Annotated in this window: 205 protein-coding genes, 2 tRNA genes, 1 pseudogene and 1 riboswitch (1 of these 209 only partly in view); of the genes and pseudogenes, 97 read left to right on the top strand and 111 right to left on the bottom strand. The window is 67.9% G+C overall.

Annotated features, from left to right (window positions below; genetic code table 11):
- Nucleotides 1–180: 180 nt before the first annotated feature.
- Nucleotides 181–348, bottom strand: a complete 168-nt coding sequence (locus Q333_RS17655) for a hypothetical protein (RefSeq protein ID WP_157072444.1) — start codon at nucleotides 346–348, stop codon at nucleotides 181–183.
- An 87-nt stretch (nucleotides 349–435) separates the two neighbouring features.
- Nucleotides 436–1,110, bottom strand: a complete 675-nt coding sequence (locus Q333_RS0111150; protein WP_029416987.1) for an OmpA family protein — start codon at nucleotides 1,108–1,110, stop codon at nucleotides 436–438.
- Nucleotides 1,111–1,354: 244 nt separating this feature from the next.
- Here Q333_RS0111150 and Q333_RS0111145 point away from each other — a divergent pair, with 244 nt between their 5' ends.
- A complete protein-coding gene (locus Q333_RS0111145; protein WP_029416986.1) occupies nucleotides 1,355–2,266 on the top strand; it encodes an isopenicillin N synthase family dioxygenase in 912 nt (303 codons plus the stop codon).
- 4 nt (nucleotides 2,267–2,270) lie between these two features.
- Here the strand turns inward: Q333_RS0111145 and Q333_RS0111140 are convergent, their stop codons facing one another.
- On the bottom strand, nucleotides 2,271–3,260 hold the full coding sequence (locus tag Q333_RS0111140; RefSeq protein WP_029416985.1) for a complex I NDUFA9 subunit family protein: 990 nt from the start codon (nucleotides 3,258–3,260) through the stop codon (nucleotides 2,271–2,273).
- 177 nt (nucleotides 3,261–3,437) lie between these two features.
- Here Q333_RS0111140 and Q333_RS0111135 point away from each other — a divergent pair.
- The 8 genes from Q333_RS0111135 (at nucleotide 3,438) to Q333_RS0111100 (ending at nucleotide 11,411) form a co-directional block, all read left to right on the top strand.
- Nucleotides 3,438–3,524: transfer RNA gene (locus Q333_RS0111135), tRNA-Leu, on the top strand.
- 109 nt (nucleotides 3,525–3,633) lie between these two features.
- The gene (locus Q333_RS0111130) at nucleotides 3,634–4,752 is read left to right on the top strand and encodes a CobW family GTP-binding protein (RefSeq protein WP_029416984.1); all 1,119 of its coding nucleotides are present in this window, start codon (nucleotides 3,634–3,636) and stop codon (nucleotides 4,750–4,752) included.
- A 10-nt stretch (nucleotides 4,753–4,762) separates the two neighbouring features.
- Entirely contained in the window at nucleotides 4,763–5,440 is a 678-nt protein-coding gene (locus Q333_RS0111125; RefSeq protein WP_029416983.1) for an SDR family NAD(P)-dependent oxidoreductase, read from the top strand.
- Nucleotides 5,437–6,414, top strand: coding sequence for a WD40 repeat domain-containing protein (locus tag Q333_RS0111120; RefSeq protein ID WP_029416981.1), 978 nt, complete (start codon nucleotides 5,437–5,439; stop codon nucleotides 6,412–6,414). Before Q333_RS0111125 ends, Q333_RS0111120 begins: the two co-directional genes overlap by 4 nt.
- Nucleotides 6,415–6,626: 212 nt before the next feature.
- A complete protein-coding gene (gene mtgA / locus Q333_RS0111115; RefSeq protein ID WP_029416980.1) occupies nucleotides 6,627–7,334 on the top strand; it encodes a monofunctional biosynthetic peptidoglycan transglycosylase in 708 nt (235 codons plus the stop codon).
- A gap of 128 nt (nucleotides 7,335–7,462) precedes the next feature.
- On the top strand, nucleotides 7,463–9,157 hold the full coding sequence (locus Q333_RS16580; RefSeq protein ID WP_084176008.1) for a pilus assembly protein: 1,695 nt from the start codon (nucleotides 7,463–7,465) through the stop codon (nucleotides 9,155–9,157).
- Between the two features lie 134 nt (nucleotides 9,158–9,291).
- Nucleotides 9,292–10,986: a TadE/TadG family type IV pilus assembly protein gene (locus Q333_RS0111105; protein WP_051651272.1), complete on the top strand. Its 1,695-nt coding sequence runs from the start codon at nucleotides 9,292–9,294 to the stop codon at nucleotides 10,984–10,986.
- 71 nt (nucleotides 10,987–11,057) lie between these two features.
- Nucleotides 11,058–11,411 (top strand): DUF1428 domain-containing protein, encoded by a 354-nt coding sequence (locus Q333_RS0111100; RefSeq protein WP_029416975.1) that lies wholly within the window; start codon nucleotides 11,058–11,060, stop codon nucleotides 11,409–11,411.
- 4 nt (nucleotides 11,412–11,415) lie between these two features.
- Here Q333_RS0111100 and Q333_RS0111095 read toward each other — a convergent pair whose 3' ends face one another.
- From Q333_RS0111095 to Q333_RS0111085, 3 genes are all read right to left on the bottom strand, one after another.
- Nucleotides 11,416–11,610, bottom strand: coding sequence for a hypothetical protein (locus Q333_RS0111095; RefSeq protein WP_029416974.1), 195 nt, complete (start codon nucleotides 11,608–11,610; stop codon nucleotides 11,416–11,418).
- Between the two features lie 120 nt (nucleotides 11,611–11,730).
- Complete coding sequence (locus tag Q333_RS0111090) at nucleotides 11,731–12,255, bottom strand: BA14K family protein (protein ID WP_029416972.1); 525 nt, start codon at nucleotides 12,253–12,255, stop codon at nucleotides 11,731–11,733.
- A gap of 42 nt (nucleotides 12,256–12,297) precedes the next feature.
- A complete protein-coding gene (locus Q333_RS0111085) occupies nucleotides 12,298–12,798 on the bottom strand; it encodes a hypothetical protein (RefSeq protein ID WP_029416971.1) in 501 nt (166 codons plus the stop codon).
- 170 nt (nucleotides 12,799–12,968) lie between these two features.
- On the opposite strand from Q333_RS0111085, the gene Q333_RS0111080 reads away from it, so the two are divergent.
- Both Q333_RS0111080 and Q333_RS0111075 read left to right on the top strand, forming a co-directional pair.
- Entirely contained in the window at nucleotides 12,969–14,171 is a 1,203-nt protein-coding gene (locus Q333_RS0111080; protein ID WP_029416969.1) for a threonine ammonia-lyase, read from the top strand.
- Nucleotides 14,152–14,673, top strand: coding sequence for an FKBP-type peptidyl-prolyl cis-trans isomerase (locus Q333_RS0111075; RefSeq protein WP_029416967.1), 522 nt, complete (start codon nucleotides 14,152–14,154; stop codon nucleotides 14,671–14,673). Before Q333_RS0111080 ends, Q333_RS0111075 begins: the two co-directional genes overlap by 20 nt.
- On the opposite strand, the gene queG is transcribed toward Q333_RS0111075, so the two are convergent.
- The gene (gene queG / locus Q333_RS0111070; protein WP_029416966.1) at nucleotides 14,670–15,785 is read right to left on the bottom strand and encodes a tRNA epoxyqueuosine(34) reductase QueG; all 1,116 of its coding nucleotides are present in this window, start codon (nucleotides 15,783–15,785) and stop codon (nucleotides 14,670–14,672) included. The genes Q333_RS0111075 and queG overlap by 4 nt on opposite strands.
- Nucleotides 15,786–15,816: 31 nt before the next feature.
- Entirely contained in the window at nucleotides 15,817–18,954 is a 3,138-nt protein-coding gene (gene putA / locus Q333_RS0111065) for a bifunctional proline dehydrogenase/L-glutamate gamma-semialdehyde dehydrogenase PutA (RefSeq protein WP_051651270.1), read from the bottom strand.
- Nucleotides 18,955–19,263: 309 nt separating this feature from the next.
- On the opposite strand from putA, the gene Q333_RS0111055 reads away from it, so the two are divergent.
- From Q333_RS0111055 to Q333_RS0111045, 3 genes are all read left to right on the top strand, one after another.
- Nucleotides 19,264–20,481 (top strand): NAD(P)/FAD-dependent oxidoreductase, encoded by a 1,218-nt coding sequence (locus Q333_RS0111055; protein ID WP_029416962.1) that lies wholly within the window; start codon nucleotides 19,264–19,266, stop codon nucleotides 20,479–20,481.
- A gap of 75 nt (nucleotides 20,482–20,556) precedes the next feature.
- Nucleotides 20,557–22,383 (top strand): DUF885 domain-containing protein, encoded by a 1,827-nt coding sequence (locus Q333_RS0111050; protein WP_029416961.1) that lies wholly within the window; start codon nucleotides 20,557–20,559, stop codon nucleotides 22,381–22,383.
- Between the two features lie 19 nt (nucleotides 22,384–22,402).
- Nucleotides 22,403–24,199: a DUF885 domain-containing protein gene (locus Q333_RS0111045; protein WP_029416960.1), complete on the top strand. Its 1,797-nt coding sequence runs from the start codon at nucleotides 22,403–22,405 to the stop codon at nucleotides 24,197–24,199.
- Here the strand turns inward: Q333_RS0111045 and Q333_RS0111040 are convergent.
- Nucleotides 24,196–24,495: an ArsR/SmtB family transcription factor gene (locus Q333_RS0111040; RefSeq protein WP_211249708.1), complete on the bottom strand. Its 300-nt coding sequence runs from the start codon at nucleotides 24,493–24,495 to the stop codon at nucleotides 24,196–24,198. The two genes, Q333_RS0111045 and Q333_RS0111040, sit on opposite strands and share 4 nt — an antisense overlap.
- A gap of 114 nt (nucleotides 24,496–24,609) precedes the next feature.
- On the opposite strand from Q333_RS0111040, the gene Q333_RS0111035 reads away from it, so the two are divergent.
- Nucleotides 24,610–25,368, top strand: coding sequence for an SDR family oxidoreductase (locus Q333_RS0111035; RefSeq protein ID WP_029416958.1), 759 nt, complete (start codon nucleotides 24,610–24,612; stop codon nucleotides 25,366–25,368).
- Here the strand turns inward: Q333_RS0111035 and Q333_RS0111030 are convergent.
- Genes Q333_RS0111030 through Q333_RS17985 form a run of 3 tightly spaced genes read right to left on the bottom strand, consistent with a single transcriptional unit; the run spans nucleotide 25,365 to nucleotide 26,607 of the window.
- On the bottom strand, nucleotides 25,365–26,267 hold the full coding sequence (locus tag Q333_RS0111030) for an NAD(P)/FAD-dependent oxidoreductase (RefSeq protein ID WP_029416957.1): 903 nt from the start codon (nucleotides 26,265–26,267) through the stop codon (nucleotides 25,365–25,367). The genes Q333_RS0111035 and Q333_RS0111030 overlap by 4 nt on opposite strands.
- Nucleotides 26,264–26,476, bottom strand: coding sequence for a hypervirulence associated TUDOR domain-containing protein (locus tag Q333_RS0111025; RefSeq protein ID WP_029416956.1), 213 nt, complete (start codon nucleotides 26,474–26,476; stop codon nucleotides 26,264–26,266). Before Q333_RS0111025 ends, Q333_RS0111030 begins: the two co-directional genes overlap by 4 nt.
- 2 nt (nucleotides 26,477–26,478) lie before the next feature.
- A complete protein-coding gene (locus tag Q333_RS17985; RefSeq protein ID WP_281173720.1) occupies nucleotides 26,479–26,607 on the bottom strand; it encodes a hypothetical protein in 129 nt (42 codons plus the stop codon).
- Nucleotides 26,608–26,799: 192 nt separating this feature from the next.
- On the opposite strand from Q333_RS17985, the gene Q333_RS0111015 reads away from it, so the two are divergent.
- The 3 genes from Q333_RS0111015 to Q333_RS0111005 all read left to right on the top strand — a co-directional run bounded on the left by Q333_RS0111015 (nucleotide 26,800) and on the right by Q333_RS0111005 (nucleotide 29,273).
- The gene (locus Q333_RS0111015) at nucleotides 26,800–28,020 is read left to right on the top strand and encodes an NADP-dependent isocitrate dehydrogenase (protein WP_029416955.1); all 1,221 of its coding nucleotides are present in this window, start codon (nucleotides 26,800–26,802) and stop codon (nucleotides 28,018–28,020) included.
- A gap of 117 nt (nucleotides 28,021–28,137) precedes the next feature.
- Nucleotides 28,138–28,722 carry a DUF2939 domain-containing protein gene (locus Q333_RS0111010; protein WP_029416953.1) on the top strand — a complete coding sequence of 195 codons (585 nt, stop codon included), beginning with the start codon at nucleotides 28,138–28,140 and terminating at the stop codon, nucleotides 28,720–28,722.
- A complete protein-coding gene (locus tag Q333_RS0111005; protein ID WP_029416951.1) occupies nucleotides 28,719–29,273 on the top strand; it encodes a DUF2939 domain-containing protein in 555 nt (184 codons plus the stop codon). Before Q333_RS0111010 ends, Q333_RS0111005 begins: the two co-directional genes overlap by 4 nt.
- Here Q333_RS0111005 and Q333_RS0111000 read toward each other — a convergent pair.
- The 3 genes from Q333_RS0111000 to Q333_RS0110990 all read right to left on the bottom strand — a co-directional run bounded on the left by Q333_RS0111000 (nucleotide 29,264) and on the right by Q333_RS0110990 (nucleotide 34,242).
- Nucleotides 29,264–31,045 (bottom strand): DUF885 domain-containing protein, encoded by a 1,782-nt coding sequence (locus Q333_RS0111000; protein WP_029416949.1) that lies wholly within the window; start codon nucleotides 31,043–31,045, stop codon nucleotides 29,264–29,266. The genes Q333_RS0111005 and Q333_RS0111000 overlap by 10 nt on opposite strands.
- Before the next feature lie 236 nt (nucleotides 31,046–31,281).
- On the bottom strand, nucleotides 31,282–33,927 hold the full coding sequence (alaS, locus tag Q333_RS0110995) for an alanine--tRNA ligase (protein ID WP_029416948.1): 2,646 nt from the start codon (nucleotides 33,925–33,927) through the stop codon (nucleotides 31,282–31,284).
- An 87-nt stretch (nucleotides 33,928–34,014) separates the two neighbouring features.
- Nucleotides 34,015–34,242 carry a hypothetical protein gene (locus Q333_RS0110990; protein ID WP_051651268.1) on the bottom strand — a complete coding sequence of 76 codons (228 nt, stop codon included), beginning with the start codon at nucleotides 34,240–34,242 and terminating at the stop codon, nucleotides 34,015–34,017.
- A 93-nt stretch (nucleotides 34,243–34,335) separates the two neighbouring features.
- Between Q333_RS0110990 and Q333_RS0110985 the strand changes: the two genes are divergently transcribed.
- Nucleotides 34,336–34,701 carry a thiol-disulfide oxidoreductase DCC family protein gene (locus Q333_RS0110985; protein ID WP_029416988.1) on the top strand — a complete coding sequence of 122 codons (366 nt, stop codon included), beginning with the start codon at nucleotides 34,336–34,338 and terminating at the stop codon, nucleotides 34,699–34,701.
- Entirely contained in the window at nucleotides 34,698–35,906 is a 1,209-nt protein-coding gene (locus tag Q333_RS0110980) for an FAD-binding domain-containing protein (RefSeq protein WP_245591539.1), read from the top strand. Before Q333_RS0110985 ends, Q333_RS0110980 begins: the two co-directional genes overlap by 4 nt.
- Before the next feature lie 157 nt (nucleotides 35,907–36,063).
- Here the strand turns inward: Q333_RS0110980 and recA are convergent, their stop codons facing one another.
- Entirely contained in the window at nucleotides 36,064–37,146 is a 1,083-nt protein-coding gene (gene recA, locus Q333_RS0110975) for a recombinase RecA (RefSeq protein ID WP_029416943.1), read from the bottom strand.
- 202 nt (nucleotides 37,147–37,348) lie between these two features.
- On the opposite strand from recA, the gene Q333_RS0110970 reads away from it, so the two are divergent.
- The gene (locus Q333_RS0110970) at nucleotides 37,349–38,344 is read left to right on the top strand and encodes an IS1595 family transposase (RefSeq protein WP_029416941.1); all 996 of its coding nucleotides are present in this window, start codon (nucleotides 37,349–37,351) and stop codon (nucleotides 38,342–38,344) included.
- A 203-nt stretch (nucleotides 38,345–38,547) separates the two neighbouring features.
- On the opposite strand, the gene Q333_RS17650 is transcribed toward Q333_RS0110970, so the two are convergent.
- Both Q333_RS17650 and Q333_RS0110960 read right to left on the bottom strand, forming a co-directional pair.
- Nucleotides 38,548–39,201, bottom strand: coding sequence for a DUF3800 domain-containing protein (locus tag Q333_RS17650; protein ID WP_157072443.1), 654 nt, complete (start codon nucleotides 39,199–39,201; stop codon nucleotides 38,548–38,550).
- A 333-nt stretch (nucleotides 39,202–39,534) separates the two neighbouring features.
- A complete protein-coding gene (locus Q333_RS0110960) occupies nucleotides 39,535–39,771 on the bottom strand; it encodes a hypothetical protein (protein ID WP_029416940.1) in 237 nt (78 codons plus the stop codon).
- A 199-nt stretch (nucleotides 39,772–39,970) separates the two neighbouring features.
- Between Q333_RS0110960 and Q333_RS0110955 the strand changes: the two genes are divergently transcribed.
- Nucleotides 39,971–40,510, top strand: coding sequence for a hypothetical protein (locus Q333_RS0110955; RefSeq protein ID WP_029416939.1), 540 nt, complete (start codon nucleotides 39,971–39,973; stop codon nucleotides 40,508–40,510).
- Nucleotides 40,511–40,604: 94 nt separating this feature from the next.
- On the opposite strand, the gene Q333_RS0110950 is transcribed toward Q333_RS0110955, so the two are convergent.
- The 6 genes from Q333_RS0110950 to chpT form a co-directional block, all read right to left on the bottom strand.
- Nucleotides 40,605–41,417 (bottom strand): DUF4344 domain-containing metallopeptidase, encoded by an 813-nt coding sequence (locus Q333_RS0110950; protein ID WP_051651267.1) that lies wholly within the window; start codon nucleotides 41,415–41,417, stop codon nucleotides 40,605–40,607.
- A gap of 83 nt (nucleotides 41,418–41,500) precedes the next feature.
- A complete protein-coding gene (locus tag Q333_RS0110945; protein ID WP_029416937.1) occupies nucleotides 41,501–42,277 on the bottom strand; it encodes a DUF1223 domain-containing protein in 777 nt (258 codons plus the stop codon).
- Nucleotides 42,278–42,340: 63 nt separating this feature from the next.
- A complete protein-coding gene (locus Q333_RS0110940; protein ID WP_029416936.1) occupies nucleotides 42,341–44,227 on the bottom strand; it encodes a M20/M25/M40 family metallo-hydrolase in 1,887 nt (628 codons plus the stop codon).
- A 93-nt stretch (nucleotides 44,228–44,320) separates the two neighbouring features.
- On the bottom strand, nucleotides 44,321–45,136 hold the full coding sequence (locus tag Q333_RS0110935) for a CheR family methyltransferase (protein WP_029416935.1): 816 nt from the start codon (nucleotides 45,134–45,136) through the stop codon (nucleotides 44,321–44,323).
- Nucleotides 45,137–45,167: 31 nt separating this feature from the next.
- The gene (locus Q333_RS0110930; RefSeq protein WP_029416934.1) at nucleotides 45,168–45,539 is read right to left on the bottom strand and encodes a response regulator; all 372 of its coding nucleotides are present in this window, start codon (nucleotides 45,537–45,539) and stop codon (nucleotides 45,168–45,170) included.
- 90 nt (nucleotides 45,540–45,629) lie between these two features.
- Nucleotides 45,630–46,310, bottom strand: coding sequence for a histidine phosphotransferase ChpT (chpT, locus tag Q333_RS0110925; protein WP_029416933.1), 681 nt, complete (start codon nucleotides 46,308–46,310; stop codon nucleotides 45,630–45,632).
- 63 nt (nucleotides 46,311–46,373) lie between these two features.
- On the opposite strand from chpT, the gene cysQ reads away from it, so the two are divergent.
- Nucleotides 46,374–47,156, top strand: a complete 783-nt coding sequence (gene cysQ / locus Q333_RS0110920) for a 3'(2'),5'-bisphosphate nucleotidase CysQ (RefSeq protein WP_029416932.1) — start codon at nucleotides 46,374–46,376, stop codon at nucleotides 47,154–47,156.
- On the opposite strand, the gene Q333_RS0110915 is transcribed toward cysQ, so the two are convergent.
- A complete protein-coding gene (locus Q333_RS0110915; protein ID WP_029416931.1) occupies nucleotides 47,153–48,403 on the bottom strand; it encodes a hypothetical protein in 1,251 nt (416 codons plus the stop codon). The two genes, cysQ and Q333_RS0110915, sit on opposite strands and share 4 nt — an antisense overlap.
- A 151-nt stretch (nucleotides 48,404–48,554) precedes the next feature.
- Here Q333_RS0110915 and Q333_RS0110910 point away from each other — a divergent pair, with 151 nt between their 5' ends.
- Nucleotides 48,555–49,655 carry an alkene reductase gene (locus Q333_RS0110910; protein WP_029416930.1) on the top strand — a complete coding sequence of 367 codons (1,101 nt, stop codon included), beginning with the start codon at nucleotides 48,555–48,557 and terminating at the stop codon, nucleotides 49,653–49,655.
- Here Q333_RS0110910 and Q333_RS0110905 read toward each other — a convergent pair.
- The 3 genes from Q333_RS0110905 to Q333_RS0110895 form a co-directional block, all read right to left on the bottom strand.
- Nucleotides 49,652–50,344 carry a hypothetical protein gene (locus Q333_RS0110905; protein WP_157072441.1) on the bottom strand — a complete coding sequence of 231 codons (693 nt, stop codon included), beginning with the start codon at nucleotides 50,342–50,344 and terminating at the stop codon, nucleotides 49,652–49,654. The genes Q333_RS0110910 and Q333_RS0110905 overlap by 4 nt on opposite strands.
- 78 nt (nucleotides 50,345–50,422) lie before the next feature.
- Nucleotides 50,423–52,054: a peptide chain release factor 3 gene (locus tag Q333_RS0110900; RefSeq protein ID WP_029416927.1), complete on the bottom strand. Its 1,632-nt coding sequence runs from the start codon at nucleotides 52,052–52,054 to the stop codon at nucleotides 50,423–50,425.
- A 46-nt stretch (nucleotides 52,055–52,100) separates the two neighbouring features.
- Entirely contained in the window at nucleotides 52,101–53,711 is a 1,611-nt protein-coding gene (locus Q333_RS0110895) for a tetratricopeptide repeat protein (protein WP_051651266.1), read from the bottom strand.
- 158 nt (nucleotides 53,712–53,869) lie between these two features.
- Here Q333_RS0110895 and Q333_RS0110890 point away from each other — a divergent pair, with 158 nt between their 5' ends.
- The gene (locus tag Q333_RS0110890; RefSeq protein WP_157072440.1) at nucleotides 53,870–54,031 is read left to right on the top strand and encodes a hypothetical protein; all 162 of its coding nucleotides are present in this window, start codon (nucleotides 53,870–53,872) and stop codon (nucleotides 54,029–54,031) included.
- 15 nt (nucleotides 54,032–54,046) lie between these two features.
- Here Q333_RS0110890 and Q333_RS0110885 read toward each other — a convergent pair whose 3' ends face one another.
- The 3 genes from Q333_RS0110885 to Q333_RS0110875 form a co-directional block, all read right to left on the bottom strand.
- The gene (locus Q333_RS0110885; protein WP_029416922.1) at nucleotides 54,047–54,427 is read right to left on the bottom strand and encodes a hypothetical protein; all 381 of its coding nucleotides are present in this window, start codon (nucleotides 54,425–54,427) and stop codon (nucleotides 54,047–54,049) included.
- Nucleotides 54,428–54,513: 86 nt separating this feature from the next.
- Nucleotides 54,514–55,038: a YdeI/OmpD-associated family protein gene (locus tag Q333_RS17035; RefSeq protein WP_051651265.1), complete on the bottom strand. Its 525-nt coding sequence runs from the start codon at nucleotides 55,036–55,038 to the stop codon at nucleotides 54,514–54,516.
- 27 nt (nucleotides 55,039–55,065) lie between these two features.
- Nucleotides 55,066–55,395, bottom strand: a complete 330-nt coding sequence (locus Q333_RS0110875; protein WP_029416919.1) for a DUF1491 family protein — start codon at nucleotides 55,393–55,395, stop codon at nucleotides 55,066–55,068.
- A gap of 56 nt (nucleotides 55,396–55,451) precedes the next feature.
- Here Q333_RS0110875 and Q333_RS0110870 point away from each other — a divergent pair, with 56 nt between their 5' ends.
- Nucleotides 55,452–56,321, top strand: coding sequence for a hypothetical protein (locus Q333_RS0110870; RefSeq protein WP_029416917.1), 870 nt, complete (start codon nucleotides 55,452–55,454; stop codon nucleotides 56,319–56,321).
- Here the strand turns inward: Q333_RS0110870 and Q333_RS0110865 are convergent.
- The 3 genes from Q333_RS0110865 to Q333_RS0110855 form a co-directional block, all read right to left on the bottom strand.
- Nucleotides 56,318–57,820, bottom strand: a complete 1,503-nt coding sequence (locus Q333_RS0110865; protein WP_029416915.1) for a CoA-acylating methylmalonate-semialdehyde dehydrogenase — start codon at nucleotides 57,818–57,820, stop codon at nucleotides 56,318–56,320. The genes Q333_RS0110870 and Q333_RS0110865 overlap by 4 nt on opposite strands.
- A 223-nt stretch (nucleotides 57,821–58,043) precedes the next feature.
- Nucleotides 58,044–58,616, bottom strand: a complete 573-nt coding sequence (locus Q333_RS0110860; protein ID WP_029416913.1) for a cob(I)yrinic acid a,c-diamide adenosyltransferase — start codon at nucleotides 58,614–58,616, stop codon at nucleotides 58,044–58,046.
- Nucleotides 58,617–58,618: 2 nt separating this feature from the next.
- Complete coding sequence (locus Q333_RS0110855; RefSeq protein ID WP_029416911.1) at nucleotides 58,619–58,822, bottom strand: twin transmembrane helix small protein; 204 nt, start codon at nucleotides 58,820–58,822, stop codon at nucleotides 58,619–58,621.
- A 133-nt stretch (nucleotides 58,823–58,955) separates the two neighbouring features.
- On the opposite strand from Q333_RS0110855, the gene Q333_RS0110850 reads away from it, so the two are divergent.
- Nucleotides 58,956–60,080, top strand: a complete 1,125-nt coding sequence (locus Q333_RS0110850; RefSeq protein ID WP_029416909.1) for a hypothetical protein — start codon at nucleotides 58,956–58,958, stop codon at nucleotides 60,078–60,080.
- A gap of 6 nt (nucleotides 60,081–60,086) precedes the next feature.
- On the opposite strand, the gene ahcY is transcribed toward Q333_RS0110850, so the two are convergent.
- The 4 genes from ahcY to Q333_RS0110830 form a co-directional block, all read right to left on the bottom strand.
- A complete protein-coding gene (gene ahcY / locus Q333_RS0110845) occupies nucleotides 60,087–61,478 on the bottom strand; it encodes an adenosylhomocysteinase (protein ID WP_029416908.1) in 1,392 nt (463 codons plus the stop codon).
- Between the two features lie 133 nt (nucleotides 61,479–61,611).
- The gene (locus Q333_RS0110840) at nucleotides 61,612–62,628 is read right to left on the bottom strand and encodes an HlyD family secretion protein (RefSeq protein WP_029416906.1); all 1,017 of its coding nucleotides are present in this window, start codon (nucleotides 62,626–62,628) and stop codon (nucleotides 61,612–61,614) included.
- Nucleotides 62,629–62,652: 24 nt separating this feature from the next.
- Nucleotides 62,653–63,411 (bottom strand): ABC transporter ATP-binding protein, encoded by a 759-nt coding sequence (locus Q333_RS0110835; protein ID WP_029416905.1) that lies wholly within the window; start codon nucleotides 63,409–63,411, stop codon nucleotides 62,653–62,655.
- Nucleotides 63,408–64,580: an ABC transporter permease gene (locus Q333_RS0110830; RefSeq protein WP_029416904.1), complete on the bottom strand. Its 1,173-nt coding sequence runs from the start codon at nucleotides 64,578–64,580 to the stop codon at nucleotides 63,408–63,410. The genes Q333_RS0110835 and Q333_RS0110830 overlap by 4 nt, the downstream gene beginning before the upstream one ends.
- A gap of 206 nt (nucleotides 64,581–64,786) precedes the next feature.
- Between Q333_RS0110830 and Q333_RS0110825 the strand changes: the two genes are divergently transcribed.
- Together Q333_RS0110825 and Q333_RS0110820 are read left to right on the top strand one after the other, a co-directional pair.
- The gene (locus Q333_RS0110825; protein WP_029416903.1) at nucleotides 64,787–66,856 is read left to right on the top strand and encodes a S46 family peptidase; all 2,070 of its coding nucleotides are present in this window, start codon (nucleotides 64,787–64,789) and stop codon (nucleotides 66,854–66,856) included.
- 184 nt (nucleotides 66,857–67,040) lie between these two features.
- Nucleotides 67,041–69,137: a S46 family peptidase gene (locus Q333_RS0110820; RefSeq protein WP_029416902.1), complete on the top strand. Its 2,097-nt coding sequence runs from the start codon at nucleotides 67,041–67,043 to the stop codon at nucleotides 69,135–69,137.
- Between the two features lie 6 nt (nucleotides 69,138–69,143).
- On the opposite strand, the gene ppk2 is transcribed toward Q333_RS0110820, so the two are convergent.
- Nucleotides 69,144–69,890 (bottom strand): polyphosphate kinase 2, encoded by a 747-nt coding sequence (ppk2, locus tag Q333_RS0110815; protein WP_029416901.1) that lies wholly within the window; start codon nucleotides 69,888–69,890, stop codon nucleotides 69,144–69,146.
- 156 nt (nucleotides 69,891–70,046) lie between these two features.
- On the opposite strand from ppk2, the gene Q333_RS0110810 reads away from it, so the two are divergent.
- Both Q333_RS0110810 and Q333_RS0110805 read left to right on the top strand, forming a co-directional pair.
- Complete coding sequence (locus Q333_RS0110810; RefSeq protein WP_029416900.1) at nucleotides 70,047–70,808, top strand: extensin-like domain-containing protein; 762 nt, start codon at nucleotides 70,047–70,049, stop codon at nucleotides 70,806–70,808.
- A 205-nt stretch (nucleotides 70,809–71,013) separates the two neighbouring features.
- Nucleotides 71,014–71,217, top strand: a complete 204-nt coding sequence (locus tag Q333_RS0110805; RefSeq protein ID WP_029416899.1) for a cold-shock protein — start codon at nucleotides 71,014–71,016, stop codon at nucleotides 71,215–71,217.
- A gap of 31 nt (nucleotides 71,218–71,248) precedes the next feature.
- Here the strand turns inward: Q333_RS0110805 and Q333_RS0110800 are convergent, their stop codons facing one another.
- From Q333_RS0110800 to Q333_RS16570, 3 genes are all read right to left on the bottom strand, one after another.
- On the bottom strand, nucleotides 71,249–72,166 hold the full coding sequence (locus Q333_RS0110800; RefSeq protein WP_029416897.1) for a DMT family transporter: 918 nt from the start codon (nucleotides 72,164–72,166) through the stop codon (nucleotides 71,249–71,251).
- A gap of 220 nt (nucleotides 72,167–72,386) precedes the next feature.
- Nucleotides 72,387–73,232, bottom strand: coding sequence for a tRNA glutamyl-Q(34) synthetase GluQRS (gene gluQRS, locus Q333_RS0110795; RefSeq protein WP_029416896.1), 846 nt, complete (start codon nucleotides 73,230–73,232; stop codon nucleotides 72,387–72,389).
- Between the two features lie 3 nt (nucleotides 73,233–73,235).
- Nucleotides 73,236–74,369 carry a JmjC domain-containing protein gene (locus tag Q333_RS16570; RefSeq protein WP_051651264.1) on the bottom strand — a complete coding sequence of 378 codons (1,134 nt, stop codon included), beginning with the start codon at nucleotides 74,367–74,369 and terminating at the stop codon, nucleotides 73,236–73,238.
- 43 nt (nucleotides 74,370–74,412) lie between these two features.
- Between Q333_RS16570 and Q333_RS0110785 the strand changes: the two genes are divergently transcribed.
- The 7 genes and pseudogenes from Q333_RS0110785 (at nucleotide 74,413) to Q333_RS0110760 (ending at nucleotide 78,007) form a co-directional block, all read left to right on the top strand.
- Nucleotides 74,413–75,057 (top strand): DNA-3-methyladenine glycosylase family protein, encoded by a 645-nt coding sequence (locus Q333_RS0110785; RefSeq protein ID WP_029416892.1) that lies wholly within the window; start codon nucleotides 74,413–74,415, stop codon nucleotides 75,055–75,057.
- Entirely contained in the window at nucleotides 75,054–75,722 is a 669-nt protein-coding gene (locus Q333_RS0110780; protein ID WP_029416890.1) for a trimeric intracellular cation channel family protein, read from the top strand. Before Q333_RS0110785 ends, Q333_RS0110780 begins: the two co-directional genes overlap by 4 nt.
- Before the next feature lie 134 nt (nucleotides 75,723–75,856).
- Nucleotides 75,857–76,417 carry an HNH endonuclease gene (locus Q333_RS0110775; protein WP_029416889.1) on the top strand — a complete coding sequence of 187 codons (561 nt, stop codon included), beginning with the start codon at nucleotides 75,857–75,859 and terminating at the stop codon, nucleotides 76,415–76,417.
- A 19-nt stretch (nucleotides 76,418–76,436) separates the two neighbouring features.
- Nucleotides 76,437–77,048 (top strand): site-specific integrase, encoded by a 612-nt coding sequence (locus Q333_RS0110770; RefSeq protein WP_051651263.1) that lies wholly within the window; start codon nucleotides 76,437–76,439, stop codon nucleotides 77,046–77,048.
- A pseudogene (locus Q333_RS18055) lies at nucleotides 77,041–77,196 on the top strand (helix-turn-helix domain-containing protein); the annotation flags it as partial. The gene Q333_RS0110770 and the pseudogene Q333_RS18055, both read left to right, overlap by 8 nt.
- Nucleotides 77,197–77,404: 208 nt before the next feature.
- Nucleotides 77,405–77,629, top strand: a complete 225-nt coding sequence (locus Q333_RS18050; RefSeq protein WP_084175994.1) for a helix-turn-helix domain-containing protein — start codon at nucleotides 77,405–77,407, stop codon at nucleotides 77,627–77,629.
- 159 nt (nucleotides 77,630–77,788) lie between these two features.
- Complete coding sequence (locus tag Q333_RS0110760) at nucleotides 77,789–78,007, top strand: hypothetical protein (RefSeq protein ID WP_029416887.1); 219 nt, start codon at nucleotides 77,789–77,791, stop codon at nucleotides 78,005–78,007.
- A gap of 306 nt (nucleotides 78,008–78,313) precedes the next feature.
- Here the strand turns inward: Q333_RS0110760 and Q333_RS0110750 are convergent, their stop codons facing one another.
- Nucleotides 78,314–78,955 carry a Crp/Fnr family transcriptional regulator gene (locus Q333_RS0110750; protein ID WP_245591538.1) on the bottom strand — a complete coding sequence of 214 codons (642 nt, stop codon included), beginning with the start codon at nucleotides 78,953–78,955 and terminating at the stop codon, nucleotides 78,314–78,316.
- A 130-nt stretch (nucleotides 78,956–79,085) separates the two neighbouring features.
- Here Q333_RS0110750 and Q333_RS18045 point away from each other — a divergent pair, with 130 nt between their 5' ends.
- Nucleotides 79,086–79,316, top strand: a complete 231-nt coding sequence (locus tag Q333_RS18045) for a DUF6894 family protein (RefSeq protein WP_407059718.1) — start codon at nucleotides 79,086–79,088, stop codon at nucleotides 79,314–79,316.
- Nucleotides 79,317–79,412: 96 nt separating this feature from the next.
- Here the strand turns inward: Q333_RS18045 and Q333_RS0110740 are convergent, their stop codons facing one another.
- Nucleotides 79,413–79,964: a Crp/Fnr family transcriptional regulator gene (locus tag Q333_RS0110740; RefSeq protein WP_162175587.1), complete on the bottom strand. Its 552-nt coding sequence runs from the start codon at nucleotides 79,962–79,964 to the stop codon at nucleotides 79,413–79,415.
- Between the two features lie 336 nt (nucleotides 79,965–80,300).
- Here Q333_RS0110740 and Q333_RS0110735 point away from each other — a divergent pair, with 336 nt between their 5' ends.
- Both Q333_RS0110735 and Q333_RS0110730 read left to right on the top strand, forming a co-directional pair.
- Complete coding sequence (locus tag Q333_RS0110735) at nucleotides 80,301–80,825, top strand: ferritin-like domain-containing protein (RefSeq protein WP_029416884.1); 525 nt, start codon at nucleotides 80,301–80,303, stop codon at nucleotides 80,823–80,825.
- Between the two features lie 11 nt (nucleotides 80,826–80,836).
- Nucleotides 80,837–81,745, top strand: a complete 909-nt coding sequence (locus Q333_RS0110730) for a manganese catalase family protein (RefSeq protein WP_029416883.1) — start codon at nucleotides 80,837–80,839, stop codon at nucleotides 81,743–81,745.
- A gap of 82 nt (nucleotides 81,746–81,827) precedes the next feature.
- Here Q333_RS0110730 and Q333_RS0110725 read toward each other — a convergent pair whose 3' ends face one another.
- Nucleotides 81,828–82,028: a hypothetical protein gene (locus tag Q333_RS0110725; protein WP_029416882.1), complete on the bottom strand. Its 201-nt coding sequence runs from the start codon at nucleotides 82,026–82,028 to the stop codon at nucleotides 81,828–81,830.
- 1 nt (nucleotide 82,029) lies between these two features.
- Nucleotides 82,030–82,263, bottom strand: a complete 234-nt coding sequence (locus Q333_RS0110720) for a hypothetical protein (protein WP_029416881.1) — start codon at nucleotides 82,261–82,263, stop codon at nucleotides 82,030–82,032.
- A 165-nt stretch (nucleotides 82,264–82,428) separates the two neighbouring features.
- On the opposite strand from Q333_RS0110720, the gene Q333_RS0110715 reads away from it, so the two are divergent.
- Both Q333_RS0110715 and Q333_RS0110710 read left to right on the top strand, forming a co-directional pair.
- Nucleotides 82,429–83,322, top strand: a complete 894-nt coding sequence (locus tag Q333_RS0110715) for an SDR family oxidoreductase (RefSeq protein ID WP_029416880.1) — start codon at nucleotides 82,429–82,431, stop codon at nucleotides 83,320–83,322.
- Entirely contained in the window at nucleotides 83,322–83,708 is a 387-nt protein-coding gene (locus tag Q333_RS0110710) for a SpoIIAA family protein (protein WP_051651262.1), read from the top strand. The genes Q333_RS0110715 and Q333_RS0110710 overlap by 1 nt, the downstream gene beginning before the upstream one ends.
- On the opposite strand, the gene Q333_RS17030 is transcribed toward Q333_RS0110710, so the two are convergent.
- From Q333_RS17030 to Q333_RS0110680, 6 genes are all read right to left on the bottom strand, one after another.
- Nucleotides 83,705–83,923: a hypothetical protein gene (locus Q333_RS17030; RefSeq protein WP_051651261.1), complete on the bottom strand. Its 219-nt coding sequence runs from the start codon at nucleotides 83,921–83,923 to the stop codon at nucleotides 83,705–83,707. The two genes, Q333_RS0110710 and Q333_RS17030, sit on opposite strands and share 4 nt — an antisense overlap.
- A 4-nt stretch (nucleotides 83,924–83,927) precedes the next feature.
- Entirely contained in the window at nucleotides 83,928–86,273 is a 2,346-nt protein-coding gene (gene glf / locus Q333_RS0110700; protein WP_245591537.1) for a UDP-galactopyranose mutase, read from the bottom strand.
- A gap of 112 nt (nucleotides 86,274–86,385) precedes the next feature.
- A complete protein-coding gene (locus Q333_RS0110695) occupies nucleotides 86,386–87,684 on the bottom strand; it encodes a family 1 glycosylhydrolase (protein WP_051651260.1) in 1,299 nt (432 codons plus the stop codon).
- The gene (gene galE / locus Q333_RS0110690) at nucleotides 87,681–88,718 is read right to left on the bottom strand and encodes a UDP-glucose 4-epimerase GalE (RefSeq protein WP_029416876.1); all 1,038 of its coding nucleotides are present in this window, start codon (nucleotides 88,716–88,718) and stop codon (nucleotides 87,681–87,683) included. The genes Q333_RS0110695 and galE overlap by 4 nt, the downstream gene beginning before the upstream one ends.
- A gap of 86 nt (nucleotides 88,719–88,804) precedes the next feature.
- A complete protein-coding gene (locus Q333_RS0110685) occupies nucleotides 88,805–89,983 on the bottom strand; it encodes a zinc-dependent alcohol dehydrogenase (RefSeq protein WP_029416875.1) in 1,179 nt (392 codons plus the stop codon).
- Nucleotides 89,984–90,009: 26 nt separating this feature from the next.
- Nucleotides 90,010–90,579, bottom strand: coding sequence for an SRPBCC family protein (locus Q333_RS0110680; protein WP_029416874.1), 570 nt, complete (start codon nucleotides 90,577–90,579; stop codon nucleotides 90,010–90,012).
- Between the two features lie 114 nt (nucleotides 90,580–90,693).
- Here Q333_RS0110680 and Q333_RS0110675 point away from each other — a divergent pair, with 114 nt between their 5' ends.
- Complete coding sequence (locus Q333_RS0110675) at nucleotides 90,694–91,497, top strand: SDR family NAD(P)-dependent oxidoreductase (protein WP_029416872.1); 804 nt, start codon at nucleotides 90,694–90,696, stop codon at nucleotides 91,495–91,497.
- A 16-nt stretch (nucleotides 91,498–91,513) separates the two neighbouring features.
- Here the strand turns inward: Q333_RS0110675 and Q333_RS0110670 are convergent, their stop codons facing one another.
- The 3 genes from Q333_RS0110670 to Q333_RS0110660 all read right to left on the bottom strand — a co-directional run bounded on the left by Q333_RS0110670 (nucleotide 91,514) and on the right by Q333_RS0110660 (nucleotide 93,037).
- The gene (locus tag Q333_RS0110670; RefSeq protein WP_029416871.1) at nucleotides 91,514–92,038 is read right to left on the bottom strand and encodes a hemerythrin domain-containing protein; all 525 of its coding nucleotides are present in this window, start codon (nucleotides 92,036–92,038) and stop codon (nucleotides 91,514–91,516) included.
- Nucleotides 92,039–92,105: 67 nt separating this feature from the next.
- A complete protein-coding gene (locus Q333_RS0110665; protein WP_029416869.1) occupies nucleotides 92,106–92,618 on the bottom strand; it encodes a CinA family protein in 513 nt (170 codons plus the stop codon).
- A complete protein-coding gene (locus Q333_RS0110660; protein ID WP_051651259.1) occupies nucleotides 92,615–93,037 on the bottom strand; it encodes a DUF6766 family protein in 423 nt (140 codons plus the stop codon). Before Q333_RS0110660 ends, Q333_RS0110665 begins: the two co-directional genes overlap by 4 nt.
- 141 nt (nucleotides 93,038–93,178) lie before the next feature.
- On the opposite strand from Q333_RS0110660, the gene Q333_RS0110655 reads away from it, so the two are divergent.
- The 4 genes from Q333_RS0110655 (at nucleotide 93,179) to Q333_RS0110630 (ending at nucleotide 96,661) form a co-directional block, all read left to right on the top strand.
- Nucleotides 93,179–93,358, top strand: coding sequence for a hypothetical protein (locus Q333_RS0110655; RefSeq protein ID WP_029416866.1), 180 nt, complete (start codon nucleotides 93,179–93,181; stop codon nucleotides 93,356–93,358).
- A gap of 39 nt (nucleotides 93,359–93,397) precedes the next feature.
- Entirely contained in the window at nucleotides 93,398–94,288 is an 891-nt protein-coding gene (locus tag Q333_RS0110650; protein WP_157072439.1) for an alpha/beta fold hydrolase, read from the top strand.
- A gap of 512 nt (nucleotides 94,289–94,800) precedes the next feature.
- Complete coding sequence (locus Q333_RS0110635) at nucleotides 94,801–95,361, top strand: DNA-3-methyladenine glycosylase (protein WP_029416861.1); 561 nt, start codon at nucleotides 94,801–94,803, stop codon at nucleotides 95,359–95,361.
- A gap of 154 nt (nucleotides 95,362–95,515) precedes the next feature.
- Nucleotides 95,516–96,661 carry an alpha/beta hydrolase gene (locus tag Q333_RS0110630; RefSeq protein ID WP_029416860.1) on the top strand — a complete coding sequence of 382 codons (1,146 nt, stop codon included), beginning with the start codon at nucleotides 95,516–95,518 and terminating at the stop codon, nucleotides 96,659–96,661.
- Here Q333_RS0110630 and Q333_RS0110625 read toward each other — a convergent pair.
- From Q333_RS0110625 to Q333_RS17835, 3 genes are all read right to left on the bottom strand, one after another.
- The gene (locus tag Q333_RS0110625) at nucleotides 96,648–98,711 is read right to left on the bottom strand and encodes a glycoside hydrolase family 65 protein (protein ID WP_029416858.1); all 2,064 of its coding nucleotides are present in this window, start codon (nucleotides 98,709–98,711) and stop codon (nucleotides 96,648–96,650) included. The two genes, Q333_RS0110630 and Q333_RS0110625, sit on opposite strands and share 14 nt — an antisense overlap.
- 24 nt (nucleotides 98,712–98,735) lie before the next feature.
- Nucleotides 98,736–99,311 carry a DUF4142 domain-containing protein gene (locus tag Q333_RS0110620; protein ID WP_029416856.1) on the bottom strand — a complete coding sequence of 192 codons (576 nt, stop codon included), beginning with the start codon at nucleotides 99,309–99,311 and terminating at the stop codon, nucleotides 98,736–98,738.
- 175 nt (nucleotides 99,312–99,486) lie between these two features.
- On the bottom strand, nucleotides 99,487–99,816 hold the full coding sequence (locus tag Q333_RS17835) for a hypothetical protein (RefSeq protein WP_157072438.1): 330 nt from the start codon (nucleotides 99,814–99,816) through the stop codon (nucleotides 99,487–99,489).
- A gap of 757 nt (nucleotides 99,817–100,573) precedes the next feature.
- On the opposite strand from Q333_RS17835, the gene Q333_RS0110605 reads away from it, so the two are divergent.
- Nucleotides 100,574–100,792 carry a hypothetical protein gene (locus Q333_RS0110605; protein WP_029416853.1) on the top strand — a complete coding sequence of 73 codons (219 nt, stop codon included), beginning with the start codon at nucleotides 100,574–100,576 and terminating at the stop codon, nucleotides 100,790–100,792.
- Nucleotides 100,793–100,795: 3 nt separating this feature from the next.
- Here the strand turns inward: Q333_RS0110605 and Q333_RS0110600 are convergent, their stop codons facing one another.
- The 9 genes from Q333_RS0110600 to Q333_RS17025 form a co-directional block, all read right to left on the bottom strand.
- Nucleotides 100,796–102,424 carry an FAD-dependent oxidoreductase gene (locus tag Q333_RS0110600; RefSeq protein WP_029416852.1) on the bottom strand — a complete coding sequence of 543 codons (1,629 nt, stop codon included), beginning with the start codon at nucleotides 102,422–102,424 and terminating at the stop codon, nucleotides 100,796–100,798.
- Between the two features lie 87 nt (nucleotides 102,425–102,511).
- Nucleotides 102,512–103,294, bottom strand: coding sequence for an ABC transporter ATP-binding protein (locus Q333_RS0110595; protein WP_051651257.1), 783 nt, complete (start codon nucleotides 103,292–103,294; stop codon nucleotides 102,512–102,514).
- On the bottom strand, nucleotides 103,291–104,277 hold the full coding sequence (locus tag Q333_RS0110590; RefSeq protein ID WP_029416849.1) for a FecCD family ABC transporter permease: 987 nt from the start codon (nucleotides 104,275–104,277) through the stop codon (nucleotides 103,291–103,293). The genes Q333_RS0110595 and Q333_RS0110590 overlap by 4 nt, the downstream gene beginning before the upstream one ends.
- Nucleotides 104,274–105,197, bottom strand: a complete 924-nt coding sequence (locus tag Q333_RS0110585) for an ABC transporter substrate-binding protein (RefSeq protein WP_245591536.1) — start codon at nucleotides 105,195–105,197, stop codon at nucleotides 104,274–104,276. The genes Q333_RS0110590 and Q333_RS0110585 overlap by 4 nt, the downstream gene beginning before the upstream one ends.
- A gap of 102 nt (nucleotides 105,198–105,299) precedes the next feature.
- Nucleotides 105,300–105,496: riboswitch (cobalamin riboswitch) on the bottom strand.
- Nucleotides 105,497–105,533: 37 nt separating this feature from the next.
- Nucleotides 105,534–106,670 (bottom strand): endo-1,4-beta-xylanase, encoded by a 1,137-nt coding sequence (locus Q333_RS0110580; RefSeq protein WP_245591535.1) that lies wholly within the window; start codon nucleotides 106,668–106,670, stop codon nucleotides 105,534–105,536.
- A gap of 73 nt (nucleotides 106,671–106,743) precedes the next feature.
- A complete protein-coding gene (locus Q333_RS0110575) occupies nucleotides 106,744–107,154 on the bottom strand; it encodes a flagellar export protein FliJ (RefSeq protein WP_029416846.1) in 411 nt (136 codons plus the stop codon).
- Nucleotides 107,155–107,167: 13 nt separating this feature from the next.
- The gene (gene fliI / locus Q333_RS0110570; RefSeq protein WP_029416845.1) at nucleotides 107,168–108,511 is read right to left on the bottom strand and encodes a flagellar protein export ATPase FliI; all 1,344 of its coding nucleotides are present in this window, start codon (nucleotides 108,509–108,511) and stop codon (nucleotides 107,168–107,170) included.
- 75 nt (nucleotides 108,512–108,586) lie between these two features.
- Nucleotides 108,587–109,336, bottom strand: coding sequence for a M48 family metallopeptidase (locus tag Q333_RS0110565; RefSeq protein WP_029416844.1), 750 nt, complete (start codon nucleotides 109,334–109,336; stop codon nucleotides 108,587–108,589).
- Between the two features lie 63 nt (nucleotides 109,337–109,399).
- Nucleotides 109,400–112,447: a PAS domain-containing protein gene (locus tag Q333_RS17025; protein ID WP_051651256.1), complete on the bottom strand. Its 3,048-nt coding sequence runs from the start codon at nucleotides 112,445–112,447 to the stop codon at nucleotides 109,400–109,402.
- Nucleotides 112,448–112,712: 265 nt separating this feature from the next.
- Between Q333_RS17025 and cysK the strand changes: the two genes are divergently transcribed.
- Nucleotides 112,713–113,690 (top strand): cysteine synthase A, encoded by a 978-nt coding sequence (cysK, locus tag Q333_RS0110555; protein ID WP_029416840.1) that lies wholly within the window; start codon nucleotides 112,713–112,715, stop codon nucleotides 113,688–113,690.
- A gap of 7 nt (nucleotides 113,691–113,697) precedes the next feature.
- On the opposite strand, the gene Q333_RS0110550 is transcribed toward cysK, so the two are convergent.
- Complete coding sequence (locus Q333_RS0110550; protein ID WP_035294191.1) at nucleotides 113,698–114,432, bottom strand: hypothetical protein; 735 nt, start codon at nucleotides 114,430–114,432, stop codon at nucleotides 113,698–113,700.
- Nucleotides 114,433–114,578: 146 nt separating this feature from the next.
- On the opposite strand from Q333_RS0110550, the gene Q333_RS0110540 reads away from it, so the two are divergent.
- Nucleotides 114,579–115,796: a DUF2336 domain-containing protein gene (locus tag Q333_RS0110540; RefSeq protein ID WP_029416837.1), complete on the top strand. Its 1,218-nt coding sequence runs from the start codon at nucleotides 114,579–114,581 to the stop codon at nucleotides 115,794–115,796.
- A 198-nt stretch (nucleotides 115,797–115,994) separates the two neighbouring features.
- Nucleotides 115,995–116,396 (top strand): MucR family transcriptional regulator, encoded by a 402-nt coding sequence (locus Q333_RS0110535; protein ID WP_029416835.1) that lies wholly within the window; start codon nucleotides 115,995–115,997, stop codon nucleotides 116,394–116,396.
- Between the two features lie 49 nt (nucleotides 116,397–116,445).
- On the opposite strand, the gene Q333_RS0110530 is transcribed toward Q333_RS0110535, so the two are convergent.
- Both Q333_RS0110530 and Q333_RS0110525 read right to left on the bottom strand, forming a co-directional pair.
- Nucleotides 116,446–117,369: a hypothetical protein gene (locus Q333_RS0110530; RefSeq protein ID WP_029416834.1), complete on the bottom strand. Its 924-nt coding sequence runs from the start codon at nucleotides 117,367–117,369 to the stop codon at nucleotides 116,446–116,448.
- Nucleotides 117,370–117,454: 85 nt separating this feature from the next.
- Complete coding sequence (locus tag Q333_RS0110525; RefSeq protein WP_051651255.1) at nucleotides 117,455–119,152, bottom strand: sensor histidine kinase; 1,698 nt, start codon at nucleotides 119,150–119,152, stop codon at nucleotides 117,455–117,457.
- Nucleotides 119,153–119,345: 193 nt separating this feature from the next.
- Between Q333_RS0110525 and Q333_RS0110520 the strand changes: the two genes are divergently transcribed.
- Nucleotides 119,346–119,783 carry a SufE family protein gene (locus tag Q333_RS0110520; protein ID WP_029416831.1) on the top strand — a complete coding sequence of 146 codons (438 nt, stop codon included), beginning with the start codon at nucleotides 119,346–119,348 and terminating at the stop codon, nucleotides 119,781–119,783.
- On the opposite strand, the gene Q333_RS0110515 is transcribed toward Q333_RS0110520, so the two are convergent.
- Both Q333_RS0110515 and Q333_RS0110510 read right to left on the bottom strand, forming a co-directional pair.
- Nucleotides 119,768–120,484, bottom strand: a complete 717-nt coding sequence (locus tag Q333_RS0110515; protein WP_029416829.1) for a DUF6456 domain-containing protein — start codon at nucleotides 120,482–120,484, stop codon at nucleotides 119,768–119,770. The two genes, Q333_RS0110520 and Q333_RS0110515, sit on opposite strands and share 16 nt — an antisense overlap.
- Nucleotides 120,481–120,852, bottom strand: a complete 372-nt coding sequence (locus Q333_RS0110510) for a hypothetical protein (RefSeq protein WP_029416827.1) — start codon at nucleotides 120,850–120,852, stop codon at nucleotides 120,481–120,483. The genes Q333_RS0110515 and Q333_RS0110510 overlap by 4 nt, the downstream gene beginning before the upstream one ends.
- Nucleotides 120,853–121,109: 257 nt before the next feature.
- Here Q333_RS0110510 and ctrA point away from each other — a divergent pair, with 257 nt between their 5' ends.
- Nucleotides 121,110–121,811 (top strand): response regulator transcription factor CtrA, encoded by a 702-nt coding sequence (gene ctrA / locus Q333_RS0110505; RefSeq protein WP_029416825.1) that lies wholly within the window; start codon nucleotides 121,110–121,112, stop codon nucleotides 121,809–121,811.
- Between the two features lie 21 nt (nucleotides 121,812–121,832).
- Here the strand turns inward: ctrA and Q333_RS0110500 are convergent, their stop codons facing one another.
- A complete protein-coding gene (locus Q333_RS0110500) occupies nucleotides 121,833–122,732 on the bottom strand; it encodes a LysR family transcriptional regulator (protein WP_051651254.1) in 900 nt (299 codons plus the stop codon).
- 96 nt (nucleotides 122,733–122,828) lie between these two features.
- Between Q333_RS0110500 and Q333_RS0110495 the strand changes: the two genes are divergently transcribed.
- Nucleotides 122,829–123,803 (top strand): sodium-dependent bicarbonate transport family permease, encoded by a 975-nt coding sequence (locus Q333_RS0110495; RefSeq protein WP_029416822.1) that lies wholly within the window; start codon nucleotides 122,829–122,831, stop codon nucleotides 123,801–123,803.
- 9 nt (nucleotides 123,804–123,812) lie between these two features.
- Here Q333_RS0110495 and Q333_RS0110490 read toward each other — a convergent pair whose 3' ends face one another.
- Both Q333_RS0110490 and Q333_RS0110485 read right to left on the bottom strand, forming a co-directional pair.
- On the bottom strand, nucleotides 123,813–124,736 hold the full coding sequence (locus Q333_RS0110490; protein WP_051651253.1) for a hypothetical protein: 924 nt from the start codon (nucleotides 124,734–124,736) through the stop codon (nucleotides 123,813–123,815).
- 233 nt (nucleotides 124,737–124,969) lie between these two features.
- Nucleotides 124,970–125,860 carry a phosphodiester glycosidase family protein gene (locus Q333_RS0110485; protein WP_162175586.1) on the bottom strand — a complete coding sequence of 297 codons (891 nt, stop codon included), beginning with the start codon at nucleotides 125,858–125,860 and terminating at the stop codon, nucleotides 124,970–124,972.
- Between the two features lie 287 nt (nucleotides 125,861–126,147).
- Here Q333_RS0110485 and Q333_RS0110480 point away from each other — a divergent pair, with 287 nt between their 5' ends.
- Both Q333_RS0110480 and Q333_RS0110475 read left to right on the top strand, forming a co-directional pair.
- Nucleotides 126,148–128,700, top strand: coding sequence for a TonB-dependent receptor (locus Q333_RS0110480; RefSeq protein ID WP_029416818.1), 2,553 nt, complete (start codon nucleotides 126,148–126,150; stop codon nucleotides 128,698–128,700).
- Between the two features lie 155 nt (nucleotides 128,701–128,855).
- Nucleotides 128,856–129,653 carry a transglutaminase-like domain-containing protein gene (locus Q333_RS0110475; RefSeq protein WP_029416816.1) on the top strand — a complete coding sequence of 266 codons (798 nt, stop codon included), beginning with the start codon at nucleotides 128,856–128,858 and terminating at the stop codon, nucleotides 129,651–129,653.
- Nucleotides 129,654–129,657: 4 nt separating this feature from the next.
- Here the strand turns inward: Q333_RS0110475 and Q333_RS0110470 are convergent, their stop codons facing one another.
- Nucleotides 129,658–131,403: a M1 family metallopeptidase gene (locus tag Q333_RS0110470; RefSeq protein WP_245591534.1), complete on the bottom strand. Its 1,746-nt coding sequence runs from the start codon at nucleotides 131,401–131,403 to the stop codon at nucleotides 129,658–129,660.
- A gap of 112 nt (nucleotides 131,404–131,515) precedes the next feature.
- Between Q333_RS0110470 and Q333_RS0110465 the strand changes: the two genes are divergently transcribed.
- Nucleotides 131,516–133,159 (top strand): M28 family peptidase, encoded by a 1,644-nt coding sequence (locus Q333_RS0110465; protein WP_029416813.1) that lies wholly within the window; start codon nucleotides 131,516–131,518, stop codon nucleotides 133,157–133,159.
- Nucleotides 133,160–133,306: 147 nt separating this feature from the next.
- Here the strand turns inward: Q333_RS0110465 and Q333_RS0110460 are convergent, their stop codons facing one another.
- Complete coding sequence (locus Q333_RS0110460) at nucleotides 133,307–134,284, bottom strand: DUF6607 family protein (protein WP_029416812.1); 978 nt, start codon at nucleotides 134,282–134,284, stop codon at nucleotides 133,307–133,309.
- Between the two features lie 35 nt (nucleotides 134,285–134,319).
- Entirely contained in the window at nucleotides 134,320–136,536 is a 2,217-nt protein-coding gene (locus Q333_RS0110455) for a TonB-dependent hemoglobin/transferrin/lactoferrin family receptor (RefSeq protein ID WP_029416811.1), read from the bottom strand.
- A 101-nt stretch (nucleotides 136,537–136,637) separates the two neighbouring features.
- On the opposite strand from Q333_RS0110455, the gene Q333_RS0110450 reads away from it, so the two are divergent.
- Nucleotides 136,638–137,120 (top strand): hypothetical protein, encoded by a 483-nt coding sequence (locus tag Q333_RS0110450; protein ID WP_029416810.1) that lies wholly within the window; start codon nucleotides 136,638–136,640, stop codon nucleotides 137,118–137,120.
- A gap of 12 nt (nucleotides 137,121–137,132) precedes the next feature.
- Here the strand turns inward: Q333_RS0110450 and Q333_RS0110445 are convergent, their stop codons facing one another.
- The 8 genes from Q333_RS0110445 to Q333_RS0110410 all read right to left on the bottom strand — a co-directional run bounded on the left by Q333_RS0110445 (nucleotide 137,133) and on the right by Q333_RS0110410 (nucleotide 144,284).
- Complete coding sequence (locus Q333_RS0110445) at nucleotides 137,133–137,645, bottom strand: DUF1993 domain-containing protein (RefSeq protein WP_029416809.1); 513 nt, start codon at nucleotides 137,643–137,645, stop codon at nucleotides 137,133–137,135.
- Nucleotides 137,646–137,656: 11 nt separating this feature from the next.
- The gene (gene ychF, locus Q333_RS0110440) at nucleotides 137,657–138,757 is read right to left on the bottom strand and encodes a redox-regulated ATPase YchF (protein ID WP_029416808.1); all 1,101 of its coding nucleotides are present in this window, start codon (nucleotides 138,755–138,757) and stop codon (nucleotides 137,657–137,659) included.
- Between the two features lie 80 nt (nucleotides 138,758–138,837).
- Complete coding sequence (locus Q333_RS0110435) at nucleotides 138,838–139,320, bottom strand: copper chaperone PCu(A)C (RefSeq protein ID WP_029416807.1); 483 nt, start codon at nucleotides 139,318–139,320, stop codon at nucleotides 138,838–138,840.
- A 75-nt stretch (nucleotides 139,321–139,395) separates the two neighbouring features.
- Nucleotides 139,396–140,010, bottom strand: coding sequence for an aminoacyl-tRNA hydrolase (gene pth, locus Q333_RS0110430; protein ID WP_029416806.1), 615 nt, complete (start codon nucleotides 140,008–140,010; stop codon nucleotides 139,396–139,398).
- 74 nt (nucleotides 140,011–140,084) lie between these two features.
- Nucleotides 140,085–140,756 (bottom strand): 50S ribosomal protein L25/general stress protein Ctc, encoded by a 672-nt coding sequence (locus tag Q333_RS0110425; RefSeq protein ID WP_035294189.1) that lies wholly within the window; start codon nucleotides 140,754–140,756, stop codon nucleotides 140,085–140,087.
- Nucleotides 140,757–140,882: 126 nt separating this feature from the next.
- Entirely contained in the window at nucleotides 140,883–141,953 is a 1,071-nt protein-coding gene (locus Q333_RS0110420) for a hypothetical protein (RefSeq protein ID WP_035294187.1), read from the bottom strand.
- A 109-nt stretch (nucleotides 141,954–142,062) separates the two neighbouring features.
- Complete coding sequence (locus Q333_RS16565) at nucleotides 142,063–143,265, bottom strand: hypothetical protein (RefSeq protein ID WP_051651251.1); 1,203 nt, start codon at nucleotides 143,263–143,265, stop codon at nucleotides 142,063–142,065.
- Between the two features lie 86 nt (nucleotides 143,266–143,351).
- Nucleotides 143,352–144,284 carry a ribose-phosphate pyrophosphokinase gene (locus Q333_RS0110410; protein ID WP_029416800.1) on the bottom strand — a complete coding sequence of 311 codons (933 nt, stop codon included), beginning with the start codon at nucleotides 144,282–144,284 and terminating at the stop codon, nucleotides 143,352–143,354.
- Between the two features lie 256 nt (nucleotides 144,285–144,540).
- Between Q333_RS0110410 and Q333_RS0110405 the strand changes: the two genes are divergently transcribed.
- Entirely contained in the window at nucleotides 144,541–145,335 is a 795-nt protein-coding gene (locus Q333_RS0110405; protein ID WP_157072446.1) for an outer membrane protein assembly factor BamD, read from the top strand.
- Between the two features lie 67 nt (nucleotides 145,336–145,402).
- Entirely contained in the window at nucleotides 145,403–147,103 is a 1,701-nt protein-coding gene (recN, locus tag Q333_RS0110400) for a DNA repair protein RecN (protein ID WP_029416797.1), read from the top strand.
- A gap of 4 nt (nucleotides 147,104–147,107) precedes the next feature.
- Here recN and Q333_RS0110395 read toward each other — a convergent pair whose 3' ends face one another.
- The 5 genes from Q333_RS0110395 to Q333_RS0110375 form a co-directional block, all read right to left on the bottom strand.
- Nucleotides 147,108–147,515 carry a hypothetical protein gene (locus tag Q333_RS0110395; RefSeq protein WP_029416795.1) on the bottom strand — a complete coding sequence of 136 codons (408 nt, stop codon included), beginning with the start codon at nucleotides 147,513–147,515 and terminating at the stop codon, nucleotides 147,108–147,110.
- A gap of 95 nt (nucleotides 147,516–147,610) precedes the next feature.
- Nucleotides 147,611–148,522 (bottom strand): hypothetical protein, encoded by a 912-nt coding sequence (locus Q333_RS0110390; RefSeq protein ID WP_029416793.1) that lies wholly within the window; start codon nucleotides 148,520–148,522, stop codon nucleotides 147,611–147,613.
- Nucleotides 148,523–148,562: 40 nt separating this feature from the next.
- Nucleotides 148,563–149,102, bottom strand: a complete 540-nt coding sequence (locus Q333_RS0110385; RefSeq protein ID WP_035294185.1) for a hypothetical protein — start codon at nucleotides 149,100–149,102, stop codon at nucleotides 148,563–148,565.
- A gap of 15 nt (nucleotides 149,103–149,117) precedes the next feature.
- Complete coding sequence (gene xth, locus Q333_RS0110380) at nucleotides 149,118–149,912, bottom strand: exodeoxyribonuclease III (protein WP_029416790.1); 795 nt, start codon at nucleotides 149,910–149,912, stop codon at nucleotides 149,118–149,120.
- A gap of 58 nt (nucleotides 149,913–149,970) precedes the next feature.
- On the bottom strand, nucleotides 149,971–150,918 hold the full coding sequence (locus tag Q333_RS0110375; protein WP_029416788.1) for a hypothetical protein: 948 nt from the start codon (nucleotides 150,916–150,918) through the stop codon (nucleotides 149,971–149,973).
- Nucleotides 150,919–151,056: 138 nt separating this feature from the next.
- Here Q333_RS0110375 and Q333_RS0110370 point away from each other — a divergent pair, with 138 nt between their 5' ends.
- Together Q333_RS0110370 and Q333_RS0110365 are read left to right on the top strand one after the other, a co-directional pair.
- Nucleotides 151,057–152,160, top strand: coding sequence for an MBL fold metallo-hydrolase (locus Q333_RS0110370; protein ID WP_245591533.1), 1,104 nt, complete (start codon nucleotides 151,057–151,059; stop codon nucleotides 152,158–152,160).
- Entirely contained in the window at nucleotides 152,157–152,924 is a 768-nt protein-coding gene (locus Q333_RS0110365) for an enoyl-CoA hydratase (RefSeq protein WP_029416784.1), read from the top strand. Before Q333_RS0110370 ends, Q333_RS0110365 begins: the two co-directional genes overlap by 4 nt.
- A 282-nt stretch (nucleotides 152,925–153,206) precedes the next feature.
- On the opposite strand, the gene Q333_RS0110360 is transcribed toward Q333_RS0110365, so the two are convergent.
- A complete protein-coding gene (locus tag Q333_RS0110360; RefSeq protein ID WP_029416783.1) occupies nucleotides 153,207–153,707 on the bottom strand; it encodes a GAF domain-containing protein in 501 nt (166 codons plus the stop codon).
- Between the two features lie 261 nt (nucleotides 153,708–153,968).
- On the opposite strand from Q333_RS0110360, the gene Q333_RS0110355 reads away from it, so the two are divergent.
- From Q333_RS0110355 to Q333_RS17640, 4 genes are all read left to right on the top strand, one after another.
- Complete coding sequence (locus Q333_RS0110355) at nucleotides 153,969–155,438, top strand: tetratricopeptide repeat protein (protein WP_029416781.1); 1,470 nt, start codon at nucleotides 153,969–153,971, stop codon at nucleotides 155,436–155,438.
- A gap of 14 nt (nucleotides 155,439–155,452) precedes the next feature.
- Nucleotides 155,453–156,901, top strand: a complete 1,449-nt coding sequence (locus tag Q333_RS16560; protein ID WP_035294183.1) for a right-handed parallel beta-helix repeat-containing protein — start codon at nucleotides 155,453–155,455, stop codon at nucleotides 156,899–156,901.
- 79 nt (nucleotides 156,902–156,980) lie between these two features.
- On the top strand, nucleotides 156,981–157,808 hold the full coding sequence (locus tag Q333_RS0110345) for an outer membrane protein (RefSeq protein ID WP_029416779.1): 828 nt from the start codon (nucleotides 156,981–156,983) through the stop codon (nucleotides 157,806–157,808).
- A 124-nt stretch (nucleotides 157,809–157,932) separates the two neighbouring features.
- Nucleotides 157,933–158,748: a hypothetical protein gene (locus tag Q333_RS17640; protein ID WP_157072437.1), complete on the top strand. Its 816-nt coding sequence runs from the start codon at nucleotides 157,933–157,935 to the stop codon at nucleotides 158,746–158,748.
- 76 nt (nucleotides 158,749–158,824) lie between these two features.
- On the opposite strand, the gene Q333_RS0110335 is transcribed toward Q333_RS17640, so the two are convergent.
- A tRNA-Ile gene (locus Q333_RS0110335) sits at nucleotides 158,825–158,900 on the bottom strand.
- A 197-nt stretch (nucleotides 158,901–159,097) separates the two neighbouring features.
- On the opposite strand from Q333_RS0110335, the gene Q333_RS0110330 reads away from it, so the two are divergent.
- Entirely contained in the window at nucleotides 159,098–159,838 is a 741-nt protein-coding gene (locus Q333_RS0110330; RefSeq protein ID WP_029416775.1) for an SIMPL domain-containing protein, read from the top strand.
- A 257-nt stretch (nucleotides 159,839–160,095) separates the two neighbouring features.
- The gene (locus tag Q333_RS0110325) at nucleotides 160,096–160,794 is read left to right on the top strand and encodes a pirin family protein (protein WP_029416774.1); all 699 of its coding nucleotides are present in this window, start codon (nucleotides 160,096–160,098) and stop codon (nucleotides 160,792–160,794) included.
- Here Q333_RS0110325 and Q333_RS0110320 read toward each other — a convergent pair.
- Genes Q333_RS0110320 through lspA form a run of 3 tightly spaced genes read right to left on the bottom strand, consistent with a single transcriptional unit; the run spans nucleotide 160,791 to nucleotide 162,448 of the window.
- Nucleotides 160,791–161,246 carry a PaaI family thioesterase gene (locus tag Q333_RS0110320; RefSeq protein ID WP_029416772.1) on the bottom strand — a complete coding sequence of 152 codons (456 nt, stop codon included), beginning with the start codon at nucleotides 161,244–161,246 and terminating at the stop codon, nucleotides 160,791–160,793. The two genes, Q333_RS0110325 and Q333_RS0110320, sit on opposite strands and share 4 nt — an antisense overlap.
- Nucleotides 161,247–161,304: 58 nt before the next feature.
- Entirely contained in the window at nucleotides 161,305–161,862 is a 558-nt protein-coding gene (locus Q333_RS0110315; protein ID WP_029416770.1) for a DUF3035 domain-containing protein, read from the bottom strand.
- Nucleotides 161,863–161,920: 58 nt separating this feature from the next.
- Nucleotides 161,921–162,448: a signal peptidase II gene (gene lspA, locus Q333_RS0110310; protein ID WP_029416768.1), complete on the bottom strand. Its 528-nt coding sequence runs from the start codon at nucleotides 162,446–162,448 to the stop codon at nucleotides 161,921–161,923.
- A gap of 1,221 nt (nucleotides 162,449–163,669) precedes the next feature.
- On the opposite strand from lspA, the gene Q333_RS0110305 reads away from it, so the two are divergent.
- From Q333_RS0110305 to Q333_RS0110285, 5 genes are all read left to right on the top strand, one after another.
- Nucleotides 163,670–164,035: an AtpZ/AtpI family protein gene (locus Q333_RS0110305; RefSeq protein ID WP_029416766.1), complete on the top strand. Its 366-nt coding sequence runs from the start codon at nucleotides 163,670–163,672 to the stop codon at nucleotides 164,033–164,035.
- Nucleotides 164,036–164,038: 3 nt separating this feature from the next.
- On the top strand, nucleotides 164,039–164,830 hold the full coding sequence (locus Q333_RS0110300; RefSeq protein WP_029416764.1) for a F0F1 ATP synthase subunit A: 792 nt from the start codon (nucleotides 164,039–164,041) through the stop codon (nucleotides 164,828–164,830).
- 57 nt (nucleotides 164,831–164,887) lie between these two features.
- Nucleotides 164,888–165,112: a F0F1 ATP synthase subunit C gene (locus Q333_RS0110295; RefSeq protein WP_029416762.1), complete on the top strand. Its 225-nt coding sequence runs from the start codon at nucleotides 164,888–164,890 to the stop codon at nucleotides 165,110–165,112.
- A 101-nt stretch (nucleotides 165,113–165,213) separates the two neighbouring features.
- Nucleotides 165,214–165,777: a F0F1 ATP synthase subunit B family protein gene (locus Q333_RS0110290; RefSeq protein WP_029416760.1), complete on the top strand. Its 564-nt coding sequence runs from the start codon at nucleotides 165,214–165,216 to the stop codon at nucleotides 165,775–165,777.
- Nucleotides 165,777–166,292, top strand: coding sequence for a F0F1 ATP synthase subunit B (locus Q333_RS0110285; protein ID WP_029416758.1), 516 nt, complete (start codon nucleotides 165,777–165,779; stop codon nucleotides 166,290–166,292). The genes Q333_RS0110290 and Q333_RS0110285 overlap by 1 nt, the downstream gene beginning before the upstream one ends.
- Nucleotides 166,293–166,312: 20 nt before the next feature.
- On the opposite strand, the gene Q333_RS0110280 is transcribed toward Q333_RS0110285, so the two are convergent.
- Nucleotides 166,313–166,786 (bottom strand): DUF6789 family protein, encoded by a 474-nt coding sequence (locus Q333_RS0110280; RefSeq protein ID WP_245591532.1) that lies wholly within the window; start codon nucleotides 166,784–166,786, stop codon nucleotides 166,313–166,315.
- A 110-nt stretch (nucleotides 166,787–166,896) separates the two neighbouring features.
- Entirely contained in the window at nucleotides 166,897–167,829 is a 933-nt protein-coding gene (locus tag Q333_RS0110275) for an SDR family oxidoreductase (protein WP_029416756.1), read from the bottom strand.
- 91 nt (nucleotides 167,830–167,920) lie between these two features.
- Between Q333_RS0110275 and Q333_RS0110270 the strand changes: the two genes are divergently transcribed.
- Nucleotides 167,921–168,505, top strand: coding sequence for a TetR/AcrR family transcriptional regulator (locus tag Q333_RS0110270; RefSeq protein WP_245591531.1), 585 nt, complete (start codon nucleotides 167,921–167,923; stop codon nucleotides 168,503–168,505).
- A gap of 4 nt (nucleotides 168,506–168,509) precedes the next feature.
- On the opposite strand, the gene Q333_RS0110265 is transcribed toward Q333_RS0110270, so the two are convergent.
- A complete protein-coding gene (locus Q333_RS0110265) occupies nucleotides 168,510–169,766 on the bottom strand; it encodes a dipeptidase (RefSeq protein WP_029416754.1) in 1,257 nt (418 codons plus the stop codon).
- 317 nt (nucleotides 169,767–170,083) lie between these two features.
- A complete protein-coding gene (locus tag Q333_RS0110260) occupies nucleotides 170,084–171,376 on the bottom strand; it encodes a M20/M25/M40 family metallo-hydrolase (protein WP_029416753.1) in 1,293 nt (430 codons plus the stop codon).
- A 102-nt stretch (nucleotides 171,377–171,478) separates the two neighbouring features.
- On the opposite strand from Q333_RS0110260, the gene hemF reads away from it, so the two are divergent.
- Nucleotides 171,479–172,366, top strand: coding sequence for an oxygen-dependent coproporphyrinogen oxidase (gene hemF, locus Q333_RS0110255; RefSeq protein ID WP_029416752.1), 888 nt, complete (start codon nucleotides 171,479–171,481; stop codon nucleotides 172,364–172,366).
- A gap of 10 nt (nucleotides 172,367–172,376) precedes the next feature.
- On the opposite strand, the gene Q333_RS0110250 is transcribed toward hemF, so the two are convergent.
- Entirely contained in the window at nucleotides 172,377–173,066 is a 690-nt protein-coding gene (locus tag Q333_RS0110250) for a type 1 glutamine amidotransferase (protein WP_029416751.1), read from the bottom strand.
- Between the two features lie 112 nt (nucleotides 173,067–173,178).
- Between Q333_RS0110250 and Q333_RS0110245 the strand changes: the two genes are divergently transcribed.
- Nucleotides 173,179–173,484: an antibiotic biosynthesis monooxygenase family protein gene (locus Q333_RS0110245; protein WP_029416749.1), complete on the top strand. Its 306-nt coding sequence runs from the start codon at nucleotides 173,179–173,181 to the stop codon at nucleotides 173,482–173,484.
- Here the strand turns inward: Q333_RS0110245 and rlmJ are convergent.
- Nucleotides 173,481–174,299, bottom strand: a complete 819-nt coding sequence (rlmJ, locus tag Q333_RS0110240; RefSeq protein ID WP_029416748.1) for a 23S rRNA (adenine(2030)-N(6))-methyltransferase RlmJ — start codon at nucleotides 174,297–174,299, stop codon at nucleotides 173,481–173,483. The genes Q333_RS0110245 and rlmJ overlap by 4 nt on opposite strands.
- A gap of 90 nt (nucleotides 174,300–174,389) precedes the next feature.
- Here rlmJ and Q333_RS17635 point away from each other — a divergent pair, with 90 nt between their 5' ends.
- The 3 genes from Q333_RS17635 to Q333_RS0110225 are packed head-to-tail and all read left to right on the top strand — an operon-like array spanning nucleotide 174,390 to nucleotide 175,902.
- Nucleotides 174,390–174,542: a hypothetical protein gene (locus Q333_RS17635; protein ID WP_157072436.1), complete on the top strand. Its 153-nt coding sequence runs from the start codon at nucleotides 174,390–174,392 to the stop codon at nucleotides 174,540–174,542.
- A gap of 2 nt (nucleotides 174,543–174,544) precedes the next feature.
- Nucleotides 174,545–174,883, top strand: a complete 339-nt coding sequence (locus tag Q333_RS0110230; RefSeq protein ID WP_029416744.1) for a hypothetical protein — start codon at nucleotides 174,545–174,547, stop codon at nucleotides 174,881–174,883.
- Nucleotides 174,883–175,902: a DNA topoisomerase IB gene (locus Q333_RS0110225; protein ID WP_029416742.1), complete on the top strand. Its 1,020-nt coding sequence runs from the start codon at nucleotides 174,883–174,885 to the stop codon at nucleotides 175,900–175,902. Before Q333_RS0110230 ends, Q333_RS0110225 begins: the two co-directional genes overlap by 1 nt.
- On the opposite strand, the gene Q333_RS0110220 is transcribed toward Q333_RS0110225, so the two are convergent.
- From Q333_RS0110220 to Q333_RS0110205, 4 genes are all read right to left on the bottom strand, one after another.
- A complete protein-coding gene (locus tag Q333_RS0110220; protein ID WP_029416740.1) occupies nucleotides 175,899–176,345 on the bottom strand; it encodes an opioid growth factor receptor-related protein in 447 nt (148 codons plus the stop codon). The two genes, Q333_RS0110225 and Q333_RS0110220, sit on opposite strands and share 4 nt — an antisense overlap.
- A 103-nt stretch (nucleotides 176,346–176,448) precedes the next feature.
- The gene (gene tdh / locus Q333_RS0110215) at nucleotides 176,449–177,501 is read right to left on the bottom strand and encodes an L-threonine 3-dehydrogenase (protein WP_035294176.1); all 1,053 of its coding nucleotides are present in this window, start codon (nucleotides 177,499–177,501) and stop codon (nucleotides 176,449–176,451) included.
- Nucleotides 177,498–178,694: a glycine C-acetyltransferase gene (locus Q333_RS0110210; RefSeq protein WP_029416737.1), complete on the bottom strand. Its 1,197-nt coding sequence runs from the start codon at nucleotides 178,692–178,694 to the stop codon at nucleotides 177,498–177,500. The genes tdh and Q333_RS0110210 overlap by 4 nt, the downstream gene beginning before the upstream one ends.
- 415 nt (nucleotides 178,695–179,109) lie before the next feature.
- Nucleotides 179,110–181,086, bottom strand: coding sequence for a DEAD/DEAH box helicase (locus Q333_RS0110205; protein ID WP_084175979.1), 1,977 nt, complete (start codon nucleotides 181,084–181,086; stop codon nucleotides 179,110–179,112).
- Nucleotides 181,087–181,268: 182 nt separating this feature from the next.
- Between Q333_RS0110205 and Q333_RS0110200 the strand changes: the two genes are divergently transcribed.
- Nucleotides 181,269–183,641, top strand: coding sequence for a caspase family protein (locus Q333_RS0110200; RefSeq protein ID WP_029416733.1), 2,373 nt, complete (start codon nucleotides 181,269–181,271; stop codon nucleotides 183,639–183,641).
- A gap of 7 nt (nucleotides 183,642–183,648) precedes the next feature.
- On the opposite strand, the gene Q333_RS0110195 is transcribed toward Q333_RS0110200, so the two are convergent.
- On the bottom strand, nucleotides 183,649–185,004 hold the full coding sequence (locus Q333_RS0110195; RefSeq protein ID WP_029416732.1) for a sigma-54-dependent transcriptional regulator: 1,356 nt from the start codon (nucleotides 185,002–185,004) through the stop codon (nucleotides 183,649–183,651).
- Nucleotides 185,001–186,830: a sensor histidine kinase gene (locus Q333_RS0110190; RefSeq protein ID WP_035294173.1), complete on the bottom strand. Its 1,830-nt coding sequence runs from the start codon at nucleotides 186,828–186,830 to the stop codon at nucleotides 185,001–185,003. Before Q333_RS0110190 ends, Q333_RS0110195 begins: the two co-directional genes overlap by 4 nt.
- 214 nt (nucleotides 186,831–187,044) lie before the next feature.
- Between Q333_RS0110190 and Q333_RS0110185 the strand changes: the two genes are divergently transcribed.
- From Q333_RS0110185 to Q333_RS0110115, 15 genes are all read left to right on the top strand, one after another.
- A complete protein-coding gene (locus Q333_RS0110185; protein ID WP_029416728.1) occupies nucleotides 187,045–188,403 on the top strand; it encodes a dicarboxylate/amino acid:cation symporter in 1,359 nt (452 codons plus the stop codon).
- A gap of 40 nt (nucleotides 188,404–188,443) precedes the next feature.
- Nucleotides 188,444–191,566: a TonB-dependent receptor domain-containing protein gene (locus Q333_RS0110180; RefSeq protein ID WP_029416726.1), complete on the top strand. Its 3,123-nt coding sequence runs from the start codon at nucleotides 188,444–188,446 to the stop codon at nucleotides 191,564–191,566.
- A 35-nt stretch (nucleotides 191,567–191,601) separates the two neighbouring features.
- Nucleotides 191,602–192,888 (top strand): alpha/beta hydrolase family protein, encoded by a 1,287-nt coding sequence (locus Q333_RS0110175; protein WP_051651249.1) that lies wholly within the window; start codon nucleotides 191,602–191,604, stop codon nucleotides 192,886–192,888.
- A 603-nt stretch (nucleotides 192,889–193,491) separates the two neighbouring features.
- Entirely contained in the window at nucleotides 193,492–195,789 is a 2,298-nt protein-coding gene (locus Q333_RS0110170; RefSeq protein ID WP_084175976.1) for a methyl-accepting chemotaxis protein, read from the top strand.
- Nucleotides 195,789–196,076: an STAS domain-containing protein gene (locus Q333_RS17020; protein WP_051651248.1), complete on the top strand. Its 288-nt coding sequence runs from the start codon at nucleotides 195,789–195,791 to the stop codon at nucleotides 196,074–196,076. The genes Q333_RS0110170 and Q333_RS17020 overlap by 1 nt, the downstream gene beginning before the upstream one ends.
- The gene (locus tag Q333_RS0110160; protein WP_029416721.1) at nucleotides 196,073–196,438 is read left to right on the top strand and encodes a response regulator; all 366 of its coding nucleotides are present in this window, start codon (nucleotides 196,073–196,075) and stop codon (nucleotides 196,436–196,438) included. The genes Q333_RS17020 and Q333_RS0110160 overlap by 4 nt, the downstream gene beginning before the upstream one ends.
- A gap of 12 nt (nucleotides 196,439–196,450) precedes the next feature.
- On the top strand, nucleotides 196,451–198,703 hold the full coding sequence (locus Q333_RS0110155) for a chemotaxis protein CheA (RefSeq protein ID WP_029416720.1): 2,253 nt from the start codon (nucleotides 196,451–196,453) through the stop codon (nucleotides 198,701–198,703).
- Nucleotides 198,704–198,706: 3 nt separating this feature from the next.
- Nucleotides 198,707–199,165 (top strand): chemotaxis protein CheW, encoded by a 459-nt coding sequence (locus Q333_RS0110150; protein ID WP_029416718.1) that lies wholly within the window; start codon nucleotides 198,707–198,709, stop codon nucleotides 199,163–199,165.
- On the top strand, nucleotides 199,162–200,025 hold the full coding sequence (locus Q333_RS0110145) for a CheR family methyltransferase (RefSeq protein WP_029416717.1): 864 nt from the start codon (nucleotides 199,162–199,164) through the stop codon (nucleotides 200,023–200,025). Before Q333_RS0110150 ends, Q333_RS0110145 begins: the two co-directional genes overlap by 4 nt.
- On the top strand, nucleotides 200,018–201,043 hold the full coding sequence (locus Q333_RS0110140) for a protein-glutamate methylesterase/protein-glutamine glutaminase (protein ID WP_029416716.1): 1,026 nt from the start codon (nucleotides 200,018–200,020) through the stop codon (nucleotides 201,041–201,043). The genes Q333_RS0110145 and Q333_RS0110140 overlap by 8 nt, the downstream gene beginning before the upstream one ends.
- Nucleotides 201,044–201,059: 16 nt before the next feature.
- Entirely contained in the window at nucleotides 201,060–201,449 is a 390-nt protein-coding gene (locus tag Q333_RS0110135; protein ID WP_029416715.1) for a response regulator, read from the top strand.
- Entirely contained in the window at nucleotides 201,449–202,015 is a 567-nt protein-coding gene (locus Q333_RS0110130) for a chemotaxis protein CheD (protein WP_029416714.1), read from the top strand. The genes Q333_RS0110135 and Q333_RS0110130 overlap by 1 nt, the downstream gene beginning before the upstream one ends.
- A gap of 11 nt (nucleotides 202,016–202,026) precedes the next feature.
- The gene (locus Q333_RS0110125; protein WP_029416713.1) at nucleotides 202,027–202,368 is read left to right on the top strand and encodes a hypothetical protein; all 342 of its coding nucleotides are present in this window, start codon (nucleotides 202,027–202,029) and stop codon (nucleotides 202,366–202,368) included.
- Complete coding sequence (locus Q333_RS0110120) at nucleotides 202,365–202,961, top strand: response regulator (RefSeq protein ID WP_029416712.1); 597 nt, start codon at nucleotides 202,365–202,367, stop codon at nucleotides 202,959–202,961. Before Q333_RS0110125 ends, Q333_RS0110120 begins: the two co-directional genes overlap by 4 nt.
- 110 nt (nucleotides 202,962–203,071) lie before the next feature.
- A complete protein-coding gene (locus tag Q333_RS0110115) occupies nucleotides 203,072–203,431 on the top strand; it encodes a hypothetical protein (RefSeq protein ID WP_157072435.1) in 360 nt (119 codons plus the stop codon).
- 248 nt (nucleotides 203,432–203,679) lie between these two features.
- On the opposite strand, the gene Q333_RS17015 is transcribed toward Q333_RS0110115, so the two are convergent.
- Nucleotides 203,680–207,150, bottom strand: a complete 3,471-nt coding sequence (locus Q333_RS17015) for an autotransporter family protein (protein ID WP_029416709.1) — start codon at nucleotides 207,148–207,150, stop codon at nucleotides 203,680–203,682.
- Between the two features lie 169 nt (nucleotides 207,151–207,319).
- On the opposite strand from Q333_RS17015, the gene Q333_RS17010 reads away from it, so the two are divergent.
- Entirely contained in the window at nucleotides 207,320–208,336 is a 1,017-nt protein-coding gene (locus tag Q333_RS17010) for a helix-turn-helix transcriptional regulator (RefSeq protein WP_157072434.1), read from the top strand.
- A 158-nt stretch (nucleotides 208,337–208,494) separates the two neighbouring features.
- Here the strand turns inward: Q333_RS17010 and Q333_RS0110100 are convergent, their stop codons facing one another.
- Both Q333_RS0110100 and Q333_RS0110095 read right to left on the bottom strand, forming a co-directional pair.
- Complete coding sequence (locus Q333_RS0110100) at nucleotides 208,495–210,345, bottom strand: glycoside hydrolase family 2 protein (RefSeq protein WP_051651246.1); 1,851 nt, start codon at nucleotides 210,343–210,345, stop codon at nucleotides 208,495–208,497.
- On the bottom strand, nucleotides 210,342–211,342 hold the 3' portion of the coding sequence (locus Q333_RS0110095) for a glycoside hydrolase family 88 protein (protein WP_051651245.1). The gene runs 259 nt beyond the window's last position; the window shows 1,001 of its 1,260 coding nt (coding positions 260–1,260); its start codon lies beyond the right edge, outside the window; it ends in the stop codon at nucleotides 210,342–210,344. Before Q333_RS0110095 ends, Q333_RS0110100 begins: the two co-directional genes overlap by 4 nt.

The raw sequence follows: 211,342 nt of genomic DNA, 5'->3' as shown, positions 1-211,342 counted from the left end.
CGCCAGAACACAGGTCAACGGCAACTACCACGAACCCAGAGCCCTCAAACCCACCGCCAAAGCCCTCGCCAGAAGGTTCGCCGCAGCACGGTAGAAAGGGGCACCGTGGTGGTGCGGCCAGGGGCGTCGGAGGTTGAGGGTTGAAAAGCGCCGCGAGGGGTCGCCCGCGCGTGGGTCGCCTCAGCGCGAGACGAGAACCAGCGGAGCGGTGCGTGACTGCGCGGCAGACGCCGGATCAACGATCAAGGCCTGGCCGGCGGCAATGGTCAGGGCCGCCACGATGACGGCGGAAACGGTCGCGGCGAGCGCCATGCGCACGCCCTGCCCGACATCGCCGTCTTCGTCCATGCCCGCCCCCCGGATTCGCCCGCGACGAGAGGGACCACACACGGCCCGACGACGCAAGGCGTCGAACCGCGTGCGGCGGGATTTTCGTCAGCCGGTAAAGGGACGGATCAGGATTTCCACCCGACGGTTCTGGGCGCGGCCTTCGGCGGTGGCGTTCGACGCCACCGGCTCGCGCGACGAAACCCCTTCGATGAACAGGCGTTCGCGCAGCACACCTTGTCCGATCAGCGCGTCGGCCACGGCCAGCGCCCGGCGTTCGGACAGGGGCTGGTTGATGGCGTCGCCGCCCGAGCTGTCGGTATGGCCGCGGATGTCGACCAGCGAGCGGTCGTATTCCCGCAGCACGGATGCCACATCGGCCAGGACGGCGTTGAAGCGCGGCTCGATGTTGGACTGGTTCACCGCGAAGGTGACGTCCGACGGCATGCGCAGGATCAGGTTGTCGCCCTGACGCGCCACGCCGACGCCCGTGCCTGAAAGCTCGGCCTCCAGCGCGCGCTGCTGGCGATCCATATAGCTGCCGACCGCCGCGCCACCCAGGGCGCCGATACCAGCCCCGATCAGGGCGTTGCGACGACCTTGTTCGCCGTCCGAGGTGTTGGTTAGATAGCCCAGCACGGCACCGCCCAGCGCCCCGGCGATCGCCCCGGTCGCGGTGTTGTTGCGGCGCGGGGCCGAGGAATAGGGGTCGGTCGTGGTGCAGGCGGTCATGGCCAGCATGGCGGCGACGCCGACGCCGGTGACGATCAGGTTCATGCGCATGGTCTAGTCTCCAGGAAATGCCTTCCGGCGCGACAACGTCCGCTTATGGCCAAGGTTCCGCAAGCCGCCGCGCGCCATGCGGCATTCCCACGCCGCCGCGAGACTGCCAATTTGTCAGGCAAAGGCGTATGACACCCGACTTTCCGGCGTCCCCCTCTCGACGCCGCGCCATCGATGAGGCCCCGCCGTGACCGTCACCCTCGACGCCCCGACCCTTGAGAAGAAGGGCATCGTCCCCGTTTCCATGAGCCGCTACGACGCCGACTTCCAGGGCTTCAGCGACGACCTCGGCGCGTCCTTCAAGCGCTATGGCTTCGCGGTCGTGTCCGACCACGGCCTGGACGAAGGCGTCATGTCTCGCGCCATCGATGACGCCAAGGCCTTCTTCGCCCTGCCGGAAGAGGTCAAGCGCCGCTACCATGTGCCGGGAACCGGCGGGGCGCGCGGCCTGACGCCGTTCGGGGTCGAGGCCGCCAAGGGCGCCGCGACCGTCGATCTCAAGGAATTCTGGCACACCGGCCGCGAACTGCCGGAGGGTCATCCCTATCGCCAGTACATGCGCGACAACCTCTGGCCGACCGAAATCCCCGGCTTCCGGCAAGACGTCTACGGCATGTTCGAGGCGCTCGATGCGCTGGGCCGTCGCATCCTGAAGGCCATCGCGCGCTATCTGCAGCTCGGCGACGACTTCTTCGAGGACAAGGTCCAGCTGGGCAACAGCGTGCTGCGCATGCTGCACTATCCGCCGGTGCCGGCCGATGCCCCTGGCGTGCGAGCGGGCGCGCACGAGGACATCAACGTCATCACCCTTTTGCTCGGCGCCGAGGAAGCGGGCCTGCAGCTGAAGGACGCGGACGGCGAATGGCTGGACATCGCCCCACCGCCGGGCGCCCTGGTCGTCAACATCGGCGATATGCTGCAGCGGCTGACCAACCACGTCCTGCCGTCGACGACCCACCGCGTGGTCAATCCGGCGCCCGAGCGTCGCGGCTTCGCACGGTATTCGACGCCGTTTTTCCTGCACTTCAATCCGGACTACGTCATCGAGACCCTTCCAGGCACGATCACGCCGGAGACCCCGGATCGCTATGCGGGTCGCGCCATCATGGCCGAGGACTTCCTGACCGAGCGGCTGAAGGAAATCCGCCTGATCTGACCGATCAGGCGGGCAGTACTTCCGGATCCCTCGGATTGTCGGCGAACTGTCCGCCCCGGCGGTAGCGCCAGAGGTAGGACGGGGCGATGGCCTCCAGTCCCGTCGCCTCGATCCCGAGATCGGCCAGACCCAGCGCGCCCGGTGAGACCACATTGTCGGTCTTGAGCATCAGCACCTGATCCCGCGTCAGGACCGGCGCGATGCCGACCATCGCCGTCAGGCCCGCCACGCGGCCGAGCGTCGCCGCCGCGAACACTGGGATCGGGGCCAGCATCCGGCTCCGGTTCGTCTCGCGCAGGATGTAGGTCAGGATGTCCTTGAACGACCAGACGGCGGGGCCGCCCAGCTCATAGGTCTGGCCCCAGGCTTCCGGGCTCACGATGGCGCGGGCCACGGCCTCGGCGACGTCGCCGACATAGACGGGCTGGAACCGGGTCTTGCCGCCGCCGATCAGGGGCAGGGCGGGCGACATCGTGGCCATGGAGGCGAAACGGTTCAGGAATCCGTCCCCGGCCCCGAACACGATGGAGGGCCGCAGGATGGTCGCAGTCGGAAGCGCCGCCAGCACCGCCTGCTCGGCCTCGCCCTTGGTTCGGCCATATGCCGCTTCGGAGTTCGCATCGGCCCCGATGGCCGAGATGTGGACGAAGCGCGCGATGCCGGTGGCCGCGCAGGTCTGGGCGATCGTGCGGGCGCCCTCGACATGCGATTTGGCGAACTTGCCGCCCGGCCCCTCGAACAGCAGGCCGACCAGATTGACGGCGGCTTCGGCGCCCTTCAGCGCGGCCTCGACGTCGGCGGGCCGGGTGATGTCGCAGCGGACGGGCTGGATCTGGCCGACATCGCCGTTGACGCGCAGGTCCTGAGCCAGGTTCGGGCGGCGCACGGCCACCTTCACGCGCCAACCCTGACGGGCGAGCGCCCGCACCACCTGGGTCCCGACGAAGCCGGAACCGCCGAAGACGGTGACGAGGCCGGGGGTCGTGTCGCTCATGACGGCATCCTGCAAAGGCGTTCGGGCGTGGGGATAGACGATGGCCCGATCACCCGCAACGCGGGGCGGGGACGCAGGCGCCGCAAAACCTTCAAAAGCCGTGTTGACCGCGCCCATGCGCTGCCTTAAGGGTCCGCGCCTTCCGGTTCGGAACGCCGTCGCGGCGGATCGAAACGGGCCCAGATGGCGGAATTGGTAGACGCGCTGGCTTCAGGTGCCAGTGGCTGAAAGGCCGTGGAGGTTCGAGTCCTCTTCTGGGCACCATCTTCTCGAACGGCGTCGCATCCCAGCGGATGCGGCGCCGTTCGTCTTTGAAGTCCAGGCGGCGCTCGCGGGGCTTCCATTCCGGACCGCGCGGCCCCATGTCGCGCCCATGTCCGATCCCCGCATTCCCGTCACCGTGCTCACCGGCTATCTCGGCGCCGGCAAGACGACCCTGTTGAACCGCATCCTCACCGAGGACCACGGCAAGCGTTACGCCGTGATCGTCAATGAGTTCGGCGAGATCGGCATCGACAACGACCTGGTCGTCGGCGCCGACGAGGACGTGTTCGAGATGAACAACGGCTGCGTCTGCTGCACCGTGCGCGGCGACCTGATCCGCGTGGTCTCGGGCCTGATGAAGCGGCAGAAGCCGGGCGCGCCGACGTTCGACGCCATCATCGTGGAGACCACGGGTCTCGCTGATCCCGGCCCGGTCGCCCAGACCTTTTTCGTGGACGAGGACGTCAAGGCGAAGACCCGGCTGGACAGCGTCACGGCCCTGGTCGACGCCAAGCACATCATGGCGCGGCTCGACGACTCGAGGGAGGCCCGCGAGCAGGTCGCCTTCGCCGACCGCATCATCCTCAACAAGACCGACCTGGCGACGCCCGACGAAATGGCCGAGGTCGAGCGGCGTCTGCGCGGCCTGAACTCGCTCGCCCCGATCACCCGGGCCGAGCGTTCGAACGTTCCATTGGATCAAGTGCTGGACATCGGCGCCTTCGATCTGGAGCGGGTGCTGGACATCCACCCCGCCTTCGTGAACCCCGCCCATGGTGAAGACGGCCACGTCCACGACGAGCATTGTGGGCACGATCATCATCTTGGCCATGACCACCACGGTCACACACATGCGACGGACGTGAACTCAGCGGACTCAGTGGACGGTATTTCTCCGTCCGCTTCCGGACCGCGTGGGCACAATCATGCGGACGATATCCGTGGCATCTCCCTGTCGCTGGACCGGCCCATGAACGGGGTCAAGTTCACCCAGTGGCTGGACCAGCTTCTGGGCCAGCAGGGCCAGAACATCCTGCGCGCCAAGGGCATCATCGACGTCGCCGGCGAGGATCGTCGCCTGGTCTTCCAGGCCGTCCACATGATCCTGGAGGGCGACCTTCAGCGCGAGTGGGGCGCCACAGAGCGCCGCTGGAGCCGCGCGGTCTTCATCGGCCACGATCTGGACGAGGCTGAGTTGAAGGCGGGCTTCGAAGCCTGCGCTGCCTGAGGATAGAACCATGTCCATCCTGATCGTCGGCGCGTCGCGCGGGCTCGGCCTCGGCCTCGTCGCCGAGCATTTGAAGCGAGGCTTCGACGTCATCGCCACGGTGCGCAAGCCGGAGGACGAGGCGGCCCTGAGAGCCCTGCCGGGGGCCGAGCGCCTGACGCTTCACCTCGCCGATGTGACGTCCGACGCCGATGCCGCGCGCCTGGCCGCCGACCTGTCGCAGGGGCTGGAGGTCGTCTTCATCAACGCGGGCGTCTATGGCCCCTCCAGTGTGACCGAGGCCTCACTGGACGATCTGGACGCCGTCATGCGCACCAATGCCTTCGGGCCGATCCGTCTGGCCCATGCGCTCTTGGGACACGTGAAGCCCGGCACAGGCGTCTTGGCCCTCACGTCCAGTGTGATGGGATCGATCGCCGAGACCGAAAGCGGCTTTGGCGCGGTCTATCGCGCCACCAAGGCGGCCCAGAACAGTCTGGCCCGGTCGCTGTGGGCCGATGAAGGCCGCAAGGCCGGGATCACGGTTCTGTCTGTCCATCCCGGCTGGGTCAGGACCGACATGGGCGGCCCGGGCGCCGATATCGATATCGAGACCAGCGTCGCTGGCATGGCTGATCAACTGGCGGCCGCCGTGGGCCGGCATGACCACCGCTTCGTCGCCTACGACGGTCGCGAGATCGCCTGGTGAAATCCTTCCAGTTCGACGCCCAAGTCACGGCCATCCATTTCGAAGTCTCCGGCGCCGCCTTCGCGCTCGGCGACGGTTCGGTGAGATTCGAGGACGGGACGTTCGACGCCGTGCACGACGGCGCGGTCCTGTGCGCCGTCGTCCATCCGTCCGGCGAGGGGCTGGTCACCGGCGGCGACGACGGTCGGGTGATCTGGAGCCGCAAGGGCGAGGCGGGGGTCCTGGCCACCGCCAAGGGCTGGATCGATTCGATCGACGCCTCGGCCGAGTCCAGGCTGATCGCCTTCTCCTGCGGCCGGACGGTGTCGGTCATCGATGCGACCGACGCGGCATTCCGCCGGGATTTTGCCCATGAGCGGACGGTGTCGGGCGTGGCGTTCGACGCGAAGGGCCGCCGCGTGGCCGCCTCGACTTACGGCGGGGCCTGGCTCTGGTATGCCCGGATCGCCGACCAGAAGCCGACGAAGTTGAACTGGGCCGGGTCGCACACCGGCGTGGTCTTCTCGCCCGACGGGGCCTTCGTCATCACGACGATGCAGGACAACCAGCTGCACGGCTGGCGTCTGAAGGACGCCAAGGACCTGAGGATGGGCGGCTATCCGGCCAAGATCCGCAGCCTGGCCTTCCTGTCCAAGGGGCAGCTGATGGCGACGTCCGGCGCGCAAGGCGCGGTGCTGTGGCCTTTCGTCGGCGCCAACGGGCCGATGGGTCGAGAGGCATCCGAGATCGGGTTCGACGATACGACCCTCGTCACCCACGTCGCGGCCCGGATCGCGCATGGCCGACTGGCCGCCGGACTGGCCGATGGGCGGGTCTGGGTCGCCGATCCGGCGGCTCAGGGCCTCAACTTCATCAAGGCCGAGAAGGGCGCGCCGATCACGGCGCTCGCCCTCAGCCCGGACGCAACCCGGGTCGCCTGGGCCGATGAGGATGGGCGAGCGGGCGTCGCTGAGGTGGTCATCGACAACCTTTAGACCGACGACCTAGGCTGGTCCCTGGATCGGGGGATTCGAATGTCTGATGACGGCGCCAGACAGGGTCGGAGCATGGTTGCCGGGTGTCTTGCGGTTCTAATCCCTCTCGTCGTCGCTGGAGCCCTGCTGGCCGTGATCTTCGCCTGGAACGTCAACGCCACCGGTTGACCTCGGCGGTTGCGGCGAGGCGAGGTCGGCCCTAGCGTCGCCATATGGACGAGGGGGACCAGCCAGCATCGACGCCGCGCCGGAAAGGGCGGCCGATCCTGATCGCCCTGCTGGTTCTGGCGCTGCTGCCGCTGGGAGGCGTGCTGATCCACGCTGTCCTGCCGCCGCCCATCACGCTGCTCATGGCCCAGCGCGCCATGGCGGGGGAAGGCCTCGACTACCGCTGGCGCTCGTTGGACGAGATTTCGCCGCGGCTGGTCGCTGCCGCCATCGCCGCCGAGGACGCCCGCTTCTGCAGCCATCGCGGCTTTGACTTCGAGGCGATCGAACAGGCGATGAAGGCCAACGAGCAGGGCCGGCGCATGCGGGGTGGCTCGACCATCAGCCAACAGACGGCCAAGAACGTCTTCCTGTGGCCGGGCCGCGACTGGGTCCGCAAAGGGCTTGAGGCGGGCTACACCGTCCTGATCGAGACGGTCTGGGGCAAGCGGCGGATCATGGAGGTCTACCTCAACGTCGCCGAGATGGGCCCCGGAATCTATGGCGCCGAGGCCGCCGCCCAGCACTGGTTCGGCAAGTCAGCGTCGGACCTGTCGGCGCGCGAGGCGGCCCGATTGGCGGCCATCTTGCCCAGCCCGCGCCGCTACAACGCCGGATCGCCCGGCCCGTATGTGCGTCGTCGCGCCTCACGGATCCAGGCCGCTGCCAACACTGTCCGTAACGAGGGGCTCGGAGCCTGTGTCCTGGGCTGAGGCCGGCGCGGCCTAGGGCTGTGACCCCCGAAAGCTGCGGCTTTGCATCAAATTAACAGCTGCCTCGTAGTCTCGCTGATCGTCGGTCTTCCAGAGCAGGGGGCCACGCGTGGGGAAACGAGAGCAGAATGCGCGCTGACTTAAAGGCTACCGTCTTGCGGATCATCAGGCTTGGCCGTCGTCTGGCCACGGACACGGGCGGCAATATCGCGATCGTGTTTGCCCTGGTCTTGCCCCTGCTCATCATGATCACGCTCGGCGGCGTCGACATCAGCCGCGCCTCGACGGTGAAGATGAACCTCCAGGACGCCCTGGACGCCGCGACCCTGGCCGCTGCCCGATCGCAGTTCACCGACAATGCCCGGATCACCGAAGTCGGCATGAACGCACTCCGCGCCAACCTCGCGCCTTTCCCTGAGATTCAGCTTCTCGAGGGTCAAAGCAGCTTTCGTCTGAACACCACGACGGGCGCAGTGCAGGGTGATGCGATCGTCAGTGTCGACACTCTGGTGGCTGATATCGTCCTGCCGCCCTACGGGGCCGTCCTCGAGGACCGACTGCCGGTGCGCGCCCGGTCGGAGGTGCTGCGCTCGAACAACCGGATCGAGGTCGCTCTGGTCCTGGACAACACTGGCTCGATGGCCGGCCAGAAGCTGACCAACACCAAGGCGGCGGCCATCGACCTGATCAACCGGCTGGAGGCGGCGGACAACCGTTCGATCGAGGCCGACGCCATCAAGATCTCGCTGGTGCCCTTCTCCATGACCGTCAGGGTCGCCCAGGGCGGCACGTCCACGATCCCCAGCTACATGTCCAATGCGACCAATCACACCGGAGCTACGGGGTCGCTGGGCCTGTTCAGCACAGGCGTCGGCCGCTTCACCCTGTTCCAGGATCTGGGCACGACCTGGGGCGGCTGCGTCGAGGCGAGGCCCCAACCCTTCGACATTCGAGACACCGCGCCGACGACCAGCAATCAGGCGACGATGTTCGTGCCCTATTTCGCGCCTGATGAGCCGGACCGGGGCGACTATCCGAACGACTCGACCTGGCAGTCGTGGCTGAACAGCTCCAACTCGGACCAGAACGACTATCTGAACGACACCCCAACCAGCAGCTACGGGACGAGCAACGCCTCCAATCCGATGGGCGGCAACAGCGGGCGTCGGACGATGTTCTTCAACCGATTGAAGGAACGGTCGAAGTACAACACCACCAACCGACGCGGTGCGATGACCGCGGACTTCGGCCCCAACAACGGCTGCACGCTCCAGCCGATCATCCGCCTGACGGACAACTACAACGCCCTGCGCACCGCTGTGAACAATATGGTCGCGACGGGCAACACCAACGTGCCCCTGGGGGCCATGTGGGGGTGGCACACCTTGTCGCCCAACGCCCCCTTCGGCGACGGTCGTCCGTACGGCTCCGAGCGGCTGCAGAAGATCATCATCATCATGACTGACGGCGAGAACGTCATGTCGGACAACAACAGCCCCAATGACAGCTTCTACAACGGCCTCGGCTACATCTGGCAGGAGCGGCTGGGCATGGGCACCGGCAGCGACAGCGCGCGGCGCCAGCGCATGGACGAACGCTTCGATCATTCCGGCAACAGCCAGGAAGACCTGTGCGGGAACATGAAGGCGGCCGGGATCGAGGTCTATACGGTGGCCGTTCAGGTCGACACCCAGGCCCAGACGCTGATGCGTCGCTGCGCGTCGAGCAGCGACCACTACTTCCCCGTGAACAACGCGTCGGGCATCGGGGCGGCCTTCGACCGGATCGCAGGAGCCATCGAGAACCTGCGGATCTCGCGCTGAGCCACGGCTGCTCCGCGCCGCGAAGATTCAGCGGCGGTTAACCTTTGCCGCTGTCGGTTCCCTTAACTGCGTCCTGATACTCCAGTCGCCTGCGAGCTCTGTGAAGCTTGCCAGGGAGGACCATGAGGGCCGCCATGACCGTAGTCGAACTGATCCGCCGGGGCACCGAGCGCGCCGCGCTGTTGTTCGGCCGTGCGGGCCGCGACAAGGCCGGCAATGTCGCCGTCATCTTCGCCCTGGTGCTGCCGGTGCTGATCATGGTCACCCTGGGCGGGGTCGACATCAGTCGCGCTTCGACCGTGAAGATGAATCTCCAGGATGCCCTGGATGCTGCGACCCTGGCCGCCGCGCGCTCCCAGTTCACCGAGGACGACGACATCACCGAGGTCGGGCTGAACTCGCTGCGGGCCAATCTCGCCCCGTTCTCGGACATCGAACTTCTGGAGGGCCAGACGAGCTTCCGTCTCAACCCGGATACAGGCGCGGTGGAAGCGGATACCCGCGTCAGCGTCGACACCCTGGTGGCCGATATCGTGCTGCCGCCGTACGGAGCGGTCCTTGATGATCGCCTGCCGGTGCGGGCGCGCTCGGAGGTTTTGCGGTCCAACAACCGGATCGAGGTCGCGCTTGTGCTCGACAACACCGGCTCCATGGCCGGTCAGAAGCTGACCAACACCAAGGCGGCCGCCATCGACCTGATCAATCGGCTTGAAGCCGCCGACGGTCGCTCCATCGAGACCGACGCCATCAAGATTTCGCTGGTGCCGTTTTCCATGACCGTCCGGGTGCATCAGGGCGGCACGAACACGCCGCCGAGCTGGATGTCCAATGCGACGACCCACACGGGCGGCGGCGCCTGGAACGCCTCGACGAACCAATACAGCATGTTCAGCACCGCAATTGGCCGCTTCACCCTGTTCCAGAACCTGGGCACGACCTGGGGAGGGTGCGTGGAGGCTCGGCCCCAACCATTCGACATCCGCGACACCGCGCCGTCGGTCGGCGATCAGAACTCGATGTTCGTGCCCTTCTTTGCCCCGGACGAGCCGGACCGCAACGACTACCCCAATCACTCGACCTGGACGGGCTGGCAGTATGAGGGCAACAACTACCGCGACGACGGTCGCCCCGGGTCGACCGCGACCAATCCTTGGACAAGTCCCAACGTGGCGCAAAAGCGCGCCGATGAATGGTTTGCGCGCGTGCGCAACACCGCCAAGTACGTCAACACCCCGGGGCTGAACACCGGGTTCGGTCCCAACAAGGGCTGCGATCTCCAGCCTATCATCCGCCTTACGGACGACTACGATGCCCTGCGGACAGCGGTGAACGCCATGATCGCGAGCGGCAACACCAACGTGCCGCTGGGTGCCATGTGGGGCTGGCATACCCTGTCGCCCAACGCGCCTTTCGGCGATGGCCGCCCGTACAACTCCGAGCGGCTGCAGAAGATCATCATCATCATGACGGACGGCGAGAACGTCATGACGGACAACACCAGCCCGAACGACAGTTCATACAACGGACTCGGCTACATCTGGCAGAACCGGCTGGGGATCACCTCGGGCAACGACGCCACCCGGCGCACCCGGATGGACAACCGGATGGATCATCCGAGCGACGGCAACGAGGACCTGTGCGGCAACATGAAGGCCAGCGGCATACAGGTGTACACGGTGGCCGTGCAGGTCGATACCCAGGCCCAGACCCTGATGCGTCGCTGCGCGTCCAGCGCCGATCACTACTTCCCGGTCAACAGCGCGTCCGGCATCGGCGCGGCCTTCGACCGGATCGCCGGGGCCATCGAGAACCTGCGCATCTCGCGCTGACGCCCTGATGGCCGAAACGGTCTTGCGGCGGCTCCGACCTTCCTCCACGGTCGCCCTTGGGAGGATCGACCATGACCTATGTGACCGGCTTTCTGACCCCGGTTAAGGCGGAAGATCGGGATCGCTATTTGCGCTCGGCCGAAGCCTGCTGGCCCTTCTTCAAGAAGAATGGCTGCCTTCACCATCATGAGACCTGGGGCGTCGACATCCCCGATGGTCACACCACCGACTTCAACCGCGCCGTGAAGAAGGAACAGGGCGAGGCCGTGGTGCTCGCCTGGCTGGTCTGGCCGGACAAGGCGACGGCCGACGCCGCCTGGAAGGCGATGGAGACCGACCCGGACATGCAGAATCTCGACATGCCGTTCGACGGCAAGCGGATGATCTGGGGCGGGTTCGAGACGATCTTCGAACGCTCGGCCTGACCGGTCAGCCGGTCAGGCCCGGCGTCATCATGGCGGCCAGGGTGACCAGTCCGCCCAGCGCTGTGACACCCGCGCCGGCAGCGAAGATCAACACGGCGCGGGCCTTGCGGCGGCGCATGCCACCGGTCCGCACCTTGCGGATCACGAGCGGCGGCGTGCGGTTGAAGGCTTCCGAACCGACGATGTTGTGCTGGGACATGAACGCGCTCCCTGAGACTGGCCGTCCGAATGGACGCGCCGACAAGCAGGGCGGGCGGGGCCGAAAGATGGCGAACGGCGTTCAGGCGCGAATCCGTGATCGGATAAACGCTGGTCTGGTCTAGCCGCAGAACACCAGCCGACCAGAATAGGCGCGGTAGTAGCCGCTGACCGGATCGTAAGTCCGATAGGTCGCCGCGCACCAGGCCGTGCGGTTCGGATCGCGCCAGCCCCTGCCGGGATGGCCGACCTGACTGGCGTAGCCGCTGCCGGGATAGACCTGATCGGGACGACCATAGGCACCCCAGTACTGGGTTCCCTGATTGTAGGGCTGATAGACGTATCCGCCAGAACGATGGTGACCGCTGCGCCCGTAGGACCGGTAGCCATGGCCGGAGCTGCGGTGGCGCACGAACGGCCGCTGATCTCTCCAGGAGGCATCGCAGTCATCCCGGCCGCGATCCCAGTAAGCGTCGCAGCGATAGTCGCCGGGTCGATCCGCCTGGCCGTTGTAGTCCAAGCCGCCGCCGTGGCTGGACCATGTGCGGGAGCCTTGCGCCGCTGGGTCGTAGCCGCGCAAGTGCTGGGCGGCCGCAGGCGTCGCGAAAAGGGTGGACGCAATCAGAACGGCGCCGACAACCTTCATTTGGGAAGCCTCCAGAATGCGGGACCGGCCCGCGGATTGGATCTAAAGCGTGACTGCGGCGGTTGTGGCCTGGCGGGTGCGGATGTAGCGCATCAGCACCGTGCGATCGCCGCCTGCACTGACCGGGGCGATCAGGAACCAGCCACCGTCGGGCAGACCTTCGAACCGGAAGCGGCCGTCCCGGCACGTCGTGGAGCGGACGTAGGAGCGATAGTCGGCGTTCGGATCGGCCACCGTCCGGGCCCGCACCACGGCCTCGGGCACCGCGGCACTGTCGGTCGAGCCATAGAGGGTCTGGAACCGCTGGCGGGTGTAGGGGGTGTCGGGCGTCAGGGCGACCGAGCCGGTGCAGGCGAAGGCCTGGCCGTCCAGGCGATAGGCGACGCGGCCATCGACGGAGGCCGATCCGCTCTGCGCCGACCAAGCGAAATCCGATGCGACGAAGGGGGCCGGGCCGCTGATCATCCCCGGACCGGGCGTGGGCGCGCAGGCGGCCAGGGCCGAGACGGCGGCGAGGGAAACAAGGGCGGTGCGGACGGACATGGCGCTCTCTGGAACGGTTCGAATGGTTCGCTTCACGGGCGAGCCCAGATGACGCCCAACGCGGGCGCAAGGTCAAGGTTGCGACCTGTCGTGGCGGGCGCCACAAGGCCGGATCAGATGACGGCCGGACGCGAGGCGAACCGGACCGCGAGGAAGGCTACAGGACCCTCATGACAGTCGTGTTTTCGGACATACAGGCGGCACAGGCGCGCATCGCGGGTCAGGTCGACCGTACCCCCGTGCGCCACTCGCGCCGTCTGTCCCAACTGACGGGTGCCGAAGTTTGGGTGAAGTACGACAACCTGCACTTCACCGGCAGCTTCAAGGAGCGGGGAGCCCTCAACCGGCTTCTGTCGCTGACGCCGGACGAGCGCAGGCGGGGCGTGGTGGCGGCCAGCGCTGGTAATCACGCCCAGGCTCTCGCCTATCACGGCGGTCGGCTGGGCATCCCCGTGACGATCGTCATGCCCGAGGGCACGCCCTTCACCAAGATCGACGGCACGCGCAGCCATGGGGCGACGGTGGTGATCGAGGGGGCCGACTTCACCGGCTCCACCGCCGAGGCCCACAGGCTCCGGGACGAGAAGGGCTACGTCTTCATCTCCGCCTTCGATGACGAGGGCATCGTCACCGGCCAGGGCGTCTGCGCCATCGAGTTCCTCGAGGATGCGCCCGACCTCGATGCCCTCATCATCCCGATCGGTGGCGGCGGCCTGATCGCGGGCTGCGCCATCGCCGCCAAGGCGATGAAGCCGGGCATCGAGATCTATGGCGTCGAGGCGGCCATGTATCCGTCCTTCACCGCGAAGCGCAGAGGCGAGACGCCGAAATGCGGCGGGGCCACCATCGCCGAGGGCATCGCCATCAAGGCCGTCGGCGATATCCCGTTCGCCCTGGCCGACCCGCTGGTCGACGACGTGATGGTCTGTGACGAGCCGGACTTCGAAAAGGCCGTGGCCTTCTTCGCCACCCTGGAAAAGACGGTGGCTGAGGGTGCAGGGGCCGGAGGTCTCGCGGCTCTGCTGCGCTATCCGGAGCGGTTCCGGGGCAGAAAGGTCGGCATCGTCCTGTGCGGTGGCAACATCGACGCGCGCATGCTGGCGGTGGTGCTGAACCGCGAGATGGTCCGGGAACGGAGATTGATCGTCTATCGCATCCTGTCCGACGATCGGCCGGGCATCCTGTCGGCCATGGCAGCGGTCATCGGCGACGTCGGCGGCAACATCATCGACGTGGTGCACAACCGCCTGGCGCTGGACGTACCGGCCAAGGGGGCGGAGTTCGACATCATGGTCGAAACGCGCGATAGCGCCCACGCCGACGAGATCGGACAGGCTTTGAGGGACAAGGGCTATGCGCTTCGGATGGGCTAGTGTCGCGGTCGCGGCGACCCTGGGTCTTACAGCCTGCGGGGCAGGCGATACGGGTGTCGACGCCGAGGCCAATGCCCGGGCGGCGGCGTTCTTCCTGGAGTCGAACGCCAAGGAAGAGGGCGTGCAGACGACCGAGAGCGGCCTGCAATACAAGGTCGTCCAATCGGGTCCGTCCGGCGCGGTCAGCCCGGATCGGAACGACCTGGTCCGGGTCGATTATGAAGGCTCGCTGACCGACGGCACGGTGTTCGACAGCTCCTTCTCGCGGGGCCAACCTTATGTGACCACCGCCGAGCAGGTCGTGCCTGGCTGGACCGAGGCCCTGCAACGCATGAAGGTCGGCGACGAGTGGATTCTCTATGTTCCGCCAGCGCTCGGTTATGGCGAACAGGGGCAGGGGACGGACATTCCGCCGAACTCGGTGCTGGTGTTCCGGATCAAGCTTCTGGATGTCGCCCCAGTGCCGGGCGGCGGACGCGGCGTGGGCCTGGCGGCGGGCTAGGCGACGGACCTCCACTCTTCGGAGACCGAGAGGTCGGACTCTCCCGCGATTGACCGGCTTCGCAAGGCGTCGAAGTCCGCCGGGGACAGCAGCCGGGACAGCGCCCAAACGGCTGCGCCGCGTACCAGGGGCGACGGGTCGTTCAGCAAGACGCGGGCGCTTTCGACCAGGTCCGGATCTCCGCTGTTGCCCATGGCGTAGAGGACGTTGCGGAGGAAGCGGTCGCGGCCGATGCGCTTGATCGGGCTCTTCGAGAACAGGGCGCGGAAGGCGGCGTCATCCAGCGCTGCGAGGTCGGCCAGCAGCGGCGACACCAGGGCCTCTCGGGCCGTGAGCCGCGCCTCGCGTGCCGCATCAGCGAACTTGTTCCAGGGGCAGACGGCCAGGCAGTCGTCGCAGCCGTAGATGCGCGAGCCTGCCGCCAGGCGGAACTCGACCGGCCAAGGTCCGGCGTGCTCGATGGTCAGGTAGGAGAGGCACCGCCGCGCATCCAGCTGGAACGGCGCGGGGAAAGCTGCCGTCGGGCAGGCGTCCAGACAGGCCGTGCAGGTGCCGCAGTGTTCCGTTTCCGGCGGATCGGGCTCGATCTCGGCGGCGGTCAGGATGACGCCGAGGAACAGCCAGTTGCCGTGCTCGCGGCTGAGCAGATTGGTGTGCTTGCCCTGCCAGCCGACGCCGGCGCGCTGGGCCAGCGGCTTTTCCATCAGGGGGGCGGTGTCGACGAAGACCTTGACCTCGGCACCGAGGCGCGCGGCGAGCTGCCCCGCCAGAGTCTTCAGCCGACCCTTGATGACCTCGTGATAGTCGTCGCCCCGGGCATAGACCGAGATGTAGCCCGCCGAGCGATCCTCCAGTTCGGCAAGGGGGTCGGCGGGCGGGCCATAATTCATGCCGAGCACGACAGCGGTGCGCGCCTCGTCCCACATGGCCGTGGGATGGCTGCGGCGATCCAGGGTGGTCTCCATCCAGCCCATCTCGCCGTGGCGACCGGCCTCGACGAAATGGCGCAGGCGCTCGCCCGCGGACCAGGGCTCCGCCGCCGAGGCGAAGCGGCAGACGTCGAAGCCGAGCTCGGCGGCCCTGGCGCGCAGGATGTCGCGGAGGTCGGTCACGACGGCCCTGGGGCCTCCTGCGCGGGCGGGGTCAGAGGTTGAGCAGGGCGGGGTCGCCGCCCTGGGCGGAGATGTTGTTCGAGATGGCCTTTTCCGACGCATAGCGGATCAGGCTGTAGGGACCGCCCGCCTTGGGGCCGGTGCCCGACAGGCCCTCGCCGCCGAAGGGCTGGACGCCGACCACCGCGCCGATGATCGAGCGGTTGATGTAGACGTTGCCGGCGGGGACCAGGCGCGCCACCTCCTCGGCGAAGGCCTCGATGCGGGAGTGGACGCCCAGCGTCAGGCCATAGCCGCGGGCGGCCAGCTTCGCCGCCGTCTCCTTCAGTTTCGACGGCTCGTAGCGGCAGACGTGGAGGATGGGGCCGAAGACCTCGCGTTCAAGATAGTCGGGAGTCGGCACCTCGGCGATGGTCGGGGCGAAGAGGTGGCCCTTCTCGGCGCCGGCGGGCAGGGCGGCGCGGGCGATTATCTTCGCGTCGCCTTCCAGGCGCTTGAGGTGGGCCTCCAGCATGGCCTTGGCGTCGGCGTCGATGACCGGGCCGATGTCGGTGGAGGGGTCGGACGGATCGCCGACGACTTGGGCCGCCAGCGCCCCCTTCAAGCCCTCGATCAGGGCGTCGGCGGCGTCGTGAGGGACGTAGAGCAGGCGCAAGGCCGAGCACCGCTGACCCGACGATCCGAAGGCCGACAGGATGACGTCGTCGATCACCTGTTCCTTGAGCGCCGTGGTGTCCACGAACATGCCGTTCAGCCCGCCCGTCTCGGCGATGAAGGGGATGATCGGGCCGGGGCGATTGGCCAGCGAGCGGTTGATGGCCGTCGCCGTATCCGTGCCGCCGGTGAAGGCGACGCCGTCGATGCCGGGGTGAGAGACGAGCTTGGCCCCGACCGTCTCGCCACGACCGGGGACCAGCGCCAGCAGATCCGGATCGAGACCGGCCTTGATGTATAGGCGCACGGCCTCCGCCGCGATCAGGGGCGTCTGTTCGGCGGGCTTGGCCAGCACAGCGTTGCCTGCGGCCAGCGCCGCTGCGATCTGGCCGGTGAAGATGGCGAGCGGGAAGTTCCACGGCGAGATGCAGGCGAAGACGCCCCGGCCGTGCAGGACCAACTGGTTGATCTCGCCCACCGGGCCCTTCAGCGGCTGGGGTCCTCCGAAGTCGCGCTCGGCCAGCATGGCGTAGTAGCGGCAGAAGTCCGCGGCCTCACGCACCTCGGCCACTCCGTCGTTCAGCGTCTTGCCCGCCTCGCGGCTCAGGAGCGCGACGAGGCGATCCAGGTCCGCCTCCAGCGCATCGGCCATGGCGCGCAGGACGGGCGCGCGACCGGAACCGCCTTTACGATCCCACGCCACCTGGGCGCGGGCGGCGGCGTTCACTGCGGCGTCGAGGTCGGCCTCGGTGGCTTCGGAGACGTGGCCCAGCACCTGGGTCGTGTCGAACGGGTTGGTCACGGCCTGCGGGTTCGTTCCGGCCAGCAGCTTGCCGCCGATCAGGGGGCCGGAGGTGAGCTTCTCGGCATCGACCTTGGCCAGGGCGGCCGCGTGGCGCTCGCGGTCGGCGCGTTGGGAGTAGTCGCGGCCGAGCGAGTTCTGGCGATCCATGTACATGTCCTTGGGCGTGGGGATCTTGGCGTGGCGGTCGGGGTGGGCCTCGACGCTAGCGATGGGGTCGGCGGCGACGGCGGAGGCTGGCACCCGCTCGTCCAGCAGGGCATGGACGAATGAAGAGTTGGCGCCGTTCTCCAGCAGGCGGCGGACCAGATAGGGGAGCAGATCCTCATGCCCGCCGACGGGCGCATAGGCGCGGACCGTCACGGCGCCGAACGTCTCGAAGGCCGCGTCGTAAAGCGCCTCGCCCATGCCGTGCAGGCGCTGGAACTCGATTTTCACCCCCTTGTCGCGGGCCATGCGGTGGACGGCGGCCAGCGAATGGGCGTTGTGGGTGGCGAACTGGGAATAGAGGTGCGGGGCGGCCTCGATCATGGCGCGGGCGCAGACGAGGTAGTTCAGGTCCGTCGCCGCCTTGGTCGTGAAGACGGGATAGTCGGTGCGACCGAACACCTGGGCGCGTTTGATCTCGGTGTCCCAGTAGGCGCCCTTCACCAGCCGGACCATCAGGCGGCGGCCGGACGTCCGGGCCAGTTCGGCGACGCGGCCGATGACCTCGGGGCCACGCTTCTGATAGGCCTGAACGGCTAGGCCGAGGCCCTTCCAGTCGCCCAGACTGGGCTCATGGGCGAGGCGGTCCAGCAGCTTAAGCGAAAGGGCCAGCCGGTCGGCTTCCTCCGCGTCCATGGTGAAGTTGATGTCGGCGTCGGCCGCGATCTTCGCCAGCCGCAGGACGCGCGGATAGAGCTCGGCCCAGACGCGGGCTTCCTGCGTCGCCTCATAGCGGGGCGACAGGGCCGACAGCTTGACCGAGACGCCGTGGCCGCTCTCGGGGCCCTGACCCCTGGCCGTCTTGCCCACCGCCGTGATGGCGTCGGCGTAGATGCGTTCGTAGCGGACGGCGTCGGCGTCGGTGCGGGCGCCCTCGCCCAGCATGTCGAAGGAGCAGAGCCAGCCCTCGCGGTCGGCGCGCTTCAGCGCCGCCTCGATGGTGCGGCCGACCACGAACTGCTCGCCCATGATCTTGACCGCCGTGGCCACGGCCTGACGGATGACGGGCTCGCCCAGGCGGCCGGCGATGCGCTTGAGGAAGCCCGGCAGGTCGGACTTGGCCTGATCGTCGGCGTCGACCAGCTTGCCCGTCAGCATCAGGCCCCAGGTGGAGGCGTTGACGAACAGGCTGTCGGACTGGCCGAGGTGGCTGGCCCAGTCGGCGGACCCGATCTTCTCCGCGATCAGCCGATCGCGCGTCTCCTCGTCGGGGGTGCGCAGCAGGGCCTCGGCCAGGCACATGAGGGCCAGGCCCTCGCGCGTGCCCAGCGAGAACTCCTGCAGGAAGCTCTCGACCACGCCCTGCTTCTTCTGGCTGCGGCGGGCGTGCTCGACCAGTTTGACGGCCTCGGCGACGACGGCGGGGCGGGCGGCAGGGTCCAGCGGCATGGAAGCCAGCAGCCCGCGGACCACCGTCGGTTCGTCGGCGAACTTGCCGTGATCCAGCGCGTCCCAATCCTGGGTCAGGGCGAGGGATCCGAGCGGCGGGGCGACATGGGCGTTCATGGGCGGCTTCTTAGGCTTCGACCGGCGCGGGGGGAAGACGAGCGAGAGGTCGCGAAATCCCGTCCACAGAGTGCAAGGCGTGCAAGGCGTACATGGAGTGTATGGAGTCCATGGAGTCTCGACAGTCCACGTCGTCCTCGCAGTGCATTCAAACCCCCCTCCGGATTGTCGGGCCATCGGTCTGGATGATGGTAGGTGATCGTTGCGACAAAAGCGGTCGTAGGCCTGTCACCGGTTCACAAGAGGCCATGGTGCGGTTGACAGAGCGTCTGACTGACGGCCAAGCGGCGTGCCAGGCTGGAGACAGACATGAGCAAGGAACGGGTCGTCATCGCGGGGGCCGGGCACGCCGGCGGAACCGTCGCGGCGATGCTGCGCCAGTATGGGTTCGAAGGCTCGATCGTCCTGATCGGCGAGGAGCCGATCGCGCCGTATCAGCGGCCGCCCCTATCCAAGGCCTGGCTGAAGGGCGAGGCGGACGCCGAGAGCCTGATGCTGCGGCCCGAGAGCTGGTATGCGGAAGGCCAGGTCGATCTGCGCCTGTCGACGCGGGTCGAGGCCATCGACCGGGCGGCGCGGACCGTGACGCTGTCGGACGGGTCCAGCCTTCCCTACGACAATCTGGTGCTGGCGACCGGAGCGCGGGCGCGGCGGCTGCCGGTGCCCGGCGCGGACGCGGACCATGTCGGCGTGCTGAGGAGCGCGGCCGACGCCGAGTGGCTGAAGCATCGGCTGGGGCCGGGGCGGCGGCTGGCGGTGATCGGCGGGGGCTATGTCGGGCTGGAGGCGGCGGCCTCGGCGCGGGCGCTAGGGGCCGAGGCCGTGATCGTGGAACGCGAGGCGCGGGTGCTGGCGCGGGTCGCCGGGCCGGTGCTGTCGGACTACTTCCAGAGCCGCCACGAGGCGCGCGGCGTGTCGTTTGAGCTGTCGGCCGAGGTGACGGCCATCGAGCCGAATGGCGTGCGGCTGGCGGACGGGCGGCTGATCGCGGCGGACACGGTTCTGGTCGGGATCGGGGCGTATGCGGACACGGAGTTGGCGCAGGCGGCGGGGCTGGAGTGCGCGGACGGTGTGGTGGTCGATCTGGACGCGCGCACGAGCGACCCGGCGATCTTCGCCGTGGGCGACATGACGCATCGGCCGTTGCCGCTCTATGGCCGGAGCGCGCGGCTGGAGAGCGTGCCGAGCGCCCTGGAGCAGGCGAAGCAGGCGGCCTCGGCCATCTGCGGTCGCCCGCGCCCGGCCGACGAGGTGCCGTGGTTCTGGTCGGACCAGTATGAGCTGAAGCTGCAGATCGCGGGGCTGGCCTGGGACTGCGACACGCTCGTGGAGCGCGGCGACGGGGCGGCGGACAGCTTCGCCCTGTTCCATCTGAAGGACGGGGTGGTGCGGGCGGTCGAGGCGGTCAACGCCGCGCCGGAGTTCATGGGTGGGCGCCAGCTGATCGGGCGGCAGATCGCGGTTGATCCGACGCGGCTGGCGGATGCATCCGTGCCGATGAAGGCTCTGCTGGCGGGCCAGGGCTGACCGTTTTTCGAACGGGCCTTGCTCCGCTCCCGGACTTGATGGCCAATGCGGCCAACCTGTTTTCGGAGACCCGCCATGATCGACCGCCGCCGCCTTCTTTTGACCGCCGCCGCAGGCGCGGGGCTTGCCGCAGCCGGCCAGGCCATCGCCGCTCCCATGCAGTCGGGAGCCGGGGCCCAGCTGCGGGCGGTGATGGACAAGATCGTCTCCGAGACCCTGATGACGTCGCCCGAGCTTTTGACCCAGCTCGGTTTCGATCGCGGACCGAACGCGGCCATGAAGGCGCGGCTGGATGACCGGTCGCAGGTCAAGGTGCTGGCAGACCGCGAGACCTTCCGGGGTCACATGACCGAGCTCAAGGCCGTGGATCGCGCCGGACTGACCGCCGAGGAGGCCGTCTGGTACGATTCGCTGGAGTATTTCGGCGACACGGCGGTCAGTGGCTACCAGTTCCCCTATGGCGGCGGCGGGTTCGGACCTTCGCCCTATACGGTCAGCCAGCTGACGGGATCGTATCAGTCCATCCCGGACTTCCTCGACAGCGTCCACTCGATCGACACTGCGGAAGACGCCGAGGCCTATCTGAGCCGGGTCGCGGCCTTCGCCACGGCGCTGGATCAGGAAACCGAGCGGATGGGGCTGGACTTCGCGGCCGGGGCCGTGCCGCCCGACTTCGTCATCGCCAAGACGCTGACGCAGATGCAGAATCTGATGGCCAACGGGGCCTCGGGCACGACGCTGGTCCAGTCGGTGGTCCGGCGCACGGGCGAGAAGTCGATCCCGGGCGAATGGGGCAGCCGCGCCGAGGCCATCGTCAACGACGCGGTCTTCCCCGCGCTGAACCGCCAGGCAGAGGCGCTGCGCGCCGTGCAGGCCGGAGCGACGCATGACGCGGGCGTGTGGCGTCTGCCCGACGGCGAGGCCTTCTACCGCTATGGCATCCAGAGCTACACCACGACCAACCTGTCGGGCGACGAGATCCACGAGATCGGGCTGCAGCAACTGGCCGAGCTGTCGGCGCGCGCCGACGTCCTGCTGCGCGCGCAGGGCCTGACGCAGGGGTCGGTGGGGGCGCGCATCGCCGCGCTGGGCGACGACCCGCAATACCTCTATCCGAACACGGACGAGGCCAAGGAGCAGCTGCTGGCGGACCTCAACGCCCAGATGGCCGACATGGCGCGCCGCCTGCCGGAGTACTTCGGACGCATCCCGCAGTCGGGCGTGGAGATCCGGCGCGTGCCGGTGGCGATCGAGGCGGGCGCTCCGGGCGGCTACTACAACGCGCCGGCGCTGGATGGGTCGCGGCCGGGCGCCTACTACATCAACTTGAGGGACACGGCGGAGTGGCCGAAGTTCCAGCTGCCGACCCTGACCTATCACGAGGCGGCGCCGGGCCATCACCACCAGATCGCCCTGGCGCAGGAGCGGCAGAACGTGCCGCTCCTGATGAAGGTGCTGGGCTTCTCGGCCTATTCGGAGGGCTGGGCGCTGTATGCCGAGCAGCTGGCCGACGAGATGGGGGTCTATGAGAACGATCCGGTCGGCCGGATCGGCTATTTGCAGTCGCTGATGTTCCGGGCGACTCGGCTGGTGGTCGACAGCGGCATGCACGCCAAGCGCTGGAGCCGCGAGGAGGCCATCCGCTTCATGGTCGATGCGCTGGGCGATGCCGAGAGCGCGGTGACGACCGAGATCGAACGCTACTGCGTCTGGCCGGGCCAGGCCTGCTCCTACAAGCTGGGCCACATCAAGTGGGTCGAACTGCGGGCCAATGCGCAGCGGGCTCTGGGCGACCGCTTCGACATCAGGGCCTTCCACGACGCGGGCATGAACACCGGCGGGGTGCCGCTGACCGTGCTGGAACGGGTCATGACGGAATGGACGGCGGCGCAGGCCGCCTGATCTGGACGGAGAAGCAGTCATGATCGATCGCCGTCGCCTGCTCGCCTCGGCCGCCGCCGGGGTGGGCCTCTCCGCCCTGCCGCAGGTCGCCGCCGCCCAGGTGACTGAGGACGTCCGGCTGGACGCCCTGCTGTCGCGCCAGTTCGAGGAGGACCTCGACAAGGGGCCGCAGGGGGCGACGTCGCTCGGGCTGGATGTCGGCGAGCGCGCCGGTCAGCGGGCGCGGCTGGATGACCGGTCCCTGGCGGGCAATGAGGTCGACCGGACGCGGGCCCGCCTGCGCCTGGCCGAGCTGCTGACCATCGACGCCGCGGCGCTCTCGGCCGAGGGGCGGCTGAGCTACGATATCCTGGGGTTCCAGCGCGAGGTGGCGGCCGACGCCGCGGGTTTCGACTGGCACACGGCGGACAGCTGGCGGCGCACGCCCTATGTCGTCAGCCAGATCAACGGCTCCTACGTCACCGTCCCGAGCTTCCTGGACACCACCCATCCGGTGAAGACGGCGGAGGACGCCGACGCCTTCATCGAGCGGCTGAGCCAGTTTCCGGCGGCTCTGGACGGCGACACGGAACGCAGCCGTCATCATGCGGGCCTCGGCGTGATTGCGCCCGACTTCATCCTCGACAAGACGATCCAGCAGCTGACGGCGCTGCGCGATCAGGCAGGTGCTGAGCAGGCGATGGTGCGCAGTCTGGCGCGCCGCATGGGCGAGGCGGGGCTGACGGGCGATCATGCGGCCCGCGCCGCCGCCCTGGTCGACGGGCCGGTGCGTCAGGCGCTGGACCGGCAGATCGAGGAAATGCGTCGCCAGCGGGCAGTTGCCACCCACGATGCGGGGATCGGCCGTTTGCCGGATGGCCCGGCCTACTACGCGCTCAATCTGAAGGCCTATACGACCACGGCGTCTTCGGCCGACGAGATCCACCGGCTGGGGCTGGAGCAGGTCGCCGAGATCCAGGCCGAGGCGGACGCCCTGCTGAAGGCCGAGGGCTACAGCCAGGGGTCGGTGGCCGAGCGGATGGCGGCGCTGCGGGTCGAGCCGCGCTTCGTCTGGCCGAACACCGACGCGGGCCGGGCCGAACTGCTGGCCTACGTCAACGTCGAGATGAACCGGATCCGCGACCGCATGCCCGAGGTCTTCGCGCGTGTGCCGACCAGCGAATTCCTGGTCCAGCGCATCCCGCCCGCGATCGAGGCCGGCGCGCCCGGCGGCTACGCCCAGGGCGGCAGCCTGGATGGCACACGGCCCGGCATCTACTTCATCAACCTGAAGGACACGGCCGACTGGCCGCGCTGGACGCTGAAGACCCTGACGTATCACGAGGCGGCGCCGGGGCATCTGTTCGAGGGCGCTCTGGCGCTCCAGTCCGGCGACCTGCCGCTGTATCGCAAGACGGTAGGCTTCAGCGCCTATGGCGAGGGGTGGGGGCTGTATGCCGAGCGGCTGGCCGACGAGCTGGGGCTCTATGCGGACGATCCGTTCGGCAGGATCGGCTATCTGGAGAGCTTCCTGTTCCGGGCGTGCCGGCTGGTGGTCGACACCGGGCTGCACTCCAAGGGATGGAGCCGCGAACAGGCCGTCCGCTACATGGCCGAGAACGTCGGCGATCCGAACGAGCCGGAGATCGACCGCTACTGCTCCGCGCCGGGCCAGGCCTGCTCCTACAAGATGGGCGAGATCGCCATCACGGCCCTGCGCGAGGAGATGCGGGCGAGGCCGGGCTTCGACCTGAAACGGTTCCATTCGGCCGTTCTGGACGGCGGGCGCATGCCTTTGACGGTGCTGGAACGCCGGGTGCGGGCAGCCTTCGCCTAGCGCTTCAGGATCACGTCGAGCAGGCCGGGGAAGCGCGCCTCGATGTCCTCGGTGCGCGGATAGTTGATCAGCGACTTGCCGCGCCGCTCCGACCGGATCAGCCCGGCCTCGCGCAGGACGCGCGTGTTGTGGCTGAGCGTCGAGCGGGGCTGGGCGGCGCAGACCTCGCCGCAGGCGATGCCGTCGGTCGCCGCGATGGTGCGGAACATGGTCAGCCGCGCGGTGTCGCCCAGCGCGTGAAGCACGCGCTCGAGGCTCAGGCTCTCCACCGTTGGATGGGTCAGGGGTGGCATCACGGGAATGTGTGACCTGACCGGCCTCATTTCAATGATCCAATATTCTTGAAATGTTGGAGTGAGCGCCCATCTGGGTCCTCGCCGGGCTGATCCGGCGTCAAGGAGCATCAGGCCATGGGCCAGATTTCGAACAAGGTCGCGCTGGTCACCGGCGCCTCGCGCGGCATCGGGCGCGCCATCGCCGAGCGGCTGGCCGCCGACGGGGCGACGGTCGCCGTCCACTATGGAAACAGCGCCGACGCGGCGCGCGAGGTGGTCTCGGGCATCGAGGCGAAAGGCGGCAAGGCGTTCGCCGTTCAGGGTGATGTGCGCAAGGTCGACGGCATCTCGGCCCTGTTCGCGGCGGTCGACGCGGAGCTGGCCGGACGTGGCCTGTCGGGCCTCGACATTCTGGTCAACAACGCCGGCCTGGCGTCCTACGACGGCTTTGCCGAGACTTCGGAGGCGACGTTCGACGACCTGTTCGACACCAATGTGAAGGGCCTGTTCTTCGTGGCCCAGCACGCCCTGCCGCGCCTGAAGGAAAACGGTCGGATCATCAATCTCTCCTCGATCGTGGCGCGGACCTATTTCGCGGGCATCCCGGCCTATTCGGCGACCAAGGGGGCGGTGAACACCCTGACCAAGCACTGGGCGGCCGAGCTGGGCGCGCGCGGGATCACCGTCAACGCCGTGGCGCCCGGGGCCATCGAGACCGACATGAGCGCCTGGCTGAAGTCCGAAGAGGGCGCCCAGAACGCCTTCGCCATCCAGGCCCTGAAGCGGGTAGGACAACCGACCGACATCGCCTCGGTCGTGGCCTTCCTGGCCGGCCCTGACGGCGCCTGGGTCTCGGGCGAGATCATCGAGGCGGCGGGCGGCTCCAAGCTCTAGAGCGTCAGCCCATCCGCGCGGCGGAGCGCGTTGTGGATGTCGGTGGAGGCCACGGCGGCCTCGGCCGTCGCCACGGCGATCTGGTTCAGGCCTCTCACGACGTCCCCGGCGGCCCACAGGCCGGGGACGCTGGTGCGCTGGCGCAGGTCGACCTCCAGCCGGCCGTCCTCGGCGAGGCGGGCGCCGAGGGATCGGGCCAGCGCCGCGTTCGGTGTCGTGCCGAGCGCGGAATAGATCAGGTCGAATGCGCGGTCCTGGCCGTTCCAGCAGAAGGCGGTGACGCGGTCGCCCTCCAGCCGCACGGTTTCGATCGGCGTCTCGACCACGTCCACGCCCAGGTCGGCCAGCGCCGCGCGCTCTGTCAAGGCGTCTGGCGGTCCTGTGTGGATCAGGGTCACGCGGTCGGAGTAGGTGCGCAGGAAGGCGGCCTCCCGCGCGCCCATGTCGCTGTCGCCCAGAATGGCGACGGCCTTGTCGGTCGCCTCATAGCCGTCGCAGATCGGGCAGATGCGGACCAGAGCCCGCTCGATGGCGCGCTCGACGCCGGGCAGGGGCGGGTGGTGGTCGACGACCCCGGTGGCGAGCAGCACGGCGCGGGCTGTGACCTCAGCGTCTGACAGTCGCGCCGTGAACTGTGAGCGCTGTTGGAGAAGCTCCGTCACCCGTCCAGGCTCTATCGTCGCGCCATACTCCTCGGCCTGTTCGCGCATGCGGGCCAGGATGGCGTCGCCCGTGATGCCGGCGGGAAAGCCCGGCATGTTGTGGCTGACCGGGATCCAGCTGGCGCGCGGATCGCCGCCGTCGGCGACCAGCACCGAGCGGTGAAAACGCGCCAGATAGGTCGCGGCGGTCAGGCCGGCCGGACCGGCCCCGACCACCAGAACGTCGGCCTCGGTCAAGCCCTCCGCAGCTCCGAGGGTTTGTGCGCCGCCTCGGCTCCGGTCTTGGCGCTCTTCACCAGATACTCGGGATTGTCCTTGGACGCCGCGACCTTGTGGGTCTTGATCGTCGTCGGGCGGGTAAGCTTCCTCACCACCTTGCCTTCGGTCGTGCCCTGGCTGTGGTCCCACTTGACCTTGTCGCCGGCCTTGAAGGTCTTCTCCGCCATCGTCACCGCTCCTGCTGCTGCGTCTCGGACTGAGCGAGCACGCGCCGCATCAGTTCCGCGTCCAGCAGCGGCGGCATCTCGCAAAAGGCGATGATCCAGCGCTGGACCAGCGCCTCCATGTCCTCATCCATTCCCGCTCGTTTCTGGTCTCGAAAGCCCGTTCCACGCGGAAGAATGACCCAGACAGCGATCGGTTCAGCGTGACCGGCGGCGGCTTTTTCCGGGCACGGTTAACACAGCCGCCGCGACCCTTTGCCTCGCGCGCCCCCGGTCGCTATACCCGCCGCCACTTCCCGAGAACCGCTGCACAGGACGAGAGCCGCATGGCCAAGATCAAGGTCGCCAACCCCATCGTGGACATCGACGGCGACGAGATGACCCGGATCATCTGGCAGATGATCAAGGACAAGCTGGTCTTCCCGTTCCTGGACCTGGAGCTCGACTACTACGACCTGGGCATGGAGCACCGCGACGCCACCGACGACCAGGTGACGATCGACGCGGCCCACGCCATCCAGAAGCACGGCGTCGGCGTGAAGTGCGCCACCATCACCCCGGACGAGGCGCGGGTGAAGGAGTTCGGCCTCAAGAAGATGTGGAAGTCGCCGAACGGCACCATCCGCAACATCCTGGGCGGCGTGGTCTTCCGCGAGCCGATCATTTGCCGGAACGTGCCGCGCCTCGTGCCCGGCTGGACCCAGCCGATCGTCGTCGGCCGTCATGCCTTCGGGGACCAGTACAAGGCCACCGACTTCCTGATGCCGGGCGCCGGCACTCTGTCGATCAAGTTCGTCGGCGACGACGGCCAGGTGATCGAGCACGAGGTGTTCAAGTCGCCGTCGGCGGGCGTCGCCATGGGCATGTACAATCTGGACGACTCGATCCGCGACTTCGCGCGCGCCTCGTTCGGCTATGGGCTGGCGCGCGGCTATCCGGTCTATCTGTCGACGAAGAACACGATCCTGAAAGCCTATGACGGCCGCTTCAAGGACATCTTCCAGGAGGTGTTCGACGCCGAATACGCCGCCGAGTTCAAGGCCAAGGGCCTGACCTATGAGCACCGCCTGATCGACGACATGGTGGCCGCGGCCATCAAGTGGTCCGGCGGCTTCGTCTGGGCGTGCAAGAACTACGACGGCGACGTGCAGTCCGACGTGGTGGCGCAAGGGTTCGGCTCGCTGGGCCTGATGACCTCGGTCCTGATGACGCCGGACGGCAAGGTGCTGGAGACCGAGGCCGCGCACGGCACCGTGACCCGCCACTATCGCCAGCATCAGAAGGGCGAGGCCACCTCGACCAACTCCATCGCCTCGATCTTCGCCTGGACGCGCGGCTTCAAGCACCGCGCCAAGCTGGACGGCAACGCCGAGCTGGACACCTTCGCCGACACCCTGGAGCGGGTGGTGGTCGAGACCGTCGAGGCGGGCCACATGACCAAGGACCTGGCCCTGCTGGTCGGCGATCAGCAGGGCTGGCTGTCGACGGAGGGCTTCCTCGACAAGGTGGCGGAGAACCTGAGGAAGGAACTGCCGAACGTCGGCTGATCGAACGACGATCGAAACTTTTGGACCCCGCCGGAGCCTCCCCGGCGGGGTTTCGTTTGAGCCCTGCTCCGGTCCGTGCATTGATGCGGACTGCACCGGAGGAGGGGAGACCACCGCGTGAAACGGATCATCGGCAACCTGCTGCTGTTCGGCCTCGTCGTGGCGGTCGTCAGCTTCTTCGTGGCCCCGGCTGTGGCGTTTTTCGGCATCCGCTCGGCGGCGCAGGCCGACGATGTGGCGAGCCTGCAAAGGCTGATCGACTACGGCGCGGTGCGCCAGTCACTGCGGCCGCAGCTGTCGGGTCGGGCGGAGACCCTGACGCCTGCGCCGTCGTTCATGGAAGACCCGATCGGAGCCGTGCGCCGCCAGTTCGAGGTGGCGGCCGCCCCGGCGGGCCCGGACCCTGACGCCTTCCTGACGCCCGATGCGCTGGATGGCCTGATGCGGGGACAGGGGCGCTACGCCATCGTGCAGTCGGCGGCGACCATGCCCGAAGACGCCGAACCCGCGCCCCTGCCCGGTCCGAAGTACTGGGGGATCAACCTGGCGCGGCTGGCCGTGACCGATGAAGGCGGGTCGGAGACGATCTTCACCTTCGAGCGGCGCGGGCCCTTCGAATGGAAGCTGGTGCACATCGGACTGCCGGATGGGCCAACCCCGGCCGCGCCGGTTCAGGCTCCGGCGGCGGGAGCCAAGAAATGAAGGGCTGGGTTCGCGGGCTCTTGATCATGTCGGCCATAGCGGTGGCCGTCGCCTATCTGGCCATGCCGGTCCTAACGGTGCGGGCCCTGGTGCGCGCGGCGGAGACCGGCGACGAGGCGGCGCTGGAGCGGCTGGTGGATTTTCCGGCATTCCGAGAGAGCCTGAAGGAGCAGTTGACCGGCCGCCTGATGGCCGAGATGCGGCAGGACGAGCGAACGGACGACAGCGCCCTGGCTGGCCTGGGAATGCTGTTCGGACCGATGGTGATCGACGGGGCCGTGGATATGCTGGTCACGCCGGAGGCCATTTCGGCCATGGTCGAGACGGCCGAAGCCCCCGATCCGGCGGACGCGGTCACGCCGTCAGAGCCTGCATCCGAGGACGGCGAGATCCGCAAGAGCTACGCCTATCGCGACCTCAACACCTTCGTGCTGGGCCTGACCGATCCGGAGCGGCCGGATGGGACGCTGAAGCTTCTGCTCAAGCGCGACGGGCCGTTCGGCTGGAAGCTGGCGGGTGTTGAGTTGCCGGCGGCCCCGGCTCAGGGCTGAGCCGCGATCCACGCGTCCATGCGCTGGTCCAGCAAATCCAGCGGCAGCGGCCCGTCGACCAGCAGTGCGTCGTGGAAGTCGCGCACGTTGAACCGCTCGCCCAGCGCCTGTTCCGCCCGGGTGCGAATGGCGCGCAGGCGGATTTCGCCGATCTTGTAAGCGAGCGCCTGCCCCGGCCAGCCGACATAGCGTTGCAGCTCGGTCTCGATGTTGTGCGGAGCCAGCGCCGAGTTCTCGGCGAAGCAGCGACGCGCCTCGCCGACCGTCCAGCCCATCCAGTGCATGCCGGTGTCGGCGACCAGACGGCACGCCCGCCACATCTCATACGACAGGCGGCCGAAGCGTTCCTCCGGCGTGCGATAGAAGCCCATCTCCTCGCCCAGGAACTCGGCGTACAGGCCCCAGCCCTCGGTGAAGGCGGTGACGTCGACGGTGCGGCGGAAGTAGGGGCCCTGCTCGGCCTCCTGCTGCAGCGCGATCTGGAGGTGATGGCCGGGCACGGCCTCGTGCAGCGTCAGGGCGGGCAGCTCATACAGCGGCCGCTGGTCAAGCCGCCCGGTGTTGACGATGTAGCCGCCCGGCACCCCGTCGGCGAGCGAGCCGCCGTTGTAGCGGCCGGTGGTGTAGGTCGCCTCGATGGCCTCGGGTACGGGACGGACGTTGTAGGTCAGGCGCGGCAGGGTGCGGAACAGGGCCGGCAGGCCACCGTCGGCCCGCTTGGACATTTCCGACGCCTTCTCCAGCAGCTCCTCGCGCGACGTCGCATAGAAGCGGGGTTCGGTGCGCAGGTGGTTCAGGAAACCGGCGAAGTCGCCGGTCCAGCCGGCCGCGCGCATCTCCGTGTCCATGCGGGCGCGGATGCGGGCGACTTCATCCAGACCGATCTGGTGGATCTGGTCCGGCGTCAGGTCGGTGGTGGTGTAGCGCCGCGCTTCGAAGGCGTAGAAGTCGCGCCCGCCGGGGCGGCTGCCGATGCCCACCTCTGGTCGGGCGGCGGGGAGGTATTCAGTCTCGATGAAGCGGAGCCATTCCTGGCGGCGCTGCGCGATTTCGCCGTTCACGATGGCCCAGGCCGCGACCCGGATCAGCTCCCAGTCGCTCTCGGAAATCGCTGAGGGCCGGGTCTCCGTCGGCTTCAGGAGGGGGTCGGTCTCCTGGGTGAAGGCGACCTCATTGCGGAGCGACACCAGGAAGCTCTCGACCACGGACGTCGGCTGGGTGAAGCCGGTCTCCAGCCCGCGGCGGGCGTTTGCGAGGGCAGCGTCGTAGTAGCCCGCGAAGGCGGCGAGTCGCGACAGCCAGGCCTGGGCCTCCGCCGCGTTCGTGATCCGCGTCACCGAGGCAATGTAGCTGGCGGATTGGCCGGGGCCACCTTCGGAATCGAAGGCGAGGCGGCCGGAATCGTAGCGGATCACCTCGATCGACCGGTCCAGATCGTGAATCAGGAAGTCGCGGTTCAGGCGGTCGTCGGATGACAGGCCGTCTGTCGGAATCGCCTGGGCGCGGGCGCGGAAGGCCTCCAGCACCGGTTGGCGGGCCAGTTCGGCCTCTCGCGAGATGTCGGGCAGTCGGCCCTTGGCGGCGATGTCGCCTTCCTGTCCGGCGCTGATCGGGTCGCGGGCCTTCAGATAGGCCTCGTAGTCGGTCAGTAGGGCGGCGAGCTCGGCGTGGGTGGCGGGCCGGGCGGCCTCGGTCGCGGACTGGGCGAAGGCCGCAGGCGCGGTCGAACAGAGAAGCGCGGCGACGAGACCGGCGTAGGCGAGACGATGCATGGGGCCCCCTTTGAGCGAGGGCCGCATGGGGACTGAACGGACGTTCAGCGTCAATGCTTACGTGTCCTTTCTCCCCTTGCGGGAGAAGGTGGCCGGTCAGGGCCGGATGAGGGGTGAAACGCAGTTGGCGCAGATAGGGAATGAAGCCGGTGTCCCAACGGGACCGTCGCCTATCACCCCTCATCCGCCCTCGCTGCGCTCGGCCACCTTCTCCCGCAAGGGGAGAAGGGATTGGCCTATCCTGCCAGAGCCGCCCGTACCGCCGCGAGACCCGCCTCGGCCTTCGTTCCGTCCGGAGCCCCGCCCTGGGCGAAGTCCGGCTTGCCGCCCGCACCTTGGCCGCCCATCGCAAGGACGGCGGCGCGGGCCAGGTCGGCGGCGTTGACCGTGCCGGTCATGTCGGAGGTCACGGCCACGGTGACGGCGGCCTTGCCGTCGGTGACGCCGATCAAGGCGACGACGCCCGAGCCGACCTGTTTGCGGAAATCCTCGGCCACGCCGCGCAGGCCCTTGCCGTCCACGCCGTCGAGCACGCGGGCGATCAGCTTGACGCCGTTGATCTCCTCCGGCGCCGCGTTTCCGCCCGAGCCGCCGCCGAGCGCCAGCTGCTTCTTCAGGTCGGCGACCTGCTTCTCCAGCGTGCGGACGTTGGTCGAAAGGGCGTCGACGCGGGCCGGGACGTCGGCGGGCTGGACCTTGAAGCCCTGGGCCAGCTTGCGGGCAATGCCGGCCTGGCCCTCCAGATAAAGGCGCGCGGCCTCTCCGGTCAGGGCCTCGACGCGGCGGACGCCGGCGGCGATGCCGGTCTCGGACACGATCTTGAACAGGGCGATGTCGCCGGTGCGGGCCACGTGGGTGCCGCCGCACAGTTCGACCGAATAGGCCTTGTCGTCGACAAGCGACTTGCCGAGCGTCAGCACGCGGACCTCGTCGCCGTACTTCTCGCCGAACAGGGCGACAGCCCCTGCCTCGATCGCGGCCTGCGGCGCCATGAGTTTGGTCTCCGCCGGAATGTTCTGGCGGATGATGGCGTTCACCTCGGCCTCGATGCGGGCCAGCTCGTCCTCGGTCACGGGGGCGTTGTGGCTGAAGTCGAAGCGCATGCGCTCGGCGTCGACCAGCTGGCCCTTCTGGGCGACGTGGGCCCCCAGAACGTTCTTCAGCGCGGCGTGCACCAGGTGGGCGGCGGAGTGGTTGGCCCGGGTCGTCAGGCGGGCGTCGGCGTCCACGTGCAGGCTGGCGCGGTCGCCGATGGACAGGGCCCCTTCCAGCACCTCGAGGGTATGGGCATAGAGGTCGCCGGTGGGCTTCTGTACGTCATGGATGCGGCCGCGACCGGTCGGCCATTCGACCTCGCCCTTGTCGCCGGCCTGACCGCCGCCCTCGCCATAGAAGGGGGTCTGGTCGAACAGGACCTCGACCGTATCGCCGGCCTGGGCCCCATCGACCTGGGCCCCGTCCTTAAGGATGGCGAGCACTTCGCCCGCCCCGTCCACCGCGTCGTAGCCGGTGAAGACCGTCGGCCCCAGCCGGTCCTTGAGCGCCAGCCATTCGCCGGCCGAAGCCGTCTGGCCCGAGCCCTTCCAGTTGGCCTTGCCCCGGGTCTTCTGCTCTTCCATCGCCGCGTCGAAGCCGTCCGTGTCGACGGTGAAGCCGCGACGGCGCGCCTCGTCCTGGGTCAGGTCCAGCGGGAAGCCATAGGTGTCATAAAGGCTGAAGGCCGTCCGGCCGGGGATGACGCCGCCCGGTGCCAGATCGCGCGTGGCATCTTCCAGCAGGCCCATGCCGCGACCCAGTGTGGTGCGGAAACGGATCTCTTCCTGCTTCATCGTGTCCTCGACAGAGGCCTGCGCACGCTTCAGCTCCGGATAGGCCTCGCCCATCTCGGCGACGAGCGTCGGCACGAGGCGGTGCATCAGGGGATCGGTCGCGCCCAGCAGGTGGGCGTGGCGCATGGCCCGGCGCATGATCCGGCGCAGCACATAGCCCCGGCCCTCATTGGACGGAGTGACCCCGTCCGCGATCAGGAAGGACGAGGACCGCAGGTGGTCGGCGATCACCCGGTGGCTGGGCGCCATCTCGCCGTTCGGATCGGTCGAGGTCGCCTCGGCAGAAGCCTGGATCAGCGTCTGGAACAGGTCGGTGTCGAACACCGAGTTCTTGCCCTGGAGCACGGAGGCGATGCGCTCCAGCCCCATGCCGGTGTCGACGCTGGGTTTGGGAAGGTTGCGAACGATCTCGTCGTTCTCCTTCTCGAACTGCATGAAGACGTTGTTCCAGATCTCCACATAGCGGTCGCCGTCCTCGTCCGGCGAACCCGGAGGGCCGCCGGGGACGTGGTCGCCGTAGTCCCAGAAGATTTCGGTGCAGGGGCCGCAGGGGCCGCTGTCGCCCATGGCCCAGAAGTTGTCCGAGCCCGCGATGCGAATGATCTTGTCGTCGGAGAAGCCCGTGACCTTTTTCCAGATCGCGGCGGCCTCATCGTCTTCGATATAGACGGTGACCAAGAGGCGCTTGGGATCCAGCCCGAAGTCGCGCGTGACCAGGGTCCAGGCGCTCTCGATCGCGTGCTCCTTGAAGTAGTCCCCGAAGCTGAAGTTGCCCAGCATCTCGAAGAAGGTCAGGTGGCGGGCGGTGTAGCCGACGTTGTCCAGGTCGTTGTGCTTGCCGCCGGCGCGGACGCACTTCTGTGACGACGTAGCGCGCGGCGACGGCGGCTTGGCGGCGCCGGTGAAGTAGTCCTTGAACGGCACCATGCCCGCGTTGACGAACATCAGCGTCGGGTCGTTCTGCGGCACCAGGGGCGCGGAGTGGATCTTCTGGTGTCCGTCGGCCTCGAAGAAGTTGAGGAAGGTCGAGCGGATGTCGTTCAGGCTGGCCATGAGGTGAGGACGCGCGTCGGGAGGATGGGGAAACCGCGCCTCATATAGGGTTTCCGCCGCGAACGCATCACCTTGGCGGGACGCCGGTCAGGCGGCGTCGGTGCCCTCCTCGTCAGCGTCCTCGTCGAAGGCGTCTGCGGACGCGTCGTCGTCGGAGAGCAGGGCGTCGAGGCCGTCGATGATGGCGTCGATCTGCTCGGGCGTGGCGGACAGCGCCAGCGAGCCTCCGCCGTCGCCCTCGACCTCGATCAGATAGCCGTCGGGGGTCTCCGACAGGGTAAACTGGCTCAGCGCCTGGATCTGGGTGTCGGCCATGGGAAGCTCCTCGGTTGGGAGAGGGTCAACCGGCGGCGCGCGCAGACGTTCCGTCGCAGCGCCTGTGTCGGGAAGGCGGCGTAGAACCGGATCATGGCCAAGGTCGAAGTCTGGTTCGATGGCGATTGCCCGCTGTGCCGGCGCGAGATCGCGCTGATGCGGCGGCTGGATCGGCGCGGAGCGATCAGGTTCCAAAACGTGGCGCGCGGCGACGGCGTCTGTCCGATCGACCGCGCGGAGCTGCTGGCGCGGTTCCATGCGCGCGAGGACGGGCGGATGCTGGCGGGAGCTGAAGCGTTCGCGGCCATGTGGCGGGCCATTCCGGTTCTGAGGCCGTTGGGCCTGCTGGTCCGGAACCGCGCGGTGCTGGCGATCTTGGAGCGGTTCTATCTGGCCTTCCTGAAGGTGCGGCCCCGGTTGCAGGGATGGCTGAGGGGTCGCGAGGGAGCGGCGGCGTGAGCGAGGTCTGGACGCCGACGCGGGCGGCGGGGCTGGATCGGATAGCGGCGTTTCAGCCGCGCATGGGCCGGGCCTATGCCGCCGTGCGGAACACGGATTTCGGGCCGGGTCGGCAGGAGGCGGTTTCGCAGTTGTCGCCCTGGGTGCGGCGCCGGCTGGTGACCGAGGAGGAGCTGGCGCGCGCCGCGCTGGAGGCGCACGGGCCGCGGGCGGCTGAGAAGTTCGTTCAGGAGGTGATCTGGCGGACCTACTGGAAGGGCTGGCTGGAGATGCGGCCCGAGGTCTGGACGCGGTATGTCGCTGAGCGGGACGCGGCGCTGGCGAAGGTCGAGGCGAATGCGGGGTTGAGGACGGCGCTGACGCAGGCTGTCGAGGGGCGGACGGGCATTGAGGGCTTCGACGACTGGGCGCGCGAACTGGTCGAGATCGGCTGGCTGCACAATCACGCGCGGATGTGGTTCGCCTCGATCTGGATCTTCACGCTCAGGCTGCCGTGGACGCTGGGGGCGGACTTTTTCCTGCGGCACCTGATGGACGGCGATCCGGCGTCCAACACCCTGTCCTGGCGCTGGGTCGCGGGGCTGCAGACGCAGGGCAAGACCTATCTGGCGACGGCGTCGAACATCGAGCAGTTCACTGAGGGGCGGTTCCGGCCCAGTGGACTGGCCAAGGTGGCCGAGCCTCTATCGGAGGCTCCGATCCCAGCGGCGCGGGCCCTGCCGTCGGCGGCCGGTCAGACGCCGGACGGGCCGCAGCTGTTGCTGATCACGGCAGAGGACCTGTCACCTGAAAGCCTGATCGGGCCGTGGGAGATGGCTGGCGTAGTCTTGGCATCGGAGCCGGGAACGGCGACGTCGGGCGAGGTGGCTCGGGTGTTTTTGGGCGGGGCGATGGACGACGCGGCGGCGCGGGCCGAGGCACGGTATCGCCAACCGGTACAGCGACTGCCGGGTTTGGAGCCGGAGGCGCTGATCGCGGCGGCGCAAGCGGCCGGGGTCACGGCGATCGTGACGTCCTATGCGCCGGTCGGGCCGACGGCGGAGGCTCTGGCGCGGGCACGTCCCGTGCTGGCGGCGCAGGGGATGGAGCTGGTTCAGGTCCGGCGGGACTGGGACGAGGCGATGTGGCCGCTCGCGACCAAGGGGTTCTTTCCGTTCAAGGAGAAGGCGCCGACCGTGCTGCGGATGCTCGGTCTGCCTGCCTGACAGAAAAAGCCCGTCCGGACGAACCGGACGGGCGGCTCCTCCCGGCCCGATCCCCGCGGGGGTCGGCGGCGGGTCGCAGGGACCAGCCGGGCGGAGTGTTCGGATGAAATGTGCACTCCGAAAAGCGGAGTGCACATCGGGCACTATCTGTAGGGGATCAGCCCTCCAGGTCCTGCCCTTCGTCGGGCTCGGGCGTGCCCAGGAGCTCCTCGGCGATCTTGTTCGACGAGCCCCGCACCGCCTTTTCGATTTCGGCGGCGATGTCCGGATTGGCCTTGAGGAAGGCGCGCACATTCTCGCGGCCCTGACCGATGCGCGTGGAGTCGTAGGAGAACCACGATCCCGACTTCTCGATCACCCCGGCCTTGACGCCCAGGTCGATGACCTCGCCCAGCTTGGAGATGCCCTCGCCGTACATGATGTCGAAGATGACTTCGCGGAACGGCGGAGCGACCTTGTTCTTGACCACCTTGACGCGGGTGGTGTTGCCGACGACCTCGTCGCGGTCCTTGATCGCGCCGGTGCGGCGGATGTCCAGACGCACCGAGGCGTAGAACTTCAGCGCATTGCCGCCCGTGGTCGTCTCAGGGCTGCCGTACATCACCCCGATCTTGTGCCGGATCTGGTTGATGAAGAGCACGATGCACTGGCTCTTGTTGATGGAGGCGGTGAGCTTGCGCAGCGCCTGGGACATCAGACGCGCCTGAAGGCCCGGCAGGCTGTCGCCCATCTCGCCCTCGATCTCGGCGCGCGGCGTCAGCGCGGCGACCGAATCGACCACGACGATGTCCACCGCGCCCGAGCGCACGAGCGTATCCACGATCTCGAGCGCCTGCTCGCCGGTGTCGGGCTGGGACACCAGAAGGTCGTCCAGGTTCACGCCCAGCTTCTGGGCATAGGTCGGATCCAGCGCGTGCTCGGCGTCGACGAAGGCGGCGGTGCCGCCCGACTTCTGGATCTCGGCCACGGTGTGCAGCGCCAGCGTCGTCTTGCCCGAGCTTTCCGGGCCGAACACCTCGATCACCCGTCCGCGCGGCAGGCCGCCGATGCCGAGCGCCATGTCCAGACCCAGCGAGCCGGTCGAGACCGAGGGGATGACCTCGGCCACCCCGCCCTTGCCCAGCTTCATCACCGAGCCCTTGCCGAAGGCGCGGTCGATCTGTGCGATCGCCGCCTCCAGCGCGCGCTGCTTGTCGCCGTCTTCCTTGCCCACCAGTTTCAATGCCGCCTGCGATGCCACCTTGCCACTCTCCCTTGCCATGATTCCCAAATCAGTCCGGAGGGAGAGGCCCGCCTTCGGCGCAATCGCCGTGACCCGCTCCCGATGAACCGCACTATGTGCACGGTTTGTTCCGGTTGGCAATTTGTTCTTTTCGGGCGGCGTATGTATATTTGACAAACCCACCTGTTCTGGTAGGGTGAGCGGGTAAGGAGATTTGCCCGTGTCCGTCCTGTCGAAGCCCTACTTTCACGATGAAGCCGCCGCCTTCGCTTTCGTTGAGCGGATCATCTGGAACGGCGAGCCGGTGTGCCCGCATTGCGGCGTCGTGGGCCGGGCCTATGCCCTGAAGGCCGTTCGGTCGAAGCCCTCGAAGAAGAACCCGGAAGGCGTCGTCCGGCACGGCCTGAAGAAGTGCGGCGCTTGCCGTGCGCAGTTCACCGTTCGGATCGGCACCATCTTCGAGGAAAGCCACCTGCCCCTGCATAAGTGGCTTCAGGCGATCTATCTGATGTGTTCCTCGAAGAAGGGCATCAGCGCCAAGCAGCTAGAGCGCACCCTGGAGGTCACCTACAAAACCGCGTGGTTCCTCGGTCACCGCATCCGCGAGGCCATGCGCGACACCGCCATGACCCCGATGGGCGGCGAGGGCATGACCCTCGAAGTGGACGAGACCTTCCTCGGTCGCCAAGCCACCATCTTTGTCAGCGGTAAGGGCTGGCAACAGCGTCGTGGCACTGGCGACATGCGCAAGATCGTGACCCTCGTTGAGCGTGGCGGTCGCGCCCGCTCGGTCCACGTGCCCTCGCTGCGCAAAGAGGACATCGTAGCGGTCATGGCCCATGCTGACCGCGCGTCGGTCCTCAACACCGATCAGGCCCAGCACTACCGCCGGATCGGCACCGAGTTCGCCGCTCACGAAACCGTCGATCATGGCCGGGACGAATACGTCCGCTACGACGGCGACGTTGTGACCACTACCAACACCATCGAAGGCTACTTCAGCATCTTCAAGCGCGGCATGAAGGGCATCTACCAGCATTGCTCGGAGAAGCACCTTCAGCGGTATCTGGCGGAGTTCGACTTCCGCTACAGCAACCGCTCTGCGCTCGGTTGCGAGGATGAAGAGCGGGCGGCTCGCGCCTTGGCGGGCATCGTTGGCAAACGCCTCACCTATCGAGGGGGAACTAACCGCCGGACCGAAGCCGCCAGCGCGTAAGCAAAAAGCGCGGTCGCGGTGGCGAACCAAACGAAAAAAGATTCGCTTTTCAAAGACCTAGCCGCACGATACTAGGTCGTTGAGACTATTGACAATTTGCGCAATTCTGCGCACATAGAGCGGCGCGGCCCTTGCTTGGTGATAAACGCCCCTGGGCGTTTCGAATGATAGCCAAGATCGCCGATATGGCGGGCCGCGCGCAATCAATAATAGTGCTTTCGCCCATGCCCCCAGAGTTCGTATTCGTACGTTAACTTCTTCTGGATGGTGGCTATCGGCCCCAAATCTCGACGCTCCCACTTCCTCATAACGGCCCACGCACAATAGTCGGCGGCTTGAAGACACGGGTCCGCAAGTGCTGGCCGGAAGTCAACGGCCCAGTCGGTGTGGGCCGCACCTTGGTTCACCACGTCCTTCAGGGAAGACGTATAGCTGTTGCGCTCTTTTTTGGTCCCAATAGAAGCGGCGGTGACAAGCAATCGATCTCCATTCTTCAAATGGGGCGCTAGGCCGTTCTTGAAATGATAGAACCATGGGATCTTGTAGAAACGAGCCTTTGTTGAACGCACTTGCGGCTCGGCCTTGGACTTCTCGCAGATCGTGGCCTGGAACGTGAAGTCGCATTCTGCGAGAACATTATAGACGCGGTTGCGAACGGGGACGGAATCTGTTGTTGCGTGGAAGCAGTCGCCCACTTCAACACCCTCGCGAACAAGGTCGTGACGCAGTGCGGTAAGTCGGGAACCCACTTCGAGCGAGGAAGTGGCCAACGTGCAGATGATGAAGAACCGGCTTACATTGGGTTCCCGGTTGAAGGTGAAGTCACCCGCCTCGTCGGAAAATAGGTATCGATCCATGGCCGATAATGACCACGCCAACAGTCAAGCTGACAAGTTTCGCGCGATTGCTCGCGAGCTAGAATGCGACGAGGACGAAGCCGCCTTCGAGGACAAGGTGCGGAAGGTGGCTAAGCCCGGAAAGCCCTCGGAGCCCCAGGTTGACGAAAACTGATCTCTGGCGATGGGTTCGCCCGTCATGGGCGCGGCTCTACAGCCTTGTTCTCTCTGCGCCCGCCGTGTGGGCGCTCTGGTTTTTGGTTCTGGAGGGCAACCGCAACAAGGTTGTTATCGCCCTCGCCAGTGGCCTGTGGCTGTTCTTCGTTTTGCGGACGTGGTTCTGGTACGAGCGACCTAGGTCTGCTCGCCCCTGACTTCCGACAAGGCCTGATAAAGCCGAACTGCGGCGTCTGCCGAGACGACCTTCGCGAGCACGTTCAGGCCGTCATCGGCTTCGTCCCTCTCATACAGATAGTAGCCAAGCGGATTGCCGCCGCGTCCGTCGCCTGTAGCGAGTTCTTCGTTTGTGAGCGGGCTAATGCAAAGCGAACGGCGATTCCCGAGCGTCATGCTAAAGTAGTAATCGCTCATTGATTCTCACCCCGAGGTTACAGACGTGGCACCGATCCCGCCGCCTACGCCCCAGAAGGCCCACAAAGACCCACGGATATCAGTCAACAAACTTGCCGAGTATCTTGCCACGAATAAGGCGTCTAGGCGAGAAAGAATACTTCGCGACGCGAAGTTTCCGCCGACGTTCCAAGTGATCCGATACGAGCCGACTCTTGATATGGCGCGCCGGTTCTTGTCAGGGAAAATCGCCAATACGCAGTCCCTACAGGTCGAGATTGCCGAGTATGAAGCAAGCTTGGCGTCAAACGACTTTGAAGAGCGAATGAAGAAGTCAAACGTGGAGGCGATGAACCTCTTCGTTTCGTTGGCTCCGACCCTCGATATCCACGACATGAAGATCACCATCGGCGAGCACGCCCCACCCAAGCTCACGTTGGCCGACGTTGCGGTCAGCGTCCGCCCCGACGTGCTGGTAACCATAAGCAAGAAAGGTGCCAAGCAGTCCGGCGCGATCAAGCTCAACATCTCGAAGGGCTCGCCGCATACCAAGGACTCTGCCGAATATGCGGGCGCCCTCCTGCGCCACTACCTCGCAACCCAGGGCCATGACGATTGCGACTACCGGTGCTGCTTCACTCTCGACGTGTTCTCGAAGAAGTTCGTTGAGGCCCCGAAGGCGATCACGAACCGCCTGAAAGACGCAGAAGCAGCCTGTGCGGAGATCGCCCGCCAGTGGGACTCTATCAAAGCCCCGTAAGTCGTCGCCGGGCTGGGTGTGTGAAAGATACATACGCCTTTCGGGCATGACGAACGATGCGTCCGAATTTGACGTATCGAATGGCGAGCTGGGCCTATTCCTTCAGGTGCGGCGCGAGGAGCGCATACCAGCTGGCGCTGAGCCGCTCGAATTCAGCCGGGCAGTATTCGGCGCGCTCGGGGGTCAGCCACTCTTCCTCGAGAAGATAGGCGTAGCCCTCGGGGTCCGACCCGTAAACGTGGCAAGCCAGCGCGTAGTAGCGTTGCTGGCTGAAGGAGTGGTCTCCTGCATACTCGCTGTCGTCGATCTCACCAGCCTGCGAGGGGTCGGTGTAGAAGCTGAGCGCTGCAGAGATGGTGGACGCCTCGCCTCCTTGCCCGTCGATGAGCCACCACGTCGCAAGACTGTCAGCTGTGTCTTCTTCGCGTCCGGTCACGGGGATGTCGAGGACGTCGACCAGCGCGTGGCCGACCTCATGGAAAACGGTCCAGTGGAAGGAGCCGGCGACCGCGTCCTCGATTTCCTGCTCTGTTTCGAAGTAGGCGGCGAACACCTCCCTCTCTCCGTCGAAGAGCTCGAGGCACATCTGGATCTCACGCTCGTCGGGGAGATAAAAGGCGTTGCTCTGACCGCATTCGGCGAAGCGGATGCCGATGTCGACCGGCAGGTTCAGGCTGGCGTTCAGGGCCTCGGCGATGTCCTCGAGCCAGCCCTCTTCCGACAGCTGGTTGGCGAGGTCGACGTATTCGTCGGTTTCAAGAAGCGCTTCGCGGACGACGAAGTCACCGAGATCCTCCCTCGTCGCAGACCCGGCCTGTGTGGCCTGACCGCAGGCCGCAAGAGCAAGGATGGCAGCGCAAGCGGCCGGAACGACACGACGGGCTCGCAGAGCAGGAACAACAGACATGGACCCCCCCCCAACTATGGCGGAGAGACCTATAGCCGCCGTCGCGCGGACGGCAACGCTTGCGGCCGCGTCGTCACGCCGCGTCAGGCCTTGGCCGCCCTCAGGATCGGCCCGCCGTCCGGCATCTGGACCAGAACGGCGGTGAGCAATCCGTCGCGCGTGGGCGCGGGCAGAGCCCAGCCCTGGGGCTGACCACCCGACCATTGGCCCAGCTTGACCAGTTCTCGCACCACCGACGCGTGGGGCAGGGTCCTGCCGGCGTTCTCACCGCGCGCGACGGGCACGGCGATGGGGTCGGGTTCATAGCGAACCAGCCAGACATCGGCCGGGGCGGATTGTGCCGGGCCGCCGGCCAGGCCGACGCCGCCGTTGCGGAAAGCGATCGAAGGCCCGGCGAGCACCAGATGGCTGTCGATCAGCCGTTCGATGTGCTCCATCTGGCGACCGACAGTGTGACTGCGTCCGTCGACAACCACTTGGGGCGTCCAGACGTTGTCGGTGCCCAGGCCCCGCTGATAGGCGCGCTGGCGAGCGGTGTACTCCGGCTTGGCGAAGGTGTCGGGCCAGCCGAGGTCGTCCCAGTAGGTGACGTTGAAGCTCAGCGTCAGCAGGTCGGGGCGGGACGAGAGGCGGACTAGATTGGCGTTGGCCGGCGGGCAGGCGTTGCAGCCCTGGCTGGTGAACAGTTCGACAACCGTCAGCTCGTCGGCGGGGGGAGGGGCAGGAACCCGGGCCTCGACCGGCTGGACGGTGGCGTGGCCAAACACAACGGCGGCAGCGACGAGGCCGATGGCACCCAACAGGCTAAGGCGGCGGCGGAGGTCGAAGCGCAGGGCGGCGGACTGGGCGGAGGCGCGCATGGGGCGATACCTTGGAGAGGACATGCCGCCCGCTTCGCCGGGCAGGCGGAATTCGTTACTGGCTCAGGTCGGGCCGCCCTCGGCAGGGGGCGGCATGGGCTCGGCGAAGCGCGCCGTGGCGGACAGTCCGCAGGCGAGGATCAGACAGGCTGCAGCGGCGGCGGCATAGGTCGCTCTCGTATTCTCGGGCGCGAGCGGACGGGCGAACAGCAGGACCAGAAGCGCCATGAGGGCCAGCACGCCGGGGATGTCCATGCCAACGCCGAGGAACACCGGATGGGCGAGGGTGACCACCCAGGCCCCGCCGAGCCCCGTGACGACCGCTGCCGGGATCAAAGCGCGCGGGTCCGTCAGGCTGGCGGCGATCAGGGCGACGGCGGCGGCGGCGAGTGCGGCGATCAGGCCGGGCCAGACAAAGATCAGGGCGGCCTCTGGCGCGGCGCCCTGGGCGATGCAGCCAAGGAGGAAGATCAGGGCGATCAGGCCCAGCCAGGCGCCCCAGGTCGTTCGAGGCCAGGCCTGGCTCCACGCCGACAGGGCGATGGCGACGCCACCCGCGCCGATCAGGACGGGATCGAAGCCGCCGACGACCGTCGCGGCAACCACGGCGAGGAGGACGACCCCTGCCAGGACGCGCGGCCCGATCGCGGCTCGGCCCGCCAACGCCGCCAGCGTCACGGCGACGACGGCGAGCACGGTTGCCGTCTCCATCCACGGCAGGCGGCGCAGCAGGGTGTAGTAGGCCTCGGCCGACTCGGCCCGTCCAGCGGTGGGTCCGGCCAGTACGCGAACGCCGGCGGTCACGACCACGCCCATGACGACCAGCCACAGACCTGACAGCATGCCGCGGCCAATGTCTCGGGGATCAAGCCGGGTGGCGTGGCGCGCGCCCCAGGCGCCGAAGGCCAGGGCGGCGGCGGTGATTGCCAGCAGGCCCCAGCCTGTGGCCTTGTCGTGGACGATCAGGAACCGGCCCAGCACATCGCCATAGACGGCGTTGTCGCCCGCGATGGGCAGGGCGTCGGCCGACAGCAGGGCCTCGGTCGCCTCCAGCGCCTGGGAGCCGATGTGCTGGAGCGCGCCGACGTCAAGATTGTCCGGCGTGGCCTCCGGCGTGTGATAGAGCGCAGGCCGACCGATGAAGGCGAAGTTCAGCCCGGCGATCCCCCGGTTCTTGGGGATGGTGAAGTCGGTGCCGTTGGGCATGTTCTCATAGACGAAGATCGACAGGGCGTTGGACGTCACGCCCCCGTCGGCGCGGCTCGCGATGCCGGCGAACAGGTCGATGGTCTCGGCGTTGCCCCGGCCCGTCTCGAACATCATGGCCCGGCCGCCGCCGCCGCGCGCTTCCAGGTTCACCACCGCGCCAACGCGGTCGCGCAAGGGATGCTCCGAAAAGAAGATGCGCGCTCCGTCGAGGTTCAGCTCTTCCGCGTCGGTGATGAGCACCACCAGCGTCCGGTCGAAGGTGCCTCTCGCCCTCAAGGCCCTCACGGACTCCAGAATGGCCGCGACGCCCGCCGCGTCGTCGGCGGCGCCGGGCGAGCCCCAGGCGCTGTCGTAGTGGGCCATCATGACGACGGCGGCGGCGTCCGGATCGCGGCCCGGCAGGACACCCACGATATTGACCGCCTGATTGCCCACAGCGGCCGGGTCGCCGCCCCATCGCGCCAGCCGGGCCACGGCATCCGGCGACATGGCTCCGGCCTGGAGCGCGGGATTCAGACCGAGCGCGGCCATTCGTTCAAGGAGGTAGGCCTGGACCCGGGCATGGTCGGCCGATCCGACGGGATGAGGCCGGGCGGCGATGGCGCGAACGTCTGTCATGGCCCGCTCGGCGGAGAAGGCGACGGCCGGGGAAGTGGTCGGGCGGGGCGAAGGAACCTGCAGCGCCCAGACGCCGATGATCAGTGCCAGGGCGAGCGAGCCGAGGAAGAGAGCCCAGCGCATGAGGTGTTCCTCCGTGACCTTGGGGATGAGCTTAGGCGGAGCGCGGGCGGGGTGTCGATGTTGGAACCCTCTCCCTGTGGGAGAGGGAAGCGATCAGGCCGCCCGGCTGAGCGCTGCGGGGGCTTTCACGTACAGGCCCTGGCGTCCGCCCACGGGCCTGAAGGCGACGGTGTCCCCGTCAATCCGCTCCTCGGCGCCGAGGATCAGGACGCCGTCGTCGGCGAGCCTGCGTTCCAGATGATCCACCACGCGTCCGCGCTGGGCGTGTTCCATTTCGGACAGGACATTCCGGCACAGGATCACGTCGAAACGCGCTCCGTCGGCGGGGGCGTCGAGCAGGTTGTGGCGGGCGAAACGGATGGCGTCCTTCAGCCGCGGCACGGCGGTCCAGGCATCCTCGGCGGGCTGGAACCAGTCCAACATGACGCGGGCCGACAGGCCGCGCTGAATCTCAAACGCGCTGAACAGGCCCGAGCGGGCCTTGTCGATGGCGCGTTGTGACAGGTCGGTGGCCACGATGTCGGCGGCCACGCGCGCCTCCTGCGCCCCTATGGCGAGCGAATAGGCCTCCTGACCCGTCGAGCATCCCGCGGACCACAGTGTGACACGGCCGCCGGGGCGGACCCGGCTAATGGCAGGCAGCAATTCGCGCGAGATGGTATCGAACACGGCGCGATCGCGCCGGAACCAGGTCTCAGGGTTCAGCAGGGCCTCGATCACCGCCCAGCCCAGGCTCGCCACCGGCTTGACCCACAGGGATTGCAGGAGCGCATCGACGCTGTCGAAACCTTCGCGTCGCGCCACCGGCCCCAACCGGTGCTCGGCCAAATGCAGGCGGTCGCGGCCCAGCCGATAGCCGGCCCGCGAGGCGAGCAGCGCCTGGAGACGATCGAAGTCGTCTTCCGTCATGGCTGAACTACGGGCGCGGGCATGATCGGCTTCAGACGGCTCCGACTTCGGCCAGCTTGGAGTGCAGGATCTCGCCGTCGAACGGCTTCATGACGTAGTCATCCGCACCTGCGCCCAGGGCCTCGGCGATACGTTCGGGGGCGGTTTCGATGGTGCAGAACAGGACCTTGGGCCGGCCGCCGCCCGGCATCTCGCGCAGACGGCGAATGAAGGTCAGGCCGTCCATCACGGGCATGTTCCAGTCCAGCAGCACCACGTCAGGCAGGGGGCCGGTGCAGTGCGACAGGGCCTCTGCACCGTCGGCGGCCTCATCGACCTCGAAGCCCAGGCCCTCGACAATGCGGCGCGCGACCTTGCGGATGATCCGGCTGTCGTCGACGATCAGGCAGGTGCGCGTGTCCACGGGGTGGTCGTCTCCCAGCGGCCGGACCGAACGCGCCGCTTCGTCCGGCACTATCGAGCGGCCCGGTTAACGAGCCGTTGGTATCTCGGGTTAAGCGGGCAGATCGGCGGTCATCACGACCCGACCTTCCACAGCTTCGACGTGCAGGGCGCCGCCAGCCTGATCGACGGTCAGCCACAGCCAGTAGGGCTGAATCCACTGGCCCGCGAGCCCCTCGGTCAGGCGTTGGCCCGCCAGTCCGGTCGCCGCCTCAGCCTTCAGACGCGCCCGCGCGCCCTCGGCGCGGCCTTCCAGCCTCAGCCGACCGCCGTCGTGGGTCGCCGAGACCACGGCTTCCCCGCCCATCGGCAGGGCGGCGGCTGTCAGGTAGGCGAGGTTCACCAGCGCCCGCGCCTGGGGCTTGCCGAAGTCGGCGACGTCGATGTGCCAGGCGATCGTCGCCCGCCCGCCGGCGGTGACCCCCTCGACCAGGCCCTTGAGCTCGTCGGCCGTGAACCGCTCCGCGGTCGTCGCTGCCCCGAAGGCGACGCGGCAGAACTGGACCAAGGCGACCATCTTGCGCGCCGAATCGGTGATCAGGCCGATGGCGTCGTCGTGCATGTCCTGCGCGGTTGGATCGGCGAGCAGATCGAGGCCGGACATGATGGCACCGGACGGGCTGATGAAATCGTGGCACAGCTTGGCGGCGATCAGGGTCGCAAGCTCGGGGCCATCCAGATGCGCGGGCAAGGTCAGGTCGTCGGTCGGAGCGGCGAGGGCAACGTCGGTCATGGCGCGAAGCTGGGGTGATTTGCCCGTTCGCGAAACCGCCTGCGATGGTCTATCCCCGCCGAAATGAAGACCTCCCTCGACGCGGACCTGACCTCCGGCGCGCTCCATGACCACCTGGCCGAGATTGCCGAGGCTGCGGCGGCCGTCATCCTTCCGTACTGGCGCACGGGCGCAGCGGTCTTCGCCAAGGCGGACGACAGCCCCGTGACCCTGGCGGACCAGGAGGCCGAAGCGCTGATCCTGGAGCGGCTTTTGGCGCTCTATCCCGACGTCCCCGCGGTCGCAGAGGAGCAGGCGGAGGCGCACGGCCGTCCCACCGAGGCGGCGCGTCGGTTCTGGCTGATCGACCCGCTGGACGGCACCAAGGGCTTCGTCGCGGGCAAGGAGAGCTTCACCGTCAACATCGCCCTGATCGAGGACGGGCGTCCCGTCGCGGGTGTGGTCACGGCCCCGGCGAGCGCGGTGACGTGGCGAACGGCGGCGGGAGGAGGAGCCGAGATGCGCCGCTTCGGCGAGCCGTGGCGAACGATCAAGGTGCGCAACAGGCCCCAGGAGGGGATCGCCCTGCTGAGTCATAGCGTGACGGATGAGGAGGCCGCCCGCCTCGCCGCGCGCCACGGCTGCACCCAGTGGCAAGGCACGGACTCGTCGCTGAAGTTCTGCCTGATCGCCGAGGGCCGCTTCGACGCCTATCCGAGGACGGGTCCGACGTCCGAGTGGGACACGGCGGCCGGGCAGGCGGTGCTGGAGGCGGCGGGCGGTCGCGTGCTGGCACCGGACGGCGAACTGCTGCGCTACGGCAAGCCAGGCTTCCTCAACGGGCCGTTCGTGGCGATGGGGGGCTAGGCCCGCACGGACAAGCTGACCAGCAAGCCCCGCGCCCGGTCCGCCAGCACCGGGGCGCCGTGGTCCACCGCCGCCTCCACCGCTTCCGACAGGACGAAGGCGGCCAGGTCGGGCTCGGACCCCATCAGTTCGGCGCGGGCGATCATCAGGCGGGCCATGGCGATCTGGTCGGCGGCCCAGTCGACCGCGCCCGGCCGCCCGACGCGCTCGGCCAGACGGCGGCGCACGCGGGTCTCGATGCGGGTCAGGGCCATGACGTCGCCGTTGGCGGCCGCCAGCGTGATCTCGCGCTGGATCAGCAGGTCGAGCGCGAGCGCACCCAGCACCGTGCCGTGGCCGCTGGTCAACGCTTCGGCCTGCATCAGGGCCTCGACGGGGGTGTCCGGATCGACCGCGCGGGCGACCTGGACGGCGGCCCAGTCCATCGGGCTGTGGTCCGGGAAGAACTGATCCGCCGCCGCGTCGAAAAGGGCGTGGCCGGTCGCGGTGGCCTCCGCGTCGCCCGCCATGGCCGCCAGCGCTGACAGACCCGCGCCACACAGGGCCAAGGCGCGGGCGCGGGTCAGGGGCCGGGCGTCCGGGTCGCTGGCGGCGACCAGGGCCTGAAGATCGCGTCCGGCCTGATCGAGCATCCGCGCGTCGCGTTGCAGGATGCCGGCTTCCAGCGCCAGCGCCGCCCCGTCCAGCCGCAGCTCGTCGGCCTCCGTCGCATTGTGCTTGATGAGCGCATGCAGCGCCGCGTCCATCAGGGCGGCGGCGTCCAAACGGTCGGCGGTTGTCCCGCTAAGGCGCGCTTGTCGCGTGCGGATTCGGGCGTGGACCGCGGCGCTGAGCGCAAGCGTCGCCAGCCGCTTTGGCTGGGTGGCTCGGGCGACGTGGGTCGCCTCCTCCAGTGCGGCCCGGTCGCCGTACAGATCGAACGCCGTCAGCCACGCAAGCGCCGCCGCCAGACCGGCCCGGGCCTGATCGTCGGTCTGCGTCGCCGCCTTCAGCGCGTCGGCGGCGGTGGCCAGGGCCTTGTCCAGGCTCTCGCGGCGACCGGTGCGCCGCGCGTGCTCACGCCACAGGGCCGAGGCGCGGGTCCAGGTGCGCGATGGCGTCTTGCAGGACACTCGACCGCCGTCTGTCGTCAGCGCCTTGGCCTCCACCGCCAGCAGGTCGGCGCCGATCAGCTCCAGCCAGCCGAGGTCGTCGCTGTCGCGCGCCTCGCCGAACAGCTTTCTCAGGTCTCGACCGAACTCGAACATGGCCACGTCAAACGCTCCGCGTCCCGCTTCGGGACCGTCTCACTGATGTTCCTCCGCGTCTAGCAAGGCCGTTGCCGCGGCGGAGGTTCCGGGGTTGCGGGGCTGTGGACGGGCACCTACCTGAGCGGCTCCGCAACAGAAGGTGTTTCCTATGACCTCTCCGCTCTTCGACCCCATCGAGCTCGGCGCGCTGAAACTGAAGAACCGGATCGTCATGGCGCCCCTGACCCGCAGCCGCGCGGTCGAGGGCGAGGTGCCCAATCCGCTCGCGCCCGAATACTACGGCCAGCGGGCCTCGGTCGGCCTGATCATCTCCGAGGCCACCCAGATCAGCCGCTCGGGCCAGGGCTATCCCAACACGCCGGGCATCTTCACCGACGCCCAGGTCGAAGGCTGGAAGCGCGTGACCGATGCTGTCCATGCCAGGGGCGGCCTGATCGTCGCCCAGCTGTGGCATGTCGGACGGGTGTCGATCGCAGCCTATCAGCCTGACGGCCGCCCCGCCGTTGCCCCCTCCGCCATCGCCGCCGAGGGCAAGGCGATGAAGGAGGACTTCACGATGGTTCCCTTCGAGACGCCGCGCGCGCTCACGCTGGACGAGATCCAGGGCGTCATCGCCGACTACGCCCACGCCGCCGAAATGGCGAAGAAGGCCGGCTTCGACGGCGTCGAGGTGCACGGCGCCAACGGCTATCTGATCGACCAATTCCTGAAGGACGGCTCCAACCAGCGCGAGGACCGCTATGGCGGCTCGGTGGAAAACCGGCTGCGCTTCATGCTGGAGGTGGTGTCGGCGGTCGTGGCCGTCTGGGGCGCCGACCGCGTGGGCATCCGCCTGTCGCCGTCGAACGGTGCGAACGGCACGATGGACAGCGATCCGGCCTCGGTCTTCGTGCCTGCGGCCAAGGCGCTCAGGCCCTTTGGGCTGGCCTATCTGCATCTGATCGAGGGTGAGCCCGGCACGCCCATGTCGATCAAGGGCGACGCCCCGCCGCTCGCCGCCCGCATTCGCGAGGCCTTCGCGGGTCCGCTGATGCTGAACGGCGGCCTGACCCGAGAGCTGGCAGAGAAGGCCATGTCGGAAGGCCGCGCCGATCTGGTCAGCGTCGGCGTGCCGGTCCTGGCCAACCCAGATCTCGTCGAGCGGTGGAAGCGGAATGGGCCGCTCAATGCGCCCGACAAGGCCACCTTCTACGGCGGCGGAGCCAAGGGCTACACCGACTATCCGACGCTGGAGACGGTCGAGGCCTAGAGGCTGTCGGACGCGAAGCGGGCGTTCTCCGGAACGTCCTCCGTCTCGCAGAAGCGCCAGCGGTCCTGTTCGACGCTGTTGTCGATCTGAAGGCGGGCGGTGCGTTGCAGCACGCCCGTCTCGACCATCTCATAGTCGACGACGTACGCCCCGGCGTCGCCGCCCAGCTCGGTCTGGCACTGTTGGCGTTCGCGCCAGCTATTGGGGCCGGTCTGCAGGAACTGCCCCGGTGTGCAGCCGCCGAAGTCGATGGTGAAGGCCGTGGGCGTCAGGAAGGCCAGATTGCCCTCGCCGGGCCACACCTGATCGCAGTCCATCTCGCCTCGCACATAGTAGCCGAGCGCCACCGGGATGGGCGCGGGCGCGGTCTCTCCTTCGGCGAGGACCACGGCGGGCGTGTCATTGGTCCCGGCGTCGTACTCGATCGAACCCAGCAGGGCTTCCAGCGTGCGGTCGGGGTCTGCGGCCGGCGCGGGCGTTGCAGGACGGGACCGGAAGGGACGGTCAGGCCAGCTGAGAATCTCTCCCTCGGGCGTGACCTGGCGTTGCAGCGTCGAGGTCGCCGGCCCGCCGTTCAGAGCCTGGGTCGCGGCGCGGGCGCGGGCCTGGGCCTCGGTCTGCTGGGCGGAAGCGCCCCCGGCCAGCATCAGGGCGACGGCTGAGGCCGCGAGCAGGAGAGGGATGCGCATCGGTCCGGTCATGACGCTCCTTCAATCAGAGTTCGGCGTCAGAACGATGGCAGGGGCGTCCGGGTTCAGCCCTGCGGCCTATCCCCGCTCCCGCGTCTTGGTGAAGGCCACCTTGGGATAGCGTTCCATGACGTAGCCCGTCTCCCAGCTCGACTTGGCCAGGAAGACCGGGGCCTGGTCGATGTCGCGGGCCATCTGGCCGCGATACTTGCCCATGAAGTCCTCCAGATCGGCGGCCGTCCCGTCGATCCAGCGGGCCTCGGCGTAAGGAGACGGCTCGAAGATCACCTCCAGCCCGTATTCCTCGTCCAGCCGGTCGGCCATGACCTCGAACTGCAGCTGGCCCACCGCGCCGACGATGAAGTCCGCGCCGATCTCGGGGCGGAATAGCTGTGTGACGCCTTCCTCGGCCAGGCCTTCCAGCGCCTTCTTCAGATGCTTGGCCTTGAGCGGATCCTTGACCCGCACGCGCTGCAGGATCTCGGGCGCGAAGTTGGGCAGGCCGGCGAAGCGGATCAGCCCGCTCTCCGACAGGCTGTCGCCGACGCGTAGCACGCCGTGGTTGGGAATGCCGATCACGTCGCCGGCATAGGCGTCTTCGGCCAGCTCGCGGTCGCTGGCGAAGAACATGATCGGCGCATTCACCGACAGGGACTTGCCGGTGTTCTGGACCTTCAGTTTCATGCCGCGTTTGAAGGATCCACTCGCCATGCGGAACATGGCGATGCGGTCGCGGTGGTTGGGGTCCATGTTGGCCTGGACCTTGAAGACGAAGCCGGTGACCTCGTTCGTGCCCGGCTCCACCGCCATGTCGACGGGCTCGGGCGCGTTGCGGGTCTCGGGCGGGGCGGCTTTCTGGGCCTTCAGCACTTTGGGCGGCGGGGCCCATTCGCCGATGGCCTGGAGCAGCTGATCGATGCCGAAGTGGCGCAGCGCCGAGCCCCACAGCACCGGCGTCATGTGGCCTTCCAGGAAGCTCTGGCGGTTGAAGGCCGGATAGCCGCCCTCCACCAGCTCCAGCGCCTCGGTCAGGGCTTCCTGCTCGCCGGCTTCGAAGAACCGCGCGGCGTCGGACAGGGGCAGGGGATCGCCGTGCTCGGGGTCTTCGTCGGAGCCCGCAGGCTTCTTCACATAAGGCTGGAAGCGGCCGGTGCCGATCTCGACCATGCCGCGCAGACGATTGCCGCTCTCGGCCGGCCACCAGATGGGGGCGGGGTCCAGTTGCAGCCGTGACGCGATGTCGTCCAGCAGGGCCATCGGGTCCTGGGCCTCGCGGTCCAGTTTGTTGATGAAGGTGATGATCGGAATGTCGCGCAGGCGGCACACCTCGAACAGCTTCAGCGTCTGCGGCTCGATGCCCTTGGCCGCGTCCAGCACCATGATGGCGCAGTCGGCGGCCGTGAGCGTCCGATAGGTGTCTTCCGAGAAGTCCTCGTGGCCCGGCGTGTCCAAGAGGTTGAACATCTTGCCGTCGTGCTCGAACGTCATGACCGAGGCGGACACGGAGATGCCGCGCTCCTTCTCGATCTTCATCCAGTCCGATCGCGTGCGCCGGTTCTCGCCGCGCGCCCGCACGGCCCCGGCCGCGCGGATGGCCCCGCCGGACAGCAGGATATGCTCGGTCAGAGTGGTCTTGCCCGCGTCGGGGTGGGCGATGATGGCGAAGGTGCGTCGACGCGCAGCTTCCTCGGCGAGGGTCAGTTTCGACATGGCTTATCCGGTGGGCGGCGCGAGGTAGCGCGCGCGGCGTGGAAAGTCACGCGGGCGGGGGGAAGGACTCTTCGGATTGCGGCTCCTCCGGCTCGGCGTCCGGCTCGGGGTTTGGCGTGTCACCCTCCGCCCCTTCGCCAGGCTCGGGCGTGTCGGGCGTTTCGCGCGACTGACGGTCGCCTGCAGCGTCGATCTCTTCCTGGGAAAGCGGGGCCTGACCGTTCTCGGCTCGCGTGAGGAGGTCTTGTGCTGCCTCGGCGGCCGGACCGCCGTGCGGCGCGTTGGCCAGCGCCGGCAGGATCGCAGCCGCTTCCTCGGGCCGGTTCGCCTGCATGAGGGCGCGGGCGAACCCGAGCCGTGTGTTGGCCAGCTGGGGGGCCAAGTCAAAGGCCGTCTGCCACGTGATCAGGTCGTTCTCGGTCGGATAGCCGGGCGCGCCCTCCCTCGCCTGCCCCAGCAGCATGAGGGTGTGATAGTTCTCGGGATCAGCTTGATAGGCGCGGCCCAGAAGCCGGATCGCCTGATTGAGCTGGGTCGCACGACCGTCGGAGCTTTCCCGCGCCAGGCGCAGATGATGGGTCGCCATTAGCTGTAGCGCTTCGACATGGTTGGGCTGCAGCTCTAGCAGCCGGGTCAGTGACGCCACGCCCGCCTCTGGATCGCCGAAATGCAGTTCTGCGTGGCCAAGCGCCAGCAGGGCCAACGGGTCGTCGCCGTGGCGCGCAGCCCGGCGACGAACTTCGGTCACGACACCCGCGCGGTCGGCCTCGGGCGTGGCGATCTTCAGGCGCTGGTTAATCAGCAGCAGATCGTCGGCCGCCGGGCTCAGGCGGGTCACCGTGATCTCAGGTTCCGGGAAGTCGCGGCTCAACTCACGCTTTAGCACGCGGCCGGAGAAATACCGCGTCAACTCGCGTCGAATCTGATCGGGTGTCAGGCTGGTGGCTCCCTGCATGGCCTCGACGGACGGCGTCCCCCGGCCGACATCGTCGACATAGGCCTGCAACTGGCGGCTGCGTTCCGGATCACTCAGGAACCAGTGGGTCATCAGCCAGTCGACGGGATAGTAGGTGTAGCGGTCTCCGCCTCGCACTTGGTCGCCCCGCAGGGTCAGCAGCTCCTCGATGGGTAACCAGTCGCCCCGAGACAGCTGGGCGACCCGGCCCAGATTGAAAGCTCCGAAGGTGACCGCACCGTCCTCGATTTCTGTGGCGGCGTAGTACTCGGCGAAACCCTCCACCAGCCAGGCTGGATAGGCCGCAGTGAAGTTCTGCAGCATGAAGTGATGCACGTATTCGTGCCGTAGGATGTCTTCGTCGATGTTGCGGATCGCGACAGCGAAGATGTCCTCGGACGTGGCAATGTAGACGCCACCGACGTTGCGCTGGAGGTACGGATGGATCTGTCCCACAGCCTGACGTCCGCCGACCAGATAGATCGGCAGTTTGCGAATTGGACCGTCCTCGACAGGCAGTACGGTGCGCAACGCTGTGTCGAATATCTCCAGGTTTCTCACGTATTCCCGGAGCGCGCCCTCGCGTCCGTCCGAGTAGACGATGAAGTTGCGGCTCTCCGCCCGCCGCCACTCCGCCAGGGCGGGTCCAGCTGAGCCAATCAGAACAATGGCGGCGAGGACGAGGCTCGACAGGCGACGCATGGTGCAACTCTCACGGGCGAACTGGCGTCACCTGATCACAGAGGGTTGTGACAGGCTTGTGTCAAAGCCCCTCGCCAAACAGGGTCTTTGGAGTCATGCTCCTCGTGCGAGACGCTTCGGACACGCATCTGGGCGCCGCAGGGAAGAAGGAAACGACCATGGCTTCGCTGCATCCGGCGGACCGCGTTTCGAGCGCCCGGCATCAAGACCGGACGACGTCGGAAGACGGTCCCCACCCCTCGATCTGTGTCATCACCGGGTTCGCGGTCATCGCCGCGGCCGGCGTGGCGGTGCATCTGCTGTTCCGCCTGATCTTCTAGGCGGCGAAGGGCAGCCTAGGCCGCCATGCGGCCCCAGACGGCGCGGTCGGCGCTGACGGCGTCGAGCAGGCCCTTCTTTGCGCGCGTCATCAACTGGCGCAGCACCGCCGTCGGCAGGGCGCAGAACTGGGGCTCGACCAGGGCCGGATCGCAGTCGGTCTCGGGCGCGGCGAACAGGGCGGCGTTCACGTCCGGGCTGCGGTCGTGGATCAGCCAGGCCAGGCGGCGCGCGCGCTCCGGGTCGTTCCGGTGCAGCATCGGGTCCTCGGCGAACAGCTCGCAGCCCAGCTCCATCAGATAGTCGAAGCCCAGCTTCTCGAACCGGCGCGCGTCGGCGGCCGTGACCGGGCAGGCCTCGTCCAGGTCGAACACGACGTCGTTCATGAGAAACAGCATGAAGGGCACTCGCCTGACGCCGACGCTTCTCGCCGACACCGCTGACCCTACGCCGAGGTGGTTTTCGGTTCCGTTCCCGAACGTCCTTAAGGATTTGCGACCGGGTCTGGCACGACCAGCCGCAACCGCGACAGCGTCGGCTCGTCGCGTCCGGCGAGCGCGTTGAGGATTTCCGTGACCCGTTTGGCGATGGTGTTTGGCCCCTTGGCCGAGCCCACGCGATGGGCCAGCGCCCGCTGCTTGCCGATCGTCTGCATCTCGAACGCGGCCCGCGCCTGAGGGTCGGCGTCCAGCGCCCGCTCCAGCGCCTCGGGCAGAGCCAGGTCGTCGGGCGGGGCCAGGCGGAAGCGCACCTCCACCTCGTCACCGACGCCCTTGCCCGCCGCCTTGAGCAGCGGCTTGCCCAGCATCAGGTACCAGCGGCCCCGGCTCGGCTGCCACGCGCCCTCGATCGGCACATCAGCCACCTCGCCTGCGATGCGCAGGCGCGGCTGGTCGTTGAAAGGCAGCTCGGCGGCGATGTCCTCGTTCAGCCAGACAACGGTGTAGCGATAGGTCCCCAGATCGTGGTGCGCGATCCGGGTCTCAAAGCCGTAGGGAAAGAAGTCCATGCGCCGCCTCCCGCCAGCCTCTGTGGCTCAGTCGGGAGCCACGGTCTCCGTGATGAAATGCCGCCCCTGCCGGTCCTCGACCTCCACCACCCAGATGTCGGGATCGTATCCACGCTGGCGCTCGATATAGGCGTCCAGTTCGCTCTCCGCGCCCGTCACCGGCTGGATCCACAACCGGTCGCCGTCCGGCCCGAAGGCCTCGGTGAACAGCCGGGCCTGCCGCGTCGAGGTGTCATAGGCCTTGACGATCACGGTCCCCGCGCGCGCGTCGCCCCGGCGCACGACGGTTGCATTGGCGCCTTCGATTTGGGCGCGGCGGATCAGGGCGGAGACCCACAGGTCCGAGTTCAGAAGCAAATCGCTAACCCTGATCGCAAACGGGACCGCAAGGCCGGCGGGCCTAGGGTCGGAGCATGAGGATAGGCCAAATCCGCCAGATCGCCATCGCGGCCGTGCTCGCTGCGTCGAGCGCGCTGGCGCCCGCCGTCGGCTGGGCCGTGACCGGAACCTACTACGATCGCGCCTTCGTTCTGGCGGCGCATGAGAAGTGCCGCCTGTTCGCCGCCCCGGTCGCCGGCGCCCTGTCGGCGGCGACGCTCCAGGCCCATGGCGCGGCCCTGCGATCCGGTGCCACCGAGGCCGATCTGACGGCCACCGCACGCCGGGCGCGAGCGCGCGCGGCCGAGGTGTCCTGCCGCAATCCGGAGCTCGTCGTCGTCCGCGACCGGGTGACCGACGCCTTCCAGGGCTGGGCCCGCACGCCGCGCATGAGTTTTCCCGGCACCCGCGCCGAATGGAGCGCCAATCGCCTTCGCTCTGCCGAGCCGCGCTGGCGGCTGATGCAGGCGTCGATGACCGGGGCGTCGCCGGTGACCTTTGGTCTGGTGGCGGACGCCGAGGGACGCGAAGCCCTGTCGGCCGTGGTGTCGTTCGTCGGACGGCCCCGGCCCTATGCCGCCCGCATCGTCATGCGCGATCCGTCGCTGGCTGCCCGCCCCTGGCTGACGCCCGCCGGGATCGGGACCCTGCCGCCCGAGGCCCAGCGTCGCACGGTCTGGTCGGCGGGGACCAAGGCGGCGGACACCTCCGTCCTGGTCGAAGGCCGCACCCAGGGCGAAGCCTGGCGCTTCCCCGACGCGGGAGCCGAGGCCCTCGCCGCGCTCGACCCGCGCGAGCCCTTCCTGATCCAGTTCCTGTTCCGCGACGGCAGCGTCGCCACGGCCCGCTTCGAGGCCGGGGACTTCGCGGCGGCGCGGGCCTTTGTCGCCTTGGGAACGATCTAGCGCATCGTTGGAATGACGAAGCTGGAGTCAGCGTGTTCCAGCTCGCTGTCCGGCCAGCGGGCGGTCACCGTCTTGACCTTGGTGAAGAACTTCACGCCTTCCATGCCGTGCTGGTTGGTGTCGCCGAAGGCCGAGCGCTTCCAGCCGCCGAAGGTGTGATAGGCGACCGGCACCGGGATCGGCACATTGATCCCCACCATGCCGACATTGACCCGGGCGGCGAAGTCGCGCGCCGCCCGCCCGTTCTGGGTGAAGATGGCCACCCCGTTGCCGTACTGATGCTTGCTGGGCAGGGCCAACGCCTCCTCGAAGCTGTTCGCCCGCACGATCTGCAGCACCGGCCCGAAGATCTCCTCCTTGTAGGAGGCCATGTCCGGCGTGACATGGTCGAACAGCGACGGGCCGACGAAGTAGCCGTTCTCGTGGCCCTGCAACGAGAAGCCCCGGCCGTCGACGACCAGTTCGGCGCCGTCCCTGACGCCCTGGTCGATCCAGCCCTCGACGCGGGCCTTGTGCTGGGCGGTGACGACCGGACCATAGTGGGCGCCGGCGTCGGTCGAGACGCCGACCCGCAGCGTGGCGATCTCGGCGACCATGCGCTCGCGCAGCTCGTCCGCCGTCTTCTGACCGACCGGCACGACGACCGGCAGGGCCATGCAACGTTCGCCCGCCGAGCCGAAGGCGGCGCCCGACAGGTCCTTGATCACCTGGTCCATGTCGGCGTCGGGCAGGACGATGCCGTGGTTCTTGGCCCCGCCCATGGCCTGGACACGCTTATTGTTGGCCGCCCCCATCTGGTAGACGTAGTGGGCGATGTCGGACGAGCCGACGAAGCTGACCGCGTGGATCAGCGGGTGGGTCAGGATGGCGTCGACCGCCGCCTTGTCGCCGTGGACGACGTTCAGCACGCCTGCGGGCGCGCCGGCCTCCATCAACAGCTCGGCCAGACGCACCGGCACCGACGGATCGCGCTCGGACGGCTTCAGCACGAAGGTGTTGCCGACCGCGATGGCTACCCCGAACATCCACATCGGGATCATGGCCGGGAAGTTGAACGGGGTGATGCCCGACACGACGCCCAGCGGCTGGCGCATCGAATAGACGTCGATGCCGGGGCCGGCCCCTTGGGTGTACTCGCCCTTCAGGGCGTGGGGGATGCCGCAGGCGAACTCGATGACCTCCAGCCCGCGCTGGATGTCGCCCTTGGCGTCGGCGATGACCTTGCCGTGCTCGGACGACAGCATCTCGGCCAGCTCGTTCATGTTCGCCTCGACCAGGCGCTTGAACTCGAACATGACCCGCGCGCGGCGCTGGGGGTTGGTCGAGGACCAGCCCTCGAAAGCGGCCTGGGCGGCCTGGACCGCGCGATCGACCTCGCCCTCGGTCGCCAGCTGCACGCGCGCCTGCACCTCGCCCGTGTTGGGGTTGAATACGTCGCCGAAACGGCCGGACGCGCCGGTGAACGACGCGCCGTCGATGAAGTGGGCGATGTTACGCATGGGCAGGCTTCCTGGAGTTTCCATCTTTGGCGCGGGGTTTAGCGTGGTGGGCTGGGTGTGTCTCCTCCCTGTCGGCGAAGCCGATGGGGAGGTGGCTCGGAGCGAAGCGGAGAGACGGAGGGGGTCGTCGCGCGGACCCGATCTCGCGTCAGCGAGAACCTCTCCGTCTGCTCGCAAGGGCTCGCATCCACCTCCCCATCGCTGCGCGACAGGGAGGAGACGATCACCGCGTCCCGCCGGGGACCCATTTCACGTCGCCCGCGCCATTGGCGTTGGCGCGGCGGGCGGCGACGAACAGGTGATCCGACAGCCGGTTCAGATACCGGAGCGCCTGGGGCGTCACCGCCGCGCCTGTCTCCACCAGCCGGATCGCCTCCCGCTCAGCACGTCGCGCGATGGTGCGGGCCAGATGCAGGTGCGCCGACAGGGCCGAGCCGCCGGGCAAGATGAAGCTGTCCAAGGGCTTCAGGCTCTCGTTCATCCAGTCGATCTCGGCCTCCAGCCGCTCGACCTGGCTGTCGACCATGCGCAGGGCCTCCCAGGCCGGGGGCGGGTCGAGCGGCGTCGCCAGATCGGCGCCCAGGTCGAACAGCTCGTTCTGGATGCGGCTGAGCATGGCGTCTATCCGGTCGTTCTGGCCGGCATGCAGCCGCGCCACGCCGATGGCGGCGTTCAGCTCGTCGACGGTGCCATAGGCTTCCACCCGTGGATCGCTCTTGGAGACGCGTTCGCCGGATGCCAGGCCCGTGTCCCCGTCGTCGCCGGTACGGGTGTAGATCTTGTTCAGGACGACCACGCTCAGGACCCTTGCGTGGATTTCCACCACATGCCGATGACCAGCAGCAGCACGGCCACTCCCTGCAGGGCGACCCGCAGCCGCATCAGTTTGTTGGAGTTCGACCGGGCGTAGTCGCCGCCCTTGAACAGGGCATGGATGCCGAAGCCCAGGGTGATGGCCACCGCCGCGATGGCGGCCAGGATCAGGATGTCGAACACGCTCATGGCCGCCTATCTAGGCCGGTCGCATCGCGCGCGCCAGCGAGGCGGCCTGCGGCGTTCACGCCCGGCTAACCCCGTTCCTCCCCGCCATTTCAACCTTTGCCGTGCAGGGTGGCTGTCTTCAGGAGCCTCCCGTTTGACTGACCGCGCCGTCCGCAACCTCGCCAACCTCAAGAAATCGGCGTCCACGGCCCGTGTGCTGAACCTGCTGCGCGTCTGGGACGAGCATGGCGGAACCGAGGGCTGGAAGGCCGCGCCGATGTTTCAGCATCCCGCGCTGAACCGCGCCCTGATCCTCAAGCATCGCCTGCGCCGCGACGAGGTCGACCGCTTTCGCGTCCGCCGCCACGTCGCCACCAAGATCATCCTGCCGATCGACGGCGGCGACCTGCGCATCGGCGGGCGATACGTCTTCGTCGATCAGATCGGCTACGACCGGACGATGGAGGAGACCTTCGGCATCGGTCCCTCCCATCCGGACCGACATGTGCTGGCTCTGATGGACGAGCTGCCGGGGCTCGACCCCTTCCTGCTGCGCGAGCAGCTGCGCCGCAACGGCCTGGCTCCGGACCCCTGCTACTTCAACCTGACCGAGGCCGACCTGTCGCGCATGACCGACTTCGTGGCCGAGGAAATTCGGCCGCTGGTCGATCTCAGCCTGGGCCCCGACGCCGACCTCGCGGCTGAGAACCCCGTAGCGCGCCTGACCGCCAAAATCATGTCCTTCACGCCCGGCGAGGACATGAGCGCGCTGGGCGCCACGCTCCAGCTGGAGCCGCAAGAGTACGAGGAGGGCGTCTTCTGCTGGAAGGGTTTTCTCTATTACAAGTGGGCACTGCAGTCCGTGATCGGCGACATCGGTGGGGTGCTGGACGGCGTGCGGCGCGCCCGCCCCTATGGCCGGACCGAGCCGGACCAGTACATCGCCATTGAGCGCGCCCGAGAGGCCGTCGATCGCCGGATCATCCTGACCTGCGAGGCCGCCGCAGACATGCTGCGGGTCTATGACGAGGCCTTTGTCGCCATGACCCAGAATGGCGAGCCGACCCAGTTCCGCGACTTCCTGCGCGACGCCCCGCTGCTGTTCACGCGGCTGGGGGAGCGGCTGGGCGCGGTCCAGCACATCGTCAGCTTCTGGCGATTCCGCACCGCGGCCGGAAAGCCCCGCCTGACAGCCGAGGAACTGCTGGATCTGCTGGCCGACTTCGAGATCAGCCTGTCGGGCCGCGAGCGCGCGGACGTCGTCACGCTCGCGGCCTGAGTTCGATCAGTAGCGGTAGTGCTCAGGCTTGAACGGCCCTTGCACCGGCACGGAGATGTAGTCGGCCTGTTCCGGCTTCAGTACGGTCAGCTTGGCGCCCAGCTTGCCCAGGTGCAGCGTGGCGACCTTCTCGTCGAGGTGCTTGGGCAGGGTGTAGACCTTGTTCTCGTACTTGGCTGCGTTGGTCCACAGCTCGATCTGGGCCAGCGTCTGGTTGGTGAAGCTGGCGCTCATAACGAACGACGGGTGGCCCGTGGCGTTGCCCAGGTTCACCAGGCGGCCTTCGGACAAGAGGATGATCTTCTTGCCGTCCGGGAACTCGATGTGGTGGACCTGCGGCTTGATCTCGTCCCACTTGAAGTTCTTCAGGCCTGCGACCTGAATCTCGCTGTCGAAGTGGCCGATGTTGCAGACGATGGCGTTGTTCTTCATCGCCCGCATGTGGTCGACGGTGATGACGTCCTTGTTGCCCGTGGCGGTGACGAAGATGTCGGCCTCGGACGCCGCGTCCTCCAGCGTCACGACCTCATAGCCTTCCATCGCAGCCTGCAGCGCGCAGATCGGGTCGATCTCGGTGACCTTCACCCGGGCTCCGCCCTGACGCAGCGAGGCGGCCGAACCCTTGCCCACGTCGCCGTAGCCGCAGACCACCGCCACCTTGCCCGAAAGCATGACGTCGGTGCCGCGACGGATCGCGTCGACCAGCGATTCACGGCAGCCGTACAGGTTGTCAAACTTGGACTTGGTGACGCTGTCGTTGACGTTGATGGCGGGGAAGGGCAGCTCGCCGCGCTCGGCCATCTGATAGAGGCGATGCACGCCCGTGGTCGTTTCTTCCGACACGCCGCCGATGGCGTCGCGGATGGCCGCGTAGAAGCCGGGCTTCTCGGCCAGGTAGCGCTTCATGACCTTGTAGAGGGCTTCCTCTTCTTCGTTCTGCGGGTCGTTCAGGACCGATGGGTCCTGCTCGGCCTTGGGGCCGAGCACGCACAGCAGGGTGGCGTCGCCGCCGTCGTCCAGGATCAGGTTGGGATAGCCGCCGTCGGCCCATTCGAAGATCTTGTGGGCATAGTCCCAGTACTCTTCCAGGGTCTCGCCCTTGACGGCGAAGACCGGCGTGCCGGCGGCGGCGATGGCGGCCGCGGCGTGGTCCTGGGTCGAGAAGATGTTGCACGACGCCCAGCGGACCTCGGCCCCCAGGGCTTCCAGCGTCTGGATCAGCACCGCCGTCTGGATCGTCATGTGCAGGGAGCCGGCGATGCGGGCGCCCTTGAGCGGCTGGGCCGCGCCGTATTCGTCGCGCAGCGCCATCAGGCCCGGCATCTCAGTCTCGGCGATGGCGATCTCCTTGTTGCCGAAGCCGGCAAGCGAGATGTCGCGGACGATGTAGTCGGTCATGAGCGGCTCCTTGAGCGCGGCGGTGTCGGGTTGCGCGCGCCTATAGCCCGCAGCCGTCGCGGGGGCAAGGAACGTATAAGGATGTCCTTATATGTCGTGGTCGGAGCGAGGCGGCTCGCTCCGACCGTGTCGATCAGGTCCTTGGGGCCGGCGTCTGCATGGAGCGGGTGGCGGGCACACCGACGCTGGGCGTGCGGGCCGCGCCGGCCGTCTCGCCAGGCTTCATGAACTTCACCAGCACGCGTTGCCCGATCAGCAAGGGCGCGTCTCCGGCGGTCACGACGACCTCGACCACCCGTTCATCCGATCGCTGTGACGGATCGTCCGACGCCAACTTGCGTGCCCCGAAGACGGCGGCGCGGCGCAGGACCGAGCCGACGTAGACGGTGGAGGGATCGCCTTCGGGCGTGATCTCCACGGCCTGGCCCTGACGCACGTTGGGGATGTCGCTCTCCACGATTTCCGCGCGGGCGATGCGGGGCGCGTCGGGTTCCAGGTCGAACAGGTTCGACACCTGAAGGGTCGAGGCACCCGAACCGGGGTTGGCGTAGCGCCGCACGATGCGACCATTGGCGGGCGACCGGATCACGGTCAGCTCGACATTGAAGGCAGCCTGATCGCGGCGGGCGCGTGCCGTCTGAACAGCGGCTTGCTGCGTGCCCAGCCGAGCCTGGGCGGTGGCGATCGCGTCACGCGCCTGGTCCAGACGCTGGCCGGCTACGAAGTTCGTGGCGACCAACCGCTCCAGCCGGTCGTACTCGCGCTGGGCCGTGCGGATATCCACGTTGATCAGGCGCAACTGGGCCTCGGCCGCGGCCAGGTCGGCCTCGGCGGTCTGCAGCGCCAGACGAGGCTCGTCATCCTCCTGGCGGGCCAGAATCTGGCCAGCGGTGACGATGTCGCCTTCCTGCACGTAGACCTCGCGGACCACGCCGCCGCGTCGGGCCGCGATCTGGATGATGCCGCCCTCGATGTCGATCTTGCCATTGGCGATGGCGGCGTAGGGACTTTCGACCCGCTCGGCCTCCGCCTTTTCGGCTTCCGCCTTCTTGGCTGCCCCCTGGCCCTGCATGAACAGGAAGCCGGCGACGATCACGATGATCAGCAGGACGCCGATCCAGACCCATTTGTTTTTCAGGAAGCCGGGCATGCGTTGATAGGTCCTAGTGGGTCGTCAGTGATGGGACGCCAGGGTGGCGTTCGGATTGGGCGTGCGGCGCTCGTCGGAAATGATGACGCCGTCCTCGATTTTGATGACGCGGTCGGCCCATTCCTCCAGGCGCGGGTCGTGGGTCACACAGACAACGGCGGCCCCGTGCTCGGAAGCGGCGCGGCGCAAAAGCCGGATGACGATCTGGCCGTTCTCGCCGTCCAGCGCCGAGGTCGGTTCGTCGGCGAACAGGATCTGCGGGTCCTTGGCGAGCGCCCGGGCAATGGCGACGCGCTGCTTCTCGCCGCCCGACAGGGCCGCGGGCCGCTGATGCAGGCGCGGCTTCAGGCCGACTTCCTCGAGCGCCAGCGTGGCGCGCTTCCTGGCGGCGTCGGGCGACAGGCCCTGGAACTTCAGCACCGTCTCGACCTGCTGCAGGGCCGACAGCGCCGGGAACAGATTGAAGCCCTGGAAGATGAAGCCGCAGTGATCCAGCCGGAACTTGTCGATCTTTCCGGGCGACAGCTTCCACAGGTCGTCGACATCGAGCGCGTCGACCCGGCCTTCCTCCGGCCGCAGCAGGCCCGACAGGGCCGCGATCAGCGTGGACTTGCCTGAACCGGACGGGCCCATGACCATGGTCAAATCGCCGTGGCGCGCATCGAAATCGACGCCCTTCAGCACCTCGACGAAGCTCTTGCCGGACTTGAACCGCTTGCGCAGACCCTTGGCCTCGATGGCGTAGTCGCCGTGCTTGCCCTGCGCAGTGGTGTGAAGGGTCATCGCAGCAGGTCCGCCGGCTGGCTGTTCTTCAGGACGCCGAGCGACAGCAGGCCCGACAGCATGGCGATCAGGATCAGGCCGCCACCCACGATGATCAGCAGCAGCGGGGGCAGGGCGATGATGACCGCGCCGGTCATGGCGAGCCATTGAACCCCCATGGTCAGCAGGATGGCCGCCAGCACGCCGACGCAGCCGACCCAGAAGCTCAGCTCCATGACGATGCGGTTCAGGGATCCCATGCCGACGCCAAGCGCCCTCAGCGAGGCGAACTCCTTGATGTTGGCCATGATGGCCCCGCGCAGCGTCTGCCAGGTGATGGCCACGCCGATGATGGTGCCCAGCACCACGCAGCCGCCGATGATGATGACCAGAATGCCTTCCTCAAACATCGCCATCTGGTTGGCGTCGGCCAGTTCCTGGCGGGTCCAGGCTTTCCACTGGCCGTCGCCAGCGGCGTTCAGCTCGGCGGCGACCCGTTCGGCGGACGCCGGATCGCGCAGCTTGACCATCAGGGGGCCGACGCGGGGGCCCGTGTCGGCCTGGCCGACCATGCGCAGGGTGTCGCGCGACATGATCACGGTCGCTTGCATCATGTTGGGATAGCCGCGGGTGATTCCCACGACCGTGACGGTCTGACCGTTGTACAGGGCCTTGTCGCCCAGCTTGACGCCGAGCTTCGTGACGGCCGTCTCGTCGATGGCGACCGTGTAGGGCTGGCGCAGGGCGTCCACGAGTTCCTGGGAATAGTCTGTCGGAATGGTCACCGAGCCCGGCGTGGTGTCGATGATCGAGGCCTGGACGAACTCCTGTCGCGGCGCGCCCTGGCGGGCGCGTTCGGCCTGGGACATGGTCGGGTCGACATTCTTGACCGACTGGAAGCTGCCGCCGGCGCCATCTAGCGGCTGAACCTCGACCACGGCGGGGTTGTTATAAACCAACGGGATGAAGCGACGCGGAACGCCCGACGGACCTCCGATCAGCGAGGTCGCCCCCGGCTGCATCACGATGATGTCGGCGCTTGAACGCTCGATGGTCGCGGTGAAGCCTTTGCCGATGCCGATGAAGACCCCGGTCATGGCCAGCACCAGCAGGCCGGACAAAGCCAGCGCCATGACGGCGGCCATGTAGCGCCGCCACTCGAACAGCAGCGTAGATAGGGCGAGCGACATTGTGACGGTTTGGTCCCTGACTTGCGGCGTTATCTGACGCGAGCGAGCCTTCTCACCAAGTTAAATCGGGGTAAGGACGCTTGCCATCAATATGGCGACGCTTGACCGGCCAAAATGGGAAGGCAGAGATGCCGCGCTTGCCCGTCGGCCAGCCTTGCGTCTAGTTACTGTGTAACACGCAAATCCGCCCCTCGGAGACCCCCCGCATGTCGCTTCGCCGTCTTGGCCTTTTCGCCTCGCTTGCCGCCCTGTCGTTCGCTGCCAATCCGGCGATGGCGGATGAAGGCATGTGGACCTTCGACAACTTCCCGATCCAGACGGTGAACGACAAATACGGCACCCGCATCGACCAGGCGTGGCTGGACCGCGTTCGGAACGCTGCCGTCCGCATCCAGGGCTGCTCGGCCTCGGTGGTGTCGCCCAATGGCCTGGTCCTGACCAACCACCACTGCGTCGTCTCCTGCGTTCAGGATTTGTCCGACGCCCAAAACGACTTCGTCGCCGCCGGCTTCCGCCCCGCGACGCGCGAGGACGAGCGTCAGTGCGCCGGCCAGACCGCCGAGATCCTGACGAACATCACCGACGTCACAGACCGCATCCTGGCCGCGGGCGAGGGGCTGGAAGGCGCGGCCTTCGTCCAGGCGCGCGGCGCCGCCCAGCAGCAGATCCAGCGCGAGGCCTGCGGCGACGACCGGACCCGCACCTGCCAGGTGATCAGCTTCTACCGCGGCGGCCGCTACGCCCTCTATGAGTTCCGGCGTTACGAAGACGTGCGCCTGGCCTTCGCGCCGGAGTTCCAGGCGGCCTTCTTCGGCGGCGATCCGGACAACTTCAACTTCCCCCGCTACGCGCTCGATTTCGCCTTCCTGCGCCTCTACGAGAACGGCCAGCCGGTCGAGACGCCCAACCACCTGACCTGGACCACCGAGGTTCCGGACGAGGGCGATGCGGTCTTCGTCGCGGGCAATCCGGGCTCGACGTCGCGCCTGCTGTCGCTCAGCCAGCTGGAGCGCATCCGCGATCAGGTCCAGCCGACGACCCTGCTCCAGCTGTCGGAACTGCGCGGCCGGATTCAGCAGTATGCCTCGACCGGTGAAGAGGCCGCCCGCGTCTCGGTCGACCCGCTGTTCGGCATCGAGAACACCTTCAAGGCCACCTTCGGCCAGCAACAGGCCCTTCTCGACCCCGAGTTCCTGGGCAGGAAGCGCGAGGAAGAGGCCGACCTGCGCGCTCGCGTCGCCGCTGACCCGGCGCTCGCCGAGCGCATCGGCGATCCGTGGGGCGAACTGACCGCCATCGAGGATCGCGCCGCCGACCTGTTCATTCCCTTCCGCCAGCTGGAAGCCGCCGCCGGCCAGCGCTCGCTGCTTTACAGCTATGCGCGCGCCATCGTCCGGGCCTCCAAGGAGCGCGCCAAGCCGGTCGAACAGCGCCGTCCGGGCAACTCCGACGCCGACATCGCCGCCCTGGGCCGCCGCCTGGCCGCCGTGACGCCGATCGAGGCGGACCTGGAAGAGATCTACCTGTCCTTCTGGCTGTCCAAGACGCGCGAGTACCTGACCGTCGACAATCCCGACGTCCAGCGCCTGCTGGGCCGCGAGAGCCCCGAGGCTCTGGCCGACCGTCTGGTGTCGGGCACGGGTCTGGCCGATCCCGCGCGCCGCGCCGAGCTGCTGGCCATGACGCCGGAACAGCTGGCGGCTTCGGGCGATCCGCTGATCGAGTTCGTTCTGCGCAACGACGACGCGGCCCAGCTTCTGCGCGCCCAGTGGGAATCGACCGTCTCGGGCCCGACCGCCCGCGCCGCCGAGCGCATCGCCCAGGCCCGCTTCGCCGCCTACGGAACCAACCAGTATCCGGACGCGACCTTCAGCTTGCGCCTGTCCTACGGCGCGGTCGAGGGCTGGACCTATCGCGGCACGGAGGTGGAGCCCTTCACCCGCATCGGCGGCCTCTATGAGCGCGCCACTGGCTCGGCGCCCTTCGTCCTGTCCGAGGCCTTCGCGGCCGCCGAGGACCGGGTCAACAAGGACGTCGTCTACAACTTCAGCTCCACCAACGACATCATCGGCGGCAACTCGGGTTCGCCCGTGATCAACGCCGACGGCGAGGTGGTCGGCGCGGCCTTCGACGGCAACATCCACTCGCTGGGCGGCGCCTTCGGCTACGACGCGGCGCTGAATCGCACGGTGACGGTGTCGACGGCGGCGATCACCGAGGCGCTCCGCAACGTCTACCAGCAGCCCCGCCTGCTGGAGGAACTTGGGGTCGAGTAGAGACCGCGGCCCGGTCCCTTCTCCCCCTGCGGGAGAAGGTGGCCGAGCGCAGCGAGGTCGGATGAGGGGTGACACTCGGTCCGACCGGTGATCTTCTGATCGCAAGCCTCGTCCGGGTCTTCGCACCCCTCATCCGGCCCTTCGGGCCACCTTCTCCCGCAAGGGGAGAAGGAAGGAATGTTCCATGCGCCTTCTGCTTCTCGCCACCACCGCCGTCCTCGCCCTGTCCGCCACGACCGCCTCTGCCGAGGAAGGCATGTGGACGTTCGACAACTTCCCGATCGCGCGGGCGAACCAGACGCTGGGGACCAACATCGATCAGGCGTGGCTGGACCGGGTGCGGCTCAGCTCGGTGCGGTTCGGCGGGTGCTCGGCGGGGATCGTCTCGGACGCCGGTCTGGTGCTGACCAACAACCACTGCGTCGCCACCTGCGTGGCCAATCTGTCGACGCAAGAAGTCAACTACGCCGCCACCGGCTTCACGCCCCGCACCCGCGAAGAAGAGCTGCGCTGTCCCGGCGGCACGGCCGAGATCCTGACCGAGATCACCGACGTCACCGATCGGGTGAAGGCGGCCGGCGCCGGGCTGACGGGTCAGGACTTCACCCGCGCCCGGGACGCCGAGATCGGCCGCATCGAGCAGGAAGCCTGCGCCAATCCTGACGGAACCAGCGCGGCAGACCGGCGCTGTCAGGTCGTCAGCTTGTATCGGGGCGGCCAATTCAAGCTCTATGCCTACAAGCGTTACACCGACGTGCGTCTGGCCTGGGCGCCCGAGGACCGCGCGGCGACCTTCGGTGGTGACCTGGACAACTTCTCCTTCCCGCGCTTCGCCATCGATGCGGCCTTGATCCGGCTCTATGAGAACGGCCAGCCGGTCGAGACGCCGACCCACTTCGTCTGGAACGATGACCGGCCGGTGACCGGCACGCCCGTCTTCGTCTCCGGCAGCCCGGGCGCGACCCAGCGGCTGCTGACCCAGGACCAGCTGGCGACGGTGCGCGACGTTGTCCTGCCGCTCGACCAACTCATCGCGTCGGAGCTGCGCGGCCGGCTGGTGCGCTTCGCCGCCGAGAGCGAGCAGAACGCCTTCATGGCCATGGACCCGATCGTGGGGCTGGAGAATACCTACAAGCGCGGGCTGGGCCGCATGCGCGCCCTGACCGACGCCGGCTTCATGAACCGCCGCGCCGAAGCCGAGGCAGACTTCCAGGCCCGCAACGCCGCCAACGCCGAGTTCGCCGCCCAGTTCGGCAATCCCTGGGGGGACCTGGCCGCCGTCCAGCCGGCGGTGCGCGAGCTCTATGCCCCTATGGCCCTGCTGGAAGGCGGGACGGGCGTGGGGACCACCGCGCCGGGGGGCGGCTCGGTCCTGTTCGCCTACGCCCGCACCCTGGTTCGTGCGGCCCAGGAGCGGGCCAAGCCGTCCGCCGAGCGTCTGCCCGAGTTCGGCGACGCCCGTCTTGGCCAGGTCGAGAATGGCCTGATGGCTCAGCGCCCGGTCTATCCGGAGCTGGAGCAGGTCCGTATGGAGTGGTGGCTGTCCAAGACCCGGGAGTGGCTGACCGTCGATGATCCGCGGGTGCGGACTTTGCTGGGCCGGGAGTCGCCCGAGGCCCTGTCGGCGCGTCTGGTCGAGCGCTCGACCCTGGCCGACCCGGCCGTCCGCCGCGCCCTCTGGGAAGGCGGCATCGAGGCTATCCAGGCTTCCGACGACCCCCTGATCCAGTGGATGCTGTCGATCCAGGACGTGACTCGCGGCGTGCGCTCGGAGTGGGAGACCCGCGTCCAGGCCCCGACCGAACAGGCGTCCGAACGCCTCGCCGCCGCCCGCTTCGCCGCCTATGGCGACAGCGTCTATCCGGACGCGACCGGCACCCTGCGTCTGACCTACGGCCTGATCGAGGGCTCCGACGTTCCGGGCCAGAGGTTCGACGGCTTCACCACCTTCGACGGCCTGTGGGACCGGGCGACCGGCTCGGCCCCTTTTGACGTGGCCCCCAAGCTGCTGGCCGCGCGCGATGTCATCGACGGCGACACGGTGCTGAACATGACGGTGTCGTCCGACACCATCGGCGGCTCCTCTGGCTCTCCGGTGGTCAATGAGGCGGGCGAGATCGTGGGGGCCAACTTCGACTCCACCGTTTTGACCCAGAGGAACGCCTACGGCTACGACCGCGACGTGAACCGCAGCGTCATCGTCACCACCGGCGCGGTGACGACGGCGTTGCGCGACGTTTACGGCATGCAGCGCCTGGTCGAGGAGTTGGGGGCCGACTGATCCCGATCAGGGGTTCAGCCGCCCCTGGTGGTCGTCGGCGGCGAAGACCACGTCGCGGTCGGGCCGCTTCACCTTGGATCCCGGCCGCTTCAGCTCGGTCAGGATGTGGCGGATGATGTTCAGCCGCGCCGTCTTCTTGTCGTCGGTCGCCACCACCGTCCACGGCCCGTGCCGGGTGTGGCAGTCCGACAGCATGCGGTCGCGCGCGGCCGAGTAGGCGTCCCAGCGCTTCTGCGCCTCCGCATCCAGCGCCGACACCTTGAACCGCTTCAGCGGATCATTGACCCGCTCCGCCAGCCGCTTCGCTTGCTCCTCTTTCGAGATATCCAGCCACAGCTTGATCAGATGGATGCCCGAGCCCCTGAGCAGGGTCTCGAAGTGGGGCACGTCCTTCAGAAACTGCTCATGCTGTTCGGGCGTGCAGAAGCCCATGACCGGCTCGACGCCCGCCCGATTGTACCAGGACCGGTTGAACAGCACCCATTCGCCCGCCGCCGGCAGGTGGGGGACGTAGCGCTGGAAGTACCACTGGGTGGTCTCCCGTTCCGTCGGCTTGGGCAGGGCGACGACGCGCGTCTGGCGCGGGGAGGCATATTCGGTGATGCGCTTGATGGCCCCGTCCTTGCCGGCGCTGTCCCGGCCCTCGAAGACGATGACCAGCTTTCTGCCCTGCTCGATCCACCAGTGCTGGGTCTCGACGAGTTCGATCTGCAGCGCCTCGAGCTCGGCCTCGTAGTCATCCTTCTTGCCCATGACGGTCTCCTTCGCCCGCCACCGTGCACCCCGACGAAGGCCGGGGTCCAGAGGCGGATGCGATGCGTGGCCGCAGAGGCCCGGTCGGAGCCCCTTCGCCAAGCTCTGCGTTTGTGATCTGGCCCCGGCATTCGCCGGGGTGCACGGTAGGGGTACATGCAGCGCGACTTCGCCGATTTCTGGAACCTGATGTGGGAGGTTGGGCTGGCGCTGTGCGCCGGCTTCGCCCTGCTGAACGTCTTCGCCCCGCCCCAGGACCTGCCGTGGAAGCCGCTGGACCTGAACCGTCCCATCGGCCAGGCGACGGCGGCCAAGGTGGCGGATTTCTCCGTCGGCTTCTCCGCTCCGGAGGAGGAGGTCGAGGCCGTCACCGCCGCCTGCATCCAGACGCTGAGGGATGCTGGCGTCGAGGTCCGCCGTGCCGAGGACATTGACGGGGGCGGCTTCTGCCAGGTCCGGAACGCCGTGGTCATCACCGGCGGCGCGGTGACGCCGCTTAAGCCCGGCGGGCTGACCATGCAGTGCCCTCTGGCGGTCCGTTACGTCATCTGGGACCGGCAGGTTCTGAGGCCGAGCGCCGAGGCCGCCTATGGCTCCGCGCCCGTGGCGGTCAACAATTTCGGGACCTACTCGTGTCGCCGCATCTATGGCTCGGAGGACCAGAATGATCGCCCCAGCGAGCATGCCCGGGCCAATGCCCTGGACGTCGCCTCTGTCACCCTCGCCGATGGACGCACCGTCTCGGTCCAGTCGGACTGGGACGGGCAGGGGCCGCAAGGCGTTGAAGGCGCGGGCTTTATCCGGCGCCTGCGCGACGGGGCCTGCCGGGTTTTCTCGACCGTGCTCAGCCCCGACTACAACGAGGCGCATGCCGACCATCTTCATCTGGACGGGGCGCCGAGGGGCCTGTGCGCCTGATTTCACTTAACCTTGATCGCCCGGCACGCGAATCGATTCCGATTGACCAGGCTTGACGGCTGGGAGACAACATTCGCGCAATCCGGATTTCGCGTGGGGTCCACACCTGCGTTTAGCTCCTTCTATGAACGAGCCTGTCCAGATGGATTGTCGGACCCCTTGAACAGGGCGTTCGCCTGGAAGAGCGCGTTTATGGAGACGCACAATGCCGACCGGTACGGTCAAGTGGTTCAACCCCACCAAGGGCTTCGGTTTCATCCAGCCCGAATCCGGCGGGAACGATGTGTTCGTGCACATCACCGCCGTTCAGAAAGCCGGCCTCGCCGGTCTCGATGAGAACGCCAAGGTCGAGTACGAGCTGGAATCCCAGCGCGGCAAGACCTCGGCCGTGAACCTGAAGCTGCTCTGATCGTCTAGTCGATCAGGGTCGCCGATAGCGATCACGCGGGCGCGGTTCCTTCGGGGGCCGCGCCCGTTTTCGTATGCGCGGGCGGTCGCGCGTTCGACCATTGCGCCAGCACGATCGCCGCCATGACCAGAGCCCCGCCCAGCGCCTGAACCGGCGACAGGATCTCGCCGAAGATCAGCCAGCCCAACAGGCCCGCCACGATCGGCTGGATCAGAATGGTCACGGCGGTGATCGACGCCGGCAGTCTCCCCAGCGCCCAGGCCACGCCGCCCTGTCCCGCCACATGCATCAGCCCCATGCCGATGCAGGCCGCCCAGCCCGCGGCCGTGGCCGGAACCATGTCCTCGCCCAGCAGCAGCGCCACGCCTCCCATCAGGGGCAGTCCCGCCAGCGTCGCCCAGAAGGTGACCTTCAACGCACCCGCCGTGGTCCGGGCGAACTTCACCATCAGGAAGTAGAGGGCGTACCAGACCGACACGAGCAGCGAGAGCGCATCGCCCAGCGGCGGATTGGTCCCCTGACCCCCCGCCTTGCCCGCCGCCATCGCCCAGGCCCCGGCCATGGCGAATCCGAGCGCCAGGAGGAACAGCCGCGCGGGCTTCTCCTTGAAGAACAGCCACCCGATCAGGGTGACGACCACCGGCGTCAGGTTGCACAGCACCGTGGCGTTGGCGACCGAGGTCATGACGATGCCGTAGTGCCAGAACGACAGGTCCAGCGCGAAGAACAGCCCCGCCAGCAGCATCCACTTGGACGGCCGCCCGACGCCTTCGCCTCCGGGGCGGGCGACCAGCAGGAACAGCAGTGGCATGGCGAATAGGAAGCGCCAGAATCCGGCGGCCGCCGGCCCCGTCTCCGTCAAGCGCACCAGGATCGGCGCAAGCCCCAGGACAGACGCCGAGGCCAGCACGACCAGCAACGGAATCAGACGGGGGGCGGGGGCGGTCATTCAAGGTCGCATAGACGCTTCCCTCTCCCAGAGGGAGAGGGCTTGAGCGCCCGAGAGCCGTCAGGCGATCGGACTTGCGCAAAAGGGTGGGGGGTTCTGCCGTCACCGCGACGCACACATCGTCGCGACGCGATGCGTCTCTCCTCCACCCCTCACCCTTTCGGTTTGCGGAACGCTGCGCTCTCAGAACCTCAAACCCTCTCCCTCCGAGAGAGGAACGCTAGACCCCCAACTCCGCCCGCAACTCGCGCGCCGTCACGCCAGCCTCCCTCAGCGCCATCAACGTCACGGACCCATCCCGTTTCGCATAGCGCTTCCCGTCCTGCCCCAGGAGCAGGCGATGGTGGCGATAGACCGGCGTTGGCAGGTCCAGCAGGGCCTGCAGCACTCGCTGCATCGACGTCGTCTGGATCAGGTCCTCGCCCCGGATGACGTGGGTCACGCCCTGAGCCGCATCGTCGACGACCGAGGCGATGACATAGCCCGCGCCGATGTCCTTGCGGCCCACGACCATGTCGCCCAGCGCCTCGGGCCGCGCGGTCTTGACCCCCGGATCGGCCGTCTCCTCGACCCAGGTCAGGCGTTCGAACCCACCCAGTCGATCGCTCGCGGCCGCCAGCGACAGCCGCCAGGCGAAGGGCTTGCCGTCGGCAATCAATGCGGCCTCTTCCGCGGCGGGCAGGGGGCCGCAGGTGAAGGCGCCCGCGTCGGTGAGATCGTCGGCGTGGGGCGCGCCGCCCGCGAGAGCCATCAGCTCCTTGCGCGTGCGAAAGCAGCGATACAGAACGCCCATCTCCCGAAGCCTGTCCAGCGCCGCGTCATAGGCCGCCCGCCGTTCCGACTGCCTCACCACCGGACCGTCCCAGTCCAGCCCCAGCCAGGCCAGGTCCTCGATCAGGGCCGTCTCATACTCCGGCCGGCAGCGGGTGAAGTCGGTGTCCTCGATCCGCAGCAGGAACCGCCCGCCAACCGCTCGCGCTGCCGTCCAGGCCGTCAGGGCCGAGAAGGCGTGGCCCCGGTGCAGCAGGCCTGTGGGCGAGGGCGCGAAGCGGGTGACGAACGTCAAGCGTCAGACCCGGATGATCGCGCCGGCGGCCTCAGCCGCCGCGACCGCCGCCCGCAGCTCCGCTTCCGGCACAAAGTCGAACTGGGCGATCAGGTCCTCCAGCGCGAAGCGGGGCTGCTCCAGCGCCCAGACCAGGGCGATGGCCACGGGTCTGGAAAACGCGGGCGCGGCGGCCAGGCCACGGGCGTAAATCGTCAGAGGCGGCCGCTCGGGCAGGCCATAGCCGGGCTCGGCCGGGACCAGCCGTCCCTGCATCACCGACGCCTCCTCCAGCATCAGGTCGCTGGTCGCAAGAGCCTGCAGCCGCCGCCCGATCTCGGCCAGCTGGGCGCGCAGGACGGCCCCGTCCCCCATCGCCGCCGGGCGCAGGAAGTGGCGGAACACGGGATCATCCTTCACGATCGTCTCGACCCGCTTCATCAGGTCCAGCCCCGTCGCCGGCGTGATCGAATAGGTGACGTGCAGCGACGCCCCTTCGGTCGCCAGCGCCTCGTGGTACCAGCCGCGCGGCAGATATAGCACATCGCCCGGTCGCAGGGTGATCTGCTCCATCACCTCGCCGCGCTGTTCGGCCAGCCAGGCGCGGGTCTCCGGACTGTCGACCGGAAAGCTGACCGGGGCGTCGGCCCGGTTGCGATACAGCGTCCAGACCTTTTCGCCCGCGCACTGCACCGCGAAGACGTGGTGGGTGTCGTAGTGGGTCCCGAAGGCCTGCACCCCGCCGAACGAGCAATACAGATTGGCGCTGACCTGACCGGCGAAGGCCTGACCCAGCGCAGGCGTCATCGACCGGATCGACGGGATCAGGTCCTGCACCTCGTCCAGGATCAGACTGGCCCCCTGCGCCAGCATTAGCTTGACCTTGGCGGGCGAGGGGCGGGTGACGGGACCGGCCCCAGTCGCGGCCTCGTGGCAATACTGGCGCGGCGGCACGCGCTGCCCGTTGAAGACGACCTTCAGGTTCTGGGTCGTCCAGATCGAGGTCTGGTCCAGCAGGGCGTTGAACCGGTCCCAGTCCAGCAGGGCGGCCTTGGGCGCGCCGGGCGCGGCGGGGATATGTAGCGGTTTCCGGTCGTCATGGTCGGCGTGGAACACCTCGGGGGTGATCGGGGCCAGAAGATCGTCCAGAGTGCGCATGGGCCCGGACGCTAGCGGTTCGGCCCGACGACCGGAAGCGCCCATGTCCCTCAGCCCCGCCGACCTCGCCGCCGCTCGCCAGTCTCTGGCCGAGCGCGACCCGGCGCTGGCGCGGGCGCACGCCCAGACCCTGCCGTTCGAATGGCGCGTCCGGCAGGCGGGATTCGTGGGCCTGTTCCGCATGATCGTGGAGCAACAGGTCTCGGTCGCCTCGGCGGCGTCGGTCTGGGCGCGGCTGAACGCAGGGCTTGGCGAGATCACGCCGCAGGCTCTGCTGGCCCACGACCTCGACAGCCTTCGCGGCATGGGCCTGTCGCGGCAGAAGGCGACCTATGGCCAGGGCATGGCGCTGGTGCAGGTCGAGGGGCGCATCGATCTGGATCACCTGTCGACGCTGGACGACACCGCCGCCATCGAGGCCCTGGTGTCGCTGAAGGGCGTCGGGCTGTGGACCGCCGAGGCCTACCTCCTGCTGTGCGAGGGCCGCACCGACGTCTTTCCCGGCGGGGACGTGGCGTTGCAGGAAGCCATCAAATGGGCCGATCGCGCCGAGGTGCGGCCAGACACCAAACAGGCGTATGCCCGGGCCGAGGTCTGGCGTCCGTATCGCGGTGTGGCCTGTCACCTGCTCTGGGCCTGGTACACCGGCGTGAAGAAGGGCGAGATCGTGCTGGATGAGGCCGCATGACCGCGTTGGTCGACCCTGCCGCCATCGGGGCCGAGCTGGCCAGACCGGAGACCGTTCTGGGCGCGCTCGACTTCGCCGGCGTCGCGGTCTTCGCCGCGACCGGGGCGCTCGCTGCCGCGCGCGAGCGCCATGACCTCGTCACCTTCGCCTTCTTCGCGGCGGTCACGGGCGTGGGCGGCGGGACCCTGCGGGACCTGCTGATCGGTGCCCCGGTCTTCTGGGTCGAGGACTGGCGCTACATTGCCGTATGCCTTGCCGCGACCCTGGCGGTCTGGCTCCTGGGCGTCGGGACCTGGCGGTTCCGGGCGCTGTTGTGGCTCGATGCCGTGGGGCTGGGTGCCTATGGGGTGCTGGGGGCCGCCAAGGCCGAGGCGTTCGGCGTGCCGCCCCTGATCTGCATCGTCATGGGAGCCTTGACGGCCTGCTTCGGCGGCATCGTGCGCGACCTTCTGGCGGGCCAGCCGTCGATCCTGCTGCGGCGAGAGATCACGGTGTCGGCCGCGCTGCTGGCCGCCACCGCCTACGTCACCGCGCGGGCCCTTGGGCTGGATCCCTGGCCCGCTGCCCTGATCGCGGCCCCGGCCGGGTTCCTGCTGCGGGCCGGAGCCCTGGTCTGGGGATGGAGTCTCCCGGCCTTTCCGGGCGGGCTGGGACGTCGCGCCTGACGTCATCAAACCGACGCCAAGCCGTCATGGCGGCGGCGACGAATCGGGGTTAGGCTTCGTCCATCAGAGAGAAGGAGCGACGTCTTCAGTCCGATTTCCTCTATCCTGTCCGGCTCCATGAGCAGGGGGACCTGATGCTGGTCTCCCACAAGCCGCCGTCCGGCTTTCCTGCGCTCGTGCTGAACGCCGACTTCCGCCCGCTGTCCTACTATCCCCTGTCGCTCTGGCCCTGGGAGGAGGCAGTGAAGGCGGTCTATCAGGACCGCGTGGACGTGGTCTCGACCTACGACCGGGTGGTGCGCAGCCCGTCGATGGAAATGCAGATCCCCAGCGTCATCGCGCTGAAGAGCTACGTCGACCAGAACCGTGCCCCGGCCTTCACCCGTTTCAACGTCTTCCTGCGCGACGGATTCACCTGCCAGTACTGCGGCACCACGGCCGAGCTGACCTTCGATCATGTCATTCCTAGGAGCCGTGGCGGCCGCACGACGTGGGAGAACATCGTCGCCGCCTGCTCGCCCTGCAATCTCAAGAAGGGCGGCCGCACGCCCCAGCAGGCGCAGATGCCGATCCGCCGCAGCCCCCATCGACCCAACGCCTACCAGCTCCAGGAGGCGGGCCGCCGCTTCCCGCCCAACTATCTGCACCAGAGCTGGCTGGACTACCTGTACTGGGACATCGAGCTCGAACCCTAGGGTTACCCGATGTTTCCCGTTGGACCGGCGTGAGCGGTTTCTGTCGGCTGCAGAGCCGGAGAAACTCGGCGATGTTCTGAGCGCCCAGCAGAAGGACGGTTCCGACCCAAGGCATGTGGCGATCCTCCGCCTGCTGCTCCTGACCGGGGCACGCAAGAACGAGATCGCGCGGCTGCGCTGGAGCGAGGTCGATCTGGATAAGGGGTTGCTGAGGCTGAAGGACTCCAAGACGGGGCCGAAGGTGATCCGTCTGGGTGCCGCGGCGGCGAGCCTCCTGGCCAGGCTGCCGAGGGCGCATGCGACCTGGGTGTTCCCGGATCGGAGACATGCCGCTCGGCCGACGTCCAATCTTGACTGGGCATGGGTGTGGATCCGCACCAAGGCTGAACTGCCAGACGTACGCACTCACGATCTTCGGCACAGCTTCGCCAGCATGGGCGTTGCCGGCGGCGAAGGGCTGGTGCTGATCGGCAAGCTTCTCGGGCACGAGCATGTGGTGACTACCAACCGATATACGCACCTTTCGGACGATCCGCTGCAGGCAGCAGCCGATCGGATCAGTTCACCTGTTGCGGAAGCCATCGGCCTCGCGAGTTCAGACAGTCCGGTGCCGGAGGCCTGCGATGCCTGACAAGGCGAGATCATACAGCCAGATCGCGGTCTGCGCTGCGTTGAGAGATGCTCGTCGCGCCCGGGGATGGAGCCAGACACATCTTGGCGGTCTCCTGGGCAAGTCTGCCCGTCAGGTGTCTCGGATTGAGCGCGGGTATGCTGCCGTGTCGGTGTCGCAGTTCATGGAGATGTGTCTCATGGAGATGTGTCGAGCGCTCGACGTAGAACCGCTCCTCCTCAGGAAAGACCTGATCGGCGTGGCGGCAGCGACGATAAGGTTCCGCGAAGCTGACCAGATGATGGTGGAGGTTGAGGGACTGCTCGCGGACCTATCGGTTCGAGTCCGGGCCGCAGCTGCTCGTTCGGGATTAGGAGATTGGGCGGCTGCCGTGCGAAGGAAACACACAGGACCGGGAGCGTTGCGCGACGTCCGAGGCGGTTGGCCTTGCGAGCGACGGTGCCTACGAGTTGCCGATCAATCAGGAGCAGTTGGCCGACGCCTTGGGCACCACCTCCGTCCACGTCAATCGGACATTGAAGGGCCTGGAGGCCGACGGGGTCATCGAGCGCCGGAAGCGAACCGTTGCCGTCCCATCGTAGGACAGACTGCGGGAAGCGGCGGACTTGAACGCCCGCTAACTCCATATCGACCGATCGACCTGAGTGACGACGTTCAAAATTTAGTGACGCCTAACCTAGGTGAAGGTCGGGGTCTCGTCGTTCGGTCGAACTGGTCGCGGACCAGGAGGCCTTGTCGCCATGCCCATCTCCCTTACCCAGCTCAGGAGCGCCACTCCCGGGCAGTTTGTAGAGTTCGACGAGACTGGGTTCAGCATTGAGCGGCGGGATAGCGACCCCAACGCGTTCAACCGTCTCGTGCGCGAGGCTCTGGACAGCGCGGGCACGGAGTTCGTGGCCTTTCCGACGACCGACGGCCGGACCGGATACGCGGCCCTCTATGTTGTCCCGCTGGCCTAGGACGCGATCTTAGGGTCGGGTTTGCGGCGCATCGCGCCGCCAGGGACGTGGCGGAGTTGTGGGACCAGGAGGTCTCCATGAAAACCTGTACCCTGCGTCTGTTCCGCGACACCCAGCGACCCCCGGAGGGTCGAGCAGCTCTTCGAACCGACGATCGACGCCGCAGCCGGCGAAGCCCGGCGGAGGCTGTCGGCCTCATCCTTCATGCGAAGCGACCTGCTCGATGAAGGCCGGATCGTCAGCTGTTTCCAGCGCTCAGGAATGGGCGGCGAAATCACCACCGTGCCCACCATCAGCCGCTGAGCCCTAGACGGGGCCGGCCTCGAGCCTCAGATAGACGGGGTCGAACTCTGCCAGCGCCCAGAGACGGGCTCGGTCCAGTATGCGGACCCGCCCGCCTCGCCACTCGACGAGCTCGCGACGGCGGAGCGTCATCAGGGTGCGGTTGACATGCACCGCCGACAGTCCGAGGCAGTCCGCCAGATCGATCTGGGTCAGGGGGAACTCAAACCCGTCCGGCCCGGCCTCATCAACGACCTCCAGCCGCGTCTCGATCTCGCAGATCAGATGCGCCAGTCGCCCGACCGCATCCTGCGTCCCCATGCGATGCAACCACTGCCGATGGATCGCTGCATCGATGGTCGTGTCGAGCCACAGCAGGCGGGCGAGATGGGGATGCCGGGTCGTCACCGCGATGATCCGATCGTGTGGAACCTTGCTGATGGCGCATTCGCTGACTGCGACGATCCCGTGATCCATCTGCGTCATCAGCAGACTGTGAAGATCGATGAAGTCACCGGCCACGCTGATCTGCGTCACCGACCGCGACCCATCATGCAGCAAGTTGAACCGTGCGCAGAGGCCGCGGATCAGCAGGGTGGAGCTGGTCGGACGGTCACCCGGGCAGACCAGGGGATGTCCGGCTGGCACGATCTGAACCGGCTCCATCACGGACTCGAGCGAGACTCTTTCGTCATCAGAAACAATATCTCTGCGCTGAAGCTTGCGAAGCAGCGCTTCTGTCGGACTATGAATTTTCGTCATCCGAGGTTCAGGTCTGAGCGTATAGTTAGAAGTCATGGCCTCTTACCAATACACCGTCACTGGCATAGATCCGCCGATGAGTTCGTCGGAACAGGCTCCGGACGATCACACCGCGAGACAACAAGCTGTGCTGTTTCTGTCCGATCTGCTTCGAGATCTAGCGATTTCCAAGCGCGACGGTTCCGAGATTCGTGTCGAAGTCCGCGGGTCCGAGGGGGATCTGATCTGCGTGGCGACCGCCCAGATCGTTTCTGAACCGGCTTAGTCTTGGATCAGAAACAGTTTTTGGGCTGCGATGCGACGACAGGTCGCGCATGCGCCGCTCGGTATCGGACGTGTCTTTTCGCGGGGCTCGATCGTCCTAACAGCCGCAGGCGAGCTGGCTCAGGGTTGCGCGACACCTCACCCGCATGCGGCCCCGCCAGACCGTCAGGGCTCCCGCTCGCTCCAGCGTCTTGACCGAGGCGTTCACGCTGGTGCGCTGAACGCCGACCGCCTTGGCCAGGGCGGCCTGGGTGGTACGAACGTCGGCGTCCGATACGTGGCTCAGTCGACGGATCAGATTGGCCACCCGCTGGGGGACAGCGTGGACGGCGTGGCAGGCGGACGCGGCCTGCAGCGCGGTCATGCGATCGAGGGCGTGGCGGGCGAAGACCCGCTCGACCCAGCCCGTTCCCATGGTTTGTGTCGGAATGCTCGCGGGCAGTTCGATCCACTCGCTGTCCAGAAGGGCCAGGAGGTGAACCGGGCCGTGCTCCGGAACCAGAGAAGCCTCCCAGCCGAAGGTCGAGCCCGGGCCCAACAACTGGACGCAGGCCAGGTCGTTCCGATCGAACACCGCGAAACTGCCGCGAAGCACGAAGCCAACGGCGCCCTCGGACACCACGCGGTCGCCGGACAGGCATCGACTCACCTTTCCCGCGTCGCTGACGCCGTCGCGCAATGGTTCCGGCGAGGCTCGAAGAACGGGGTGCCGGTCCAACAGAGCATCACTGAGCGGGGGCAACGCATATCGTGTGGGCGCAGTCTCGATGTCATGGCCTGTGCTGAACATACGCCCAGACTGCCCACGTCCAATGGCCAAGCCACTCACATGGGATAAGCGCGCGGCGTGAACGGCCGTGATTCTGCCTAACCCAGGTTAAGAGCAGCCTCGATCCCGCGATCAGGTCATGGGTCGGACGGCCGACACAGCGGGTCCTTCACTCCCGTGGACGCTTCTCCTGAGGCACCCTCAAAGGAGACTCTCATGACCGACATCCTGGCCGATGACGTCTGGCGCGACGTGTTCGTGACTGGACTTAAGAATGCCCACGCCATGGAACATGAGGCCCTGGCCCTCATGGACCGGCAGATCGAGCGCGCGAAGAACTTTCGGGAAATCGCCGACATGCTTCAACAGCACCGGGGCGAGACCGAACTCCAGATCGAGCGCCTCGACACCCTGTTGGCGTCGCTGGACGAGAAGCCATCCGGTCTCAAGGACGCTGCGATGTCGATGGGCGGGACGATGGCCGCACTCGGTCACTCCGTGGCCGGCGACGAAGTCCTGAAGAACGCCTTCGCCAACTTCGCCTTCGAGAACTTCGAGTCCGCCGCCTACCAAGGGCTGATCATCCTCGCCGATCGCGGTGGCTATTCGCTGGCGCTCGACCCGCTTCAGGAGACCCTGGAGGAGGAGATGCGCATGGCCCGCTGGGTTCAGGACAGCCTACCCATGGTCATCGACAAGCATCTCGAGCTTCGCCGCCTCGGCGAAAACGCCAGCCGCTGAGGACCACGCCCATGTTCATGCACAACAAGAAACTGATGTACACGGTCCGGGTGGCAGAGCCGAACCCCGGCCTCGCCACCCTCATGCTGGAACAGTTCGGCGGCCCACAGGGCGAGCTGGCTGCGGCCATGCGCTATTTCACCCAGGGCCTGGCCGACGAGGACGTGGCGCGCCGCGACCTTCTGATGGACATCGCGACGGAAGAACTGAGCCACCTCGAGGTGATCGGCTCGATCGTCGCCATGCTGAACCGCGGTGCCAAGGGCCGGCTCGCCGAAGCGGCGGAAGAGGAAGCCGACCTCTATGCCAGCATGACATCCGGCGGCGACAGCCACACCATGTCGATCCTCTATGGCGGCGGCACGGCGCTGGTGAACTCGTCCGGCGTGCCGTGGACGGCCGCCTACATCGACTCGATTGGCGACCCGGCGTGCGATCTGCGCTCCAACATCGCCGCCGAGTCGCGCGCCAAGATCGTCTACGAGCGGCTGATCAACGTCACCGACGATCCGGGCATCAAGGACGCCCTGACCTTTCTGATGACCCGCGAGGTGGCTCACCAGAAGGCGTTCGAGAAGGCGCTCTATGCCATCCCGGCCAACTTCCCGCCCGGCAAGCTGCCGGCCGACCCCGACTTTGCAGACGTCTATTTCGACATGTCTCAGGGCGAGGGCAACGAGACCGGTCCCTGGAACACCGGCGACCAGTGGGAGGTCATCGACGACCGGGAAAGCCAGGCCGCTGTGGACGGCGGCGATGGCCATGCCACCGTCGGGCTGAACCCCGAGGAGCGTGCGGCAGTCGAGGCCTTTGCAGCGCGCACGCAGTCGGACCCCTCGTCGGATCCCGTCACAGGCGCGGACCTCGGCGCAGGCCCGGGCGCCGGCCGGACGACACCCGTCGAGTTCGAAACAAGCTGACGCAGGAGCCCCACAGTACAAGCCCCGCCCGGGCGACCGGGCGGGGCATTTTTGTTTGCTGGCCGAATGGCGGCGAACGCGATCAGAGTCTGCTGGGGGTGTCGCGTCTTTTCGGCTCGGCGACGTCGTGCCCGGTCATGCCCTGCGACGGATCATCGGACGGCGTGCCCGGATCGATCCGCTTGTTTCTGCGGCCAGTCCGCACCGTCATCCAGGCGAGAAGCACACCGAGCAGGACCGGCCCTCCGATCACGACGAAGGCCCAGGGGAAGGTGTCGCTCATGTCAGAAGCGTCCGCCGAGGTCGCGCTGACCCGGAGGGGCTTCATCGGTCGCCGTGATCGTGGGGCGCGGGACCGAGCCGTCGGCGTCGCGCACGATCGCGCCGTCGGGCGACTTCTCCATCGGATGGCGGTTGGCCCGTTTGGCCTTGAACAGGACGTAGCCCAGGACCGCGACGGCGACGACAGCGAGCAGGGTGAACAGCGCGAGGCTGGGGATCAGGTCGTTGGTTTCCATGGTCAGGGACTCCGTGGGTTAAGGCATCGTGTGTGAACCGGTCGGTTCCGACGCTGTTCCGAGTGTCGCCCTGCCGACAGCCTCTGGCTTCTCTTGCTCCGACCGGAACAGGGCCGCCGCGCCGAGGGTTCTGGTCGACATGCTTTTTCCGCCGAAGGACCTCCCATGGCCGACCGCCTGACCCTGCAGGATCCCCGTGATCAGTACCCCAGGCCCCCGTTTCCCGAGCAGCCCCAGCCCGAGCCGGGCCTGGCTGCACGCATGGTGCCCGAACCGGATCACGGCGAGACCAGCTACACTGGGTCCGGTAAGCTCGTCGGTCGCAGGGCTCTGATTACCGGCGGTGACTCCGGCATCGGTCGCGCGACGGCGATCGCCTATGCGAGGGAAGGCGCCGACGTGGCGATCTCCTACCTTCCGTCCGAAGGCTCAGATGCGGACGAGGTCATCGCCCTGATCGAGGCGGAGGGCCGAAGGGCCGTATCCCTGCCGGGCGACATCACCGACGAGGCCTGGTGTCGTCGAATGGTCGAAAGGGCGCTGGCCCAGCTCGACGGCCTGGACATCCTGGTGATCAACGCCGGGCACCAGCAGTACAGGGAAGACGTGTCGGAGGTCTCGACCGACGACTTCGACCGGACGCTGAAGACCAATCTCTACGCTCTGCACTGGATCGCCCAGGCGGCGACGCCGCATATGTCGCCGGGCTCGGCCGTGATCACCACGGCCTCGATTCAGGCCTATGAGCCGTCCGCCATCCTGCTGGACTACGCCACCACCAAGGCCGGCATCGTCGCCTACACCAGGGCCCTCGCCAAGCAGCTGATCGAGAATGGCGTCCGCGCCAATGTGGTGGCCCCCGGCCCCTTTTGGACCGCCCTCCAGCCCTCCGGCGGCCAGCCTCAGGAGAAGGTCGCGCATTTCGGCGAGCAGAGCGCCTTCGGTCGCCCCGGCCAGCCGGTGGAGATCGCGCCCCTGTACGTACTGCTGGCGTCCCAGGAAGGCAGTTACCTGACCGGCGAGGTCTTCGGCGCGACGGGCGGCGCGGGGATCGCCTGATGGCAGACCGAGCTTGCGTCCGACGGGTTCCGGAACGCCGCCGGGATCTGCTCACGTTCGAGGTACTAGGCCAACTGGACGCCGAGGACATGCGGTACATGGCCGATCAGGTCGAGCAAGCGTTCGAGCGTCGCGGCAAGATCGACATGCTGATCCTGTTCCGCCGCTTCGAGGGGGCGACGGCGGGCGCTGTCGTGGAGCCGCATGCCCTCAGGGTAGAACTGGCGTCGATCGCCCATGTCCGTCGCTACGGCGTCGTCGGCGCGCCGGGTTGGGCCGACGCCATGATCGCCCTGGGAGGCTGGGTAACGCCCATCGAATCCAAGACGTTCGACATCGGCGAAGACGCCGCCGCCCGCGCCTGGATCGACCGTTCCGAGGGCTAGGCCGGCGGCTTCGGATCCTCCCATGGCGCCCGGCCGAACCGAGCGCGGTGGTAGACGAGACGCGGGCCCGCCCAGACCTCTACAGCCCGGCGAGATGGCATGCGCAGCAGTTCGCTTGCCGCGCGGGCGATCGCGGCCCGGTCTCCATCGAGCGCCGTCTGTTCGACGGCCGGGACGTCGCAGCGCCCGATGAAGAAGCGGAATTCGTAGAGCAAGGCTTCAGCCGGTGAGAGCCGCCCCTTCGCCCACAGCCGCCGAGGCAACCGGGCTTGTCGAGGGCACCAGCAGCCGCCGCGCGGCCGCCAGGGCCTGACCCGTCACCTGATCCATGTTGTAGTAGCGGTACGTCGCCAGGCGCCCGACGAAGCTGACGTCGGGCCGCGCCGCCGCCAGGGCCTCGTAGCGTTTGAACAGCGCCTGGTTCTCGGCGCGAGGGATCGGATAGTAGGGATCGCCGGTTGACGAGGGATACTCATAGGTCACGCTGGTTCGCGGGTGCCGCTGACCGGTCAGGTGCTTGTACTCCGTGATCCGCGTCCAGGGCGTCGCCTCGTCGGGATAGTTGACCGTCGCGACGGGCTGAAACTGTACCTGATCAAGCGTCTCGTGCCGGAAGCGCAGTGAGCGATAGGGCAGCTCGCCGAAGCGATGATCGAAGAACTCGTCGATCGGGCCGGTGAACACCAGCCGGTCGTGCAGCACGTCATACACGACGTCGCGATACTCGACACCGGTTTCGACCGTGATGTTCGGGTGGTCCAGCATGGCCGTGAACATGGCCGTGTAGCCGTCGGCCGGCATGGCCTGGAACGCGTCGGTGAAATAGCGGTCGTCGGTGTTGTTGCGCGTGGGCACCCGGGCGGTGACGGACTTGTCAAGCTCGGACGGATCGAGCCCCCACTGCTTCCGAGTGTAGCCGCGGAAGAAGGTCTCATAGAGCTCGCGGCCTATGGCGTTGACGACGACGTCTTCGGAGGTGCGGATGCGCTCGACCGGCTCCGCCCGGCTGGCGAGGAAGGCCTCGGCCGCCTCGTCCGAGCGAAGATCCAGGCCATAAAGGGCGTTCAGGGTCGTCCGGTTGATCGGCATGGGCACCAGGGAGTCGCCGACTTGGGCCAGGACGCGGTGCTCATAGGGCCGCCACTGGGTGAAGCGCGACAGATAGTCGAACACATCCGCCGAGTTGGTGTGGAAGATGTGCGGTCCGTACTGGTGGATGAGTACGCCGGCCGCGTCGAGATGGTCATAGGCGTTGCCCGCGATGTGCGGCCGACGGTCCACCACCAGTACCCTCTGACCCGCCGAGGCCATGCGCTCTGCCATGACGGAACCGGCGAAGCCCGCGCCGACGACCAGGGCGTCGTAGTGCGAACGCCGCATTGCGGGCCACACCGAGGGTGCCGCGACACCGGGCTCGCGCCGACGCGCGACCTGGTTGACCAGGGCGTCCATGCGCAGGTGGGTCTGGTCCCACGACAGGCTGGCCAGTTCCGCCTCGACATCTTCGCGCCAGCTGGAAGCGGATCCGCGCGCCAGGGCCACGGCCTGGTCGCAGGCCGCGATGAAAGCCTCTGTCGTCTCGGCCACAAAGACGGCATCCAGGTCGCCGTAGTGGCGCACGACATCGCGGATCGGAGTGGAGATCACCGGCCGGCCCGCCGCCAGGTACTCCGGTGTTTTGGTCGGGCTGATGAACCGGGTGGACTCATTGATGGCGAAAGGCATGAGCGCGGCGTCCCATCGCGACAGCCATCCCGGCAGGTCTTCATAGGCCGCCTGACCCGGATAGGTCAGGTTGGGGGCCTGGGGCAGGTCGGCGGGATCGATCTTCACCACCGGCCCGACGATCTCGAAGTCGCAATCCGGGCGGGCCTCTGCGAGCGCCGTGATCAGGTCGAGGTCCATCCGCTCGTCGATGACCCCGAAGAATCCGAGACGCGGGCGACCGACATCTTCCCGCGCGTTCGCCTGGGCGAAATGGTCCCTGTCCACGCTGGAGGGGAACGGATGGATGTTGTCGTGCCGGTCCGCCTTGGCCTCATAGAGGCTGTGGCCGCCGGTGAAGACCACGTCGGCCTGGGCGAACAGGTCCCGTTCCAGATCGACCAGTTCGGCCGGTGCGAACCTGAAGTTCGCCAGTTCGTCCATGCAGTCATAGACGACCGCCGCCGCCTCGATGTGCCGCGCGATCGGCAGCATCATCGGCGTGTAGTACCACAGGACCGGGCGCGTGATGGCGCGGGCATCCAGCGTTTCGTCCAGTAGCTGGCGCAGTACCGCCGCGGCGCACGCTCCCTGTAGTCCGTCGGGCAACCGTGGCGTGGCGACGACCACGCCCGTCTCGCCGCAGGTCCGCAGATCCACGGACAGGCCCGCGCCCGGCTCGGCCGGCAGGGGCTCCTCGAAATAGACCACCGTCCGCGTCCGGGCGAACCGGCTCATCAGATGCTGCGGCCGCTGGAAGACGAAGTCCCAGCGCAGATGGGACAGACAGACGATCGGGTCGTGCCGCTCGTCGGATTTCGGCAGGTCAATGACGGGGGCGGACGGTCTGGGGAGGGTCAAGCGATAGCCTTACGATGTGTGGAGACACAATCAGGGGGACCGATGGAGGTTCCAGCCGATTGTTCTGCCTGAGGAATTTTCGTGCGGTCCGTCGGAATCCCGACTTTGCGGATCAGGTTGGAACAGCATCGAAACGGTCGGCGCTGCGCCACCAGCCCTCGGATGCAATCGGGGCTCCGAGGTCCGCCCCAGCCTCCAGCCCCCTGTCTTCCGCGAGGATTGCGACGGCGCGAGCGAGCGCGGTGGGTTCAGGCACGCCGCTCGACAGATCGAAGGCACCACGCTCGTAGTGCCCGTCCGCGCGGGTCAGAAGACTGTTCCAGTCAAAGCTGCCCAGAAGCGCCCAGACGGTAACGGCCTCGACCGGCACGCCGCGATCGCGCGCGGCCTGTGCGGCCTCCCAGCAGTCCGACAGCCAGCGGATCTGCTGGTCGACCGAGCAGCCGAGGTGGCACTCCGTCACAGCGATCGGAGCCGAATACCGGGCCGACAGCCGGTCGAACAACCGACCCCACCCCCCGTCCTCGACCTCCCGGACCCGAACGGCCTCAACGTCCGCGTAACGGATCACGCCATTACCCCCGTGGCGTTCCGGCCGATACCGCTCCAGCCGGTGGTCCAGGAAGCGATCGCTGGTCGCATAGTGGTTCAGGCCGATGACATCGGCCGGCGCCGGTTCGATCGCGATCCGCTCCAGCCTTGCCCCGAGACCGAACGTCGAGAGGCGCGCATGCAGACCGTGCGGGCGCGTGACCCGCCCCGCCAGCAGATCCCAGGTCGCCAGGCGACGCAGGTTCTCATGCCGGACCTGTTCGGCGCAGGCCTCGGTGCCGTAGGTGACGCCGAAGTCTTCGGTCTGAATCAGGCGCGCGCCGGGGATAACAGCGCGGATGGCCTGCATCGACAGCCGCACCCCATCGATCTGATTCAGCAGGGCGCGCCAGAAGATCGTCTCGTCGCGGGCATGCGGATGCCAGTGTCCATAGAGGGCGCTGAACCGCGCCGTCGTCAGGGGCTCGTTGACCGGGGTCCAGTCGTTGACCCAGGGGTACCGCGCGGCCACCGCTGCGGCAAAGCGGGCCAGGCCTTCGGCGAACCCGTCGTCATCGGTCAGGCTGGTCCATGCGGGGCCCGCGCCGTGATGGATCAGACCGAGGATGGGACGGATGCCCAGATCCCGCATGCGGTCCATCCGCGCGTCGGCCCAGCGCCAGTCGAAGACGCCGGGTTCCAGCTCGGTCCGTTCCCAGAGGATGGGATACCGCAGGGTCCGAATTCCAAGCGCGGCGATGCGATCCAAGTCGTCGATGCGGTCGTGATGCCCCGACAGGCGCAGCTGATCCCTCCAGCGGTCGCCGACCCGGTTGACGGTGCATTCGACGCCGCCCCAGAGTTCCAGCGAGCGCCTCACGCCGCGACGCTCTGCGCATGGTGAAAGCGACGCCCGAACGCGGGAGCCCGACGCCAGCCGGCGGCAGACCCGACGATCGTGTCGAGATCGCTTTGCTCCGCGCGCCAGCCGAGGACGGCTTCGGCCCGGCTCGCATCCGCGACCAGGCTGGCGGGATCGCCGGCCCGCCTCGGGCCCACGGAATGAGGCACGGAACGGCCCGTGGTCCGTCCAACCGCCTCGACGACCTCGCGGACCGAGCGCCCCGTGCCGGTGCCGAGGTTCAAGGCGAAAAACGCGCCATCGCCCATCGCGTGCTCCAGCGCCAGAACATGGGCCCGGGCGAGGTCCTCGACATGGACATAGTCGCGGACGCAACTGCCGTCCGGTGTCGGAAAATCGTCGCCGAACAGGGTCAGCGCCGGGCCGAAGCCGAGCGCGGCCTCGACCGCGAGGGGGATCAGGTGGCTCTCCGGATCGTGAGCCTCGCCGATCCGCCCCTCAGCGTCAGCACCGCAGGCGTTGAAGTAGCGCAGCGCCACGCCCGTCAGACCGTGGGCGGCGCACAGGCCGGCGATCATCCGCTCCGCCGCCAGCTTGCTGTCGCCATAGGGATTGATCGGTCGCAGCGGCAGATCTTCGGTTAGGGCAGCCAGGCTCTGCGGCTGTCCGTAAACGGCCGCCGTTGATGAAAAGACGATCCGCCCCGCGCCCGTCTCTCGCATGGCCTGAAGCACGCCCGCCGTTCCGCCGAGGTTGATGTCCCAGAAGGGCGCGGGCTCCCGCATCGACCGCCCGACCTCGATCAGCCCGGCGAAGTGAATGACGGCGTCGATCCGGTACGCACGCATGGCGTCAGCGACCGCCCCGGCGTCGCGGACGTCGCCGATGACCAGGGGGCCCCACTGCACAGCCTCTGCGTGACCGGCGCTCAGATCGTCGAAGACGATCGGACTGTGACCGGAATCCGCCAGGGCCTTGGCGGTATGCGAACCGATATAGCCCGCCCCGCCCGTGACCATCACCCGTCGTCCCGCGGTCGCCGAAATCGCCATCGCTTGTTCTCCGTTGGACCGGAGGAAGGCGTGACGGGCGCTGGCGTTTCAGACTGTCGAGAACCGGTCCTCGCGGATCGTCAAGATCAGTGTGGGTGAAGCACCACCTTGGTCCAATCGTTCTGGTTGTCCTTGAAGTTCTTGTAGCCTTCCGGCGCCTGCTCGAGCGGCAGCCGGTGGCTGATCAGGTCGGTGGTGTCGATCTTGCCTTCAAGGATCAGTTCGAGCAGCTGGGGCAGGTAGCGCTGGACGTGGGTCTGGCCGGTCTTCAGCGTCAGCCCCTTCTCCATAAAGGCGCCGATCGGCCATTTGTCGGCGAAGCCGCCATAGACGCCGGGCACCGAGACGGTGCCGCCCTTCCGCACCGCCATGATGGTCTCCCTCAGGACGTGGGGCCGGTCAGTGCCCAAGATCTTCGTCTCCTGCTTGACCGCGTCGATGATGTTGTCGGGCGAGAAGCCGTGGGCCTCCATGCCGACGGCGTCGATGCAGCTGTCGGGACCGATCCCCGCCGTCATCTCCATCAGGGCCTCGCGGACCTTCACCTCGTGATAGTTCAGCACTTCCGCGCCGTTGGCCTTGGCGAGGGCGAGGCGATTGGGGTGATGATCGATGGCGATCACCCGGCCGGCCCCCATCAGGATCGCGCTTTTGATCGCGAACAGTCCGACCGGCCCGCAGCCCCAGACCGCGACCGTATCGCCAAACTGGATCTGGCAGTTCTCGGCGGCCATCCAGCCCGTCGGGAAGATGTCCGACAGGAACAGCACCCGCTCGTCGTCGATGCCGTCGGGCACCTTGATCGGGCCGTAGTCGGAGTAGGGCACGCGGGCATACTCCGCCTGGCCACCCGCATAGCCACCCGTCAGGTGCGAATAGCCGAAGGCTCCCGGCATCGAATAGCCATAGGCGATCTCCGACGCGTCGGCCTTGTCCGCCGGATTTGAGTTGTCGCAGGCCGCCGGCATCTGGCGCTCGCAGAAGAAGCAGGAACCGCAGGCGATCACGAAGGGCACGACCACCCTGTCGCCGACGCTGAGGGTTGTGTTGCCCGAGCCAACCTCCTCGACGATGCCCATGAACTCGTGACCCAGGATGTCGCCGTTCGACATGCCCGGGATCATGCTGTCGTAGAGATGCAGGTCGGACCCGCAGATCGCGGTCGCCGTGATCTTGATGATCGCATCGCGCGGATTGACGATCTGGGGGTCGGGGACGGTGTCGACCTGGACGTTGTGCTTGCCGTGCCATGTGAGCGCGCGCATGGGGAACTCTCTGCTGTTTCGGTGGATCAGAAATGACGGCTGGCGCGGGGCGCGGCCTCGGGGGCCTTTGAGGTCGAGACCTCGCCGGTCTCCATCAGCTGCTTGAAGCGGCGGAGCTCGCGTCGGGCCTGGATGCGCGGCTCGCGCTGCATGACCTTGGCGACCAGCTTGCCGACCGCGCCCGCGGGCGGATCGTAGCTGATGAACAGCCGCACCTCGGTGCCGCGGCCAAAGGCGTTGTCGCGGAACTCGATCCAGCCCTCGTGATCCACATCGGACCCATCGTCCGATCGCCAGGCGATGCGTTCGCCGGGAATGTCCTCGGTGATCTCTGAGACCAAGTCGAAGTCCGCGCCCGCTGGACCAACCACCATCCACTGCGACCGGCCTGACTCCAGCGTCTCGACGGCCTTCAGATTTTCCATGAACAGGGGCAGGTTCCCGAAGTCGCGCCAGAAGGCATAGAGCTCCTGCCGGGGACGGTTGATCAGCACCGCCCGGACACTGCTGGCGGCGTGCTCGCCCTCGACGCGATCGTCATCGAGATAGGCCGTGGACACCACATCGGCGTCCGTTGATCGGGTGTGTTCCGACATCGGTTCGTCTCCTGAGTGAGTTCGACCAACGGCCCGCCGGAACGCTTCGTTCCCCAGGAACGGGAGCCGACACACAGGGGTTGTCAGGTCACCCACCTGAAACCGGAGCCGCCCATGTCCACGCTTTCCGACACCCCCGCCGAGGCCCTGCGTCCCCTTGCCGTCGTCACCGGAGCCTCCAGTGGCATCGGTTATGAGCTCGCCCGACGGTTCTCAGAGGACGGCTACGATCTGATCATCGCGGCCGATCGCCCGCTCGCCGAGGCGCGCCAGGGTCTCGAAGCCGTCGGCGGACGGGTAGAGACCGTCCTGGTCGATCTGGCGACGCAGGCGGGGGTGCAGCAGCTGTACCAGTCACTTGGCGGCCGTCCGGTCGATGCCCTGGTCGCGAACGCGGGCGAGGGCGTGGGCGGGGCGTTTCTCGATCAGGATTTCTCGGATGTCGCCCACGTCATCGACACCAACGTCACCGGGACGCTGCGGCTGGTTCATCTGATCGGGCGCGACATGCGCGAGCGCGGTCGCGGTCGGATGCTGATCACCGGCTCGATCGCGGGCCTGATCCCGGGGCCGTTCCACGCCGTCTACAACGCCTCGAAGGCCTTCGTGGACAACTTCGCCTATGCGCTGCGCAACGAGCTCAAGGACACCGGCGTGACCGTGACCGTCCTGATGCCCGGCGCGACCGAAACCGACTTCTTCGAGCGGGCGGGTCTGACCGACACCAAGCTGGGGACAGCCGACAAGATGTCGCCCGTGGACGTCGCGCGGATCGGCTATGAGGCCATGAACCGAGGCGACGGCGATGTCGTGGCCGGCATGGGCAACAAGGTCCAGGCGGGTCTGGCCCGGGTCACGCCGCCGGCCGCCCTCGCTGAAGTCCACCGCAAGATGGCCGAGCCCGGCAGCGGCGACTGACGCCGCCGGGCGTCGCCTATCCGACGTAGCGGTTGAACTCTTCGCGGTAGCGGGCGGTGAGATGATCCTGCCGCTCGCCCTTCTCCCTGAGCTCGAGGAACCAGGTCGACTCTTCCTCATACATATGGGTCAGGACGGCTCCCTCGATATGCTCCCACTTGTCGACCCATTCCGGCTTGGACGGGGCGATGTTCTCCAGTTCCGACATCTGGTTCTTGGCGGTCGTCTGTTCGAGATAAGCGTGGGCGGCGTGCATCTTCTCTCCGGCCTGGCCGAGCGCCGGATAGAGCACGACTTCCTCGGCCAGGGAGTGGCCGTTGAGCACGATCGCCAGTTCCTTCATCGCCGCCGTGCGCTCGGCGGCGGTCTTGGCCAGCTTGCCCGCGCTGAAGGCTTCGCGGATGCGGTCGTGATGATCCAGCACGAGGCTGAGCCAGTCGCCGCGCTGGGCGACGGCGCGCGCCTGCTCGGTCGCCTCGCGCCGCTTTTCCTCGTTCGGCAGAGGCGTCATGGCGGCTGCGATCTTGTCGATGACGGACATGGGGAGAGGCTCCTGAGACTGTGGGGGTCGAGAAGAGACGCCCGACGGCGACCGCTGTTCCGTAAGGTCAAGCCTGGTTGAGGGCCGATTCCACCAGATCGACCGCGGCCTCCAGGGTCGCCATTCGCACGCCGCCGCGCCCGATGGCGCCGAAGTGGCGTTCGGCGCAGACGACGCCCCCCTCCCGTCTGGCGAGCGCGAGATGGACGAGACCTTCCTCGGTGCCATCGCCGGCCGGTCCCGCATAGCCGGTCACCGACAGGGCCAGGTCGGCGGTGGATCGGCGAAGACCACCCCGGGCCATCGCCTCGGCGACCTCGGCCGACACCGCCGTGTGGGCCTCGATCAGCGCCGCGGGCACGTCGACATCCTCGATCTTGGCGGCCTCGCTATAGGTGATGAACCCGCGCTCGAAGGCATGGCCGCAGCCTTCGACGTCGGTCAGGACCGAGGCGATCAGACCGCCCGTGCAGCTCTCGACCGTGGCGACGGTCAGGTTGCGATCGCACAGGTTCTGGAGCACCCGCGTGATCCGCGCTTCGAGATCGGACGGAAGACTGGCCGACAGGGTCTCGCTCACGTTCGACCCAGGGTGCCTGCCGCGTGGTAGGGCGGGTGCTGGTGGATCGAAGCATGCCCCCCGTGACGCAGATGCGTCTCGTCGATCTCCTCGATCAGGGCGATACCGCGCTCGCGTCCGACCAGTTCCAGAAGGGCGTCGATCTTGGCCTCCAGCCGGTCGTCGTTCTCCTTGGACGACGGCGATCCGACATACAGGAAGTAGGCCAGACCCACGACCTGCCACAGCAGCTGCAGGAACTCCGACTGCCAGTTCTCGAAGGTGTCGCGGCCCATCTCTGTCAGCCAGGGCCCGAGCGTCGGCGTCTGTCCGTGCTGTGTCGCCTCCTCGACATAGGACATCCAGCCGAACATCCAGTGCAGACCAAACGAGATGGCGAAAAAGGCCAGGGTGATCCAGGCATAGGCGTATTTCTTCATGGCCAGGGCTCCTCTCGGCGGTCGAACGCCGCGCTCCCGGACTCCGTTGCCGGGGTTGGATCGACGCCACTGCCGGTCTCTGGCGAACGGAAGGCAGGCCGCCGCGTTCGCCGTTCCCAGCACAGTAAATCGGAGACCGCCATGACCGATCAGACCAAAGGCCGCGAACGCAACGGCGCCATTCCTGCGGGCAAGCCGGACGCGAGCACCCCGGACGAAGCGGTCAAGCGCACCAGCCGGCAGGGACGCCGTGCGGCGGGACCCGACGGGCCGGACGCGACGGAGGTCGGCGACACGTTCAAGACACCGCCGGCCGGCTGATCCCCGATCCACCCTCAACAGTCTTCTGTGGTCATCGCCATGTCCCGCCATCCCTCCTCTCCAGCACCGCGGCGGCGCGTTCGTCGCGTCGGACCGCCGCGATGCCGCCAGCGGGTGGTCCAGCAGGGCACGACCGGTCGCCCGGTCGTGCTGCTGCACGGCCTCGCCAGTCTCGCGGACGAGATCTTCCACCCGCTGGCCGAACCCCTGGTCGATGCGGGCTTCCGGGTCACCGCCATCGACCGGCCCGGCTATGGCGGCAGCGAGGCGGCATCCAGCGGTGCGATGGGACCAGACGCCCAGGCGCGCGCTCTGGAGCGCACTCTGGCTCGGCTGCGGGTCAGGGACGCGATCGTCATCGCCCACTCGGCCGGCGCCGCCCCGGCGTTGCATCTTGCGCGACGGGGCGGAGACCGCGTCGCGGGCCTGGTTCTGATCAGCCCCTTCTGCCGTCCGACCCGGCCCAGGGCGGCCCTCGGTCTCCGTGCGGCCACGGCGCCGATCATCGGCCCCTCGATCCGACGGCTGCTGCCCACCGTCGCGCCCACGCTGGGTCGGTCCATGGTCAGGGCCGCCCTTCATCGGGGACAGGCGATGCCGGATCCGAGAGCCTTTCCCTGGCGGCGCATGGCCCAACCCAGCGCCGTGAGCGCAATGGCGGCGGAGCTGCGCGGATTCAACGCCGATATGATCGGCTTGCGCACCCAGCTCAAGCGCCTGTCGATCCCTACCCTGGTTCTGATGGACCCGGACGATCGCGTCATCGATTCAAAAGCTCACGCCCGCTGGCTCGACAGCCGCCTGCCAACCTGTGCCGTGCGCTCCATACCGGCCGGGCATCTGATGCATCATTTCGAGCCCGCGGCCGTGCTCGACGCTGTCGTGTCGGTCGACGTCGCCATCCAGGTCGGGATGCGACGGATCGCCTAGCGAGGCTGAACGACCGAAAGCCGACACTCCGGCTGCTTTCGGCTGAGGCAGCGTTGGGGCTCCATGGCCCAGGCTCCCGACCAGAAACACCCGACGTCAGGACTCATTCAGGGCGGGTTGGGCGGAGCTGAGAGCGAGCTCCTTGAGAGCGGCCAGGAAGAGGTCTTCGCCCGAACCGAAGTCGAAGCGGGTCGCATCGAACACGCCGTCACCGCAGGGGGGCAGCCGGACCGAGGGCCGAGCCAGGACCCGGCCGCCGACGCGGACGAGGGGCAGGAGGGGTCTCCTCCCGCCCCGGTCCTGGAGCCCGGCCTATCGTTTCGCCGACATCACGAGGATGAAGGCCAGGGGGGCCAGGATGATCCAGAGCCAAAGCGCCATGGAGGTCATGAGCATTCTCCTGCAGTGCTCCGAGCCAACCCTGCGCCATCGGCACCTGTTCCGAGCGGCGACAACCCGACTCAAGGCCAGGACCGCACGCGCCGCGCAGATGCGGCGGCGCACCGTCGGCATTGACGCAGTTTTCGACCGATTTCTTCGATCGACGCGCGCCGGACGTCGCGCACGACCTGGTCGGGGCGCGGCTGACGGTCGATGGCGTCGGCGGCGTCATCGTCGAGACCGAGGCCTATGACGCCGATGATCCCGCCTCGCACAGCCACCGCGGGATGACGGCACGAAACGCCGCCATGTTCGGTCCGCCCGGCCATTTCTATGTCTACCGCATCTACGGCCTCCATCTGTGTCTCAACATCGTGTGCGGACCGCCTGGAACAGGCGCGGCGGTCCTTATCCGGGCCTTGCGGCCGACAGCCGGTCTGGACCTCATGCGTCGACGCCGTGGCACCGATCGTCTGGTTCAGCTCGCGTCTGGCCCGGGCCGGCTTTGCCAGGCGCTCGCCGTGACGATGGCGTTCAATCATCGGCCTTTGAACGAAGCCGGGGTGATGCTTGAGGCCCCCGAGAGGACGGCTTCAGTTGGACGGGGCGCCCGCGTCGGCATCGCCCGCGCGGTCGAAAGGCTCTGGCGCTTCGGCGAGGTCGGATCGCCCTTTCTCAGCCGACCGCTCTGAGGACGAGAGAGAGACCGCGACCCGACATTCGGAACGCCCTTTGCGCCTACCCGCTTGAAGCCGCTCCCGCAGCGGACTTCGCCGTCGGAGGCGGCTGCGCGCGTGCGCATTGCCCGCCTTCCCGGCATGCGCCGCGCGCACTCAAGGCGCTCTCATGGTTCCCATCTTTGTCTTCGCCATCCTGCTCAATCTGGCGTCGCTGGCCATCCTGGGAACGGGAGCCTGGCTCGGCTGGTCCTGGTACGCGGGCGACCTGGTCCAGACCCCGACGGGCGTGGAGCGCATCCGCGAGGACTGGCGGCTCTGGGCAAGCCTCGGTCTGCTCGCTTTCTCGGTCTTTGGACGCGCGCTGGTCCTGCCCCTTCTTGCGCGCCGTGACGCCGGGCCAGTGCCGGACCTTCGCCGGGAAGGCGTCAACCTGCCGGTTGTCGACGGGGCCAGTCTGTATGTCGAGAAGATCGGCTCAGGTCCCGGCCCTATGCTGCTCTTCACGCACGGCTGGGGGCTGGACAGCACGGTCTGGAACGACGCCAGACAGGCGCTCAAGAACGAGCACGCCATTCTCAGCTGGGATCTGCCCGGGCTCGGCCGCTCGAAGTCCGCAGGCCCCCAGGGCGTGAGCCTTGAGGCCTTCGCCGCCAATCTGAGGCATCTGGTTCTCGGCACGGGCCGGCCCGTCATCCTGATCGGCCACAGCATCGGGGGCATGACCATCCAGACCCTGGCTCGGGACCACCCGGAGCTGTTCGGCCGCGAGGTCGTGGGGGTCGTTCTTCTGAACACCACCGACATCAACCCCCTGCGGACCATGATCTGGAGCCCCCTGTTTCAGGCGCTTCGCATTCCGGTCCTGATCCCGCTGATGTGGCTGGTCATCGTGCTCGAGCCCCTGGCCTGGCTGTCCGCCTGGCAGAGCTACCTCAGCGGCATGGCGCACCTCGCGCAGCGCATGGGGTTCGGCCCGGAGGTGACGCGCGCTCAGCTCGATCTGGTGGCGCGGCTGGCCACGCGTAACCGCCCCGGCGTGCAGGCTCGGGGCAATCTCGCCATGTTCGAATGGGACGCTCGCGATGCCCTGTCCCGGCTGCCCATCCCGACGCTCGTGATCGGCGGCCAGCGGGACATCGTAACCAAACCGGAAGCCGGTCGATGCATCGCTGCGAGCGTCCCGGGCGCGCGGTTCGAAGAGGTCCGCAAGGCGAACCACATGGGCTTCCTGGAGCAGGGCGACATTTACACGTCCGAGATCCGCCGCTTCGCACAGTCGCTTCGCAGCGATCCGCGCGTCACAGGAAGCTGATCTCGGCCGACGGCGCGCCCTGTCGCGCTGCAAGCCGGGCGGGCCGCCCCCGGATCCAGATGCGCTCGACCTCGATGCTCGTCCAGCCTTCGGGCAGGACGATCGGCCTGCGGGGCCAGCCGGCGGGGTCCCCGTCGTCGGCCACGATCCCCGTCAGGCCGAACAGCAGACCCAGCAGCATTCCTCCCAGATTGGCGAAGAAGGGCCCGGCCTCGACCGCGCTGTCCGGATGATCCGGCCGGTATTCGAGGCACTGATGAAACCGGCCGCTGTCGTAGGCCGCATAGCCCTCCTCGAAGAGTTTCAAAGCGAGAGCGCGGTCGCCGGTCATGGCGGCCCAGACGGGGTAGAGGGCCGGCAGCATCGGAGATCCAACGTACTCCGGCCAGTGCTCGAGGTAGAAGGCCAGCGTCCGCCGGCGCGCGTCTTCCGAGAGCGGGTGGTCGTAGGGGAAAAGGCCCGCCAGGACCGAGGGGGTGGCTCCCTTGGGTTCGTCGATGCGAAAGTGGTCGTGGGTCGCGATCACACCATCGGACCGCCGGGGCAGATACAGACCGGCTTCGACCTCCCGCCACGCCTCGGCGACCGGCAGGCCCAGCCGTTCACCGGCGCGGATCGCCCGTCGCAGAACATCACCCGCCGCCATCAGGGTAAAGGCGTCGTTGTCGGGCGGGTCCGGAACCTCGGCAGGTCCATTGGCGCGGAGCAGCTCGAACCCTCGGTCGGTGCGCGTCAAACGACTGACCACCCAGTCCGACACCCCTTTCAGGACCGGCCACGCCTGGTCCCGCAAAAAGGCCTCATCGCCGGTGACATCCGCATAGAGCGAAAATGCGCGCGCCACATGCAGCGATACATGATCCTCGTGGGCGGGCGCCGACCCGTCGCCGGGCGCGGCCTCATCACGCGTGAACGGTCCGACTTCCCACGGGAACTGCAGACCGTCGCGCGCCGAAAGCTTCGCCGTCCGCCCGGCGGCCTCCATTCCGTCGCTGCGGAAATCCAGGATCGCCCGCGCTGCGTCGGGTTGCAGAAGCACGAGCGGCGGCACGCAGAAGGCGTCCAGATCCCACATCACATGGCCGTAGTAGTGGTGGTAGTCGTGCCAGGTGGCGAGACCGAAGATCGAGGTCGCTGCGGGTGACGCCGCGTGGGTCGAGGTCATCAGGTAGAAGGCCGCCGCGTCGATCAGAGCCTGATGCGCCGGCTCTGCGCCATGCACCGTGATCCGACCCTTCCAGAGCTCAGACCAGGCCGCGCGGTTTCTCTCGCGAAGGGTTTCGAGGCCCGATTTCGCGCCCCTCGCCACGCGCCGCACCGCTTCCTCATGGGGGCGCGCATGCATGACGGACGGCACGAGCGCCGCGATCTGCCTCAGGACCAGCGGTTCGTCCGCCGCCGCCTCGAACTCATATTCGCTGATCAGCGGTCCAAGCCGATCCTCTGGTCGGGACTGGCGTTCTGCGGGTCGGTCGATTGCCGTCACGAGCGCAATGCCGCAGCGACTGAGCCCGCCTTCGCTTTCCCAGAGAAGCGCGCCGTCGCACGCGGGCTCGTCTTCGCCGGGCGTATCCGTGCGACGATCCAGGATGGTTCCGCGAACTCCGCGAGTGTCCACCATGGCGCGGATACCCAGTGTCATCGGCTGACGAGGGGTCAGGGTCACCTGCTGCAGGACGAGCGAAGGCGCGGTGCGGCTGGCCAAGGTCAGAACCTCGACGGACACCGCCTTTCCCAACGCCTTGAAGACGCAGGAGGAGGTCAGCTCGCCGGTCGCGAAGTCGTAGGTCTGCCGCAGACGCGAAACCGCCCATGGCTGGTCGCTCAGCCAGACGCCGTCGACGGACAGATCGCCGGCAAGGGGATAGGGGCACGGCACGGCCGCCTCAATGCGGCGGTTCGGAGGATCCCCGGCGAAGCCGCTGACTAGCATTATACCGGCGACCAGGGGCACCTCGCGCACCCGCAGTCCGATCACGCCGTTGCCGACGTAGGCCGGACGCGCGCCATTTCGCGGGCCGGTCTCCGGCGGCGGGTTGAGGGGTTTCACAGCCGACCCGCCGCCACCTTTCGTTTACTCGCCCGCCATCTGCTCGGCCATCTGCAGGTGCGCCTCGATGCGCGGTAGAACGGTCCGGGCATGCTCCGCCAGCCTTGGCGCGTCGGCGTTGTCCGAGAACCCGCGGTGCAAGGTCACGGCTTCCTGGTGCGCCGCGACCTGCTGGGCCAGATAGACCTGATCGAATCCCTCGGCGGGCGCGCTGCGCAGGTTGTCGATCAGCCCCTGACGGCGCTCGTCGAGCTCGGTGGGCAGGGTCACGTCCCCAGCCTCGGCGGCGGCGATCGGCTTGAACCGCTCGCTGGCAGCAGTGTGGTCGGTCTTGATCATCTGGGCGAGCTCGCGCACCTCGGCGGACTGTGTCCGCTCCAGCGCAATGTCGGCTGCCATGATCTCGTACATGTCGCCCATGGCTGCGTTCGGAACGTAGGCGCTCGCCATGTTCGAACCCATGGTCGCCGCAGACATCTGACCGACCGGGGCAGAGGCAGCGTCCTGGGCGGCATCGACCGGGTTGGTGTCCTCCGGCTGATTGCACGCCGCAAGAAGGCCAAGGCACGCCGCACTGGCCAGCATCAAATTCATCTTCATCGGATCCTCCGGGAATCAGACGGCGGATGGGCCGCCACTCGGCCACCAACCCGCTGAACGAAACGCTGTTCCTGATCGACGGCAAGGACGCTGCGGACATTGGGGATGTGTCCGAAACCCGACATTCGCGGCGACCCGGCAGCGGAAGTCAGGAACTCCCGATCGGAGCTTTGCATTAACGCCGACGGAGAGAGGGAGATACCGTGGCGGAGCGCGTCATGCCGACTTTTGTCTTCGACTGCATGACGGCCTGGCGGTCGAACCGGTGCTGGAATCCCTGCAGGCGCGGGATGAGGAGGAGGCTCGCCATCTCGCCGAGCTCCGACTGATGCTCGGTCGGGACTTCACCCACGTCGAGGTTCACCATGACGCGCGGGAGCTGTTTTGCCTGCGTGGCGACAGTCAGCCGTCGGTTGGGGAGCGGCGAAACTTCACTCCAGGCGAACCGCGGGATCGTTGAAGCGTTGCAGTGACCGCCAAGTCGACCGGAAGAGATCGGCAGCATCGAGAGAGGGCGAGTTGGAGAAAAAGGGAAGGTCATCCGCCGCAGGGCGTCTGATCCTCGCGGCGGTGATCAGCACGGTCAGCGCCCCGGTCGCGTGGGCCGACGTTTAGAGCCCGGAGCCCGATGATCCCGATCTCAGCCGTCTGTCGCTGGAAGAACTGGCTCAGGTCGAAGTGACGTCGGTTTCGCGCCGACCGAAACCGCTGTCGGCGGCGGCCGCGGCGGTCTTCGTGGTCAGTCGGGACGATATCCGACGGTCGGGGCGGCGAGCCTGCCGGAAGTCCTGCCGCTGGCACCCAACCTCGATGTCCAGCGCATGAATGCCGTGGACAATGCGATCTCCGCGCGCGGCTTCAACGGCTTCGAGACCTCCAACAAGCTCCTGGTGCTCACGGACGGCCGCAGCCTCTATTCGACGCTTAGCTCCGGCGTCTTCTGGGATGCGCAGTCCGTCCCGCGCTTCTGGCGCATTTCAGACGATCGGGCGACTTCGCCGCCGACTTCTGCTAGCCTCTCGGAGGTGCCGGAGATGGCTGCCGATTTCCGTCGCCGTGGTGACCATATGGTGACCAAGCGGCTGGCGAGGCCAAGGTCTCGGCGACTTTTATCAGCGGCCTCAAGGGCTTGTCGGCACGGATCAGGCGGAATCTGTTACCTGTATCGGGACATAGAGCTGGAGCCGTAACGGGCGCCTCGTGCTGCTGAGTGTGGGAAGCTACAGGCATCGATCATTGGGCGCGGATCGAGGGATCCAACCGTGAACTGGGATCATTGCAAAGCGGCAAATGAACGGCTCGTTCTCAACGTCCCGTACTGGATATCGCTCATCCTGTTGGGCTTCGCGCCGCTCGTACTTGTTTCCGGTATGATCGCCAGCGAACTGGACTGGCCTGGCACGCTGATTGTTGTTTGCGTCTTCGCGGTCGCCGCCGTCTGGCATTTGGTTTGCCGGGTTCAGATGAAGCAGCAGCCTTAGGGTCTAACCCTCGCCCGGCCTCACGTGCCGGTAGACGTGGCTGATGACCACCGAGCCTTCGCCGACCGCTGAGGCGACCCGCTTGACCGATCCGGCCCGTACATCGCCGACCGCAAAGATGCCGGGGCAGGAGGTGGCATAGGGCGATTCCGACAGGCCGCAGTCCTGGCCCGTCTTGATGAAGCCCTTGTCGTCTAGCTCGACCAGACCGTTCAGCCAGGCGGTGTTGGGCGCGGCCCCGACCATGATGAACAAGGCGCGGCAGTCGATCTCCCGACGCGATCCGTCCAACCGGTTGAAGATCGTCAGACGCTCCAGCCGGTCCTCGCCCTGCAGGTCCTCGACCTCGCTCCTATAGTGGACCGTGATCCGGGGGTCGGCCTCCAGCCTCTGGGTCAGATAGCTGGACATGGAGGCGGCCAGGCTCGGCCCGCGCACTACGACATGCACATGATCGGCGTTGCGGCTCAGGTACATGGCCGCCTGACCCGCGCTGTTGCCCCCGCCCACAATCACGGCCTCGGTCCCCCGGCACCAGCGGCCTTCCAGCTCGGTCGCCGCATAGTAGACGCCGGCGCCCTCGAAGTGCTCCAGCCTGGGCAGGGGCAGGCGGCGGTACTCGACCCCGGTCGCCACCACGACAGCGGTGGCACACACCGACTGGCCATCGTCGAAGCGCACGCAGAAGGTCCCGTCCTCGGCGCGCTCGATGCCGGTGGCCCGCAGGGGAATGGCGAACCGCGTGCCGAACTTCATCGCCTGCACCTCGCCGCGCCAGACCAGGTCCGCGCCCGAGATACCGGTGGGAAAGCCCATGTAGTTCTCGATGCGGCTGGACGTGCCCGCCTGCCCGCCGATCGCCAGATCCTCGCTGACCAGGGCGCGCAGTCCTTCGGCGCCGGCATAGACGCCCGCCGCCACGCCCCCCGGTCCGCCGCCGACGATCAGCACCTCGAACGCGTCGTCCGGGTCCAGTTCGATGTCGAGCCCCAGACGGTTGGCCACCCGGGCCGGGGTCGGGTCGGTGATGATCTCATCGGCCCCGAAGATGACGGCGGGCTGGACCTCGCTCAGCCCACACTGGTGCAGGGCGGCCCGGGCCTCGGGACTGTCCAGCGGATAGCTGACGGTGGCGATGCGGTTGCGGGTGGCGAAGGAGGCGACCCGGCGGATGGCCGCGCTCTCGTCCACGCCGATCAGGCGCAGCGCCCCGTCGCCGTCCTCCAGCTGGCGGCGCCGCCGCGCCGCGAAGACGCTGATGATGATGTCCGACATCTCGGGGATCTCGCTCATCAGCCGCAGCATGGTTGGCCGATCGACCTGGGTGATCGTGGTGTCCTGCGCCGCCCGCATGGGCAGGGTCCAGCGCCCGCCGGCCAGAAAGCCGATCTCGCCCATGAACTGGCCGGGCCCGAGCGTCGAGGGCAGGCGCCGCTCCCCGGTGGTCAGGTCCACCACCTCGACCTCGCCCGCCTCGAGCCAGACGAACTGGTCCATCCGGTCACCCGGACGCGCCAGGAACTCCCCGGCCTTGTAGGTCCGGGTCTGCCCCGCCGCCCGGATCGCCTCCACATGGGCGGGGCTCAGCGGGGTCCGCTTGGTCTGACGCAGATCGAAGGCGATGGATTCCATGTGATGCGCGACTCCCGATGCTCCGGCTTAGCTTAGCCCGTGTTTCGTGACGATTTGATCCGGATGCGGTGGATCACTGACGACCCATCACAGGCGGGCCAAGACCTCGATGACCGGGCCGTGGAGACCCGCCTTCACCTCGGCGCGGATGCCATAGGCGGTGGCGATCAGGTCGGGGGTCAGGGCGGTCGCGGCCGGGCCGTCGCCGATCACCCCGCCATCGGCCAGCACCACGATCCGGTCGGCGACGCGCAGCGCCAGGGACAGGTCGTGCAGGGTCAGGATCACCCCGACGCCGCCTTCCGCCATCGCCCGGAACAGGCTGACCGCGTCCAGCTGATGGGCGGGATCCAGTCCGGTCATGGGCTCGTCAGCCAGCAGCCAGTCGGGCTCTCCGGCCAGGGCGCGGGCGATCAGGACGCGCGCCCGTTCGCCGCCCGACAGGATGTCGACGCTCCGGTGCGCTAGGTCTGTGGCGCCCGCGGCGGCCAGTGCCCGGTCCACCGCCGCCTCGTCCTCGGTGGTCAGGCCGCGTGCGCCGATGAAGGGGGTGCGACCCAGTCCGACCAGGGCGCGCGCCTCGACCGGCCAGGCGATCTCGGGCGTCTGGGGAAGGACCGCGATGCGTCGCGCCCTCGCCCGCGCCGGCATGTCGGGCAGGGGAGAGTCGTCCAGGCGCACGGCTCCGCTCGAGGGCCTTATCAGCCCCGCGAGACAGTTGAGCAGCGTCGACTTTCCCGCGCCGTTCGGCCCCAGAACCGCGGTGACGGTCCCGCTCTCGAAGCTCAGATGGACGTCGCGCAGAACCGGACGGCCGCCCAGCGACATGCCGAGAGCCACACACGTCAGCAGGGAGACCGGCCGGGTCATGCCGTCCCCTTGCGCAGGCGCAGCAGCAGCATCAGGAAGAAGGGCGCTCCGAACGCGGCCATGGCCACGCCCAGCTTCACCTCCGCCGCCGAGGGGGCCAGCCGCACCAGAATGTCGGCCGCCAGAACGATCACCGCCCCGCCCAGGATGCTGGGTCCCAGAAGGGCGCCCGGCCGCGCCCCGACCAGCGGCCGGAGCAGATGCGGCGTCACCAGTCCGACGAAGCCGATCACTCCCGTCACGGCGACGCAGGCTCCCGCCGCCAGCGCCACGCCCGCCGCCAGCACCCACCGCGTCCGCTTCAGCGACACGCCCAGCGACCGGGCCCCGGTCTCGCCCAGGGTCAGAGCGTCCAGCGCCCGGCCCGTGGTCAGCAGCAGGCCGCAACCGAGCACGATCAGGGGCGCGGCCATGCGCACCTCGGGCCATCCGCGGTCCTCGATCGACCCCATCAGCCAGTCGACGATCTCGGCCACGGCCCAGGGATTGGGCGCCAGCGACAGGGCCAGCGACACGCCCGCGCTCGCCACCACGCTCAGGATCGCCCCAGCCAGCAGGAACGACACCATGCTGGATGCCGACCCGGACAACAGCATCAGGGCGACGACGCCGAGCAGCGCGCCCGCCACCGCCGCGACCGGCAGGGTCCAAGGCGCCAGCGCCGCCACCCCGTAGTAGAGCGTCAGCACGGCCCCGAGCGCCGCCATGGCCGAGACCCCCAGCACGCCGGGATCGGCCAGGGGATTGCGGGTGTATCCCTGCAGCGCCGCGCCGCTGAGACCGAGCGCCCCGCCGATCAGCAGGGCCAGCATCGTGCGCGGCGCCCTCAGTTCCAGAAGGATCGGCCAGCGCGGGTCCGAGCCCGGATCGAACCAGGCCTCGAACGGCACCCAGACCCGGCCGATGCTCAGGCTGAGGATCGACAGCACGACCAGCGCCACCGCCAGGCCACCGTACAGCAGAGGACGGTTCAGCGCCTTCATGCGCGGACCTCCAGCACCGCGCGCCGCGCCTGCGCCAGAGTTGCAGCCGTCTGGATCAGCACGGGCCCGCCGCAAAACAGCAGCTTCTGCGGAAAGGTCTCGCGCCGCATCCGGTCGGCCAGATGGGCCAGCGCCGGATGGCGCAGCAGGCTCTCGGCCCGGCTGGGCGCGCCCGGACGTGTGACGCCGCTCAGAAGCACATCCGGCGGATCGGCCACGATCTGTTCCAGCGGCACCGCCATCGACTGGGTCAGGCCATAACGGACGGCGGTGTTGTCGAACCCCGCGCGCCGAATCATCTCGTCCATCAGCGTGTTCGGCCCCGAGGCGAACCCGCCTGGCATGAAGATCAGCGCCGACGGCCGGGGCGCACCGGCGGGCGGCTCGGCGGCGGCGATGGCGGCCTCGATGCGCGCGACCAGGGCCTCGCCCCGCTCGGGCCGCCCGACCAGGGCCGCCACCTCGCGCACCTGGGCCAGGCTGTCGGCGACCGTTTCCGGCACCGGAAACACCGCTTGGGGAATCTCCAGCCGGTCCAGCGCGCGACGCAGTGGCTGGGACACGAACTGGCCGTTCAGCACCAGATCGGGCGAGAGGGCCGCGACCTCCTCGACCGTGCCCCAGGTGAAGGGCAGGTCGCGGGCCACCTCGGCGATGGTCGAGCTGTCGGCTTCGCGGGAATAGTGGCTTAGCGCCGTGATCCGCTCGTGCTCGACGACTTCGACCAGGATGACGTCCAGACAGGGGTTCAGCGACACGATCCGGCGCGGCGGGCCGTCAGCCGCAGGCGGCACGGGCGGGATCGGCTCTCCGCAACCGGCGAGCATCGCCAGCCCCCCGGCCAGCAAGGCGCGACGGGGGATCGCCGCGTTGGGGGCGGCGTTCCAGGCATCATCAGACGGCGGCCGGTCTTCGGCCATCGGCGTCCCTTCCTTCGACGTCGCCGACGCAGCCGAGGCGCGTCGGGACAGGCATCGTCGTCGGGGGTTCGACCCGTATCGCCCGGAACACCACGTCCGCGCGACGCACGACCGCGACAGGCAGGTCTCCTGGCTCGCGGGTCAGGGCCGGTGCGCATCGCCTTCCCGGAAGCCGCTCGGGCCGCCAGTGGCATTCGACGCGCGGGCTCGCCGCTTACAGTTGCGTGGTCAGCCCGGGTCTCTCACCCGAGTTCCCTTTTCATCCCCGTCGCTGGGGAACCTGTCGCACCCTCAGGCTAGGCCAAGGCGTCGCAGGCGACAATGGCAGAGGGGCCCTCAGGCGGAGAAGCCGTCGACCACCGCCTGGAACATCGGATTGGGCCGACCGGCCGCGTTGAACAGCAGGGGGCTGTCCTTGCCGTCGTCGCGGGCGTCGCGGCGTAGCCAGCTGTCGGTGTCCCTCAGGCCCCAGACGGTGAAGGCGTGCCTCTGGGCGGATGGCAGGTCCATGAAGGCCTCGGCCAGCTCCATCACCCGCCCGGTCTGCTGCTCGATCTTCTGGCGCTGGAAGCGGGTGTCGATCCGACCCTCGCGGCGCAGGCTCGCGTCCAGCTCCGACACATGGATCGGCAGGCCGAACTGTCCGGCCTCGCGGAAGAAGGCGGTGATCTGGCCGGCTGGGATTTCGATGTCCAGATGGCTCTGGGTGCCGATGCCGCCGATGGGCACGCCCCGCCCCAGCATCCGCTCGACCAGTCTCAGAAAGGTCGCGCCCTTCGCCGGCAGGTTCTCCAGATTGTAGTCGTTCAGGAACAGCACCGCGTCCGGATCGGCGGCCTTCGCCTGCTCGAACGCCCGGGCGATGTAGCCGTCCTGGCCCAGCACCTCGGACCAGTGACAGTCGCGCAGGCCGTTACCGTCCTCGGCCACGGCCTCATTGACCACATCCCATCCGTTCACGCGGCCCCGGTAGCGACCGGCGACCTCTGCGATGTAGCGATCAAAGGCGGCCACGAAGGTCCGGCGGTCCAGTCCGTCAAAGGCCTCAGCCCCTTGCGAGTACCAGACTAGGGCATGGCCATGCAGACGCAGGCCGTGAGCGGTGCAGAAGTCCGCGATGCGGTCCGGCGTATCCCACAGGAACCGGTCCGGCCCCTGCAGGATGTACTCCATCTTCATCTCCCACTCGGGCGTGAGCTGGGAGCAATGGGTCAGACACAGATCGACCCAGGCCGCATCATCTAACTGCCCCGCCATCGCCGCTGTGCCGATGGGGAAGGGGACAAGCGACTTCAGCGGGCTCGCCTGGATGACCGGCTGTGCGGCCTCGGTGCTCCCGCAGGCGGCCAGCGCGAGGTTGGAGGCCAGGAAGAGGCGTCTGCTCAGTCCCTTCTCCCCTTGCGGGAGAAGGTGGCCCGCAGGGCCGGATGAGGGGTGAAACTCGGTCTTGCCGCTGAGGGTCATGGGACGCATCGGATTCGTGTCCTCGTACCCCTCATCCGTCAGCCGTTGGCTGCCACCTTCTCCCGCAAGGGGAGGGAGAAACTCAGGCCGATCGCCGCCTCAGCCCCATCTCGTCGAACGCCGCCGTCTCGCGCTTGCCGGCGGCGATGAGGGCATTGAGGCGGGTGGTCTCGGCGACGTGCTCGAACTTCTTCAGCTCCGAATAGGCGTCGGTCAGGGCGTCGCGCGCCCCGGCCTCTTCGGCATCGAGCGTGTCCAGATCGGCCTCGGCCAGACCCTTCTTCGCCTTCCACCCGGCCAGATAGGCCTGCAGTAGCATTCCGGCTTCCGCGTCCGCCCGCGCCCGCTCGCGTTCCACCTCGACCTCGGCGTCCAGCACGGCCAGCCGCATCTCGGCGGAGGCCTTTCTCGCCGTGATCTCGGCCAAGCGCTTCTGCAGCGTCTCGACCTCGTAGTTGGAGATGCGGATGAGCGAGTGGGCCCAGGCGGTCATGCGAAATCTCCGGTCACTGCGGGACCATGCCCTGGTTCAGAATAGCCTCCAGCCGGGTAAAGGAATCGGTAAGACGGGTGACGTCCTCCTTGTCCTGACCCAGAAAGGCTTCCAGCGCCGGGTTCAGCGCGATGGCCCGGTCGACGATGGGATCGGCGCCCGCGCGATAGGCCCCGATCTTGATCAGCTCTTCCATGTTGGCATAGGCGCTCAGGCACTGGCGCGCCCGCTTGTTCAGCTCGCGTTCCGGCGGCGTCTGGTTCTCGGGCATGGTCCGGCTGACGGACTTCAGCACGTCGATGGCGGGAAAGCGCCCGCGCTCTGCGATCTTGCGATCCATGACGATGTGGCCGTCCAGGATGCCTCGCACGGCGTCGGCGATGGGCTCGTCATGGTCCCCGCCGTCGACCAGCACGGTGAACAGCGCCGTGATCGGCCCCGCCGTCGTCCCGTCCGGCCGCACCGGCCCCGGCCCCGCCCGCTCCAGTAGCTTGGGCAGTTCGGTGAAAACCGTCGGCGTATAGCCCTTGGTCGTCGGGGGCTCGCCCGCGGCCAGGCCGATCTCCCTCTGCGCCATGGCGAAGCGGGTGACGGAGTCCATCAGGCACAGGACCTCCAGATCCTGGTCCCGGAAGTATTCGGCGATGGCCAGCGTCATGTAGGCCGACTGACGCCGCTTCAGCGCCGGCTCGTCCGACGTCGCCACCACGACCACGGCGCGGCGCAGGCCCTCTTCGCCCAGGGTCTCCTCGATGAACTCGCGCACCTCCCGGCCCCGTTCGCCGATCAGGCCGACCACGACGACGTCGCACGTCGCCTGCTTGGCCAGCATGGACAGCAGCACCGACTTGCCCACGCCCGATCCGGCGAAGATGCCCAGCCGCTGGCCCCGGCAAGTGGTGGTGAACACGTCCATCGAGCGCACGCCCAGATCCAGCCGCTCGCCCACCCGGCCGCGGGAGTGCGCTGGCGGCGGCGAGGCGCGCAGCGGATAGGGCGCCGGCCCCGTCGGCAGCGGCCCCTTGCCGTCGATCGGCTGACCGAAGGCGTCGATGATGCGGCCCAGCCAGGCGGTCGTCGGCCGCACGCTGGCCTGTTCGCCGATGATGTGGATGTCGGCGCCCGGCGCCACGCCCTCGACCGGGCCGAAGGGCATCAGCAGGGCCTTGGAATCCCGGAACCCCACGACCTCGGCGGGCAGGGGCGTCGCTCCCCGCCGCCCGATCTCGGCCCGCGCCCCGACCGCCAGCCGCGACAGCCCGCCCCGCGCCTCGATCAGCAGGCCCGATACCCCCGCCACCTTGCCGGTGACGAGCAGCGGATCGACGGCTTCAATGGCGGCGATCAGGTTGCGCAAAGGGGCACGGCCTCAGAGTCGGGAGGCGTTAACCTTTGCGCCGTCGTGGTTAACGAGGCGTGAAATCGGCCGGGATCAGCTCCATCCGCGCTGGGCGATGTAGGCCTCCAGAGCCTGGATGCGGGTCGCGTCCGACGGGTGGGTGGAGGCGAACTCGGGCTGGCCGGACTGACGCTGCTGGGCCATCAGCCGCCACAGGACGACCGCCTGCGACGGCCGGAAGCCGGCGGCGGCCAGATAGTCGACGCCCAGCCGATCCGCCTCCAGCTCGTCCCGACGCGAATGGGGCAGCAGCAGGCCGTACTGCGCCGCGACCGATCCCAGAGACCCCACGGTCTGGCCGCGCGAGCCGGCCACGCCCTGCGCCACCGACAGACCGATGTTGGCCAGACCCGCCGAAGTGGCTCGCTCGGCTGCGTGCTGGGCGACGACGTGTCCGATCTCGTGGCCAATAACGGTGGCCAGCTGGTCGTCGTTCTGGACCAGAGCCAGCAGACTGGTCGTCACCCCGATCTTGCCCGACGGCAGGACGAAGGCGTTGGGGCTCTGGCTGTTGAAGACGGCGTAGTCCCAGGCCCGGTCGGTCAGGTTCGCGGCCCGCACCAGGCGGTCGCCGACCCGGCGGATGCGTTCGACCTGTGCTCCGGTGCGCGTCGGGTTCTGGGTGCGCAGCAGCTCGGTCCAGGCGGCGTCGGACTGCTGGTTGATGGCCGCCGTGTCGCCCAGGATCAGCTGGTTGCGGCCCAGCGTCTCGTTATAGGCGCAGGCCCCCAGCGCGGAGGAGGCGAGCAGGGCTGCAGCAAGGGCGGTCAGGCGGCGGGTCATGTCGGGCCTCGGTCAAGCTTTCAGGTTCAGGCTGGCGAAACTCGCGCGTGGGCCGGCCGGTTCCTAGCCCTCGATCATCTCGCGGATTCGCGCGCCCAGGGCCGAGACTTGGAATGGCTTGGTCATGACCGCCATGCCGGGTTCCAGTGTATCGCCCGCCACCACCGCGTTCTCCGCATAGCCGGTGATGAACAGCACCTTGAGCTCCGGCCGGCCCACGCGCGCCGCGTCCGCCACCTGTCGTCCGTTCATGCCGCCCGGCAGGCCGACGTCGGACACCAGCAGGTCGATCCGCGCATCGGAGTTCAGGATGGCCAGACCCGCCGGGCCGTCGGCCGCCTGCAGCACCGAATAGCCGGCGTCCTCCAGCACCTCGACGACCAGCATGCGCACGGTCTCCTCGTCGTCGATGACGAGGACGGTCTCGCCCTGGCCGGTCTCTTCTTCGGCGGCGGCCTCGACCTCCGGCCCCTCGCCCGCGTCGGCCGAGCCCAGCCAGCGGGGCAGGGCGAGCGTGATGGTCGTGCCCTGACCCGGTGCGCTTTCGATCCGCACCTGGCCGCCCGATTGGCGCATGAAGCCGTGGATCATCGACAGGCCCAGCCCAGTCCCCTGGCCCAAGGGCTTGGTGGTGAAGAAGGGGTCGAAGGCCTTGGCCATGACATCGGGCGTCATGCCCGATCCGGTGTCTGTCACCGACATTTTCACATAGTCGCCGGGCGGCAAGTCGCGGAACCGGGCTTCCGCGGCGTCCAGCGTCACGTTGTAGGTCCGGATGGTCAGGTCGCCGCCGTCCGGCGCCATGGCGTCCCGGCTGTTGATGCACAGGTTCAGCAGCGCATTCTCCAGCTGCGACGGGTCGATCCGCGTGGTCCACAGGTCCGGATCGGTCTCCAGCGTCACGCGTACGTCCGGCCCGACGCTGCGCCGGATCAGGTCTTCCATACCCAGCACCAGCCGGTTCACGTCGGTCGGCTTGGGATCCAGCGTCTGCCGACGCGAGAAGGCCAGCAGCCGCTGGGTCAGGGTCGCAGCCCGTCGCGAGGCCCCCTGCGCAGCCTGAATGTAGCGATCCATGCCCGCCAGCCGTCCCTCGGCCATGCGTTTCTCGATCAGTTCCAGGCTGCCCGAAATGCCGGCCAGCAGGTTGTTGAAGTCATGCGCTATGCCGCCGGTCAGCTGGCCGATCGCTTCCATCTTCTGAGACTGACGCAGGGCCTCTTCGGCGTGCATCAGCTCGGCGGTGCGTTCGACGACCCGTTCCTCCAGGGTGGCGTTCAGGGTCCTGAGCGCCTGGGTGGCGCGCGCCCGCTCCACCTCAATGCGGATGCGGATGGCGACCTGGCGGACCAGTTCCACCTCGTGGTCGCTCCAGACACGCGCGTCCGCCTGGTTGACGAACACCATCGCCACCAGATCTCCACCCTCCAGAACGGGGACGTTGATGAAGGCGCGACAGGCGGCCTCTTCCAGGCTGTGGATCGCCCCCTCGGCGCGCGGGTCGCCCCGCACGTCGTCGACGCGCAGCATCGCGCCGGTCTTCATGTCGTCGATGAAGTCGCCCCAGTCGCGCAGCCGCAGCGTCCCTGCGATCGACCGGGCGCGGTCAGACACCCAATCCTGCTCGACGTGAATGGTCTCTGCGACCGTGTCGACGGTGGCGTATCCGACGCGGTCGGCCTTGAGGAACTTGCCTAGAACCTCGGCGGCGCGGGCGGCCAGGCAGGCCGGATCGGCCAGGTCGCGCATGGCGTCGCCGATCTCGACCAGGGCCTGCTGGCGCAGCTCGGCTTCCTTGCGCCCGGAAATGTCGGAGACCACGGCATAGAAGCCGTCGACCGCCCCCGTATCGTCGCGGCGGGGAATGTAGTCGGCGCGGATATGGCGGCCCCGCACGCCCGCATAGGGCAGGAAGTCCTCGAACGTCAGGGTCTCGCCGGCCAGCGCCGCCTCGATGCGGGGCAGGGCCTTGGCATAGGCGGCCTCGCCCAGCACCTCGACCAGGGGGCGGCCCACCAGGCTCTCGGCCTTGGGTCCGAACCAGTCGGCATAGGCGCGATTATTGAGCTGATAGCGGTGATCCCGATCGACGAAGCTGACCAGCACGGTCAGGCTGTCGGTCAGGCGTTGCAGCTCATCTCTGCGCCGGGCCGCGTCGCGCTCGGCCTCGCGCCGGGCGATGGCGGCGCGTGCGCGTTCGCCGAACTCACGCGCGAAGGCGATCTCCTCGGGCGTCCAGACGCGCGGCGTGGCCGAATGCACCAGCATCTGGGCGACCGTCCGCCCGCCCTCCTGCAACGGCGCGTCCAGCAGGGCGGCGACGCCATAGCTCAACAGGGGCAGGGGGTCGGCGCGCGTGCGGGGATCGGTCCGCACATCGTCGATCGTCACCGCTCGCCCGGCGACGATGTCTTCGACATAAACACCGTAGTCCCGGAAGTGGTGAGAGCCGACCACCGACGCCGTCTCCGGCGCGGCCCGCCAGTCACGGACCACGTTGACGGTTTCCTGGTCCGGATCGATGATGCCGTAGCCGACGCGATCGGCTCCGAACGTATGGCCCAGAATGGCCGCCGCGGCCTCGGCCATGTCCAGCGGGTCGTCGGTCCGGCTGATGGCGTCGTCCAGCGCGATCAGGGCGTCCTGCCGGTCCCTTTCCTCGGCCTGGCGCCGCTCGGCCGCCACGAGCTCGGTGATCTCGTTGACGAAGACCATCAGGCCTGCGGGCGCGCCGGTCTCGTCCGGCACCGGAGTGTAGTCGAGATCCAGCCAAGCCGACTCCAGTCGGCCCTGACGGTCCAGCACAAGCTCCTGCCGATTCAGCGACCAGGCCTCGCCGGCCAGGGCGCGGCGGATGTTCTGATCGTTGAAATCCGCGATTTCGGGCCAGCCCTCGCGCGCGCCCATGCCCAGCAGCTCGGGATGCCGGCGCCCGGCGAAACGGGCGTAACCATCGTTGTAGAGCAGCGTGCCTTTATGGCCCCACAGCAGCACCATGGGATTGGGCGCCGCCACCATCATGCCCACGATCGTCTTCAGGCTTTGCGGCCAGGCCTCTATCGGCCCCAGAGGCGTGGAGGCCCAGTCATGCGCGCGAATCCGCGCGGACATCTCGCCTGATCCGCCGAGAAAGTCCGTTCGATGGTCGCGCTCTGCAGGCGTGTTCAGCAGTGACGATCCCCCCGGCGGCGGCTTTGCGCCTGTTTCCCGCGTGTGTGGAACGCAGCGAGGCTGTATTGGTTCAAGGACGCCGTTGCGCCCTGTGGCGTCCGTCCTATGTCCTGTCAGCGCGTCGCCCGGAAGTGGCTCCGGGCGTCGGATTTCAGACGTTTCAGACGATTCGCACGCGATTTCCCATCTCAGCCGGAGCTCTCCCATGTCCGACGCCCTCTCCGCCGCCGCCCGTTCCACCTCCGGCCGGGGCAGGGTCTATGGCTCGATCCTGGACACTATCGGTGACACGCCCATCATCGGCCTGCCCCGCCTGACGGCCGAGTATCAGCCCAAGGCCAAGGTCCTCGCCAAGCTGGAGTTCTTCAACCCGATCGCCTCGGTGAAGGACCGCATCGGCGTGGCCATGATCGAGGCGCTGGAGGCGGACGGAAAGATCAAGCCGGGCGGCGTCCTGATCGAGCCGACCAGCGGCAACACCGGCATCGCGCTGGCCTTCGTCGCCGCCGCCAAGGGCTACCGCCTGATCCTGGTCATGCCCGAGAGCATGTCGATCGAGCGGAGGAAGATGCTGGCCCTGCTGGGCGCCGAACTGGTGCTGACGCCCGCCGAGAAGGGCATGAAGGGCGCCATCGCCATGGCCAACGATCTGCTGGAACGCACGCCCGGCGCGGTCAGCCCCAGCCAGTTCGAGAACCCCGCCAACCCCGCCATCCATCGCTCCACCACGGCGGAAGAGATCTGGAACGACACGAGCGGCGCCGTGGATATCGTCATCTCCGGCGTAGGCACCGGCGGCACCATCACCGGCGTCGGCCAGGTGCTGCGCGCGCGCAAGCCGGGTCTCAAGATGATCGCGGTGGAGCCCACCGCCTCGCCGGTCCTGTCCGGCGGCGAGCCCGGCCCGCACAAGATCCAGGGCATCGGCGCGGGCTTCATCCCGGCCGTCGTGGATCGCTCCGTGATCGACGGCGTCGAACAGGTCTCCAACGAGGACGCCTTCGACATGGCCCGCAAGGTTGCCCGGGTCGAGGGTATCCCCGTCGGCATCAGTTCCGGCGCGGCCCTGGTAGCCGCCTTCCGTCAGGCGGCGCTGGACGAGAACGCGGGCAAGACCATCGTCGTCATCATTCCCAGCTTCGCCGAACGCTACCTGTCCACGGCCCTGTTCGAGGGGCTGTAACGCGGCCTCAGCCCCAAACCCCGCCCGCCAGGCCGATGGCCATCATCGGAACCGAGGCGATCATGGTGCCGACAAAGGTCGCGGCGGTGATCGTCACGGCCTTGATCGCTCCGCCGACAGGGGTCCGGTACCATCGGCCCCTGCCGACGCGCAGGAAGGCGATGAAGCCTAGAATGAGCATGGCAATCGACGCCCAGACAGCGGTGGCGGGCATGTAGGCCAGAAAGCCGATCGGGATGAACGGCAGCGTCCAGACGTTCAGATAGTGGAAGGTCGCGCGGAACGACTTGCGCCACCCCAGATCGGTCGGATCCCACCACCGCAACAGCGGAGCCGAGACGATCGCATAGGCAGCGGCATTCAGCGGCACCAGGACCAGAGACATCCAGCCATCGGCATCCGCGAGGAAGGCGTCCCGGCTCTTTCCCGACTGGGCGATGACCGGATCGAGCGCCTCCGGTGGCAGGCCCGAGAACATGATCGTTGTTCCTCCCATGAGGAACAGCTGCAGCATCAGAATACCGCAGAGGCTGAGATAGAACCGCAAGGGGCGGGCATAGACCCCGCCGCCGCTCGGCCCCAGCGTCATATAGGCGTCCAGCATGGCCACCGGCTTGACGAAGGCGTCCCGGACGGTTCGGAGCTCGCGTTGGCCAAAGCCAGTGGCGTCCTCGCTGAGATGATGCAGGCCGGCTTCCGGCTCGCGGGCCGGCGACCTCGGCGTGTCCGGAGTTTCCGTCATGGGGCGCTCGGTTGATCGGGAGATGAACGACGATACTGGGCTGTCGGACGGATCGGTCAAGCCCGTCCAAGCGAAGCGTCGGCTCCTGCAGGTTCGACTGACCGTCACCGCCGGTTAACCCGCTCGGCGATATCCTGACTGTCGACATGTCCGAACCGGCGTCCGTTCCGCCCCAAGAGGCCGCGAAAGCCAGCCTTCGCGCGCGCCACGCGCTGCTGAAGCGGCTCGCCGACGTCGTGTCCCTGCCGGCCAGCCGGGTGAACACCTTCGAACGCGCGGTCACGGGTGATCTGCTGGTCGAGATGCTGCGTCTGGCCTCCCCCCAGGAACGCAAGCGCGTCGCGGTGCGTCTGACTCCGCTGGCGGAACTGCCCAACAGCCTGACCCGCATGCTGCTGCGCGACGAGCCGGACATCGCCGCCTCCCTGATCGAGGGCTGCGCGGCGCTGAACGACGCCGATCTTTGCGCCTGCGCCGCCGACACCGGCCTCGACCACCGCTTCCTGATGGCCAGTCGGCGCGGACTGTCCGAGGTCGTGACGGAAAGCCTGATCGCCTTCGACGAACCCGCCGTCATCCAGGCCCTGCTCCGCAACGCCACCGCCCGACTGTCCCAGCCCGGCATCGAGGCGATCGTGAGCCTGAGTCGCTTGACGCCCGGACTGTGCGAACATCTGCTGCGTCGGCCCGAGCTCCGGCCGTCGGGCGCCTACGTCATGTTCTGGTGGTGCGGCCCCGAGGACAGAAAGACCATCCTCCAGCGCTTCGCCGTCTCGCGCGAGGTCCTGCAAGAGGTGTCCGAGGACGTCTTCGCCATGGCCGCCGACGAGAACTGGCAGGACCCGGTGGCGCGAAAGGCGCTGCAGTTCATCGAGCGCCGTCAGCGCAACCGCGCCGCCATCGAAAAGAGCCCCTACGACAGCCTGGAACACGCGATCGCTGAAGGGGCCAGGCTGGGCCTGACCCCGGAACTGGCCGCCGAGATCGCCTATCTGGCCGGCATCAAGCCCCTGACCGGCGCCAAGATTCTCGGGGATCCCGGCGGCGAGCCCTTGGCCATCCTGTGCAAGGCCACGGGGCTGTCGCGTCTTGATCTGGAACACCTCTGGCGATCGGTGCGGCGTCCTCTCGTTGATGCTGCGGGCCAGCCTCACGCCGACTGGGCCCGGGTGCAGATGATCTACGAGATGCTGGCGGTTGACCGCGCCCAGACGGTTCTGCGCTACTGGAACTGGTCCCTGTCCTCGGCCATGTCGCCGTCCCTGATGAAGGCGATCCGCGAAGGCGACGAAGAAGCGCTGGATCAATACTCCGCCCCGGAACGCGCGGCCATGATGGCCCTGGCGGAAGACTTCGGTCGCTGATCCCTGCTGTTCGTTTGAACAGTAGAGTTTCATCCATCGCGTATAGCGACGAGCGCTGACCTGTGTTCCCAAAGCATTTGCCTTGACGGTCGAACATCATTATCAGCACGAGTCTCGATCGCCGTCGTGCGAACCGTCCGGAACAAGGAAACGCCCGTGGACGCCTCAAGACCTGAAGACCGCTCCGAACTGCTGGAAATGACCGCAGACATTGTCTCGGCCTATGTCGGCAACAACACCGTGGCGGCGGCCGAACTGCCCGGCTTGATCTCTAACATCCACGCCGCGCTCAGCCAGGTTTCGACCGGAACTGTCGAGGCCGCCCCCGAGCCCAAGGAACCCGCGGTGCCGATCCGTAAGTCGATCAGCCCCGATTATCTGATCTGCCTGGAAGACGGCCGCAAGTTCAAGTCGCTGAAGCGCCACCTGCGCACCAAGTACGACATGAGCCCCGAGGAATACCGCGCCAAATGGGGCCTGCCGAAAGACTATCCGATGGTCGCCCCGAACTATGCCAAGGCGCGCTCGGACCTGGCCAAGCAGATGGGCCTGGGCCAAGGCGGTCGCAAACCCGCCCGCGCCGGTCGCGCCAAGAAGTAGGCGAGATTCGAGGGAGCGCCCGGTCAGCATCGGGACGCTTCCTGACTTCTCAGAAGAACGTCGTGTCGTCCTGCTGGCTCGGTTGCGGCGGGGCCGTCGGCGTCGTGGGCCGCGCGGGCTCTGTACGCGGAGCACTCGGACCGCTGGGTCGGGTCGTCGTCGGCGGCGATCCGCCCTGGCTCGGTGGCGTGACCTCCCCGTTATCCAGAGGCGGAATGGGCCCCAGGTTCGGGTAGGGCAGGGCCTGTGGCGCGCCTTCGACCGCAGCGGGGGGCGGTGCGCCCGGGGCCACATCCGCCGGATCGGGCGGCGTCGGTGCCGACAGGTCGTCCGGAGCGCCCACGTCGTCGCGCACGAACACCCACGACCGGCTGTCGGCGCAGGCGCAGGCCTTCAGGAACCCTTCACGGTCGCGCCAGATCACCAGCGGATATCCCGTCGGCACGCCCGCGTCGCGCAACAGATCGTTCAGCCGGGTCGTGAACTGTCGGCTAGCCTCGACCACCGCCGACCGGGCCAGATTGCCGTCGGCCTCGGGGATGCCGGCGGCAGTCCAGTTTCGTGGCGGCGTCGCGATCCAGCGCTCGTACAGGCTCCAGTCGCGGCTCAGCCACAGCTCGGCGATGGTCGAGCGTTCGGTCGGGGTCGATTGCGGCGCGCCCTCACGGTCGGGTCGGGCGAAGACCACGACGCGCATCTCCACGCCCCCGGCCCGCAGCCTGCCGGCTTCCTCGCGCTGGTAACGCTGGAACGAAGCCGAGTCGCGATAGCCGATCACATAAAGAGGCTCCCCGCCCCCGCCGCCGGACAGCCAGGACGCCTCGTCCAGCAGGCGCTGGATCTCTCCCTGGTTTCGGGTGACCGTCACCGGCTGGAAGCGGGCATAGAAGTTCCAGTAGGCCCAGTAGCCGACACCAGCGACGACCAGGCCGATGATGACCGCCAGAGCGGACCAGATCAGAAAGCGACGCATGCGGGGAGACGCTCCAGCTTCAGCATATGCACAGGCCTAACGTCTAACATCGAATTGCGTCGCTTCGTGAGCCGCAAGCGTGGCCTCAGCGCGTCGTCAGGGGCACGATTTCCGCGCCGACCTCGGGCACGGCGGTGCGTTCGACCCGGGCGACCGGCAGCCGCACGGTCACGGCCGTGCCCTCGCCCAGCGTGGAATCCAGGCTCATCCGGCCGCCATGCAACTCCGCGAGCGCCCGCACGAGCGAAAGGCCCAGCCCCGTGCCCTGGGCCTTCTGATCCGCGCCACCCGCCTGTTCGAAGGGGCGGCCGAGGCGCTTCAGATCCTTCCTCGCGATGCCGACCCCCGTGTCCGCGACGACCAGTTCGAGATACGGTCCGATCGTCTCCAGCGTCAGAGTGACGGATCCGCCCGACGGCGTGAACTTGATGGCGTTCGACAGCAGGTTCAGCGTCATCTGCTTCAGCGCGCGGCGGTCGGCGTCAACGGTCAGGGTTTCGTCCGGCAGCAGGCTGGACAGGGCCACGCCCTTGTCGGCGGCGGTGACGCGTACCAGCGCCACCGCGGCGGACACCGCGTCACGCGCGTCGAACATCTCGCGCGACAGCTCGTAACGTTCGGCTTCGATCTTGGCCACGTCCAGAACGTCGCCGATCAGTTCCAGCAGGTGACCGCCCGCTTCGTGGATGCTATCGGCATAGTCGGCGTAGCGGACGGGCAGGGGGCCGAACAGGCGCTGGCGCATGGCGTCCGAGAAGCCGATCACGGCGTTCAGCGGCGTCCTCAGTTCGTGGGACATATTGGCGAGGAAGCGGGTCTTTCCGGCGTCGCGGGCCTCGGCCTCGGCGCGGGCGGCCTCCAGCCCGACCTCGACGGCGAACTGGCGCGTGGCGTCCAGCGCCTGGGCGATAACCAGAGGCGCGCCGCCGGGCTCGCCGATCCGCCGGAGCGCCAGGCTGATGCGGCGGTCCAGGGCCTGGCGCGGCGCGAAGCGGACCTGGGTCTGGTCTCCGGCCAGGGCGGCGTCGATGGCCGACAGCACGGCGGGTCGATCCGGGGCGTGGATGGAGGCCATCAGGCCATCGGTGCGCAGGGCCGCGAGGTCGAGCGCGGGCGGCGGGGCGCCATAGTCGGCGACGAGCCTTCCGCCGCGCTCGATCACCAGCGTGAGGCCGGGCAGGGCGTCGAGGAAGGCGCGGACCCGCCGCGCATCCTCTTCGGCGCCAAGCAGAACCCGCTCGCGTACCCGCCACGAGAGCCGCACGGCCAGCACCGCTGCGCCTGCCGCGATCAGGGCGAACAGGCCAGCGGCGAAATAGCGGGGCTCGGGCGGCCCGATCCACCAGGCGGACAGCTGGCCTCCGATCGCCGCCACCGCCGACCCCGCCGCGCCTGCTTGGGCCAGGCGGACGCCATGCCGCGGGCCGCCGAGCGCCAGCCCGGCCACGAACGGCATCATGGCGAATCCGACGAGCGGTCCCGAAAGGCCCCCCGAGAGTACCTGTGCGGCGAGGGCTGCCAGCGTCCAGCCGACCAGAACCAGCGATCGCTCGCCGGGGCCGTCTTTTCTGAGCAGCACCAGTCCGCCCAGCCCCGGCGCGATGAGGGCCATCGCCCCGAAGGCGGCGACCCCCGTCAGCCGATCGAGCCACAGCGCGGCGACGGTCGTCACGACCACCGCTGCCGCCCAGCCGCCATGCCAGGCGACGACGCCCTGGCCCTCGAAGAGCCGCGGGGCCGGCGCGGCCGCGTCCTCTGGCGTGTGGGCGGGGGTTGGCGTCAAGCGAGATCCGGTCGGCCGGGGCGACGGCCGGGCTGAAAGGGAGGTTGCGCCCAACATGTGAGGGTAACCTCGCGCACGAGTCGCCTAAAGCCCGCTCCCGCAAGGGGCGACTCGATTTCAGGGGGCGACCGCGTCACGGTCGGGGAACGATGTCACGGTTGTCCCTGATCGGCACGGGGCCTATGTCGCGGCCATGACCGCCGCCGCCAATCCCATCGAGGACACCCTCGCCGAGCTGATCGAGGATTTCGAGGTCCTGGAGGACTGGGAACAGCGCATCGCCTACGTCATCGACCTGGGCAAGGGGCTGGAGCCACTGCCGGACGCCGACCGCATCGAGGCCAACAAGGTGCCGGGCTGCGCGGCCCAGGTCTGGCTGGCGACGGGGCGCGACGGCGATCGCCTGACCTTCAGGGCGGACAGTGACAGCGCGATCTCCAAGGGCAACGTAGCGCTGTTGCTGAAGCTCTATTCCGGCCGCGGGCCGGCCGACATTCTTGCTTTCGACGCCAGGGCGGCGCTTGACCGGTTGGGGCTGCCCCAGGCTCTGACGCGGCAGAGAGCGAACGGGCTGAACGCCATGGTCGGACGCATCCGGGCGGAGGCGATGGCGGCTCACGGCACACCATAGTATCGGGCCAGCGCTGCCAGCCCCCGCTTTAGCATCGCCCGCCCTTCGCTTCGCCGCAGGCACAACGCCTCCTCCGTGAGGCCCAGCGTCGCTTCCCGGATGCAGATGTAGTCCAGCACGCCTCGGGTGTCGGGCGGGCAGGCGGCGAGCGCGCGCCTGATCCGGTCGGCGGCGTTCAGGGCGCGGTCGCCGGGTTCGGCCCGGGCGGCGGAGCCACCGCCGGACCGGGGCAGGGCATCCCAGCGCATCGTCAGGGAAGGGCCGGACAGAGCGGCCTCCGCATCGCAGCCGAGCCGCAGCGCGGCGGCGACCTCCGTAGGGGTGAGGAAGGGGCGGCCGTCGGCATCGCGGCGGAGGGCGAGGCGCTGGATCGGGCTCTGACCCAGGTTGGCGCGCACGCGGCGGGGACGGCCGTCGGCCTCCATTACGATGCGTTCGCCTTCGATCCGGCCGGGGGCGCCGGCGTTTGATGGACGATCCGCGCGAGGCGCAGCGCTTGCCTCCCAGCCGCCCCTTGCCCGACGGCGCAAGCCCGGCGTCTCGACCAGAGCGCGAAACACGGCCTCGTCCAGAGTGGTCACGGTCCGATGGCTGCGCGTCGGCCCGAGCCGCAGCGCATAGGTCCGGTCCGGAACGACGGCGTCGATCCACGCGCCGGGGCGGGCCAGCATCCGCCGGGCGCGATCCACCGACGCGCTCATGCCACTTCCCCTAGCCCCGACAGGTCCGGGGGCGGGGCGTCGACGACGGCGTGGATGGCGTCTTCCAGCTCTTCCAGTAGCTGGTTCAGGGCCTCGTGTTCACGGGCGTCCTCGATGCGGATCGCGGCGTTTGCGGCCGTCTGGCGGTTGACCCCGAAGGCGTGACCCACGCGCTCCAGCTGCCAGCCGAGGGCGACGTGGGCCAGATACATGGCCACCCGCCGAGCCCGCAGCGCTGGCACGGGCAGGCGGCTGATCCGCCGGATGGTCTCTGTCGGTACGCCAAGACGCACCGCAACCAGCTGCATCACCAGATCGGCGTGCAGCCGATCCCTCTCATTGACCTCGACCCGATAGGGCTCCCTCACCCACGCCTCCCTCGCCGAACTCGCGATAGGAAGATAATCCTGTCGTGCGTCAGAAGCGGACGTAGCGGTGAACGGCGTCAGAAAAATTTCGAATCGTTGACTCGCGGACTCTCGACGGCGATTCGCAAATCAGCCTACGAATCGGACATGGGGTCGCCATTAACCGTTCTTAAGGTTTTCACCGGTTAACTCGCGAACAAGGTTACCCGTGCGTGTGCGCGGGTTCATATGGTCAAGCTTTGCCTGGAGGGGCATGAATGCGTGTTCTGCTGATTGAAGACGATCACGCCACGGCGCAAAGCATCGAACTGATGCTGAAGTCCGAGGGCTTCAACGTCTACACGACGGACCTCGGGGAAGAGGGCATCGATCTCGGCAAGATCTATGACTATGACCTGATCCTTCTTGACCTGAACCTGCCCGACATGAGCGGCCTCGAGGTTCTGCGCCAGCTGCGCGTCGGCAAGGTCAACACTCCGGTCATGATCCTGTCGGGCTCGACCGAGATCGAGACCAAGGTGAAGACCTTCGGCGGCGGCGCCGACGACTACATGACCAAGCCCTTCCACAAGGACGAGCTGATCGCGCGCACCCACGCCGTGGTTCGCCGCTCCAAGGGGCATGCCCAGGCCATCATCCATACCGGCGAGATCGCGGTGAACCTGGACGGCAAGACGGTCGAGGTGAACGGTCACCGCGTCCATCTGACGGGCAAGGAATATCAGATGCTGGAGCTGCTCTCGCTCCGCAAGGGCACGACGCTGACCAAGGAAATGTTCCTGAACCACCTTTACGGCGGCATGGACGAGCCCGAGCTGAAGATCATCGACGTCTTCATCTGCAAGCTGCGCAAGAAGCTGGCCACGGCCGCCGGCGGCAAGCACTACATCGAGACCGTCTGGGGCCGGGGCTACGTGCTGCGCGATCCATCGGAAGGATCGCAGAGCGCGGCGGCCTGATAGGCGGTCGATTGCTGAAGATCAGAGGCCCGTCGGGAAACCGGCGGGCCTTTCGACGTTTCGAGGGCCCCGCTCGAACGCCCTCAGAACCTCCTGGGCCAGCAACCCGGGGGGGCCGCCGGGACCGCCTGTGCTGACGAGCGCGATCTCGCTGTCGGGCAGGGACGGCAAACCCGTGTCGATCACGACCAGATCGCGAGGGATCATGGCGGCGGGAAGCACGCTGACGCCCAGTCCGGCCCGAAGTGCCGCCATCTGTCCGGCGAGACTGGGCGAGGTGAAGGCGGGACGGAACGCGAGCCCGGCGGCCAGAAGGGCTGCGAGCGCCCGCTTTCGGTAGATGTCCGGGGCCGGGGCGACGATCAGGGGCAGGGGCGTCTCCGTCGCCAGCGACATGTCCTGCGCCACCCAGACCAGCGGCTCCTTCCAGACACGCGCGCCAAGCTCAGGGCCCACCGGCTCGCGTTTGATGAGGGCCAGGTCCAGCATTCCCCTCGACATCTGGTCCAGCAGGTTGGCGGTGAAGTCGCACGTCACCGACAGGCGGATGCGGGGATGGTTGCGGGCGAAGGCGCCCAGGATGCCGGGCAGGTGCAGGGTGGCGATGTCCTCGGGCGCGCCGAAGCGGACCTCGCCCTCCAGATCGCCGTCGCCCAGCGTCGCCACGATCTCGTCGTTCAGGCGCAGCAGTCGCCTGGCCTGGGGCAGGAGCGCCGCGCCTTCTGTGGTCAGGGTCACGGACCGGCCTGCCCGGTCGATGAGGGGGGAGCCGAGCTGGGTCTCCAGCCGCCGGATCTGCAGGCTGATGGCAGGCTGGGTCCGGTTCAGCAGGGCGGCCGCGCGGGTGAAGCTGCGCGTCTCCACCACGGTCACGAAGGTCCGCAGGAGGTCGATATCGAGGTCGAGGGGACGGCCGCTCATGTCATGAGCATCCGTTATGGCGTCTATCAGGTCAATAAACTGGAATAGCCAAGGTGGGCCGGGCACAGGGCGCCGTCTTTCGATGGAACCCCGCTTATGCCCGACCTGTCCGCCAGCCTGGCGCTGCTGACCTCGCCCGCGATCCTGTTCTTTTTCATCGGCGCTCTGGCGGCGTTCCTTCGTTCTGACCTGGCTATCCCAGAGCCGGTCACAAAGGCCATTTCGCTCTATCTGATGATGTCGATCGGCTTCAAAGGCGGGGTCGAGGCCCGTGCCGCCGGGCTGAACGGCGACTTCCTGACCGCCGGCGCTATCGGCATCGCCATGAGCGCCCTGATGCCTCTGGTGGTCTGGCTGTGGCTGAGAGGCTCGAAGAAGCTCGACAAGCCCACCATCTGCGCCGTTGCCGGGGCCTATGGATCGGTGTCGGTTGTCACCTTCGCGGCTGGCCAGCAGCACCTCGCCACAATCGGCCTTGAAGCGGGCGGCTACATGGCCGCCGTCCTGGCCCTGATGGAGACGCCCGCGATCCTGACCGCTCTGATCCTCATGGGCGGGTCGGGGTCTGACAAACCCGTGGATCGGGGCCTGGTCCTGCGTGAGGTGCTGGTGGGCGCGGCGTCCATGATGCTGCTGGGCGGCTTCGCGGTCGGGGCGATCTCGGGGCAGGAGGGTTATCAACGGCTGGAGCTGTTCGTCGGGCCGCTGTTCCAGGGCGCGCTATGCTTCTTCCTTCTGGATCTCGGGCTGGTCGCGGCACGCGGGCTGATGAACGGGGCGAGGAAGCTCAGCGCCCGGGTCGTGGCCTTCGCCCTGCTGTTTCCCGTGGTGTCCGCGGCCGTCGCCCTGGGTCTGGCCAGGGTCGCGGGGCTGGACGTGGGCGATGCCGCCCTGCTGGCGGTGCTGGCGGGTTCTGCCTCCTACATCGCCGTGCCCGCCGCCATGCGGGTGGCCGCGCCCAAGGCCGACCCCGGCGTGTTCGTGACGGCGTCGCTCGCCATCACCTTCCCCTTCAATCTGCTGGTCGGGATCGCCCTCTATGCGACTGCTGCCCAGTGGCTGTGGCCCTGACCCGGCCGATCAGGGCAGCGGCAGAGGCGGGATGTGGACCTGGACGACCGAGCGGGTCGGACGGCTGATGCCCCAGATCTCGCGGTCGGCGGTGCGATCCCAGGCCCAGCCTTGGCCCTCGAACGGCACGTTGACCGTCGCGACGTGGCGCAGCACCGACCCGCCTTCAGGCAGGGCCAGGACATAGAGCTCGGGCGCATCGTGGCCCGAGACATACAGCAGGCCATCGTCGCCCCAGCCGCCGCCGGACGACGAGGTCGGGGCGAACCGGGCGAGCACCGAGGGCGGGAAGGTCCAGCTCTCGGTTCTGCGCCACTGGTCGTCGAAGCGGACCAGAGTGGTGTAGCGGTGATCACGCCCCTCCTGTCCGCCCCGCCCGTCATAGTTGGCGAACGCCGCCCACCAGGCCCCGTCCTTCCAGTCGATCCAGGTCAGCGACCCGATCTGTTCACCCAGGCTGATGGTGCCGAGGTGCGCCAAGGTCTCGGGGTCGAACACCTCGACCGAGGAGACCATCGGCACATGCGGATAGTTGGAGTGGGCGCACATCAGCCGCGCCTCAAACACCAGACAGGCGTTCAGATGGACGAACAGGGTCGGATCGCCCGCCCATTCGGCCAGCTTGCGACCGTCGGACTTGGCGTAGCGGCCCAGTCGGGTGTTGACCACGGCGTAGAAGTCATCCCCTGCCGCCGCCGCGCCTTGGCCGGCCTCGCGGATGTCCAGATAGCGGCGCAGCTCCACCGCGGCGAAGGTGGGCGGATAGGGCGGCTGGGGCAGCGGCCGCTCCTCGCGCCGGGGATAGGAGGCGAGCGGAGGAATGGGACGGGCCTCGGCCGGCTCGGCGGTCGCGGGACGGTCCTGGGCCTTGGCAAAGTCGCAGCCGAACAGGGACGTGACCAGAAACGTCACGGCGAAGATGGGTCTGAGCATCGGCATCTCCAGTCCAGTGCCATTGAGAAAGGGTCTTAAGGAACGAGGGAGAACGTTGCCCCCACGAACTTCCGCTGTGACCACGGGCCCGTCATTCCGCCTAGACTCCGGGCGTGACGTGGGCTCATCAAGCGCAATGCATTTTCGAGACGGAGTCGCGACAGGTCTTCTCCGTTCGACCGCGAACGCGTGCGCAGCAATCCCCCCGACTTCGACCCGCTGGGCAGCCCGGGTCAGGGCTGGCTTGAGCCGGGTGCCGGGGCGCGGACGCCCAGGTGATTGGCGGAAGGGCGCTCGCGGCCGGGCACAGCGGTATGGATCGGCCGGTTGAGAACCTGAGGACCGTTGGCGGACTGAACCACCATCGTCGTCGAGCCGCCGCCATCGAGGTTGATCGCGTCGCGGGCCCCCAGGGAAACAAGAATGTCGGTCAACTCATCAAGGCTCGCGCCTTCGCTGAAACCCGGCTGGCGTCCATCCACGGTCACGAGCCATGCGACCCGGCGCCTGGTGTCGAGCCCGACGGCGGTCCGGGGGTGGCGGGCTGCGCCATAGGCGGCGTCGAAAGCCTCATAGGACAGACGCTGGCCGTCCCTGAGCAGGCGCGGACCGGCGGCCATCGCCTCACGCACGCCCGGGCCGCAGTCCTGGCCATCGACGATCACCACCTCTGCCTCGCGCCAGATGCAGAGGATGGCATTGACGCGCCGGTCGAGGTCCGGTTCGACAGGGGACACAACCCGGCCGTCATGGATCGCGGCTCCCGATACGTCCGTCCCCTGACCGGGTTGGGGGATGTAGTCATCTCCCCCCGGGGAGCCACCCGAGAACGGCAGGAAATAGCCCCCGTTGACGGCTGCCTGCCAGTCCTGGGCCAGCAGCACCTCGGACGTCCTCAGAGCCCTGTACTCGTGCCCGTCGCTGGCATCCCCTGGTGTCACGACCAGCGACACCCCGGGAGCCGTCAGGTCAATCCGCAGCACCTGGATCGACATCGGGACCGACCCCTGCACGGGCAGGGTCTGATGCGACACGCCCTCAAACAGAGGAACCCAGGGTGCCAGAACCGGTCCGGGGGTCGGGACTGTGCTGCAGGCGGCGATCGCGAAAAGTGCGGACGCCAAGCCGAGTCTTCCGAGACCGTTGATTGGCAGGTTCATGGTAATCTCAGTATTCAAACCAAACTTCAAATATAAATAGCAATCGGAGGTCCGTCATGGACAGACGTTGGATCGCTTGAATCACCACCTTTACGCATCCGTGTAACAAATTTGCTCATTCACAAAAAATTCTTTAACTGCCCATCTAAGGTTCTCGAAATAGATGCGCTCTTGTTTTGAAGCGCTGCGAGGTGGTCACCCGGGAGCGGACGTCTTCGCTGAACAAAGCGGGTCCGCAGGGGGATACGGTTATGAAGACTTCGCTGCGCACCTTGCTCCTGATGATGAGCAGTTCGATCGCCCTGTCGTCTCTTGCCGGGCAGGCCTTCGCCCAGTCGAGTGCCGCTGGCCAGGACGCCACCGAGGTCGAAGAGATCATCGTTCTCGGCTACCGGGCCCAGAACGAACAGGCGATCCAGGCGCGTCGCCAGGATGAGCGGATCGCAGACTATCTCGCCGCCGACGACATCGGCAGCCAGCCGGACTACAACATCTCCGACGCGATCCGGCGCCTGCCGGGAGTTCAGACTGTGTTCGATGAGGATGAAGGCAAGTTCGTCTCGATCCGTGGCCTGAACCCCAGCTACACCCTGGGCGCGTTCGATGGGGCGACTCTGGCAACCTCGGAGCGCTCCAACCGACAGCTGAACCTGGAGGCGATCCCTTCCGGCGCGATCCGTCAGGTCGTGGTCACGAAGTCCCGCACGCCCGATGTCGACGGCAATGCGATTGGCGGCACGCTCAACCTCATCACACGCTCTCCATTCGATGCGCCGGGTTTCTATCTCGCCGGCACGGCCTCGGTCGGCCTCTCCTCCGACACCGTCGTTCCCGGCGAAGGTTTCGGCCGAGACTATGACGATGCGCCGAACTGGCGCTTTGACGCGACCATGTCGCAACGCTTCGGCAGCGATGGCGAGTTTGGCGTCCTGTTCGGCCTCAACTATCTTCAGCGAAACCGCGACCAGGAGAGGCTGCTGCCGCAGCAGGTCCAGCCCACCATTTCCGCGACCCCGACACCGGTGGGGACGCCCGCGGCGGCCGGATCTCAGACGGATCTTCTGTGGTCCACCTATCCGAACACGATCGAACGGCTGGGCGGTATCCTGAAGCTGGAGTGGGAGCCTATGGTCGGCCTGCGGACGGGCGTTTCGTTCGTTCACTACGTCCAGAATGACATTGAGCTGCGCCATTCGCAGCGCCTTCGCAACGGGACCGGCGGCAACGCCAGCTTCGTCCGCTTCAATGACTTCCCGCTCGAGAAGCCGACGACGGTGGCGCAGTTCTTCGTTGATTGGACCCCCGACGAGGATCAGACCCTGGCATTCCGGGCTTCCTATTCGGAAGCGCAATTCCTCGAACCGTCCAACCAGCTGCAGTTCAATCTGACGGGCCCGGCGGCGACGTTCGACGTGAGCCTGCAGGGTCGGGTGCCGGTCGCGACCAACCTTGACCCCCGGCTTTCGAACCCGGCCAGTTATACGCTGCTCAACAACGCCTTCACACCCTATGAAGACGACAGCGACGAGTACGTCCGTGAAGTCGCCTTCGACTATGGCCGCAACACGGATCGCGTGGACATGGGTCTGGGGTTTGGTCTCGGCGCCAAGTTCCGCGAGATCGTCCGCGACAACGACTCCACCACCTGGAACTGGGTCTTCACCGGCGCGCCTTTGTCGCTCAGCCAGTTCGCAATCCCGACGGACTACCGGCCGCCGTTCGGCAACTTCAATCAGATCTTCATCGACTTCGATGCCTTCAACGGCTTCTTCAACGCCAATCGCGCCAGCTTCACGGGCGGTCGCAACGAAAACCGGCAGGCCGACTGGCTTTTTGAAGAGGACGTCACGGCTGTCTATGGTCTCGTGCGCCATGCGGGTTCGCGCCACACGCTGATCCTCGGCGGACGCTATGAGGACACCGAAACCTCGGTCGAGCGGAACCGCACGCAAGGCACGGTCCAGTCGCGGGTCACCCGTGAGGGCCAGTACGACCACTTCCTGCCGTCGATCACAGTGCTCTATGACATCACGGACTCGCTGCGGCTGCGCGCGGGGGCATCGCGCGCTGTGGGGCGCCCGAACCCCAGCCAGCTCGCCTCCGGCGAAACCGTCAACCAGACCACCGGGGCGATCAACAGCGGCAACCCCGACCTGCTCGCCCGCGAAGGCGACAGCTACGAGGCGTCCCTGGAGTACTACATGCCAGGCAATGCCGGCGTGTTCTCGGTCGGCGTCTTCCGCAAGGAGATCGAGAACGAGATCGTGACCCGTCTGACCGTCGCTGGCGGTCCCAACGCCGAGGACGTGACCCAGCCGGTCAACGCCACCGTGGCCGAAGTCCAGGGCCTTGAGCTCAACGCCGTCATCAACAACCTGCCCCTGCCGGGTTGGTTGTCGAACTTCGGGGTGTCCGCCAACGCGTCTTTCATCGACGGCAGCTTCGATACCGGCGGTGCGCGCGGGACGGTGGATGTGCTTCAGGGCCAGGCCGATGTTCTGGCCAATCTGGCCATCTTCTACGAGCAGGGTCGGTTTCGCGCCCGCGCCGCCTACGCCTATGTCGGCGAAGCGTTCACCAACGTTAGTGCCACCGACCTGACCGGTGCGACCGACCGCTACGACGCGGCGAGCAGCACTCTGGATTTCCAGGCGCGCTACACGATCAATGATCGCGTCGAGCTGATCGGAGAAATTCGAAACGTGACCAATCAGGAAAAGATCAACTACACCGGAAACGACATCTATCGGGACGTGTCCTTCTATGGCCGCCAGTTCTGGATCGGCACCACGTTCGGATTCTAGTCGCTGATCCGATGAGCGTAGCTGCCGGTGCTGACGCGGACTCTCGAAAAGGGCTTGCCCCTTTCCGGTGCTCGCGGACCTGCTAAAGGACCGCTTCAGGAACAACGGCCCGAGCGGTCGCGTTGCCGCATCGATCCTCGTTTTTCAGGCCGTCCATGAAGATCCGCGTCCGCGCCGAGCTTGTCTACCGCTTCGATCCGCCGACCGACGCGATCTACAAGATTCACGCGGCGCGCTGGCCGGGGCAGGTGATCCTGGAGGAACGGCTGACTGCGACCCCGGTCCAGGACTTCCACGAGGACGTCGACCCCGACTTCGGCGCGCGCACGCTGCGGGCGCGGCTCGGGGGCGAGGTCGCGGTGCTCTATGAGGCGCTGGTCGACAATGGGCGTCTGATGGGCCTACCTCCGGTGGCGACCCAGCAGGACTGGAACGACCTGCCGGCTGATGTGCTGCCCTATCTGTGGCCCAGTCGGTACTGCCCCTCGGACCAATTCGGGCGCTTTGTGGAACGCCAGTTCGGCGGAACCGAGGGCGGCGAGCGGGTGCTGGCGATCCTGGATTGGATCCTGGCCAACATCGACTACGAGCGCGGTGTCTCCGACAGCGAGACCACGGCCGCGCGGACCTTCATCGACCGCGCTGGGGTCTGCCGGGATTTCACCCATCTGGGTATCACGCTGTGCCGGGCGTCGGGCATTCCGGCCCGGGCCGTCAGCGCCTATGCCCATCAGCTGACGCCGCCAGACTTCCATGCCATCTTCGAGGTCTGGCTGTCGAACGGCTGGTGGCTGGTCGATCCGACGGGGCTGGCGCCGATCGAAGGGCTGGTGCGCATCGCCTGCGGGCGCGACGCCGCCGACATCGCCTTCCTGTCGACGCAGGGCACCTGCGAACTGGTGCGCCAGTCGATCACGGCCGTCGCCGAGGACGAGAGCGCGCGGGCGGCCTGATCGCTCAGTTCGGGCGGGCTCGGGAGGCGCGATAGGTCTCGATCAGATCAAGCCGACGCAGCACCTTGTTATCCGGATCGATCAGGACCGAGGCGTTTGCAGGGACGCTGATCTCGCCCCGGCCGTCGGTCATCGGGACGGTCGTGACGACGCCGTCGATCTCGACCTCGACCGGCATGCGGAAGGGCACGCCGGCGCTATAGCCGGATACGCGCCATGACAGTGTCAACCGGTCGCCCTCGCGGCTCTGGTTCAGAACCGGCAGATCGCCGTTGAGCAGATAGGCCTCGAAGAACCAGCTCAGCTCCTGGCCTGTCTCGGCCTCGACTATTCTGACGAAGTCGCGCGTCGAACGGCGCATGGTGGTGAAGCTGCCGGGCCGCGGGTCCGGGTGGCCATAGATCAGGACCCTCAGCGAGCGGAAGAACGCCTCGTCGCCGATCAGCATTCGCAGAGTATGGGCGACGAGCGCGCCCTTGAAGTAGATGTCGTTGCCGGGCCCCTGGCCCCCGAGATACCCGTTCCCCACGAGCGCCTCGTCCCTCACGATGGGAAAGATATTCGCCAGACTGGCGTGCAGCTCGCCCAGTTCGATCTGCATGTAGCGGTCGCCGTGCAGCCAGCGCGCATACAGCGGCTGCATGTAGGTGCCGAGGCCCTCGTGCAGCCAGAAGTCATCGATGTTGGCGTGGGTCATCTGGTTGCCGAACCACTCGTGGGCCAGTTCGTGCTGCAACAGCCAGTCGTAGCCGCGCAGGTCGATGCGATAGCCGTTGCCGTAGGCGTTGATGGTCTGGTGTTCCATGCCCAGGTGCGGTGTCTCGACCACACCCATCTTCTCGTCGGCGAAGGGGTAGGGGCCGACGGTCGCCTCGAAGAAGTCCAGCATGGGGGCGAACTGGGGGAACAGGGCGGCGACCTTGGCGGGGTCGTCGGACTTCAGGTGCCAGTATTCCATCGGGAAGCTGTTGCCGAACCGGCTCTGGTAGGTCGCCTCGACCTTCTCATACGGGCCGACGGTGAGGGCGACGGCGTAAGGATTGATGTTGCGGGCCGACCAGTTCCAGGTGGTCCAGCCGTCGCCATGATCGACCGTGCCCAGGAAGCGGCCGTTGGACGGTGCCGACAGGTTCGACGGCACGGTGATGTGCAGGTCCACCCGGCCCGGTTCTGACAGGCTGGAGTCGATGCACGGCCAGAAAAGGTCGCAGCCCTCGCCCTGCACCGCCGTGGCGATCCAGGGTTCGCCCGACGGGGCGGTCGACCAGACGAAGCCTCCATTCCAAGGCGCGCGCGGCGCGACGCGCGGCTGGCCGGAATAGGCGATACGCAGGGAGGTGGAGGCACCGGGAGAAAGGGTCGTGGCGAGCTGCGCCCACAGGCGGCCGTCGTCCTGACCCCAGTCGCCGTCGGCCGACAGGGCGACGCCGTCGATATGGACATCGGCGACGGTGAACCGCTCATCCAGGTCGACGACCAGCCGTTCTACCGGGGCGGTGGCGGTGAAGGTCAGGGTCGCGATCGCCTCGATCGACCGCGTCTCGGGGAGCACCTTGATGGCGAGGTCGGCGACATCCAGCGTCACGGCCGCCTGCTCTGGGGCCAGGGGCCGGCCGCTCTGCAGGGTCTGGGCCGCGGATTCCGCTGGCGGCGTCTGAGCCAGAACAGGCGTGGCGAGCAGGAGGGCGGCGAGGGCGGTGGCGCGAATGAACATGGGCAGGAGATCACGACGCCCGACCGCCAGGGTCAAGGCGTCCGTCCTGCTCGATCCCCCATTGGCCCGCCACATGACGAAACCGTAATGCGCGTGACCTCTAATCCGCGCTTAGGGTCCCGCCAACAACGGAGGACGACCCTTGACGATGCGTGGACTGATCGGCGGCGTGGCCGCCCTGGCGATGGTGCTAGGCGCGGGCCTGACCCAGGCGCAGGATTTCTCGGCCGAACGGCTTTCGGACGGGATCCGCCAGATCTCGACGGATGAGTTCCAGGGCCGCTATCCAGGCACGGAGGGCGAGCGCCTGACCTTGGCCTGGCTCCAGGCCCAGTACGAGGCGATGGGTGTGCAGCCCGGCGGCCCTAATGGCCAGTGGCTCCAGGTCGTTGAGCTGAAGCGCTACACCCCGGTCGCGGGCTCGGCCTCGGCCAGTTGGACCGGCCCGGACGGTGTCGCCCGTCCCCTGACGGTCGGTACCGATATCATCCTGCGCTCCGCCACCAATGACGGCCGCGCCGCCATCCAGAACGCGGGCCTGGTCTTCGCCGGCCACGGCATCCATGCGCCCGAGCGGGACTGGGACGACTATGGCGACATCGACGTCCGCGGCAAGGTCGTCATCGTCATGTCGGGCGAGCCCACCGCGCCGGAAGTGACAGACCGGTTCAACGGCGCCTACGCCACCAACTACCAGTCCGGCGCCTACAAGGCCGACGAGGCCTTCCGCCGGGGCGCGGTGGGCATCATCACCCTGGTCATGACCCCTGCGACCGACGCCAACTGGCTGCGCGCCGGCCAGTTCAACAGCCGCGAGCGCACCCTGACGCCGGGCGCTGCGGACCTCGAGTTCTCCGGTGCGATCAACCACGACACGGCCCAGATGTGGGCGGCTGCCGCCGGCCTGACCCCGGCCGACATGGCCGACTTCGCCACCGGCGCCTTCCGGGCCAAGGCGCTGGAGGGCGTGACCCTGTCGGTTGCGGCCGAGGAGACGATCTCGACCTTCACGACCCACAACCTGCTGGCCCGCATCGAGGGCACCGAGCGCCCGGACGAGGTCATCATCTATTCCGCCCACTGGGACCACGTCGGCGTCGGCGCCGACCACGTCAGCCCCGTCTCGACGACCGAGGACAACATCTACAACGGCGCCTGGGACAATGCTTCGGGCACCGTCGCTATCGTCGAGATGGCGCGCCAATTCGCCGCCGCCCCGCGACCGGAACGCTCGGTGGTCTTCGCCCACATGGCGGCCGAGGAGATGGGGCTGCTCGGCGCCTACGCCTACACCGCCGACCCGGTCTATCCGCTGGCCACGACGGTGGCCGACATCAACATCGACATGCTGCCTCTGTCGCCCCCGACCCGCGACATAGCCATCTTCGGCAAGGGCCAGAACGATCTGGAGGACCGGCTTCAGGCGCTGGCGGAGCCCGAGGGCCGCTACGTCGGCGACGACGGTATGCCGGAACAGGGCTTCTACTACCGCTCCGACCACTTTCCCTTCGCCCGCGCGGGCGTGCCGGCGCTCATGACCTGGCATGGTTGGGACTGGGACGAGGGTGGCCGTGAGGCCGGCGAGGCCGCATGGCGCGCCAAATTCGGGGCCGACTATCACCGCCCGTCCGACGAATGGTCCGAGGAGCTCGACTTCCGCTCGGCGGTCGAGAACCTGACCCTGCTGTATCGCCTGGGCCAGGACCTGGCCAACGGCGAGGACTGGCCCGGCTGGAAGTCGACCTCGGAGTTCGGCGTGGTCCGCGAACGCACGGCCAGCGCGCGGCAATAATCACTGATCCTCCCCCGTGAATCGCAGCGAAACAGGGGAGGTTGACCGCGAAGCGGTGAAGGGGGCCAGCTCCGGACACGGTGTGCGCGGTCGCCCACACCACCGCCGTCGGCGGACCCCTTTCCCCGCATGGCGGGGAGGAACTGATCAGGGCGTGGTCGTCGACCCCGCGATCAGGGTCCGCGCCTGTTCGATCGCCGCCTGCGTCGTAACGGCGCCGTCCCGGATCTGATCGGCCAGGTTCATCAGGGCCGGCCCGGTGATGGCTCCGGCCTGCGGCTCTTCCTCCAGGCCGATGCCGCCGTGGCGCGCGATGGCCTCGTCCCAAGCCGCCCGCACCGCCGCCCAGTAGTCGGCCGTCTCGGCCCAATAGGCGTCGCCCGGCGCAGGGTCGTAGTCGGTCGAGACACGATAGGTGTTGACCACGTCCTCGTGCACCACGGTCGTCACGCCCGCGTCGTCGCCCTCGGCCGCCGCCAGCTTCAGATTGTCCTGGATGTGCACCCAGCCGCCCGGCATCAGGGCGTGGCGGTTGACCCCGACATAGCGGTCATAGGGCCGCTCGCGGATCGCATCGCGGCGCGCCAGCGGCCGGGCCGTATCATTGCTGGTCCACTGCACCAGGCCGTTGTCGTGGCTCCACCGCCCGACGCCGCCGTAGCGGGGGCTGTCGTCGGTCTGCCACACGGTCTGCGACCAGGCCCCCGCCCGGTCCTCGGTGGACACCGGGCTCAGCACCCATCGATCGGGTCCGGCATAAGTCAGTACGGTCTCCGGCTCATAGGTCCAGTCCTGGCGCCAGTGCTTGACGATAACGGTCTGGCCCTCGTGGGTCATGACCAGAGTGTGCTGGAGAACGATCCGGTCGCCCGTGTCCTCCAGCACCCGCACGTTCTCGAACCCGCCCGAGGTCTTGGGCTCCAGCGGTGAATACCCGGGTAGAAACGAGACGGTCTCGCGCATGTCGAAGCGAACGCGATAGTTGCCGACCTGGCCCAGGATGGCCTGACGGTCGCGCTCGAAGGCGGCGGCCTCGGCCTGGGCGGCGACGGGCTCGGTCACGGCGGCATAGGCGGGCAGGGCGCCCGCGGTCATCAGGACGGCGGCGATCACAAGGGTGCGCATGGGAACCTCTCTCGTTGGGATGGGGATGGGGCGCGTCACAGACGCAAGGAGAGCGACAGGCCGACATTGCGGCCCGGCTGGGTGTAGGCGTCGACCACTGCCGAGGTGTTGGCCACCCCGCGCACGTCGCTCCACCAGCTGTAGGTCTCGTCGAACAGGTTGAAGACGCCGATCCGGGCCGTGACCTGCTCGGTGACGTTCCAGTATCCGGTCACATCGACCAGCCGGAAGCTGTCGCCGACGTAGCAGCCGTTGACCGGCACAGCGTTGAAACAGGCCAGACCATCGGTGTCGCGCGCCTTCTTGGCGTCGGACCAGGTGAGGATCACCTCGGCCCCGAACCGGCCTTGCGGATCGTCCCAGCCCAGACCGCCAACCAGCTTGATCGGGTCGATGCTCGGCAGCGCGGTGGTCGCCCCCGCCGTCGTCTGCTCGCCGTCGGCCCAGGCGCCGGACAGGTTCAGTCGCCAGCCGCTGTCCCAGTCGATACGCGCCCGGCTCTCCAGCCCCTTCACCTCCACATCGGTGAAGTTGACGAACTGGAACACCGCCGGTTTCTGCGGCGTGAAGGCGCCCGACACCACCTGCTGGCTGATGAAGTTCTCATAGTCCGACCGGAAGGCCACCAGCTGGAACGCCATCGCCCCGCCCGCGAAGTCGATGTCTCGCAAACGCAGGCCCGCCTCGACGCTGCGGCTCGTCTCGGGCTCGAGGTCCGGGTTGGGGATGGAGACGTAGCCCGCTGGCGCGTTGGAAAAGCCGTTGTTCACCTGGCTCGGCGTCGGCGCCTTGAAGCCCTCGGCCCAGTTGGCGAACAGCTGAAACCTCGGTGTCGCCTGCCAGACCACGCCCAGCTTGGGCGACACGCGGCTGTCGGACTGGTCCGCGCGCGCGCCGACGTACAGCGGGTCGGCGTCGGTCGACAGCTCATAGGCGTCATAGCGCAGGGCCGGGATGATCCTCAGCCGGTCGTCCAGCAGGCTGATCTCGTCCTGAACGAAGACGCCAGCCAGGGTGTAGTCGGTGATCGGAAAGGGGCTGGTGGGGAAGGTCTCTCCGAACGGCGGAACCGTGCCGTCGCGAATGCCCTGCTGGCGCGTCTCGGACCAGTCGCCGCCGAAGGTCAGGCGGTGGGCGACGCCGCCCAGGTTCGCCGTTGTGCGCCCGTCCGCTGCGACGCCATAGACCCGGTTGTCGAAGGTGTTGTCCCGCGTCCGGTCGACGGCGGGCGTCCGGTCCTCGAAGGTGAACTGCCGCGTCTCGGCCTCCTGCCAGTAGGCCGCGACGTGCGCGCGGTCGAGGCCGAAGACATCGGTCCCGCGCCAGTCCAGGCTGACCCGATCGCGTGTCGTCTCGTCGTTCGCCGTCAGGTTCAGAACCGTCGCCGTGCGCCCGCTCAGCACATCGGCGAAGACCTCGCTGTCATAGTGATCCCAGGTCAGGCGCAGCGCGTGGCCGGGCGCGACGTCCCAGACGATCTTCCCAAGGATGGCATTGGACTGGATGTCCTGCGGATTGGCGGTGGTCCGCAGTGGCCCGACGATGTCGTTGTCGCCGCCGGTCTCGGTCTCCTGCGCATCGCGGCGGGTATAGGCCAGCAGCGCCGACCACGCCCCGGCCCGGCCCGCGAGCGCCAGCCCCTCGGTCCAGCTTGCGTCGGCGGAGTTGTAGGCCACGCGGCCTCGGGCGGCGATGTCGCGTCCGCTGGTCAGCAGGTCGGCCGGGTCCTTTGTGGTGAAGCTGACCGCGCCCGCGACCCCGTCGGAGCCATATAGGGCCGAGGCCGGACCACGCAGGATCTCGACAGACCGCATCAGGTCCAGATCGGAGTATCCGCCGCGCCCGACGCTCTGGGCGCCGAAGACGAAGCCGTCGGGACTGCGCACGCCGTCCACGACGATCAGCACGCGATCTCCGCCCAGACCCCGGATGGTGAAGCCCTCGTTGCCCGCCCGTCCGGTGCTCCCCAGCGCCGCGCCGAACCGCGCCGGTTGGCTGACGACGCTGACGCCGGGCTCGTAGCGGACCAGGTCCTTGATGTCGGTGAACAGCAGCCGCTCGATCTGATCGGCGGTGAAGACGGTGACCGTGGCGGGCGCCTCGTCGACGCGGGTCTCGCTGCGGGTCGCCACGACCGTGACGGGCGGCAGCTGGGTCGCCACGCCCGGATCATTCGCGTCCGGCTCGGCCAGCGCTGGCAAGGCCAGGGCCAGCGCCATCGAGGACACGGACAGGGCGAGGAGGGGACGCATGACAAGGGCTCCGCTTGAGGACGACCGAACTGATAATGAGAACGCTTCTGCAATTCAATCGCAATTATGAACCAAGCGAGGCGGCATCGCGTTCGTGCCTCATGAGATCGCAGACCCAGGCTTTTCCCGCTGTCGTCCTCTCCGCCCTGGCCCTGGTCGCCTGCGGTGACGCCGCCCCGGTCAATTCGCCGACCGAGCCGGCCGCTCCGGTGACGGCCCCGGACCCGGCCTTGCCCGCCGACAAGGGGACTGTCTCGATGGTTCCCGGTCGCGGTCCCGTCAGCTTTGTCGGCCGCTGGACCGCCGATGTGTCCTGGTGCCTGAACACCCAAGGCCCAGAGCGTCCGATCGAGATCACCCCCACTCGGTTTGAAGGCTATGAGAACAGCTGCGCCATCGGCGCGGTCGATCAGGCGGCCGACGGCTATGTCGCCACGCTCGCCTGCGTCGCCGAAGGAACGAGCAGCCAGGAGCGCGTGAAGCTTTCGGTCTCGGACGACGTCCTGCGCCTGACCTACCTGGATCGCGGTGGCGGCCCGGTTATGCTGAGGAAGTGCACCACGCTGGCAGACGCGGTGCCCTAGCGGTCGGCGGTTCTACGCGGCCAGCTCCCGCTGGTACCGGGCCATGTGCGGAATGAAGTCCAGCTTGCCGATCTCCACCCCCGTGTGGCGCAGCAGGGCGTACGCCATGCTCACATGGAAGTAGAAGTTCGGCAGGATCCAGTCCCGGATGTCCTCCTCCGCCGTCATCACGAAGCGGACACCGTTTGGCAGGGTCAGGTCGACCGTTCCGTCCACGGCCGCCCAGTCGTCCGCATTGGCCTCGTCGACCCGCGCGCGCACCGCGGCGATGCGCTCCCGCACCTCCGCCAGCGATGCGTAGGTCGTCTTCTCCAGCGGTGCCGTCTGCCCGCCGACCTGATTCAGCGCCAGCAGCACCTGATTGATCGCGATGCGGAACTGCAGCTCCAGCGGAAACATGTCCTCGGCCAGCTTCGACGCCAGAATCTCGTCCGTCAGCCCGGCGTCCTGAGCCCTGCCGACCAGATGGTCGAGCGTCCCCAACATGTTCCGGAATGTCGTCAGGGCGAAAGGCGCATAACTCATGCTCAGAGGCCTCAGCTGAACAGGAAATTCATGACGTCGCCGTCCTTGACGACATAGCTCTTGCCCTCGGCGCGCAGCTTGCCGGCCTCGCGCGCCTTGGCCTCGCCGCGATAGGCGACGTAGTCGTCGAAGGCGATGGTCTCGGCGCGGATGAATCCCTTCTCGAAGTCGGAATGGATCACGCCCGCCGCCTGGGGCGCCGTCGCCCCGATCGGGATGGTCCAGGCCCGCGCCTCCTTCGGCCCCGCCGTAAAGTAGGACTGAAGGCCCAGCAGGGCATAGGCCTCGCGGATCAGACGGTTCAGACCGGGTTCGGCCAGCCCCATGCTCTCCAGGAACTCCATCTGCTCGGCCTCGTCCAGCACGGCCAGTTCGGCGTCGATCTTGGCCGAGATGACGACGGTGTTCGCCCCATCGGCCTTCGCCCGCTCAGCCACCCGGTCGGACAGTTCATTGCCCTTGTCGGCCGAGGCCTCGTCGACGTTGGCGACATAAAGCGCGGGCAGCGCCGTCAGCAGCTGCAGCATGTCCCAGGCCTTTCGGTCTTCCTTGGACACCTCGGGCAGGGCCGTGCGCGCGGGTTTGCCGGCGTTCAGCTTGGACAGGGCCAGGTCGACCAGCTTCAGGCTCAGCTGGCTCTCCTTGTCGCCGCCCTTGGCGCGCTTCTCCATCTGCACCCGGCGACGCTCCAGGCTCTCGAGGTCGGCCAGCATCAGCTCGGTCTCGATGATCTCCAGGTCGCTGATCGGGTCGATCCGGTTTTCGACGTGGGTGATGTCGTCGTCGACGAAGCAGCGGGCGACGAAGGCCACGGCGTCGCAGTCGCGGATGTTGGCCAGGAACTGGTTGCCCAGCCCCTCGCCCTTGGATGCGCCGCGCACCAGCCCGGCGATGTCGACGAAGGTGATCCGCGACGGGATGATCTCCTTGGACCCGGCGATCTCGGCCAGCACCTTCAGGCGCGGCTCGGGCACGGCGACGTCGCCGGTGTTCGGCTCGATGGTGCAGAACGGATAGTTGGCGGCCTGGGCCGCCGCCGTCTTGGTCAGGGCGTTGAACAGGGTGGACTTGCCGACGTTGGGCAGGCCGACGATCGCGACTTTCAGGGCCATGGGTCTCGGGCGCTTTCAGGGAAGGGCGAGCCTTTAGCGGGTTCGATCCCGTTTGTCAGGCTCACCGATCCGAGTGCGCCCTAGTGCCCGCTGTGGTCCTCGCCCGCCGCCGGGGGCTGGCCCACCCTGGCCGTCACCTCGACCGGCGCGGCGCTGGCGAAGGTCAGCGTCAGGGGCACGGTCTGGCCCGCGCGCAGAGGCTCGCGCACGCCATGGAGCATCAGGTGATTGCCGCCGGGCTTGAGCTGCACGGCCTCGCCCGCCGGCAGCGGCAGGCCGGCCTCCAGCTCGCGCATCATCATCATGTTGGATTCCATGCGGGTCTCATGCACTTGCGCCAGGGCCGCGATCGGGCTCTCGATCGACACCAAAGTGTCGTCCGTGGGCGCGGTCAGGGTCATGTAGCAGCCCGTCACCTGTCGCCCGTTCGGCGTCGGGCGGCACAGGACGTCGGTCACCGTGACGGCGGAGGCCGCGGCCTCTCCAGATGGCGCCTTCTCGGAGGAGGGCGAGCAGGCGGCCAGCGCGGCGGCGACCAGGGCGAGCAGGGCCAGGCGATGCATGGGTCTTCCTAAGGACAGCGGCTTCGGCGACGCCTTAACGCCGCCGACGGTATTCAGCCAGACGCTGTACCGCGGCTATTCGCCCGCCTGCCCTTGTGCTGCCTGACGGGGGCTGAACTTCGGCGCGGGCGCCAGCCGCAGCACCTCGGCCTGATACCGTTCATCTTCGCCGCGCACGGCGAAGGGCAGGGCGTCGGCGCAGGCGTTCAACAGGGCCTCCAGCCACGGCTGCTCGGTCTTGTGAAAGTCGCTCAGCACATGGGCGTGCACCAGCTCCGGCCGCCCCGGATGCCCCACGCCCATCCGCGCCCGGCGAAAGTCCGGACCCAGCTGGCTGATCAGGCTGCGCACGCCGTTCTGACCGGCGGCCCCGCCACCCGTCTTCATCCGGAACCGGCCGGGCGCCAGGTCGATCTCGTCATGGAAGACGATGACCCGATCCGGCGTGACCTTGTAGAACCGCGCCGCCTCTCCGACGGCATGGCCGGAGTTGTTCATGAAGGTCTGGGGCTTCATCAGCAGGATCTTGGTCCCCTCGACCTCGCCCTCGGCGATCACCGACTGGAACTTCGCCCTCGGCGGTCCGAACCGCCAGCGGCGCGCGATCTCGTCCACGGCCATGAAGCCGATGTTGTGGCGGCTCTTCTCGTACTTGGCGCCCGGATTGCCCAGGCCGGCGAGGATCAGCATGGCGGTGTCCAGAAACGAAAGCGGCCCCGTCCGTCGCCGGAGGGGCCGCGTTCAGAACGACGGGAAGGCGAGGATCAGTCCTCGGACTTCTGCTCCGAAGCCGGGACCTCGGCAGCGGCTTCCTCGGCCGCGGCGGCCTGTTCCTCGGCGATGGCTTCTTCGATCTCGTCGGCGGCCTTGGCGGCCGAGGACGACTTGATCGAGGCGATCACGAAGTCACGGTCGGTGATGGTGGCTTCCACGTCCGACGGCACCTTGACGTCCGACCAGCGGATGGTGTCGCCCAGCTTGTGGTTGGCCAGATCGACGATCAGGTCTTCCGGGATGTGGTTGGCCGGAACCTTGATCTCCACCGTGTGACGGACGATCTCCAGCGAGCCGCCCTGACGGAAGGCTTTGCACTGGTCTTCGTTGATGAAGTGGACCGGGACCTCGATCTTGATGGTCTGGTCTTCCTCAACACGCATCAGGTCGAAGTGCAGGGGGCGGTCCGACACCGGGTCGAACTGCACGTCCTTGGCGATGACCGGCTGGGTCTCGTTGCCGTACTTCAGGGTCACCAGGTGGCCCAGCAGCTTGCCGGTGTAGAGGTTCTTCTTGAACTCCTTCTCGGCGACCGAGATGGCGACCGGGGCCTTGCCGCCGCCGTACAGGATGCCCGGGACGGCGCCCGCGCGACGGACAGCGCGCGCGCCGCCGGTGCCGACGCCTTCGCGGACGTCCACGTTCAGAATGATCTCGGCCATCTGGCTCGCCTCAATGACAAATGCGCCTGCGCCGTCGGGGCGCGCACAGGCGGGGTCGAAAGAACCCTCGAATTCAAGAGCGCGGGCTATTACACGCAAGCGCCCGCAGGCGCAACCGCTCCGATGCTATCGGTTCGGACCGGGCTCGGTGGCTTCCAGGGCCGCCGTTGTCGCCTCGACTGCGACCGGGGTCACTTCCGCGATCATCGTGTCGGGCGAAGGTGCCAGGGTGCGCGGTGTGATGGCTTCGGTGGTGCAGGTGGCCAGGTCGCGCACGATGTGGCGTCCGATGCAGAACATGTCCTCGTAGCTGGGCCGCGAGGCCGCCAGGCACTGGAACAGGTTCAGCTTGGACATATCCAGGCAGAACTGGGCGTTCGCCTCTATCGACAGGGCCTCGGTCGAGGTCCGGGCCTCGTCGCCGCCCGCCCCCAAGGCTGCCAGCGCAGCGATGGCCAGCGAGTGGACCACGGCGGGCGTGTAGGGCCCCGACGCGGCCGTGCCGGTCAGCGACAGGCCCGAACCACTGTTGGCGGCGGCGAACAGACGGGCCGAGTCCTCGGCGGACGGCAGCATCTGGCCTGCCGAGATGGTCTTGATCGAGTCCAGACGCGTTTCGCGGCTCGCGATCGGCTGGATCGCCCAGCGACGACGCGGATCGCGGCGCTCCTGGATGGTGTAGGCGTCGCCCTCCACCCCCTCGGCGATGGCGGTCAGGGCGGTGATGTCCTGGCTCAGGGTCGCCACGATCAGCCCGGCGGCCGCGTCGGCCCCTGGCAGAGTCGCGGCATAGGCGGGATCGCGCGAGATATTGGCCACCAGCTCGGCACGGACGGAGGGGTCTACGGCATAGCTGCGCACGCCCTGGACGAACTCGGGCGACTGCAGAGCCAGGATCGACCCATAGGCGATCATGCCGCGCGACAGGGTAGCCGGGTCATAGGCGGCCCCACGACGCATCGCCGCCTGGATCGATTCCGCGTCCTGAAAACCACCGGCGGGGATGGTCGAAACGTCCCGGATGAAGGCCACGTAGATCGAGGCCGCGTCGGCCACGCCCTGATTCAGCGTCACGGGCGGCGGCGGTGGCGGCGGCGGGGCCTCGACCACCACGACCGGCTCGGGTGTGGAACAGGCCGCCAGCACGGCAGCTATGGCAGCGGCGACGATCAAGCCGCGCGATTGGCCCAGACGCATGGAACGCTTCCCCACGAAGAACAGCCCTCGACCGCGAGCGGCCGGGTGATTGCGGAGACTTATAAGGCGGCGCTCATGGTTTTCCGACGGTTAATCCCGGCGGGCGAGTTCAATTCTCCGGCGCCGCGATTCCCGAGTTCAGCCGCTGGGTCGTGGTCAGCGTGGGAGCCTGGGTTTGTGAAGGCGTCTGGGCCGGGGCCGGGCTGGTCGTGAACGGCGCGGGCGTGATCGGAGCCGGTCGCGGCGCGATCTGCTCGACCGGCGGCCGCTCTTGCGCAGCGACCCGGCTCTGGGTCGGGGCCCCCACGGTGATGACGCCGGCGGGCAAGGCCGTGCCGCGCGCGCACTGACCCAGGTCGCGCACCACGTGCCGACCGAGGCAGAACATGTCTTCGTAATGGGGCCGCGACGCCGCCAGACACTGGAACAGATTCAGCTTGGAGCTTTCAAAGCAATCCAGGCTCTGGCGCTCGAACATCAGGGCGTCGGTGTTGGCCCGCGCGTTCTCGCCCGCCCCGTCCAGCAGGGCCAGCGCCGCCAGCGCCAGGGCGTTCTCGACCGACTGCGGATAAGGCGGCGACCGCAGCCTCTCAGCCGATGCGACGCCCAGGCCCGACCCCGACTGCACGGCCGCGCTCAGCCGCGACGCCTCAGCCGCCGGGGCCAGGTTCGGCCGGCTCAGCGACTGCACATTGGCCAGCCGGCTCTCACGATCCGCCACATGGACACGCGCCCAGCTGGTTCGGCCGTCGGCCTGGATGGCGTAGGCGTCGTTCTCGACCGAGTCCGCCGCCTCGCGCAGCCGCCGGATGTCCTCGTCCAGGGTGGCGATGATCAGGCTGGCGGCGGCGTCCGCGCCAGGCAGAGTCGAGGCCGAGGCCGGATTGGCCACGATCCGGTCGACCATGGCGTTCCGCGTCGCCCGATCCCGCGCGAAGCTCTGCACCCCCGTGACGAACTCCGGCGACTGGGTGGCGAGCACGGCCGCATAGGCGATCAGGCCCCGCGACACCTGCCGCGCGTCATAGGCCGCGCCGCGCCGCAGCGCCGCCTGAATGGCCTCCGGGCTCTCGAACCCGCCTCTCAGGGTCGCCATGTCGCGCGTGTAGGCCAGGTAGACCGCAGCCTCCTGGATGACGTTGCTGTTCAGCGAAATCGGCGGGCGCGCCGCCAGCACCTGGGCCTGGATGGCGGCCAGCTGCGCCTGGGCCTCGGCGCGCTGTTCCTCCTCGGACGGCCCTGAGGCGCATCCGGCGACCACCGCGATGGCCAGAAGGGACGCGGCGGCCCGCGCAAGGGTGACTGGACGCATGAGACGCACTCCCCGATTTTTCTTGCCGCGAGCAGACGCCGGGCGCCGGGCGGATTTGAGGCGAAAGGTCCGCCTCAACGCCTCGGTCAGTCGAACAGTTTCGACACCGATTCCTCATTAGCGATGCGGCGGATGGCCTCGCCGATCAGGGGTGCGACCGGCACCGAGCGGATCTTCTTGCAGTTCACCACTTCCAGAGGTTGCTCAATGGAATCCGTGATCACCAGTTCCTTCAGCGGTCCGTCCGTCACCCTCTGCACCGCGGGTCCCGACAGCACCCCGTGGCTGATGTAGGCCGAAACCTGGGTCGCACCCGCTTCCATCAGGGCCTTGGCCGCGTTCACCAGGGTGCCGCCCGAGTCGACGATGTCGTCGAACAGGATGCATTCGCGTCCCTCGACGTCACCGATAATGTTCATGACCTCGCTCTCGCCCGCCTTGGGCCGGCGTTTGTCGACGATCGCCAGGTCAACGTTCAGCCGCTCGGCCAGCGACCGGGCCCGCACCACGCCGCCGACATCGGGCGAGACGATCATCAGATTGCCCCGCTGATAGGTCTCCTTGATGTCCTGGGCCAGCACCGGCGTCGCCACCAGATTGTCGGTCGGAATGTCGAAGAAGCCCTGGATCTGTCCGGCGTGCAGATCCATCGTCAGCACCCGGTCCGCCCCCGCCCGCGTGATCATATTGGCCACTAGCTTGGCCGAGATCGGCGTGCGTCCGCCTGTCTTACGGTCCTGGCGGGCATAGCCGAAATAGGGCATCACCGCCGTGATCCGCCGCGCCGAGGCTCGCACCAGCGCGTCAACGCAGATCAGCAGCTCCATCAGGTTGTCGTTGGCCGGTGCGCTGGTCGACTGGATGACGAAGACGTCCTCGCCGCGCACATTCTCCTCGATGACGGCGAAGACCTCGTTGTCGGCGAACCGCTTCACCTGGGCCTTGGTCAGGGGCATGTCGAGGTGGTCGGCGATGGCTTGGGCGAGCGTCCGGTTCGAGTTGCCAGAGAGCAGCTTCATCCGGTCATCCTTTCGCCGTCATCACGCCGCCAATGACGACGGGTCTGTCTGGCGCGCTCTTTAGCAGCCGCCGGGTTCGTCGCAACCCGTGATCGCCGCGTGTCCGGCGCATGGCGCGCGCCAAACGCCGGTGCTAGAGAACGCCGTCTCGATGTCCGGAAGCCGCGCCGACTTGCGCGGTCCCGGCGGCGCGTGAAGAGGTTTCGACTTGCCGATCTCCCTGCGGTCTTCATCCATCCTGGCCCTGTCGGCCGTGATGATCCTGACGGTCTCGGCCTGCGCCGGCCGGACCAACCGTCCGCGCCTGGCCTATGAGGAACGCCCGGTCGAGCTGCTCTACAACACCGGCTACGAGCGGCTGCAGCGCAACCGCTGGGCCGACGCCGTCGACTACTTCCAGGAGGTCGAGCGCCAGCATCCGTATTCGGAGTGGTCGCGCCGCGCCATCCTGATGCAGATCTACGCCTACTATCAGAACGGCAATTACGAAGAGTCGATCGCCGCTGCCGACCGCTTCATCCAGCTGTTCCCCGGCAGCCCGTCGGCCGCCTACGCCTTCTACATGCGCGCCACCTGCCACTTCGAGCAGATCGTCGACGTCGGCCGGGACCAGGGCCGGGCCGAGCAGGCGCTGGCGGCGCTGCGCGACGTGGCCCGTCGCTACCCCGGCTCGTCCTACGCCACCGACGCGACGGTCAAGATCGACCTCGTCAACGACCAGTTGGCCGGCAAGGAAATGTCGATCGGCCGCTACTATCAGCGCGCCAACCAGCCGCTGGCCGCCATCGGGCGCTACCGGACCGTCGTCGAGAACGAGGCTTTTCAACGCACTTCGCACACGCCCGAAGCGCTGTACCGTCTGGTCGAGGTCTATCTGGGTCTGGGCCTGAAGGACGAGGCGACCCGCAACGGCGCCGTGCTCGGCTACAACTATCCCGGTAGCGTCTGGTACTCCGAAGCCTACGCCCTCCTGACCGAGGAAGGCGTCCGCCCCGAGACCCAGCCGACCGCGCAACGCGAGAGCTGGCTGCAGCGGATCATCCCGGGCTGATCGTTCCCGGCCTGTTCTGGTCTAGAGTGGCGGCGATGCCGAATCACGCCTCGCGACACGTCCCCGCATGCTGACCCGCCTGTCGATCCGCGACGTGGTGCTGGTTGATGCGCTCGACCTCGACGTCGAGCACGGCCTGACCGTGCTCACCGGGGAGACCGGCGCGGGCAAGTCGATCATCCTCGACGCGCTCGGCCTCGCGCTCGGCGGGCGAGGGGAGGCGGGGCTGGTCCGCGCCGGGGCCAAGCAGGCCGTCGCCACCGCTGTGTTCGAGGCCCCCGACGATCCCGACCTGATCGCTCTGATCGAGGAGAAGGGCTTCGACGCCCAGCCGGGCGAAGAGCTGATCCTGCGTCGCGTGGTCTCCGCCGACGGCCGCAGCCGGGCCTATGTCAACGACCAGCCCGCCGGCGTCGCAGCTCTGCGCGAAATCGGGGCCCGGCTGGTCGAGGTCCACGGTCAGCACGAAACCGTCGGCCTCTTGGACTGGAAGACACACCGCGCTCTCCTCGACGCCTACGGCGGCCTGTCGCCCCAGCTGGGCGGCGTGGCCCGCGCGCACGAAACGCTCAGGGGCGCCGAAGCCAGGCTCGACGCCCTCAAGGCCCAGGCCGCAGATGCGGCGGCCCGCGCCGAGGAGATCAGCCAGAACCTGTCCGAACTCGACGCCCTCGACCCCCGCGAGGACGAGGAGACTGAGCTCGCCGGCGAACGCGCCGTCCTCGGCGCGGCCGAAAAGGCCATGGCCGACCTCGCCGACGCCCGTACCCAGCTGGGCGGCGACAAGCTCAGCCAGCGCCTCGCCTCGGCCCTCCGCGCCGTCGAGCACGCCCGCCAGCGCGCCACCCAGGCCGGCGTCGGCGAGGACCACCCCGTCCAGATTCGCCTGCTCTCCGCCGCCGAAGCCATCGACCGCACCCTGGTCGAAGCGACCGAGGCCATTGCCGAGGTCGACGCGGCCGCCGCCGCCTTCGACTTCGAGCCCGGCCGCCTCGATAAGGCCGAGGAGCGGCTGTTCGCCCTGCGCGCAGCCGCCCGCAAGCTGAACACCACCGTCCAAGCCCTCCCGGCGCTGCGGGTCTCGCTCCGCGAACAGCTCCGCCTCATCGAGGACGGCGCCGAGGCCCTGACCGTCGCGGGTCGCGAGGCCGCTGCCGCGCGCGAGGCCTATGACGTCGCCGCCACCCTCCTGACCTCCGCGCGCGAGGCCGCCGCCGAGCGGCTGGAACGCGCCGTCGCCGAGGAGCTGGGGCCGCTCAAGCTGGAACGCGCCCGCTTCCGCGTCGCGCTTGAACCGGTGCCCGAAGGTCGCCGTGGACCGCTGGGGGTCGAAACCGCCCGCTTCGAGATCGCCACCAACGCCGGCTCGCCGTTCGGCCCGCTGGACGCCATCGCCTCGGGCGGTGAGTTGGCCCGCTTCGCGCTCGCCATGAAGGCCGCTCTCGCCGGCCGCGAGGACCAGCGCCAGCCCGTCATGATCTTCGACGAGGTCGACCAGGGCGTCGGCGGCGCCGTCGCCGAGGCCGTCGGCCAACGCCTGAAACGCCTGTCGACCGGGGCTCAGGTTCTGGTGGTCACCCACAGCCCCCAGGTCGCCGCCCGCGGCCACGCCCACTGGAAGGTCCGCAAGGCCGACGCCAACGGCCAGACCACCACCACCGTCGACGCCCTCTCCGACGCCGAGCGCCACGAGGAGATCGCTCGCATGCTGTCCGGCGCCGTCATCACCGACGAGGCGAGGGGGGCGGCGAGGGCGTTGATCGGCTAGGGCTTCAGCGCGCGCAGATCCGCGACGGGGCCGGGGTCCGCTCCACCGCCACCCAGCAGGCGCGGTCGCGGTTGTCGCGGCGGTATGTCCCGCCGATCGCCACGCGCTCGTCGCGGCTGAACACCTCGAACAGATAGCCTTCGCCGTCGCTGATGATCAGGCGATAGGCGATGTTCGGGCCGTCCAGCTGGAAGCTGCCGTCGCCGAACAGCGGCGTGAAGGAGCAGTTCGTCTCGCGCATCTGGCCGACGCTGCAGCGGATCTGGCGCGTCCGGCCCGAGCGTTCGCTCGGCGCGACAGGGACGACGCTGTAACCCTGCTGCGGCGCGGCCACCGGTTCGGCAACGGCTGCGGAAGCAGGCACCGACACGGCGAGCGACATGGCCGCGACGGCCAGAATGGACTTCAGCATGGACCCCTCCGTGGACGCGGATGCGCGCCCTTCAGGCGGGACCATATCCGAGCCTGACCATAGGTCCACCCGCCGCGATGCCGCGTCGGAAATCGTCAGGCACCGACGCCCAGGATCCAGCCCTCTTCGCCCTCGACCTGGGCCAACAGCGTCTCGTCTGTCCCCCTGGGCGGAGCGAACGCCTTCGACAGCTCGCCCTTCTCGTCCATCAGGGCGAAGGCCTCAGCGGTGGTGCGGACCTGGGCCTGGTCCTTGAACTCGCCTTCGGCGACGGTGGTCGGCCACATCGAGGGCCACACCTCGGCGACCAGCACCGACAGGGGCTCCACGTCCGCCGTATCCAGCGCACGCCAGCCCGTCCCGAACGGCCACACCGCCGCCGACGGCCCCAGATGCTCCAAGAGACGACGCACCATCGGAATCCCGACCAGGGTCTGGCCGCCCACCGCGCCCGCGCCGTGCATCTGCCAGTTCGACTTGGGCTGCAGCTTGCCCTTCCTAACGGCCAGTTCAGTCGCGCGGAACTCGGGGATGTCGCCGGTGCCCTGGGGCGGCTTGGTGGCGGTCAGCCAGCGTTGCGTCTGCTTGGCCGGCGCCCCCCACATCGGCCAGGCGTCATCGGTCATCAGCCGGTTCATCTTGGCCGCGACCTGATAGCGGTTGTTGGTGTTGTCGGGCTTGTCGACGACGCTGGACGCCACGAACTTCCACACCGCCGACCAGGCCGGCGTCTCCTTCAGGCCCAGCCGCTGCGCCGTCCCGACCGGATAGCCGAACGAGAAATCGAACCCCAGCAGCACCCGGTCCCCGCGCTTGGCGTGGTCGGCCAGCAGGGTGCGGATCATCGCCTCGCCCTCGGCGCGCGTCGCCACGTTGTGCGTCTCGGTATAGAGGCGGAAGCGCACGTCGCGCTTGGCCACGCCGATCCAGACCGAGTTCTCGCCCAGCTTCTTGCCCTCGGCGGCGGTCCAGTCGGCGATGATATAGGCGTCGAACAGGCGGGCCACGGGCGGGTCCTTGAGGCAAGCGGGGGAGGGGTGGGGGCTTCTACCCCTCCCGGCCCGCGCGCGGCAACTCTTTCAACAGCGCCTCCAGATGGCTCAGCCAGCGCCGCCCGAGCCGCAGCGCCTCCGACGGCGACCCCGCCTGCGCCGGCGCCATCGCGTTCCACAGGGCCAGCTCGAACTCCGGCCAGCGCGCGTCGGCGAACAGCAGCCTCAGCGTCACCTGCGCCGCGTCCGGGGCCATCACATCCAGCGCCTTCCGGGGTTCGCCCCGCCGGATGCGCGCCACGACGTGTCCGTCGACGATGATCTCGCCGCCCTCGATCTCCTCGAAGCCGTAGATCAGCCCGTGCGCCCCCCGGTCCCACAGCGTCGCGATCTGGCCCGCGTCGAAATCCAGCCCCGCCGCCTTGCCCTCGGCCGGCGCCATCGCCTCCACCTCCGGCGCCCGGCCCAGCGACTTCAGCAGGGCGCGCCTGAGCCGCCGCTCCGGCTCCATCCACCAGTTCAGCGTCAACGCCGCGGTGGTCAGGGCCGCAGCGGCCAGCGCCACCAACAGGATGAGGCGAAGGGCTTCATCCATCGCGCGCCTCGCCCATCAGTCGGTCAGCTCGACCACCACCGGCACATGGTCCGACGGCTTGTCCATGTCGCGCGCGTCGCGGTGGGTCTCCACGCCCGCGAAGCGGTCCGCGGCCTGCGGCGACAGCAGGTGGAAGTCGATGCGGATGCCGTGGTCCCTCTGCCAGGCCCCGGCCTGATAGTCCCAGAAGGTATAGGTCCCCGGCGGCTGGTTCCCCAGCTCGCCCGCCTCATACAGCCCCAGCCCCTTCAGCGCCCGAAACGCCGCCCGACTCTCGGGCTGGAACAGGGCGTCGTTCACCCAGGCCTGCGGATTCTTCGCGTCTTCCGGCGTCGGGATGACGTTGTAGTCCCCGCACAGGGTGAAGGCCTCTTCCTGCGCCAGCAGGTCGCGCGCATGGGCGTTCAGCCGCGCCATCCACCGCATCTTGTAGTCGAACTTCTCGGTGCTGATCGGATTGCCGTTGGGCAGGTAGATGCCGCCGACCCGCACGGGCCGGGGCGCCTCGATCACCGCCTCGATGTAGCGCGCCTGGTCCTCGACATCATCGCCGAACCCGTCCGACCCCGGCAGGCCGCGCCGCACGTCCGACACCGGCAGCTTCGAGAGCAGCGCCACGCCGTTGTAGGATTTCTGGCCGTAGACCTCGACGTTGTAGCCCAGACTCTCGAACGGCTCCCGGGGGAACTTCTCGTCGACGGTCTTGATCTCCTGGAAACAGACGACGTCGGGCTGAGCCGCCTCCAGCCATGCCAGCACGGTCGGCAGCCGGGCGTTGACCGAGTTAACGTTCCAGGTGGCGATGCGCATCGCCGGGAGGGTAGGGAGCGTCGCCTGGCGGGGCAAGACGACGCTCGCTGTCACCCCATTACTGCGCGGCGGCTTCCGGCGCGGGCGGAACCACCGTCAGGGTGCAGCCGCCGCCGATGCGCTGGGCGGTCTCGCACGGATAGACCTGCTGCACCTCGAACGTCGGGTTGAAGCGCACGATCACGCCGTTGCCGGCCGCGCACTTGGCCTCGAAGAAGCTGCCGTTGGCGTTGGCCCCCATGTAACGGCCCTGCGTCACGTCACAGGCGGCGGCCTCGGCGTTGGACGCGAACCGCGCCTTCAGGGTCGCGGCCTGTTCGGCGGCGGTGGAATAGCGGCAGGTCCCGTTCTGGGTAATCACCTGGATGCACTCCGTCAGCTTCCAGCCCGTCGGCAGACGCTCCAGCCAGGCGCCGTCGAGGCCGTCGCAGCCGACCTCGTAGATCAGGTTGTCCTCGCGCGACTTGCCGATCGAGGCCCCCTCATTGACCGTGCAGGTCACCCCGGCCTCGGTGGCATAGACGCTGACGACGCGCAGGACGTCGGTGTTCTGGGGGATGACGCACTGGGTGCCGACGTCGGCGGCGGGATCGCGCGCCCGCTCGATCTGGGCCTGACCGGCCAGCAGCACGCAATCGATAGCCTGGGGCGGCGTCGAATTGATCAGGATGTACCCCGGCCCGGTCGCGCATGCCGCCTCATAGGTGAGAGCCCCGGCGTCGGTCTGGCCCAGCAGACTGGCCTGGGTCACCTGACAGTTGACGTTGGCGGCGGTCGCCACGACCTGGGCGCGCTGGGCCAGTTCCTCGGGTGTCGGCGGCGGCGGCGCGCTGTTGCGGTTGCGGCGATTGCGGCCGGTCTGCTCCTGGCTGCGATCGTTATCCTGAGGGGCCACATCCTGCCCCTGAATGGCCGGGGCGGCGGCGTCCTGGGCGGTCGCCGGGACGGACAGACCCGCGAGGGCGAGGGCCGCAGCGAGGGCGGCGACGAAGTGGGGCTTGAACACAATCTCTCTCCAGAACGCCGAGCGTTTCTCCATCAGCCTTGGCGACCGCTCGAGACGAGGTCAAGACCGTGAAGCCGCGGAAACTGGACGACGCCTGCGACGCCCGCTAGGGTCAGCCCGTTGCGATTGGAGACGGACTTGGCGGACGGCGGCATCATTCTCGACGACCCGACGCTGGACATTCCGTCCGAGCCGGTCGTCGCCCGCGGCCTGACCTATCCGCTGGGCGTCGTCCCCGAACCCGGTCAGGCGATCGAGGCCGCGCCCGGCGTGCTGTGGCTGCGCATGCCGCTGCCGATGGCGCTGAACCACGTCAACGTCTGCGCCATCGAGGACGGCGACGGCTGGGCCGTCGTCGACACGGGTCTGAGGACGCCGGACACGATACGGGCCTGGGAGGCGGCGCTGGCCGGGCCTCTGGGCGGACGGCCGGTGACCCGGGTGATCGCCACCCACATGCATCCCGACCACATCGGCCTGGCGGGCTGGCTGGCGGAGCGATTCGATGCGCCCTTTCTGATGACGCGGTTGGAATACGTCACCGCCCGCATGCTGATCGCCGACACCGGCCCGGCGCCGGAAAGCGGCGCCCGCTTCTTCCGCGCCGCCGGCTGGGAGGACGCCCGGATCGAGAAATGGCGAGCCTCCTACGGCCTGTTCGCCAAGGGCGTCGCGCCGATGCCCCCCAGCTACACACGCTTGAGCGAAGGCGACGTCCTGACCATCGGTGGCGACGACTGGACCATCCTCATCGGCGACGGCCACAGCCCCGAGCACGCCTGCCTGTGGCGCAAGGCCGACAACGTCCTGATCTCCGGCGACCAGCTGCTGCCGAAGATCTCGTCCAATGTCTCGGTCTGGCCGACCGAGCCGATGGCCGATCCGCTCGGCGACTGGATGCGCTCCCTGGACAAGCTGGAGCGGGCGCTCCCCGCCGATACCTTTTGCCTGCCCGGACACGGCGAGCCCTTCACCGGCGTCCTGCCGCGCGTCCAGGCGCTGCGGCGCGGCCATGAGGTGGCGCTGAAGCGGCTGGAGCGAACGCTACGCACCCCCAGCCGCGCGGTCGATGTCTTTCCCGCCCTGTTCGCCCGGCCCGTCGACGACGGCCTGTTCGGCATGGCGACCGGCGAGGCGATCGCGCACCTGCATTATCTGGAGCGGCTCGGCCGCGCCCAACGAACCCCCGACGCCGAGAGCGTCGACTGGTGGACCCTCACCCCCAAGGAGATCGAGGCATGAGCGAGCCCGTCCTGACCGAACTGAACGGCGGCGTCCTGACCGTCACCCTGAACCGGCCCGAGAAGAAGAACGCCATCACGCAAGCGATGTACGCGGCCCTGGCCGAGGCCACCAATCGTGCCCGCACTGACGATGCCGTGCGTGTGCTCCTCTTCCGGGCCGAGGGCGACAGCTTCACGGCCGGAAACGACATCGCCGATTTCATCGCCGTTGGTCAGTCGGGCGGCGGCCAGGTGACCGAGGCACCGGTGTTCCACTTCCTGAAGGCGCTGGCCCATCTCGACAAGCCCGCCGTCGCCGCCGTGCGGGGCCGGGCGGTCGGCATCGGCCTGACGATGCTGCTCCACTGCGACATGGTCGTGGTGGCCGAGGATGCGCTGCTGTCCGCGCCGTTCGTGAACCTGGCGCTGGCGCCCGAGGCCGCGTCGTCGCTCCTGCTGCCGATGGTGGTGGGGCATCAGAGGGCGTTCGAGATCTTCGCGCTTGGCGAACCCATTGACGGTCGCCTTGCCCACGCCTGGGGCCTCGCCAATCGCGCGGTTCCCGTCGATCAGGTCGACGCGACCGCCACCGACCTTGCCGCGAAGATCGCAGCCCGCGCGCCCAACTCGGTCCGCAAGACCAAGCGCCTCATGCGCGACACCGAACGCCTTTGGGCTCTGATGCAGGAGGAGGGCCAGGCTTTCGGCTCCCAGATGTCGAGCCCGGAGGCGATGGAGGCCTTCATGGCCTTCACCCAGAAACGCGCGCCGGTGTTCGGATAGGCGGAAGCCAACGAAGCGGAAGAAGGAGGTTCATCACAGCGATCACAGCGAAGGCACAACGGACACGACGAAACCGAGTGGGCGCCTCCGCCCTTGATCGTTCCCGTCAAGCTCGAGAGCCGTCACGGATTGGCGGCGAAGCCGCCTTTCATTTGTCCCTGACGCCAAGAGTGACGGATCGACGCTCTCGCCGCGCGCTAGGCCCCGTTGTGTCCGTTGTGCCTTCGCTGTGATCGCTGTGATGAACCCCTTTCTGCGCCTCAGACCGAGACTTCGACAGGTTCAGGCGGACAGGGCGAACACCTTGCTTAGCAACCGCTCCAGCGCCTCCGCGTCCACCGCGTCGAACGCCGCCTTCCGCGTCGCGTCGACGTCGAAGACGGCGATCAGCCGGCCCTCGCGGTCGAAGACCGGCACGACGATCTCGCTCTCGGAGCGGCCATCGCAGGCGATGTGGCCGGGAAACGCGTGAACGTCCTCGACGATCTGGGTCCGACCGGTCTCCGCCGCGGTTCCGCACACGCCGCGCCCGAAGGCGATTCGGAGGCACCCCAGCGTCCCCTGATACGGCCCCACCACCAGCTCCCGCTCTTTCGCCGGATCGACGACATAGAAGCCGGTCCAGAAATAGTCCTCGAACCCGTCGGCCAGCATCGAGGCCACCGTTGCCATGCGCGCCACGCGGTCAGGCTCGCCCTCCAGAACGGCCAGGATCTCGGCCTCCACCTCGGCATAGCGGGCAGCCTTGTCGGCGGGGCGGTCGGTGCGGGCGACGTAGGACATAAGGATCACGGCAGAGGCGAAATCGGACGCGGCAGATAGGGGCCACGCGCGCCGAAAGCGAGCCCGTCGCTCTTCTGTCGCGCATAAACCGCTGAATTCTGTGGACGAAGCTTGGCTACGCCACATTCGGGCCATTGTGCGGCAACGCTTTGTCGCGGAACGGCGTTAACCATGATCGGAAGTTCACTGGACCCGAACGCAGGTTTGGGAAATGGTTAACGCCAGGGGCGTGGCTTAGGCGGATCGGGGAACGGGTAGGGCATGCACGAGGGCGAGACCACGACCGACACGCGCTCGCGCCGCCGCTGGCGGGGGCCCGCCGCCGCCGTCGGCGTGATCGCCGTCATCGCCATGCTGGCGGGATCGGTCGCCAGCTGCAGCGACCAGAACTTCTCCTTCCTGCGACGCGGCGACGCCGTCGCCAATGCCAACGCCTGTCCGCGTCCGCCCTCGGTCACCGGAGCGGAGTTCAATGCCCAGGAGGCGGGCCTGCGCCAGCTGCGCCGCGCGGCCTTCCGCGGCGACTTCTTCGCCCAGCTGGAGCTCGGCAATCGCTACGCCGCCCTTCGCGCCACCGACAAGAACATCGAGGATCCGATCGAGAGCGCGGTCTGGACCGGGCTGGCGCTCGCCAACGACGAAGGCTTCGCCCCCATCAACCGCGTCGATCGCGGCGGCTTCGGCGGCTGGCGGCCGGTGTCGCGCTACGACGACTGCCGCGCCTGGGAACGCCACGTCGCCTATCAGCGCCTCGATGGTCAGCTGTCGCGCATGACGATGGAGGAGCAGGCCGAGGTCCGAAATCGCATGATCTACGTCCTGTCGACCCAGGACGCCGACGGGTTCCGCACGCTCGCCCGACTGCATGACGCCCTCTACGGCCCGTTCGGAGAGCCGTCCGACAACCGCGAGGCGCGAGAGGCCCAGGGCGGACCCGGTGGTCGTCAATCCGACCCCCGTCGTCGCGGCTTCTACTCGGCCGTCAATCTGTTCCCGCGCAACGACGTCGACGCCTACCTCTACAATTATCTGGCGGTTCAGACTGGGGATGTGGGGGCCTACGTCCTGCTCAGGGACTTCGAACGCTCCACCCCCGCCCGCTCCCGCTACGGGGCCTTCGTCGAAGCCAAGGCCCGCCAGTGGGTCCCGCCCTATGAGTTCTATCCGAACGAGGCCCCGGCGTCCGGCGTGCCCTTCTCGGACGAGAGCCGCCCGCGCGGGGACGCCTATGAATATTCGCTGGGCCGCATGACCGAGCTGCCCTTCGTCCACGTGGGCCGCGCCCTGCGCTACCTCGGGGTGACGGAGACGGTCGCCGAGCGCCCCACCGACCTCTCGGCTCGCCAGATCCAGACACTGGAGGCCATGCTCGGGCACAACATGGAGTCCCGGCTCAGCAACATCGAGATGGTCCGCGCCGTCCAGCTGGCGGCCGTGAACGGCTCGTCCGAGGCCCAGTTGGTGCTGGCGGTCATGTATTCCGAGGGCATCGGTGTGCCGGCCGACTATGCCCGCGCCTTCCACTGGTATTCCCAGGCCGACCGGCAGGGATCGCCCGAGGCCAAGTTCGCCATGTCGACCTACTTCGCGCTCGGCGTGGCGGGTGTGGCCGACCAGGACAAGGCCCAGGCCGTGGCGCTCCGCATCGATTCGGCTCTGGCGGGCTTCGGCCCCTCGGCGTCGCGCCTGCAGGCGGTCCTCGCCCAGGTTTCTCGTTCGCAGCGCCGTTGAGGAGGAGTGATCCCATGAAGACCCTCGCCCTTGCCGCCTCCGCCCTCGCGCTGATCGGCGGCTCCGTCCTCGCAGCGCCCCAGGCCCAGGCCCAGACCGCTGCACGGGTGGAGAGCCAGACCCGCCCGAACTTCGGCCTGCTGCTCGATCCGCCCACGCGCCAGAGCCGGCCGCGCCAGGATCGCCGCTGGAGCCATGGCGCCCACCGCCCGACCTATGGCCCCGACTATCGCCCGCCCTACGTGCCCGGCGGCGAGGAGATCGTTCTTGTCGACTGCGGTGGCAATCCCGGCACCGGCGCGGTCGAGGCGGCGGTGCAGCGCGTTCGCCCGGGCGGCACCCTGGTCATCCGCGCCCGCAGCGGCCCGTGCGTCGGCTGGCTGAACATCGACAAGCCCATGACCATCATCGGCGAGGGCGGCTTCGACCCGCGCCGCTGGACCCAGAACCCGACCGCCACGCTCCAGGCTCCGGACGGCGTGCCCTGCATCACGGTCGCCCAAGGGGTGCGGCTGGAGCTGCGCGACATCGTCCTGGCCTCGCCCAACGGCGGGGACGCGGCATGCGTGGTCGGCTACGGCTCCGACATCGTCATGAGCCGTGTCGGCTTCCGCCACGTCGGCGACGAGGCCGCCATCTACGCCGACGGCGGCACGGTCGATCTGCGCGACGTCGTCATCGACGCCCAGACCGTGGCCCCTGCCATTGTCATGGACGGCGCGACCCTTAACGCCTGGGAGACGGTCGTCACGGGGGCCCAGTCCGGCATCGACATTACGCCGGGGTCGGGCGAACCCTCGCGCATCGATTCCGTGACCCTGTCGGGCGTCGAGACCCCCAACAACTTCGGCCCCCGCGCCATCGGCCTGCTGGTCCGGTCGCGCCGCGACTACGGCCGGGTCGAGGTCACCAACAGTCGCATCTGCGGCTATTCCGAAGGCGTGGCGGTCGAGGGAGCCTCGGTCTCCATCGAGGGCTCGCGCATCTGCCGTTCGGACAAGGGGCTGGTGCTCTACAACGGCGAGCTGACCCTGCTGGACAGCCGGGTCCGCGCCCGCACCATCGGCCTCGCCGCCGTCTCCGGCCGCGCGGTGGTCCGCAACAACAGCTTCGTCGGCGTGCTGGATGTCTTCTATCGCGAATACCGGGCCCAGATCGACGCCTCGGGCAACCGCGTCTGGTCCGACGGCCTGTGCCGTCCTAGCTATCGCCCCCGCTATCGCGACCGCTACGAGCCCCAGTGGACGCAGCGGCCCGATCAGGGGTGGGTCTGCGAATACTCCCCCTATCCGCGCGACTGGTGGGACGAGATGGACGGCGCCTACGGCGACCCCTACGACGACTATTTCTACACGCCCGACAACTACGGCCGCTTCCAGCAGGGCTACGGCTGGTACGACAGCTCGGGCCGCTACATCCACGACGACCGTTACCAGGGCGACCGCCGCTGGCGCGATCGCTAAGGACGGTGCGTCCAATCCGGGGCTGATCCGTATCTGACCCGTCAGGCCCGCTCCCGGGGCCGCTGGTAGGGTAAGCATCATGATCCGGACTTTCGTCGCGCTCGGCGCGCTCACGGCCGCCGTCGCCGCCACCCCCGTCGCCGCCCAGGACTGGAGCGGGGCCTACTTCGGCGGCTTCGCCGGCGCCCAGGTCCAGGACCAGGAAGAAAACGAAAGCATCCGGTTCGACACCAACTTGGACGGAACCTTCAACGACACGGTCCGCACCACGGCGGGTGCCGACGCCTTCTCGCCCGGCTTCTGCGACGGCTCACCGAACGCCAACAACGCCGGCGCTGGCTGCTCGGACGATGACGAGGCCGCGGGCGAAGTCGGCCTGCGCGCGGGCTACGACTGGCAGATGGGCTCCTGGGTCTTCGGCGTCGTCGGCGACCTCGGCCTGACCAATGCCGAGGACAGCGTCACGGCCTTCTCGACCACGCCCGCCAACTACGCCTTCCAGCGCGAGGTCCAGGGCCTGGCCGCCGCCCGCGTGCGCCTCGGCTATGCGATGGGGTCTTATCTGCCCTACGTCACAGCGGGCTACGCTTTGGCCCAGGTCGAGGACAGCTATTCGACCTCCAACGCCGCCAACAGCTTCACTCCGATCCGCAGCAGCGGCGACGCCGACGGCTTTCAGGTCGGCGCGGGCATCGAGCGGCGCCTGACCGACAGCGTCTCGGTCGGCCTCGAATACGTCTATTCGGACCTGGAGCGGAACGACCCCCTGGTCGTCCGCACCGGTCCCGGCACGGCCCCGGCGACCAACCCCTTCCTGCTGGTCAATCCGGCGGGCACCGATCAGAGCCGCTCCAGCGACTCGATCCAGCTCCACGGCTTCCGTGTGACGGGTTCGATCCGCTTCTGACCCTCTTTCCAAAGAGCGCCTCGGCCCGGCCTGTTCGCACAGGCCGGGCTATTTGTTTGGGTGGGGGAGGGCCTTGAGCGCCGAAGGGATGTAAGCATCACAGCCGAAGGTGAGGGATGCGACGGTGAAGGTCATGGGATCGTGCCTTGTTGCGACTTTCGCCGTCGCGTTATCCGGCTGTGGCGGTCAGACTGAAGCCCCCCGAACAGGCTATGCCCTGTGCGGCAACACAGGCGTTTACCGAAATGCCAGCGGCACTCTGCGCATCTGCGCCCCGATCACCGACGAGATCGTGCGTAAGGTCGGGGCTGACCTCACCCCTGAAGACGAGGAAGTCATTTTGACCTCCGACGGCGGAATGCAGACCTCCGCAATCGCCTTGGGACAACTCTTGGCTGACCGTGATGTCACCGTTCGAGTCCGACAGTTTTGTTTGTCGGCATGTTCGACCTACGTCATGGCCATGGCGGATCGGGTGATTGTCGACCCCTACACAGTCGTGGCCTTTCACCATACGGCTGCGTTCGCGCTGGACATCACCGCAGAGCGTCTGAACCTCCCCGAGACCGCCAGCCTGAGACAGGCCTCTGAACGCGAACGACAGGCTTATCGAAACGCGGGGCGTGACGACGAAATGCTCGACCGGATCGCCATGGCGGTGGAGCCGACCTGTGTGGGGCGCCGTACCGTCAACGGCCGCGACGAACTGATCATCGACTACCGCTGGCAGTGGTACATGCCTGATCGCGCCGCGGCAGAGATCATCTACGGCGATCGTCTGTCTGGAAGCTGGCTTGACGACGAGGACATGGCCGTCTCGATCTTCCGGCTAAGTCTTGATCGACCGAATGCCCGCATTCGCTTCGGTGACTTGCCAGACGGGCCGGTTGATATCGCGTCGGTCGCTCGGGCCCTGCCGACCTGCCCGACCGGAAACTAGACGAGGTCTAACATCGATGGTCTTGGCGCCCGGTGAAGCCGATACGGCTGATATCGGCTCGAGCAATACCAGTGGCTGGTAGGCCCGGCAGGACTCGAACCTGCAACCAGACCGTTATGAGCGGTCGGCTCTAACCATTGAGCTACGGGCCCCCGATGGCGTGGCCTTCGCCTAGCAGGCGTCGGGCCCGGACGAAAGCGGCGAACCTTTCGGCGATTTCACGCCGATGAACGGCGTCTGCAAGCGGAGCCGTGTGAGCGTTCAGGCGTTCACCGTCAAGGTCGCGTCACGGTCGAGGCGGAGAACACGACCGTCCCCGCAATCCCGTCTCCGAAAGGCTGTGTCCCTGATGAAATCCCTCCCCGCCCTCATGCTGGGCGCCGCCGTGATCGGCCTGTCCGCTCCGGCCGCCGTCGCCCAGTCCGCTCCCACCGCCCCGATGCAGGTCCACGCCATGGCCGCCCAGCCCGCGCTCAACCTGTCGGCCTATGGCGAGGTCAAGGTCGCGCCCGACATGGCCACCATCACCTTCGGCGTCATGACCGAGGCCCCGACCGCCCAGGCCGCCATGGCCGACAATGCGCGCCGCATGACCGAGGTGTTCGCCGCCCTGCGTCGCGTCGGCATCGAGGCGCGCGACATCCAGACTTCGGGCCTGAACCTGTCGGCCCAGTATGACTACGTCCAGAACGAGCCGCCCCGCCTGCGCGGCTATCAGGCGTCCAACCGGGTGACGGTCCAGGTCATGGACATCGACGCCACCGGCCGCGTCGCCGATGCGGTGGTCGCCGCCGGGGTCAACCAGATCGACGGCATCGGCTTCGGCCTGCGCGACCCCAAGGCCGCCGAAGACCAGGCTCGGGTGCTGGCCGTGCGCGCGCTGCAGGACAAGGCGCGGCTGTATGCCCAGGCGCTGGGCGTCGAACTGGGCGCCATCCGCTCGCTGAACGAGGGCGGTGGCTACCAGGCCCCCCCGCCCATGCCGGTCTTCGCCATGGCGCGCATGGAAGCGGCGGATGCGTCGACTCCGGTCGCGGCGGGCCAGCTGACGGTGCGCATCGACATCACCGGGACGTATGACCTGAGGTAAGGCGAACGTGTCTCCTCCCCGTCGGCCGCTTGGCCGATGGGGAGGTGGCTCGCAGCGAAGCGGAGAGACGGAGGGGTTCTTGCCGCCGTCAGAACCCCTCCGTCTGCTCGCAAGAGCTCGCATCCACTCCCCATTCGCCGGAGGCAAACGGGGAGGAGACATCATTCACCACCACAACTGTTGCAGTTCCCACCGCCACCCCTATATTCCCGTCCAAGCAACACGCGGCGGGACGGCCCGCCGCCGGAGAGACCACGATGATCGAAGTCAGACCCTTCGACAGCCTGGGCGGCGCCGACCACGGCTGGCTCAAGGCCAAGCACCACTTCTCCTTCGCCAGCTACTATGACCCGAACCGCATGAGCTGGGGCAATCTGCGCGTCTGGAACGACGACGAGATCGCGTCGAACTCGGGCTTTCCGCCTCATCCGCACTCGGACATGGAGATCATAACCTATGTCCGCGACGGGGCCATCACCCACGAGGACAGCCTGGGCAACAAGGGCCGCACCGAGGCCGGCGACGTCCAGGTGATGAGCGCGGGCACCGGCATCCGCCACGCCGAGTACAACATCGAGCCCGAGACGACCCGCATCTTCCAGATCTGGATCGAGCCGACCCGGCGCGGCGAAAAGCCCAGCTGGGGCGCCAAGCCCTTCCCCAAGGGCGAGCGGGCCGGGCAGTTCGTGGTCCTGGCCTCGGGCTTCGAGGATGACACCGATGCCCTGCCGATCCGCACCGACGCGCGGGTGGTGGGTGCGACGCTGAAGGCGGGCGAGAGCGCGACCTATCCGCTGGGCTCGGCGCGGCGCGGCTATCTGGTGCCGGCCAAGGGCGTGGTCGAGGTCAACGGCGTGCGCCTGAACGCGCGCGACGGCGCGGCGATCACCGGCGAGGACGCCCTGACGGTCACGGCCGTCAACGACGCCGAGATCGTGCTGGTCGACGCGGCCTAAGCGGGGCGATCCATCACCAGGCAGGTCGAGGTGGCGGTGGCGTAGAGCTTGCCGTCCAGGCCTTCGAGGCGGGCTTCCGAGAAGCCCGCCTTTCGGCCGACCTGAAGGATGGTGCCGATGCAGCGGACCGGCACGCCCTCGGTCAGGGCGCGGTGGAAGACGGTCTTGATCTCCAGCGTCGTATAGACCTGCCCCGGCTTCAGCATGGAGTGCACGGCGCAGGCGCAGGCCGAGTCCAGCAGCGTCGCCATCCACCCTCCATGCACCGTGCCGATGGGGTTGTAGACCGCCGTCGTCGGCGTCCCCTCGAACACCACCCGGCCTTCCTCGACCTCGGTCAGGCGATAGTCGAGCGTGCGTGCGATCGGCGCGGCCAGCTCCTCGCCCTGGAAGGCGAGCTTCAACTGCTCGACGCCGGACAGACCGGCCGCCTTCTCGAAGATGTTGGTCATGACGCCGCTCCGCTCAGTCCGTCCCTTTTAGAGACGGACGCTCGAACGACAAGCCGGGTTACAGCCCCGGCAGCTTGAACCCACCGCCGCGGCGCGGCTGAATGGTGATCGACGACTGCGTCCCAGTCAGCGCCCGCAGGCGCTCGGCCTCGGTCGTCGCGTCGATGGTCACCGCGCCTTGGGCCGTCTGCGTCTGGGTCGGGGCCTGGGTCGAGGCGTCGTCACGGCGCCAGAACAGGATGCGGTCGGCGAAGCTCTGTTCCTTGTGCGCCAGGTCGCCGAACTCGTCGTCGATGACATAGCGGGCCAGGGGATCGGCCCGGTCGGCGCCCGCCGCCGTCACCAGCGCCGTCTCGCCCGGAGACCGCGTGATCGACTGGCGCTGACCCAGCAGGATCTGACGCGCGGCGCTCTCGGGGGCCAGTTCCTGCGGACGCGGCTGGCCGGGCGCGGGCGGGCGCAGGCCGTATTCCGGCGGAACGGTCAGGGGGGCGGACGCCACGGTCACGAACTCGTCGGGCACCACCTTGGTCAGGCCGATGGACTGGCGCAGGCCTCCGCAGGCGGTCAGGGCCAGGGCGGACACGGCGACGAGGGAAACGGTCAGCAGACGCATGGTCGGTTTGGGCTCCGGCGCGAACGACGCAGGGTGAAGGCTCAGCAAGAGCGGGTGATTACGCCTTTTCGGGGGCCGCGCCAACGGCGGGCTTCCGCTCCGAGATCACGCTGTCGAGAATCAGCAGGGCGACGCCAACGGTGATGGCGCTGTCGGCCACATTGAACACCCACGGAAACAGCCCCGTCGCCGAGAAGTCGATGAAGTCGACGACGTATCCGAACCGGATCCGGTCGATGACATTGCCGATCGCCCCGCCGATGACCAGGCCGATGGCCGTCACCAGCAGCCGCCGCTCGGCCTTCATCGCCCACCACGCCAGCGCCCCGGCGACCACGATCGAGAACACGCTCAGGAACCACCGCGCCTCGCCCCCGCCGAACAGGCCGAAGCTGACGCCGGTGTTCCTCACCATGGTGAACGACAGCACGTCGGGAATGACCTCGGCGAACAGATATCCGGGCGGGATCATGTTCGCGTCCGCCACATCGACCGACCCCAGGATCATGGCCTTGGTGATCTGGTCGAAGACGACGACGACGAGGGCGAAGCCATAGGCCGCCCAGGCGATACGGGGGATGCTCATGGCGCTGGGGTTAGCAGCATCGGTTCCGGAAGGGGAGGGGGCCCGGCACGCCGTCCCTTCGGTCCCTCTCCCCGAGGAGTGGGCTTCAGGCGCGCGCTGACATCCCTTACTCCCGCAAGAGGAGAAGGAAGATGGCGCTGTTTTTCTCAATCATCCAACGACGCCCGGATTCCGCCAATGAATCCAGCGCCCGCTCCGTTTGCGACGCCGCGAACGCGCCCTCATTGAAACCTGCCTTACAATCACCTCCGGTTCCGTCGCCTGGGAAGGGCGCAAGGCCTTGCGAGCTTGTCGCGGCGGAAGCGGTTGGAGCGGGAGCTCCCGAGGTCCAACGATCGGAGGCCGTGAAGAGCGGTGGTCCGGCGTCCGGATCAAGGGGGTGGTTCGCGAGCCCTTTGGAGCTCGCGGCGATAAGGGCGTCGGCAGAAGACTGGCGCCGTTCAGGGGATCGGCTTTCGCAAGCACGCCGACCTTCCCGCCGGAGGCGTCAGTAGCGGCAAGGCTCTAACAGGGCCGTTGGTCCTCGGTCAGTCGGCTTCGAGCGACGCGGGGCCGTCCGCTTCCGGTCAGACCAGCCGCGCGGAGCAGTCAGCGTTCGCCGAAACAGCAAACCATACGGTCTCCGGGCGAAGGCCCGGCTGCTCCGCCCGCCCTTCCCATCCCGTTCACAGCGGAAGAGCGATGGCCCATGTCCCCACCCGCTCTCCGCCCCCTGGGCGGAGACAGGCGGCGGAGCCGCCAGAGGCGGGCCCGTGACCGCACACTCATCCAACACCACCTCAAACGGCGTCACAGGAACAGTCGCCCCCACCTGGTCTTCCACGGATCAAGTCCGGGGACTCGCCCTCCCCCTGCCGGGAGCAAACTGCACAAAGGAACCCGCCATGGCCCGCTTACGCTCCAATCGCCCCAGTCGGCCCCGCCCTTTCCGTCCCCCGTCAGCGCGTCAGACAGCCCAACTCGAGGCCCTGCGCGCGGCCGTCATGGCCCGCTATGACCTCTTCGCGGCCGAGCTTGCGGCGAAACAGGCCGCCGCCCTCCCCGAAGACACCGCCGCAACGTCGCACCCCGGACAAAACTCATCCGAAACAGTGATTTAGGCCTTCATCACGGCTTCTTGACCTTCCGCACCCCTCCCTATAGGTTCCGCGCCGAATTCAGACCCCTGTCGGGGCCCGCAAAACCTTGCGTGGCCGGGCGGGGCCAGAAGCGCCAGAACCCATGTCCACCCCACCGGAATCGCGCGAAGAGGCGATCGCTCGCCTCACTCGCTCCGCATCCGCGCTGGAAGCGGCGACCACGTCCGACAAGACCGCCGACGCGGTCGCTCAGGCGGTGGCGGGCAAGGCCTACCGGATCGTGGCCGAGCTGATCGGCGGCGTCCTGGTCGGTCTGGCGCTGGGCTTCGTCGTCGACCGCTTCGCGGGCACGACGCCGTGGGGACTGATTGGCGGCGTGCTCTTCGGGTTCGCCGTCTCGATCTGGATGGCGTGGCAGACGACCAAACGTCTGCAGGCCGAGGCCGATGCGGCCGGGGTGGTCCCTAAGTCCATCCCGTTCGACGATGAAGATGACGAGGAGCGATAGGCCTTGGCCGATCCGATCGAACAGTTCGAAGTGCACCCGATCCCCGGCCTTGAGTTCGGTGAGGTGACGCTGCCTGTGCTGGGCGTTCAGCAGATCGCCGTGACCAACGCCCACGTCGCCATGACCATCGCCTTTGCCCTGGTCGTGCTGTTCCTGACGGCCGTCACCTCGGGCGCCAAGGTCGTTCCCGGCCGGCTTCAGTCGGCGGGCGAGACCCTGTTCGGCATGATCGACGGCGTCACCGACTCGATCATCGGCCACGAGGGCCGGAAGTATTTCCCCTTCGTCTTCACCCTGTTCACTCTCGTTCTGGGCATGAACCTGCTGGGCATGTTCCTGACCTTTACGGCGACCTCGCAGCTTGCCGTGACCGGCACGCTCGCGCTCATCACCATCCTGCTGGTGATCGGCATCGGCATCGCCAAGCACGGCCTGGGCTTCTTCCTGCTGTTCTGGCCGACCTCGGCCCCGCTGGCGATCCGCCCGGTCGTCGGCCTGATCGAGTTCCTGTCCTTCCTGCTGCGTCCGGTGACGCTGGCGCTTCGTCTGTTCGGCAACATGCTGGGCGGCCACATCGCGCTGAAGATCTTCGCCGGCTTCGTCGTCTCGATGGGCGGCCTCGCCGCCGCCGGTGGCCTGGGCCTGCTCGGCCTGCCGGTCGCTGCCCTGTCGATGGGTATGGTGGTCGGCCTGACCGCGCTCGAGTTCCTCGTGGCCTTCCTCCAGGCCTTCGTCTTCGCCGTTCTGGCCAGCATCTATCTCAACGATGTGGTCAACCTGGGTCACGGGCACTAAGCCCCGGCCCAGCCGCTCAACCCCTTCCTCCAACCTCGACTGAATAGGAACACCATCATGGAAGCCGAATCCTTCAAGTACTTCGGTATCGGTCTGGCCACGCTCGGCATGCTCGGCGCCGGCATCGGCGTGGGCAACATCTTCGGCCAGTTCCTGGCCGGCGCCCTGCGCAACCCCTCGGCCGCGGCCTCGCAGGTCGGCAACCTGTTCGTGGGCGCCGCCCTGGTCGAAGCCCTGGGCATCCTGGCCTTCGTGCTCGGCATCCTGGCCTGGCTGGGCTAACGCCCACGCCGCTTCAGTGAAGACCGGCGGCGTTTCCTCTGGCTTGGGGAAGCGCCGCCGTCCTGTTTCCCCTTCCCGCAGACGGACGCTCGAAACGCCCTATGGCCGCTCCTGAGAAAACCGACGAACACGGCGGAACCTACGCCACGACCGAAGCCGCCCACGGCGGCGGCGAAGCCGGTGGCCTGCCCCAGTTCGACACCTCGGTCTGGGCTGGTCAGATCGTCTATCTGCTGTTCCTCTTCTTCGTCCTCTATCTCCTGATTTCGAAGGTCTTCGCCCCGCGCCTGCGCCGGGTGATGGACGAGCGCGCCTCGACCATCTCGACCGCCGTCGCGACCGCCCGTTCGGTCCAGGCCGAGGCCGCCGAACAGGCCGCCGCCGCCAAGGCCGAAGTCGAGCAGGCCCGCGCCGACAGCCGCCGGGTCGCGGCCGAGGCCAAGGCCCGCGTCGCCGCCGACGCCGAGGCCCGCCGTCAGGCCGAAGAGGCCGAAGTCAACGCGAAGATCGAAGCCGCAGAGGCGCGCATCGCCGCCACGCGCGACGCCGCCATGGCCAATGTCTCCACCATCGCCGCCGACACGGCCTCGGCCATCGTCGAGCGTCTGACCGGCAAGCCCGCCTCGGCCGCCGAGGTCGCCTCCGCCGTCAAGGGAGCCGCGTAATGCCCCACTTCCTCGAAGGCTATTTCTGGAACATCTCCAACCCGGAACTGTGGGTCGGCGTTGGCCTGGTGCTGTTCTTCGTGATCCTGGCGGTCGCGGGCGTGCCGAAACTGGTCGCCGGCCAGCTGGACGCCAAGGCCGCCAAAATCCAGTCCGAGCTCGACGAGGCCGCCCGCCTGCGCGCCGAAGCCGAAGCCCTGCTCGCTCAGATCCGCGCCGAAAAGGCTGAGGCCGAAGCCCAGTCCAAGGCCATGCTGGCCGCCGCGGAAGCCGACGCCCGCCTGATGGAAGCCGAGGCCAAGGCCAAGCTGGAAGAGGCGCTCGCCCGCCGTCAGGCCATGGCCGAACGCCGGATCGCCTCGGCCGAAGCCCAGGCCGCCGCCGAAGTGAAGGCCGCCGCCGCCGACGTCGCTGCTCATGCCGCCGAGACCATCCTCGCCGCCCGCGCGGCCGGCGCGAAGACCGACCCGCTGCTCGACGCCGCCATCGCCCAGATCGGGACCCGTCTGAACTAGTCAGGCGGGCCCCTCGGGGCTCAGTGAGCGGGGGCCGCCCCGCTCATGTCGCCGTGGTGGGCCCGCTTCCCGCGCTCCACCAGCCGGGCATAGACGTTGCCCAGCACGATGCCGAAGACGATGTGGGTCGCCAGCATCCAGGCCACGACGGCGAAGCCGCCGCCCTGGTTGAACATCCGGGGATCGCCGAACATCACGGCCCCGGCCATCATCACCACCCAGGCGACGACGGCGAAGACGATGCCCTTGGTCTCCGGCGTCTGGGTCGGCACCCTCGGACACAGCACGCCGAACAGCGCGCCCAGCAAGACGGTCCCCACCAGGAAGTGGGCGATCCAGCCGACGAGCAGATTGCCCTCCATGCCGATCAGGGTGGCGACCACCGACGGAAACGGCTGGGTCCAGGGACCCGTCACCACGTTCACGGCTTCGAGGATCGATACGGCGACGGTGGCGAAGAAACCCGCGACCATGCCCTTTTGTACGCGTGACATCATAACGACAGCGCCTCCCAACGCCTGCTTCGTTCCGATAACGCGCCATGCAGCATACGCCTGTCCGTCGCCGGACAGAATGTCGCGGGCTTCACAAGTCTGTGCTTCGCCTATGCGAAACGAACGCCGAGCTCCTGCTCCGTCATGTCGAACAGCCGCGCCGCGTCGGCCTCGACCAAGGCGTGCGGCTCCGCCTTCGCCGGCCCCGGCGGACCCTTCATCTCCTTCGCCTTCTGTGGCCCGACGAAGGCTCCCGGCCTGATCGCCGGATCGGTCGCCGCCATCAGGATCGGCAAGGCCCCGTCCGCCGCAGAATGGCTGATGAACGGCTCGATGAACGGCCGATAGACCAACTGCATCATCGCCCGGCTGACCGGCCGGCGCCCCAGCGGCCCCGACCCGATCAGCCCGGTCCTCGCATAGCCCGGATGCGCGACCACGCTGGTCAGGCCCCACCCATTCGCCTGGCTTCTCCGATCCAGCTCCAGCCCGAACATCAGCATCGCCAGCTTGGACTGCTGATAGACCGGCCAGGGCTTGTAGCCCGTCCGATAGTTCAGATCGTCAAATCGCAACCGTCCCTGCCGATGCATGATGCTCGACAGTTGCACCACCCGCGCCGACCCCGCCTTCAGCAGCGGCATCAGCCGCGCCGTCAGGGCGAAGTGCCCCAGATAGTTCGTCGCCCACTGTAGCTCGTGGCCGTCCTCCGTCTCCTGCCGGGGCTCCACCGCCATGATGCCCGCATTGTTCACCAGCGCATGGATCGGCGATCCATCCGCCAGCATCCGCTCCGCGAACGCGGTCACCGATCTCTGCTTCGACAGATCCAGCGCTTCGACCCTGAGTCGCGCCTTGGGCGCCTCGCGTCGGATGCGCTTCGCCGCCGCCTTGCCCCGGTTGACATCACGCACGGCCAGGACCACCTCGGCTCCCTTGCGGGCCAACTCCAGCGCGGTCTCGTAGCCGGTTCCGCTGTTGGCGCCGGTCACGATGACCAGACGGCCGGTCTGTTCGGGAATGTCGCGGGGGGTCCAGGTCATGGGAGCAGTCCTCTAGGTGTCCAAGCCGAAGTCGAAACGGTCGCTAGACATACCTGCACCGCGTGCAAATATGCAAGAGGTGCAAACCGCGATGGAACAACCCGGCCTGCGCGAACGAAAACGCGCCGACACCCATGCCCGCATCCATCAGGCGGCGCTGGCCCTGTTCGCGCGCCAGGGCTTCGAGGCGACGACGCTCGATGACATCGCCTCTGCGGCCGGCGTCTCGCGCCGCAGCCTGTTCCACTATTTCGGCTCCAAGGAGGACATCGTCCTTTCGACCAAGGCCGGCCTCTCCGAACTGATCGAGGCCGCCATCGCGCGCCGCCCCGCCGACGAGCCCCTGCTGGAAATGGCCGAGCACGCGCTCACGGACATGGCCCAGGACTTCCAGGGCCCCGAGGCCCGGGCTCTGGCCCGCCTCATCCACGATACGCCCGCTCTGCGCGCTGGGGACCATGCCAAATACGAAGCGATCGAACAGCGCATGGCAGCCGCCTTGGCCGCTCGCAAAGGCCTGCCTGCTGACGACCTTCAGGCCCGCGTGGTCGCGACCACCGCCGTCGGCATGCTGCGCATGGCCACCGAATCCTGGCTTGCCGCCGACGACGACCGAGGCCCGGAAATCCACGGCAAGGCCGCTTTCATGGCGCTCCGCCGCGCTGCCGCCGAATAGTCGCCTACTCGGGCGTATCCGCGGTCTCGATCGCCGCCAGCGACGGCCGCTCTTCCGCCTTGGCCCGCGCCACGGCCTCGGTCGCCCGCATGACCCTCAGCACGTTCTCGCCCGCCAGCTTGCGGATATCGGCCTCGCTCCAACCCTGCGCCATCAGGGCCGCCAGGATTCGCGGATAGGCGTCGACGCCCTCGACGCCCGTCGGCAGGCGCGGCACGCCGTCGAAGTCGCCGCCGATGCCGACGTGATCGATCCCCGCCACGTCCCGCATATGCTGGATGTGCGCCACGACGTCGGCGACGCCCGTCGCCGGCACCGGATTGGCGGCGTCCCAGGCGTCCATGCCGGCGCGCACAGCCGCTGGATCGCCGGGTTCCAGCGACCCGAGCCGCGCCTGTTCGGCCGCGCGGGCCGCGCTCCAGGCCCGGAAGGTCTCATTGATGAAGCCGGGGACGAAGGTGACCATCACCACCCCGCCGTCCTCGGGCATGAGGCGCAGCACGCTGTCGGGCACGTTCCGGGGATGGTCCGTCACGCCGCGCGCGGAAGAATGGGAGAAGATCACGGGCGCTTCCGATACCCGCATGGCATCGAGCATGGTCTCTTCCGAGACGTGGCTGAGGTCGACCAGCATGCCGAGCCGGTTCATCTCGCGCACCACCGCCTCGCCGAACGGCGACAGACCGCCATGGCGCGGAGCGTCGGTGGCGCTGTCGGCCCAGGACGTCGTGCGCGAATGGGTCAGGGTCATGTAGCGGACGCCAGCCTCGTGGAACTCCCGTAGCAGGCCGAGCGAGTCGTCGATCGAATAGCCGCCCTCGATGCCCATCAGCGACGCGATCCGCCCGGCGCGGTGGACGCGGACGATGTCTTCGGCGGTGGAGGCCAGCTCGAAGACGTCGGGATGGGCGGCGACCATGCGGCGGACCACGTCGATCTGCTCGAACGTCGCCTTGGCCGCCTCGACCGGCGTCAGGCTGGCAGGGACGTAGACCGACCAGAACTGGCCACCGACGCCGCCGGCGCGCAGGCGCGGGATGTCGGTGTGGAGGTCGGTGCTGGCGTCGAGATTGGTCGTCAGATCGACGGCGTGGGGATCGGATCCGTGACCCTGGCGGAGCGCCCAGGGCAGGTCGTTGTGGCCGTCGATCAGCGGCGTGCGCTCCAGGATGCGCCGGGCGCGGGCCTCATCGGCGGTCTGGGCGGCGGCCGGAAGAGCGAGAGCAAGGGAGCAGACGGCGAGCGTCAGGGCGCGGATCATGGAACAGCCTTTGTAAGCAAAATCGGCTTCACCAGCCTAGCTTGGTCGACGACGACCAAGCCAGCGATAAGCGAGCAAACCCGAGCCGCCCAAAAGCAGGCCTGCCCCGCCTCGGGCGACAAGCTGGGGCCAAAGCTCCGCCAGCAGTCCGCTTTCGGCCCAAGACGCCGCCAAGCCAAGCGCCATTAACGAGATGCCGATGCCGACAATCGTAACCACGGACGCTAGCCATCGAAAATAGCGCCAGGTCGATGCCGGAAGCTGTGAGATCTGGTGATCGCTGGGACTTCGACGAAACATGCGGCCTTGTAACACGCTCAGTCACCCAGGCTGAGCCGCCCGATCAGGACGGCCGCCCGCTGGGCCTGGCGGACAAGGCTGTCGAGGTCGGCCCATTCGCCCTCGGCATGGGCCCCGCCGCCGGCGACGCCGAGGCCGCCGAGCGTGTCGACGTCGGCGGCGACGAAGCCGCTGTCGGCTGCCCCGCGCCGGGCGGGATCGAAGGGGGCCATCTCGGACAGGCCGAGGTCGCGGTTGACCTGGTTCAGACGCCCCAGCAGGGCGATGTTGCCGGCAGTCGGAGCCATCGGCGGATAGCCGTCGTCGGCGAAGACCAGCTCGGCCCTGGTGCGTGGCAGGTTCTGGGTCACGATCCCGGTCATGCGGGCACGGACGCGGGCGTCCTGTTCCGGCGTCAGGGTGCGCAGGTCGCCGCGCGCGATGGCGGTCTCGGCCACGATGTTGGTCTTGCCCGATGCCTCGACGCGGAAGCCGTGGGCGTCGATCCCGGCCGGGGTGCCGCCGGCGATGACGCCGACGTTGTAGGTTAGGTTCGGCTCCGGCAGCTCGCGCCGAAACGTGTCCAGGATCCGCGCCATCTCATAGATCGCGCCATAGCCGAGCGTGTCGTTGAACACCCCGCTGGAATGGCCGGTTCGGCCTCCGGTCGTCAGGGTCCAGCTGGAGGAGCTGCGACGGGCGATGGTGCCGAACTCCGCGCCGTTCTCGGTGGCCAGGTTTTCGAACTCGAGCGCGTAGTCGGCGGCGCGGCCGGCCTCGATCAGGTCCCAGCGGGCGACCTCCAGCGGCGCGCCTGGCCGTTCCTCGTCGCCGGTCAGGAAGACAGTGATGTTCGAGCCTTCCAGCGTTCCGGCCGCCTGCATGGCCCGCAAGGCCGCAATGATGACCACCACCCCACCCTTGTCGTCGCCGACGCCGGGGCCGGTCGCGCGCGAGCCGTCGCGGACAAAGGTCTGGAACGGGCTGTCGGGCTCGAACACGGTGTCGAGGTGACCGATCAGGAGCACGTTCTTTCCGCTGCCGTCGTGCGTCGCGACGAGGTGCCCGGCGCGACCGGTCTGGCTCATGTCGATCCAGCGCACGTCGAAGCCCAGAGGCTCCAGCTCGGCCCGGACTATTTCGGCCGTGGCGCGCACACCGTCGGCGTTCAGGGTGCCGGAGTTCTGGTTCACCATCCGCTCGAGCAGGGCGATGTGGCGATCGTGCTCGGCGACGACGGTCGAGACGATGGTCCGCTCGGCCTCAAGCGTTTGGGCGAGGACCGGGGTGACCAGTGTCAGGCTGGCGATGGCGGACATAAGCAGGCGCATGGGGTGTCTCCGGAACACTGGCACCCTGACCGACGACGGCCCGGGGGTAAAGCGACGGGGCTGCGAGGTGACGGCGCGTCCGAAGCATGGTTCAACATCGCCATGAGCCAAGCCCACGCCGCCGACGCCCCGACCCTGGACCAGAAGAAGGTCGAGACCCGCGCCTGGTTCGAGACTCTCAGGGACCGCATCCACGCCGGGTTCGAGGCGCTGGAGGACGAAGCGCCCGCCGATCTGTTTCCGGGCGAGCCGGGCCGGTTCGTGCGCACACCTTGGAGCCGGCACGAGGGCGGCGGCGGGGTTATGGGCATGATGCATGGCCGCCTGTTCGAGAAGGTCGGCGTCCACGTCTCGACCGTCCATGGAGAGTTTCCGGCGGACTATGCGAAGAACGTCCCGGGCGCGGAGGAGGACCCGCGCTTCTACGCCACCGGCATCAGTCTGATCTGCCATCCGGTCAGCCCGAAGGTCCCGGCCGTTCACATGAACACCCGCTTCATCGCCACGACCAGGAGCTGGTTCGGCGGCGGGGCCGACCTGACGCCGGTGCTGGACGTCGAACGCACGCAAGAGGCGCCGGACACCATTGCCTTCCACGCTGGCATGCGCGCGCCCTGCGACGCCTACGATCCGAGCTGGTACGCCAAGTACAAGCAGTGGTGCGACGAGTACTTCATGCTGCCGCACCGGAACGAAATGCGCGGCATCGGCGGCATCTTCTACGACCACCATGACAGCGGCGAATATGCCAAGGATTTCGCCTTCACCCGCGATGTCGGGATGGCGTTTCTGGACACCTATTCCGCCATCGTGCGTCGGCGCATGACCGAGCGCTGGACGCCCGAGGAGCGGGAGGAACAGCTGATCCGTCGGGGCCGTTACGTCGAGTTCAACCTGCTCTACGACCGCGGGACCACCTTCGGGCTCAAGACGGGCGGGAATGTCGAATCGATCCTGAGCTCGATGCCGCCCGTGGTGAAGTGGCCCTAGGCTGACAGGCTCAACCAACCAGGAAACGTCCGATCCAGTCGCCCACCACCGCCCGGTCGTCCTCAGTTTTCAGGCTTTCGGCAGCCTGATCCACCACCGCATCCTCGATCCGCCCGCGACGGCCCTCGACTAGGGCGCCGGTGAAGGCGCGGCTGAACTCGGGGTGGGGCTGAAGCGAGATGGCGTCGTCGTCCCAGGCGAGGCCGGCGAACGGGGTGAAGCCGCTGGCGAGGATGACGCGGGCGTCGTCGGGCTTCACGACGACCTGGTCCTGGTGCGAGCACGACAGGGCGATCTCCGGCAACAGCGGGCTCATCCAGGGCTGCGCTTCGACCACGCGATAGCGGTGCAGGCCGACGCCCCAGCCGCGCTCGGACTTCTCGACATGTCCGCCCAGCGCCTGGGCCATGGCCTGATGGCCGAAGCAGACGCCGACGAGGCGTGTCCGACCGCGCGCGCGCCGGATCCAGTCCAGCAGGGGCGGGATCCAGGCATGGTCCTCGTAAACGCCCGCCGCCGAGCCGGTGATGATCGCGCCGTCGAAGGCGGTGATGTCGGGCAGGTCGCCGGCCTGGATGTCGAAGGCGCGGGTGTCGAACCCCTCGCCCAGCAACGCCGCGAACATCGACGGGTAGTCGCCGTGGGCGGGCGAAAGCGCGGCAGGCGGACGGCCGGTCTCCAGCACGGCGATGGTCGGCATGGATGCTCCGCGAGGTTGGGGACGAATGTCGCTCATGTAGGGCGCATGGCGACGGAATGCGCTAGAGGGCCCGCGTCGGTGCCGTCGCCGACCGCCAGACCCGAGTGCCACTATGGACGCCGATGACGCGCCCGTCGTCCTGATCAACGTCTTCAAGGTCCAGCCGGAGAAGCAGGACGAGTTGCTGGAGTTGCTGGCGGCCCTGACCCGCGCCCAGGTCGGGCTACCGGGCTTCGTCTCGGCGACACTGCATCGCGGGCTGAACGGCAAGACGGTCGCCAATCACGCCGTCTGGCGCTCGGTCGAGGACTGGAAAGCGATGACGCGCAACGAGGCGGTCGCCGCCGCCATGGGCCCGATCATGGCCATCGCGACCTTTGAGCCGAACCTCTACGAGGCCGGCGAGGTGATCGGCTAGGCGCGCCAGACCTCGGCCCGCGCGCCCGCGTCGCCGAGCGTGTCGGCCACCCAGCCGCAGATTTCGGTCGCCGCCGCGTCAGTTCCGGCGGGCGGGTTGACGATCACCATGGCGCAGCCGTTCATCTTCATCGGATCGGTCAGGGGCCGCAGCCGCGCCTCGGCAATCAGGGTCGGGGCGGTGGTGGCGGCGGCTAGCCGACGCAGGAAACCGTCGAAGGTCTCCAGGTCCTTGAGCGGGGTCCAGACGGCGACGATCGCGTCGGGGTCGGCGTTCACGATGGCGCCTGCGGTCTCGGCGGCGCGGAGGTAGTCGTCGGGGCGTTCGAACGGCGGGTCGATCAGGACCAGGGCCCCTCTCGCCTGCCTGGCCTCCGCCCGGACGAGGTCGTAGCCGTCGCCGATCTCGCCGCGCGCGCCGGGGAAGTCGCGCAGGCTTTCTCGCAGAAGGCCGGCGACCTCCTCGCGCAGCTCGAAGCCGACGTAGTGGTCGTCCGCGCGCAGGGCCCGGGCGATCAGGACCGGGGAGCCGGGGTAGAAGCGCACCTGGCTGTCCGGGTTCAGCGCCGCGACCTCGGAAGCCAGGGCCTCGATCAACGGCGGTCGCGCCTCGGCCGCCATCAGGCGCGCGACGCCGGCCTCGGCTTCGCGCGACCGCGCCGCGTCGCCGGTCAGGTCGTAGAGCCCCGCCCCGGCGTGGGTGTCGAGCACCATGACCGGCCCCGCGGCGTGTCGCGTCTTCAGCAGCCAGAGCACGAGAGCGTGCTTGACCAGGTCGGCGAAGTTCCCGGCGTGGAAGCTGTGGCGATAGTTCATGGGGCGGTGGTCCCGCGTCCGGACGACGCGGTCAAGGCGGTGGAACGCGCCGGCGGGTCCGCGCCTTTCAAGGGCGAGAAGGAGACGCCGATGTCCGACACGCCGCTGGATCGTTCCGAAGAGGTCGGGGACCTGGAGGAAGACGCCGAGACGCTGGAAGAGCGGGCGCGGCGCGACGGCGTCCTGCCGCCCGAGGATGTGGACGAAGACGGCGTCGGCCCGCAGACGGGCGTGGTTCCCTGACGATGGCTGCGTCCGAACTGACCGAAAAGCAGCGCACCCCGCCGGCCGCAGTGGCCAAGGAAGCGCAAAAGGGCCTGAAGCTGCGTGAGGAGCACGGCCGCGGGGGCACGGACGTCGGCCGCCGGCGGGCCAATCAGCTCAAGAATCGTGAGGTTGTCAGCGAGCGGGACATCAAGTCGATGTACAGCTACTTCGCCCGCCACTCGGTGGACAAGCAGGGCAAGGGCTGGGCCGACAAGGACAAGCCCTCGGCGGGATACATCGCCTGGCTGCTCTGGGGTGGCGAGGCGGGCAAGAGCTGGGTCGACGGACTGCACGCCAAGCTCGCGAAGGACGCCTGATGGCTGACGGCTCCGCCGCCTTCGCGCGCGACGTCGAGGTCCCGCAGGGCCTGACCTATTGCAGCGACCAGTTTCCCGGCCTGAGGCGCGTTCCGTCGGGCAAGGGCTTTTCCTATCGCGACGCCGAGGGGCGGCTGGTGAAGGACGCTGAGATGCTGGCGCGCATCCGGGCGCTGGCCATTCCGCCCGCATGGACCGACGTCTGGATCTGCCCGCAGGCGACGGGCCACATCCAGGCGACCGGCCGGGACGTGAAGGGGCGCAAGCAGTACCGTTATCACAACGACTGGTCCGAGCATCGGTCGGGCGGAAAGTTCGACCGGATGCCGGCTTTCGCTCGGCGTCTGCCGAAGTTGCGCGAGCGGGTCGAGGCGGACCTGGGCAAGCGCGGGATCAGCCGGGACAAGGTGCTGGCGACGGCGGTGCGTCTGCTGGAGATCACGCTGATTCGGGTGGGCAACGCCCAGTACGCCAGGCAGAACCGCAGCTATGGTCTGACGACGCTGCACAAGCGGCACCTGGAGGTTGACGGCGCGGGTTTGACCTTCGCCTTTCGCGGCAAGTCCGGGATCGAGCACAGGGTCAGCGTCCGGGATCGGCGGCTGGCGACCGTGGTGCGATCGATGCGCGAGCTGCGCGGCCAGCAGCTGTTCAAGTATCGCGCTGACGATGGGAGCCTGTGCCCGATCACCTCTGACGATGTGAACGCCTATATCCGCGAGGCGATGGGCGAGGATTTTTCCGCCAAGGATTTCCGCACCTGGGCCGGCACGGTGTCGGCGGCGCGGGCGCTGCGCGACATGGAGCCGCCGACCTCGGCGACCGATGCGAAGCGCAAGATCACGGTCTGCGTGAAGGCGGTTTCCGGGCTGCTGGGCAACACCCCGACGGTGTGCCGGTCGTCCTATGTCCATCCGACGGTGTTCGACCTCTATGAGAGCGGGCGGATCGGCGAGGTGCTGCCGGGGGCGGACGCCAAGGGGTTCGAGGCGGCGCTGATCCGGGTGCTGAAGGCCTAGGCTTGGTCCCAGAACGTGCGGCTGGCCGGGCTGATGGGGCGGCCGGCGCGGTCGTCGAGCTTGAGGATCAGATCGCGGAACTCGGCCGCCTCGCCGGGGCCGCGCAGCAGGCGGAGCGATTTGATGATGCGGGTGATGCGCAGGTGGTTGTGGTCCTGAGGGACCAGCCAGTGGCCGTTCGACTGATAGAAGGCGGCCATCCGGTCGGTCCCGGCGGCCAGAGCGATCTGGGCCAGGCCGGATGCGTGAATGGCCTGAACGTCGTCGGGCGTCAGGACGGGCGCGCGGCGGTTGGCGCCCGACGGCTGGTCCAGCGGGAACAGCCACTGGATGAAGTCATGGGTCTCCTCGATCTGGCGGTCGTTCATGGCGACGACTTCGAACACGTTGCGGCCCGCGCCGTCGTTGCCGGCACCCTTCAGGAAGTCGACGATGGCGCTCATCCGCGCGGCCTCGAAGGCGGCGCGGCGAACAGGCGGGAATCAGTCGCGGGCCCCATGACCCCCGGGTGGTCGGGGATCATGGGTATGCCGTCAAGACTTCGGCCTACGCAGCCTTGTCCCAGTCCAGAACGACCTTGCCCGACTGGCCCGAGCGCATGGCCTCGAAGCCTTCGGCATAGCGGTCGTACGGCAGGGTGTGGGTGATGAGCGGCGTCAGGTCGAGCCCGGCCTTGAGCAGGCCCAGCATCTTGCGCCAGGTCGTGAACATCTCGCGACCGTAGACGCCCTTGATCGTCAGGGCCTTCAGGATGATCGCGCCCCAGTCGGTCTCCATCGGCTTGGACGGAATGCCGAGCAGGGCGAGCCCGCCGCCCATGATTAGGGTGTCGACGCACTGCTTGAAGGCGAGGGGCGAGCCGGACATCTCAAGCGCCACGTCGAAGCCGACCTTGAGGCCCAGCTCCTTCATGACGTCGTGCAGGTCTTCGCGAGTGGTGTTCACGCAGCGCACGCCCGGCGCGACCTTCTGGGCCAGCTCCAGGCGGAAGTCGTTGATGTCGGTGAGCACAACGGTGCGGGCGCCGGCGTGACGCGCGACGGCGGCGGCCATCATGCCGATGGGACCGGCGCCGGTGACCAGCACGTCCTCGCCGAGCAGATCGAACTGCTGGGCCGTGTGGACGGCGTTGCCGAAGGGGTCGAGGATGGAGCCGATCTCATAGGGCACGTCCTCGGGCAGCTCGATGACGTTGAAGGCCGGGGCCACGACGTATTCGGCGAAGCCCCCCTGGCGGTTCACGCCGATGCCGCGCGTGGCGGGGTCGAGGTGGAAGTGGCCCGCGCGGGCGGCCTCGGAGTTCAGGTCGATGACGTGGCCCTCGACCGAGACGCGCTGGCCGACTTTCAGCCGGCGATCCACGTCCTTGCCGATGTGGACGATGTCGCCACTGAACTCATGGCCCGTGATCATGGGGACGGGGACGTTCTTCTGGGACCACTCGTCCCAGTTCCAGATGTGGATGTCGGTGCCGCAGACGGCGGCGCGGCGGACCTTGATGAGGACGTCCTCGGGGCCGGGCGTGGGCACCGGGGCCTCGATCAGGTCGAGGCCGACCTCGGGCCGCATCTTGGCCAGGGCCTTCATGGTGGTGGTCATGCGATAACTCCCAATTCCTTGCCGGCCGTCGTGAACGCCGCGACCGCTTGATCAATGTGTTCGAAGGTGTGCGCCGCCGACATCTGGGTGCGGATGCGGGCCTGGCCGCGCGGCACGACGGGGAACGAAAAGCCGATGACGTAGACGCCGAGCTCCAGCATGCGGGCGGCGAAGTCCTGGGCCAGTTTGGCGTCACCCAGCATGACCGGGACGATCGGGTGCTGGCCCGGCAGGAGGTTGAACCCCGCCGCCTGCATGGCCCCCCGGAACCGCTCGGCGTTGGCGAACAGCTGGGTCCGTAAGCGCTCGCCTTCGGAGCCCTGCGCGATGCGGATGGCCTCCAGACTGGCGCCGCAGACGGACGGAGCCAGCGCATTGGAGAACAGGTAGGGCCGGGCGCGCTGCTTCAGCAGTTCGACCACGGGCCTGGTCGCGCAGATGAAGCCGCCCATGGCGCCGCCCAGCGCCTTGCCGAAGGTGCCGGTGACGAAGTCCACCTTGACCCCGCAGTGGGCGTAGGAGCCCCGACCCTGCGGCCCCAGGAAACCCGTCGCGTGGCAGTCGTCGACCATGATCAGGGCGTCGTAGCGGTCGGCCAGCGTGCGGATTTCATCCAGCTTGGCGATGTAGCCGTCCATCGAGAAGGCGCCATCCGTGGCGATGATGATGTCGCGCGCGCCATCCGCCCGGGCCTGCTTCAGCTGGGTCTCCAGGTCCGCCATGTCGGAGGTGGCGTAGCGGTAGCGCTTGGCCTTGCACAGCCGCACGCCGTCGATGATCGAGGCGTGGTTCAGGCTGTCCGACACGATGGCGTCCTCAGGCCCGAACAGGGGCTCGAACAGGCCGCCGTTGGCGTCGAAGGCGGCGGCGAACAGGATGGCGTCCTCAAAGCCGAGGTAGTCGGCGATGGCGCGTTCCAGCTCCTTGTGGATCTCCAGCGTCCCGCAGATGAAACGGACCGAGGCCGTGCCGCCGCCCCAGCGTTCGGTCGCCGCATTGGCGGCGTCGACGATGCGCTGATCACCGCCGAGGCCGAGGTAGTTGTTGGCGCAGAAGTTCAGGACCCGACGCCCACCGACCTCGATGACCGGGCCCTGGCGGGACTGGATGACCCGCTCGGGCTTGGTCAGGCCCTGGTCGGCGATGTCGGTCAGTTCGCCGGCGACGCGGGAATGAAAGGCGGCGGTGCTCATGGGTCGGGGGAGTAGGCGGTTTCGGAGCGGGATTCCAGCGGGGCGTTGGGCGTGCGTCATCGCTCTCCGCCGTTAACGGGTGGGTACGGCGGACGGAGCAGCCGAGCCTTCGCCAGGTTCCTGCATGAGGTGGTGTTTCGGCGAAAGGAAGCTGTGTCGCACGGCGGGCTGATCGGAAGTGGACGGCCCAGGGTTGTTCCCGGGTCACGGGCCGCAGATCAACGGCCCTGTTAGAGCCCCGCCGCTAGCAATGCTTCCGGCGGTGGGGCCGCGCCCTACACCGTCTGCAGATCCAGTTTCGCCCCGTCTACGGACCTCCGGGCCACCTCTTCTAGGATCGCAAGCGATCCGTCGTCGACCCGCAGGGGAAGAAGGGACAATGATGCGAACCAGCCGGGGAAGCTCTAAGGGTTTGTCAGCCCCGCGCCTTCTTGCCCTTGAAGGTCTTCGGGCCCGGCTTGGGCTTGCCGGTCCAGGGGCGGTCGCCGGCGGCGGAGGCGGGCTTGGGCGTCCAGGGCTTCTTGGCGAACTTGGGCTTGTCGACCCAGGGCTTCTTGCCCTCGGGGACGGGGGCGTCCTTGGTGCGCTTGACCCACTTGGGCCTGGCCTCGTCCGAGGTGGGCGCGGCGGCGGCCTCGGACGGGCGGGGCGTCCAGGGCTTCTTCGAGGGCGGGCCGTCGGCGCGGGGCGAGCGCGGGGCGCGGGCGGGGCGGTCGCCGTCGTCGCGGCGGGGCTTGTCGAAGCGGCGCAGCGACTTCTCGCCGGGCCCGGGGGCGACGGCGTCCGACACGGTCACGCCGTCCTCGGTGGACGCGGCGACGGCCGCGCGGAACTTGGCCTCGGCGGACCGGGTGATCTCGAACTTGGTCTCGCGCTCGAAGATCTTGATGGAGCCGACGTCGGGCTTGGTGACGTGGCCCAGGCGGCAGATGGTCGGCAACAGCCACTTGGGATCGGCGTTCTTGTCGCGGCCGATATTGATGCGGAACCAGACCATGTCGCCGCCGCGCGCGAAGTCCGTCAGGGGACCGTCGCGCTGGCCGCGCTCGTTCACGCCGGACGATTGGGCGCGCTTCATGCGCTCGTCGTCATAGACGTCTTCTGGCGACGGCAGCTTCCGGCGATAGAGGCGAATGAGGGAGGCGGCGATCTGCTCGGGCGTCGAACGCTCCAGCAGCTGCCGGCCCAGGGCCAGGGCCTCCTCGTCCTCGACCGGGGCGGTCAGGGCTGGGTCGGCGAGCAGGCGTTCGCGGTCCTTTTCCAGGATCATTTCGGCGGTGGGCGGGCCCTGCCATTCGGCCTTGATGGCGGCCGACTGGAGCATGAGCTCGACCTTGCGACGGCGCGTGTAGCTGACCATCAGGACCGAGACGCCCTTCTTGCCCGCGCGGCCGGTACGGCCAGAACGGTGAAGGAGCGTGGCCTTGTTGACCGGGATTTCGGCGTGGATGACGAGGCCGAGGTAGGGCAGGTCCAGCCCCCGCGCGGCGACGTCGGTCGCCACGCAGACGCGGGCGTGGCCGTCGCGCAAGGCTTGCAAAGCCTCGGAGCGGGCGCCCTGCGTCAGTTCGCCGGATAGGCCGACGACGGAGAAGCCGCGCTCGCGCAAGCTGGAAGTCAGGTGCTTCACGCGCTCGCGGGTGTTGGCGAAGACGAGGGCGCCGGGGGCCTCGAACCAGCGCAGCACATTGACGACGCCCAGCTCGACCTCATTGGGGGCGACGCGGATGCAGCGGTATTCGATGTCGCCGTGGGGCGCGTTCTTCTGCGTCGTATCGATGCGGATGGCGTCGCGCTGATAGGTGCGGGCCAGGTCGACGATGTCGCGGGCCAGGGTCGCGGAAAAAAGCAGGGTGCGGCGTTCGGCCGGGGCGGCGTCGAGGATGAAGGTCAAGTCCTCGGAGAAGCCCATGTCGAGCATCTCGTCGGCCTCGTCGAGCACGACGGCCTTGAGCTGGGACAGGTCGAGCGCGCCGCGTTCGAGGTGGTCCTTGAGGCGGCCGGGCGTGCCGACGACGATGGCGGCGCCGCGTTCCAGCACGCGACGCTCGGCGCGGGGGTCCATGCCGCCGACGCAGGTGGCGATGCGGGCCCCGGCCTTGCCGTAGAGCCACTCCAGTTCCTTCGAGACCTGCAGCGCCAGTTCGCGGGTGGGGGCGATGATCAGGGCGCCGGGCGCGCCGTTGTCCTCGATGCGGTCGGCGTCGCCGAGCAGGGTGGTGGCGAGCGCCAGGCCGAAGGCGACGGTCTTGCCCGAGCCGGTCTGGGCACTGACCAGCAGGTCGCGGCCTTCCTCGGCCTCCAGCACGGCGGACTGGACGGGGGTTGGCTCGTCATAGCCGCGTTCGGAGAGCGCGCGGTCGAGCGCGGGATGGCTGGCGGGGAAGGGCATGGGGGTCTCGTAGGGCGCGTGCGTCGAAAAAGCGAGCGGCGCGAAAATCAGGGCCGGAGCCTATGCGCCGCGATCAAGGCCGAAATGGGGGTGAGGCGCCGGAATCTGACCGGCGTTCGCCGACCCGGTGACAGACGCCGTGCGCCCATGCATTGTCGCGTCGTCTTTCGGGGGAGAGTCGCATGCGCAAGGTCCTGTTTTCCACCGCGCTTTCGCTGTCACTGGCGGTATCGCCGCTGATAACGACCGGAGCGATGGCCCAGCAACTGAGGCCGGGCGGCCAGGTGCAGGGCGAGCTGGCGCGCGGCGACGACCGGCTGGATTCTGGCGAGTTCATGGACGTCTATGAGGTCCAGGGCCGCGCAGGCGAGACCCTGAGGGCCACCATGAGATCCGATGAGTTTGACACCTATCTGATGATCCGAGGGCCGGGCGGGTTCTCGGAGGACAACGACGACGCTGAGGGCGACGGGACCAACTCGGCGCTGGACGTGCGGCTGCCGACGAACGGGACCTATCGGGTCAGCGCGACCAGCTATGAGCCCGGCGAGAGCGGGCGCTATGTGCTGCGGCTGGACGCGGCGGGGCCGGGCGGCGAGGCGCAATATCGTCGCGGTCAGGACAATGCGGGCGGCGGGACGCTGCGGCTCGACGCGACCTCTGGCGGCGTTCTGGCCCAGGGCGACCGGCGGCTGAACAGCGGGGAGTTCACCGACGACTGGAGCCTGCCGGTCCGGCGTGGCGAGACCTATACGGTGCGGCTCTCGTCCGCCGACTTCGACACCTATCTGATGCTGCGCGGCGGCGGGCTGTCGGAGGACAACGACGATGACACCGGTCAGCGGGGGACGACCAACAGCGCCCTGACGTTCACGGCGACGGCCGACGGCGAGGTCGACATCGCCGCGACCAGCTTCGAGCCGGGCGAGGTCGGGCGCTACCAGATCGTAGTCGAGCGCGGCGGCACGGCGGCGCGGGCCGATCAGGGACGGCGGCCACAGTCGGACTATCGACCCTCGAACCGCGAAGCGGACGGGGTGATCCAGGTCGGTCAGACCGTCAGCGGGGCCCTGGCGCGGGGCGATCGGCGGCTGGAGAGCGGGGAATACATCAACACCTGGACCCTGCGCGGACGACGCGGTCAGACGGTCGATCTGCGGCTGACGTCGTCGGCCTTCGACCCCTACTTGGCAATCCGGGGGCCGGGCGGGCTGTCGGACTTCAACGACGACGATCCGGACGGCGACGGTTCGTTCAACAGCCGCCTGGTCGTGACGCTTCCGGCCGACGGCGACTATGAGGTGACGGCCACCAGCTATGCGCCGGGCGAGGAGGGGGCCTATCGCCTGGCGGCGGTGGCCGCGGACGGTCGTGCCTCGACCAGCCGGCCCGGCCAGCAGTCCTATGTCGAGGACGACCGCGGACGACAGAGCGCGACGGGCGGATCGATCCAGCTGGGCCAGACCGTCGGCGGCTCGCTCCAGGCCGGGGACGACCAGCTGTCGAGCGGCGAATACGCCGACAGCTTCACCTTCGTCGGTAGGCGCGGGCAAAGAGTGGCGGCGGAGCTGACGTCGTCTGCGTTCGACGCCTATCTAATCCTGCGCACGCCGGGCGGGGAGCAGATCGACAACGACGACGGCGAGACAGGCACCGACAGCCGCATCGACACCGTTCTGGCCGAGGACGGCGAGTATGAGGTGCAGGTGACCTCCTATGCGCCCGGCGAGACGGGGTCCTATCGCTTCAGCGTGGCCCCATCGATGGGAACGGCGCGGCAGGCGGCGGTGCCGGGCGGGGCGCGGGTCCATGCCATCATGGTCGGCATTTCGGACTATGGCGGGGTGGCGAACGACCTGTCCTACACCGACGAGGACGCCGAGAAGCTGGCCGAGACGCTGGAGCGCGGCGGGGTGCTGGCGCCGGAGAGCGTGGTCCTGACCAATGCGGAAGCCACGGTCGCGGGCGTGCGTCGGGCCTTTGCGCAGGTAGCGCGCGAGGCCGGTCCGGACGACATGTTCCTGTTCTTCTTCTCCGGCCACGGGGCCCAGGAGGCGGGTGGGCCCAGTGGAGGCGAACCGGACGGCCGCACCGAGACCATCGTCCTGCGCGACGGCGAGATCACCGACGCCGAGATGGCCGAGATGTTCGCCGGGCTGAACACGCGGCTGTCGCTGCTGGTGTTGGACAGCTGCTTCTCGGGCGGATTCGCCAGGAACGTCGTGGACCGGCCGGGGGTGATGGGCCTGTTCAGCTCGGAAGAGGACCTGACCAGCTCGGTCGCCGACAAGTTCGAGGCAGGGGGATATCTTTCCCACTTCCTGCGGGCGGGGCTAGCGGGCGATGGCGACGTGGACGGCGACGGGGCGGTGACGGCTGGCGAGCTGGCCACCTATCTGCGCGCCCAGTTCGTCGCCGAGGTCTCGGGCGTCGAGGCCGAGACGATCGAGGGGCAGCGCAACTACCAGAACCTGGTCATCGACCGGGGCGGGGTGCAGGTGGACGACATAGTGCTGAGGCTGGCGTCCAACGGCTCGGGGCAAGGCGGACTCTAGCGCTCCGTCACTCCGCAGCCTGAGCCCGGTCGCGGTAGTCGGCGGGGCGCAGGCCGTGGCGGGCCAGGCGGTCGTAGAGGGTCTTGCGCGGCAGTTCCAGCTCCTCGCAGACGGCGGCGACAAGGCCGGCGTGGCGCGTCAGGGCGTCATCCATCGCCGCGCGTTCGAAGCGATCCAGTCGCTCTGCAAGGCCGCCTTGGCCGGGGGCGGACTGTGCCGCAGGTTCGATCAGGCCCAGTGCCACCCGTTCGGCGAAGTGGGCCAACTGGCGGACATTGCCGGGCCAGGGGTCCTGCAGGAGAACGTGGCGGACGGCGTCGTCGATGGGGCGGGGAGCCAGGCCGCGCTGGGCCGAGGCCAAGGCGAGGAAGTGGGCGAACAGCAGCGGGATGTCCTCGCGCCGTTCGGCCAGGGGCGGCACCCGCAGCTTCAGCACATTGAGGCGATAGAACAGGTCCTCGCGGAAGCTGCCCTGGGCGACGGCTGAGGCCAGGTCGATCTTGGAGGCGGCGAGGATGCGCAGGTCGAGCGACCGAGGCGCTGGCGCGCCGATGGGCTGGATCTCGCGCTGTTCGATGACGCGCAGCAGGGCGATCTGGGCCGACGACGACAGGCTCTCGACCTCGTCGAGGAACAGGGTGCCGCGATGGCTCTGTTCGACCAGGCCGACGCGACGGCGAAGCGCGCCGGGGAAGGCGCCGGGCTCGCAGCCGAACAGCTCGATCTCGACCAGACCCTCGGGCAGGGCGCCACAGTTGACCGCGACGAAGCGGTGGACGCGGCGGCGGCCGCCGTCGTGCAGCGCGCGGGCCACGACCTCCTTGCCCGCGCCGGTGGGGCCCTCGATGAGGACGTCGGTGTCGGCGTCGGCGACCTGGTCGATGACGGCGCGCAGGCGCTGGATGGCGGGGCTTTCACCGAGCAGGGTCGTCTGGGGACGGGCGGCGGCCATGGCCCGGCTGAGCGCGCGGTTGTCGAGCACGAGGCCGCGCTTTTCGAGCGCACGGCCGAGGCTTTCCCGTAGCCGCGCAAAATCGAACGGCTTGGCGATGAAGTCGTAGGCGCCGTTCCTGAGCGCGGCGACCGCGTCTTCGATGTCGCCGTGGCCGGTCATCATGACGACGGGCAGGTCGGGATCGAGCGCCTGGACTCGGGTCAGCAGGCCGCGTCCGTCGATTCCGGGCATGCGCAGGTCGGTGACGACCATGCCGGCGTAGTTCGACGACAGACCCTTCAGCGCGGCCTCGGCGGAGGCGAAGTCGTGGACATCGAGGTCGTCCAGCCGCAGGCGCTCGGCCAGCGCCAGGCGGAAGTCGTCGTCGTCGTCGACCAGGGTGACGGCGCGGGGGCTGGCGAAGGTCACGGCGCGGCCTCCAGCGTCATGACGAAGGCGGTTCCGTCAGGCGTGGGTCGCAGGGCCAGCTCTCCGCCGAAGCCGGCGACGATGTCGCGGCAGATGACGAGCCCGAGGCCCAGCCCCTGGGTCTTGGTGGTGACGAAGGGGGTGAACAGGGTGGGGGCGACCGACGGGTCGATGCCCGGTCCGTTGTCGGAGACGACGAGTTCGACGCGGTCGCCGGTCCGGGTCGCCTCGATGCGGATGGCGGGGTCGGGTGTCTTGGCCTCGACCAGGGCCTCGAAGGCGTTCTGGATCAGATTGACGATGACCTGCTCCAGCCGGACCGGGTCGGCCATGACGCGAACGTCGGCCAGGCCTGATCGGTGCAGGGCGACGCCGTGGTCGCGCAGGCGGTGGCCGATTAGAAGAAGGGCGCCGTCGACCGCCGTCGCGGGAGAGACCGCCGTGACCGAACGTCCGGCCTTCTTCGAGAAGGCGCGCAGTTCGTCGGTGATGGCGCCGATGCGCTCGGTCAGCCCTGAAACGCGGTCGAGGTTCTTCCGGGCGGCGTCGCCATCGCCCCGGTCCAGGTAGGTGGCGGCGGTTTCCGAATGCATGCGAATGGCGGCGACGGGCTGGTTGATCTCGTGCGCCACCCCGGCGGCGATCTGGCCCAGGGTGGCGAGGCGGCTGGCCTGGACCAGTTCCTCGCGCAGGACCTCGCGGCTGGCCTCAGCGCGGCGGCGTTCGTCGATCTCGCTCTTGAGGCGGCTGTTAGCGTCGCGCAGTTCGGAGGTGCGGTCGTCGATGCGGCGTTCCAGCTCGGCGCGGGCAGCTTCCTCGGCCTGGGCGCGGGCCAGCGCCTGCTGGCGGCGACGCAGCATCAGGCCGGCGGCGACCGCCAGCAGCGTGACCAGAAGCCCGGCGATGGCGCGGGCATTGGCGGTGGCGACGGCGATGGTGCGTTCGACGGGATCGAGCAGGTGCAGAGTCCAGCCGGGGGTGTCGGTCCCGGTTTGCGCCAGCATCCACTCGCCCGCCGCCGGTCCGTCGGGGATACGCACGACCTGACCCGGTGTCCCGATATAGGGCAGGGGATCCAGCGCGCGGCCGCTGAGCGTCTGGTCCTCGAGGATGGCGGCGCGCTCCGCCGGGGTCAGGTCGCGGCTGCGGCGGAAGCGCCAGTCCGGCTCGCTGGTGACCAGCACCACGCCACGGTCGTCGGTGACTAAGGCGGGTTCGCCGGTGCGGCGCCATTCGGCCTCCAGCGCATCGAACTCGACCTTGACCACGACGACGCCGAGGGGGGCGCTCGCGGGGCCGATGCGGCGGGCGAGATAGAGGCCAGGCCGGCCGCTGACGGTGCCGAGCGCGAAGAACTCGGCGTCGCCCTCGGCCAAGGCCCCGGTGAAATAGGGGCGGAAGGCGTAGTTGGAGCCGACGAAGCTGGTCGGCTCGCGCCAGTTGCTGGCGGCGCGGGCCAGGCCGTCTGTGTCGAGCACATAGATGGCGGCGCGCATCTGCACCGCCAGTCCCTCCAGCTTGGCGCTGACGCGGTCGGCGGCGAGGCGCGACGGATCGGCAAGTAGGGCAGCGACGTCGGGGTCTTGGGCGAGGACGACGGGGACCGAGCGTTGCTTTTCAAGCTCGCTGCGCAGGACGGCGGCGTGGAGCGCGGCGTTGGCGTCGGCCTGACGGGTCAGCTCGGCGAGGGCGTCGCGGCGGGCCAGTTCGGCCGCCGCCGTCATGGCGAGCGCCGACACGATCAGCCAGCCCACGACGAGCGCGATCCAGGGACGCGCCGAATGCCGGGCGAGGCGGTCCCAGATCATCGACTGCGAGAGGGCCATGATGTGAACTGTGCGGAAATCCGCACGACTTGGCCAGAGCGGCGTGTGAGAATCCGCCACTCTCCGAGAGTGGCACCAGAAAAACTTTCGACAAATCAATGCGCGGCTTATCCGAGGCGTCGATTTGGAGCGCCGTGAAGCGGGCTACACACTGGCTTCAAAGCGACGTCAGATCGCTGGAGGAAACGACGGCCGCGACGGCGGCGGAGGGTGTATGCATATCGCGTCAGATCACGGCGGAGCGCCGACCGGGCCCAAGGCCTGGTGGAGCCATCTCTATGTCCAGGTGCTGGGCGCCATCCTGCTGGGCGGCGCGATCGGCCATTTCTTCCCGGAGTTCGGCGAGAGCCTGAAGCCGCTGGGCGACGGCTTCATCAAGCTGGTGAAGATGGTCATCGCCCCGGTGATCTTCCTGACCATCGTGGTCGGCATCGCGGGCATGCGTGACATCGGCAAGGTCGGCCGCGTGGCCGCCAAGGCCTTCGCCTATTTCCTCGTGTTCTCGACGCTGGCTTTGATCGTCGGGCTGGTGGTGGCCAATGTGGTCCAGCCGGGGCGTGGGTTGAATATCGATCCGGCCTCGCTGGATGCCGGGGCGGTGTCGCAATACTCAAGCGCGGCGCACGAGACGACGGTGGTCGGCTTCCTGCTGTCGATCATTCCGGACACGGTGGTCAGCGCGTTCTCGACCGGCAACATCCTGCAGGTGCTGTTCGTCTCGGTCCTGTTCGGCCTGGCGCTGGCCATGGTGGGCGAGGCGGGCAAGCCGGTGCTGACCCTGCTGGAATCGGTCTCAACCGCCTTCTTCAAGCTGGTCGCCATCGTTATGAAGGCCGCGCCGATCGGGGCGTTCGGGGCCTTCGCCTTCACCATCGGGGCCTATGGCATCGCCTCGGTGATCAACCTGATCGCGCTGGTGGCGACCTTCTATCTGACGTCGGCGATCTTCGTAGTGGGCATTCTCGGGCTGGTGGCGATCGCCAACGGCTTCTCGATCTTCAAGCTGATCCGCTACCTGAAGGAAGAGCTGCTGCTGGTGCTCGGCACATCCTCGTCGGAAGCGGCCCTGCCCAGCCTGCTGCAGAAGATGGAGCGGGCCGGCGCGTCGAAGTCCGTGGTCGGACTGGTCGTGCCGACGGGCTATTCGTTCAATCTGGACGGCACCAACATCTATATGACGATGGCGGCCCTGTTCATCGCCCAGGCGCTGAACATCGATCTGAGCCTGCAGGACCAGATCCTGCTGCTGCTGGTGGCGATGCTGAGCTCCAAGGGGGCGGCGGGCATCACCGGCGCCGGGTTCATCACACTGGCGGCCACTCTGGCGGTCGTGCCGTCGGTGCCGATCGCGGGCATGGCGCTGATCCTCGGCATCGACCGCTTCATGAGCGAGTGCCGGGCGCTGACCAACTTCATCGGCAACGCCGTGGCGACCCTGGTGGTCGCGCGCTGGGAAGGCGCTCTGGACCGCGAGGCCCTGGCCGCCGCCCTGAACGGCGAGCCCCGGCCGCTGGCCGCGAAAACCGATCCGGCCGCCGGGCCGGGCGACGACCTGGTCCTGGCCAAGGACTGAACCACAAGAAACGACACATCGAGTATGGGAGGACTCAACCATGATCACCATCCGGACGACGCTGCTGGCCACTACAGCCATCACCGGGATGCTGGCGCTCGCGGGGCCGACGTTGGCCCAGAGCGCTGGGCAGACGACCGCCCTTTCGCCTGCCGCCCAGGCCCAGGCCGATCGCACGGCTGAGGGACAGCAGGCCTCGTCGGTCGACGACATCGTGGTCGTCGGCTCCCAGATCCGGGGCGCGGACGTGACGGCCGCCCTGCCCGTGACGGTGCTGAGTGAGGAGCAGATTCTGGCGACCGGCGCGGTGAGTGGTGACGACCTGCTGCGCACCATCCCGCAGATGGGCGATGTTCTGTTCGCGGCCTCCAACAACCCCCAGACCTCGAACGCGGCCCGGGGCGATGTGAACTCGGTGAACCTGCGCTCACTGGGCGTCGGCAACACCCTGGTGCTGCTGAACGGGCGCCGCATCGTGCAGCATCCGACCAGTCAGGGGACGACAGATACCGGGACCGTGCCGGTGCTCAGCTACAATTCCAACGCCATCCCGGTCTCGGGGCTTGAGCGGCTTGAGGTCCTGCTGGACGGGGCGGCCGCCATCTATGGCGCGGACGCGGTGGCAGGGGTGGTCAACACCGTTCTGAGGGACGACTTCGACGGCCTGCGCATGAACGCCCAGTACGGCGGGGCCGAAGGGACGAACCTGCGCGAGTTCAGCCTGGGCGTTTTCGCGGGCAAGGACTTCGAGCGCGGCAACATCTCGGCTTTCGTCGACTACACCGACCGGACCGCGCTACGGGCCGAGGATCAGGTCTTCACCTCGAGCGACAACCTGCGCTTCCTGTTCGCGCTTGACCCTGACTACTCGTCCAGCCTGACGCCGGATGCGCGCAACACGCGCGGGGCATGGGGCAACTTCTCGGTCGTCGGCGCGACGACGGCGATCCGGCGCGGGACGACCAGCCTGACCACCAATGCCGGCTCCTTCCATATCCAGCCGACGGCCTTGACCGGCTGTCTGGTTCCGAACGCCAATGATCCCAACGTCTGCCTGGGCTCCGGCGCGCTGAACTTCAACGGGGTGCAGCGCGATCTGCGCTTCGACACCGCGCCCGGTACTACTGTCCTGCCGGACGTGCAGCGGCTGAACCTGTTCGTCGCCGGGCACTATGACCTGACCGACACGATCACGGCGTTCGGGGAAGTGGGCTACTACACCGCCGACACCCAGCGCATCCAACCGCCCGTCATCAACCTGAACACCCTGACCATCCCGGCGTCCAACTACTGGAACCCGTTCGGGCCGGTGACCTTCGCCGACGGACGCGCTAACCCGAACCGGATTTCGGGGCTGACCAATGTGCCGGTGACGGGCCTGCCGGTGACGCTGGCCACCCAGTACCGCTTCGTCGACGCCGGCTATCAGGGCGTGGACGTGTCGAACTATCAGGCCCGCGCGCTGGCGGGTCTGCGCGGTGAATGGCGTGGCTTCGACTGGGAGACGGCGGTGCTGTACTCCGAGGCCGAGGCCATCGACGAATCCGACGCGGTCAACAGCAATGCGCTGCAGGCGTCGCTCGCCCTGTCGACGCCGGACGCCTACAATCCGTTCAGCGGCGGCTGCGTGAACCAGACCAGCTTTGGAGATTGCACGCCGAGTTCCCAGACGGCGATCGACGCCATCACCTTCCGCCTGCGGCGCGAATCACGCACGACGCTGAGCCAGTTCGACTTCCGCGTCTCGCGCTCTGACCTGTTCTCCCTGCCGGCGGGGGATGTGGGCGTCGCCTTCGGTTTCGAGACGCGGCGCGAGACCCAGCGCGACAACCGGGACGAAAACCTGGACGGCACAATCCCGTTCGTGGATCGGGTGACGGGCGCGACCCAGCTGTCGAACGTCATCGCCGTCAGCCAGAACCCGGACACCCGCGGCGACCGGACCGTCAGCTCGGCCTACGTCGAGTTCGCCGTGCCGGTGATCTCGCCGGAGATGAACATCCCGCTGGTGCGCAGCCTGGACTTCCAGATCGCGGGCCGGGCCGAGACCTATTCGGACTTCGGCGACGTGGCCAAGCCCAAGATCGCCATGGCGTGGGACATCTTCGACGGGCTGCGGGTGCGGGCGTCCTATTCCGAGGGGTTTCGCGCGCCCAACCTGGAACAGGTCAACACCGCCACCTACGGCCGCCTGTCGACCAATCAGGACTACATCCGCTGCGAGGCAGACCTGAGGGCGCGGCGCATCGCCACCTTCGGGGCCTGCTCGCGCTCGATCGGGGCGTCCCTGCTGGTGTCGGGCAACCCGGACCTGAAGCCCGAAGAGAGCACCAACCAGTCCTATGGCATCGTGTTCCAGCCGCAGTTCCTGCCCGAAAGCTGGGGTGACTTCACCCTGACGGTCGATCGCTGGCGCATCCAGCAGACCGACATCGTCGGCCTGTTCGGCGGGCTGAACGCGGTCGTCACCGACTATGCCGAGCGGGTCCAGGGGCGGTCCAACCCGCTGGTGACGCGCGCCGCACCGAACGTGGACGATGTCGCCCTGTTCGCCGGGACCGGCATCGCTCCGGTGGGGCAGATCATCTCGATCAGCGACCGGTTCGTGAACCTGCTGCCGCAGGACGTCGAGGGTCTGGACATCGGCTTCAACTGGCGTCTGCGCAACACGCCGCTCGGCTCGTTCCGGGTCAACATCGATGCGGCAAAGTTGATCAAGTTCGGCCGCGAGCCGGGGCCGCAGGTCGACGCGCTCTATGAGGCCCGCAACGCCGGGATCATCAATGCGGCGACGCCGCTGCCGGAATCCTCGGACCTGATCGCCCAGAACGGTCGGCCGGAGTGGCGGCTGTCGGGCTCGGTGACCTGGAGCCAGGGGCCCTGGCAGGTCGGGGCCTTCACCCAGTACATCTCGGCGGTCGATGAGACCGGCTTCCTGGATGCGGCGGGCAACCCCTGGGAGGTCAGGAGCCAGATCACGGGCAACCTGTACGGCCAATACGAGTGGGACGAGGGCGCGGGCTTCGCGGCCAACACCCGGCTGCGGGTCGGGGCGCGCAACATCACCAACGAAGCCCCGCCGCTGGCCTCGAACGGCTATCTGGGGTCGCTGTATCGTCCCTACGGCCGCTACTGGTACGTCAGCCTGACCAAGGAGTTCTGAGACCTGTGACGGCATTCCGCTGGAGCCTCGACCCGATGACCGTCGTCGTGGCGGCGGCGGGCCTCGCGATCGCCGCGCCGGCCTGGAGCCAGGCGGGCGCGGTGCGGTCCGAGACCTGTCCGACGAGCCTGCCCGAGGGCACCCAGTGCTGGTCGGGGCGGGCCGAGAGCGGGGCGTGGTGGTGGTACGCTCGTCCAGCGGACTGGAACGGCCGGCTGATCGTCCACGCCCATGGCGGGCCGCGCACGGGCGATCCGGAGCGGGGCGATCCGGAAGAGGATCTGGACCGGTTTTCAATGATGGTGGGGCAGGGCTACGCTTGGGCGGGCTCGACCTATCGGCGCGGCGGATACGGCGTGCGCATGGCGGCCGAGGACACCGACCAGCTGCGCGAGATCGTCTGGGCGCGTTGGGGGCGGCCCGAGCGCACTCTGCTGCATGGCCAGTCGTGGGGCGGCAATGTCGCGGCCAAGGCGGCGGAGCTGTATGCGGTCGCGGGCGACGGGACGCGCAATTGGGACGGGGTCCTGCTGACCAGCGGCGTGCTGGGCGGAGGCACGCGAGCCTATGGGTTTCGCGCCGATCTGAGGGCGGTCTACCAGTTCTACTGCCGCAATCATCCGCGGCCCGACGAGGCGCAGTATCCGGTGTGGCAGGGGTTGCCGCAGGGCGGGTCCATGCCGCGCGCCGCGCTGGCGGAGCGGGTCGCGGAGTGTACCGGCGTGGGTCGCCCGGCGGCCGAGCGGACGCCGGAGCAGGCGGGGCGGCTGCGCAACATCCTGTCGGTGACGGGGATTGAGGAGGACCAGCTGGTCGCGCACCTGGCCTGGGCGACGACGCTGTTTCAGGACCTGGTATGGAACCGGCTGGGCGGACGCAATCCGTTCGACAATACCGGGCGGACCTATCGGGGGTCGGAAGACGACCGAGCCCTGAACCAGGGCGTGGAGCGGTTCGCGGCCGATCCGGCAGCGGTCGCGGCTCTCGCTTATGACGCGGACCTCAGCGGCCAGATCGTATTGCCGACGGTGACGATCCACGCGCGATACGACCCCACGGTCTTCGTCGAGCATTCGGCGATGTATGCGCAGACCGTGGCCGAGGCGGGCCGGTCGGACCTGCTGGTCCAGGCTTTCACGACGGAGACGGAACACAGCCGCCTCTCGCCGCCGCAGTATGTAGCGTTGTTGGAGGTCTTGGAAATCTGGCTTGATACCGGCGTGCGCCCCACAACCGCAGACATGGCAGCCCGGTGCGCGGCCGCGGGTGCACGGATGGTTGAGCCCTGCTTCATCGATGCGGCGTTTCGGCCCGGGATCTGACCTCGCGGTCAGCTCAAGGATTTCAGCATCACGGCGAGAGTGATGGGGTTGTGCGTCTAAGGCGGGCGGAACACGCCGTCCACCGAGTGAGCGCGGATTCTGTGCCGATTCGCCTGTGGTTCGGATCTGATGACCATTCCGTCATCTTAGCCTCTTGCGGTCAGGCCCCGTTTACCGTGCCTGGCCCCCAGACCGGGCGTTGCAGAACCTCAGATGCTGGGACAGGGATCGACCAGCCCCGAGCAAGATCTTGTCGACGCCTCACCAAGCCCGCGCGCTATCCGATCGAGCAGTAACTGCATTAGTCAGGCCGCAAGCGCGAGTTGGTTAATGTAAATAGTATACAACCAAAGAACGAATACTCGAGAGCGACCGAGTCCCATCAACGCGCGGGATGGTTTCGGCATAACTTCGTTACTCTTTCTAAACATCTGCAATAGCAATGATCGTCGCTTCAGAACGAATCCGGTATGCAGCGTGATGCAAGGCAAAAGTCCACTAGAACTCCTTGCGGCTTCAAGTGAGCCGAAGAAAAAATCCCTGCCGCCCCAGTCGACCTGAAGAAACCAGCTGTCTCACGGCCGAAGAGATGAAGAGAGCCCCATGCTGAAAAGATTCTTTGCCACCGGTGTCGTCGCCATATCCCTGCTGGTTGTCTTGTTGATCGCGGGGGGTGGCTACGCAGTCTCGCAGATTCGGATCGGCGGACCCGAGTATGCCGACATTATTCGTGACAAGGATCTGGTGGCCGACATTCTGCCGCCCCCGGCCTATGTGGTTGAAGCGAACCTCGAGCTGAGCCAGGCCATGCTCGATCCGACCTATGTCGAGCTGCGCAAGACCCGTCTGGCTGAGTTGAAGCAGCAGTACGACGAGCGCAGCCAGCTTTGGTTGGAAGCGGACCTTCCTGGCGACCTCATCGCCACGTTGTCCGAGAAGGTTGATCCCGGTGCGCAGGAGTTCTGGCGGACGGTCGAGGGAAGCTTCCTGCCGGCCGTGGAGCGGGGTGATCTGGCGGCAGCCGCGTCGGCTTACTCCGTCGCCCAAGCGGCCTATCAACAGCACCGTGAGGGGGTGGACCAGGCTGTCGCCCAGGCCACGGCGCTACAGGCCGCGGACGAGGCTGGCGCTCAGGCGATGGTTCAGATCAGCGGCTGGGCTTTGGTCCTTGGCGCGCTGCTGCTCATCGCGGGGCTCGCGTCGGCAGTCTGGTTCGTCAGTGGCCGCATCCTGTCGCCGATGGTCAAGATGACGGAGGCGATGAAGGTCCTCGCGCGCGGCGAGACCGATATTCAGATCGTGGGCGCCGATCGCAAGGACGAGATCGGTGAGATGGCCCGGTCGCTTGAAGTATTCCGCAAGAACGCAGTCGATCTGGCAGCCGGCTCGGTCAACCTGCTGAATGCCAGCGCAAGGATGGCCGCGGTTGATCGGTCGCAAGCGGTCATCGAGTTCACCCTCGACGGCAAAATTCTGGAAGCCAACAAGAACTTCCTCGACGTGGTCGGCTATTCCCTGGCCGAGATCCAGGGACGCCATCATTCGATGTTTGTCGATCCGGTGTATGCGGCTTCGCCCGAATACGCCGACTTTTGGCGCCGTCTGGCTTCCGGCGAGTTCACGTCGGGCAACTTCACCCGTTACGCCCGCGGCGGTGGGCGTGTGGTTCTCGCAGCCAGCTATAACCCGATAGTCGATCACGACGGCAAGGTTTGCAAGGTCGTCAAGTTCGCCAGCGATATCACGGCCGTCGAGGTCGAGCGCGAACAGCGCGCCGAGGCGGCCCGCGTCGCCGCGGAAATCCAGGGGCGCGTGGTCGAGGAAACGGGAGCCGGTCTGACGGCGCTCGCGGCCGGCAATCTGGCCTATCGCATCGACAGCGATTTCCCCGGCGACTACGCCAAGCTGCGTAGCGACTTCAATGACGCCATGGCCAAGCTGGAAGACGCCATGGGGGTGATCACCACCAACGCCTCGGCCATTCAGAGCGGATCGAGCGAGATCAGCCAGGCGGCCGACGACCTGTCGCGTCGGACAGAGCAGCAGGCGGCCACGCTGGAGCAGACCGCTGCGGCGCTGGACGAAATCACCGCGACGGTGAGGCGTACCGCCGAAGGCGCTCAGCGGGCCAACACGGTCGTCACCGAAGCGCGCGGTGATGCGGAAGCCAGCGGCGTAGTCGTCAACAAGGCGGTCGCCGCCATGGGAGAAATCGAACGGTCCGCCGATCAGATCAGCCAGATCATCGGCGTCATCGACGAAATCGCCTTCCAGACCAACCTGCTCGCCCTCAACGCCGGGGTCGAAGCAGCACGCGCTGGCGACGCCGGTCGCGGCTTCGCCGTCGTCGCGTCCGAAGTCCGGGCCCTGGCCCAGCGTTCGGCCGAAGCGGCCAAGGAGATCAAGGCCCTGATCTCGGCCTCGACCACACAGGTCAAGGACGGTGTCAGCCTGGTGGGACAGACCGGCCAGGCGCTGACGGCAATCGTCGGCCGGGTCAGCGAGATCAACGCGCTGATGGCCGAGATCAACGCTTCGGCCCAGGAGCAGGCCACGGCACTGACCCAGGTCAATACGGCCGTCAATCAGATGGATCAGACGACCCAGCAGAACGCGGCGATGGTCGAGGAGTCGACCGCAGCCAGCCACAGCCTGAACCAGGAAGCGCAGGAACTGGCGCGGCTGGTGAGCCGGTTCCAGATCAGTGGCGTCTCGGCCCGCCCGGTCAGCCCGGCGGTGGCCAGTCCGGCCGCGGCCCGAGCCGCCAAGGCCGCAGCCGCCCCGGTGCACACGGCCCAGACCCGGATCGCTGAGTTCGCCAAGGGCCAGGCTACACCCCGCCGCGCCACCGCCGGCAACACTGCGCTCGCGCAGGCCGCCGATGACTGGGAGGAGTTCTGATGAGCCGGCCGGCGGTCCTGGAACTGCCTGCCCGGCTTGATCCGGCCAGCCTCGAACTCTGCCTCGGCGCACTGAAATCCAAGCGCGGGGCTGCCCTCGACCTTGACGGAGCCTCCGTCGAGCGACTGGGGGGACTTGGGGTGCAGTTGCTCCTCTCGGCGGTTCGCACGTGGCGCGAAGACAGCCAGCCCTTGCGTCTCCTCTCACCCTCGGCGGCCCTGTTGACGGGCCTGAGCCATCTGGGGGTCGAACCCGAAACCCTGCCAATCGCGGATGCCCATCTATGACCAAGGTTGTGCTGACCGTCGACGATTCCCGGACCATGAGGGACATGCTGCGCCTTGCCCTGGCCGAAGCCTCGTTCGAGGTCGTCCAGGCGGTGGATGGCGTCCACGGTCTGGAGGTGCTGAGCCAGACCGAGCCGGACGTGATCATCACCGACATCAATATGCCGAACATGGACGGTTTCGGCTTCATCGAGGCGGTGCGACGTGACGAACGACGCCGGGGCACGCCTATCCTGGTCCTGACCACGGAGAGCGATGCCGCGAAGAAGCAACGCGCCCGGGCTGCCGGCGCGACCGGCTGGATCGTCAAGCCCTTCGACCCCGCAAAACTCGTCGACGCTGTTCGACGTGTTGCCGCCTGACGGAGAACCGACTTGGATCCGATGGAGGCGATCAGGGCCACGTTCTTCCAGGAATGCGAAGAACTTCTGGCCGACCTGGAAACAGGTCTGCTGGCGATGGAGGAAGGACAGGGCGACTCTGAGACCGTGAACGCCGTCTTCCGCGCTGTGCACTCCGTCAAGGGAGGGGCCGGCGCCTTCGGCCTTGATGGGCTGGTTCGCTTCGCTCACGTGTTCGAGACCACGCTCGATGGCGTCCGCAATGGCGAACTCGAGGTCGAGGCCAGTCTCGTCGCCCTGATGCTACGATGCGCAGACCGCCTTTCGGACCATGTGAGTGCGGCCAAGGTCGGAGAATCGCTGGATCCCGACGGTGATCAGGACCTCATCAAGCAGCTCGAGGCGTTCTGCGTTGCTGAGGAGGCCGGTGAGGCTGGCGAGCTGGACCTGCCTATAGCTTTCGCCGTTGTGCCCTTGAGCATCGGTGATGCTCCCGAGGCGTTCACGCCGTTGGTCGCATCAACTGAGGCTGGACCGGCCGAATGGCGCATCGAGTTCAAGCCGCATGCGACGCTTTATGCCAATGCAAACGACGCCAGCGTTCTTCTGCGAGAACTTGCGCGTCTGGGTGAACTTCGGGTCGAACTCAACGCCGACGCCTTGCCCGGCCTGGACACGCTCGATGTGTTCGGAGCCTATTTGTCCTGGACCCTCTGGCTGACGACAGAAAAAGCCGAAGCCGACATCCGCGACGTCTTCGAGTTTGTCGATGGCGACTGCGACCTCACGATCCGGGGACCCGGTGCGAATGACACGGTCGACATCGCCGTGACTTCCACGCCAGACATCGGAGATGGCGACCGAGACCTGATCCCCGCATCGGCCGGCCCGCTGGAGGGGGAGATGTCGCTGCAGGACCTTCTTGCCATGGCGCGCGGCGCGAGTTCCGACACCGCCGAAGCCGAAGCTGCGGCGGAGTCCGTGATCGCGACCGAACCGAGAGTCCTTAAGGAGCCATCGCCCCAAGTCTCAGAGTCGGCCAACGCGCCGTCAGCCAAGTCGGCCGGCAAGGCCACCGACGTCGCACAGCCGACCATCCGCGTAGATCTCGACCGGGTGGATCGTCTGATCGATCTCGTCGGCGAGCTTGTGATCAACCAGGCCATGCTGGCGCAGCAGGTTCATGAAGCTGGCCTGGCCAGGTCGGGCAACATCGCTCTCGGGCTAGATGATCTTGAGCAGCTGACGCGGGAAATTCAGGACAGCGTGATGGCGATCCGGGCCCAGCCCGTGAAGTCTGTTTTCCAGAGAATGCCTCGCCTTGTTCGTGAAGTAGCCAGCATGACGGGCAAGTCTGTCCGACTGGTGACAGAAGGCGAAGGCACCGAGGTCGACAAGACCGTGATCGAGCGCCTTTCAGAGCCGTTGACCCACATGATCCGCAATGCGGTGGATCATGGGCTGGAAAGCCCCGAAGCTCGGGTCGCGGCGGGCAAGCCGGCCGAGGGCGTAATCCGTCTGGCGGCCCTGCACAGGTCAGGTCGAATTGTCATCGAGGTCTCCGACGACGGCAAGGGCATCGACCGAGCACGCGTTCGCTCCATAGCGATCGAACGGGGGCTGATCGAGCCGGACGCCGTGCTGACCGAAGAGGAAGTCGACAATCTGATTTTCGCCCCCGGCTTTTCCACGGCCTCGGCGGTATCGGACATCTCGGGCAGAGGTGTGGGAATGGACGTAGTCAAACGCTCCATTCAGGCCCTGGGCGGCCGGATCAGCATCACCTCAATCCCCGGCAAGGGCTCGACCTTCACCCTGAGCCTCCCCCTCACGCTAGCGGTTCTGGACGGCATGGTCGTCAGTGTGGGCGACCACACTCTGGTCGTGCCGATCACCGTCATTGTCGAAACCCTGCAACCCAAGCCGGTGGACGTCCGGTCGCTCGGCCCGCACGCGACCGTACTGGCTGTCCGGGGCAGCCACGTTCCACTGATCGACGTTGGCAGCGCCATGGGGTTTCGTCCGGACCCGGCCTCAGGTTCAGGCGTGACCATCCTGGTCGAAAGCGAACTGGGCGGCCTGGCCGCGCTCCGCGTCGACTCGATCCAAGGCCAGCGTCAGGTCGTGATCAAAAGCCTTGAGCAGAACTACGACCAGGTGCCCGGCATCGCCGCGGCCACCATTCTGGGCGACGGCCGAGTGGCGCTGATCGTCGACGTCGACGGAGTCATCGCCTTGCGTCGCCAGACCGCCACTCGCCCCACACTTCTCGACAAAGCGAGCTGAGACATGAGCCTCTCCCCCAGCGTCGATCCCCGCGAACTCATCGCCTTCCACCTCGGCGGGCAGGAGTTCTGCGTAGATATTCGATCGGTTCTGGAGATACGCGGATGGGCCCCAGCCACCGCGATCCCGCAGTCGCCGAGCTATGTCAAAGGCGTCATCAATCTTCGCGGCACAGTCCTGCCAATCGTCGACCTCGGTGCCAGACTGGGCCTCGGCCCCAGTGAACCATCAGCACGGCACGTCATCATTGTCGCCCGCATCAGCAACAAGACGGTCGGGCTGCTCGTCGAGGCCGTGTCGGACATCCTGACGGTCTCCGATGATCGGATACAGCCGACCCCGGACGTCGCCTGCGATACCGTTCGCTCCTTTGTGAAGGGCGTGATCGCTCAGGACACGGGCATGATCAGCCTCATCGCGCTTGACGGAATCCTGCCCGAAACCGTCGCGGAAGCCGCATGACTGCACTGGCACGTCAAAAAGCCGACGACATCGCCGTCGCCGGCGAGTTCGTCTTCACCTGGCACGACTTCTCCTGCGTCGCAGCGATGCTCTACGATCTGTCGGGCATACATCTGGTCGAGGCCAAGGCGAGCCTGGTCTATTCGCGCTTGGCCAAACGCCTGCGTGAGCGACAGATCAAGGATTTCTCGTCCTATCTGGCGATGGTGGCTGATCCCCAGAGCGTGGAGGAACGCAGCGCTTTCCTCAGCGCCCTCACAACGAACGTCACACGGTTCTACCGTGAACCGCACCACTTCGAGCACCTTGCCGAGGTCAAGATGGACCAGTTGGCGCGCACTGCTCGGGCTGGGGGCAGGGTGCGCCTGTGGTCAGCAGGATGCTCCGCCGGTCACGAGCCCTACTCGATCGCCATGACCGTTCTCGAAGCCTTGCCGGAGGCTGCAAGGCTTGATGTGAAGATTCTCGCATCAGACATCGACCCTGTCATCGTGAATCGCGCTGCTACCGGTGTCTATTCACAGGGTGACGTCGAGCCGATTCCGCCGACAATCCTGCGCAAGCATGTGCGCCGCCAGGGTGACGGGTTCGAAATCTCGTCGGACGTCAAGGCTCTGGTTTCGTTCAGGGTGCTGAACCTCTTGGGCGACTGGCCCATGAAGAACCGGTTTGACATCATTTTCTGCCGCAACGTGGCCATCTACTTCGATGCACCCACTCAGGATCGACTGTTCCAAAGGTTCAGCGATGCACTGAACGATGGGGGACATCTTTACATCGGCCATTCGGAACGTGCCGAGGCGCGAGGCCTGATCCCGGACTCTCTGACCGCGTATCGTCGCGAGGCGCGGCATGGGTAGGACCCGCGTGCTGATCGTCGACGACTCGCCAACAATGCGGGCGTTGATCCGCCGTCAGCTGGCCGAGGACGTCTCCATCGAAGTGGTCGGCGAGGCTGGCGACCCGTTGGAGGCGCGCGAAGCCATCAAGGCTTTGAATCCTGATGTCGTGACACTCGACGTCGAGATGCCGAACATGAACGGGCTGGAGTTCCTGGAACGGCTCATGCGGCTGCGTCCGACGCCGGTCATCATGGTCTCGACGCTGACCCAAAAGGGTGCCGAGGCGACGCTTCAGGCGATGGAACTTGGTGCCGTGGACTGCGTCGGCAAGCCGGTGGGTGGCAGCAGCGGGGAGTTTGAGCAGATCGTCGAAAAGATCCGCATTGCCGCCTCGGCGCGTGTGCGGCCCCTTGGAGATCGCGCGCCCGTCTCGCGTCACGAGGCAGGCGGGTCCTATGTGCCAACGGCCGAGGTTGTCGCACTGGGGGCGTCGACCGGAGGCGTGGAAGCCCTGCTGACCGTCCTGCAATCCTTTCCGGCCGGGTGCCCGCCAACGGTTGTGACCCAGCACATGCCAGCCAACTTCACCAAGAGCTTCGCCGCTCGGCTGGACCGGGTCTGTGCTCCATCGGTCGAGGAGGCGAGCGACGGCGCCCCCCTGGCCGCCGGCAAGATCTATCTGGCCCCAGGCGGACTGACGCATCTGCGCGTGGTGCGCTCAGGAGACAAAATCATCTGCCGTCTGGATACCGATGGCCCCGTCAGCGGGCACAGGCCATCTGTCGACGCGCTTTTCGCCTCGGTCGCCAAGGCCGGGCCACGGCACGCGGTCGGGGCCATCCTGACCGGCATGGGCCGCGACGGGGCGGCAGGACTCCTGGCCATGCGGCAGCAGGGCGCGAAGACGCTGGGGCAGGATGAGGCGACGAGCATCGTCTACGGCATGCCGAAAGCGGCGGCCGACATGGGCGCGATTGACCAGCAGTTGCCGCTCGAACGGATCGGCCCCGCGATCCTTAGAGCCGCGGCGCGGTAGAATAGGAAGGAGTTTCATGCCCGCAGCAAGCGACCTCAAGGTTTTGATCGTCGACGATCAGCAGACGATCCGCGCCTTGGTCCGCGCCGGATTGAAGGACATCGGCGTGACTGACATCGAGGACGCGGTCGATGGCGAGGCCGCGTTGAACGTGCTTTTATCAAACCGGCGCAACCTCATCATTTCCGACTTCAACATGCCCAATCTGGACGGGCTTGGTTTGTTGCGCGCTGTCCGGATCGCCCCCCAGCTGAAGGCGATCGCCTTCATCATGCTCACCGGCCGGGCCGACACGGCGCTGTTGCAACGGGCGCAACAGTTCGGGGTCAACAACTATCTGGTCAAGCCGTTCACAGTCGCGACCCTGAGAGAAAAGATCGAACAAGTCTTCGGGCCGCTAACGTGATGCTTGCAACGTCCCGCATTGGCGACCTGACGCCCTCGGAGCACCGTGTGCACGTCGTGCAGGGTAGCTTCGAAGTGACAGATCGACCTGAGATCGTGTTTTCCACGATCCTAGGATCGTGCGTGTCTGCCTGCGTGCGGGACCCATCTCTGGGTGTCGGCGGCATGAACCACTTCCTGCTGCCAGAAGCCCCAGGCAGCGGTGCAGAGGACCGCCGCTACGGCGTGCAGGCGATGGAGCTTCTCATCAACGGCCTGCTGCAGCTCGGGGCCAAGAGGGACCGGCTGGAAGCCAAGGTGTTCGGGGGCGCGCGCATGACTGCCGGCCTGATGGACGTGGGCGGGAAGAACGCAGCCTTCGTGCGCCGTTTCCTCTCCGATGAGGATATCCCCATTGTGGCGGAATCCCTGGGCGGCGACCAGGCTCGCCGTATCCACTTCTGGCCAGCGCTGGGCAGGGTGAAACAGCAGCGTGTTCAAGACCCCGCCGTGGTCGTCCGAGAGCAAGTCCTCGTCAAGCCCGCTCCCGCCGCCCAGTCCACCGGAGAGCTGGAACTGTTCTCCTGAGGTTCACAGTCATGATCGACAGACAAAACCTGGCCTTGGTCTTTGCCAGATTGGGTGCCGAAGTCTCGGACTGGGCCGACGCATCCGAGCGGCTTGAATCGATTGGTCTGACCGTCCCGGCGGAGCACGCGGTGACGCTGCAAAGTCTCGATGCCATGACTCAGCATCTGAAGGAGATCAGTGCTCTGCTTCTAAGGTTGTCGGCGGCGACCGATGACGGCGCAACGCTATCCCCGGACGAGGTCAATAGGTTCACGCGTCTTATCACTCTTGCTGGTCTCCAGCAGCGTCTGACCGGGGAAGTGAACGTGACCGCCGAAGCCGGCGAGGTCTGCGAGCTATGGCTAGCATGACATCGCGCAGCGACGCCCGCATCAATCTGAAGGACGTCAAGGTCCTGTGCGTCGATCCGACTAACCAAGGCCTTGATATCCTTGCAGCCATGCTGAAGGGGTTTGGCGTAGAGCAGACGGTCCGTGTGCACACCGCAGCCGAAGCGAAGGACCACCTCGCGCGTACTGCCTTCGACATGGTTATCGCCGATGCAGACCTGGCCGACGAAAGCGGCTTCGATCTGGTTCGCTGGCTAAGGCGCAGCACCCTAGACCCCAATCGCTATGTCCCGTTCATCATCACCTCGGGACAGGCCAATGGCGGTGTGGTCAACTCGGCGCGAAGCTGCGGTGCCAGCTTTGTTGTCGCCAAGCCGACATCGCCCGCAGTGTTGATGCGCCGTATCCTATGGGTTGCAGCCGGCGGCCGCCAGTTCGTCGAGAGCCCGGGCTATGTCGGCCCTGATCGTCGATGGAAATTCGAGGGGCCGCCGCCGGGCTCTCCTGGGCGGCGGACCACCGACCAGGAGATCGAAGTCGGCTTCGCCCGGGAGCCGAACCTCAGCCAGGATGAGATTAACGCTGTCTTCAAACCGCAAAAGATTTCCCTATGAGCCAGGTTAGATTCCTTCAGGTCACGACCTCACTCGAGCGCAAGTGCCGCGCCCCGGGGGGTATGAGGGTCTCAGAGGCAGTCTCACGCGCGGATGCCGGAGTGTTCGCGATGGCCGACGGCTCTATCGAGATGCTCAAGCAGTGGCTTGATCGGCTCGAGGGGCTTGTGGGCGACGGTTCAACGCCGCCCAGCCTGGAAAACCTGGTCGAGATCCGGCGGCGAGTTAATGAAATGCTCGGGTTCTGTGGGCCGCTACGATCCAAGGCGATACCCGAAGCGCTCCACGCCATCTCTAAAATGGCTGATGCAGTAGAGCTTAGTCCAGTGTGGCTGCCGAACAGCTTTCATCATGTTCTATCCACGATGAAAATGATGCTCGACTCTAGAATCGACGATGGCCAAATGAGAGTCATGTTGGAATACATCTGGAAACTCGTCGATAAGTACGGGGCCCTATCCAAGAACTAAACAGCTGGGTGACGCCGCAACCGCCGAGTGGCCTCTGTTCTCATCGCTTCTCACGTCCCCCCTGACCAGGAAGCGATCGCTCGGGGCATACCTGTTGCAATCATTGCCGAGCGGATGCCCTTCTGGCCTCAGCCCAGAGTGGCTAATCTCTGTGGGTCACTGGCGGTGCTGTCAGTCCAACACGAACTCGTCTCCGGAAGGCGGCGTGGACGGTGACAGGCCCTACCTTGTAGCCTCAAACTCTATGTCTAGAATCGAGTGCTTGCCCTGATCTCTAGCCCGTGGAGAGTGAACCGCGACGCGGCCTGGAGGCGGTAGCCGAGGTCGAGCCTCAGGCCATCCTCAGACCGCCACCCGACAGTCGCCTCCACGACCGCGCTCTCGGCGGCGACCGCGTCGACGTTCAGGAGATACAGCGGGCTGTCGGCCCAGTCGGCATAGCGCACGCCCTGGACCACATCGCCGTCGAAAGCGTGTCGCCATTCGATCCGGCCGCCGGGCGTCAGCACGCTGCGACCCATCTGAATCCGCCATGACGCGCGCAGCCCCAGGATGGCGGAAGTGCGGTCGAAGCCTTCGGCCTCGTAGCGCAGGGCCTGCGGTCCGGCTCCGGTTTCGACGAAGGCGTCGAAGTCGAAGCTCTGGGTCTGGAGGCGGCCATAGGCGTGCAGGTCGCGCCGCCCGGTCCTGTGCTCGATCCCGGCCCCGAGGGAGGCCCAGTCCACCGTGGCGTCGCGCTGGCCGACGCCCAGGGCCCCGGTCGTCGTCACCTGACGCCGCATCTGAAGGTCCAGCGTGGTGCGGCCCAGCGCCCCGTCCAGGAACAGACCCCGCCGGGGCCGCCAGCTGCCATAGGCGGCCAGCGTCAGGGCCTCGGCCTCAGATCGACTTTCGCCAGACCCGACCTCGGTCCGGTCCTCGCCCCAGCCGACGCCCCCGCCCACGATCAGATGATCGCTCAGCTTCACGTCCAGCCCGGCGCTGAGGCCCGTGGTGGTGATGCGGAAGTCGCGGCGCCCGGTCGTGGCGTCACGGCGGCCCCAGTCGACTGTGCCCGAGGCCCAGACGCCGATGGGGCCGGGGCCGGCGTCGCCGGCGCCGCCCTGGGGCGGGGCTGTGTCGCGGCGGTCCGCCCGGGCCAGCTCGGGCCTGGCCCCTGGGCCGTCGCCGATGACCACGCGGTTCAGGAAGGCGCGCTCGCGCTCGGCCTCATCGACCGGTTCCTGACCGAACAGCCCGCCGCTGCGGCGGGTGCCAGGGTTCGACCGGGCAAAGCCCAGGTTGACGCCGACATTGCTTTGGCTGGCGTTGACGCCGTCGCGCACGCCCTCCAGTCGCCGGGTGAAGTTGTCGATCTGGGTCTCGGACAGACGCCGTGCCGCGTCGAACTGGGCGTCCAGGGTGCCGCGCACCTCGGGGTCCAGCGTCGGGTCCGGGCGCGGGGCGACGGTGATCGTGGCCGTGCCCTGACCGGTCGCGGCCGCGTTGGTCAGGCTGAAGCCCACCTCGACCGGGCCGGTGTAGCGCCCCGCCGAGGTGAAGGTCATGCCAAAGGTCCGCGCCGTCGCCGTGCCGCCCGGCGTCACCACGGCGGTCCCCGCGGTCGAGGGTGTCACCGACACGACCGCCGCCCCGATGAAGGGTCCGCCCCGCGCGCCCGTGGTCAATTCCAGCGTCACCGGCCGGCCGGCCTCGGTCTGGGCCGTCAGGGCGGCGGGAATGGGGGCCAGGTCGGTGACGACACGCGCCACGCCGGGGGCCGAAGTCCCGAACGGCAGGTCGATGACATAGCCGATGGTCACGGCGCCGCTGTCGGTCAGGGCGGGCGTGAAGACCAGGTTCAGTCCCTGGACGCTGACGGCGCCGAACGCCGGAGCCTGGGTCACCCGGATCGCGTTGAACGGCCCGCCGGTCAGCCCCGCCGTGGGCGACAGGCGAAGCGTGGCATTGGACGCCAGCCGCCCTTCCAGATCGGGCGCCTTGCCCGTGACGCGAAAGACGAAGGTGGCCGGCTCCGAGGTTCCGCCGGGGCCGAACCCGACCAGCGTCACCCGGTCCTCGCCCATGAAGGTCGCGCGGGGCCGATAGACCAGGCGGAAGCGTCGGCCGGGCGCGGCCTGGGCCCCGTCCTTGGCCGGATCGGCGGCGATGGGCTCTTCCTCGATGGTGGCGTCGCCGTTCGAAGGGGCGCCGGTGACGCGAAATCCGGTGATGACGCCGCTCCCGGTATCGCCCAGCACCAGGCTGAACGGGTCGTTGGGCGATCCCGGCGGCTGGACCACGGGCGGGGGCGGGGTGACGACGGGCGGCGGCGGGGCCGCGACCGTGATCGACACCGTCGCCGGGCTCGAGGACCCGCCCGGTCCGGTGGCCACATAGGTCAGGCTGTCGGCCCCGAAGAAGCCGGTGTTGGGCCGATAGGTCAGGGTCGTCCCCGAGATCGAGGCCGTGCCGTTCGCCGGACCCGACGCCACCTCGACCCCCGTCACATCGCCGCCGACGTCCAGTCCGATGGCCTGACCCGCAGAGTTGAACGCCACCTCCGCCGAGATCGACCCCGCCGTCGGAGGCGGGGGGGGCGGCGGAGGGGGCGGTAGGGGCGCGCCAACGTAGGTGAAGTCGTCCGCGGCCGTGTCGGTGTTGGCCAGGGCGTTTACACGGGCCGAGACCCCGACCGTGCCCGTTCCGGCCGGGGCCGTGGCGATGATCTGGGTCGCGCTGTTGATCGTGAACGAGGTGGCCGAGACGCCGCCGAAGCGCACGTCGGTCACGCCGGTGAAGTTGGTTCCCGTGATGGTCACCACCGTGCCGCCCGCCGCGGGGCCCGTCCCGGGGGAGATGCCGGTGATGGCGGGCTGCTGGGCGAAGCTCACGGTACAGACGACCTGGGCGCGGTCCGCTTGACCCGTCACGGTGATCCGGTTGGTGGCCGTGTCCAGCGTCGCGGTTCCGATGTTGCAACTGACATTCGAAACTGATCCTGACGGGTGGGGACCGGGCGCGAATGTGTAGGTTTGGCCGGTCTGTGTGATGAACGGGACCAGGAGATTGTAGGTCTGGCCGGCTGCAGCCCGGACAGGTGAGGTGCCAAAGCGGAGGACGCCCGAGCCTGAAACATAGGTGTTTGTGTGGTTTTCGCCATACGGCGAAGGCTGGAAGGCGATGCGACTCCCAGGAACGTCCACCGTTCCGTGCGCGATAGTCACCGACACGGTACCGGACGGGTTGGGTCCGGTGGCAGTTGTTGAGTAACTGAGGCCGAGCGCCGGGGTGTGGAGTGTTTCGGCGGTTTCTGAATCGATCGGAGTTGCCGTGGATGACCCGTAGCTCGAGATTGCGGCGTAGTCGCCTTCGGTCCCCGGAAAGCTGGTGAAGACCTCATACACGCCCGGCGCCGATATGGTGATGCCGCTCTCATGCGGCGAATTGATCGTGAAGCTGGCGTTCTGGAGCGTCGAGGTGACGGTATAGGTGTAGCGATAGCGCCAGTTGCCGGGCTGCTGAATGCCGCGACAGGTCGTTCCCCCGCTGTCCGTGAAAGTCCCGGACGATCCTGCAGCAAAAGTGTAGCTGATGTTCTCGGAGTAGTGATTGGGACACCCGCCCGGGAACAGAGCCTGAGCCTGTGCCGCTGGGGGAGCCGCGCCCAAGGCCACCAAAGCTGTGGCGACAGAAAAGATCGCCAGCAGCCATTCTCTCCGCAGCTTCCCGCCGGCCATCCTTCCCGCCTCATCGCAGCCGGCCTCGCCCTAGCCATGCGGACGGTTGCAACCGGACGCATCAGATTTACGGTGGCGCTTGGAACAGACAACCGCCGGGTCGGGATTTGAGACGCAGGGCAAACGCTTTGAGACGCACGGCAAGGTTCGCGTCGCGAAGGTGCTCGCGGTGACCGCCCCGACGACGCCGGCATCCGTCCGCATCGACGCGGCGCTCGACCCCCGCGACCGCTTCGAAAACTGGCGCGAGGCGGTCTCGGCGGTGTTCGACATGGAGGTCGCGGATACGACCGCCTTCGATTGCGGCATGACCTCCTGGAAGCTGGGCCAGCTGGTGCTGGGCGGCTTCTGGTCCACCGGCAATGCCTTCGTTCGCGACCGGCGAAAGATCGCGGCCAGCGGCGTGGAACACTACGTCGTCCAGACCCTGATCCAGGGTCGCAGCGTCGTGCGCGAGGGGGCGGTCGAGGGCGACTGGCCGGTCGGGTCCGTGCGCATTCTGGACATGACCCGGCCGATCCGGACCCAGGCGGACGCCTTCTCCAACCTGACCCTCATCATGCCTCGCCCGGTGCTGGAACCGCTGTTGGGCGCGCCCGACGACCTGCATGGAGCGACCCTGGCGCCGGACAGCGTCGGGGCGGGCGTGCTGCGCCGCCTGCTGCGCGATCTTTCCGACCATGCCGCCTCCATGACGGAAGTGGAAGCCCAGGCCCTGGGCCCCGGCGTCGCGGCCATGGTCGCCTCCTGCTTCGGCCCTTCGGTCGCGGCCGCCGAGGCCGCCCGCGCCCACCGACCCGCCGCCACCCTCAGCGCCCTCCAGCGCCACGTCCGCGCCCATGTGGCGCGACCCGACTTGTCAGCCGAGAGCCTGTGCCGCGACTTCGGCCTGTCGCGTTCGACCCTCTATCGCCTGTTCGAGCCGCTGGGCGGAGTCCAAGCCTGGATCCGGGGCCAGAGGCTGGACGAGGCCTATCGCCGCCTGACCGCGCCGGGCGGGACCAACCGGCGCGTGGCGGAGGTGGCGCGCGAGCTGGGCTTTCCCAGCGAGACCAGCTTCAGTCGCGATTTCCGCCGCCGCTTCGACCTTTCGCCCCGCCAAGCCACGCTGTGTCCCGACGGTCCGCGCCAAGCGGCGACAACCGACTCTGGTTTGGCGTTCCGCGACTGGATCATGCAGACCTGAACAGCGGCCGGAGATCTGCGGTAGAGCGCAAGATGGCCTGGGTTCAGGCACCCGGGCTGGCCCAACGACGGGAACGCGCCGCAGACGTCCCCAGTGTCCGGATCCGGCGGATTTCCTCTGGCGGAGGCTGGCGTTGACGACGCCGGTCCGACGCCGCTCTACAGGGCCTCGTTGAACGCTCTCAATGTATCGAACGACAGCTTGCGACGGCCGTGCTCGTCGATCACGCCCTTGCGGTTCCACCCTCTCTGAAACCGTCCATGCCAGCGCCGGGGCGAGCGGAAGTCCTTCAAAAGCCAGGGCGTGACACCGGCGAAGGCGCCTGACGCCGCGATGGCCTTGAGCGTTTCCTCATAGAGCCAGGCCTGGTGCTCCTCGGTCCAGCGGCTTTCGCGCGCACCGCGGTGACCGTGCAACGCGTCGGCGCCGAACTCGGACATCAGCAGAGGCTTGTCCCAGGTCGTGCCGAACGTGACCTGGTGGATCTCCGCCGGGGTGCGCTGCCCGTACCAGCCTTCGTACTGGTTCATGGCCACGACATCGAGGTCGCGTCCCAATTCGTCGGCGACCACCAGCCGGGTTTCGCCGTCGCGTACCCCGCCGACATCCACGTTCTTGTTCAGAGCGGCGGTCACCAGCCGGGTAGGATCCAGCCGTCGCACGTCTTCGATGACGCTCCTGAGGAAGACCAGGCGTTCCGGGGTCTGGGGCGTCTCATTGGCCACGGACCAGAAGCCAACCGAGCAACGGTTGCGATCCCTTGTGATCATTTCCGCCATCATCCGGCGACCCAGGCCGAGGGTGGCCGACGAATTGTAGGCGACGTCCTCCCAATAGACCGGGATCTCGGACCAGACGATCAGTCCCATCTCGTCGGCCAGCCGCAGTGTGGCCTCGCCGTGCGGATAGTGGGCCAGGCGCACGAAGTCGCAGCCCAGGGCCTTGACCTCGGCCAGGAGCGCCCGCGCCTCGGCCTCGGTCCGGACACGCCCGCCTTCGGCCCCGATCCGCTCCTCGTGCATGGCGATGCCCTTGAGGAAGCGCGGGCGACCGTTCAGCAGGATCTCGCGGCCGCGCGCCTCGATCGTGCGGAAGCCCACGCGGTCGGACCAGCGGTCGCCGACGGCCTCGACGGTCACCGCGTGCAGGTGCGGCGTCTCCGGCGACCACGGCCGTAGCCGTCGCGGCACCGCCACCGAGAGCCGCGCCCGCCCGTCCGGCCCGGTCATGGCCTCGACGGCCAGACCATGGTTGGCGACCGTGAACCGCACCACGGCACCCGCCGCTTCCGGTCCGTCCAGTTCGATGTCGACGACGATGCGCCTGTCCTGCAGCCTCACGAAGACGTCGCGGACGAAGGTCCGAGGCAGATCGACCAGCCAGACCGACCGGGTGATGCCGCCGTGATTCTTCCAGTCGAAATCCAGCGCGGGCAGGGTCACGGGGCCATGGCGGCTGTCGGCGCGCACGACCAGGCTGTTGGGGCCGGGTCTCAGCCGGTCGGTGACCTCGACCTCGAAGGGGGTGAAGCCGCCCTCGTGCTCGGCGATCGCTTCGCCGTTCAGCCACACCCGACCGCGATAGTTGACGGCCTCGAACACCAGGAACCGCCGGCGGCCGTCGGGCGACGGGCCCTCGATGTCCCGGCGATGGTAGGCGGGGCCTTCATAGTGGAAGAGCTCCGGCCTCTGGGTGTTCCAGTCGCCGGGCACGGCGATCTCGTCGCTGGAGGTCCATTCGTATTCGACCAGCGGGCCGTCATCCGTCGTTGGACGATCCTCCCAGAAGTTTCGGCGCACGCCAGGCTTGCGGCCGGAGACGTCGAAGGGGTCGAGGATCAGTTTCCACTGTCCGTCCAGCGACACGCGCGACCGGTTCGGCAGGGCTCCGATCAGGGACGGCGTCGGCCAGGGTGGGACTTCCTGGGCTGCCGCCATGGGCGAGGTCGCGGCGGCCATGCCCGTCAGGGCTCCGGCCGAGATCAGGCGGCGGCGGTCGATCATCGTCATGGCAGGGTCTCGTTGACGTCCTGACCCTGTAGATCGCGCCAGCTCATGGCGAGGAACCGCAGGCCAAAGGCGCCGGCGATGTCGCGCACCACCAGCCGAACCCGTCCGTCCACCGTGCGGGCCCGGGTCTCCAGGATGGCCCCGGCCAGGTTGGGGTCGGGATGGTCGACGTCGAAGCGGTTGGCCAGCAGCCAGTTCAGGGACCGCTCGATATTGGCGTCGAACTCCTCGCCGACCCCGTAGTCTCGCAGCCTGAGCCACAGGATTCCTGAAAACGCCGTGGCCGAACCTGTGAGGGAGCCCGGCCGCGAACTGCCATCGACATTCAGGTCGTACGCAAAGCCGCCCCAGCGGTCCTGATACCGCGCCATCGCCCGACCGGTCTTCAGCGCCGCCTGAAGAAAGACCGGGTCGTGGCTGAGCGCATAGGCCTCCAGCAGGGCTTCGGCGTTCCAGATGTTGAAGCGCGGGTGGACCCGGCCGCTGTCCGGATCGTTGGGCTCGAACGCCATCCACAGGCCGGTGTCGTCCTGTCGTTCGACGACGGTGCGGGCGTGGGCGAGGAACCGGTCGCACCAGGCCTGATCGCCCGTGTGGCGGCACATGTCGCGGGCCAGATAGCCCTCGATGTTAGGCCGGGCCACCTGGGTGACGGAGGCGGGGTTGGCGTCTGGATGGTGCGGCGAGCGGTCGGTCCAGAGCTCGCCCGTGTCCGGCTCTATGATGTTGTAGAACAGGCCCGGATGGCCCGGCACGGCGGTGTTCTCGAACAGCCAGCCGCCCGAGCGAGTGGCGGTGTCGGCGTATTTCGGATCGCCCGTGGCGCGGCTCAGAGCGAAGAGGCCCGGCGTGCCGTCCGACACGGTCGTGAAGTTGATCAGCGTGCCCAGCCGGTCGCCGTGGGCGGCGTTGACCAGACCGGCCAGGGGATGGGGCGGCTGGAACTCGGTGGAGATCCACCAGTCGCCGGCGCGGCGGGCGGCGGCCAGGAACTCCG

This window comes from Brevundimonas bacteroides DSM 4726, from assembly GCF_000701445.1.
Taxonomy (GTDB): Bacteria; Pseudomonadota; Alphaproteobacteria; order Caulobacterales; family Caulobacteraceae; genus Brevundimonas; species Brevundimonas bacteroides.
This window is presented reverse-complemented; position numbering and strand designations above follow the sequence as displayed.

Coding starts and splice junctions, on each gene's coding strand:
- Q333_RS17655 (WP_157072444.1), bottom strand. CDS start 348: ATGGACGAAGACGGCGATGTCGGGCAGGGCGTGCGCATGGCGCTCGCC.
- Q333_RS0111150 (WP_029416987.1), bottom strand. CDS start 1,110: ATGCGCATGAACCTGATCGTCACCGGCGTCGGCGTCGCCGCCATGCTG.
- Q333_RS0111145 (WP_029416986.1), top strand. CDS start 1,355: ATGAGCCGCTACGACGCCGACTTCCAGGGCTTCAGCGACGACCTCGGC.
- Q333_RS0111140 (WP_029416985.1), bottom strand. CDS start 3,260: ATGAGCGACACGACCCCCGGCCTCGTCACCGTCTTCGGCGGTTCCGGC.
- Q333_RS0111130 (WP_029416984.1), top strand. CDS start 3,634: ATGTCCGATCCCCGCATTCCCGTCACCGTGCTCACCGGCTATCTCGGC.
- Q333_RS0111125 (WP_029416983.1), top strand. CDS start 4,763: ATGTCCATCCTGATCGTCGGCGCGTCGCGCGGGCTCGGCCTCGGCCTC.
- mtgA (WP_029416980.1), top strand. CDS start 6,627: ATGGACGAGGGGGACCAGCCAGCATCGACGCCGCGCCGGAAAGGGCGG.
- Q333_RS16580 (WP_084176008.1), top strand. CDS start 7,463: ATGCGCGCTGACTTAAAGGCTACCGTCTTGCGGATCATCAGGCTTGGC.
- Q333_RS0111105 (WP_051651272.1), top strand. CDS start 9,292: ATGACCGTAGTCGAACTGATCCGCCGGGGCACCGAGCGCGCCGCGCTG.
- Q333_RS0111100 (WP_029416975.1), top strand. CDS start 11,058: ATGACCTATGTGACCGGCTTTCTGACCCCGGTTAAGGCGGAAGATCGG.
- Q333_RS0111095 (WP_029416974.1), bottom strand. CDS start 11,610: ATGTCCCAGCACAACATCGTCGGTTCGGAAGCCTTCAACCGCACGCCG.
- Q333_RS0111090 (WP_029416972.1), bottom strand. CDS start 12,255: ATGAAGGTTGTCGGCGCCGTTCTGATTGCGTCCACCCTTTTCGCGACG.
- Q333_RS0111085 (WP_029416971.1), bottom strand. CDS start 12,798: ATGTCCGTCCGCACCGCCCTTGTTTCCCTCGCCGCCGTCTCGGCCCTG.
- Q333_RS0111080 (WP_029416969.1), top strand. CDS start 12,969: ATGACAGTCGTGTTTTCGGACATACAGGCGGCACAGGCGCGCATCGCG.
- Q333_RS0111075 (WP_029416967.1), top strand. CDS start 14,152: ATGCGCTTCGGATGGGCTAGTGTCGCGGTCGCGGCGACCCTGGGTCTT.
- putA (WP_051651270.1), bottom strand. CDS start 18,954: ATGAACGCCCATGTCGCCCCGCCGCTCGGATCCCTCGCCCTGACCCAG.
- Q333_RS0111055 (WP_029416962.1), top strand. CDS start 19,264: ATGAGCAAGGAACGGGTCGTCATCGCGGGGGCCGGGCACGCCGGCGGA.
- Q333_RS0111050 (WP_029416961.1), top strand. CDS start 20,557: ATGATCGACCGCCGCCGCCTTCTTTTGACCGCCGCCGCAGGCGCGGGG.
- Q333_RS0111045 (WP_029416960.1), top strand. CDS start 22,403: ATGATCGATCGCCGTCGCCTGCTCGCCTCGGCCGCCGCCGGGGTGGGC.
- Q333_RS0111035 (WP_029416958.1), top strand. CDS start 24,610: ATGGGCCAGATTTCGAACAAGGTCGCGCTGGTCACCGGCGCCTCGCGC.
- Q333_RS0111025 (WP_029416956.1), bottom strand. CDS start 26,476: ATGGCGGAGAAGACCTTCAAGGCCGGCGACAAGGTCAAGTGGGACCAC.
- Q333_RS17985 (WP_281173720.1), bottom strand. CDS start 26,607: ATGGATGAGGACATGGAGGCGCTGGTCCAGCGCTGGATCATCGCCTTT.
- Q333_RS0111015 (WP_029416955.1), top strand. CDS start 26,800: ATGGCCAAGATCAAGGTCGCCAACCCCATCGTGGACATCGACGGCGAC.
- Q333_RS0111005 (WP_029416951.1), top strand. CDS start 28,719: ATGAAGGGCTGGGTTCGCGGGCTCTTGATCATGTCGGCCATAGCGGTG.
- Q333_RS0111000 (WP_029416949.1), bottom strand. CDS start 31,045: ATGCATCGTCTCGCCTACGCCGGTCTCGTCGCCGCGCTTCTCTGTTCG.
- alaS (WP_029416948.1), bottom strand. CDS start 33,927: ATGGCCAGCCTGAACGACATCCGCTCGACCTTCCTCAACTTCTTCGAG.
- Q333_RS0110990 (WP_051651268.1), bottom strand. CDS start 34,242: ATGGCCGACACCCAGATCCAGGCGCTGAGCCAGTTTACCCTGTCGGAG.
- Q333_RS0110985 (WP_029416988.1), top strand. CDS start 34,336: ATGGCCAAGGTCGAAGTCTGGTTCGATGGCGATTGCCCGCTGTGCCGG.
- Q333_RS17650 (WP_157072443.1), bottom strand. CDS start 39,201: ATGGATCGATACCTATTTTCCGACGAGGCGGGTGACTTCACCTTCAAC.
- Q333_RS0110960 (WP_029416940.1), bottom strand. CDS start 39,771: ATGAGCGATTACTACTTTAGCATGACGCTCGGGAATCGCCGTTCGCTT.
- Q333_RS0110955 (WP_029416939.1), top strand. CDS start 39,971: ATGGCGCGCCGGTTCTTGTCAGGGAAAATCGCCAATACGCAGTCCCTA.
- Q333_RS0110950 (WP_051651267.1), bottom strand. CDS start 41,417: ATGTCTGTTGTTCCTGCTCTGCGAGCCCGTCGTGTCGTTCCGGCCGCT.
- Q333_RS0110945 (WP_029416937.1), bottom strand. CDS start 42,277: ATGCGCGCCTCCGCCCAGTCCGCCGCCCTGCGCTTCGACCTCCGCCGC.
- Q333_RS0110940 (WP_029416936.1), bottom strand. CDS start 44,227: ATGCGCTGGGCTCTCTTCCTCGGCTCGCTCGCCCTGGCACTGATCATC.
- Q333_RS0110935 (WP_029416935.1), bottom strand. CDS start 45,136: ATGACGGAAGACGACTTCGATCGTCTCCAGGCGCTGCTCGCCTCGCGG.
- chpT (WP_029416933.1), bottom strand. CDS start 46,310: ATGACCGACGTTGCCCTCGCCGCTCCGACCGACGACCTGACCTTGCCC.
- cysQ (WP_029416932.1), top strand. CDS start 46,374: ATGAAGACCTCCCTCGACGCGGACCTGACCTCCGGCGCGCTCCATGAC.
- Q333_RS0110915 (WP_029416931.1), bottom strand. CDS start 48,403: ATGTTCGAGTTCGGTCGAGACCTGAGAAAGCTGTTCGGCGAGGCGCGC.
- Q333_RS0110910 (WP_029416930.1), top strand. CDS start 48,555: ATGACCTCTCCGCTCTTCGACCCCATCGAGCTCGGCGCGCTGAAACTG.
- Q333_RS0110905 (WP_157072441.1), bottom strand. CDS start 50,344: ATGCGCATCCCTCTCCTGCTCGCGGCCTCAGCCGTCGCCCTGATGCTG.
- Q333_RS0110900 (WP_029416927.1), bottom strand. CDS start 52,054: ATGTCGAAACTGACCCTCGCCGAGGAAGCTGCGCGTCGACGCACCTTC.
- Q333_RS0110895 (WP_051651266.1), bottom strand. CDS start 53,711: ATGCGTCGCCTGTCGAGCCTCGTCCTCGCCGCCATTGTTCTGATTGGC.
- Q333_RS0110890 (WP_157072440.1), top strand. CDS start 53,870: ATGGCTTCGCTGCATCCGGCGGACCGCGTTTCGAGCGCCCGGCATCAA.
- Q333_RS0110885 (WP_029416922.1), bottom strand. CDS start 54,427: ATGCTGTTTCTCATGAACGACGTCGTGTTCGACCTGGACGAGGCCTGC.
- Q333_RS17035 (WP_051651265.1), bottom strand. CDS start 55,038: ATGGACTTCTTTCCCTACGGCTTTGAGACCCGGATCGCGCACCACGAT.
- Q333_RS0110870 (WP_029416917.1), top strand. CDS start 55,452: ATGAGGATAGGCCAAATCCGCCAGATCGCCATCGCGGCCGTGCTCGCT.
- Q333_RS0110865 (WP_029416915.1), bottom strand. CDS start 57,820: ATGCGTAACATCGCCCACTTCATCGACGGCGCGTCGTTCACCGGCGCG.
- Q333_RS0110855 (WP_029416911.1), bottom strand. CDS start 58,822: ATGAGCGTGTTCGACATCCTGATCCTGGCCGCCATCGCGGCGGTGGCC.
- ahcY (WP_029416908.1), bottom strand. CDS start 61,478: ATGACCGACTACATCGTCCGCGACATCTCGCTTGCCGGCTTCGGCAAC.
- Q333_RS0110840 (WP_029416906.1), bottom strand. CDS start 62,628: ATGCCCGGCTTCCTGAAAAACAAATGGGTCTGGATCGGCGTCCTGCTG.
- Q333_RS0110835 (WP_029416905.1), bottom strand. CDS start 63,411: ATGACCCTTCACACCACTGCGCAGGGCAAGCACGGCGACTACGCCATC.
- Q333_RS0110830 (WP_029416904.1), bottom strand. CDS start 64,580: ATGTCGCTCGCCCTATCTACGCTGCTGTTCGAGTGGCGGCGCTACATG.
- Q333_RS0110825 (WP_029416903.1), top strand. CDS start 64,787: ATGTCGCTTCGCCGTCTTGGCCTTTTCGCCTCGCTTGCCGCCCTGTCG.
- Q333_RS0110820 (WP_029416902.1), top strand. CDS start 67,041: ATGCGCCTTCTGCTTCTCGCCACCACCGCCGTCCTCGCCCTGTCCGCC.
- ppk2 (WP_029416901.1), bottom strand. CDS start 69,890: ATGGGCAAGAAGGATGACTACGAGGCCGAGCTCGAGGCGCTGCAGATC.
- Q333_RS0110810 (WP_029416900.1), top strand. CDS start 70,047: ATGCAGCGCGACTTCGCCGATTTCTGGAACCTGATGTGGGAGGTTGGG.
- Q333_RS0110805 (WP_029416899.1), top strand. CDS start 71,014: ATGCCGACCGGTACGGTCAAGTGGTTCAACCCCACCAAGGGCTTCGGT.
- Q333_RS0110800 (WP_029416897.1), bottom strand. CDS start 72,166: ATGACCGCCCCCGCCCCCCGTCTGATTCCGTTGCTGGTCGTGCTGGCC.
- Q333_RS16570 (WP_051651264.1), bottom strand. CDS start 74,369: ATGCGCACTCTGGACGATCTTCTGGCCCCGATCACCCCCGAGGTGTTC.
- Q333_RS0110785 (WP_029416892.1), top strand. CDS start 74,413: ATGTCCCTCAGCCCCGCCGACCTCGCCGCCGCTCGCCAGTCTCTGGCC.
- Q333_RS0110780 (WP_029416890.1), top strand. CDS start 75,054: ATGACCGCGTTGGTCGACCCTGCCGCCATCGGGGCCGAGCTGGCCAGA.
- Q333_RS0110775 (WP_029416889.1), top strand. CDS start 75,857: ATGCTGGTCTCCCACAAGCCGCCGTCCGGCTTTCCTGCGCTCGTGCTG.
- Q333_RS0110760 (WP_029416887.1), top strand. CDS start 77,789: ATGCCCATCTCCCTTACCCAGCTCAGGAGCGCCACTCCCGGGCAGTTT.
- Q333_RS0110750 (WP_245591538.1), bottom strand. CDS start 78,955: ATGGAGCCGGTTCAGATCGTGCCAGCCGGACATCCCCTGGTCTGCCCG.
- Q333_RS18045 (WP_407059718.1), top strand. CDS start 79,086: ATGGCCTCTTACCAATACACCGTCACTGGCATAGATCCGCCGATGAGT.
- Q333_RS0110735 (WP_029416884.1), top strand. CDS start 80,301: ATGACCGACATCCTGGCCGATGACGTCTGGCGCGACGTGTTCGTGACT.
- Q333_RS0110730 (WP_029416883.1), top strand. CDS start 80,837: ATGTTCATGCACAACAAGAAACTGATGTACACGGTCCGGGTGGCAGAG.
- Q333_RS0110725 (WP_029416882.1), bottom strand. CDS start 82,028: ATGAGCGACACCTTCCCCTGGGCCTTCGTCGTGATCGGAGGGCCGGTC.
- Q333_RS0110720 (WP_029416881.1), bottom strand. CDS start 82,263: ATGGAAACCAACGACCTGATCCCCAGCCTCGCGCTGTTCACCCTGCTC.
- Q333_RS0110715 (WP_029416880.1), top strand. CDS start 82,429: ATGGCCGACCGCCTGACCCTGCAGGATCCCCGTGATCAGTACCCCAGG.
- Q333_RS0110710 (WP_051651262.1), top strand. CDS start 83,322: ATGGCAGACCGAGCTTGCGTCCGACGGGTTCCGGAACGCCGCCGGGAT.
- galE (WP_029416876.1), bottom strand. CDS start 88,718: ATGGCGATTTCGGCGACCGCGGGACGACGGGTGATGGTCACGGGCGGG.
- Q333_RS0110685 (WP_029416875.1), bottom strand. CDS start 89,983: ATGCGCGCGCTCACATGGCACGGCAAGCACAACGTCCAGGTCGACACC.
- Q333_RS0110680 (WP_029416874.1), bottom strand. CDS start 90,579: ATGTCGGAACACACCCGATCAACGGACGCCGATGTGGTGTCCACGGCC.
- Q333_RS0110675 (WP_029416872.1), top strand. CDS start 90,694: ATGTCCACGCTTTCCGACACCCCCGCCGAGGCCCTGCGTCCCCTTGCC.
- Q333_RS0110670 (WP_029416871.1), bottom strand. CDS start 92,038: ATGTCCGTCATCGACAAGATCGCAGCCGCCATGACGCCTCTGCCGAAC.
- Q333_RS0110660 (WP_051651259.1), bottom strand. CDS start 93,037: ATGAAGAAATACGCCTATGCCTGGATCACCCTGGCCTTTTTCGCCATC.
- Q333_RS0110655 (WP_029416866.1), top strand. CDS start 93,179: ATGACCGATCAGACCAAAGGCCGCGAACGCAACGGCGCCATTCCTGCG.
- Q333_RS0110650 (WP_157072439.1), top strand. CDS start 93,398: ATGTCCCGCCATCCCTCCTCTCCAGCACCGCGGCGGCGCGTTCGTCGC.
- Q333_RS0110630 (WP_029416860.1), top strand. CDS start 95,516: ATGGTTCCCATCTTTGTCTTCGCCATCCTGCTCAATCTGGCGTCGCTG.
- Q333_RS0110620 (WP_029416856.1), bottom strand. CDS start 99,311: ATGAAGATGAATTTGATGCTGGCCAGTGCGGCGTGCCTTGGCCTTCTT.
- Q333_RS17835 (WP_157072438.1), bottom strand. CDS start 99,816: ATGCTGCCGATCTCTTCCGGTCGACTTGGCGGTCACTGCAACGCTTCA.
- Q333_RS0110600 (WP_029416852.1), bottom strand. CDS start 102,424: ATGGAATCCATCGCCTTCGATCTGCGTCAGACCAAGCGGACCCCGCTG.
- Q333_RS0110595 (WP_051651257.1), bottom strand. CDS start 103,294: ATGACCCGGCCGGTCTCCCTGCTGACGTGTGTGGCTCTCGGCATGTCG.
- Q333_RS0110590 (WP_029416849.1), bottom strand. CDS start 104,277: ATGAAGGCGCTGAACCGTCCTCTGCTGTACGGTGGCCTGGCGGTGGCG.
- Q333_RS0110585 (WP_245591536.1), bottom strand. CDS start 105,197: ATGGCCGAAGACCGGCCGCCGTCTGATGATGCCTGGAACGCCGCCCCC.
- Q333_RS0110580 (WP_245591535.1), bottom strand. CDS start 106,670: ATGCGTCCCATGACCCTCAGCGGCAAGACCGAGTTTCACCCCTCATCC.
- Q333_RS0110575 (WP_029416846.1), bottom strand. CDS start 107,154: ATGACCGCCTGGGCCCACTCGCTCATCCGCATCTCCAACTACGAGGTC.
- Q333_RS0110565 (WP_029416844.1), bottom strand. CDS start 109,336: ATGACCCGCCGCCTGACCGCCCTTGCTGCAGCCCTGCTCGCCTCCTCC.
- Q333_RS17025 (WP_051651256.1), bottom strand. CDS start 112,447: ATGTCCGCGCGGATTCGCGCGCATGACTGGGCCTCCACGCCTCTGGGG.
- cysK (WP_029416840.1), top strand. CDS start 112,713: ATGTCCGACGCCCTCTCCGCCGCCGCCCGTTCCACCTCCGGCCGGGGC.
- Q333_RS0110550 (WP_035294191.1), bottom strand. CDS start 114,432: ATGACGGAAACTCCGGACACGCCGAGGTCGCCGGCCCGCGAGCCGGAA.
- Q333_RS0110540 (WP_029416837.1), top strand. CDS start 114,579: ATGTCCGAACCGGCGTCCGTTCCGCCCCAAGAGGCCGCGAAAGCCAGC.
- Q333_RS0110535 (WP_029416835.1), top strand. CDS start 115,995: ATGACCGCAGACATTGTCTCGGCCTATGTCGGCAACAACACCGTGGCG.
- Q333_RS0110530 (WP_029416834.1), bottom strand. CDS start 117,369: ATGCGTCGCTTTCTGATCTGGTCCGCTCTGGCGGTCATCATCGGCCTG.
- Q333_RS0110520 (WP_029416831.1), top strand. CDS start 119,346: ATGACCGCCGCCGCCAATCCCATCGAGGACACCCTCGCCGAGCTGATC.
- Q333_RS0110515 (WP_029416829.1), bottom strand. CDS start 120,484: ATGAGCGCGTCGGTGGATCGCGCCCGGCGGATGCTGGCCCGCCCCGGC.
- ctrA (WP_029416825.1), top strand. CDS start 121,110: ATGCGTGTTCTGCTGATTGAAGACGATCACGCCACGGCGCAAAGCATC.
- Q333_RS0110500 (WP_051651254.1), bottom strand. CDS start 122,732: ATGAGCGGCCGTCCCCTCGACCTCGATATCGACCTCCTGCGGACCTTC.
- Q333_RS0110495 (WP_029416822.1), top strand. CDS start 122,829: ATGCCCGACCTGTCCGCCAGCCTGGCGCTGCTGACCTCGCCCGCGATC.
- Q333_RS0110490 (WP_051651253.1), bottom strand. CDS start 124,736: ATGCTCAGACCCATCTTCGCCGTGACGTTTCTGGTCACGTCCCTGTTC.
- Q333_RS0110480 (WP_029416818.1), top strand. CDS start 126,148: ATGAAGACTTCGCTGCGCACCTTGCTCCTGATGATGAGCAGTTCGATC.
- Q333_RS0110475 (WP_029416816.1), top strand. CDS start 128,856: ATGAAGATCCGCGTCCGCGCCGAGCTTGTCTACCGCTTCGATCCGCCG.
- Q333_RS0110465 (WP_029416813.1), top strand. CDS start 131,516: ATGCGTGGACTGATCGGCGGCGTGGCCGCCCTGGCGATGGTGCTAGGC.
- Q333_RS0110460 (WP_029416812.1), bottom strand. CDS start 134,284: ATGCGCACCCTTGTGATCGCCGCCGTCCTGATGACCGCGGGCGCCCTG.
- Q333_RS0110455 (WP_029416811.1), bottom strand. CDS start 136,536: ATGCGTCCCCTCCTCGCCCTGTCCGTGTCCTCGATGGCGCTGGCCCTG.
- Q333_RS0110450 (WP_029416810.1), top strand. CDS start 136,638: ATGAGATCGCAGACCCAGGCTTTTCCCGCTGTCGTCCTCTCCGCCCTG.
- Q333_RS0110445 (WP_029416809.1), bottom strand. CDS start 137,645: ATGAGTTATGCGCCTTTCGCCCTGACGACATTCCGGAACATGTTGGGG.
- ychF (WP_029416808.1), bottom strand. CDS start 138,757: ATGGCCCTGAAAGTCGCGATCGTCGGCCTGCCCAACGTCGGCAAGTCC.
- Q333_RS0110435 (WP_029416807.1), bottom strand. CDS start 139,320: ATGCATCGCCTGGCCCTGCTCGCCCTGGTCGCCGCCGCGCTGGCCGCC.
- pth (WP_029416806.1), bottom strand. CDS start 140,010: ATGCTGATCCTCGCCGGCCTGGGCAATCCGGGCGCCAAGTACGAGAAG.
- Q333_RS0110425 (WP_035294189.1), bottom strand. CDS start 140,756: ATGGCCGAGATCATTCTGAACGTGGACGTCCGCGAAGGCGTCGGCACC.
- Q333_RS0110420 (WP_035294187.1), bottom strand. CDS start 141,953: ATGCGTCTGGGCCAATCGCGCGGCTTGATCGTCGCCGCTGCCATAGCT.
- Q333_RS16565 (WP_051651251.1), bottom strand. CDS start 143,265: ATGCGTCCAGTCACCCTTGCGCGGGCCGCCGCGTCCCTTCTGGCCATC.
- Q333_RS0110410 (WP_029416800.1), bottom strand. CDS start 144,284: ATGAAGCTGCTCTCTGGCAACTCGAACCGGACGCTCGCCCAAGCCATC.
- Q333_RS0110405 (WP_157072446.1), top strand. CDS start 144,541: ATGATCCTGACGGTCTCGGCCTGCGCCGGCCGGACCAACCGTCCGCGC.
- recN (WP_029416797.1), top strand. CDS start 145,403: ATGCTGACCCGCCTGTCGATCCGCGACGTGGTGCTGGTTGATGCGCTC.
- Q333_RS0110395 (WP_029416795.1), bottom strand. CDS start 147,515: ATGCTGAAGTCCATTCTGGCCGTCGCGGCCATGTCGCTCGCCGTGTCG.
- Q333_RS0110385 (WP_035294185.1), bottom strand. CDS start 149,102: ATGGATGAAGCCCTTCGCCTCATCCTGTTGGTGGCGCTGGCCGCTGCG.
- xth (WP_029416790.1), bottom strand. CDS start 149,912: ATGCGCATCGCCACCTGGAACGTTAACTCGGTCAACGCCCGGCTGCCG.
- Q333_RS0110365 (WP_029416784.1), top strand. CDS start 152,157: ATGAGCGAGCCCGTCCTGACCGAACTGAACGGCGGCGTCCTGACCGTC.
- Q333_RS0110360 (WP_029416783.1), bottom strand. CDS start 153,707: ATGTCCTACGTCGCCCGCACCGACCGCCCCGCCGACAAGGCTGCCCGC.
- Q333_RS0110355 (WP_029416781.1), top strand. CDS start 153,969: ATGCACGAGGGCGAGACCACGACCGACACGCGCTCGCGCCGCCGCTGG.
- Q333_RS16560 (WP_035294183.1), top strand. CDS start 155,453: ATGAAGACCCTCGCCCTTGCCGCCTCCGCCCTCGCGCTGATCGGCGGC.
- Q333_RS0110345 (WP_029416779.1), top strand. CDS start 156,981: ATGATCCGGACTTTCGTCGCGCTCGGCGCGCTCACGGCCGCCGTCGCC.
- Q333_RS0110330 (WP_029416775.1), top strand. CDS start 159,098: ATGAAATCCCTCCCCGCCCTCATGCTGGGCGCCGCCGTGATCGGCCTG.
- Q333_RS0110325 (WP_029416774.1), top strand. CDS start 160,096: ATGATCGAAGTCAGACCCTTCGACAGCCTGGGCGGCGCCGACCACGGC.
- Q333_RS0110320 (WP_029416772.1), bottom strand. CDS start 161,246: ATGACCAACATCTTCGAGAAGGCGGCCGGTCTGTCCGGCGTCGAGCAG.
- Q333_RS0110315 (WP_029416770.1), bottom strand. CDS start 161,862: ATGCGTCTGCTGACCGTTTCCCTCGTCGCCGTGTCCGCCCTGGCCCTG.
- lspA (WP_029416768.1), bottom strand. CDS start 162,448: ATGAGCATCCCCCGTATCGCCTGGGCGGCCTATGGCTTCGCCCTCGTC.
- Q333_RS0110305 (WP_029416766.1), top strand. CDS start 163,670: ATGTCCACCCCACCGGAATCGCGCGAAGAGGCGATCGCTCGCCTCACT.
- Q333_RS0110295 (WP_029416762.1), top strand. CDS start 164,888: ATGGAAGCCGAATCCTTCAAGTACTTCGGTATCGGTCTGGCCACGCTC.
- Q333_RS0110290 (WP_029416760.1), top strand. CDS start 165,214: ATGGCCGCTCCTGAGAAAACCGACGAACACGGCGGAACCTACGCCACG.
- Q333_RS0110285 (WP_029416758.1), top strand. CDS start 165,777: ATGCCCCACTTCCTCGAAGGCTATTTCTGGAACATCTCCAACCCGGAA.
- Q333_RS0110280 (WP_245591532.1), bottom strand. CDS start 166,786: ATGTCACGCGTACAAAAGGGCATGGTCGCGGGTTTCTTCGCCACCGTC.
- Q333_RS0110275 (WP_029416756.1), bottom strand. CDS start 167,829: ATGACCTGGACCCCCCGCGACATTCCCGAACAGACCGGCCGTCTGGTC.
- Q333_RS0110270 (WP_245591531.1), top strand. CDS start 167,921: ATGGAACAACCCGGCCTGCGCGAACGAAAACGCGCCGACACCCATGCC.
- Q333_RS0110265 (WP_029416754.1), bottom strand. CDS start 169,766: ATGATCCGCGCCCTGACGCTCGCCGTCTGCTCCCTTGCTCTCGCTCTT.
- Q333_RS0110260 (WP_029416753.1), bottom strand. CDS start 171,376: ATGCGCCTGCTTATGTCCGCCATCGCCAGCCTGACACTGGTCACCCCG.
- hemF (WP_029416752.1), top strand. CDS start 171,479: ATGAGCCAAGCCCACGCCGCCGACGCCCCGACCCTGGACCAGAAGAAG.
- Q333_RS0110250 (WP_029416751.1), bottom strand. CDS start 173,066: ATGCCGACCATCGCCGTGCTGGAGACCGGCCGTCCGCCTGCCGCGCTT.
- Q333_RS0110245 (WP_029416749.1), top strand. CDS start 173,179: ATGGACGCCGATGACGCGCCCGTCGTCCTGATCAACGTCTTCAAGGTC.
- rlmJ (WP_029416748.1), bottom strand. CDS start 174,299: ATGAACTATCGCCACAGCTTCCACGCCGGGAACTTCGCCGACCTGGTC.
- Q333_RS17635 (WP_157072436.1), top strand. CDS start 174,390: ATGTCCGACACGCCGCTGGATCGTTCCGAAGAGGTCGGGGACCTGGAG.
- Q333_RS0110230 (WP_029416744.1), top strand. CDS start 174,545: ATGGCTGCGTCCGAACTGACCGAAAAGCAGCGCACCCCGCCGGCCGCA.
- Q333_RS0110225 (WP_029416742.1), top strand. CDS start 174,883: ATGGCTGACGGCTCCGCCGCCTTCGCGCGCGACGTCGAGGTCCCGCAG.
- Q333_RS0110220 (WP_029416740.1), bottom strand. CDS start 176,345: ATGAGCGCCATCGTCGACTTCCTGAAGGGTGCCGGCAACGACGGCGCG.
- tdh (WP_035294176.1), bottom strand. CDS start 177,501: ATGACCACCACCATGAAGGCCCTGGCCAAGATGCGGCCCGAGGTCGGC.
- Q333_RS0110210 (WP_029416737.1), bottom strand. CDS start 178,694: ATGAGCACCGCCGCCTTTCATTCCCGCGTCGCCGGCGAACTGACCGAC.
- Q333_RS0110205 (WP_084175979.1), bottom strand. CDS start 181,086: ATGCCCTTCCCCGCCAGCCATCCCGCGCTCGACCGCGCGCTCTCCGAA.
- Q333_RS0110200 (WP_029416733.1), top strand. CDS start 181,269: ATGCGCAAGGTCCTGTTTTCCACCGCGCTTTCGCTGTCACTGGCGGTA.
- Q333_RS0110190 (WP_035294173.1), bottom strand. CDS start 186,830: ATGGCCCTCTCGCAGTCGATGATCTGGGACCGCCTCGCCCGGCATTCG.
- Q333_RS0110185 (WP_029416728.1), top strand. CDS start 187,045: ATGCATATCGCGTCAGATCACGGCGGAGCGCCGACCGGGCCCAAGGCC.
- Q333_RS0110180 (WP_029416726.1), top strand. CDS start 188,444: ATGATCACCATCCGGACGACGCTGCTGGCCACTACAGCCATCACCGGG.
- Q333_RS0110175 (WP_051651249.1), top strand. CDS start 191,602: ATGACCGTCGTCGTGGCGGCGGCGGGCCTCGCGATCGCCGCGCCGGCC.
- Q333_RS0110170 (WP_084175976.1), top strand. CDS start 193,492: ATGCTGAAAAGATTCTTTGCCACCGGTGTCGTCGCCATATCCCTGCTG.
- Q333_RS17020 (WP_051651248.1), top strand. CDS start 195,789: ATGAGCCGGCCGGCGGTCCTGGAACTGCCTGCCCGGCTTGATCCGGCC.
- Q333_RS0110160 (WP_029416721.1), top strand. CDS start 196,073: ATGACCAAGGTTGTGCTGACCGTCGACGATTCCCGGACCATGAGGGAC.
- Q333_RS0110150 (WP_029416718.1), top strand. CDS start 198,707: ATGAGCCTCTCCCCCAGCGTCGATCCCCGCGAACTCATCGCCTTCCAC.
- Q333_RS0110145 (WP_029416717.1), top strand. CDS start 199,162: ATGACTGCACTGGCACGTCAAAAAGCCGACGACATCGCCGTCGCCGGC.
- Q333_RS0110140 (WP_029416716.1), top strand. CDS start 200,018: ATGGGTAGGACCCGCGTGCTGATCGTCGACGACTCGCCAACAATGCGG.
- Q333_RS0110135 (WP_029416715.1), top strand. CDS start 201,060: ATGCCCGCAGCAAGCGACCTCAAGGTTTTGATCGTCGACGATCAGCAG.
- Q333_RS0110130 (WP_029416714.1), top strand. CDS start 201,449: ATGCTTGCAACGTCCCGCATTGGCGACCTGACGCCCTCGGAGCACCGT.
- Q333_RS0110125 (WP_029416713.1), top strand. CDS start 202,027: ATGATCGACAGACAAAACCTGGCCTTGGTCTTTGCCAGATTGGGTGCC.
- Q333_RS0110120 (WP_029416712.1), top strand. CDS start 202,365: ATGACATCGCGCAGCGACGCCCGCATCAATCTGAAGGACGTCAAGGTC.
- Q333_RS0110115 (WP_157072435.1), top strand. CDS start 203,072: ATGGCCGACGGCTCTATCGAGATGCTCAAGCAGTGGCTTGATCGGCTC.
- Q333_RS17015 (WP_029416709.1), bottom strand. CDS start 207,150: ATGGCCGGCGGGAAGCTGCGGAGAGAATGGCTGCTGGCGATCTTTTCT.
- Q333_RS0110100 (WP_051651246.1), bottom strand. CDS start 210,345: ATGACGATGATCGACCGCCGCCGCCTGATCTCGGCCGGAGCCCTGACG.